Raw genomic sequence first — 230686 nt, forward strand, 5'->3', positions numbered from 1 at the left:
ATCGTTCTTGCTGCACTTCTGATCGTCAAGGAAGCGTGGAGCGGCTTGATGGCTCCGCGCTTGCCGGATGCACCGGCGATCGGTCTCGCCATCAACGCCTTTGCAGCCATTCTCAATGGCATATGGGCAAGGGTCCTCATTCGTGTCGGCAGACAGCATTCATCGCCTGCACTTCTGGCAGATGGCCAGCACATCATGTCGGATGTCGTGACCTCCGGCGGAGTTCTGATCGGCCTCGTTCTGGCGATTTTGACCGGCTATGCCATTCTCGATCCGGTGCTGGCCATCGTCGTCGCCATCAATATCCTATTCCAGGGTTCGAAGGTCATCATGCACTCACTCGGTGGTCTGATGGACCGTGCGGTGGAACCGGAGGAAGACGAAGCGATCAAGAAGGCGATTGCCGAAAATTCCACTGGTGTCCTGGGGGTGCATGATCTGAAGACCAGAAGGGCAGGGGCGGTCGCCTTTATCGATTTCCATGTGGTCGTTCCCTCTGCCCTGTCTGTGGGAGCGGCACATGAGATTTGCGACCGGCTCGAAGATGCCATAAGGGAAGCCATACCCGGTGCCGTGCTGGCCATTCATGTGGAGCCTGAGAGCGAACAGGCACATGGCGTTCGGGTTGAGTTTCAAGAAACAGGAGTTTGAACCATGTCAGTCACGGATGTTTCCGGCCTGTCACAACTGGGCGCACAAGTCGCTTCCCCTGAAAGCCCGGAAAAGGCCGTTCTGGAAAAAGTACCGAACGGCAATGCTGGCACTGATTATGTCGTGCGCTTTACCGCGCCGGAATTTACGTCACTGTGCCCCATGACCGGTCAGCCGGATTTTGCCCATATCGTCATCGATTATATTCCGGGTGATTTTCTGGTGGAGTCAAAGTCACTGAAGCTGTTCCTGCATGCCTTCCGAAATCACGGCGCATTCCACGAAGATTGCTCAATCTATATTGCCAAGCGGTTGGTGGATCTGCTTCAGCCGAAGTGGTTGCGCATCGGCGCTTACTGGTATCCGCGCGGCGGCATTCCCATCGATGTCTTCTGGCAGACGGGTGCGCCACTGCAAGGTGTCTGGCTGCCTGAACAGGGCGTCGCGACCTATCGTGGCCGCGGCTGACCCTTCGGTTTCTTCAACTCAGACGAAGGAATCTCCGTCGCCTGAATCGAAATCCGTATCATCGTTGCTATCGTCGTAATCCGCTTGTTGCAGATTATCGTTGTTGCCAGCATCCTGCTGCGGCTTGTCGTCATCACCGTAATAGTTATTGATGACGGTTTCTTCCACCGGTGCGGCGCCATTTCCAGCGCCGCCCAAGGCGGAACCCCAGCCCGACGATGCAACGTGGTTCGAGAAGATGCCGCTCAGCGAATTGGCAAGCAACATGCCGCCCGCTACGCCTGCCGCAGCTCCCAGCGCACCTTGCAGAAATCCGCCGCCGCTGCTTGGGCGCGCAAAGGCAGATGGCTGCTGGTTGGTCCATGGGCCACTGGGTTGCTGCGAAGTATCGTTTGAGCGGCCCCACGGCCCCGGTGCCTGACCGGATGTATCATTTCGGTAAGTCTGCGCGGGGGCAGGCGTCGATGCTGGCGCTTGCTGCTGACTACCGCCAAAAATCGAGCTGAGGAACCCACCCTGTTGGGCCTGTTGTGGCGCGCCGTTGCCACTTTCAAGCTGGTGAATACGCTCTTCAAGCTGGGTGATATGCGCCGCTGCGGCTTCAAGCCCCTTTTCCTGCACGATCACGGCTTGTGCCAGATAATAGGGAGAGGCGGGTTGGTCTCGCACCGCCTGATTGATCAACGTTTCCGCTTCCGCATCACGCGGGGTGGAGGATGCGGATTTGACCCTGTCGAACAGGGATTTCAGCAGTTGGGTTTCTTCGGGTGACATCGGTAGCCTCCTTGGCGTGTCGAGAAACACACACCAAGGAAGTAGGGTTCAATTTTGGCTTTTGAAAGCCGAAATTTTCTTACATTTCTGTAAGGTTAGAAACCCTTGATTTACCCGCCAAACACCAGAGAAAGCCCGGCCAGTGCGGTGATGCCGCCGACGATGCGCGCCGCAACCGTGCCAAGCCTGGCAATGCCCATTCCAAGAGCGATGCCGGCAACATGGAGAAGTGCGGTTGCGATGATGAAGCCAGCGCCGAACTGAAGGGCGCCTGCGCTTCCGAGTTCACCGCCGTGGGCATGGCCGTGGAAAAGGGCAAATATGCCGACGATGGCTGCAGCAGCGCCGACCGGGACACGCGTGGCCATGGCAACGAGCAGACCCAAAGCAACGACCGAGGCTAGTATGGCCGGTTCGACGAATGGCAAATCAATACTGCCAAGAGCCAAGGCAAAGCCGATTGCCATGGTGCAAACGAACGCGGCTGGAACGATGAGAAGTGCGCTTCTTTTATGGGTAGAGGCGGCGATCTGCGCAGCCCATATGCCGACTGCAATCATTACCAGAATATGGTCGGCACCAAACAGCGGGTGCGAAAATCCTGCCATGAAGGAGCCGTGCTCTTCAGGGTTGAGGTGAGCAAATGCGGGCAGGGTGGTTGCGCCGAGTGTGACAGCGGCAAGTAAAAGTTTTTTGAACATCGGTCCCTCTTGTTTTTTTGTAGGCAGGGCAAGAAGCTCTTGGGGTGCCGCTCCAACCCTGCGTCATTAACGATATCGCAAGCGCAAACACGCTGTCCATGCGTCATTTGTCGGTGGTCTGTTTATTAAGCAGTTCCGCGCCTTGCCTTTTTCACTCATTGTTTTACGAAACAAATCACACTATGTCCGGTAGGTAATGAAATACGTTGGAGACCGTCACATGAACGAAGAAGAAGACGACAAGAGCAAGGAACTGCCGATCGGCAAAGAAACGGAAGCGAATCTTTTCAAGTCGCGTTCGATCTTCATTTATGGCGGAATCACGCAGGAACTGGCACAGAAGGTTTGCACGCAGCTTGTTGCGCTGTCGGCTGCCAGCGATGAAGACATCCGCGTCTATGTTAACTCGCCCGGCGGCCACGTCGAATCCGGCGATAGCATTCACGACATGATCAAGTTCATCAAGCCGAAGGTGTGGATCATCGGCACCGGCTGGGTCGCATCTGCCGGCGCACTGATCTACGTATCGGTGCCGAAGGAACGTCGTATCTGCTTGCCGAATACTCGCTTCCTGCTTCACCAACCATCCGGCGGCACACGCGGCATGGCATCGGATATCGAAATCCAGGCACGCGAAATTATCAAGATGAACAAGCGTCTGATCAAGATTTTCTCTGTGGCCACCGGCCAGACGGAAGAAAAGATCGCCAAGGACATCGACCGCGATTACTGGTTGGGTGCCGAAGAAGCCGTGGCCTATGGCCTTGCTTCGCGCGTCGTGACCTCGCAGGGCGAGATCTAACCTGAAACTGTCCGTCAAAAAACCGCGCTGGCGAAGGTCAGCGCGGTTTTTTGTTGTTAAGCGATTATGCCGGATCAGGGGATAAGGCGGCTTTCGCGGAGCGCCGTGAACAAAGCAAAAAAGGCGTCATCCGTCGGCTGATATTCCTTGAATCCGAGGCGGCGGCTTTTGGCCATGTCGGTCACGACTTCGATGGGGCGACCGAGATCCGCATCGGTATGCCAGGGTGATGCCAGACGGGTCAGATCGGGCTCAGCCAGGTTTTCCCGAATAGCAATCGTGCTCCAAATCTCGGAATCGTGCTCCATCTGCTGTTCGAGCGGGCTGACTGTGCCATCGAATGGCGCTGGCTCGATGCCGAACCAATCTGCGATACGACCCCACATCCAGCTCCAGCGGAACACGTCACCATTCACCACATTGAACGCTTCGTTTGCTGCCTCGGGTGTTTCTGCGGCCCATAGCAACTGCTTGGCAAGAAGGTTGGCGTCCGTCATGTCGGTCAGGCCGTTCCATTGTGCAGCGGAACCGGGGAAGCGGAAGGGGCGCTCGGTTTCGCGGCAGATGGTGGCGTAGACCGCAAGTGTCGTTCCCATGTTCATGGCATTGCCGACAGCCTGGCCGATGACGGTGTGCGGGCGATGCACGCTCCATGAAAAGCCATCACGTTTTGCAGCGGCGAAAACTTCGTCTTCCTGCGCATAATAGAAGTTTTCGACATCGAGACGGCCCTGTTCCTCGCGGAAAGGTGTCTGCGGCAGTATGCCTTTGCCATAGGCCTCGAAGGGTCCAAGGTAGTGCTTCAAACCGGTGACCAGTGCCACATGGCGAGTGGATTTGCCGAGTTTCAGGCCATCCAGGAGATTGCGGACCATGGCGGAATTGACGCGGATATTTTCCGCTTCGCTGTCCTGACGAGCCCATGTAGTGATGAACACGGCGTCTGGCCGGACATCCGTCAGTGCCTTTGCCGTTTCAACCGGATTTTGTAAATCGGCGGCAACAGGAATGATGCTCTTCTGCTGCGCCGGTTTGCGCGAAAGGCCGTAAACGCGCCAACCCTGTTCGAACAGAAGATTTGCCGTGGCGCTGCCGACGATCCCGCTTGCGCCCACCACCAATGCCGTTTTAACCATGCTCGAACTCCATTTTGTAAAAGCTATAATTAGGCATCCCGCCCGCCATCGTGTAGACGGCACGGATTGGGGACATGGATACCAAAAGGTGACCACGATGAAACCGGGAAGCCATGAAGCGGAATGGCGCGAGGATTGTGCGCCCAGACGTGTGTTGGAACTGTTCTCGACCAAATGGACGAGCATGATCTTGCACACGCTGCATACCCTGCATCAGGGCACCGCCCGCACAGGTGTGTTGGAACGCAGCCTGCCGGGGATTTCCAAGAAGATGCTGACGCAGACGTTGAAGGAAATGGAGCGCACCGGACTGGTGACACGCCACGTCCATGCGACCAGACCGCCTTCCGTTGAATACTGCCTTACACCGCTCGGAAACCGGTTTATCGAGCCGGTGGAAATGCTCTATGCCTGGGGGCGGGATAATGCCGATGCGTTGGACGCGTTGGGAGAGCGGTCCACGTCAAGGCGTTAAGCCTTGGCCGCCAACCAGAGCGTATGCCGCGCACCGCCGCGCTTGCCATTGGCGCGAACGCTCACCTCATCTGTCGCAAAGCCCGCCTGTCGCAAGCGGCGAGTGAAGGCAGCATCCGGCCCGGATGACCACACGGCCAGTACGCCTTTCGGGCGCAAAGCTGTTCTGGCGGCTTCTAAACCATCGCGATCATAGAGGCTGTCATTGGACGGGCGCGAGAGGCCATCGGGGCCATTGTCGACATCCAGCAGAATGGCGTCATAGACGGCCTTTTTCGAGCGGATAAGCGCACCGACATCGCCGACATGAATGTCAACGCGGGCATCATCCAGCGTGCCCTTGTGCAGATCGGCCATAGGGCCGCGCGCCCATTCCACAACGGCTGGGACGAGTTCTGCGACGGTGACGTGGGCGTCGGAAGGCAAAACAGCAAGCGCGGCACGCAAGGTAAAACCCATGCCAAGCCCGCCGATCAGCATGGTCTGGTTCGCACGTCCGGCAATGCGTTCACAGGAGAGCGTCGCCAGGGCCTCTTCGGAACCGCTCAACCGGCTGTTCATCAGCTCATTTGCGCCCAGCATGATGGAGAATTCCTGGCCGCGCTGCTTCAGGCGCAGTTCGGTGCCATCGCCGGGTATGGCTGCTCGGTCCAGTTCTATCCAAGGAAGCATTTGATATCTCGCTGGTTGATGGCGAGGGTTTACACGGGCGTGCTGGTGAGAACAACAGGGCAGGGCATGAGAATGCTGCGCACAACTCAACGTGCGTACGTTAGCCGCTCAAAGCAACCTTGCCAGCGTGGGCGTTTTTTGATCTGGAATGATGATCGACTTTTCCCTCTGCCAGAGCCCAGCCATGTTAAAAGATTTTTCTCTCCAAAGCCTGTTCATGGGCTTGCTCACGGCTTTCGTCGGGTTCGCGAGCTCCTTCGCCGTGGTGCTGCAAGGTTTGAAGGGTGTCGGCGCAACGGATTTCGAGGCTGCATCCGGGCTGATGGCGCTGTCGGTTTCCGTCGGTATCTGCGCTATCGTTCTATCCGCCAAAACGCGGCTTCCCATCAGCATTGCGTGGTCTACACCGGGTGGCGCGCTTCTGGCGACGACGGGGGTGATCGAGGGCGGCTTTTCGGCAGCCGTGGGCGCCTTTATCATCTGTTCGGTGCTGATCATCATCGCCGGTCTGTTCAGGCCGCTCGGGCGGGCGGTTGCCTCCATTCCGACGCCGCTTGCCAACGCCATGCTGGCAGGTGTCATCATCGGTCTATGCTTTGCGCCCATCAAGGCCATCGGTTTCAACCCCGCGCTTGGCCTGCCGATCATTCTGGCATGGATCATCGTCGGTGCTTTCAAGCGTCTGTTTGCCGTGCCTGCAGCTCTTGCCGCTTTCGTTCTGGTGATGATTTTTGGCGTCGATATTCCAGCCGATGCTTTGGATAGCATCGCGCAATCACTGGCTCCGCCTATGGAATTCGTCATGCCGGTGTTCAACCTGCAAGCCCTGATATCGATTGCGCTGCCGCTGTTCATCGTGACCATGGCCTCGCAGAATATTCCCGGCATCGCCGTTCTGAAGGTCAACAATTACGATCCGCAGCCGGGGCAGCTGTTTGCCACAACCGGCCTTTTCTCGCTGCTCGCTGCGCCCTTTGGTGGTCATGCCGTCAACCTCGCCGCCATCACCGCCGCCATGTGCGCGGGCGAAGACGCCCACCCAGACCCCAAGCGTCGTTACTGGGCGGTTATCGTCAGCGGTGTCGGCTACGTGATTTTCGGGCTGCTAGCAGGTGTGGTCACCGCGTTTGTGGCACTCGCCCCGCCGATTCTCATTCAGGCGGTTGCGGGCCTGGCTTTGGTCGGTGCCTTCTCCGGCTCAGCTGTTGCTGCCTTCAAAGACCCCGAAACCCGCGAAGCCGCTGCCATCACCTTCCTCATCACGGCCTCCGGCCTGTCGTTCGGCGGCATATCAGGCGCCTTTTGGGGGCTGATCGGTGGTGGTTTGATGATGGCGCTGACGAGTTTTGTGAAACGAATGAAAAGTTGAAGATGGACTTGCAACCAAAAATTTCGCCGCTTATAAGCTTTTCTATGACCAATCGCACCGCAACCATTTTTGGCATGACCGCGCAGATTTCTGCGAAGGCTTGCCCATGCGGTGCACTCTCGCTTCTTAGCCTCGACCTTACACGCGGTTGCCGGGTCCAGTGAGGAGCGCCCGGCGGCCGAAAGCCCGCTGGTGCGAACGCTCCTCAACTCGAAATCTCACTTTATACTGGATTTAAGGCCCGTTTGGGCGCGAATTAGCACAAGGCTTTTTCAGCCGCGATGCGTGGAAGGAGCAAGATTATGGACGCCAAGACCTCTCATATTTCCAAGGGTATGCCGGACGCGAACGTGAAGTATCGCCCATACCCTGTGATCGATATCAAGGACCGGACATGGCCCTCGAAAACCATCGACAAGGCACCAATCTGGTGTTCGGTGGATTTGCGTGATGGCAACCAGTCGCTGGTTAATCCCATGGGGCATGATCGCAAGGCGCGCATGTTCAAGCTGTTGCTGGAAATGGGTTTCAAGGAAATCGAGATCGGTTTCCCATCCGCTTCCCAGACGGATTTCGACTTCGCGCGCTGGTGCGTGGAACAGGGTGGCGTGCCGGAAGACGTTTCCTTGCAGGTGCTGGTTCAGTGCCGCCCGGAACTGATTACCCGCACCTTCGAATCGCTGGAAGGTGCCAAGAACCCGATCATCCACTTCTACAATTCCACCTCCGAATTGCAGCGCCGCGTGGTGTTCGCCAAGGACGTGCCTGGTATCAAGCAGATTGCGGTCGATGCGGCCAAGATGATCACCGATATGGCCGCCAAGGCCGGTGGTGGTTACCGCTTCGAATATTCGCCGGAAAGCTTCACCGGTACCGAGCTGGAAGTAGCACTTGAGATATGCAACGCGGTGGTTGAGGTTGTGAAGCCCACGGCGGATAACAAGCTGATCCTGAACCTGCCTTCGACAGTGGAGATGGCCACGCCCAACATCTATGCCGACCAGATCGAGTGGATGTGCCGCAACATCGACAACCGCGAAAACGTCATCATTTCGCTGCATCCCCACAACGACCGTGGCACCGGCATCGCCGCAACAGAACTGGGCCTGATGGCGGGCGCCGACCGCGTGGAAGGCACATTGTTCGGGAATGGCGAACGCACGGGTAACGTGGACGTCGTCACGTTGGCGCTGAATATGTACACGCAGGGTGTCGATCCTGAACTCAATTGCCGCGATATCGAACACATCAAGTCAGTCTACGAGTACTCCAACGAGATGACGATCCCAGAGCGCCACCCTTATGTCGGTGAACTGGTTTATACGGCGTTTTCCGGCTCGCATCAGGACGCGATCAACAAGGGCATGAAGGCGATCAAGGTTGCCAATCATCCGGTGTGGGAAGTGCCTTATCTGCCCATCGATCCGAAAGATGTCGGGCGCTCCTACGAGGCGATCATCCGCATCAATTCGCAGTCCGGCAAGGGTGGCATCGCCTATATTCTCCAGCAGGATTACGGCATCAACCTGCCGCGCAATCTGCAGGTGGAATTCCGCGAGGAAATTCAGCGCATTACCGATGAAGAAGGTGTAGAACTGCCCGCCAAGCGCATCCACGACCGCTTCATCGAACAATATGTGACGCAGCCCAACGCCCGCATCAAATTTGTGGATCACCACACCTATCCGGCTGGTGACTTCCGGGGTGTGCGCGTGGTTGCCGCCGAAATCACCGACAACGGCGAGATCAAGCGCATCGAGGGCAAGGGAACCGGCCCAATCGACGGCTTCATTAACGCTCTGTCGACCTATCTCGGCATTGATCTGTCGGTCAACGATTACTCAGAGCACTCGCTGCAACACGGTTCCAACGCCTCGGCCATCGCCTATGTCGAGATGGAGCATCCTGGCGGCAAGCTGTTTGGTGCGGGTATCAACACGAACATCGTGGCAGCTTCGCTGGAGGCGATCGTATCAGCTGCCAACCGTGTGTTGGAGGAGCGGGCAGCAAAGGCCTGACCTGAACGTCACCCCTGTCGACCTCAGCAGATGCACTCTGCTGAGGTCGAAGATTTTACAGAGACTCATCGAAGACATCTATCTTGGGAGCATTCACCATTGCAGTCGGGACTGGGTGTCGTCAGCGATTTATCTGCTCCCGTTGCGTCTGGGTGGATCAATCTCGCTTCCGGAATGGAAGGTTGCGAACGGATAGAGGCCTTCTTCTCAGGCCCTGCCTATCAGCCACATCGGCATGATACCTATGCGATAGGCCGCACAATATCCGGCGTGCAGCGGTTTCAATATCGCGGCGAGGGGAGTGCCGGGGTGCCCGGGACGGTCATGGTGCTTTATCCAGACGAATTGCATGATGGGCAGGCAGGCACGGAGGATGGCTTCCATTATCAGATGATCTATCTGGACCCGCTTCTTGTACAGAATGCCTTGGGGCATGGTCATGCACTGCCATTCATTCCCGCTGGCGTCACGAGCAATCCGCAGTTGCTGAAGGCGATTGATCGCATTTTTGCACATATCAGCGAGCCGCTGGAGACCTTGCAGTTCGATGATGCGATCTACGAAATCGCTGCAGGGCTGAAAGCCGCCGGGCCTCCCAGTGGCAGGCGAGGAATTTCGCTGCCCGACTACCACGCGGCGGATAAGGCTCGCGATTATCTTCGACATTCAAATGGTCAGGTGGTTTCCCTTGAGCAACTGGAAACGCTTACCGGGCAGGATCGTTGGAAGTTGTCTCGCGATTTCAGGACAGTGTTCGGCACCAGCCCTTACCGTTATCTGACGCTACGTCGTCTGGATCATGCCAAGGCGCGTATTGTCGAGGGGCAATCACTTGTTCAGGTCGCGTTGGATGTCGGATTTGCCGACCAGGCGCACCTGACCCGGCATTTTCGTAACACCTTCGGCATGACGCCCGCTCAGTGGCGCAAGATGACGTTGACCCAACGCTGATTTGCACGATCGTTCAATATTGCCGACAGTGATGCGCTTAGATTGCTCCTATTCAACCAAGGAGCAATCGAACGATGGAAAAACAATATCAGTCTGTCAATTTCGCGGACAAACTCTCAAAGATAACAGCCTTTTGGCAGCCGCGCGTCATAGCCGAAATGAACGATTATCAATTCAAGATCGTGCGCATCGAGGGAGATTTCATCTGGCATGACCACCCGGAAACGGACGAGACGTTTATCGTCCTAAATGGTCAGTTGCGGATCGATTTTCGCGACGGCACGGTATCGATTGGTCCGGGCGAAATGCTTGTCGTTCCCAAGGGTGTGGAGCACAAACCCTATGCGGAACATGAGGTCCATCTGCTTCTGATCGAGCCGCGTGGTGTTCTCAATACCGGGCACACAGGCGGGGATCGCACGGCGCAAAACGACGTTTGGATCTAATCGTCTTTGCTGTGGAGCGTCGGGATTTTACTCGACGCTCACTCTTCCTCGCTTTGCTCCACCGGATTGCTGAAACCGAGCGGTTTACCGTTGTTGTAGAATACCCGCACGTCCTCCAGCTCCACGCCGGTACCTTTTTCGTTGAGGCCAAAGCGTTCGCAGGTCACGTTCCATGTGCCGGGGCCACCGTCGATGTGGAAAAGGTTGTACCCCGCGCGCGGTTTTTTGCCACCGGGGCCTTGGCTGGTTGAGGCGATGCAGACGACAGGCGTGTGGTCGCGTCCGCGATGGGTGTTGAGCCAGTAGACGGTGTTGAGATGCGTGTGGCCGTGCAGAACAAGTTCTGCGCCGCCCGTGCCAATGGCTGCGGCAAAGCGGCGAATGCCGATCATGCGTTTGTGCGTGGCCGCCGCGCCCCGGATTGGCGGGTGGTGGATCATCACCACACGAAACAGGCCCTGTTCACCCGCCTTGCGCAGCAATTCCGCCGTCGCGCGCGCCTGTCTGCGGCCGAAATAGCCGGTGGCGGAAAAGGGCGGGGTGGCAATGGATGTCGAGCAGCCGATCATGGCGACCGGTCCGCGCACCCGCATATACGGAAAAATCTTGCGGTCTTCGTCCCAGTTTTCCTTGTCGCCATCACCACGCACGAAGGGATACCAGGCAGCCATCGCCTTGTCATGCGCGCCGGGAACATAGGCGTCATGATTGCCCGGCACGACGGAGACCTTCAAAGGATCGCCAATTTCCTCCAGCCAGTCAGCTGCGGCGCGGATTTCAATTCCGGTTGCCAGATTGACCAGGTCACCGGTGATGGCAATGTGGTCTGGCGCCTTACTTTCCATATCATCGACCACCTTTTCCAGCGTATCGCTGAAAAGGTGCTTGCGGCGGTTAAGACGCCAGTTCACAAAGCCGAGGATGCGCTTGGATGCAAGCTCGCGGAAGGTGAGCTTGGGCAGCGGGCCGAGATGGATATCGGAGATGTGGGCAAGTGTGAACATGCGTTCAGACATAATCTATCCATGTTGGAGCGTACAATGCGAAACCTCGATTTTTCAAAGGGATAAGCGCTGACGTCGAAGTGTGAAGCAGTATCTGGTGTATTCGGTACAAGTTGACGGAGAGTTGAGACTTGAGTGACAACCATGGGCGGGGCGAAGGGTTCCGGCGCGTGCTTCGGAATGTTGTCAAACGTTTGCTGCACACGTTTTTCTTTTGGAGCCGAGGCATGACGATGGGCGTCCGCGCCGCCTGTTTCGATACGCGGGGCTATGTGTTTCTGGTTCGGCATACCTATGTTCCGGGCTGGCATATGCCCGGTGGTGGTTTGGAGCGTGGCGAGACGGGGTCGCAAGCGCTTCACAAGGAAATCCGTGAGGAGGGAAACCTCTTCGCCACATCCACGCCGCAGCTTATCCATGTTTATTTCAACAACCGCACCAGCGACCGCGACCATGTGATGTTCTATCGCCTCGAGGTGACGCAGACCGAAGCAAAGGTGCCGGACCGCGAAATTAGCGAAAGCGGATTTTTTCCGCTGGATGCGTTACCCGATGGCACGACGCCCGCCACATGCAGGCGGCTTGCGGAGTTGGCAGGCAAGGTGCCACCGGATGATTACTGGTAGCGTCAGCGCAACCGTTCCCGATCATGCGCTCTTTCCAGTTCGAGTTCAGGGCCGATGGGCACAATACCGGTCGGGTTGATGGTCTTGTGGCTGCGGTAATAATGTTCCTTGATGTGGCGGATATTGACCGTCTCCGGTATGCCTGATGTCTGGTAGAGATCACGCAGATAGCCAGTCAGGTTCGGGTAATCGTGGATGCGGCGAATGTTGCATTTGAAATGGCCGACATAGACGGGGTCGAAACGAACCAATGTGGTGAACAGCCGCCAGTCCGCTTCCGTCTGCTGCGAGCCGAGCAAGAAGCGCTTGTCGACTAGGCGCTCTTCCAAGGCGTCCAGCGTCTCGAAAATCTTGATAGCGCTTTCCTCATAGGCTTCCTGGGTGGTGGCGAAGCCCGCCTTGTAGACGCCGTTGTTTACGGTGTCGTAGATCTGGTCGTTGAGGGCATCGATCTCGGCGCGCAGGGCTTCGGGGTAATAATCCTTCGTTGATCCGGTCAGGTCATCGAAAGCGCTATTGAACATGCGGATGATGTCCGCAGATTCGTTGGAGACGATGGTGTTCTGCTGCTTGTCCCACAAAACAGGGACGGTAACACGACCGGAATATTGCGGGTCTGCCTTTGTATAGACCTGCCACATGGCCGAAGAGCCGAAGAGATGGTCCTCCGTTGCGCCCGGCGTGCGCTCATCTGCCGGTTTGAATTCCCAGCCATTTTCCAGCATCAGGGGATCGACCACCGAAACGGAAATGAAGTCTTCCAGCTTCTTCAGCTTGCGGAAGATCAGCGTGCGGTGTGCCCAGGGGCAGGCCAGGGAAACATAGAGATGGTAGCGATCTTTCTCAGCCTTGAAGCCGCCTGTACCGGAAGGGCCGGGCTCGCCATCTGCCGTCACCCAGTTGCGAAACTGCGAGGCGCTGCGCTTGAAGTGGCCCTTGGTTTCCTTTGTGTCGTACCAGACGTCTTTCCAAACACCTTCCACCAGCATGCCCATCGTGCTCTCTCCTTTGTATTGCTACAAACACTGTAGGTCATGACTTTGCGGAAAGTTAACCCCAAAGGCAGTGAACAGTGCGTTCGTCTCATCCTCACATCATTGAATGAGTTCAGTGCAGGATTTGTTCTGGACGGCTCCTAATTTTACTGATATCCGCGTTTATCACAATTCTGAGGGAATTCTGCTTTATGACCGCAACACGGATGCTCCGACGACGCTGACGCTTCGAACGCCCTAACCGGCGCAGCCGTCACATCGTCCTATCCGTATTTAACGTTCCGGTCCCTTCATGTCCAAGCACGAACTGGTCTACCTCACCGAAGACGCGTCTCATGACGCCATCATCGAACTTATCAATGCAGAAGCTTTTGGCCCAGGCCGGCACACCCGTGCCGCCGCGCGAATCCGCGAACAGGGACCACACGACCGGTCGATTTCCTACATCTGTGCCGATGATGGAGAGACGATCGCTTCTGTTCGTATGACGCCGGTTCTGGCCGGTGGCGTCAAAGGGCACATGCTTGGGCCTCTCGCCGTGCGTCCCTCCCACAAGAATCTCGGCATCGGCCGTGAGCTGGTACGGATTGCGATTGCTGCGGCGAAGCGCAAGGGTTCGGAGGGCGTCATCCTGATCGGCGATCCGCCATATTATATGCCGTTGGGTTTTGAGAAGGTGGCCTATGCAGCGCTGGATTTCCCCGGTCCGGTCGATATGAACCGGGTTCTCATTGTTCCGCTGGCCGCTGACACGCACGAGCGGTTGACGGGCAAGATTGCATGGCGCAATTGCGAAGAGGCTATCGTTTTCGAAGACGCCATTCCCGCACTTCTTCTCGCAGTGGGCTGATGGCTTTGCAATCAATCAAAGCGAATGTAAGTTTTCCGCGATCAGATAAATGATTTCTTCAAATAACTCAGTGACTCCATGCCGCTGAAATTCTCGATCGCGCCGAAAATTTCGTAGCCGCATTTCTGATAGATCGCCAGTGCCTCCGGGTTCAACGTGTCGATGTAGGCGCCCTTGCATCCGCGTTTGCGGGCTTCGTCTTCCGCTATGGCAAGCAGTTTGGGTCCGAGGCCGTTGCCACGGAGGGTTTCGGGTATGAAAAGCAGCTTCGTATAGAGCCAGCCGCGGGCGGTGTGACCGCAGAGGCCACCGATGACGGTACCGTCGTCATCGCGCAGGGAGATGACGAGTTCTTGCCAGTCACTGGGGCCGAAACGGTCGATATTGTAAGCTTTGAGGGCGGAAAATATCGCCGCTTCGCTGTCTTTGTCGGCCGTATGACTGATGGTGATATCAGGTTCCATTACCGGCCTTCACGCCACCAGAGCGCGGAAAATGCCATGAGCAGGGCGGCGAGGCCTGCGAAACCGGCAAAGAGCGGCAGCGTGTTGACGCCTTTCAGCACGGTTTCATCCGTCAGGCGAATGAGCATGCGGTCATTGTCCGCCACGCGCACATCGCCTCGCACGGGCAGGATATCCGGCAGCACGACGCGGCCATCATCGTTGACCACACGATGTATGCTGCCCTTCGTGGCATCGACCACCGGTTTCAGCGGCTCCGTGGTGGAGATCATCGCCTTGAATTCCGGTGCATCGACGGCGCCGACATGGACCAGTGTGGTGAAATCACCGTTGGTGATTTCGTAGAGGCCGGTTTCGTCCATGCGGCGTTCGATTTTATAAAGACCCGGCTCCGTTTGCGTGAACGCCATCGTCTCGGTCTTGCCGGTGGGGAATTTGACCGTGGCATTGCCGGGGTTATCGCCAATAGTCTGGCGGGTGATTTCCAGCGTGCGGCCGTTGGCGCGTGCCGTCAGCGCCTCTTCCTCAAGCTCCGGTTCCTTCATCAGCCAATGGGCGATGCGGCGGTAAAGACCCACATGCGGGCCGCCGCCTTCAAAGCCACGCGCCCAGAGCCAACCCTGATCGGACAACAACATGGCAACGCGGCCTTCTCCCTGACGGTTCAGAACCAGAAGCGGGTCCTGTCCGTCGCCCAGCATTACGGTCTGGCCCTGCGGTTGTTCGACGCCGACAGTGCGGAACCAGCGACCCCATTTCGGGGGCTCTTCGCCGGAGCCCTCCAGGCCGCGCGTGACCGGGTGTTTCTTGCCTGCTTCGGATAGCCGCGGATAAAAGGCCGATTGATGCATCTCTCCGGTTGGCTGCGCGGGCAGCACCGAGGCGAGCGGCGTCATGGCGATGGAATCCTGCCCAGCATGTTCTGGACCGGCGGCAATCAATAGTGCGCCGCCCTTTTCGACGTATTGGGCGATGTAATCATAATAGAGGATCGGCAGCACGCCGCGATGCTGGTAGCGGTCGAAAATGATGAGATCGAAGTCCTCGATCTTGTCCACGAAAAGTTCACGCGTCGGGAAGGCGATCAGTGATAACTCGTTGATGGGTGTGCCATCCTGCTTCTCCGGCGGGCGCAGAATGGTGAAATGCACCAGATCGACGGACGTATCGGATTTCAGCAGGTTGCGCCATGCGCGCTCCCCGGCATGGGGTTCGCCGGAAACCAAGAGAACACGCAGGTTCTGGCGAATGCCTTCTATGACATGAACGGCGCGGTTGTTGCTGGCGGTGACTTCCCCCGGAAGCTCCGCCACGGAAAATTCCATGACATTGTTGCCGCCACGCGGAACCTTGAAGCTGAAGGGCAGGGGCTGGCCGGGCGTGGCCTCTAACCTGGCGATTTCTTCGCCGTTCATTTTGACTGTGACCTCCGCCTGGCCTGTCTGCGCACGACCATCATCGAAGACACGCAAGGTCAGTTCCTGCTGCTCGTTGACGATGCCGAAGCGTGGTGCGCGAACGACCTCAATGCGGCGGTCGAACTCCTCCGCCCGACCCGTGATCAGGCCGTGGATCGGCGCTTTGAAGCCGAGCGTCTGCTCGATATTGGGCGTTACATTCGGAATGTCATGGATCTGGCCGTCACTGAGTAAAATCGCGCCGCCGACGCGCGACGGCGAGACGTCGGATACTGCGGCGGCCAGCGATGAGAACAGGTTGGTTGCGGGAGCATCGCTATTCGGATCGTTCTCAACGTCCACGATACGCGGCTCGATGCGTGGGAAGCGGGCGAGCCGCTCTTTAAGAATTGCAAGCGCCTGATCCGTCTGTTCCGGGCGCTGCTGCACATCCTGGCTCTGAGAGCGGTCGACAATGACAGGAACGATGGTGGAAAGTGGGTCGCGTTCCTCATTTGTCAGAAGAGGATTGGAGATGGCCAGCAGAAGGGCGGCCAGTGCCAGGCCACGCAACCAAGCGCCGCGCACATCGCGCCATAGCCCTATGATGGTAAGCACGAAGGCGGCGGCGGCGAGAATGCCGATGACGATCCACGGCAGGAACGGAGCGAAGGTCAGTGTCATGTTATTGCCCCAACCGCTGGAGGATATCGGGCACATGCACCTGGTCGGCTTTGTAGTTGCCTGTCAGCATATACATCATGATGTTGACGCCGGTGCGGAACGCATGTTCTCGCTGCACCTCATCCGGCGGCACGGTGGGTAGTACCGGTGCGCCGTTGGCATCAATGGCCCATGCGCCTGCAAAATCATTGCCGGTGATGATGATGGGCGAGACGCCGTCGCCGGAGGATGAAATGCCAGAGGTCGTTTTGGCCGCATCCTGTCGTGATTCCACCCAGAGCGGGCTTCCCGCATAGCGGCCCGGAAAATTATTCAGCAGATAGAAGGACCGTGTGAGGACGTGATCCTTCGGCACGGGTTCCAGCGGCGGAATATCGACATTGGCGAGGATTTCCTGAAGGCGCTGGCCGCTGGCGCTGGTGCCGCCCATGTTTTCGGCAGACGAGAACTGGTCGCGCGTATCGAAAAGCACCGTCCCGCCCGCGCGCATATAGGCGTCGACCCGAGAGATCGCGGCAGTGGAGGGCATAGGCGCTGTCGCGGAAATCGGCCAGTAGATGATGGGGTAGAAGGAAAGCTCATCCTTGGAGATATCCAGCCCCACAGGCTGGCCCGGTTCCAGCGTAGTGCGCCATGTCATGAATTCGGTCAGGCCCTGCAAACCTTGCTCCGAGATGCGGTCCACATCATCCTCACCGGTGCGGACGTAGGCCAGATGTGTCGTGTCCAGCCGCTCGAAAATGGCCTCGTCACCCGGTTTCGGGTCGTCGGCACGGGCCGTATTCGGCGAGAAAACCGTCAGGCACGCCGTAAAGGCAAGCAGGATGGCCGCAGCTGGTGAACGGCCACGAGGCAGGCGTGAAAAGACGCCATTCATGAAGAGAACGATGAGAGTATCGGCAAACAGCATCAAAAGGGCCGCGATGAAGAGGGCGGGGCGCAGCGACCTCGCGGCCTCTCCAACAAGACCTTCACGGGTCGTTGCCGGTCCCGCCAGCGCGGTGTCGATCGGGCGCAGCGTCGCATTCGGTGGCAGCAGATTGAGGGCGACGAAGCCGGATTCGGTGCCGTAAAGACCGGGCGGATTGTCAAAGCTGGCGCGGGGAGGCTGGCCCGGCTTTGTCTCAAGCGGACGGGCGGCTCCGATTTCCGGCGACAGTGCACCTGTGGCAGTCAGCAAGCGGTACGGCGGCAAGGCTGCAGCAGGTGCGTTGGCGGAGGCAGAAGAGCCGCCGACTTGCGAAAGCTGAACGATACGGCGCAGCATTTCCACGAAATGGCCCGAGATCGGCAAATCCGACCAACTGGCTTCGGCGCTGACATGGAAGAGAACGATGCGACCCGCATCGACGTTGCGGGTGGTCACCAGTGGCGTACCGTCGGCAAGGCTTGCCCATGTGCGCTCCGCCAAATCAGGTGTGGGTTCGGCCAAAACCTGCCGCTTGATGTGGATGCCATCCGCTTTCGGCATGCCAGCAAAGGGGCCAATGTTAGGGAAATCCGCAAGCGGCTGTGGCTCTGCCCAGGACAGGGCGCCGCCTAGAGAGCGTTCGCCTTGCCGCAACGTCACTGGCACCAGTGGGTCATCGGCGGGAGCCGCAGCAAGGCGTGGCCCCGCAAAACGGATCAACGTGCCACCGCGTGACAACCAGCGCTGGATGGGCGCATAGGTTTCCTGTGGCAGGCGACCAATATCGGCCATGACGATCACAGACGGATTGGACTGCAGCAGTTCGGGAATGGCGACGGCAAGGTCTGCCTGCCGTTGCGGCACCAGATCGACATAGGGCTGAAGCGCGCGGCTGATGTAGAAAAGCGGCTGGAGCAGCGGCTGGAAGTCGTTGCCGGTTTCGCCAGCCAGCAGTGCCACACGACGACGACGGAAGCCATCATCCAGCAGGTGCACCGAGCCTGCGGTGGACAGCCGGTCGACGGACAGGCGGGCAAAGTCGTTTCGAAGTTCAAAGGGCGCGCTCAAGACAGCAGTGGTTTCCGCCGCACCGGGGGCGAAGGTTGCGTTATTGCTGGCGAGAATACGGCCTTGACTGTCCTGCGCGTTGATCATGAGGTTGGCGGGGCCGGTAGTATCGAGACGGGAGAGCGAAACGGTCATGGTTTCAGCGCCGTTATCAGCGCCTGTAATCGCCGCAATGGCCTGTCCATCGCCTTCTACAACGCGAAACTCCGAGGATTTCATATCGGACAGACTGCTCAGCGCCGTCTGGTCGTTGGGTGTTGCTACGCCATCGGTAATATAGGCCAATGTACCGGGCGCTGCGCCGCTCATGGCTTCGCTGACGGACTGGGCAGCACGAACGCGATCCGGCACCAGAGGTTGCGGCTTGGCGGCAGCCAGTTTTTCCAGTGCCGCAGCCGTCGTGCCGGGTTCTGCATCGTGGTCGCGGTCTGCGGTGAAGGTGATGGAAACGGGGCGTTCGGCCCGCTCTGCATCACCGATCAGGGCCTGCGCCGTGCGCACACGGCGGTCCCAATCCGGTGCTGACGCCCAGCCATTATCCACGATCAGCACCAGTGGACCGTCGCCTGCCAGCGTGTTGTTGCGTGGGTTGATGACAGGATCGGCCAGCGCGAAGATGACAGCTGCGGCGAGTAGCATGCGTAAAAGCGTCAGCCACCACGGGCTTTTGGAGGGTGTTTCTTCACGCTTCAGCACTGTTGCTAGAATGCGAAGCGGCGGAAACACTTCCGCCTTGGGGCGCGGCGGTGTCAGCCGCAGCAGCCACCAGATGGCGGGCAGCGCCAGAAGGCCGACGAGAATAAATGGGCTGGTGAAAACGAAGGGCAGGGCGCTCATGTCATGCCTCCGTTCTTGCTGGTAGATGGCGCGCCGGACAGATACATGTGCATGGCGACGAGTGCTTCGGATGCGAGATGATCCGTGCGATGGAACACGAAATTCCAGCCCAGGCGGCGAAGCGAGGACGACAACGCATCACGTCGTGCGAGATAGGCGCGGGTGTAGTCATCGCGAATGGTTTCGGCACGGCCGGATGTCAGCTTCTCGCCGGTTTCAGGGTCGGAAAATTCGGTACGACCGCTATAGGGGAAGATTTCTTCAGCAGGGTCGGCAATTTCCACCACATGGCCGCGCATGCCGCGCCGGGCCAACGGCGATAAGCGCTCCATGATGGTTGTGGCTTCATCCAAAAAGTCCCCAATGACCACGAGATCGCTGGAACCGCGGATCATCGCCGTGTCAGGCAATCCGGTGGTTGCGGGTGCATGCATGATGGCGGTTGCGAGGCGCTCGGCGGCATTGCGCGCCGACACTGGCTCCATAATGCCTGGGCAGCCGATCCGCTCGCCGGATCGCGCCAGAATTTCCGCCAGCGCCAGCATCAGCACCAGCGCACGGCTTTCCTTGGAAACGGAACCGAGCGTGGACTTGAACATCATCGATGGCGAGAGATCGGCCCAAAGCCAGATGGTGTGGGCCGCTTCCCATTCCCGGTCACGGACATAGGTATGGTCGTCGCGGGCAGAGCGGCGCCAGTCTATGCGCGACAGGCTTTCGCCGTCTGCGTAAGGTCGGAACTGCCAGAAGTTTTCACCGATGCCGCGTTTGCGGCGGCCATGCCAACCGGCGGTCACGGTGTTGGCGATGCGTTTCGCTTCCACCATGCAATCCGGCACCAGAGCGGCACGCTGTCGCGCACGGGCAAGCACGTCGTTACCATGAGTCTGCTCTACGATCTGGCCGATGGATGCCACATGCACTCCTTATCCGACCTGATGGTCAGTGTTTCGCCTGTTCCACGAGGCCGGCGATGACGTCGCGAACCGACATCCCTTCTGCGCGTGCCGCAAAGGTCAGAGCCATGCGGTGTTCCAGAACAGGCTCCGCCAGCGCGTAGATGTCGTCCAGTGATGGCGCAAGACGGCCTTCGTAGAGCGCACGGGCGCGGGCAGTCAGCATCAGCGACTGGCCAGCACGAGGGCCAGGACCCCATGCAACAGTCTTATCCGTCAACGCATTGCCATGGCCGGGGCGTGCCGAGCGCACCAATGCGAGGATGGCATCCACCACCTTGTCGCTGACAGGCATCTGGCGAATAAGCGTCTGTATTTCGACAAGACGATCCGCCTCGATCACGCGGCGCGCTTCGCCCGACGCCGTGCCTGTCGTGTCGAGCAGGATTTGACGTTCGGCGGCAAGATCAGGGTAATCGACATCCACCTGAAGCAGAAAGCGGTCGAGTTGGGCTTCCGGCAGCGGGTAGGTGCCTTCCTGCTCCAGCGGGTTCTGGGTGGCGAGAACGTGAAAGGGTTTGGGCAGGTCGAAGCGCTGGCCAGCGACGGTAATGTGATATTCCTGCATGGCCTGCAGCAGAGCAGACTGCGTGCGCGGGCTGGCGCGGTTGATTTCATCGGCCATCAACAGTTGGCCAAAGATTGGTCCCTTGATGAAGCGGAACGAGCGGCGACCGCTCTCGTCTTGGTCCATGACTTCGGAGCCGAGAATATCCGATGGCATGAGGTCCGGCGTGAATTGGATACGGTTGGCGTCCAGGCCTAAAACGGTACCAAGCGTCGTAACGAGTTTGGTCTTGGCCAGACCCGGAACGCCCACCAGCAATGTATGGCCACCGGAAAGAATGGCGAGAAGCGTGTTCTGGACCACTTTTTCCTGACCAAAAATGACCTTGGAGACTTCCGCCCTGATGGCGGCAATATCTGACAGCGCTTTTTCGGCAGCGGCGATGATCGCCTTTTCGTCGAGGGTTTCGCTGGTATTCATAACGCCCATATCGCTCTCCTCAAAACTCTGCCGCCGCTCACGTCTGCTGCCAGTCAATAATCGAATACAGGACGGATTTCGCGCTGCCTATAGCTTATTGCCATACTGCCCGCTGACAAGCATCCTTCGAATGACTATCTCGTTACCTATGTCAGGTACTTCAATAGGTGACAAAGCAGGGCTCGAATATGGCGGTTGAGACGATAAATTCGGCAACAGACGCGGCAGGACTGGCCGCGATGATTTCCCATGCCGCCGAACAGACGGGCGATAAAAGCCGAGGACCTGCCCCTGTCGAGCGCTGGAATCCGCCCTTTTGTGGTGATCTGGACATGGAAATCCGGGCTGACGGCACATGGTTTTACATGGGTACCCCCATTGGCCGCGCGCCATTGGTGCGGCTGTTTTCCACCGTTTTGCGTAGGGATGAGGACGGCAAGACCTATCTCGTAACACCTGTGGAAAAGGTGGGCATCCGCGTCGTGGATGCGCCGTTCATCGCGGTGGAGATGAATGTGGGCGAAAAAGATGGTGCGCCGCTTCTGACCTTTCGTACCAATGTTGGTGATGTCGTGGAAGTGGGGCATGAACATCCCTTGCGCTTCGAAATTACCGGCGAAAACAAGGAGTTGAAGCCCTATCTTCTGGTGCGTGGACGGCTTGAGGCTCTTGTTTCGCGTGCGGTCATGTATGACCTGGTGGAACTGGGCGAAGTGATTGAAATCGATAGAAAAGAGATGTTTTCCGTGCAGTCCGGTGGAGAAGTTTTTCCTGTGATGCCCGCCGATGAACTGGATGCGCTTTCCCGATGACAGCAGATGTAATTGAGTTTTCTGCAGCCGATTTCCGGCGTCGCGTGCTTTCAGAGGGCGAAGGCGTTGCCGAGCGCGAGGACGCGGATCATGGCGATCATGTTCTCAACCCCGGTGTGCAGCTGATAGGTGAGGGCATTCGTTTGAAGGATGCTGCCGTGCTGGTACCGGTGGTGGATTACGGCGATGAGGCGCGGGTCATTTTTACCCAGCGCACGTCAACGCTTCGCAAGCATTCCGGCCAGATTTCCTTTCCCGGTGGCGGGATTGACAAGGAAGATCGCTCGCCGGAAGACGCAGCACTTCGTGAGACGGAAGAGGAAATCGGTCTATCCCGTTCCTATGTCGAAACCGTCGGGCGATTGCCGGATTATATTTCTGGTACCGGTTTCCGCATCAAGCCGGTGCTGTCAGTGGTCAAGCCCGGCTTCGATCTCACGCTCAACCCGACCGAGGTGGATAATGTCTTCGAGGTGCCGCTGTCTTTTCTTATGAACCCTGACAACCACCAGCGCGGTAGCCGCATGTTTCAGGGGAGGGAGCGGTTTTTCTACGAAATGCCCTATGGCGACCGTTACATTTGGGGCATTACGGCGGGCATTATGCGCAGCATTTACGAGAGGTTCTATTCATGAGCAACATTGCCGGACAAGACTGGTTTTCAAAACCGGCTCTTCAGCGGATTTTGGCGCTTTTGAATGCCGATGGCGGCGAGGCGCGTATCGTCGGTGGTGCTGTGCGCAACGCGTTGATGGGCATGCCCGTGGGCGATATCGATATGGCTACGACGCTGCCGCCGCAAGACGTTGTTGAGCGCGCCAGGGAAGCTGGCATCAAGGCCGTGCCAACCGGTATCGAGCATGGCACCGTGACGCTGGTTCTCGATGGCGAGGGTTTCGAAGTCACCACCCTTCGCCGTGATGTAGAAACCGATGGTCGTCATGCGCAGGTGGCCTTCGGCACCGACTGGACCGAAGACGCCGAGCGGCGGGACCTCACCATCAATGCGCTTTATGCCGACACCTCCGGTGACGTGATCGACCTCGTCGACGGCTTGGCGGATATCGAGACACGGAATATCCGCTTCATCGGTGATGCCCACCAGCGCATCGCCGAAGATTATCTGCGCATTTTACGGTTCTTCCGCTTCTTCGCGCATTACGGCTCAGGACGCCCGGATGCGGACGGCCTGCGGGCAAGTGCGCGGGCCAAGGACAAGATTTCGACGCTGTCTGCCGAACGCGTCTGGAGCGAGATGAAGAAGCTGTTGGCCGCAGACGATCCATCGCGCGCGCTTTTGTGGATGCGCCAGTCCGGTGTTTTGGCGCAGGTTCTGCCGGAAACGGAAAAATGGGGCATCGATGCCATTCACGGGCTGGTGACTGCCGAGCAGGCGCTTAGCTGGAAGCCGGACGCGCTGATGCGGATATCTGCCATTGTGCCGACAGATGCAGAGCGGGTGAGTGCGATGACGTCAAGGCTTAGAATGTCGAAAGCAGAGGCCAAGCGTCTTGCACAGTGGGCGTCCGCTCCGGCCGTCGATCCTGCTATCACAGATGCTGCATTTGATCGTCTACTTTACCGACAGGGTGTTGAAGGCGTGGTTATGCGTCTTAAGCTGGCATTGGCAGCGGCTCGCGCATACGTCTCTACAGGCGACGCGGCCATGCAGAAGATCGCCCGTTTTTCAAATTTGTTGTCACGTGCGCAGAAATTTGAAAAACCAAACTTCCCGCTGACCGGCGCAGATGTTCTATCGGCAGGGGTTACACCTGGACCAAAAGTCGGAGAGATTTTGGGTGAGCTTGAAGAAAAATGGATTGAATTCAACTTTTCACTCGACCGGGCAGCGCTGACCGCCCGGCTTGAAACCTTGTTGAAAAATCAGGCCTGAACGTTATTTTCGTTGTGAATACGTTTCTTGATATTCTGCACCATATTCTCGCGGATGGCGGTTTCGCCGTGCGCCTGTCGTAAATGCTCAACGGTTCGGCGTACGACTTCTGCATCCTCATCAGCGCGTGTATGCCACTCACAACCCGGCACCAGGGTTCCACATTCGAACAGTCTCATATTGGCCTCCCATTATGAAATTTCAAAGCAGAGCTCCTTTTGAAGCTCTGCTTTGATGATCAACAAACGGGTTGGGAAGGCATATGTTCCGGGCAGCCCTTATTCCGGATGCGCCCAGCAATGGAAGACAGATGATGTCGCTGCTGCCGGTACGCGACTGGAAACAGCCTTGTCGTCATTTGCGGCGGCGTCGTTTGCAAGCTTGCGCTTGACCTGCTCCACGTAAAAGGAATGCGGCAGTTCGCGATCTCCAGTGGCACGCATTTCTGCGGCCAGACGATCGATCAATTCGGATGTTGTTATGGCCCGTGACTGGTCTCGACCAATCGTGGAAATAGGCATGCTGTTCGGTGTCGTCATGACGATAGCTCCTCCACTCCATCAACGGCTTGGAGACTATCATCGGCCTTGTTTTTTAATAAGAGCTAATTTTCCAAATTGGGCGTTCACACAGTCGAAAAAAGCCAAATTTTTCGTGAGCTTCAGGGCCAGCGCACCACAGGCGGAAGTGAAGACAGGATGGAATCGACATTGCCGCCTGTCTTGAGGCCGAAAATCGTGCCGCGGTCGTAGAGAAGATTGAATTCGACGTAGCGGCCACGGCGAATCAGTTGCTCATCGCGGTCTTCTTCGGTCCATGGCTGGTTGAAATTGCCGCGGACGATCTTGGGGTAGGCCAGATTGAAAGCGCGCCCTACATCCTGCACGAAAGCGAAGTTGGCGTCCCAGCCTCCCTTTTCCTCGTCCGGGTGCAACCAGTCGAAGAAGATGCCACCGATGCCGCGTGGTTCGTTGCGGTGCTTGAGGTGGAAATACTCATCGCACCATTGCTTGTAGCGTGGGTAGTCCGCAACGGCATGCCTGTTGCAGGTGATCTCGAAGACACGGTGAAAAATCTGGCTGTCGTTATCATCCTGCGTGCGGCGTCTGTCGAGCACCGGCGTCAAGTCCGCGCCCCCACCGAACCAGTGGCTGGAGGTCACGACCATGCGGGTGTTCATGTGCACGGCTGGAACATTGGGGTTCACGGGATGCGCGATCAGGGAAATACCGGATGCCCAGAAACACGGGTCTTCTTCCGCGCCCGGTATCTGGCCACGAAATTCCTGCGAAAACTCGCCGTGGACGGTGGATGTATGGACGCCGACCTTCTCGAAGACGCGGCCTTCCATCATCGACATGACGCCGCCACCGCCTTCGCCGTTTTCGCGCTGCCATTCCTTTCGCACGAAACGACCGGGCTCTTGGTCGGCAAGAGGGCCCTGCAACTCGTCTTCAAGGGTTTCGAAGGAGGTGACGATGGTGTCGCGCAGGCTTTGGAACCATGCCTGGGCCAGCGCCTTCTTGTCCTCGATGTCGTCGGGCAAGCCTTTTGGCAGTTCTGGCCGTTCCATATCGATCTCCTTGGGTCGAATCGTTCCGTTTTCTTCGGTTTAGCAGCCACGCACGGCAGACACAAATTCGACTCGCCAAGCAGGCGTCCACGCACTATCTTTTGAACAGAGAGGTGAATGTCATGGCGAAATTTACCGGCCCGCCGCCACTGGATGGCTTGAAACGCAGGCTCGATGCGCACCGGCAGAACCGTGCCGCTGGCGGACGCAAGAACGACGGACAAGGTATGTTCGTGCGCCAGACATTCTGTCTGACGCGGGAAGAAGCGCGCGTCAAAGCGAAAGAATGGTTCGACGAGTATCCAAAAGCGGCTTACTGGACCGAGGTGGAGAGCTGGCGACCGCTGGAAGGCGACCACATAGAATTTACCATGCGCCGCCTGCCATCTGCCGACTAGATCACACAGCTTTGTCTGTCGCCCGCAGGCGGCTTTCTCCCAGCACGCCACCCTGATCCAGAATGGGGTGAGCGACGGATACAATGTGAGCGTTGATACGCTTGAGGTCGCGCAGCATATCCAGATGCAACGAACTTGTTTGCAGACTTTGCATCAAGCCATCGCGCAGACGTTCCAGATGCCGTCCTGACGACCGCTTTTCCAGCCGTCTTATATCGATCTTGATTTCCATGAGGCGGCGGGCGAGGTCGAAATCGCCGGTCACGAAAATGCTCTGGGCCGCGCGCAGGTTCTCGATGGTCATGTCGAAGAGCGTTTTCAGCTCATCGTAACCCTCATCCGAAAACTTGAAGCCGTTGAGGATTTTCTTGCGGATCTGTTCGCACAGACCCTTCTCGATGATATCGCCAATGTGCTCGAGATTGATGGCGTAGTCGATGATGGTGATTGAACGGCGGGCATCGTCTTCATCCAGCCCTTTTCGGCCAAGCTGGGAGAGATAAATCTTTACGTCCTGCTGGCGCGTATCGACTTTCTTTTCAAGCATAATGATCTCGGCCAGCGGGGCAAGATCGTTATGCTTGAATGCGTTCTCCGCACGGATGAGCATACGCTCGATGGTATCGCCAACGACCAAAACTTCGCGTGTGGCATTGGCCAACGCCACCACGGGCGTATCAAGTGCGTTGATATCGAGAAAACGGGGGCCTTCTTCGGTCTTCGGATCATCAGGCACGATCTTTGCCATCATCTCCGACATAAGCCCGGAAAACGGCCAAGCCAGAGTGGCCAGCGCCAGATTGAAGATCAGGTGGGCATCGACCGGTAGCATGTTTTGCGCCAGTGGAAGCTGTTGCAAAAACATTGCTCCATATCCAGCCAGTGGGAGGGCTATGAGGCAGCCAACTGTCCGCACAATAAGATTGCCGATGGTGATGCGTCGGGCCGATGCGGGCGCTGAGAGCGTTGCGACCACAGGCGGTATCGCGCCGCCGAGATTGGCACCGAGAATAAGGACGATGATCAGCCCCGTGGACAGAATGTCGGCGGATGCTAAGGACAATATGAGGACCACGACGGCAAGGCTTGAGGAGGAGACGAACGCCAGAACCGTCGATAGCAGAAGCGCCACGGGCCATGCGCCATCCAGAAGCCCTATAAATGCGCCAAGAGCCGGGGAATCGCGCATCGGCTCGGTCGCAGCACTCAGCAGGTGCAGCGATAGCAGCATCAAACCAACGCCGACCAAAGCCGTGCCGCCGCCCTGACGCGCCGTCGAGGTGCCCTTGCGCAACACGATGCCAGTGAGAATAAGCATTGGTGACAGCCACGCGACGCCGTTGGCGAATATCCACGCCGTCACGGCGGTGCCGATATTCGCGCCCAGTAGAACGACCTGTGCCATGCGGGGCTTTATAAGATCGCGTTCCGCAAAGGACGCGACCGTTAGGGCTGTCGCAGTCGAGCTTTGCAGGGCGATGGTGGCTAGAAAGCCGGAGAGCAGCGATCGTGGACCGCTTTTCGTTCCGGTCGCCAGCACCGTGCGCAACTTGACGCCAAAGGCGCGGGTAACGCCATCCTTGACCTGCGCGAGGCCGAAAAGCAGAAGCGCGACAGCGCCCAGCAGATTGACGATGATGATGGTGGATTGCATGCTTGGTCGCCCTCCTTCCGTCAGTATTTGTAGTCTGAGCGCCCTTCCTTGCCCGAAACCTATACGCTTTCGGACGACATGCGTGGAAAGGTTACGGAGGTGGGAATCTTTAGTTGGCTAATTAATATAGGCCTGAAATACTGCAGCGTACAGGAGTATTTGCGACATTTTGGATTAGAAAGGCGATAGGTTCAGCGCCAGGCTGTCTGCCGCAAGGCCTCTCCTGACATCATCGCTGCCGACATGGCGACATTGATGGAGCGTTGACCTTCGATCATGGGAATGATCAGCCGCTCGTCGGCTTTTTCGTGGACGTGATCCGGCACGCCAGCGCTCTCGCGACCAAAAAGCAAAATGTCATCAGGACGGTAGGCCACGTCGACATAGGGCAGGGCTGCCTTGGTCGACGCAAGAAGCAGCCTGCGACCTGTGGAGGCACGCCATTCTTCGAAGCGCTCCCAGTTGACGTGGCGGGTCAGTGATGCCGTGGTGAGATAGTCCATGCCCGCGCGTTTCAGATTGCGGTCGGAAATATCGAACCCGGCAGGCTCGATAATGTCGACGCCGATGCCCAGGCAGGCCGCCAGCCGAAGGATTGTGCCGGTGTTGCCGGGAATGTCCGGTTGATAGAGGGCGATCCTGATATTTGGCATGGTCAAGTCTTTCTTGTCGTCATCGCGGGGCCTTATCACGTCACAGGCAAGGTCGAAATAAGCAAAGCGACGCAAACCGGGGCGCTGTTGTTGCACAGACACACTCGCGTGTTACGGAGTGTTTTGCGATACTTAAGGTGGTTTGGTGCTGGTCAATGCTTATTTTTTGAGCTAGAAGAGCGCATCTTCAACACCAGCCACGGAGGTTCAGATGAATAAGCTTGTTCGATATCGCCTCCCGGCCATTGTAACGGCCTTGCAGGCTTAGGTGTTTTCGGCGGTTGATCCGCTTTTCCATTTCAATTCGTCATGTGGCTGTTGCGGCCATATCCATGTTATTCCCGTGATGGCTGTGGGCGTTTTTTGTCCTCGTGCTGCTCTTTCGGGATCATTATGTCCGGAGCTTGGCCATGTTCGGCTGGTTTGAAAAACGTCTCGACCCATTTCCCGCATCCACGCCTGTCGTGCCCCCCAACAAGCTCTTGCCGTTCATGTGGCACTACATCAAGCCAGCGGCACCCTGGTTGCTGCTGCTGGGTTTGATGTCCATGGGCATCGCGGTTGCAGAAGTGATGCTGTATCAGTTCCTCGGCAATATCGTGGATTGGCTGTCATCTGCAAACCGCGAGACCTTCCTGCAGGATGAGGGCTGGCATTTGGTCGTCATGGCGGCCATTGTGCTGGTGGCCTTGCCCTTGATGGGCTCCATCCACACCATGACGATGCACCAGACGCTGGCTGGAAACTTCGGCATGATTGCCCGCTGGCACATGCACCGTTTCCTGTTGCGCCATTCCATGACGTTTTTCGCCAATGAGTTTGCGGGCCGCGTTTCCACCAAGGTCATGCAGACAGCGCTGTCCATTCGTGAAGTGGCGTTGAAAATCATTGACGTGTTCGTCTATGCCATCAGCTTTGTTTTCTCGATGCTGTTCATGGTCGCGGCGGCGGATTGGCGGCTGGTTATTCCGCTGGTCGTCTGGCTGTCCATTTACATTGCGATTCTAACCTACTTCGTACCGAAACTCGGTCGTCTTGCCAGCGAGCAGGCGGATGCACGTTCCTTGATGACTGGGCGTATCGTTGACAGCTACACCAACATCGCCACCATCAAGCTGTTCTCCCATGCGGGCCGTGAAGAGGTCTACGCGCGTGAAGGCATGAGTGTGTTTCTGGACACCGTACACCGGCAGATGCGCAAGATTTCCGCCTTCAACATCGCCATCGACATCAACAATGCGCTGGTCATGTTCTCTACGACGTCGCTTGGCCTTTATTTCTGGCTCACTGGGTCGGTCACGGTCGGCGCTCTGGCTGTGGCCATCGGCCTGTCCATGCGTGTCAACGGCATGTCGCAGTGGATCATGTGGGAAGTCACATCGCTGTTTGAAAACATCGGCACAGTCTATGACGGCATGAGCATGATGACCAAGCCGCATGACATCCTCGACAAGGCAGATGCGCCAGCACTTTCCGCACCCAGGGGTGAGATACAGTTCGATGACATCCGTTTCCACTACGGCAAGAACAGGGGTGTGATCGAGGGGCTTTCGCTCGATATCAAGCCGGGCGAAAAGGTCGGTCTCGTTGGCCGTTCCGGCGCTGGCAAGACGACGCTGATGAACCTGCTGTTGCGGTTTTACGATCTGGAATCCGGTAAGATTCGCATCGACGGGCAGGATATTTCCACGGTGTCGCAGGATAGTCTACGCTCGCTGATCGGTGTGGTCACGCAGGATACCTCGCTGCTCCACCGCACCATCCGCGACAACATCGCCTATGGCCATCCCGGCGCGACGGACGAGGAAATCATTGCTGCCGCAAAGCGTGCCAATGCGTGGGACTTCATCGAAACGCTGGTGGACATGCATGGTCGCCACGGGCTGGATGCGCAGGTCGGTGAGCGCGGCGTGAAGCTGTCTGGCGGCCAGCGCCAGCGCATCTCCATTGCCCGCGTGTTCCTGAAAAACGCTCCGATCCTGATCCTCGACGAGGCAACGTCTGCGTTGGACTCCGAAGTGGAAGCGGCCATTCAGGAAAACCTGTTTGCCCTTATGGAAGGCAAAACCGTCATCGCCATCGCCCACCGTCTTTCAACACTGACGGAGATGGACCGCCTGATCATTCTCGACATGGGCAAGATTGTCGAGGCTGGCACGCATACGGAACTGGTTGAGCAGGGTGGTATCTACGCCGACCTGTGGCTGCGGCAGTCCGGTGGTTTTATCGCGGAAGAAGAGCCCGATATGAAGGTGGCGGGGGAGTAGCTCCCCGTTTCCGTCACCCCGTATGAAGTGCGGGGTGACGGAGTATGGCGCAACCATTACCAAAATATAATCTCACTCCCGCTTTGCCCGCCCACTGATTCCACCTATATCGAAATCATGGCCATTACCCGTATTTTTCGTTTTTTTGAGAACTGGATCAAGCCCTTCGCCCGCAAGGATGATCTGCGTCCGCCGGAAGATACCTTTGCTTTTATCTGGTTCTATCTCTCCCAGGCAAAAACGCCCTTCTTCGCCATGCTTGTACTGGGTGGCATGACGGCGGCCATCGAGGCGGCGTTGTTCTGGTTCGTCGGGCGGCTGGTGGATATTCTGGCCACGGTCAAGCCGGGTGAGGGCTGGGCCGGGTTGATTGCAGATCACGGCTACGAGCTGGCTGGCATGCTTGTTCTGATCGCCGTCGTGCGCTTCGTCGTCACCATGATAACAGCGCTGGTGGATCAGCAGGTCATTACGCCCGGCTTTTATAATCTCGTACGCTGGCAGTCCTATATGCATGTGGCGCGGCAATCGTTGACCTTTTTCCAGAACGACTTTTCCGGCCGTATCGTCACCAAGGTCTGGTCTGGTGGGCAGGCGGCGGGCGATCTGGTGACATCGCTGATGGAAAGTGTCTGGTTCGTCGGTATTTATTCGGTCTCGATGCTGTTTCTGATCGGCGGGCTGGACTGGCGTCTGGCCGTGGTGGTTCTGGTCTGGGTTGGCATATTTTCCCTGCTGGCGCGCTATTTCGTGCCGCGCATCAGGAAACATTCCCGAGAGACGGCAGAGGCCGCCTCCATGCTTTCTGGCCGTATGGTCGATGCCTACAGCAACATCCAGACGCTGCGGCTGTTCGGACGTGACGACGCCAATGATCGCTATATGCGGGAAGGCTTCGACACGTTCCAGAGCACCACGATGATGTTCACGCGCTTCATAACCGGCGTGCGCGCATCCATGGCTCTGTTGTCAGGCATCATGATTACGTCGATGGCAGCTCTCTGCATCGATCTGTGGCTTTCCGGCAGGATCAGTTCCGGCGCGGTCGCCTTTACGCTGGCGCTGGTTCTGCGACTGAATTTTCTGCTGGGTCGCCTGATGACGCAGTTCAACGGCATCATGCGCAACTTTGGCACCGTGCAGAATGCCGCCGAGCTTATTTCACAACCCATAAGCCTTGTGGACGTACCTGGCGCGCCTGCGCTGGTCGTCTCCAAGCCCGGCATCCGCTACGAAAATGTCAGCTTTCACTACGGGCGATCCAAAGGCGTCATTGATCATCTGAGCCTTCATGTCGAGCCGGGTGAAAAGGTGGGGATCGTCGGCCGGTCGGGTGCGGGAAAATCCACGCTGGTCAATCTCTTGCTGCGATTTTACGATGTCGAGAAGGGCCGTATCCTGATCGACGGGCAGGATATTGCGAAGGTTAGCCAGGAAACGCTTCGCGGCCACATCGGCATGGTGACGCAGGACACGTCGCTGCTGCACCGTTCCATTCGCGACAATATCATGTTCGGGCGCATGGACGCCAATGATGAACAGTTGCTGGAGGCGATCCGGCGGGCCAAGGCGGATGATTTCATTGCGCAACTGGAAGACCAACGCGGCCGCAAGGGGCTGGACGCGCATGTGGGCGAGCGTGGCGTGAAGCTTTCCGGTGGTCAGCGACAGCGCATCGCCATTGCCCGCGTGATGCTGAAGGACGCGCCAATTCTCGTTCTGGACGAAGCGACCTCGGCGCTGGATTCCGAGGTTGAGGCGGCGATCCAGAGCAATCTGGATGAGTTGATGCGCGGCAAAACCGTGCTGGCAATCGCCCACCGGCTTTCCACCATCGCGGCTCTTGATCGCCTGATCGTCATGGATGCGGGGCGGATCGTGGAGCAGGGCAAGCACGGCCAGCTGGTTGCGAGCGGCGGGCTTTATTCAGAGCTTTGGACGCGCCAGTCCGGCGGGTTTCTGTCTGCGGATGATGTTGCGCCGGTTTAAGGTGCGGCAATCACGAAATCGGCCACCAGCCCATAATGGTTGGAGCCGAGGCTGTCCGGCAAACGCTCCAGCTTCATCAAAGTCGCGGGCTTTCGAGCGAAGATGTGGTCGATGGCAATGCCGAACTGCCTGGCTTCCACCGGCCATGTTGCCGGTTCCCACGGTGCTTTCTTCAGATCGGTCGCCAGCAGGAAATCCTGCATATCGGGCGCAATGCTCGCAGAATTGAAGTCACCACCCAGAATCAGTGGGTCCGTGACGGACGAGAATGCGGACCGGATGCGGCTCAGTTCGTTGCGGTGGTATTCATCGAAGTAGGGCTTTGCCAGATGTGCGGCTGCGAGCGTCAGCTTCACGCCATCGACGTCGATCATCGCCATGGCAAATCGTTCGCGGCTGACGTAACTCAAGCTGCCGATGCGGGCATTTTCAAGCGGTCGTTTTGACAGGATCAGCAGATCGCAAGACTGCACACCCTCGCCACAGCCAATCCGGTAGGGGTAGATTTGGCTCAGGCGCGGCAGGACGCTTGTCAGCGCTGCGGCCTCCATGACGTAAACTGCGTCGGCATTCGACGTAAGAATAGTGTCGGCGATTGATTCGGCATTGCGCGAATTTTCCATCAGCACGTTGAAAGACAGCAGCCGGAAGGGTTTCGCCCCTGTCGGGGCAAATGCGTCTGTCACGAATTCCCGATGCATATAAACCGCATGGGCGCAAAGCATGAGAGCCCAAACCAACAGCACGATAAAGACGCGCGATCGCAGGACGATAAGGCACGACAACGCCGCGAATGCAGCCAGAACGGCAATGTGAAGCTGGAAGCTGTTGACGAAGGCCAACAGCCAGGAATCCATGAGATATCGGATACTTATGACGAACAGCGCAAGGAAGAGCGCAGATGCTGCGACGCAGGCGAGCCTAGCTTTCAAAATCAAAACCTCAGTTGTCGGCTCCCGTCGCTGTGATTATCACGCGCCAATGTGCCGCACAATGTTGCAGGATGGACAGCTCGGTCGGAAAAGGCAGAGAAAAATGGCTCGGAAGGCAGAATTACGGCAGCTTTGTGTGCTTTCCTCTTGCCAAGGTCCGGCATATTTTGCGATCAAGCAGAATAGGCGCGAATTTAATCGTCGCGCAGTGACCGAGACTTGGGGGATCGAGTTTGTCTTGGATCAAAACAGAGCTGGAGGACTCATGCGACTTTCAACGAAATCAGCGCAGAGGATGGTGTAGCGGTGAGTGAGCACGTTAATGATCATGACGCTACGGGTGAACCGACCCGTCGCGATTTTCTTTATCTGGTGACAGGTATGGCAGGCGTTGTCGGCGCAGGTGCGGCCGTCTGGCCGTTCATCGACCAGATGCGCCCCGATGCGTCCACGTTGGCGCTCGCCTCCATCGAGGTGAACGTGGCGAGTGTCGAGCCTGGCATGTCCCTGACGGTGAAATGGCGCGGGAAGCCTATCTTCATCCGCAACCGCACTCAAAAAGAGATCGACGAAGCAAACGCCGTTAAGCTGACGGATCTGAAAGATCCGGTTGCGCGCAATGCCAACCTCGATCCCGCAGCGCAGGCGACCGACGTTGATCGTTCTGCCGGTGCTGGCAAGGAAAACTGGATCGTGATGGTCGGTTCCTGCACGCATCTTGGTTGTGTTCCGCTGGGTCAAGCCGGCGATTTCGGCGGGTGGTTCTGTCCCTGCCATGGCTCGCACTACGATACAGCGGGCCGCGTTCGCAAAGGTCCGGCGCCGGAAAACCTGCATATTCCGACCTTCGCATTTTCATCCGATACCGTGATCAAAATCGGATAAGGGGACATTTGAAATGAGTGGTCATTCCAGTTACCAGCCCTCGACCGGTATCGAAAGATGGGTCGATTCTCGCCTGCCGCTGCCGCGCATGATTCATGACAGCTTCATATCTTACCCGGTGCCGCGCAATCTGAACTACGCTTACACGTTCGGCGCGATGCTCGCCGTCATGCTAATCGTGCAGATTCTGACCGGCGTCGTGCTGGCCATGCACTATGCCGCCGAAACGACGGTTGCGTTCAACTCTGTTGAAAAGATCATGCGTGACGTCAACCACGGTTGGCTGTTGCGTTACATGCATGCCAACGGCGCATCGTTCTTCTTCATTGCTGTCTACCTGCACATCGCCCGTGGCCTCTACTACGGTTCCTACAAGGCGCCGCGTGAAATCCTCTGGATACTCGGCTGCGTCATCTTCCTTTTGATGATGGCAACCGGCTTCATGGGTTACGTTCTGCCTTGGGGCCAGATGTCGTTCTGGGGCGCTACGGTTATTACGGGCTTCTTCACCGCGTTTCCGGGCGTCGGTGAGTGGATTCAGCAGTTTCTGCTCGGTGGCTTTGCCGTTGACCAGCCAACGCTGAACCGCTTCTTCGCGCTGCACTATCTTCTGCCCTTTATGATCGTGGGTGTCGTTATCCTCCACATCTGGGCACTGCATGTGACAGGCCAGACCAACCCGACTGGCGTCGAAGTGAAGACCAAGACGGATACGGTTCCGTTCACGCCCTATGCAACGTTGAAGGATGCGCTTGGCGTTTCCATCTTCTTGCTCTTCTACGCATATTTCGTCTTCTACATGCCGAACTTCCTCGGTCACCCCGATAACTACATCATGGCTGACGCGTTGAAGACACCTGCGCACATCGTGCCGGAATGGTACTTCCTGCCGTTCTACGCCATGCTGCGCGCCATCACCTTCAATGTCGGCCCGATCGACTCGAAGCTTGGCGGCGTTCTTGTGATGTTCGGTGCCATCGTGGTGCTGTTCTTCCTGCCTTGGCTGGACACGTCGAAGGTCCGCTCCGCTGTCTACCGTCCATGGTACAAGATGTTCTTCGCGATCTTCGTGGTGAACTCCATCATGCTCGGCTGGCTGGGTTCGCGCCCTGCAGAAGGCCTCTACGTTGCCCTGTCGCAGCTTGGAACGGTTTACTACTTCGGCTTCTTCCTAATCATCATGCCGCTTCTCGGTCTGTTTGAAACGCCAAGGCGTATTCCGAATTCCATCACCGAGGCTGTTCTGGAAAAGAACGGCAAGGCCGCTGCAGCCCCTGCGGCTGCGGTGAAAATATGAGTGCGAGAGGGACGATTACAATGAAAAAGCTTGTAACGAGCATCGCGCTTATCGCTGTCATGAGTGGTTTTGGTTCTGCGGTTTCGGCCGCAGAAGAAGGTCATGATCTCAAGGCGCAGACTGAACATGCAATTGCGGGCGGGCACTTCCCGATCCTCAAGCCGCAAGAAGAAAAATGGTCTTTCGCAGGACCTTTCGGCAAATACGACAAGGGCCAGCTTCAGCGTGGATTGAAGATCTACAAGGAAGTCTGTTCCGCCTGCCATTCGATGAACCTCGTCTCCTTCCGTACACTGGAAGGTCTGGGTTACTCTGAAGATCAGGTCAAAGCCTTTGCTGCCGAATATGAAGTGCAGGATGGACCTAACGCCGATGGTGAGATGTTCTCGCGCAAGGCTGTTCCATCCGATCACTTCCCTTCGCCTTATCCAAACAAAGAAGCGGCTGCGGCATCCAATGGCGGCGCCGCTCCTCCAGATATGTCACTTCTGGCCAAGGCTCGTGGTGTAGAACGTGGTTTTCCGCAGTTCGTGTTCGATATGATTCCGGTTGTCGGTGGTTATCAGGAAGGTGGACCTGACTATATCCACGCCCTTCTGACCGGCTATCAGGATGCGCCTGCTGGTATCGAAGTTGCCGAAGGTACGCACTACAATCCGTATTTCGGAAGCGCGATAGCGCTCAAGATGGCACCGCCGATCAGCAAAGATCAGGTGACCTATGATGATGGCACTCCGCAGACGCTGGACCAGTATTCACAGGACGTCTCCGCGTTCCTTATGTGGGCTGCAGAGCCGCATCTGGAAGAACGCAAGCGCACCGGCTTCATGGTCATCGTGTTTCTTCTGATCTTTACGGCACTGATCTACCTGACGAAAAAGTCCGTATATTCCAGAAAAGAACACTGATTGGTTCTATTCAACGCCTGATACCAGCCCTCACGGTTCATCCGTGGGGGCTTTTTGTTGTTTGGAAGCAGGCTCCCGCTTCGCATGGATGGGCATTTTCTATTGGTGCGCAACGTGCGAGTTGATAAGGTCGCCCGACGTTCAATTTATTCAGAAACCATCGGACATTCCATGACTGTTATTGCTTCGGAGCTCTCTGCTGCCATTCGCTCCATTCCTGATTATCCCAAGCCGGGGATCATCTTTCGCGACATCACAACGCTTCTCGGCAATCCGCGTGCGTTCCGCCGTGCGGTGGACGAATTGGTTCAGCCTTATGCCGGAACGAAGATCGACAAGATTGCGGGCATGGAAGCGCGCGGCTTTATTCTCGGTGGCGCGGTCGCACACCAGCTTTCCGCAGGTTTCGTGCCGATCCGCAAGAAGGGCAAGCTGCCGCACACCACCGTTCGCGTAGCCTACAGTCTGGAATATGGCGTGGACGAGATGGAGATGCATGTGGATGCCGTGCAGCCCGGCGAGAAGGTCATTCTGGTCGATGATTTGATTGCCACCGGTGGTACGGCTGAAGGTGCCGTTAAACTGCTGCGGCAGATGGGGGCGGACATCGTCTCCGCGTGCTTCGTCATCGACCTGCCGGATCTGGGTGGTCGCAAGAAGCTGGAAGATCTCGGCGTAGAAGTGCGCACGCTGGTGGAATTTTCCGGGCATTGAGCCAAGAGCGTCTGGTCATCCCAACCTCAATACATCGATCTTATCGCGATGGCTGCGGAAGGCTCAATTTTAGCAACGGACTTCGGAGTGTTTATGAGTAATTTAAAGGATATCAGATCGAAGATTTTCCGATCACTGTGGTATTTTTTAACAAGGCCAAAGCCATGGGTCGAACCTTCGCTGCAAGGCCGCAAGGTTGTAGTGGTTGGTTCGGCTCCACACTCATCCATGCCTCTCGGTTTCGACCCGTCATATATGACGATATCGGTCAACGGCTCGCAGATTGTCGCGAAAAAATGGGGTGTGGAAAAACCGGATATAACGTTGATGACGTTCAACCAAATTGAAGGCACCAACACCAACGCAAAAGAAGTCCGACGCGTACTGGATGGCGAAAGAACCGGAAAGCTTTATCTGTTGTTGTGGCAGCACAGCAAAAAACGGCTCATGGCCGGCCTTACTCGCTTCAACTACAGATATGACGACCTTTACATCGCTGGCCGCAATCGTCGCATTGCGCTTGTCCATGCTATAACCGGCAAGGTGAATTTGGAGATCGAGCGTCAGGCAAAGTTTTCGAACGGTGTCATCGGTGTCATGCTGGCGCTCCAGAGTGGGGCAGAGGCCGTGGTGATCGCTGGCATAAATCCAGCCTCGAAGGGACATATCTATAATGTCGAAAACCTGGACAGAGGCCATAGTGGACCGGACCTTGCTGCATTGATGGAAATGCGGAGAAAAGGCCTTCCGGTTTACACTGCGGACCCTGATGTTGCCGAAGCGACAGGCCTGCCATTGTGGACTGGTAGTAACTGACCAGCAAGGTCTGGCCGAACCGATCGCACCCAACTGGCGTTACTCGAATTCCAGAACATTGCTCTCGAAGGTTACGACCGCCTTGCCATGCTGGTTCACGCCCTCGTTGAGCGCTGTATTCATATGCATACCTGGCCGGGATGCGAGCGGGCGAGACGCGATCATGGTTGTGAAATAGGTCACGTCGTCACCCGCATAGACTGGACGTAGCCATCTGAGATTGCGAAAACCGGGCGAGGGGCCAAGTTTTGGCGGCTCTATCCCTTCTGCGTGCAGCCTCGCAACTTCCTGTACCCAATAGTCCAGAAAACATTTCATCCAGGAGGCACTGGTCTGCCAGCCGGAGGCGCAGAGCCCTTCGAAGATCGAGTTTTTTGCTGCAGCGGCGTCCAGATGGAAGGGCTGCGGGTCGAATTTCTCGGCGTAGCGAATAATGGATTCAGCTGAGAAATGCACAGTGCCGAGTTCGATTTTGACGTCACTTGGGTATAGCTCGATGAACCTCATGATGCGGCCCTCTCGGTGCTGGTGGCCAGCATCGCGTTCAATTCCACAACGCAGACCGTTTCGCCGCGCTGGTTCTGCAATTCGTGCCGCAGTTTGACGACACCCATCTCAGGCCGGGATCGAGACACACGCTGCTCCAGGACCGTCGATGTTCCACTCAGCGTGTCCCCGGCAAGCACGGGCCTCTTCCATTCGACGTAATCGACACCAAGCCCTGCCTGAGAGGGGGACTGACCGAGGTAGCTGTCCACCGTCATGCGCATCAACATGCCACATGTGTGCCAGCCCGACGCCGCGAGCCCGCCCAGAATGCTTGCTTTACCCGCTTCTTCGGACAGGTGCATGGGTTGCGGATCGAATTCAGTGGCGAAGTCGATGACCTCGTCCGCGGTCACTGTTTTGGGTCCAAGCGGAAAGCTCCGACCTGGCGTGAAATCCTCAAAAGCATATTTCACCGGCGAACTCCTCCTTCGCTGAGATGTGTTTGCCAGCGTAGCGTAACTCTATCTTTTACGTAAAGGTAAAAATTGGTGGGGGACCGGCTGATGTCGGTGACTTCAAATGAATAGGCCCGCGACGAAGCGCGGGCCAATATGGCTGATGGAAGTCGGTTCAGGTGTTGAACCGGAAGTGGATCACGTCGCCGTCGTGAACGACATATTCCTTGCCTTCGTCGCGGCCCTTGCCCGCTTCCTTCGCGCCGACTTCGCCCTTGAAAGCAACGTAGTCGTCATAGGCAATGGTGAAGGCGCGGATGAAGCCGCGTTCGAAATCGGTGTGGATGACGCCAGCAGCACCCGGTGCCTTGGTGCCGCGCACGATAGTCCACGCGCGCGTTTCCTTGGGCCCTACGGTGAAGTAGGTGATGAGGTCGAGCAATTGGTAGCCGGCACGGATCAGACGGTCGAGACCGGCTTCTTCCAGACCCAGAGCCGAAAGAAATTCTTTCGATTCTTCGTCAGGCAGCTGCGCGACTTCCGACTCAATGGCTGCGGAAATGATCACGCATTCCGCGCCTTGCGCCTTTGCCATTTCGGCCACGGCCTTGGTATGTTCGTTGCCATCCACGGCATCGGCTTCCGCTACGTTGCAGACGTAAAGCACAGGATGCGAGGTCAGAAGGTTCAGACCCTTCAGCACTTCGATCTCGTCATCTGCAAGTGTCTTCAACAGCAGGCGGGCAGGCTTGCCGTCGTTCAGCAGCTTGATGACCGCCTCCATGACGGGCAATTGCGCCAGCGAATCCTTGTCCTTGGAAGACGCACGCTTGCGGGTCTGTTCCACGCGGCGCTCAAGGCTTTCAAGGTCGGCCAGCATCAATTCGGTTTCGATCGTATCGGCATCGCCGACCGGATTGATGCGACCTTCGACGTGGGTGATGTCATCGTCTTCGAAGCAGCGCAGCACGTGAACGACGGCATCGACTTCACGGATGTTGGCGAGGAACTTGTTGCCCAGACCTTCACCCTTGGAAGCGCCACGCACCAGACCGGCAATATCCACGAAGGAGATGCGGGTCGGGATGATTTCCTTGGAGCCTGCAATATCGGCCAGCACCTTCATGCGCGGGTCCGGCACGGCCACTTCGCCGGTGTTGGGCTCGATGGTGCAGAAAGGATAGTTTGCTGCCTGAGCCGCCGCCGTCTTCGTTAGCGCATTGAAGAGTGTGGACTTGCCGACATTCGGCAGACCGACGATACCACATTTAAAGCCCATGGCTTGAACCTGCCTCTATTTAAAGAATTCCGTTAGCGAGCCTTTTGCGGAAACGGTCGAGCAAGGTCAAGCCTTGTTGCGGCAAACCATCCGGATTCCCCGCAAATGAAGCGGTTATACCGTTGCCTGACCCAAGCCGAACCAAGCCGAAATCAAAGACCAGCCGCCATAGATTATCGCCCCGCTGGTCAGTACGGAGAGGATGGCGAGCACAAGGCCTGTCAACACCGCGAGATCATCTCGCTGCGCCAAGCCAAGCGCGATGGCCAGCACGGCAAGTCCCGGAAGCATGTTACCAAAGGGAATGGGCAGCGCAATCAGTACAGCCATCAGAAAAATGACGATGCCGATGGAGACATGCCCCAGATATTTCGCCAGCACATGGCCGCGTGGACGCAGCAATGCCTCAAGCTTCGCCAGACGGGGTGCCGCCTTGTCCGCTGTCATCTGAATAATGGTGCGGGACACCGAAAGTCGCCCTAGAAAGCCTGGCAGCACCAACCGTCGCGATCCAAAAATAATCTGGAGAGACAGAATGGCAAGCGCTGTACCAAAAATCATGCCCGCAGGGATGCCGGGTGTTGGGACGATGGCGGGAATGGCGAACACGACCAATACGAAGGCAATTGCCTGATCACCAAGCTTTTCCAGCAGGCTATCCAACGAGATTTTGTCAGGCAATCCCTCCGGGAGGCGTTTCAACGCCGCGGCCATGCTTTGGTGGCGCGATGTTTCATCCATGCGAAGTGTTTTCTGGCTGCGAGGAGACCGACCGGGGAAATGCGTTTGATTTTATCATCAGCGTGAAATGGGGATGCGGGGAGAAGTTTCAAGCAGCGAGAAGAATGCGCGCTGCAATCTTAATCCTTCTTGCCGAACATCCGCTTCAACATCTCTGCCATGGGTCCCGTTTCCGGCAGCTTTTTTGGCTGAGCGGAGTTGCGGGCCTGGTGGATGTGTGATTGCGCGGCGGGTTTTGCCGCTGTCGCTGCTTTTTTCTCTTCCGATTTGACCCCGACAGCCAGTGCGAGCTTGTTCATCAGTTGCGAGTCTTCGCCTTTGATAAGCATTTCAGCGTTGTCGGCAATAGCGTCGATTAACGGCTCCAGCCAGACTTTGTCGCTCTTGGCAAAGTCACCCAGGACATGGCCGTTCACACGCTCCTTGTCTCCGGGGTGGCCGATGCCCAACCGCAGGCGTCGGTACTCCTTTCCGCAATGGGCGTCGATGGATTTCAAGCCGTTGTGGCCGCCATGGCCACCGCCGGTCTTGATCCGCACGCGGCCAGCAACGATGTCCAGCTCATCATGGATAGCGATGATGTCAGACGTCTTCAGCTTGTAAAAGCGCATGGCTTCCCCAACGGATTCGCCGGAAAGGTTCATGAATGTCAGCGGCTTTAACAGCAGCACTTTCTCACCGGCGATTTCTCCCTCGGAAATCTCGGCCTTGAACTTCTTCGACCAGGGAGAAAAAGAGGGCAGGCGCTGCAGGGCATCGACAGCCATAAAGCCGATATTGTGCCGGTTGCTCGCATATTGCGTGCCGGGGTTGCCGAGGCCTGCAATGATGATCATGGACGTTTCCGCTTTGGTTCGATGGACAGTTGTCCTTCACCACCGAAAAAACCGTCGAGTGTCAACTTTTTTGTCTGTTGGCTGAAGTTTAAGGCCGAATAACAAGGCCATATTTTTCATAAATCCGGCGTTGGCTTCCATCTGCAATGAGGTCATCGAGTATACTCTGCATCTTACGGATCATGCCGTCAGGGACGGATGTATGGCAGGCCATTCCCAGCGTTTGGTGAGTCAAAACGATGACTTCCACGAACTCGCCCGGTGGCAATGTCCTCAAAGCACTTTCCGACATCGGCATCAGGTCGATCCGGCCCGCGTTGAGTTTCGCCAGCGTCTTGTCGAAATCGGCGCTGAGGTCGATGCGTGGAAAGCCCAGCGATTTCAAAACCGCTTCGGTATAGTCGGTACGCTGCGTCCCCACCGTATAGGCCTTGGCATCCTCCAGCGTGTTGACGCTCAGGTGCGCGCCACTGCGTGCAACCAGAATATTCCGGTCTGTATGAATAGGTGACACCCATTTGAAGCGGTGTTCGCGCTCAGCTGTGCGGGCGGCTGCGACGACGCAATGCATCGGTTCGGTTTCGGCCCGTGCCAGGGCCCGCGCCCAAGGCAGTATGGTAGCTTCGTAATCGATATCTGCGCGTTCCGATATGATCTTCAGTTGATCCATATACACGCCGGTTGGCTGCCCGTCGGTGTCGCGAAAATTGTAAGGCGGGTATTCTTCGGTAGATATATATAGGCGTTCGGCCAACACTGGCGGAGCCACTGCAAACATCATCAATGCCAGTAGGGTTTGCCACATTGACGTTCATCCTCCCCGATGAATTATGTCCCGACTTTCGCTGTGATCTCTTCGTTTTGCTGCTCGAAAGCGGCGATATATACGCTGACTGGTTGCGGTCTAGCGAAAAGATATCCCTGGCCGCAATCGACACCGATCTCCTTCAGCATCGCTTCCTGCTCACGCGTTTCAATGCCTTCGGCAATCACTATACAGTTCATCTTGTGAGAAATCGCGCTGATTCCTTCCACAAGCATACGACTTCTGTGGCTGATTTCCGGCACCTCGTCGCGTATTGAGCGCGTGAAGGACTGGTCGATCTTGACGATATCGATCGGAAACCGGTTCAGATAGCTGAGCGAAGAGTAACCTGTGCCGAAATCATCGAGAGCGATGCGGCATCCCAGTTCCCTGATGGCACTCAGCACAGCGCGGACTTGCGGGTCGTCGTGCATCAATACCGCTTCGGTGATCTCCACCACCAGCCGGCTGGGGATGATGCCATGGCGGTAGAGGAGGCCAGCAATTCGTGTCGGTAGGCCGGGCTCGAACTGCAAGGCAGAGAAATTCACAGCGACATAGACGTTTTCCAGCCCCGGAAGTTTTGAAAGAGCCGCCAGGTTACGGATAGAGTGGTCGAGAATGGCGTTGCCGATCCGCTGAATCATGCCATTTTCCTCGGCGACGTTGATGATGGCGGCGGGCGGCAAAATGCCCTTGCGCGGATGATTGAGCCGCATCAGGGCTTCGAAACCAACTGTTTCGCCATTCGTCATGTTCCGGATTGGCTGGAAGTGGGCCTCCAGCCAGTCTGATTCCAAGGCCTGCTCGATATCCTGTTCCAGTTCCGCGCGTTCCCGCGCCTCATTCATGATGGCAGGGTCGAACATCTGTGCCCCGTTCTTACCTGCACGCTTTCTATTGTACATGGCCAGATCGGAGTTCTGGAGAAGTTCGGACGCAGTCTTCGCGTGGGTTGGGTAGAGTGCCAGGCCGATACTCGCACTCAGACGGACGCTGTGTCCGATCGCGTCGAGTGGTTTGTCGAAAATGGCGCAGATTTCATCGCAGATCTGGGTGGCGCGGCTTTCCGTCGTAGGTCCGGCCAGCAAAATAGCAAACTCATCGCCACCAAGGCGAGACGCGCTGTCGAGTGGCGTCAGCAAGCTTTTCAGTCGCTCCACGAATGTCTTGAGGACGGCATCTCCGGCAGCGTGGCCGAGATTGTCGTTGATGATCTTGAACCGGTCCAGATCGATGAAAAGGCAGGCAAGCTCGGTGCCGTTTTTATCCGCCTCGAGGATTTTCTCGTCCAGGATAGCTTCGAAACCCTGACGGTTGAAAAGACCGGTCAGGTGATCGGTGATGGCCTGCAGTCGGTTGCGGTGTTCTGAACGGCGAAGCTCCGTCACGTCGGTCATGACGCTCAAGCTTTCGGAACGATGATGACTATCGCCGAGGCTCAGGGCCTTTTCTGCGATGAGGACGTCCATCAGACGGCCATCGTTGCACTGGAAGCGAACCGTCAGGTCCGGGCTGCCGGCCATTCCTCCGGTATCTTCGCTATTATGTTTGCGCAGGACAAAGCGGGCGCGATCTTCATGCGTGATCAGATCGGCAAAGCCGTGGCCCAGAATCTCGTCGCGACTATAGCCGGTCGCCTCAACCCAATAATCGCTGACGGCGGCTATCCGGTCTGCGGGATCGAGAGAAAAGAGCATCGCTGGTGTGTGATTGTAAATTTCCGTGGTGCGTCTGTGCGCCTTCTTGATTTCCTGCTCTTCGCGATCCAGTTGAATCTGCATCTCATTGAAGCTCTTCGCCAATCGCCCCATTTCATCCGTGGAACGCCAGTCGACATGGTGGCGAGACCCGAGCCGACGCGTCGCCTCGATCGCGGCGGTCAGCCTCAGCAATGGTTTCATCACCATCAATCGGTTGCCGATGATGGCGGCGGCGAAAACCGTCAGAATAGCCACGATGAAGATCGAGATGAACGCAAGCTCGATGCTGCTCATCGAGTTGAGCATGCCGACATTCTGGAAGAATACGGTGATGGATCCGACCTTGGTATCTCCATCGAGGTTTTTGTACATGATATCGCGGGTGATCGACGATGTATCGCCAGACATTGTCCGGCCCGCAGTCTGGGTAATGTCGAGTTGGCCGAACGTATCGCGCACCTTGACCATGTAAACCGCAGGGTCTGTCACAAGTGTTCCGGTTATCTGATTGATGCTGTCGTCATCGAGATCCCACAAGGGGCGGCCTAGTGCCTGCGAATTGGCGACGAGCAATATTTCAAGCCGGTCTTTCTGACTGGCAATGGAGTCATGATAGGAGAGCATCAGCACGATGGTGAAAAGCGGAGCAACCAGTGCCAGAAGGACGCCAGAAACAATTGCGATAAAGCGGCTTTCTACGGAATGGGTCATCTGTTGATACTATCGTCCCTTACCTCTAAAACCCTTGCCGCGCCAATTCCCAGCCTACGCGATAAAAAGTCCAACCCTGAAACACATGCGGTATTCACTTTTTAAATGATGCAGTTCGGTTCCCCGAACGTGCGAATATTGAAGTCCTAAACCTAAAGTTTTGACTTATCGTTTCCGGGTATGATTAATCGTTGCTAAACAAGGGAGTTAAGTTTCAGCGGGGATCAACGCGGCATAAAAAATGCCCCGCATCTTTCGATACGAGGCATTGGTAGCGGTACGATACCGAATGAATTATTCGGACTTGTCGTCTTCTTCTGTCGCGACTGTTTCTTCGGCTTCGTCAACGATCGCAACGACTGGTGGCACGATGGTTGCGATGGTGAAGTCGCGGTCGGTGATGACAGGTACGACGTTCTTCGGCAGGGTAACCTGCGAGATGTGAACGCTGTCGCCAACCTTGAGGCCGTCGAGGTCAACGGTGATCGCATCAGGAATGTCGTTTGCCGGTACGTGGGCTTCGACAGTGTGACGAACGATGTTGAGAACGCCACCCTTCTTGATGTCCGACTTTTCTTCGTTGATGAAGTGAACCGGAATTTCAACCGTAACCTGCGAGTTGCCGGATACGCGCAGGAAGTCTACGTGCACCATGAAATCGCGGACTGGGTCGCGCTGGTAGTCCTTTGGCAGGACCTTGTACTTCTTGCCGTCAACGTCGAGCGTTGCGACGGTGGTCATGAAACCGCCGGCCTGAACGCGCTTTGTGACTTCATTGGTCGAGATCGCGATAGAAATTGGGGCTTGCTTGTCACCATAGATGACAGCAGGAATCAAACCGTTGCGACGTAGTTCACGAGAGGACCCCTTACCAACTCGTTCGCGCGCTTCGGCCTTGAGCTCATAAGTCTCTTTGCTCATGGCATAATCCTTTTAGGTTGTCTGGAGAGTTCGTTCCGGCGTGCCGGATCGAACTGGAGAAGACTTTTGAAAAGCCGTCTCGCCCGCGTTGCCTCCAAGGGTGTCTACACGGTTGCGGGCGCTATAATATAAAGAAGGCGTAAAGGCAAGGGTAGCAGAGCCTTGAGAAACAATCTCTTCCGCTCGCGTCCGGATTTCATTGTGCCAGCGCTACCTCTATCGGAAGGCGAGTATTTTAATTCTTGCTTATCTATGTCGGTAAACGCCGTAAAAACGAGATCACCATTATAGTCTGAAACAATTCAACAGACGCGTGATGTCAATGTATCAAATTCTGAGCTGCCTGGCCATAGACCATGACATTCGCTACACGATAGCAGCTGTCACCATTTGCGTGATGGGATGCTTTTTGACCATGCGTCTTTTCGCTCGCTCGCGCCAATCGGCGGCCATTCAGCGGGCGAACTGGTTGTTTCTGGCGGGCATGATTGGCGGCACGACGATCTGGACCACGCATTTCGTGGCCATGCTGGGTTATCAGGCGCCTGGGAATGTCGGGTTTCTTCCAGGCTTTACCGGGCTTTCCTTCATCATTTCCGTGGCGGCAACAACGGCGGGCTTTGCCATTGCCACCTATGGCGGCAACACGCTGCTTGCTGAAGGCGGCGGCCTCGTCGTCGGGCTTGGCATAGCGTGCATGCACTACACCGGAATGGCGGCCTATACCGTTCAAGGTTCATTGGTCTGGGAACCGGTCTATGTCGTCGCGTCGATGGTATTTGGCGGCGTGTTCGGCATGCTGGCAACAAACCGGGTCGTTCGTCCCGTGAACTGGTTTTGCAAATATAGCGGCATGACGTTTCTTGTGCTGGGTATTGCCCTGACGCACTTCACGGCAATGGCCGCATTCTCGGTCTCCTTCAATCCTGCAATGACGATAGCACCGTCGCTGGTTTCGCCAAGCCTTATGGGTGGTAGCGCAATCATCATCACCTTCGTCCTGCTTGCCTTCGGATTTTCCACCTATGTGATCGATTCTCAGGCCAGCTTGCAGGCTGTCGAGCGGTATCGTCACCTGTCCCTGCATGATGCGCTGACCGGCATTCCCAACCGCGCGGCATTTCATGAACATTTGCAAGCCCTGTTGAAGCGTAGCAACGATCCGACAACGCGCATCGCACTTCTGTCGTTCGACCTCAATCGCTTCAAGGAAATCAACGACGTTCACGGCCACGGGGCAGGGGATGCGGTGCTGCGCTCGCTGGCAGACCGCATGAGTTCCATTCTTCGCCCTGGAGAATTCGTCGCGCGTGTCGGTGGCGATGAGTTCGTCGCGGTCTTGCACCGGTATTACGGGCGCAACGATGGTATCGAGTTTGCCCATCGGCTGTTGGGTGAGGTCGTCAAGCCGATAGAGTGGCACGAAACAAGTCTGTCGGTTGGCGCAAGCGTTGGTATCGCGATTGGCAATTTTAGCACGAAAACCGCCGACACCTTGATTTCGCAGGCGGATGTGGCGATGTACCGCGCCAAAAGTGACGTGACCGGTACGATTTGCTTTTATGACAAATCCATGGACGAGGCGTCCCGCGCGCGCAGTGCGCTGGCGGTCAGCATGCGTTCAGGACTGAGCAAAGGTGCATTCGAGCTTTATTTTCAGCAGCAAAACGACACGACGACCGGCGCAATCGTCGGGTTTGAGGTGTTGCTGCGCTGGAACCACCCCGAACGCGGAATGATTTCGCCAGCCGAATTCATTCCGATTGCGGAGCAGACCGGCTTCATCATCGAGATGGGCGAGTGGGTTTTGCGCGAGGCGTGTCTCCACGCAGTGCGCTGGAGAAACCCTCTAAGCATTGCTGTCAACGTTGCGCCGTTGCAGCTTTCGGATTCCGATTTCGTCAAGAAGGTGCAACGGATTCTCGAGGAGACAGGCCTTGAGCCCAAACGGCTCGAACTCGAAATCACCGAGAGCGGGATTATTGCAGACCACCGTCATGCGTTGCTGACAATACGCCGTTTGAAATCGTTGGGGGTCCGCATCGCCATGGATGATTATGGCACCGGCTACTCTTCACTCTCGACATTGCAGAGCTTTCCGTTCGACAAGATAAAGATCGACCGCGGTTTCGTGGAAGGGCTTGGCACCAACGTCCAGTCTCAGGCCATCGTCCGCTCCACCTTGATCCTTGCCAACAGCCTCAACATTCCGGTTTTGGCAGAGGGCGTGGAAACACAGGTGCATCTGGAGTTCCTGCGCCGTGAAGGGTGTCAGCACGTTCAAGGTTTCTATTACGGACGTCCGGGACCGGCGATTACAATCGACGCCATCGTGAACTGGGTTTCCCCAGGCGATGAACTTCCTCAAAATGACGTACTGCCGCTGGCAAGCTGATTTCCGTATCCGCCAATAACACTTTATTTTGTTGAAAGAGACACGCATCAGGCGCACCATCCCGGTAAATCTCGGGAGGAGACCATGTCTATCAGCACGGCTCATGCGGACCATGTGTATCAAAGTGCCAACCAGCCGTCGGCGGCGGCCAGTTCGCCCATCATCGCGTCTTGGCGGCGCTGCATGACCATGCATCATCTGGCTCCGGAAAAAGGCAGCGAGCCGATTTTTCTGGCCGATGCCGAGTTTCGCAGAGCGCGGGAGATCTCTGCCAGACTGATTGCTGAAAGTGCCGATGAACTGGACCGTATTTTTCTGAGCGTCGGCAAGGCTGGATGCTGCCTGCTTTTGACCGATGCCGATGGCGTGGCGCTGGAGCGGCGCGGTGCCACCACCGATGATCAGGACTTTCGCCAGTTGGGTCTCTGGTCCGGTGCAGTCTGGAGCGAAGCCAGCGTCGGGACTAATGGCATTGGCACGGCGCTAGCAGACGAGCGCTCCGTGACCATTTACCGTGATCAGCATTTCTTCTCCTCCAACATCAGCCTTTGCTGCACAACAGCGCCCATTCGGGATCATCTCGGCCAAGTGACCGGTGCGCTGGACATTTCCACCTGCCGGGATGACGTCAACGAACTAACCTTCTCCATGTTGACGCAGGCCGTGCGTGACGCGGCACAACGCATAGAGGGCAATCTATTCCGTCGTGCTTTTCCCGGTGCACGTATCCTCATGCTGCCATCTGGAAACTCCACCTCTCTGTCCCTTTTGGCGGTTGATCAGGACGACATCATTCTCGGAGCAACCCGTGCCGCCCGTCTGGCGCTGCACCTTGATGATCTCAGGCTCGCGGCAGGAATTCCCGCATCCGATGCCTTGCGGGAGGAGCGGCATGACAAAGGCGCGGAGCTTGCCGATGCGGAAAGGGCTGCGCTGCGCCGGGTACTGTCCCGTGCCAACGGCAATATCACGCAGGCTGCTGTCCTACTTGGCATCAGCAGAGCCACGCTTCACCGCAAGATGAAGAAGCTTTCGGTTCACTAACGCTGATGTCATATTCTTGGATTGCGCTGTCGCAGATGTGAAACACAGTGCAGTGCGGAATATCGTTGCGCCTCTTTGCTTCTATCAAATCTGCGCCCACCTTCCTGTCACGCGATCAAACAAAGGATCGCATTTCATCAGGGAGGATGAACTCATGAACATTCAGGTCCAGCAAAAGGCCGGTGAAGCGCCGTTCAAGCTCAAATATGGCAACTACATCGGCGGTGAGTGGGTGGAGCCCAAATCAGGCCGCTATATGGATAACCTGTCTCCGGTGACAGGCCAGAAGATTTGCGAAGTGCCGCGTTCGGACGCCAGCGACATCGAATTTGCGCTCGACGCAGCCCATAAGGCCCGCGCCACCTGGGGCCAGACCAGCGCTACCGAGCGCTCCAACATTCTTCTGAAAATCGCCCAGCGCATTGAAGACAATCTCGAGCTTATCGCCCGTGCAGAAACATGGGACAACGGCAAGCCCCTGCGTGAAACGACAAATGCCGACATTCCGCTGGCCATTGATCATTTCCGCTATTTTGCGGGTTGTATTCGTGCACAGGAAGGCTCGATCGGCCAGATCGACAATGACACAGTGGCCTATCATTTCCACGAGCCGCTGGGTGTCGTCGGCCAGATCATCCCTTGGAACTTTCCGATCCTGATGGCGACGTGGAAGCTCGCTCCAGCGCTTGCTGCCGGTAACTGCGTTGTGCTGAAGCCTGCGGAACAAACCCCCGCGTCGATCCTACTGGTCATGGAGCTGATCGAGGACCTGTTGCCGCCGGGTGTCGTCAACATCGTCAATGGCCTTGGCCTTGAGGCTGGCAAGCCGCTGGCGCAGAGCAATCGCATCGCCAAGATCGCCTTTACCGGCTCTACCTCCGTCGGCAAGGAGATCATGCGATATGCTGCGGACAACGTGACGAACATCACGCTGGAGCTGGGCGGTAAGTCCCCAAACATCTTCTTCGCAGATGTGATGAACGAGGACGACGCGTTTCTCGACAAGGCGTTGGAAGGCTTTGCGATGTTTGCGCTCAATCAGGGTGAGGTCTGCACATGCCCATCGCGCGCTCTGGTGCACGAATCCATCTATGACCGTTTCATGGAAAAGGCCATCAAGCGTGTCGAAGCGATCAGTCAGGACGATCCGCTGAATGCATCGACCATGATCGGCGCTCAGGCTTCTCAGGAACAGTTCGACAAGATCATGAGCTATCTTGAGATCGGCAAGAAGGAAGGCGCCAAAGTGCTGACCGGCGGTGACAAGAAATCGCTCTCCGGCAATCTCAAAGACGGTTTCTACATTCAGCCGACGGTCTTTGAGGGCAACAACAAGATGCGCGTTTTCCGGGAGGAAATCTTTGGGCCGGTTGTGTCGGTAACGACCTTCAAGACCGTTGAAGAGGCCATCGAGATCGCCAATGACACGGTTTACGGCCTGGGTGCCGGTGTCTGGAGCCGTGATACCAATCTTGCCTACCGAGCAGGTCGTGGCATCGAAGCTGGTCGCGTCTGGACCAATTGCTACCATGCCTATCCAGCCGGTGCCGCCTTCGGTGGTTACAAGCAGTCCGGTATTGGTCGCGAAACGCACAAGATGATGCTCGACCACTATCAGCAGACCAAGAATCTGCTGGTTTCCTACAGCCCCAACAAGCTCGGCTTCTTCTGAGCCGGAGCCGATTGGTTCGAGACGTTTGAAAATAAGAAAAGCCGGAGTTCTTTGCTCCGGCTTTTTCTATTCATGTTTTAGATGGGATATTTAGTCGAAGAGACCCGAAACCGACTGCTCAAGCGATGTGCGGTTAATGGCTTCACCCAGCAGGGCGGCCGTGGTGATGACGCGGATGTTCGGGGCAGACTGCACGCTCGTCGTCGGCTGAATGCTGTCGGTGATGACGAGTTCGCGCAGTTTGGAAGATGCGATGCGCGCAACAGCGCCACCCGAGAGAACGCCGTGCGTGATATAGGCCGTGACGCTGGTTGCACCATTCTTCAGCAGTGCTTCTGCGGCATTGCACAGAGTACCACCGGAATCGACGATATCATCGACAAGAATGCAATCCTTGCCGGCGACGTCACCGATGATGTTCATGACTTCGGATTCACCCGGACGATCGCGACGTTTGTCAACGATGGCCAGCAGACAGTCGAGGCGTTTTGCCAGCGAACGGGCGCGGACCACACCACCGACATCCGGGGAAACGACCATCAGGTTCGCAAGGTCGTAATGTTCCTTCACATCGCGCGCCAGAATAGGCATGGCGATAAGGGTATCGGTCGGAATGTCGAAGAAGCCCTGGATTTGCCCGGCGTGAAGATCAAGCGTCAGAACGCGGTCTGCACCGGCTTCAGTGATGAGGTTGGCAACGAGCTTTGCCGAAATCGGCGTGCGCGGTCCAGCTTTACGGTCCTGACGGGCATAGCCGAAATAGGGAAGAACTGCGGTGATGCGGCGTGCCGAGGAACGACGCATGGCGTCGATCATGATCAGCAGTTCCATCAGGTGGTCATTGGCCGGGAAAGAGGTGGGCTGTACGATGAAGATGTCTTCACCACGCACGTTTTCGCTGATTTCTACGAAAATTTCCTGGTCGGCAAACCGCCTTACGGTAGCATTTCCCAGGGGAACATTAAGATACTTGCAGATCGCTTCGGCCAGATGCCGGTTCGAATTGCCTGCGAAAACCTTCATTGTTGCCGCCTGTTTTAATGCCATCGCCTGAGATCCGACAAAGACGTTACTCTTTGTAGTCCGTGCGTCGTTCAACGGGGAGGAATACCCGACCCGAAGGGTGCCGGACATGCCGTTTTGCCATGGGCGCCTTAATAGCGGGGTTGCCCGTGAATGCAAGAGGTCAGAGGGTGATACCCTTAATTTTCATGAAAACTTTGTGACTTAGGCGGTATCAACAGGTTTCATCCACAATTTCAGCTGGTCTATCCCCGTTGAGACTGTTTCCAGGACTGGTAGTCGTTGAGCGTTTTGGCAGCGATCTTCTGCATGGCGGTATCTGTGACGGCGGACCAGGGGTCGTTGCCGCGACCGGCTACCGTTTCCTCCCCCTGCAGGCGGTGAAGTCGCGCTCCATTGGCATCCAGGATATCCCAGACATAAACGATGGTGACGTTGGAACCATCGGCGAAGGCTGAAAGATATCCCTTCAGGATGTTCTCTGCGGACGTGTCACTCGACGGGCGAATGGTGAGACCCTTCGCCCGAGCTTCAGCGCCCAGTTGACGCGACAGCGGCGTCACGGCCTGAACGGGTGCGCCGATGATGGGCAGGAAGCGGATGGTGCCGGACGCTGAACCGGATGGCAGGGAGGCGGTTTGTGTCTGCGGCTGTGCCGGGGCCGTTTGTTGCGCCACCGGTTCTCCGAACTGGGCGCCGCTCGTCATCGCCTGCGCTTGAGCCTGACGGGTGTTTTGCGGCGCATAAGCTGGCACCTGAGAGGAAACAACGCTCGGGGAACGGTCGGCTGCGGCGGCCATCTGGTCCAGATCGCCCTGATTGACCGGGGTCGATTGGGTGTTGCTATGACCCACATCGACCTGCGGTGTCAGCGCATCCGTCGTATTGCAGGCCGATAATACCAAGGCGAGACCTGGGATTGCCATGACTACCCCTAGCCGCCGCATGCCATATATCCCCTCATAAAGTGCTCCGTCGTTCCCTGATCGCAAACAATGTACGGTTCGACCTCGACGCGAGTCAAATCGAGATTAGACCGCTAGCAAATCAAGGCTGTGGCGAGACAGGGATTCCGGCGCACCTTCCGTGGTGAGGTAGGTTTGACCCAGCGTCATGGCGAAGCCCGAGTCGCTGTCCATGATGATCATGTGTACGAAGAGCGTCATGTTAGGCAGAATTTCCTGCGTATTGCCCGCGTAGAACATCTGATGCTCCATCCATGATGGCGAGAAGCGCGCACCCAGCGAATAACCGCAGGCATTTAGACGATGGCGCGTCAGTCCGCGCTCGTCCATGATGCGCGCGTGAACGTCGAAAACGTCTCCGAACGTGTTGCCGGGGCGCAGGACTTCTTCGATTGCACGGATGTTTTCAGCGCAGGCATTGTAAAGCTCCTTTTGGCGGAACTCGACCTCACCGATGACGACTGTCCGCATCATGGCGGCATGGTAGTGGGCGCTGACGCCCGCCCATTCCAGCGTCAACTGATCCTTCTCGTCCAGCTTGCGACGCCCGGCTTTGTAACGGCAAAGAAGGGCATCCGGGCCAGAACCGATGATGAATTCATTGGCAGGGTAATCGCCACCGCCCGCAAAAACCGCGCCTTGCATGGCCGCAAGAATATCGGCCTCATCAGCGCCAGGCGCAATGATCTTGAGCGCGGCGTCCAGCGCATCATCCGCCAGCGCGCCGGCGCGCTTGGCATAGGCCACTTCCGCCGGGCTTTTGACGAGACGCAGTCCGCTGACGACGGCTGATGCATCGATGATCTGGCAGAAGCTGGAAAGCTGGTTGTCGAGAAGACGCGCAACTCGGCCCGTCATGCCATGGGTGTCGAACTCGATGCCGATGCGGCAACCCAGCAGATCCATGTCGCTCAGCAGGTTTTTGAGATCAAGCGTCGGATCGGCGTTGAGACGATCCACCCAGATGACGATGTTTTCGATATTGGATGTCTGACGCGCCTGCCGCAAATCGGCCGAGCGTGTCAAAAGCGTCATGGTGCCATCGGCCTTGACGATCAACGTCTGGAAAAAGCAGTAGCCGAACGTGTCATATCCCGTCAGCCAGTACATGCTTTCCTGGGCAAACAGCAAGATTGCATCCAGCTTTTCTTCCGCCATCTTCTCAGTCAGGCGGGCGCGGCGTGCCTCGAATTCGGCGGCATCGAAGTGCAAGGCCATATCAGTTCTCCAGAATTGCTATTGCTGAAATCTGCCGCCCGTAATCCGGTTCGCTGCGATGTGTCGTGCGGCGGAAAGAATAGAAGCTGTCATTATCGGGGTAAGTACAGATACCCAGGTTTTCTGCCGTCACACCCGCAGCCATCAAACGATCCACGGTCAACTGCTTCAGATCGAAAAAAGCATGGCCTGCGTTGGGCGAGGACGATAGATAGGCGGCGTGGGCAGGGTTCATCTCTTTCAGACTTTCGACCCGCTCAGGTCCAACTTCGTAGTTTTCCTGGCTGATCGAGGGACCGAGACTGGCAACGATGCGCTTGCGGCTGGCGCCCAGCGCGATCATCGCATCCACGGTGTTTTCAAGAACACCGGAGACGGCACCCTTCCAACCGGCGTGAGCGGCACCAACGACGCCAGCTTGCGCATCTGCAAAGAGGATAGGGCCGCAGTCCGCAGCCAATACGCCAAGGATGATGCCGGATGTGGCGGTGACCATGGCGTCTGCCTGTGGTCTGTCTCCGTCGTATGTGTCATCGACGACGACGACGTCGGGAGAATGCACCTGATGCACGGTCGCCAGTTTTTCCAGTGGCAGACCGAACCAGGCAGCAACGCGGCTTCTGTTTTCCAGAACCGCTTGCCGCTCATCCTGAGAGCCGAGCCCGACGTTCAGGCCGCGGTAAATGCCCTGGGAAACGCCGCCATGACGGGTGAAGAAGCCGTGGCGAATGCGCGGCCCTGTCGATGCGACAAGCAGCGGGCTCTGAAGGGGAAGCGGCAGCGTGTCTTCCTGCATTACGGTATCGATCCTTGGCGATGTCGCTGATTTGAAACGCATATTCGCGAGCGAGTGTTTCCGGTTAAGCGCATCGCGTGGGATGCAGATAGCAGTTTGTTACTGCTTCGATTTCACGCGATGTTGACCAAAGGCCAGCGCCAATGTCAATCCAGCGCGCGGAACGGCAGCAGATGGATGGCCGGGCTGGAGATGGCGAGGACCTTAAATAGCTCACCCATCTTGCCAACACCTTCACCGGCAAGGCGGTTGACGGCTTCGGCAATTTCCAGCGTTTGATCGGGTGTTGCCTTGGCGGCCAGTGCCTGCGCGCGTTCTCTCAACCCCAGACCATGCAGGAAGTCACCTTGTGGCAGGCAGCCGTTGATGTGCACGCCGTTGGCTAGGGCGGTTTTGACGAGGCTGTCGAAATCCACATGGCTGGTGAGGTCCGCTTCGCCGGGATGCGCCAGAACCGGATCGAACTCATGCATGCGCAGCGCCTGCAATGTATCGCCAAAACCGGAAACGGTGTGGCCGTAGTCTATGATGACTGCGGTGCCACCATTGATCTTGATCCGATGGGCAATGGCGGCCATAACCGCTTCGCGGGCAGGGGAGTATTCGAAGATCGTTCCAGGCGCCTGGCGCTCCGGCAAAGGCGGCAGCAAATCCGGATCGATGCTGGCGAGACCTGTGGCGAAAACGAGTTCGTCTTCGGTATCCAGCGCTACGACCCTCTCGCGGAAACCCTGCGGGGTTTTTACGAATTGCCGGATAGGAATGGCGTCGAACAGCTCGTTTGCGGCAATCAGCAGGAAGCCGGGCGGAACATCGTCAAAGCTCTCGTGCCAGCCGATCTTGTCGCCGTGGCTGGCAAGGGTTTCTTGCTGTGTCTCGGTCAATCGCGGACTGGTCTCCACCAGATGGACACTCATGCTTTCATAAAGCGGTGGTGCGATGCGCTGGATGACCCGCAGCATATCCGCCATCATGGTGCCGCGTCCCGGACCGATTTCCACGAGGCGGGCATTGGCCGGTGTACCGTGTCTTTGCCAGGCGTGAACGATGAAGACGCCGAGCATTTCGCCAAACAACTGGCTGACTTCGGGCGCAGTTACGAAATCGCCGGTGCGGCCGAAAGGCTGTCTGGTTTTATAATAGCCGTGTTCGGGATCTGCGAGGCAGAGCGCAAAGAAGTCCGTCACACTCATCGGGCCGTTGAGGCGTATGAGGGATTTGATACGGCGTGCGAGCGGTGTCGGCATGGTATTTTACCCGGTTACGATGACAAAGCAGCGCGACGCGCCCGTACAATTGCCCACACGCCTAGAAGGAACATAGGTGTCGATAGAACCATGCCCATGGTCAACCAGTTCCCGGCCAGATATCCGATCTGCGCATCCGGTTCACGGAAGAACTCCACGAATATTCTGGAAAGCGCATAACCGCAGACGAAAACGCCAGTGATCAGTCCCGGGCTTTTCAGTGCCTTGAAGCCATAGATAAGGATTGCGAGAACGATCAGCAATACGATGCCCTCGAGACCAGCCTCGTAGAGCTGGCTCGGGTGACGGGCAAAAGGACCGCCCGTCGGGAAAACGACCGCCCAGGGAACATCGGTCAGACGGCCCCACAATTCGCCATTGATAAAGTTGGCGACGCGACCGAACAAAAGACCGAGTGGTGCGACCGCAGCGATGATGTCGAACATGCTCCAGACGGGAATGCCATTGCGACGCGCAAACAGCACCATCGCCACCGTCGTGCCGATCAGCCCGCCGTGGAAGGACATGCCGCCGTTCCAGATTTGCAAGGCACGTACCGGGTTTTCGATAACGGCACCCATATCGTAAAAGAGAATGTAGCCTATGCGACCGCCCAGAACGATACCGGCAGCGGCCCATACGATAAAGTCGTCCAGATGAACGGGCGTTATCGGCGATTTTTCGTGTGGCCACAAACGATCTGAAAGGCTCAGCTGACGCGCGTAATACCAGCCCAGCATGATGCCGAAGACATAGGCAATGCCATACCAATGGATTGGAAGCGGCCCTATGTGGATCGCCACCGGATCGATATTGGGAAACGGCATGATCGAAAACTGGGCGATGGGTGCAAACAATTCGATATTCCATGATTATTGCGCTTGGAGGTCGGAATGTCGGTGCGGCCAATTATCCATTGGATTTACAAAATATTCTTTTCCCGGAGCGGGAAAATGGCGACTGAAAAGGGTGCGGTCAAGGCGATTCTTTGACACTGTGATGACGGTCTCGTGCGGACGTGCCTAGGAGCCGGTCCTTATTTTGCTTGCAACCGCAATAGCGAGTGCCTACCTGAATAACATGAACCGAAAGGCGCCTTGCCTTTTCCACCACTGACGAGGACATCGCACCATGAGTACGACAGGCACAAACCGTATTTTCGATGAATTCGCAAAGCTGATGACGGACGCAGCAGGTGCCGCTCAGGGTATGCGCAAGGAAGTCGAAACCGCTTTTCATGCGCAGGCCGAGCGTTGGCTCAATAGCCTCGATCTGGTCAAGCGTGAGGAATTCGAAGTCGTGCGCGAGATGGCAATTCAGGCTCGTGACGAAAACGACGCCTTGCGCGCGCGCATCGAAGCGCTTGAGGCGAAGCTCTCCACCCCCGCCTCCTGACAGGCTACAAAAGCTTTTGATTCTCATGCCGGACCCTCTCAAGGGTCCGGCATTTTTCGTTTTTGTCTCATTTCGAAGCAGTTTGCACCGCAGTGGGGATTCGGAAGCCGCAAGCAAGCAATTTCATTCAGTTTTTTTTAACGTCTGTGGAAACACTCGAAAAACATAATCGGCAGAGTCGGTTATGACTCACAACTGAGGTTTCGTACGAGGAGATATACACAGTTCTGATTGCAAAAACGGGACGTTGGGGGTGGCGCGGGGACTCGCTCGTTATACACTGATTTTCAATGATGATTCGAAACGAACTCCGTAAGCTCCAGACATGTTTACTGCGTTATTCTGGCGGCGTCGGGCATCATCCTGAAGTATTGTAACCCGGCATTTGCGTGTGCGTTTTTTGTACCTTTGCGTGCGAAACAGAACATTCATTTCCGGCTGAGAAGGTGCCGTATGAGCCTAATGGAATTTGAAGTCGAGCGTCACTCCAACCCGGTCGATATGATCGAGTTCGTTGCCGCGTCTAACGACTGGTCGTTCGAACGCTCCGGCGAAGATGAAATTGCCATGACGGTCGAAGGCCGTTGGGCGGATTATCATGTTTCGTTTTCATGGATGGAGCAGTTTGAAGCGCTGCACCTGGCCTGTGCTTTCGATATTAAAATTGCCGATCATCGCGTCAATGAGGTCATTCGTCTGTTGGCGCATGTCAACGGTCAGACGTTGATGGGCCATTTCGATCTGTGGCGTCAGGAAGACGTGATCATCTTCCGTCAGTCTCTGTTGCTGGCGGGTGGTGCAGAACCGACGAACCAGCAGGTGGAAGTGCTTCTCTCCAGCGCGCTTGAAGCCTGCGAACAGTATTTCCAGGCATTCCAATTCGTCGTCTGGTCCGGCATGGAAGCCAAGGCGGCCATGGAAGCCGCGTTGTTCGAGACTGTTGGGGAAGCCTGAGCCATGATGTCTCTTGCATCGTGTCCGCTCGTTCTCATCGGCGCCGGCAATATGGGCGGCGCTTTGCTTTCAGGCTGGCTGAAGAGGGGTGTGCCGGGCGCATCGATCATCGTCATCGACCCCCGACCCTCGGATACGATGATGGGGTTGATGTCAGAAGCGGGTGCGACGCACCTGACCGAAGCACCGAAGAATGACACGACTGCCGGTATTTTGTTTCTTGCCGTGAAACCTCAGTTGATGGATGCGGTCCTGCCGCCCCTAAAGCCGTTGATCGGACCGCAGACCGTCGTCGTGTCCATCGCAGCGGGCAAGACGCTGGCTGGTATCGAGGCCTATCTGGGCAAGACCGCTGCTATCCGCGCCATGCCGAACACGCCAGCGATGGTGGGGCGCGGTGTGACGGGTGCCTACGCGAATGAAACGGTGTCCGAGCCGCAACGGTCGCTTGTCGAAACTCTGCTGAAAGTCAGCGGTCCTGTCGAATGGGTAGCGACGGAGGCCGATATCGATGCGGTGACCGCTCTGTCCGGAAGCGGTCCTGCTTATGTGTTTTATCTCGTAGAATGCATGGCGGAGGCAGGCCGCAAATGTGGCTTGCCGGCGGACCTCGCCATGCGTCTCGCACGGGAAACCGTCGCCGGGGCTGGTGAATTGCTTCATCAGTCCCCGGACGAGGCATCGCGTTTGCGCAAGAATGTAACGTCTCCCGGTGGTACGACAGCAGCAGCTCTGTCTGTTCTGATGGATGACAATGGCATGCAGCCGCTTTTCGACAAGGCAATCGCTGCTGCGAAAAAACGCGCCGAAGAATTGGCTGTTTAAAGAGGGCGGCGATGAGCGAGCAGATCACTTACGTCGACTTCGAAAAAGTCGATATTCGCGTCGGCACTATCATAGAAGCGGAAGCCTTCCCAGAAGCGCGCAAACCCGCTTTCAAGATCAAGATCGATTTCGGCCCAGAGATCGGCATCAAGAAATCATCGGCGCAGATTACCGTTCACTACACGTTGGAGACGCTGGTTGGGCGACAGGTTCTGTCCGTTGTCAATTTTCCGCCGCGCCAGATCGGGCCATTTCGCTCTGAAGTGCTGACGCTTGGCTTTGCCGATAAGGACGGAGCCATCGTTCTCGCCAGTGTAGAACAGGCCGTTCCCAATGGCGAGAAGATGTGCTGAACCCATAGGGTCAGCGTGTAAAGGCTGCATGATCGTGCTTACGCTGCCACCTTTTTCTCGATGGTGGCAGCAGTAAGGAAAGGCGTTGTTGCCGTCGATTCAATCGCTTTGAACTCGACCTCTTTTGCCTTGAGAATGATTTCAACGCCGTGATCGACGTCTTTGTCCTCAAGAAAGAACTGCTTGAAGCCAGCTGTTGACGCCGAATTGGACAGGCCGGTGAGGATCGCAGTGACAACGCCGATAGGGATCGCTACGATGCCTCCAACTTCGGTTTTTATAGTAATATCAACCGCCAGCTTTACGATGTCCCAGCCGCATTCGTTCAAAACCTCTTCCACGCCATCAATGAAGCCACGGTAATTGTTGGGAGCGGATTGAAAGATGCGACCGTCTTCGGTCATGGCGACGACTTTCCACCAGTCACGGCCTGTCGTCAGGAAGCCGGTGTTGTATTCTACAATCAATTTTTCTTCGGGCGACGTACCATTGGGGACGTTCAGCCATTCCTTGCTGTGATTGTACTCATCACTGTATTTGTGGACGATACCAACGCTTGCCAGTTTAACACCGGTTTCGTTTTTGATGCGGACAGTCGTGAACTTTTTGGTTGCCATCTCAATCTCCTTTGCAACTTATAGTAATAGGCCGTGCAAAGTTCTAATATTCCGTTAATGTGGGATTGGGATTGGCTGTAGTCTTGCTCTGTTACGTTAATCTATTGATTGTTATGCTGGAATCTTGACGATGACGCGCAGCCCGCCCAGCGGGCTGTCATCCAATGTCACATCACCGCCGTGGCTTCGGGCAATGTCGAGCACGATGGACAGACCTAGCCCGGTGCCTGACGCGTTGAGATTGCGTGCTTCGTCAAGACGATAAAACGGCTTGAAAACGTCCTCACGCGATTCCCGTGGAATGCCTGGCCCGTCATCATCGAAGACGAGCGTGATGGATTTGGGAGCCTTGCGTATGTCCACGGCCAGCGTGCTGGCATAGCGATGGGCATTGGCTACGAGATTTCCGATCAAGCGTGCAAAAGCGTTGGGACGAACGGAAAGCTCGTCAACACCGTTCAACTGGTAGCTCAATGTTTTGCCGCACATCTGGAAATCGTTGCTGAAGCGTACGAAGAGAGGGCTAAGCTCCAGCTTTCCGACCGACTCTTCCGCATCGTCCCGCGCAAAGGCAAGATAGGCTTCCAGCATGGACTGCATGTCGTCCACGTCCTTGTCGAGGCCTTCCAGATCCGGGTTGTCGCCCGCCAGCGCCAATTGAAGCTTGAAGCGGGTGAGGATGGTGCGCAGGTCATGGCTGACGCCGTTGAGCATGGCTGTGCGCTGTTCCATCTGTCGTTCTATGCGCTCACGCATCAGAATGAAGGCGAGACCGGCGCGGCGCACTTCATCTGCGCCTCTGGGCGAATAGTTGGTTATCTTCTGGCCACGCCCGAAACTTTCCGCCGCTTTCGCTAGCGATAGAATAGGCCTGATCTGACCGCGCAGGAACAAAATGGAAATTCCAAGCAGTACCAACGAGGCTCCGCCCATCCAGACGAGGAAGATATGGGTGTTGGAGGCGTAAGCCTGACTGCGGCGGGTAAAGACCCGCAACGTCTTGTTTTCCAGCTGGATGCGGATTTCGACCAACGCGCCGTTTCCGAATGTATCGATCCAGAATGGCTTGCCGATCTGCTGCTGGATCTGGTCGGCAAGGATGGAGTCGAGAATGGAAAACAGCGGCTGCGGGCGCGCTTCCGGAAGCTCCTGCTTCGGCTCAATGTAGACGCTGAGATCAAGCCTGTCACGAGCGATGCGGATCACCCGCTGATAGTCGTCTTCCTCGGGGTCTGTTTCCAGCAACTCGATGACGGCGGCGATATCGCGGGTGACAGCGGCAGACAGCCGTTCCGTCACCATCTGCCAGTGGCGTTCCATGAACACGGCTGCAACGACGATCTGCAACAGAACCATCGGCAGGATGATGATGAGAAGCGACCGCGTGTAGAGCCCTGTCGGCAGCCAGTGGCGAAGCCAGCGGGCCGAAAAGCGCCAAGCCCGGGCGGGGGCGGTGTCTCTCACAGCAGTCATGAAATCCCGGCTCGCCATTGTCCTGCCTACTCGAATGCGCGTGCGCGGTGCACGACTGTTAGTCGACGCTCAGACGGTAACCGATGCCACGCACGGTCTGCAAATAAACAGGGTTTGCGGGGTCGTCCTCGATCTTGCGACGCAGGCGATTGATCTGAACGTCGATAGTACGCTCTCCAACCTCCGCATCCGCCTCCACAAGTTCGTGGCGGGGAATGGTTTCACCAGCGCGCAGTGCGAACAGCAGCATGATTTCCTGCTCACGATCCGTGAGCCGGATGACTTCGGCAGCTCGACGCAATTCCTTGCGTGGAACCGAGAAGTTATAGGGGCCGAAGATGATCTGCTCGATTTTTGGCGTATCGGGAGACGTGTTGCGTCTGAGAATATTGTTGATGCGCAGCACCAGTTCCCGCGGATCGAAGGGTTTGGCGAGGTAATCGTCTGCGCCCGCTTCAAGACCGGCAATTCGTGCATCCGCTTCGGAGCGCGCTGTCAGGAGAAGAACCGGAACGGACTTGTTTTCATTGAGGGAGCGGGTGAGCGACAGGCCGTTTTCGCCGGGCATCATCACATCGAGGATGAGGAGATCGAACCGTATGCCCTCCATCTTGCGGCGTGCTTCGGCAGCATCCGCCGCTGCGGTGATGCGGTAACCCTTGTCGCCCAGGAAACGCTGGAGAAGATCGCGAATACGCGCATCGTCATCAACAATCAGCAGGTGAGGGGCGTCATCTTCGGCCAATGGCTGTTTCGTCGCGGTGCTTGGCATCGTTACTCCTTCGCCTCGATCACGGGGCCATCGGTTGCAGGATCACGCATGCGTGCCAGAAACTCGCGAACGCAGGCCCGCGCCTCCGGCTGCATGGCTTCAAGGGCGCGGTCGATGCGCCGTGATTGCGGGTCGCTCAGCGCCAGCGCCAGTTCGCGGCCGGTCAGGGTGGGATAAAGCCGGCGCTGGCGGCGGTCTTCCGGCCCGGCCATCTGGCGAATATATCCGTCGTCGATCAGTTGTTTCAACACGCGCGCCAAACTCTGCTTGGTGATCTGCAGAGTTTCCAGCAGGTCGGCGACCGTCATGCCCGGCTGGCGGCAGACGAAATAAACGACCCGGTGGTGTGCCCTGCCGTAATCCAGCTTGGACAGAATGACATCCGGGTCGGAGACGAAATCCCGATACGCAAAGAAGAATGCCTCGATCGTGTCGAAGTCGATCTTGCCGTCATCGACGTGCGGAAGAGCCGGAGTTTGTTTGACGGCGGCCTTTTTCATCGACTGGGCAGGCACTGTCGTTCCTTATTTTGCTCATCCACGAGGTGGTGCTTCTTACATAACGCTGAGACACTACCCGAAAATATGGCAAACGGGAGCATGAAGGCGATCATTTTCTATTGCGTTCGATAATATGACGTCGTTTGGACTTCAATATGATTATGTAACCGTGCGGCTTTAAACGCAAAAAGAGCGCGGACATGCCGCGCTCCTTCTTCAGATATGTACCAAGTGATTAATCGTATACGTAAACGATCCGACGTGTTTCAGGTTCTACGAGAACAGCGCGATCATTGACGCGAACATATCGATACTCGTAGTCCGGGACTTCCATCATCTGCGCGCCAGCAGGCACGGTTGAACCGATGACCACATCGCCATCGATGCTGATGGTTTCGCCGGGATGCTGATCGATGTAGGTCATCACGTTTTCTGGCGGGTCAACTTCACCAACACGACCAAGATTTGGATCGCCGGGGTTGGGTTCAGCCTGCGCGCTGGATGTCTTTTCATATGTTACCACAGGCACGTTGACGTCCGCACGACGCTCACGCAGAATGACGGGTGCGCCTTCGTACATCACATTGAGATAATCGGCATTTGCCCAGCCCCGAAGGCCATTTACCTCAATGCGGCACCATGCGCTGCCGTCGATACATCCATCGAGAACCGCATCGCTGCCACGGGTGGCAAGACCCACTTCCGGGTAGTCCTCACCAGGACCTGACCGCACGGAGAGATCAGAGGCCGTGGTCGCAACCATCGCTGCGTTCGCATATCCAGCCATCAACGCAAACGCGCCACCGGCAATCATAAGTTTCAGCTTCTTGTCCATTGTCTCGCTCCTTTGAAGACTGGGGCAAGAACGCGTGAGTGACCTGTCTGTTCCCGTTTTCGTGATCGCTAACATTTGGAGGCACAGCTGAGCGCACCTCGAAGGCGTGTTTTTTAACTTAAAACCTCTGTCCATCTCACGGGCTTTGTTGTGCCGCCAAGCCTGCCCATTTATAGAAGGTCGGTGTTTTATCAATGGAAGGAAGAGATCATGGGCAAGTTACAAGCGGGGATCGTTCCCGTGACGCCGTTTCAGCAGAACTGCACCATTCTCTTCGATGAAGATACAAAGGAAGGCGTGGTCGTCGATCCCGGTGGCGATGTGGATGTGATCATCCAGACGGTGACTGAGAACGGCATCAAGCTAAAGGAAATATGGCTGACGCACGGGCACCTTGACCATGCCGGTGGTGCCAAGCAGATGAAAGAAAAACTCTCGCTGCCGATCATCGGCCCGCATGAGGATGACAAGCCACTTCTGGAGCGCATCAAGATGCAGGCCGAGAAATACGGCATCACCGGCCTTCAAAACGTCCTGCCGGATCGATGGTTGAAGGATGGCGATACCGTTTCTTTCGGCGATCATCACTTCGAGGTCCTTCATTGCCCCGGCCACGCACCGGGCCACGTCATCTACTACAACCGCGCACAAGCCTTTGCCCATGTGGGCGACGTTCTATTCAGCGGCTCTATCGGTCGCACCGACCTTCCCGGTGGCAACCATGAGCAATTGCTGGCCTCCATCCGCGACAAGGTCTTGCCGCTGGGCGACGAAGTAGGCTTCATATGCGGCCATGGACCCGGCGGGCGCATCGGTGAAGAGCGTCGGACCAACCCGTATTTGCAGGGGATTTATGCGGATCAGAAAAGCGGGATGGCTGAAGGAGCCAGCAAAACAGCGGAGTAACGCGTTATGTTTGAGTCTCTGGGGTCGCGATCGGGCCGATTTCCAGAAGCAAGCCCATTAACTGTACGTCTAGCTGCCACCAAAACCAAAAAAACCCGGCATTCCTGCCGGGCTTCAACGAGAAGAGAAAGTCGTCAGGGGTTAGCCATCAATCTGCAGATTGACTGCTTTCGGTCCCTTGCCGCGACGATCCGGTTCAGTGTCGAAGCTCACTTTCTGGTTTTCTGAGAGAGCGGACAGGCCAGAAGCCTGTACGGCAGAGATGTGAACAAAGATATCGGCGCCACCATTGTCTGGCTTGATGAAGCCGAAGCCCTTGTCGGTATTGAAAAATTTAACGGTGCCAGTCTCGGCCATGCATCAGGTCCTTTTCGCTCTGCCCGTGTTCAGCTCCAGGCAGCATTGCAGTTTTGCCCGCAAGGGCGTACGGCAGGCAGTTTTTGATAATTGAGAAAGTGAACCATCGCGTGGAAAGCTTTTGACGTTCTGCTCAACGTTATTTTGTCCCCGCCGCTCGGAGTATTATATCCCCGATGCATTTGTTTATAGGCCTTCCCATGCTCGCAAATTGCCCGAACTGCAACAGATTGCTGTGTTTATTTTAAATTGGCAAGCAAAAGTTTTCACGGTTTTTTCACGCTTCGCAGGGTGCTACGAAACGTTTGGGGCAGGGCAGGCAGAATTTTTCTCACGGTCCCGCTGTCGGGAAACGAAATCATCGTTGGCGAGGCTATTTTACGGCTATTTTCGCGTGAAAAGAGTACGATCGCTTTCGCTAAAAAAGGTCGGATGCTTATATATTGGCCGTGACGCGGCTGTTGCGCCTTTTGGACAGCTCCGGAACCAGTTCAACCAACAGTATAGCAGCAAAAATGATGGCGCAGCCGATATATCCTGCCGCTGGAATTGTTTCCTGAAGGAATATAGCAGCAAAAAGCGCGCCGAACAGGGCTTCCGACGACAAAAAGATCGCTGCCTGTGGCGCTGTTGTATAGCGCTGACCAATAACCTGAAGTACGAAGGCCAGCCCTGATGACACCAGTCCGACATAGAGGATTTCGGTGATGGAGGATGCGATGGCGTGGTAGTTGATCGGCTCGATGACCGCTCCAATCAGCATGGCGAGTACGGCACACACCGCAAACTGTGTGCATGACAGTGCAAGCGGTCGGTTGCTCTGCATGACGTAGCGTCCGGCAAGGGTAATCTGTATGGCCCAGAAGAAGGCGCAGATTATGCTCAGCATATCTCCGGTCGTGAGGCGCGTGACGGCACCGCCGGATAGCAGATATATGCCGAGAAGCATCATCAGCGCCCCCGGCCATACCACCCAGTGCGGGTGGCGGCGGTAGATGATGACGGCAATGACCGGTACAAAGATGACGTAAAGTGCCGTCAGAAAGCTGGAATTGGTGACCGACGTCGTCAGCAGGCCGACCTGCTGCGTGGTGGCACCCATGAACAGCGCCAGGCCAACAAGAATGAAAGCCCTGAATTCGCCACGGCTTGGCGGCGCCTTCATGCGTCGGGTTTCCATCATCGCAAAGGGCAGGACGGCCAGAGCCGCGATGGCGAAGCGCAGACCAACGAACCAGAAAGGTCCTATCGTATCCATCGCGGTCGATTGCGCGACGAACCCTCCACCCCAGATCGCGGCGGCGAGCAAGAGAACAAGGTTGGCCTGAATGCGTGTCATGGAATCACCAAATGCAAAAGGCTTGCGCTTTGCGCGACCTTACGACCGAGACTGGGTTGGATTTGGCGATATGCCGGTTTCGGCGTTGCTCTACCAGCAAAGCACCAAGGCGGCAAGGCAGGCGCGTGGTTGATCAGTCGCGGCGGTGACGCGCGGAGGATTCCTGGATGCTGTTCATTGTGAGAACGATACCGCCGATTGCCATGGTCACAAAGCCGGCCACCACAAGAACGATGACGAAAATGCGGTCGGAGGCTTTCGAAATGGGAGCCGATGCTATGGAAGACGTATGGATATAATCGACGGCTTCGGACGCGTGGGCAGACGTCACCAATCCCGCCGCCATAGTAATGATCACAACGAGCGCTGCGAGTGCCATCCACGCCGAAAAAAGCATCCGTTGTGCTCTCAGCCGGTCTGCCGATTTCCGATCATTGAGAAACATTGTTCCGGTCCCTTTTCCGTCTTTCTCGTCAGCTTTACGGTGTGTCGCGACGCATTATTCCTGCTTCGTGCGACATGCCATAAAAGGGGCTCTGAAGTGGACGTCTTCTGGACCGAATTCAGACAGTCCGGCGTATTTATTGTGGCGATATAAAGGCGCCGGTTAACGCCCGTTAAACAAGGGTCAAATGCCGCGTTTTCCGAAGGTGCGGACGGGCTTTAACCCGCGTGGTTCAAGTGCCGGGGTAGAATGTGTCTGCCCATCGGGCAGTGTCCTGAAAAGGCTGGAGCGGGGCGTTCCGAGCAGTTCTGGAAAACGCTCGTTGAAGCTTGTGGGCGCGAGTTCTGGTTTGGCCAGCGCATAGCCCTGCATGAGGGCGACGCCGAGATCCAGGCACAACTCGATTTCCCGTTCGTCCTCCAGCGCTTCGAACACCGGTTCGATGCCCTCACGCGCAAACTGTTCAACGATAACGCGGATGAGGGCGGCACCTGCGGAGTTTTTGATGAAGTGTCGCGCCCATGCGGCTTCGAACTTGACGTAATCTGGCTTGATGAGCTTGACGCGCTCTATGTCGGAATCGCCCGCGCCATAATCGGCAATGGCAACGCGGAAACCCATGGCGCGCATGTGACCGGCAAAATCAGCCACCAGCCGTGTGTCGGAGGCATTCTTTTCAGCGATTTCGCAGACGATCCGGTCCGGGGACATGCCCGCCTCATGGGCTGAAAGCCGCATGCGCTCCACTTCCTGGCGCATCTTGGCCGGGGTGCGAAACAAGCCGGGATGAAAGTTGACGAAGATGCGGGCGCGCGATCGTTCCAGCGCGCCTGTATTGAGAATGTGGATGGTGCGCAGGATGCTATCTATCGCCTCGATGTCATCGGGGCGCACCTGTGCGAAAAGTTGGGCTGGCGAAACCAGCTCCGTGCCTTGATAGGGCCGGACCAGACCTTCGAACGAGTCGATATCGAAGCGTCCATCCGACAAACGGCGGAAAATAGGTTGAAGCGCGGATTTGAGCGAATAGGGCGCGTAGGTCGTAGACCACGAGCCATCGTCTTCACGCACGAGATTCGAAAAAATGCTTTTCGGTGCCATGGCGTCTTATCCGGAAATAACCCCTACCTCCGGTAGCATAACATGCAAAACATTACGAGCTAGTTAAGCATATGTTAAAATATGCCATTGGTACCATTTTCATGGCATCTACCCTTGAAACCCGGTACGTCTTTCGACATACCACTTGGCGCAGAAGGCGACAGTCGCAAACTTCTGCCGATGTCAATTTCAATAGGACCGATAAAAATGGCCTTCCTTGCCGACATTCTCTCCCGCGTAAAGCCCTCCGCCACCATCGCCGTTTCTCAGAAAGCCCGTGAATTGCAGGCGCAGGGCCGTGATGTGATTGGCCTTGGCGCAGGCGAGCCGGATTTCGATACGCCTGACAATATCAAGGAAGCCGCCATTGCCGCGATCAACGCAGGCAAAACGAAATACACGCCGATTTCGGGCATTCCCGAACTGCGCAAGGCGATTGCCGAAAAGTTCAAGCGCGAGAACGGTCTGGACTACAAGCCGGAGCAGACAATCGTCGGCACCGGTGGAAAGCAGATTCTTTTCAACGCTTTCATGGCAACGCTTAACCCCGGCGACGAAGTTGTTATCCCGACACCTTACTGGGTCAGCTACCCGGAAATGGTATCGATTTGCGGTGGCACGCCGGTTTTCGTCCACACCACGCTGGAAGGAAAGTTCAAGCTGACGGCAGAGGCGCTGGAAAAGGCGATCACACCGAAGACCAAGTGGTTCCTGTTCAACTCGCCGTCCAACCCATCGGGCGCTGCCTACAGCCACGACGAGCTGAAGGCGCTGACCGATGTTCTGGTCAAGCACCCGCATGTCTGGGTGTTGACCGATGACATGTATGAGCACCTGACCTATGGCGACTTCAAGTTCGTGACGCCTGTGGAAGTCGAGCCTTCGCTCTATGACCGCACGCTGACCATGAATGGCGTGTCCAAGGCCTATGCAATGACCGGCTGGCGCATCGGCTACGCGGCTGGCCCGTTGCAGCTCATCAAGGCCATGGACATGATCCAGGGTCAGCAGACGTCTGGCGCGACGTCCATTGCACAGTGGGCTGCTGTGGAAGCGCTGAACGGTACCCAGGATTTCATTCCGGCCAACAAGAAAATCTTCGAAGGCCGTCGTGATCTGGTTGTTTCCATGCTGAACCAGGCAAACGGCATCAATTGCCCAATGCCGGAAGGTGCGTTTTACGTCTATCCATCCTGCGCCGGACTGATCGGCAAGACCGCGCCGTCCGGCAAGGTTATCGAGACGGATGAGGACTTCGTGACCGAGCTTCTGGAAACCGAAGGCGTTGCCGTCGTTCACGGTTCCGCTTTCGGCCTCGGCCCCAACTTCCGCATTTCCTATGCGACATCGGAGAAGTTGCTGGAAGAAGCCTGCAACCGTATTCAGCGCTTCTGCGCAAATTGCCGTTAAGCATTGATTGAACAAAGAAAAGCCCGGCAGAGATGCCGGGCTTTGTGGTTTAAAGACCCAGAAACAACAGCATCACGAAGGTCGCGAACAGAATGAAGTGGGTCATGCCTTCGATGGCGTTCGTTTCGCCATCGTTCAGATTGATTGCCGCAGCAACCAGCGTGATGAACACCATGACCGTCTGAACTGGTGTCATGGCCATGATGAAAGGCTGGCCGGTGTAGAGCGCAATGCCTTCCATCACCGGCACGGTCAGAATGACGGTGGAGAGGGACGCACCCATGGCGATGTTGACGACCGATTGCATGCGGTTGCGCATCGCAGATCGCATCGCGGTCATGATCTCGGGTGCGGCCGAAATGGTGGCGACGACAACGGCCATCAGGGCCACAGGCGCGCCGCTGCCCTCCAGCCCGAAGCTCAGAAATGCGGACATGAACTCGGCTAGAACGCCGATCAGCACCACGCCGACAAGGATCACGCCGATGGAATAGGATGCGGGGCGGCCTTCTTCTTCATCGACACTCTTTTCTGCTCCAGTCACTTTGCGTTCCGCGCGGGGATAACTGTAGCTGAAAAAGTAGCTGTGCGGCCCAACCTGCATTTTGAGGAACAGAGCATACAGCGCAATCATCGCGCCGATGGTGAACATGGAGTAATAGTGCCACTTCGCCTCGGGAATGAATTCCGGCACGATCATCGAGATGCCCATGGCGGTCAGGATCATCACCACGTAGGTGCGAGCGGAATCGTCATTATAGGGCTGTTCACCGTGACGAAGCCCGCCAAGCAGCGCGGCAATGCCGAGAATGCCGTTGATATCGATCATGACGGCCGAATAGATCGTATCGCGCACAAGTGTCGGCGAGGTCGACTCGCTCATGATGATGGCAAGGATCAGCACCTCCACGGCCACTGCAGAGAGCGTCAGGATCATCGTGCCATAGGGGTCGCCAACCTTGTGGGCCAGAATCTCGGCATGATGCGCCACCCGCATTGACACGAGAATGATCACGCCGATCAATGCTGCGGCAACAACGAAAGACATCGTCTTGCCCTGGGCCATCAGCGCGTGCTCGGCCATATAGGCTGCAACGGCGATGGGCACGGCAGCCAGCAACATGCGCTCCTGTTTCAGCGTGGAAACAACTGACATTTTCGCCCTTCCGTATCATGCGATGCTTGTTTGTAGCGTTAGACCAAGATGCGGAGTTTGCACATTGATCGTTTTGGGGAGATAGTGGTTTCAAGGACATGGCGACACAGCCGCATTACCGTCCTTCAAATGCACGTTTGCGGCAAAGGTTGCCATGTTTCTTCCATGTATCAGGAGGAAGTGTGCATGACCAAAGTGGTGTATGAGATTGTGGAGCATGATGGCGGCTGGGCCTACCGGATGGACGGTGCCTATTCGGAGACATTCCCCACGCATTCCGATGCTCTGCAAGCCGCCCGCATCGCCGCCGCCGAACAGCAGGTCGGCGACGAAGACACGGAAATCAACTATCAGGATAAATCCGGTCGCTGGCACGAAGAGTACAGCCAGGGCGGTGACAGGCCGGAGGCGGAGGTGGTGGATATTGCTGCCGCCCAAAAATAATGGCAAAAAGACGCGCCCTCGTTGAAGAGCGCGCCTTTCGATTTCATATTCAGCCCAAGGCGGGATAGTCAGTATATCCCTCTGCGCCGCCGCCGTAAAAGGTCTGCTGGTTTGGCTCGTTGAGAGCCGCGTTTTCCTTCAGACGGTGCACAAGATCAGGGTTGGAAATGAAGGCCTTGCCGAAGGCGACTGCATCGACCTTGCCACTTTCAGTTGCCGCAATCGCGCTGTCGCGGTCATAACCATTGTTGGCGATCCAGAGACCCTTGCCTCCTGCATTGGTGTAGGCGGCTTTCAGTGCGTCATAGTCAAACGGCTTGTCACCCTGTTTGAAATCACGCGGGCCGCCTGTCGCGCCTTCGATCACGTGGACGAAGGCAAGGCCACGGCCGCCGAGTTCGCTGGCGACGTAGTCGAACAAAGGCTGTGGATCTGCTTCGAAAATGTCGTTGGCGGGCGTAACGGGAGACAGGCGGATGCCGGTGCGACCAGCGCCGATTTCCTTTGTTACGGTGTCGACGACTTCCAGCAGGAAGCGTGCGCGGTTTTCAATGGAGCCGCCATAGGCATCCGTGCGCTGGTTGGTGCCGGACTTCAGGAACTGGTCGATCAGGTATCCGTTAGCGGCGTGAATTTCGACGCCGTCAAACCCGGCATCTATGGCTGCACGGGCACCGGTGCGGTAATCTTCCAGAATGACGGGGATTTCCTGCAGCGAGATTTCCCGTGGCTCGGATGTTTCTGCGAAGCTGCCTGTGCCGTCATCATTGATGATGTAGGTCTTGGAGTTTGCCTTGATAGGCGACGGAGCAACCGGCTGTCCGCCATGCGGTTGGAGCGAGGTGTGCGAGATGCGACCGACATGCCAGATCTGTGCGACGATCTTGCCGCCAGCCTTGTGGACGCTATCGGTAACGGCTTTCCAGCCATCGATGGCTTCCTGCTTGTACAGGCCGGGAACGTCGGCATAACCCTGGCCCTGTTGTGAAACGGGCGTGCCTTCCGTGACGATGAGGCCGGCACTGGCGCGCTGCTCATAATAGGCTGCGTTCAGATTGTTGGGAATTGCGCCCGGCGAACGGTTGCGGGTCAGAGGTGCCATAACGATACGGTTCGCCAGTGCGATATCGCCTGCCTGGGCCGGTTCGAAAAGTTTTGTCATGGGAATTGGCTTTCTCTTCTGGTTGATAGAGAGCGCTTGAAGTGCGCCTGTTTTAGATCGGAGCATCGTGTTTTCCGAAAACCGCTTCACACTTTTCGGGTCGATGCTCTAAAGCTTCTGGTTCAGATAGGCGAGAAACGTCGCGATGTTGTCCTCGTCGCGCTCGTAGAAGTTCCATTGTCCAACCTTGCGCGACCGCACCAATCCTGCAGCCTGCAAAGCCGCGAGGTGGGAAGAGACTGTCGATTGCGACAGGCCACTGATTTCAAATTGGTGCGCGCATACACCCATGGTAAATGGATGCGCCTGATTGAAATGCTGGTCCGGCTCTTTGAGCCATTCGAGGAATTTCAATCGCACCGGATGAGCAATGGCCTTCAGGGCGTCTTCATGGTTCATGTTGTTTCCGTATATCTGTCCATAACGATATTTATATCGATAAAACTCGATATCAAGGGCTGCTGCAAATTTGATTTTGGCCCGGGCCAAAAAAAAGGCCGCTGGATTTCTCCGCGGCCTGACAGTTTTGAAGGTCATGACCTCCAGAGGGGAACAGCTGACCGGTGCGGGAGCACCCGCGTCAGCTTCATTGAATATGGAAATCTGCGCCAATCTTAGCAAGGGCGTTTTGTTTAATAAACGTAAGGACCCGAGAAAAATATTGCGGGTAAAAAAAGAGGGCCACCGGATTGCTCCAGGGCCCTTATAAGTGTGAAGGTTAAAAAAACCTCCAGAGGGGAACAGCTGACGCGGCGGAACTGGGAGGAAAAGCCGCCGTGTGCATCAGCTATGTGCGATATGTTGCTTTTTTGGGCAGTAAACAACTCTTTTTTGTGCAGGTCAGCCGTGCGCTGGGCGCATCACTGAGAATTACAGTTATATTTATTTCGCAAATCTGCCCGCAGACCATCGTAAACAGTGATTTCAACCTGTTTGTTAAGTGTCTGTTTTTTAAATATTTTTACAGTTCTTCACACCTATTAGCGTGTCAGAAATTCCAGTTGCGAGCTTTGGCAACTACGAAATCGCGGAAGACTTTCAGCTTAGCTGCATTCTTCAATTCGTCCGGATAGCAAAAATAGGTATCGAATGAAGGAATATCTGCGGGCAGGGACAGTTGTATCAGGCCCGGATCACGGCCAACAATGTAGTCAGGCAGGCAGGCTATGCCGATTCCCAGCAGGCAGGCCCGCTTGATGGAGGTCTGGCTGTTGATCTGCAAATGCGCGATGCGGGTGTTATCGGACGAGCGTCCGGCATTTTCCAGCCAGTTCACGTCGAGAAGGTAATTCGGGGCCGGCTCTCCAAACGAGATGACCTTGTGGTTATCCAGATCCTCGATCGACTGTGGCTCGCCGTAGCGATTGATATAGGACGGGGCCGCATAGACGTGCATATGCACGGTGAACAGCTTGCGCTGGATGAGATCAGATTGTTGCGGCTGGCGCAGACGGATGGCGCAATCCGCATGCCGCATGTTCACGTCGATTTCTTCATTGTCGAGAATAAGCTGGATCGACATATCAGGGTAAAGCTGGAGGAACTCCTGCACCTTGTCCGTCAGCCACCCTTGGCCGAGGCCGACCGTGGTGGTGACGCGCAGCTTGCCGCTTGGCTTTTCCGTCGTTTCCGTCAGTTGCATCTTGACGGTTTCGAGCTTCAACAGAACGTCATGCGCGGTTCTATATAGCAATTCACCCTGTTCCGTCAGAATAAGGCCGCGCGCGTGGCGGTGAAACAGCTTCACACCGACATCCTGTTCCAGTGCGCTGACCTGACGGCTGATGGCCGACTGGGACAAATGCAGCTTGTCTGCCGCGTGGGTGAAGGAGCCAGCTTCGGCAGCCGCATGGAATATGCGCAGTTTGTCCCAGTCCAATGGCATAGGCATGCGGTGTTTAGCCCTTCTTATTCAGCGGCAATGGCAAGCGGGGCTTGCGCTGCGAGAAAACGTTCCACCTCAAGCGCGGCCATGCAGCCCATGCCAGCAGCGGTGATGGCCTGCCGGTATGTATCATCTGTCACGTCGCCTGCCGCAAATATTCCCTCGACATCGGTCGCCGTCGAATCGGGTGCAGTCCACATATAGCCGTTCGGCTTCAACTTTACCTTGTCTTTAAACAGCTCCACCGCTGGCGCATGACCAATGGCCACAAATACACCGTGGATCGGCATATCTGTAATTTCACCGGTATTCGTATTGCGGATTTTTGCGCCGGTTACCGACGGCGGCATGGGGTGTTTGGCAGGCGTACCGGTAATCTCGGCAATTTCGCTGTTCCAGACAATATTCACATTTTCCTTCGCGAAAATGCGTTCCTGAAGGATTTTCTCGGACCGGAAGCTGTCGCGACGATGCACGACCGTGACCGACTTGGCGATGTTGGACAGGTAGAGCGCTTCTTCCACGGCCGAGTTGCCGCCACCAACGACGATCACGTCCCTGTTGCGATAGAAGAAACCATCGCAGGTGGCGCAGGCGGAAACGCCGAAACCCTGAAACTGCTGCTCGCTCTCGATGCCCAGCCACTTCGCTTTCGCGCCCGTGCATATGATCAGCGTGTCTGCGGTCCAGACCGCGCCGGAGTCGGTCTTTACCGTAAAGGGACGACGCGTTGTTTCGACGTCCGTCACCAGATCGTTGACGATCTCAGCGCCGACATGCGTTGCCTGCTTCAGCATCTGGTCCATCAGAAACGGCCCCTGGATTGGATCGGCGTAACCAGGATAGTTTTCCACATCGGTGGTGATCATCAACTGGCCGCCCTGTTCCATGCCGGCAATGAGAACTGGTTCAAGCATGGCGCGCGCCGCATAAATCGCGGCGGTGTAGCCAGCGGGGCCGGAGCCGATGATCAGGACCTTGGTATGGCGGGCAGACATGGAACGTTCCTTTCAAACGGGGCTGCCAGACATCCGAGCCCAACATACTGGCTCCATCACGATGCGCCCCTTCACTGGCCGGTATTTAAGAGTGTCCAGAGACGATATTCAAGGGCAGCCTTGCATTACCAACAGGGCATAGGGCCGTGTACACGTAATTTTGTGTCGCCGTGCGGCAGGATTATTGCGAATCCCGTCGTGAAGAGTAGAAGGAAGCATCAAACTGAACAAGGAAGAGCAGAGTGGCCAGCGTTGACCTCGATGCGATCGATCTGAAAATACTGCGTGAACTGCAGCGCGACGGGCGAATGACCAATGTCGATCTTGCAGACCGCGTCGGCATCTCTGCGCCACCCTGCCTGCGCCGCGTTCGCAAGCTGGAGGAAGCTGGCATCATCGAAGGTTACCACGCCATGTTGAATGCGCCAAAGCTGGGTTTCGACCTCGTGGCATTCTGCATGGTGGGGCTGAAGCGTCAGTCCGAAACCAACCTGAAAGCCTTCGCCGCCGCCACAGACCGCTGGCCCTTGGTGCGTCAGGCATGGATGGTCTCCGGCGACAGCGACTTCCTGCTTCACTGCGTGGCCGAAAACCTGACCCAGTTCCAGGACTTCGTCATCGAAGTGCTGACTGCCGATGAGCACGTGGATACCGTGCGCACGATGCTGACGATCAGGCAGGTAAAGCGGGCAGGGCTGGTTGGGATTTAGCGACTGGGCGATAGACGTTACGTGTTCTAGTCATTGATTTTCGTTTGCCGGGAAAAAATATGAACCTCGACATCACCATAGTAGCAGGCCGCCGCCCTGAACTTTTGCAGCGGACGCTTGAAAGCTTTTCTCGGAACGCATTCCAATTTCACAACGTCGTCAACGTCTACGCTAATATCGATCCGATTTTTGGCACGGATGAGGATGAAGCGCGCTGCATTGCCCTGCTGCACCAGTATTTCGCGTCACCCGTCATCTTCACACCGGAAGCCGCAGGGTTCGGTGCCGCCGTAAAGCGTTTGTGGCAGGCGACAACTGCCGACTACGTCTTTCATCTGGAGGATGACTGGATTGCTCTCGACACTCTGGACGAGCGGGTGCACGCCAACTTCAGCGAGACCGTGAAGCAAGTGTCTTTCCATAGCGCCAGCCAGAACTGGGACATCAGGAAACGAGGACATCTGCACCGCGGAAAGCGCTACTGGAAGTTTGCCGGAATAAGAGTGCCACGAAGCTCCTATACCAAATTCACCACGTCGCCTTCCGTCATCAATGGCACGGTCGCACGCCGCAGCGCAGAATTGATGAACCCGGCCTTTGACCCCGAAAAGCAGTTCTATTCAGCTGTGAACGAGGCGTTGGAAACCTACATCGCCAGCTTCGACAACTACATCTTTTCTCCCGCCGGTATTCCTGTGGTAGAAGATACCGGTCGCGATTGGCGCGACCAGCGCGGTATTCAGAAAAAGATTACCAATGCTGCGAGTTCTTGGGTGAGCGAGTAGCGGAATAGTTTATGTGCAATCGGAATCGTCGCAACTTTGACAGAAGTATATAATGGGACAGCTTGATATAGTCGTTGTAAATCTGGCGCGCTCGCTCGAGCGCAGAACAGCTATGATGGCGCTTTTGGACCCGCTTGGGTTGTCCTATAGTTTCTTCGAAGCGGTGGATGGAAAAGCAGGCAAGCATCCCCTGTTTGATCGATTTGATCCGCGTATGGCAGAGATCCGTCGTGGGTTTACGCTGACCCCCGGTGAACTGGGATGTTACGCGAGCCATTACCTGCTTTGGGAACGTTGTGTCACTGAAAACCGATCGCTTCTGATTTTTGAAGACGATATAGAATTGAACGACACCTTCCTCAGTGCCTATCACGCAGCCGTAGAGAATATCGGGAAATATGGGCTCCTGCGGTTCTCCGGACACAAGGTGCGTCCTTGGACCCGGATCGAGGCTGTCGCAGATGGTCTCGACATTATTCGCCTGAAGATTGGCCCACATGGGACGTCGTGTTATGCGATCTCCCCGGATGCTGCGAGAAAGCTGATAGATTCCGCTCGAGTCTGGTTCGAACCTGTGGACTGCCATCTGGATCGGTTTTGGACGCACCACGTCAATTGCTACGGGTTTTCGCCATGGCCAGTCACCCATGCGGCGGAAGCGCCGGATCAATCGGAAATATGGCAGGGCGCTCAGCGGGATAAAAAATCCAGACGTTTTCGAAAACTGCGCGCCTTGTATCGTGCAGGAGACGATATCGGTCGATTTATCTCCAATGTACGATATCTGGGACGATGGAACGGCTGAGCAGATGCGTGTGATAACAAACCAAAAGAGTGACCTGTGATCATTACCCGTATTGTTGGCGGCCTTGGCAATCAGATGTTTCAATACGCGGCCGGTCGCGCTCTGTCGCTTGCCAGCGGACAGCCGTTGAAGCTCGATCTGACGGAAATGGATCGATATAAGCTTCGCGCGCTGCAACTTGACCAATTCAACATCAAGGGTGATATCGCACGTTTAGATGAAGTCCCCGCCAGACAACGCAACAGCATTTTCGGTCGGATCGTGACATCCGTGAAAAACCGAGGGCGCGTTCCGCAACTGGTGGAAAAATCGGCGCAGTTTGATCCAGCGATCTTGAGAACCAGCGGCCCCGCGCATCTCTCTGGATACTGGCAGACGGAAAAATACTTTGCAGATTATGCGGATATTATCCGCGAGGATTTTTCCTTGAAGCAACCTTTCAGCGTCGAGCGCCAAAGGACACTGACAATGATTGAAGAGGCGCAGTCTCCGATATCCGTCCACGTCAGACGCGGCGATTACGTCACAAACCCGACGGCCAACTCTATTCACGGCACCTGCGAACCAGAATGGTATGCAAAAGCGATGCAGAATATGGCATCAACAATAAAGGACGCTACCTTCTTTGTTTTTTCCGACGACCCGCAATGGGCACGGGAAAATTTGACGACGATCGGTGCAATGATATTTGTCGAGCCTCAATCAGATGGTCGAGACGGAGAAGACATGCACCTCATGGCAGCATGCCACTCCCATATCATTGCCAACAGCACATTCAGTTGGTGGGGGGCGTGGCTTAATTCGAATGCGGACAAGCGTGTTATTGCGCCAGCGATGTGGTTTCGGTCAGAGGCGCATAGTAATCCGGATTTGGTGCCAGCGGGCTGGGAAAGATTGACGACGTAACATCTTGCCCGTTTGCTGATGTTGCTGAGTTTGATTATTTTTTGAAGGGATGACGCTATAACAGTCTACGTCTTTGGCGATAGTCACTCCGCATATTGTTTCGAGTGTCTAGCGGAAGCTAAAATACACTGGCTCGGGCCGATCACCATGCATCGACTGGCACGTGATGGAATAGCATTTGTTGGTCAGCTGGTGTCGCGTTTCGAAGATGGAGACGTTGCTTTATTCATGGTTGGCGAAATTGATATCAGATGCCACCTGATTCCGATATCGGAAACTTCAAAAAGACCGATCGAAGATGTTGCAGAAGAATTAGCTGCAAGGTTCATATCCAAGCTAATCTTACTTCAAAGAGACCAACCCCAAATCAAAGTTGTTATCGCACAGCCGCCATTTCCGACTGACCGGAGACCGAATGTCGAGCTTCCCTTTAGAGGAAGTATTGCTGAGCGCGTCCATTTGCACAGCCTGCTGAGTGATGGCTTGGATCGGTTGTGTCGGACATCAGGGCTGCATTTTTTACGCATGCCATTAAAATATAAAAATAAAAATGGGGTGTTGAGAAGGAAGTATTCCGACGATGGTGTTCACATCATGCCTTGCGAGGCCAAAGCGGTTATAGAAGCCCTTGGGAAGTTAACCTCAAAAAAATTATACTTCAAAGGAAAGCTGCTTACTGTCATAAAACGACGCTGGAACTATACGTGGGGCGGGACGCTACGCCGCCAGGGACTACCGGAAACCACACCGGTTGATTTACCGAAATAGCACAAAATGAGGAATTCTGTGCTAGGCCGGGGCTTGTGAATTGGTCTTTCTAAAAGTGTATATTCCGCATCCATACCTTACTTTCGTGGCATCGCCGTCCACAGGTTCTCTTAATTTCAGATTACCCAAATCATCTACGTAATCAAAACGTTCTAGTGTCATGTTTAACTTTATACTGTCGTGATTAAGCACGCTCGTAGCGTGAAATACGCGATGGGCGTTGAAATGAACCTGATCGGTTCTACCAATTGGAAAACTGATATAGAGGATTCCATTATTTTTTAGCATTCTAACCAGATTGGAAATACCTCTTTCATGCCCCGTCACATCAATTGGATCACCATAGCGCCCTAAGCCGAAATGTTCGATTGCATGCAGGCAAGAGAGCGAATCCGTGATTTCCTCACCTGCATCGCGCATTAAATCTGCCTGCCGAAACACAATGTTTTTATGTGAAGTCGGTTGTAGTGGCCTTACGTCCAAGACTTCAATTTCTCTGAACGACGCGACATGCGCAACAAAACCATCGATTCTGGAGCCAACGTCGATATGGCGCACTGGACTGGCTGCATGAACGTAACTGGCAACCAGAAGATCTTGATGGAAATAGTGTCCTTTAACGACGCCCGCACTGTCAGAGAAATCTTCGAGCACCATGCGAAGTTTATCGATTTTGCCCCCTTGTTCGAGCCATTTTTTCTTGTCAGCCAGGTAGCGCCTCATAAAACGATAATTATACAGCTTGTTGGTATCTATACCGCACACTCTGGCCATTTTCTTGAGTTCTCGAAGGAGGCCCATTTTCTACCTTTTCTGCGCAACGCTGTATGTTGTTTTTGGCGTTATTTAACGAGGAATTGGACGTTTTTTAAAAGCAATTTTGAAAGAAGGTTTAAATTTTTTATCGACTTCCTCTTCAGGCGATACTTCCAACGCGAGAAGTACTTTTCTGCTTCCAGATCGTTCATGCTTCGATCCATTTTTACAATATCCGTCGCTAGGTCAGAGAGGATCGAGAACAAATTATATTCATTCAAAACACGTCTACGGGATTCTTCGAGGTGGGGGCGTGCAGCCTCCGCTCGATCCGATTCAATCAGATCGCGAATAATGACGATTGCATTCTCGGGATTGGCAATATCGATTGGTGCCAACGATTCTTTTGAAAAATAATCCGTGATATTGGGGCATCCATAATAGATAGGGTAGGTCAAAGAAAGATACGGATCGGCGAGTTTTTCTGTCCAGTAGTCTGGATAGCAGCTATTCTCTATTGCAATATGATATCGATAATCATTCAGAACTTCAGATTTATCTCCAAAACCGTTTATGTTCCGACCAAATACATCAATTTCGGTCCCGAAGTATGATTTGAGCTTCTGAACAAATTCCAGTCTGGCTCTATGCCCTTCTGTTCGAGCTTTGTTAGAGGACACGACTGATATCGATTTCGTTTTCGGAGAGCTTAGTGTCTCAAAATTTCTGTAGTTCACCGGAGTCGATAAAAGATGCCCGTTATTATCCCAAGCCCCGATATGCCAAGGAGATCCTATTTGTCCAAATAAAACGTTCCGATGTCTGGTGGTGGTATCCGTGGTGAGAATGAAGTCAAATTGATTGAGAAAATCTGGATGATACGTCTTTATGCTCGCTGGTTCTGACGCAATAAAGACGCTTCGGTTGGCACGTATTTTCCCAACCATATCGAGCGGTATAGCGTCGTAAACAAACAGGACATCACAATCATGAAAATCGCCTGAGAAGATGAATTCTACGCCGTTCCAAACTGTGATGTTATCAGGAAACTGTCGCTCCCAGTGCCACTCCGAAGAGGACGAAATAAATCCCGCTTTGATAAGCATGAGGCACCTTCGATATAAACGACGCGTGACTTTTACGCGAGATTTGTTTGTTAGTTCGTGAGATGGTCGACTCTAGATATTCTGTAAGTCGCATTAACGCCTTCGGATAAGCCGATCTTCGGCTCCCACCCCATCGTCCTCAACTTTTCCGCACTCATCAGCTTCCTAGGCGTTCCATCAGGCTTGCTGAGATCATGCTTGATTTCGCCCTCGAAGCCGACAATTTCACAAATGAGTTTTGTGAGGTCAAGGATGGAGATGTCTTCGCCGCTGCCGACGTTCACGTGGCTTTCGTCGGAGTAGTTCTTCATCAGGAAGACCAGCGCATCGGCGCAGTCGTCGGCGTGGAGGAATTCGCGGCGGGGGGTGCCGGTGCCCCAGATGGTCATGTCCTTGTCGCCGCGCGTCTTTGCCTCATGCGCCTTGCGGATGAGCGCGGGAAGGACGTGGCTGGAGGTCAGGTCGAAATTGTCGCCGGGGCCGTAGAGGTTTGTGGGCATGGCGGAGATGAAGTCGCATCCGTATTGTTTGCGATACGCCTGTGTCAGCTTGATGCCAGCGATCTTGGCGATGGCATACCATTCATTCGTCGGTTCCAGCGCGCCGGTGAGCAGGGCGTCTTCGGTGATCGGCTGGTCTGCGAATTTCGGGTAGATGCAGGAAGAACCAAGGAAAAGGAGTTTTTCCACTTCGGCGCGGTAGGAGGCCTCGATGATGTTGGCTTCGATCATCAGGTTCTCATAGAGAAATTCTGCCGGGCGGGTGTCATTGGCCAGAATGCCGCCGACTTTTGCCGCGGCCAGAAAAACGGCTTGCGGTTTGTTGTTTGTCATCCACGCCGAAACCTGCGCCTGGTTGCGCAAATCCACCTCATCGCGACCGACCGTCAGAATGTCGCAACCCTCTTGCTGCAAGCGCCGCACGATGGCTGAGCCGACCATGCCGCGATGGCCCGCGACCCAGACCCGCTTGCCCTGGAGATCGTATAGGCTCATGCTCAAGCGCCCTTCGTCACGATGTCCGATTGCATGATACGCAGGTCTTCCACCACCATTTCCCTTGCCAGTTCCCGCACGCTCGTCTCATGCTTCCAGCCGAGTTTCTCGTGTGCCTTGGTCGGGTCGCCTATCAGCAATTCCACTTCAGTCGGGCGGAAGTAGCGCGGGTCGACTTCGACCAGAACCTTGCCGGTGGCGGTATCGATGCCCTTTTCGCTGACGCCTTCGCCCTGCCATTTCAGGTTGATGCCAACATCTTCGAAGGTCCATTCCACGAACTGGCGCACGGGTGTCGTTTCACCTGTTGCCAGCACGTAGTCATCCGGTTTGTCCTGCTGCATCATCAGCCACATGCCACGCACATATTCCTTGGCGTGGCCCCAGTCGCGTTTCGCATCGAGATTGCCGAGATAGAGTTTTTCCTGACGGCCGAGCTTGATGGCTGCTGCTGCGCGCGTGATCTTGCGCGTGACGAAGGTCTCGCCGCGCATGGGGCTCTCGTGGTTGAACAGGATGCCGTTCGAGGCATGCAGGCCGTAAGCTTCGCGGTAATTGACCACGATCCAGTAAGCATAGAGCTTTGCCGCTGCATAGGGGCTGCGCGGGTAGAAAGGCGTGGTCTCGCGTTGCGGAACTTCCTGAACCAGACCGTAAAGTTCTGATGTCGATGCCTGGTAGAAGCGGGTCTTCTTTTCAAGCTTGAGAATGCGGATCGCTTCCAGCAATCGCAGGGTGCCGATGCCATCTGCATTGGCCGTGTATTCCGGTGTCTCGAAGGAAACCTGCACATGGCTTTGCGCGGCAAGGTTATAAATCTCGTCAGGCTGGGTTTCCTGCACGATGCGGATCAGGTTGGTTGCATCCGTCATGTCGCCGTAGTGGAGGAAGAAGCGGGGGTTCTCCTCGTGCGGATCCTGGTAAATGTTTTCGATGCGTCCGGTGTTAAAAGATGAGGAGCGGCGCTTGATGCCGTGGACGATGTAACCCTTATCCAGCAACAACTGCGCCAGATAGGCACCGTCTTGGCCTGTGACGCCAGTGATGAGGGCGACCTTCGCTTCGTCAGACATTCAATTCGCCTTCTTTTATCGCACTATGTGGCCTCAAGCACTTTGCGCTCGATTGGCCCTGGATGCTGCTCTTTTAAGCGCACGTTATTTGCTTGTGCGATATCTCAAGTCGAGTGCAAAATAAACATCAGATTTTAAAAGGTGTTTGCACCCGAGGGCAGTGGCGGCGAATCTCTGCCCCGTTTTGGCTCATTTCGATTGTCGTGATTTGGCGAATCTCTGTTGGTGCCTGCTGGCAATAAACTTGTCCATGAGAAGCCGGTATTGCTTGGCGAGGCCATAATACCACCGCCTCTTGTGCGTGTTGCGCCGCTGTCCAGCACCTGCAACAATCTGGCTTGCTGCGTCCGTGGTGGTGACGGGTGCCGGCCAGAATGAGTATCCGTGTCCCGTGCGGGTCAGCCAGTAGCGGAGGTAATTGTCCACAGGCGCAAAAATCTCGCGGTGTTCTTCAACGAAAAGCCGCGCGCCTTCGCGCGACCAGACGATTGCGCTCGTCGTCATCGGGAAGTAATGAGCAGCGACCAGTTGGCACGCGTGACCGTCAACGTTGTAGTTCGCAATGGGTGTGGCGATCTTCAGCTTGTTGTTGCCGATGTTTATCAGGCGCCATCTGGGATCGACCGCTTCCAGCTCCGGCAATGCCTGTTCCAGCAATGCGACCGGATTGCAGAGCGGCAGGGCGTCGTCCTCCAGAACGAGTGCGTAGTTGGCCTCGGATTGAAGAAACTGTTTCGCTACCTTGAGGTGGCTGTAATAACAACCGATTTCGCCACCGACGAGGCTGCGGCCCATATACCGCTCGGCGCGCTCGGCATTGTAGTCGCCGACCGTGGACAGATCGAGTGGACGTCCGTCAACGGCGGATACCCGCTCGAACGAAATGCCGAATGCGGCGAGTTTGTCGCTTATCGATGCAAGGCGGTCGTGGCTGCCGTCCAGATTGATGACGAAAATTCCAAGAGACTGCATGTCGGGCTTCGTATCCTGTCTTGTCAGATATGCGAACGTGATGTCGCCGTCTTCCCAATATCCCGGCTGAGCCTTCCAGAACAAGCGGTTTCATGCGGCCACAATGTGGGGCGCAAGAATTTCGGAATGCCCGCTTTCCCCCTTGCACCGATCCGGTAACCGGAACATAAAGACCGGAATGCCTGCAAATGCTGGTTTGCGGTATATAGAATTGCCAGAGGCGAAGTTCAGGATAAAGACGTATGCGGGTTCATCAGTATATTTTCGGCAAGGACGGCGGCGCGGAAAAGTTCTTCGTGCATCTCGTTGGCGCTTTGGCGCGGCGTGGCGTGGAGCAGACGGCTGTCATGCGTTGGAATCGCCGTTGGCGCGAAGATGTCGAAGTTCACGCGAAGGTCATCCAGAGCAACTTCCGTAACCTGTCGATCGACCGCATCCTGCTTCCAATGAAAGTTCTGTCGATTGCCAAACGGGATAAGGCGGATGCGATCATCTCCTGGTCGACGCGCGGCGCGCGTCTGATGCCGGACTATAAAGGTGGCATCAAACTGTCGCGGCTCGGCGACTACCCAACTCATCTCGGCTATTTCAAGAACACGGATATTCTGGTGTGCAACACGCCGGGTATCGGCGACCATGTGCGTAAACTTGGCTGGACGCGCGGTGTGGAGGTGATCTCCAACTTCACCGACACAACGACAGTCGCGCCAGTGTCGCGGGCTTCCGTCAACACTCCAGAGGGTGTGCCGCTGGTTGTAACGATGGGGCGCTTCGTAAAGCGCAAGCGTTTCCATCTTCTCATCGAGGCCGTTGCGGCTGTGCCCGATGCCTATCTCTGGATTGTCGGTGATGGCGAGGAGCGCGAAGCGCTTGAGGCCGTCACCCGTGAGCACAAGATGGAACAAAGGGTACGCTTCCTCGGCTGGCAAAAGGATACGCGGCCTTACGTCGCTGCAGCCGATATTTTTGTCATGCCGTCCAGTCACGAGCCGCTTGGCAATGTGATCTTCGAGGCATGGGCGCAAAACCGTGCCGTTATCTCGTCGCGTTCTGAGGGGCCATCGTGGTTCATGCGTGACGGTGAAAACGGACTGCTTGTGGATATCGACGATGTTGCCGGATATACCCGCGCCATCAAACAGTTGATTGCTGATCCCGCTCTTTCGGCAAGGCTCGGCGAAAACGGTCGCGCCACGCTGGTCGGGCAGTTCTCTGAAGAGGCCGTGGCCAGCGCTTACATTGATCTGTTCAAGCGGAAGCCGTGAGCGCCGCGTAGACCTTGCCGATATTTTCGGCTTCACCGTTGATGGTGAAGTTTTCCGTGACATGTGAGCGAGCAAGACCGCTTGCATGATCGCGTTTCGTGTCGTCTTCCATCCACACCGCAACAGTGCGAACCATCGCGTCGAGGTCGTTCCGACTGATAACCTCGCCGGTTTGAGGCTCCACAATCAGTTCCGGAAACGCGCCGACATCGGTTGCGACAACCGGCACGCCGGTTGCCATGGCTTCCAGCGGCGTCAGGCCGAAGCCTTCCCAGCGTTGTGGGGCGACGAAAAGATCGAGGGTGCGGTACCAGTCGTTGATGTTGGTATGTTCACCAACGAAGAGGATGCGGTCTCCAAGACCGGCCGCCCGGACTTTTTCCTTCAGGCTGTTTTCAAACTCCACATGCGGACCGGTGGCGCGTCCTGCAATGATGGCAGACCATTCGGGTCGTTGCGGCAACACGGCAATCATGGTGTTGACAAACAGGTCGGTGCCTTTCTGGTGGCGCACCCTGCCGAAGCAACCGGCATGTTTTTGATGAGCATCCAGACCGAGGAGCCGTTTCAACGTGGCCTTATCGGCGGCAGGCGAAAAGCGTTCCGTATCGATGCCATGCATGATGACGGTGCTCGGCACGTCCAGATAGGTCGCAGTCTTGCCGTTGGTGGCGATAACCGCATCCATGCGGGAAATCAGGAACTTCGTCCAGCCGGTGTGCTTGCGTTGCGAAGCGGATGTGAAGGCCAGTTTCAACTTCATGCGCAAGATGTCGCGCATGACGATGCCCGGCAGCATCTCGATGTTGCGCCGCGCATGCCACACGCGCGGCTTTTGATCCGGCCCCGGTTTCCAAAGCTGCCACAGATCGCGAAAGCGAATATGTGGCAGGCTGTCGGGCAAACCCGGCCCGATGGCCGCCACATCTTGCCCCTGCCTGTTTTGCACGGGCAGAAGCTGAATAATGGTGGATGTTACGCCGGAAAGCCTGCGCTTGAAATTCGGCGCAAGCACCCGGACGTTAGCCAAGTCAATGTAAGGCAAAATCGGATTCTCGGGGGAGGGAGCTTTCGATCAGCCCCAGTTGATGGAGAGGATTTCGTATCCGCGTGAGCCGCCGGGTGCATGCACCTCGATGCTGTCGCCTACTTCCTTGCCGATCAGCGCACGCGCGATAGGCGAGGAGATGGAGATACGGCCCTGCTTCACGTCGGCTTCCTGGTCGCCAACGATCTGATAGGTCTTCTGCTCGTTGGAATCCTCATCCACAAGCTTGATCGTGGCACCGAATTTGATTGTCGTGCCAGACATCTTCGAGAGGTCGATGACCTCGGCGCGCGCTGTCAGATCTTCAAGCTCGGCAACGCGGCCTTCATTGTGGCTCTGCGCTTCCTTGGCGGCATGGTATTCGGCATTTTCGGAAAGATCGCCATGGGCGCGCGCTTCTGCAATCGCCTCGATAATCCGTGGACGCTCTTCCTGCTGACGAAAGCGCAGTTCTTCCTGCAACTTGACGAATCCGCCCTGAGTCATTGGTACTTTTTCTACCATTTTTTCTTCCTTCGCATTCAACCCGCGGCACCCGCAGACACAAAAAGAAACAGGTTCCGGAGCAAAACTACGGAACCATGTCAAAATCACAATTTGAGGGACTATATCAGAAGACCGCAACAAATTGCCAGATAATTTGAAACCGTCACTCCACCGTAAAAAACCGTTCGCCATAACTACTCTAATATTGACGAGTTGATCAAGAACATATAGTGAACATTGTATGAAAAAGTCAATAAAAGAGCGGTTGGCGGTCCTTTCCGATGCGGCGAAATATGACGCCTCGTGCGCCTCCAGCGGCACGACGAAGCGTAATTCGTCTGCGTCGGGAGGTTTGGGGTCGACGGAAGGATCGGGCATTTGTCACGCCTATGCGCCGGATGGGCGTTGCATTTCACTTCTCAAGATACTGCTGACCAACTTCTGCATTTACGACTGCGCCTACTGTATCAACCGTTCCTCCAGCAATGTAGAGCGGGCGCGTTTCACGGTGGAAGAAGTGGTTTGGCTAACGCTGGAGTTTTACCGGCGCAATTACATCGAAGGGCTGTTCCTGTCATCCGGCATCATTCGCTCGTCCGATCACACCATGGAAGAACTGGTGCGGGTGGCGAGAGAACTGCGGGTAACGCACGGCTTTCGAGGTTACATTCATCTCAAATCTATCCCCGAAGCGTCTGCTCGTCTGGTGGAGGAAGCCGGGCTTTATGCCGACCGTCTATCGATCAACATAGAGTTGCCGACAGATAGCGGTATCGGACAATTTGCGCCGGAAAAGCACCCGATCAATATCCGCAAGTCGATGGCCGATATCCGCCTGAAGATCGAGGAGGCGGGCGAGCCGACCTTGCAGACGAAGCGGGTTCGAAAATTTGCACCGGCTGGTCAAAGTACCCAGATGATCGTCGGGGCCGATGGTGCCAATGACACCACCATCTTGAATACCAGCGCGCGTCTTTACGGTAGCTATGGTTTGCGGCGCGTCTATTATTCGGCGTTTAGTCCCATCCCGGACTCGTCAAAGAACCTGCCTTTGATCAAGCCGCCGTTGATGCGTGAGCATCGACTGTATCAGGCCGATTGGCTATATCGATTCTATGGCTTCGATATCGATGAAATCGCATCCACGCAGAAGGATGGCATGCTGGATCTCGATATCGACCCGAAGCTTGCATGGGCACTGGCCAACCGGCAGCAGTTTCCTGTGGATGTGAACAAGGCGGACCGCGAGACTTTGCTGCGCGTACCGGGTTTTGGCACGAAGACGGTGAAATCGATTCTGTCGTCGCGCCGGTTTCGGCAATTGCGACTGGAAGATATTGCCCGCTTTGGCGTCTCCCTGAAAAAGGTCAAAGCCTTCGTCGTCGCAGGCGGATGGACGCCGGGGAAATTGACGGAGCGGCCTGATTTACGCGACATGTTTGCGCCGCAGCCTGAACAATTGTCGTTGCTGTAATGTATAAGGTCTCACTGGAGGGGCGGGGGGATTTTACCGAATGGCGGGATGCTGCCCGTGCCTTCCTGTCGGCCAATGTCGCTCCTCATGAGATCGAGTGGCAGTTTCAAGGCGAGGAAACGGGTCTCTTCGGGTTTGAAGAGGGAAATCGCTTACCGCAGATCGATGGGGCCGCGAGCGTGAACGTGCCCGCCGCCTTCATGCCGTTTGCGCAAACGATTATCTGTCACAGTGACCCGACACGCTTCGCGCTGCTATACCGCTTGTTGTGGTGTTTGGGGAAGGACAGAGCGCTGCTGGAGTTCAAGTCGGACCCCGATGTGGCGGAAGCGCGAAAGATGGAAAAATCCGTTCGCCGCGACAGTCACAAGATGACGGCCTTCGTGCGTTTCAAGGAAGTACCCTTACCGCCAGATACGATTGGGCGACGGCGTTTCATTGCATGGTTCGAGCCTGACCACTTCATCGTGGAACGCAAGGCAGCGTTTTTCCAGCGACGTTTTACCGATATGGACTGGTTGATCGTCACTCCGAAGGGCTCCGCGCGCTGGGACGGTGAAACGATGCAGACGTCGAGGATGGCGGCGGAAAAGCCTGATCTTTCAGATGAAACAGATGAGCTTTGGCGCACCTATTATGCCAATATTTTCAATCCTGCACGGCTGAAGATTAAGGCGATGACGGCAGAAATGCCAAAGAAATATTGGAAGAATTTACCCGAGGCGGACCTCATTCCAGACCTTATCTTGAACGCCGAGAGACGTGTGCTGGAAATGGGTGCCAAGGCTGCAACCGAGCCGCAATTGTTTCACCATCGGCTTCAAGCGGCGGCAGACAGCAGGCCAGTTCCTGTTCTTCCCGATGCTGATACGCTGGAAGGGTTGAAACATGAGGCGCAAAGCTGCACGCTGTGTCCCTTGCACTGCAAGGCAACGCAGACTGTTTTCGGCGAGGGGCCAGCCAATGCCGACGTCATGGTCGTTGGCGAGCAACCGGGTGACTTTGAGGATTTAGCCGGTCGTCCCTTCGTCGGTCCGGCGGGCAAGGTTTTCGATCAGGTGCTGGGTGATACCGGCATGGATCGCAAGGCACTCTATGTCACCAATGCGGTCAAACATTTCAAATATGAGGCGCGCGGCAAGAAGCGCATTCACCAACGGCCGGATGCCGGCGAGGTCCAGCGTTGCCGCTGGTGGTTGACGCGCGAGATCGATCTGATCCAGCCGAAGCTCATCGTAGCCATGGGGATGACGGCTTTGTTTGCTCTGACGGGCATGAAGGAAAAATTGTCGGATGTGCGCAGCATGCCAATACCGATGGACGGCGGTAAGATGCTGTTTGCGACCGTTCATCCATCGTATCTTTTGCGCATTCCTGACGAGCAGAAGAAGACAGAAGAGGTTCGGCGGTTTCGAGAGGATATGCAGGCGGTTCAACGACTTATGGAAACCAGCGGAGAAACGGAATCCCAAGTTTCATTCGGTAGATGAGCCGGCATCTGGCCGTTAAATTTTGCCCGCATTGGCGGTTTTCACAAAGTCGATGAAGGCCCTGAGCGGCGCTGGAACCAGCCGTCTGCCGGGGTAATAGAGAAACGGACCGGAGAAACTTTGCCACCACGGTTCCAGCACCGGCACCAGCGCGCCGTTGTCGAAATAGGGCCGCAGCCAGTCTTCGAAGAGCATGATGATACCGGAACCCGCGATGGCCGCATCGACGGCGAGATCCGTTGCGCCGCCGATCCTGACGATTAACGGCCCGTCGGCCTCGATCAACAGGACTTCGCCATCGCGCTCAAATTCCCATGGCGGGATGACACCACTGGCAAAACGGCCTCTGATACAGGCATGGTTCAGCAGGTCGCGGGGATGGTCGGGGCGGCCAAATTTCTCGAGATAAGCGGGCGAGGCGGCGGTGGCGAAACGTTGAATGCGTGGGCCTATCGGTACGGCAATCATGTCCTGCTGCAGGCGTTCGTCATAGCGAATGCCTGCATCGCAGCCTGCGGCCAGGATATCGATGAAGCTTTCGTCGGTGACGACCTCAAGGTTGATGTCGGGATAGGCGGCAAGAAACTGCGGCACCAGATCGGGTAAGACCAGCCTCGCTGCGCTGACCGGCACGTTAAGCCGAAGTGTGCCAGCGGGCTTGTCGCGAAAGCCGTTGACGACATCCAGCGCTGCCTCGACTTCGATCAGCGCCGGTGCCAACCGGGCAAGAAGCCCTTGACCGGCTTCTGTCGGTGAGACGCTGCGCGTTGTTCGGTTCAGCAGGCGAACACCGAGCCCTGTTTCCAGACGGCGCACCGCTTCGCTGAGGCCAGAAGCGCTGCTGCCTCGAATCCGTGCCGCCTCACGAAATCCACCTGCGCGTGCCACCGCGACAAAAGCGTTGAGATCATCAAGATCGGTCTTCATTGTTCGTATTCCCGCACGGCCTGTCCGGATTGTATCGTATTCCCTTGGATATCGACAGGGCCTATCTTCTCTCCAACATCAGGAGAACGATCATGACTGATATCGACAAGGCCGGATCATTCAAGCTCGGCGACCACACAGTTAAACGCCTCGGTTACGGTGCCATGCAATTGGCCGGTCCCGGCGTGTTTGGCCCGCCGAAGGACCATGACGGCGCAGTCGCCGTTCTGCGCGCCGCCATTGAAGCCGGTGTGAACCACATCGACACCAGCGATTTCTACGGTCCCCACATCACCAACCAGCTGATCCGCGAGGCTCTGCATCCCTATGCGGACGATCTCGTCATCGTCACGAAAATCGGTGCCAAGCGTGGTGAAGACAAATCCTGGAACTTGGCGTCCTCTCCGGAAGAGTTGACCAATGCCGTCCATGACAATCTGCGCAACCTTGGTCTCGACGTTATGGATGTGGTCAATCTGCGGATCATGTTCGACGTGCATGGACCGGCAGAAGGTTCCATCGAGCCCTTGCTGACGCCGCTTGCCGAGTTGCAACGACAAGGTCTGGTGCGTCACATCGGTCTCAGCAACGTCACAGCGGCACAGGTTGAGGAGGGTCGAAAGATCGCTGATATCGTCTGCGTTCAGAACATGTACAATCTGGCCCATCGCCAGGACGACGCGCTGATCGACGGCTTGGCGAAGGATGGCATTGCCTATGTGCCCTTCTTCCCGCTGGGCGGGTTCAGCCCGCTTCAGTCTTCGACCCTGTCGGATGTCGCGGCACGTCTTGAGGCAACGCCGATGCAGGTCGCCCTTGCCTGGCTGTTGCGCCGCAGCCCCAACCTCCTGCTGATCCCAGGCACGTCATCCGTCGCTCATCTGCACGAGAACCTTAAAGCCGCTGATCTCGTTCTGTCGGATGATGTCATCACCGAACTCGACGGTGTGGCTGCTGCAAACGCGGCGCACTAACGTCATTGCTGAAACGAGACAGGGCGCGTCACTGACGCGCCCTGTCTGTTTTTTGGGATGAGTTACAGGATTATGCGAAGTAGCTCTGCAGAGGCCGCACATCCAGGCTGCCTGCTTTCAGGGCCTTGATGGCGAGTGCTGCGGATTCAGCACCGGCCATCGTCGTGTAATAAGGCACCTTCTGCATCAGCGTTGCGCGGCGCAGCGACTTTGAGTCGGAGATCGCCTTGTTGCTGTCGGTGGTGTTGATGACCAGTTGGACCTGACGGTTGCGGATGGCGTCTTCGATGTGCGGACGGCCTTCCTGTACCTTGTTGATCTTCTCGGCATTGATGCCCTGTTCGGCAAGGAAGCGCTGCGTGCCGCCGGTTGCCAGAACCTTGAAGCCGATTTCGACCAGATGGCGGATGGCTGGCAGAACCCGTTCCTTGTCCTCGTCGCGAACAGAAACGAACACCGCGCCGGAGCGTGGCAGATCAACGCTTGCACCCAGCTGCGCCTTGGCGAATGCCAGTGCGAAGTCGGTATCGAGGCCGATGACTTCACCGGTGGAGCGCATTTCCGGTCCCAGCAGAATATCGACGCCGGGGAAGCGGGCAAACGGGAAGACGGCTTCCTTGACGGCGATGTGCTTCAGATTGCGCGGGTCCGGCTTTTCGCCATAAGCCGCAATCGCTGCATCCAGCTTTTCGCCGGTCATGATGCGAGCGGCAATCTTGGCAATCGGCGCGCCGATGGTCTTGGCAACGAAAGGCACGGTGCGGGATGCGCGCGGGTTGACTTCCAAGACGTAGATCGTGCCGTCCTTGATCGCGTACTGCACGTTCATCAGGCCACCAACGTTCAGCGCCCTGGCAAGCGCCGTGGTCTGGCGTTCCAGCTCGTCCAGCATGTCCTCGGAAAGCGAACGCGATGGCAGCGAGCAGGCGCTGTCACCGGAGTGGATGCCGGCTTCTTCGATGTGTTCCATGATGCCGGAGACGAAGACATTCTCGCCATCGCACAATGCGTCCACATCCACCTCGACAGCGTTCGACAGGTAGCTATCGAACAGCAGCGGGTTTTTGCTCAGAAGGGTGTTGATCTGGCCAGTCTTGTCGTTGGGGTAACGCTGCTTGATATCTTCAGGCACGAGGCCCGGAACCGTATCCAGCAGATAGGTCTGCAACTGTCCCTCGGAATGGATGATCTGCATGGCGCGGCCACCCAGAACATAGGATGGGCGAACCACCAGCGGGAAACCGATTTCCGATGCGACAAGGCGGGCCTGTTCGACGGAATAGGCGATGCCGTTGTTCGGCTGCGCCAGATCGAGCTTCATCAAAAGCTTCTGGAAGCGGTCACGGTCTTCGGCAAGGTCGATCATGTCGGGTGCTGTGCCGAGGATCGGGATACCGTTCTTCTCCAGCGCTTCGGCCAGCTTCAGCGGCGTCTGGCCACCAAACTGCACGATGACGCCAACCAGTTCACCCTTCTCCTGCTCAGCGCGGAGAATTTCGATCACGTCTTCGGCCGTCAGCGGCTCAAAATAGAGGCGGTCGGATGTGTCGTAGTCGGTGGAAACAGTTTCCGGGTTGCAGTTGATCATGATGGCTTCGAAGCCCGCATCCTTCAATGCGAAGGCGGCATGGCAGCAGCAATAATCGAACTCGATGCCCTGGCCGATACGGTTCGGCCCACCGCCGAGAATGACGACCTTCTTGCGGTCCGAAACCTGTGCTTCCGACCGAAGCTGGCCGACGAAGGGTGTCTCGTAGGTGGAGTACATATAGGCGGTTGGCGAGGCGAATTCGGCAGCGCAGGTGTCGATGCGCTTGAAGACGGGGCGCACATTGAGGCTGTTGCGCAGTTCCGCCACTTCCTTCGGGCGCTTCTTGGTCAGGCTGGCAAGGCGGGCGTCGGAGAAGCCCATGGCTTTGAGCGACCGCAGGTTTTCAGCGTCCTGTGGCAAGCCGTGTTCACGTACACGCGCTTCCATGTCCACGATTGCCTTGAACTGGGCGATGAACCACGGGTCAATCTTGCTGTTTTCGTGCACTTCGGCTTCGGACATGCCCATGCGCAGCGCCTGTGCGACCATGCGCAGACGGTCTGGTGTCGGTGTGCCGATGGCGGCGCGGATGGCGTTCTTGGAGCCTTCGCCTTCTTCGTAACCTGGAATTTCTATTTCATCGAGACCGGTAAGGCCGGTTTCCAGACCGCGCAGCGCCTTCTGCAGAGATTCGGCAAAGGTACGGCCGATGGCCATGACTTCACCGACCGACTTCATGGCCGTGGTGAGAATTGGCGATGCGCCGGGGAATTTCTCGAACGCAAAACGCGGAATTTTGGTGACGACGTAGTCGATGGAAGGCTCGAACGACGCAGGTGTCGCACCGCCGGTGATGTCGTTATCGAGCTCGTCCAGCGTGTAACCAACGGCGAGCTTGGCCGCGACCTTGGCAATTGGAAAGCCGGTGGCCTTGGAGGCAAGCGCGGACGAGCGCGAAACGCGAGGGTTCATTTCGATGACGACCAGACGGCCATCCTTCGGATTGACGGCGAACTGCACGTTCGATCCGCCGGTCTCGACGCCGATTTCGCGAAGAACCGCAATCGATGCGTTGCGCATCATCTGGTATTCTTTGTCCGTCAGCGTCAGCGCTGGCGCCACCGTGATCGAGTCGCCGGTATGCACGCCCATGGGGTCGATGTTTTCGATGGAGCAGATGATGATGCAGTTGTCCGCCTTGTCGCGGACGACTTCCATCTCATATTCCTTCCAGCCGAGAACCGATTCTTCGATCAGCACTTCTGTGGTGGGCGATGCATCGAGACCGCCGCCGATGATTTCGAAGAATTCCGAGCGGTTATAGGCAATGCCGCCGCCGGTGCCACCCATGGTGAAGGACGGGCGGATGATGGCGGGCAGGCCGACGACATCGATGGCCTGCGCGGCAATGGCCATGGCGTGGCTGATGTAACGCTGCTTGCGATCAGTCTCGCCGAGATTCCACTGGTTTTCGAGGTTGTCGAGCGCCTTGTCCAGCTCCGCGCCGGAAAGCTTTGACTTCAGCTCTGCGCGCGCTGCTTCATGTGTCTTGCGGTCTGCGTCCTTGATGTCGGTGGCGTTGGCCAGCATCGACTTCGGCGTTTCCAGATTGATCCGCTTCATGGCTTCGCGGAACAAAGCGCGGTCTTCGGCCATATCGATGGCTTCGGGTTTTGCGCCGATCATTTCCACATTGTAACGGTCGAGCACGCCCATGCGCTTCAGCGAAAGCGCGGTGTTCAGCGCCGTCTGGCCCCCCATGGTCGGCAGCAGCGCGTCGGGACGTTCCTTGGCGATGATCTTGGCCACCACTTCCGGCGTGATCGGCTCGACATAGGTCGCATCCGCCAGATTGGGGTCAGTCATGATGGTGGCGGGATTGGAGTTGACGAGGATGACGCGGTAGCCTTCCTCTTTCAGCGCTTTACAGGCCTGTGTGCCGGAGTAGTCGAATTCGCATGCCTGACCGATGACAATCGGACCAGCGCCGATGATAAGGATGGATTTGATATCTTCGCGCTTCGGCATGGCTCTCGTTCCGCTTTTCGTGTTGCGCAAAAAACGGCCAAGGTGAAACTCACCGGCCGCGGGCGCAATTCCAATCTTTTCAGGCTAGAAGCGGCTTATAGGCAAATGTTTTGGTGAACGGAACCCCGAATCTTCGCTTTCCGACAGGAAAGTTGGCTCTCCATATATCTATGTTGCGGGCTGATCCTTTCCGCCGGTAAAAACGTAGAGATATTTGAATGAATTACCTCCGTTTCCAAAATCACAGAGCAGGGCATTTATGATTACCGTTCATTATCTCGAAAACTCCCGTGCGCACCGCATTCTCTGGCTGCTCGAAGAGCTTGGTGTCGAATATGATGTGAAGACCTATGCGCGCGGTCCCGACATGCGTGCGCCGAAGAGCCTCAAAGCCGTCCACCCGCTCGGCAAGTCTCCGGTTATCGAGGATGGTGGCAAGGTCTATGCCGAAAGCGGCGCGATCATCGAATATCTGCTGGATACCTACGCAAACGGCGCGTTCCGGCCAGAGCAGGGCACGGATGCATATAGACGTTATGTCTACTGGCTGCATTATGCCGAAGGTTCGGCGATGCCGCTGCTGGTGATGAAACTGTTGTTTTCCCGCATTCCCCGTCAGGTGCCGTTCTTTCTTCGCCCCGTCGCCAACATGATTTCAAAAGGCGTTGCCAGCCAGTTCGTCGATCCGCAACTGGCGGATCATACTGCTTATTGGGAAAGCGAGCTTGCAAAGGACGGGCTTTTTGCGGGCAGCGAACTGACCGGCGCAGACTTTGCCATGAGCTTTCCGGTGGAGGCGGCGATGAGCCGGGTGGATGGCGTCACCGATCGACCCGCCATCAGGCGCTATCTCGAAACCATCCGCGCGCGCCCTGCCTATCAGCGCGCCCTTAAGAAAGGCGGCGCTTATGTTTACGCCAACAGCTGACTTGCCGGAACGCTTTGAAGGTTCTAGCGTTTAGCAAGGCACTCAAGGGGAGACACATATGCAGTGGAGAGGGCGTCGCCAATCCGACAACATCGAAGATAGACGCGGAATGTCGTCCGGCACGGGCGGTGGCGGCTTTCGCCTTCCGACAGGTGGAGGCCGTGGCGGCGGCATCGGTATTGGCGGTCTTGTCGTCATTTTGCTGATCAGCTGGGCGCTGGGTATCAACCCGTTGACGCTTCTGTCTGGCGGTGACGTCTCCACCGATAGCGGCAGCCAGCAGACCACGGGTACGCGCCCGCAGGGTCAGTCCAGTGACGAGACGACGGCATTCGTTCGCACCGTGCTGGCCGAGACGGAAGACACCTGGACAAAGATTTTCAGCGCTTCCAACGAAACCTATGAAAAGCCGACGCTCGTTCTGTTTGGCGGACAGGTTCGCTCGGCATGCGGAACGGCATCGTCGGCCAGCGGTCCGTTCTATTGCCCTGTCGATCGTAAAGTCTATCTGGACACGGATTTCTTCCGTGAGCTCGACAAGCGTTTCGGCGCATCCGGCGATTTTGCGCAGGCCTATGTCATCGCGCATGAAGTGGGTCACCACGTTCAGAACCTGACGGGCGTCCTGCCAGAATTTAACCGTCAGCGTCAGTCCATGGGCGAGACGGAGGCCAACAAGATGTCGGTCAAGGTCGAGTTGCAGGCGGATTGCTATGCCGGCATCTGGGGTAAATCCACGCAGCAAAAGGGCATTCTGGAAGCTGGCGATCTTGAGGAAGCTCTGAACGCCGCCCACCAGATCGGCGACGATACGTTGCAGAAGAAGTCGCAGGGCTATGTCGTGCCGGATAGTTTCAACCACGGCACGTCCGCACAGCGCGCAGAGTGGTTCAAGCGCGGGTTCCAAAGCGGTCGCGTCGAAGATTGCGATACGTTTTCGGCTGATATTTAAGTGAGTGCGGAGGGTAGCAAGATTCGCAAACCTCTCATCCGTCATGGTCGGGCTTGACCCGACCATCCACCACCCGCTGAGCTACATGGATACTCCGCTCAAGGCCGAGGATGACTCGAGGGTGGGTTTGGACTTTTGCCAATTTTACGCCATCAGCGAATGATCAGCGCTGTCACGAACATCCCGAGTGCAAAGATGGTGTGCGCCACGATGTTAAGCGCGCGCACCTTGTTCGGGTTGGGCGTCTTGGACGCGGCCCAGCCGATGCCAAGGCCGGGCTGGAGCAGAAACCAGCCAGCGCCGACCGTCACGATGCCGACGACCCATGGCAGGATGAAAGAGGGTGCGGTAAACCATCCGTCAGGTACGATCAGCGCCAGAACGACCCCATAAACAATGCCGATTGCGTAATGCGATGTCCAGCCAAGCGCTGCCTCATGTCTGTAGGGACTGGCCTTGGCTATGCTGTCGTGAAAGATTTTCCCCTTGGGAAGATGCCAGAACCACCGTCCCACAGGCCCCCAGTTCGGGGCGGGCTGATGGAAAAACCTGTGCAGAATGATCGCCCAGATATCCATGAAAACCGTGCCGCCAATGCCCATTGCTACGCCACGCCAGACGATTTCCCAAACCATGACGTCCTCCCTCCGACTCACAATTGTGTATCGATAAGGTGTAGGCTTTTGGCCGTGTCTACAAGGTCGGTTTGGTGGTGGTTTCGGATGGATGGAGGCGAGACACTCCCTCCCTCCGTCATCCTAGGGCTTGTCACTAGGATCTGCTGCCGTTCCAGCGCATTCGACGGGGAGAGTACGCGTAGGCGTGGTTAGATCCTCGGGTCGAGCCCGAGGAAGACGGGGTGATTGGGGCGCTGCCCTCTTCATAGCTATGCCCTCCATGCTGCCCGTCCAAACAAAAAAGGCGTGACCATTATTCCGGTCACGCCTCTGGTCTTCTCACATGGCCGCCAGATCAGGCTGCGCGGCTGTAACCGTTATTGTCACGGGCACTTGCCAGCTGGAACTGCTCGAGCAGGGCGTTGAGGGCCGCGGCTTCCGAGGCCAGGCCATGGCTTGCTGCCGTCTGTTCCTCGACCATGGCGGCGTTCTGCTGCGTGCTTTGGTCGATGGTGTTGATAGCGGTGTTGATTTCCTGCAGACCGGTGGACTGCTCGCGGGATGACAACACGATGGCATTGATGTGCTGGTTGATTTCCTGCACTTCGGCCACGATGGTTTCCAGCGCCTTTCCGGCGTTGCCGACGAGCGAAACGCCTGCTTCCACCTGCGTTGTCGAGGCGCTGATAAGGACCTTGATTTCCTTCGCGGCGTTTGCGGAGCGCTGTGCCAGTTCGCGCACTTCCTGTGCGACCACGGCAAAGCCCTTGCCTGCTTCACCGGCGCGCGCGGCTTCCACACCGGCGTTCAGGGCAAGAAGGTTGGTCTGGAAGGCGATTTCATCGATGACACCGATGATCTTGGAAATACCGGACGATGATTGCTCGATACCTTCCATTGCCTTGACGGCGTCACCGACAACGACGCCGGACTGTTCGGCATTGGTGCGCGTGCGGGCGACCAGACGACCAACTTCTTCGGCACGCTTTGCCGAATCCTTGACCGTGGTAGTGATTTCTTCAAGCGCTGCTGCGGTTTCTTCCACCGATGCGGCCTGCTGTTCGGTACGCTTGGCAAGATCGTCGGCAGACTGGCGGATTTCGCTGGCACCGGCGTCGATGGCGCGTGCATTGTGGCCGACATTGACGAGAGCGCCGTTCAACTTGCTGATGGAGGCGTTGAAATCCTCACGCAGCCGGTCGATGCGCGCCACGAATGGCGTGCTGATGCGGTAGTTCAGGTCGCCGTCGGAGAGGTGGGCGAGACCCTTTGCAAGCGAGTAGACTGCAAACTGGATATCGGCAGTGTCCTTGGCGGAAAGCTGTTCGCGCTCGTTACGCTCGTGTTCCGAAAGACTGCGCGTCTGTTCGGCATCGCCTTCGAGGCGAAGGCGCTCCTGCGCATTGGTGCGGAAAACGGCAACGGCAGCCGCCATGGAGCCGATCTGGTCCTTGCGCTCCTGTCCGGGAATTGTCGCATTCAAATTGCCAGCCGCCAATGCGTCCATGGCCGATGTCATCTGCGTAACAGGCTTGATGACGAGGCTGTTCACAAGGAATGCCAGAAACGCGATCATGCCTGCTACAGCCAGAATAGTGGCAATGACGGCGGCGATACGGAACTGCGAGATGGATGCAAACGCCGTTTTGCTGTCGATGACAAGGCCCACGGACCACTCGACACCGGGAAGACCTGGCACGGGAATGAAGCTGGTGATCTTTTCAGCGCCGCCGATTTCGGTCTGCGAAACGGCCTGGGAAATCTTGGGCGTCGCCACGGGGAAGAGATCAGTCAGCGTCTTGTTGATCATGGCTTCGTCTGGATGAATAAGGATCTTGCCATCCTTGTTGACCAGAAACGCATAGCCCTCGTCACCGGCATCGACGGAGCCGATCATGGAAACCAGTGTCGTCAGCAGGAAGTCGCTTGCGGCGACGCCAACCAGTTTGCCGTCGCGCTTGACGGGTAGGGCGGCGCTGACCACGAGCTTGCCGGTGGTGGCATCCGTATAGGGTTCAGTCAAAACGGTGGAGTTGGCCTTGACGGCCGCCTGGTACCACGGACGCTGGCGTGGGTCATAACCCTCGCGCATCTTGGTCGATGGGAAGTTGTTGAAGACACCGGCTTCATCGCCGAAGTAGGTGGATTTGAACTCGCGTGCCAGCACATCATTGTGCAGGGCAAGCTCCAGCTTTTCCTGGGTCGTTGCCGTTACCATGGATGCACCGACCATTTCGGTCATCATCACACGGCCGTTCAGCCAGTTGGCAATGCTCTGGGCAGACTGTTTACCGGCAGCGTTAATTTTGTCTTCTACGAAATGGTTTGCCGCATTGCGCTGGAGCCCATCGATATAAATCGAAAACCCTGCGAAAGCTGCGACGACGACGCAGGACGCCGCGACGACGATCCGCGTCATCAAATTGGATTTTTTGGACAATTCGGGACCTCAATAAGAGACCGGGATTACCGGATTTTGATGAAAACATGCCTGTGGCTGTCGCGGCGTGCTTCATGCACCCAAATATTTTTGTCTTTTGATGGAACCTTTATCGCGCAAGCGTAAACAAACTTCATAATCCTCCAGAGGAAGATACCGTTTTCGTGATAAGGCGTTGTTCTCATTAAAACATTATATTTCAGTGACGGTATTTTACGCATGTGCCGCATTCTTGCGCATTAGCCGCAAATGACATAACCAGACGTTGCGCCGCTTGCCCGGCTTGCAGGTAAGCGGCTTTTGCTTTTTTGAGGTGATGTCATGTCTTCGTCGGTCCCGGTTGAAAACGCCCCTGTGGTTGCCAACTCCTGGGGCGCGCATTTGCGCGCAACGCTTGCGTTGGGAATTCCGCTGATTGGTGCGCAACTGGCGCAGCTCGGCATTCACACCACTGACATGATCATCGTTGGCCAACTGGGTGCCGAAAAGCTGGCCGCCATGGTACTGGCCGGACAGTTTTATTTCGTGGTTTTCATTTTCGGCTCGGGCTTTTCAGTTGCCGTCGTTCCCATGGTCGCCAATGCCTACGGGCAGGGTGATGCCACGACGGCGCGTCGAGCGTTGCGCATGGGCATGTGGGTGGCAACAGTCTATTGGCTGCTGACCGTGCCGCTTTTCATGAGCGCCGAAAACATCCTTTTGGCGCTTGGCCAAAACCCCTCTGTTTCCGCGCAGACTGGACAGTATCTGGCCATTGCGCAATTCGGCCTGCTGCCGGCGCTTCTGTTTTACGTCATGCGCGGGCTTGTCAGCGCCATCGGGCGCGCGGGCATTATCCTTTACGTCACTATAGCGATGCTGGTGATCAACGGCTTTCTTGCCTATGCGCTGGTTCTCGGTCATTTCGGTTTTCCGGCCTTCGGCATGCTTGGCGCCGCCGCTGCCGCCGTTATCGTCAACGCTTTCAGCCTGCTTTTCATCGTCGTCTATATCCAGACACGCGATGAAACACGTCGTTATGAGCTGTTTGTGCGGTTCTGGAGACCGGATTTTCATGCGCTATGGGAAGTCATTCGCCTCGGTCTTCCCATCAGCGTCACCATTCTGGCCGAAGTCACGCTGTTCTCGGCGGCTTCGATTCTCATGGGGCAGATTGGAACTCTGGAACTGGCAGCACACGGCATTGCGTTGCAGCTGGCATCCATTGCCTTCATGATTCCGCTTGGCCTTGCTCAAGCCGCGACGGTGCGCGTCGGCGTCGCACATGGGCAAAAAGATTACCCCAACCTCGTGCGCGCTGCGATCACCGTTTACGGCGTGGCCTGCGTCATCGCTGCCTGTGGCGGGCTGCTGTTTGCGCTGGCACCCCGATATCTGGCCAGTTGGTTCCTGGACCCCAGCCTGCCGGGCGCATCGGACGTTCTCGCCTATGCCAGCACGCTCGTCATTATTGCCGGTGTGTTTCAGTTGGTGGACGGTATGCAGGCGGTTGCTGCCGGTCTGTTGCGCGGTCTGAAAGATGCGCGTGTGCCGATGATACTGGCGCTGATTTCCTATTGGCCCATCGGTCTTGCACTGGCCTGGGTTGCCGCTTTCCCGCTTGGCTTTGGTGGGCCGGGTGTCTGGTTCGGCTTCGTATTCGGCCTGTCGACTGCCGCCATCCTTCTCACGACCCGCTTCTACCTGATGGTGAAGCGTGAAATGCAAACGGCCCGCTGATAGCGGGCCGCGTAATCTCTACATCTTGTTAAATCGTATCAGCGCTCTGCAAGGGCAGGTTCGCCCTTCTTCTCACGCAGCAAGTTGACGAAGCGGCGGAAAAGATAGTGACTGTCCTGCGGGCCGGGGGATGCCTCCGGGTGATGCTGGACCGAAAAGACCGGCTTGCCGGTAATGCGAAGGCCGCAATTGGTGCCATCGAACAGCGACGTATGTGTTTCCTCAACGCCATCAGGCAGTGTCTTCGCATCCACCGCAAAGCCATGGTTCATGGACACGATTTCAACCTTGCCGGTGGTGAAGTCCTTGACCGGATGGTTCGCGCCGTGGTGGCCCTGATGCATCTTTTCCGTTTTTGCACCAACGGCCAGACCGAGCATCTGGTGACCAAGGCAGATGCCGAACAGCGGCAGTTCACTCTTGATCAAATCCTGAATGACCGGCACGGCGTAGACGCCTGTTGCAGCCGGGTCGCCCGGGCCGTTGGACAGGAAAACGCCATCCGGCTTCAGCGCCATGATGTCTTCGGCAGATGTCTGGGCAGGCACGACGGTGACCTTGCAATCCAGACCAGCGAAGAGGCGCAGAATGTTACGCTTCACACCGAAGTCGACGCAGACGACGTGGTACTTGGCATCGGCTTCATCAAGCTTGCCGTAACCTTCGTTCCAGACCCAGGGTGTTTCGCTCCAGACAGATGACTGGCCGGATGTGGCTTCGATGGCGAGGTCCAGTCCTTCCAGACCGCTCCATGCCTTGGCTTCCGCCTTCAACGCTTCGATATCGAAAACGCCGTTCGGGTCGTGGGCGATGACGGCGTTCGGCGCACCGTTTTCACGGATCCAGGCGGTCAGCGCGCGGGTGTCGATACCGCAAAGGCCGATGATGCCGCGCGCCTTCAGCCATGCGTCGAGGTGCTTGGCGGCGCGGTAGTTCGATGGCTCGGTGATGTCGGCCTTGAAGATGACGCCGACTGCGCCGCGCCGTGCGGCGGGCGTCAGGTCTTCGATGTCTTCTTCATTGGTGCCGATGTTGCCGATATGCGGGAAGGTGAAGGTGACGATCTGGCCGAGATAAGACGGGTCGGTCAGGATTTCCTCATAACCGGTCAACGCGGTGTTGAAGCAGACTTCCGCCTGAACCTTGCCGGTTGCGCCGATGCCGGTTCCCTCGATCACGGTGCCATCGGCCAGAACGAGCATGGCGGTGGGTTTGCGGGTGGTCCAGGGTGCTGTCTCGGTCATCTCGTTTCCCGTTTCTGCCACTTGCGCCCGCCTCTTGAAAAGCAGGTGCAAAGCGGTCATCTTTTTTCGCGGATAAGGGCGCGCGAAAGCCTTCGCGTCGTAACCTTCGTTAAAATCCTGTGCAGGTGCCGGAAAATAACGAAACGGGCGCAAAGGGTCAACCGCGGCCCTGTGGATTAGCTGGATTTAAAATCCAGTTGATTCAGATGCTTATGTAAATGATTTGCCGATACCCGGTTGCTCGTTTATGTCACGGCCAAAATTATGACGGAAATGCCGGACCCGGACATGCCGGTCGACAGGGCTTTTCCCAAGGAGAAAGACATGATCCGCGATACCTTCGCCGCCGCTTTGAAAGACGCCATGAAAGCCCGCGAACCACGCCGGCTTTCGACAATCCGCCTTGTCCAAGCCGCCATCAAGGATCGCGACATTGCCAATCGTGGCATCGGCAAAGAGGCGGTTTCCGACGAGGAAATCCTGCAAATCCTGGCCAAGATGATCAAGCAGCGCGAAGAGTCCGCCGGTATTTACGAAAAGGCCGGTCGCGCCGAACTCGCCGAGCACGAGCGCGAGGAAATCGTCATCATCAAGAGCTTCATGCCGGAAGAAATTCCAGAGGAGAAAGTGCGCTCGATCCTCGAAGGTGTGATTGCCGAGACCGAAGCATCCGGCTTGCGCGACATGGGCAAGGTCATGGCTGTCTTGAAAGAGCGCTATCCCGGCCAGATCGATTTCGGCAAGGCATCCGCCCTGATCAAGGAATTGTTGAAGTAGAAGCGGGTCGATAAAAACGTAAAGGCAGGACACATGTGGGTGTCCTGCCTTTTATGTCTGGACGCTGTCTTGAGCAGACGCATCGTCGGGCTCGATCGGGGGAAATCGCCCGTACATTCCAGCATTACGCTACACTCGGCATCATGCCGACACACGCAAACTACGCCGTTTGATGCCTGCTATCAACTTACAAAGGCGTAATGTTTTGCGAGAAACTCTTCGCAACAAGTTTGCCTGGTGTTGGCGTATCGGTGTGATCTGCGTTTGGCATCGGTGCCTGTGAATAACGGGTAACATCTGTTTCTGCCCTTGGTAATCACGGCTTGCTGCGCTTATATGAAAGACTGGCCGAAAACAGGCACTGATCCCAGGTAACCATGCGCTTTTCAAACTCATTTCTCGACGAGATACGTGACCGAGTGAACATCTCTGATGTCATCGGCAGACGTGTGACGTGGGACAGGAAGAAGAGCAACGCGTCCAAGGGTGATTATTGGGCCTGCTGCCCGTTCCATGGCGAAAAGAGCCCCAGCTTCCATTGCGAGGACCGCAAGGGGCGATATCACTGCTTCGGTTGTGGTGTATCCGGCGATCATTTCCGCTTTCTGACTGACCTCGACGGCATGGGTTTTCCCGAAGCCGTGCAGCAGATTGCCGATATGGCTGGCGTTTCCATGCCGCAGCCGGATGTGCAGGCGGAACGGCGCGAGCGTGAGCGGGCCACATTGCAGGACGTCATGGAAATGGCGACGCTGTTCTTTCAGGACCAATTGCAGACCTCGGTCGGTGCGCGGGCGCGGGCTTACCTGCGGGATCGAGGTTTGAGCGGTCGCACCATCGAGACGTTCCGGTTGGGTTTTGCGCCCGACAGCCGTAACGCGCTGAAAGAGCATCTGGCATCCAAGGGCATCTCCAAGGAACAGATGGAGGCCTGCGGTCTCGTGGTGCATGAGAATGTGCCCGTTTCCTATGACCGCTTTCGTGATCGCATCATGTTTCCCATTCTGTCATCGCGGGAAAAGGTGATTGCCTTTGGCGGTCGCGCCATGGCTGCGGATGCGATGGCGAAGTATCTCAATTCCAATGAGACCGAGCTTTTCCACAAGGGCAACGTTCTTTACAATTTTGCGCGTGCACGCCGTGCCACGCAGACCTCCGGCGCTGTAATTGCCGTCGAAGGCTATATGGACGTCATCGCGCTTTATCAGGCCGGTGTTGAAAATGCCGTGGCACCTCTCGGCACCGCGCTGACGGAGAACCAGCTCGACCTTCTCTGGAAAATGTCGACGCAGCCGGTTCTCTGCTTCGATGGGGATGGCGCAGGCATACGCGCTGCCAGCCGGGCCGCCGATCTTGCACTTCCGCACATCAAGCCCGGTCGTTCGGTCAGCTTCGCACTTCTGCCCGACGGCAAGGACCCGGATGATCTGGTCCGCCATGAGGGCAGGGCGCCGTTTGACCGGGTCCTTTCCGAAGCCAAGCCGCTGGCTGCGATGATCTGGAGCCGCGAAACGGCGTCTGTCACCTTCGATACGCCGGAAAAGCGCGCCGAACTGGAAAACCGTTTGCGGCAGATCGTATCCGTCATCGGTGATGAAAGCGTGCGCCGCTTTTACCAGCAGGACATGCGCGACCGGCTGAATGCGTTTTTTCAGCCGCAGTTTCAGCGCAGCAACGGACCGAACAGAAACTTCGGGCGAGGCGACGGCAATCAGAACCGCAATGGTCAGAGAATACCGGCACGAGGAAGCACGACGGGTGCAGGCAGCATATCCGACCGTCTCAGCCAATCCGGTCTTGTGAAGGGCTATCTGGCAGCGCCTGCCTTGCGTGAAAGCGTTCTGGCCCTGACCATCGTCAATCATCCGCAGCTTTTGCTGGAAGAGTATGACGAGATTGCCGCTATCGATTACGAGAACCGCGATCTGCAACGGCTGTGGTCGCAGGTACTGACCTACGCCGCAGAAAATGCAGCTGAGCTGTCGCGGGATGGATTGCTGTCCCGGCTTGAAGCGCAAGGGTTCGACGTGCTGCTGAAAGCCATGAACCAGCAGGTGCGAAATGCACGACTGTGGACTGCGACGGAGCAAGCTGCCCCGGAAGATGCGCGGGAGGGTTACACGCAGTCACTTTCTCTGCACAAGCGGACCAAGGCGTTGCGCTGGCAGAAGATCGAGCTTGAACGCGAGGTTGCAGAGGCGACAGAAGTGGGAGACGGCGAGCGCATGGTGCAGTTGATGCGGGCGCTTTCCGAGGTCCAGCTGGAAATTGGACGTATGGAAAATCAGGAGGCGATTATCGATGGTTTTGGGGTTATGTCGGGCAGGGTCAAGGGGGCGGCCTACAGCCACGGTTAGTGCTTTTGCATCGTTAAAGACTTGTCTTTTGCCCAGAGAGACCTAAATAGAGGATAAGTCTGGGAAGGCCCGCAAAACGTTGTCGCAATCGCGGCTTTTTTGGTTTTTAGCCCTCGCTTGGGCCATAAAGGCTTGACGTGACGGGAAATAGCGGGAATCACCATTCCAGGAAAAGTAAGGTGGAATTGACCTTGGCGGATCGAAATTGCAGGAAAAAGCATTTCTGGATGCGCAGTCTTGGTAATCCGCCGGTGGTAGCCGTATTTAATCGGCAGTTAAAGATCACTCCGTTAGGTGTTTAACAGTGATTCGCGGCCAGTGCCGGGTGCCTTTCGAGGCAATCAGGCTTGCGGCGAAGCGGATGTTAGCGTCAGGGAAAGCGACGAGATAGATGGCAACCAAAGTCAAAGAAAACGAAGAAGCAGAAAACGAACGCGATAGCGCTACGGATGGGCCGCTTCTCGATCTTTCAGATGACGCGGTCAAAAAGATGATCAAGGCCGCGAAAAAACGCGGCTACGTCACTATGGATGAGCTGAACGAAGTTCTGCCATCGGATCAGGTCGATCCTGATCGCATCGAAGACATCATGGCGATGCTCAGCGAAATGGGCATCAATGTCGTTGAGGACGAGGACGCTGAAGAGGCGCCCGCTGAAGCCGAAGACAAAGACGCCGAGGATGAAGAATCCGAGGGTGGCGAACTTGCGCCGTCCGCTGGCACTGCTCTCGCCACAGCCAAGAAGAAAGAGCCGACAGACCGTACCGATGACCCGGTGCGCATGTACCTGCGCGAAATGGGCTCGGTCGAGCTTTTGTCGCGTGAAGGCGAAATCGCCATTGCCAAGCGCATCGAGGCTGGCCGCGAGACGATGATCTCCGGCCTGTGCGAAAGCCCGCTGACGTTCCAGGCGCTGATCATCTGGCGCGACGAACTCAACGAAGGCACGACGCTGCTGCGCGAGATCATCGATCTCGAAACCACCTATTCCGGCCCTGAAGCCAAGGCAGCGCCACAGTTCCAGAGCCCGGAAAAGATCGAGGCTGACCGCAAGGCTGCCGAAGAGAAGGAAAAAGTTCGTCGCCTGCGCAATCCGGGCGGTGAAGACGATGTGACCAATGTCGGCGGCGAAGGACTTCCGCATGAAGAGGAAGAAGAGGACGACGACGAGTCCAACCTTTCTCTGGCTGCGATGGAAGCCGAACTGCGCCCGCAGGTCATGGAAACGCTGGATACCATTGCCGACACCTACAAGAAGCTGCGCAAGCTTCAGGACCAGCAGGTCGAGGCGCGTCTGGCTTGCACCGGCACGCTGTCCACCGGCCAGGAACGTCGCTACAAGGAACTGAAAGATCAACTGATCACGGCGGTTAAATCGCTGTCGCTGAACCAGAACCGCGTCGATAGCCTTGTCGAGCAGCTTTACGACATTTCCAAGCGTCTGATGCAGAACGAAGGTCGCCTGTTGCGTCTCGCCGAATCCTACGGCGTGAAGCGTGACGGCTTCCTCGAGCAGTATCACGGTGCGGAGCTTGATCCGAACTGGATGAAGTCGATTGCCAATCTGGCCGCGAAAGGCTGGAAGGAATTCGCACGCGAAGAAAACAACACGATCCGCGATATCCGTCTGGAAATCCAGAACCTTGCTCAGGAAACCGGCATTTCCATTGCTGAATTCCGGCGCATCGTTTCCATGGTCCAGAAGGGCGAGCGCGAAGCGCGTATCGCCAAGAAGGAAATGGTGGAAGCCAACCTGCGTCTGGTGATTTCGATTGCCAAGAAATACACCAACCGTGGTTTGCAGTTCCTCGATCTTATTCAGGAAGGCAACATCGGTCTGATGAAGGCCGTGGACAAGTTCGAGTATCGCCGCGGTTACAAGTTCTCGACCTATGCGACATGGTGGATCCGTCAGGCAATCACCCGTTCGATTGCCGACCAGGCCCGTACCATCCGTATTCCGGTGCACATGATCGAAACGATCAACAAGATCGTTCGCACATCGCGCCAGATGCTGCATGAAATCGGCCGCGAACCGACACCGGAAGAACTGGCTGAAAAGCTGGCCATGCCGCTCGAAAAGGTGCGCAAGGTTCTGAAAATTGCTAAGGAGCCGATCTCGCTCGAAACCCCCGTGGGTGACGAAGAGGATTCGCATCTGGGTGACTTCATCGAGGACAAGAACGCGCTTCTGCCAATCGATGCTGCCATTCAGGCCAACCTGCGCGAAACCACGACACGCGTTCTGGCCTCGCTGACGCCACGCGAAGAGCGCGTTCTGCGTATGCGCTTCGGCATCGGCATGAACACGGACCACACGCTGGAAGAAGTCGGACAGCAGTTCTCGGTCACCCGCGAACGTATTCGTCAGATCGAGGCCAAGGCGTTGCGCAAGCTCAAGCACCCAAGCCGTTCGCGCAAGCTGCGGTCGTTCCTGGATAGCTGAGTATTCGCCAGTGGAAGACATGAAGCCCGGTCAGTTTTCTGGCCGGGTTTTTCTTTTTTCGGATGGCGATTGCACCGGAAACCGCTATTTCTAGCAATCAAAGGACATGATGCCCTGATGGTAACGACTGGCAAGAACAAATGGTGGCAAGGGAGCTGGACAATCCCGCTCTCGATCATGCTGCATGTTCTTGTGGGCACGACCTATCTGCTGTGGCCGGGAGCTACGCTGGCACCCGCAGAGCCCGAACCGGAAAGCGTCAGCGTGGAAATGGTGGAGCCGCCCAAAGAGGAGCCGCCGCCTAAGCCCGAAGAAAAGAAGCCGGAAGAGAAAAAGGCAGAAGAGCCACCGAAGCCTGCTGAAGAAAAGCCCAAGGAGCCGCCTGCGCCATCGCAGATGCCGAACGTGGCCGTTCGTCCCGGTCCGACGCAGATGGATGAACGCGATGAACCTGGTAGCCAAGAGGCGGGTGGTCAGGAGCAGAAGACGCCGGATAAACAGGAGGAGGCCCCGCAGCCTGCGACCCCGCCGTCTCCTGATACCGTTGAAAATGACCCAAAGCCGGAGCCGCCGCCGCCAACTCCGACAGCTGAGCAGGGAGAAATACCCGCTTCTGACGCCGCCGTGCCAAATGATATGGCGGCCGTGGCTGTTCCGATACCCAAGCCGGAAGTGACGCCTGCGCCTGCCCGACCGGCAAAAGCACCGCCGGATGGCGAGGGTGATCCCAACCTCAAGCCTGCGAAAAAGATACTCGTCGGTGCAAAACGCCCGGGTCCGATGTTGCGCCAAATCATGGGCAACCTGCCACCCCGGGAGAGGGTGGGCCAATTATGCGTGGCCGAGGCTATGGCCCAGATCAAGGAAGACAGAAAAGGGCATTATGACGGGCTCGAGCCGCACACCGGCAAGAATTACCCGATTGTCGGAAATGTCATGGATGCGAAAGGCGCGTTCAATGTCGGCACGCAGTGGTTTCCCATCGATTACCGCTGCGAAGTCGATATCGACAATTACCTCGTCACCGACTTTCGGTACAGGATCGGCGCGAAACTGTCTCCCGACGATGTCAAGCGGCTAGGGCTGGTCGTGCGATAGTCGCAACGGTTCAGGCCGTCACCGTCTTGTGCACCAGCCGTCCAATAATGGCCATCAAAGCCTCTTCGTCATATGGCTTGCGAATAACCGGGACATGCGCGAACTCGGGCGGGATCATGATGCCATCGGCGTAACCGGTTGCGAACATGAACGGAATGCTCCGGCGCAGAAGTTCATACGCTACGGGGATGGAGGTATCCGTGCCGAGATTGATGTCGAGAATAGCGACATCTGGCGACATGGTCTTCAGCTTATCCAGCGCCATAGCTGAAGATGTGGATGTTTCGATATTGGTTATGCCGTGAGCTTCCAGCATGTACTCGACATCCATGGCGATAAGCATTTGATCTTCGACTAGAAATACCCGCAATGGTTCCTCCGCGGAATAGGGTGTGTAATCTTTGTGAGTTCCCACCGCAGTCTCGTGCACGGCAGCAGATGGTCCCGCAGTTGCATGGCGGGCAGGAAGCACGATTTCGGCCTGAATGCCGTGTGTATGGTACGTAACTTTGCTTTTGCCGCCCAGATCATAGGGCACACTTCGGCTGATCAAGGCTGAGCCGAAGCCGGTTCTCGTTGGCGGCGTAACGGTTGCAGCCACCGTCTCATGCCAGGAAATAACGCATTCTCCTACATCATCCAGCGCCCACGAAATAGATAGCTTGCCACCGGCAGGGCCGAGTGCGCCATATTTTGCAGCGTTTGTCGCCAGCTCGTGAAGCACCAGAGCCATGACGGAGAACGCGCGCGAATCGAGCAGGACGCTTGGGCCATAAGCCTCGATTTCGTTGGCGGGAGAGCGGTGCGGAGATAGCTCGGCATCCAGCAAATCTCGAAGCAGTCCGCCGCCTTCGCCACGCACCACCTGATCATGCGCAAAGGACAGTGCCTGAATGCGGCCCTTCAATGCAGAGACATATTCCTGAAGTGTGCGGCCTTCCTGCGTGGGATTGCCGACCAGGGATTTGATGATAGCCAGTACGTTCTTGACGCGGTGGTTCAGCTCTTCGTTCAGCATGCGCTGGCGAACTTCCGCCTGCGCGCGTTCACCGGCCATCAATTCGCTGTGGCGGAAGGCCACTTCAACAAGGGCAACACGCGCCGCTTCGGCAAGCTGCCGGTCTTCTTCAGTCCAAGGCTGCGCCTGCTGGTGCACCGTTTCCTTCCACAATGCGAAGCTTTTGCGCGGCGTCAACCGGTCGCCCAGCGGGCCGGTTTCATAGGACTTATCCGGATTTCCACCCCAGTTCAGCGTCTGCACGATCTCACGCCTAAAGAACATCAGGTAGTCGTTTTTGACCTGAGAGAGCGGAACGGCCAGCACGCCGGCAACGTGGTCGGAAAAGCTTTCCGCTTCAGGCAGGTGGTTGGACAAGGCGTGTGTCGCCCAGACACGACCTTCCGAAACGGAACTCACCAACCGTCCCAACTGCGGTGCCAGCAATTCCGGCGGCGCATAGCCTATGCTGAACCACCGCTCGTTCATCCACACACCGACGCCATCGCAAGGAAGAAGCCGGTTGAAATCCGGCAGGTTTTCGACGAGCAGTTCTTCCACGTTGTTGTGGTGGGCGGCAAGGCGCAGGAATTTGTCCAGCGATGCATGTGCATCATGTGCCGTGGCCAGCTTTTTCTTTTGCTTCAACGCCTGAAGATGCAAGGAGAAGAACTCCCCGAACATTTCAGCCGCAATGCGCATCGACATCGGCAATATGCGCGGCGAATAATGATGACAGGCGATCAGGCCCCATAGCTCGCCATCATTGATGATGGAAATCGACATGGAAGCCGAGACACCCATATTGCGCAGATATTCGCAATGAATGGGAGAGACGCTGCGAAGATGTGAGAACGACAAATCCAGCGGTTCGCCGGATGCATCCAGAATGGGTTCGATAGGCACTCGAACACCGTTGGAGTCGGAGATGATGCGCAGTGTGTTCTTCAGATAAAGCGCGCGCGCCTGCTGTGGAATGTCACTTGCCGGAAAATACTGGCCCAGAAAGCTTTCCAGCGCGGGCTGTTTTACCTCGGAAACAACCTTTCCGGCACCATCCTGCTCGAACCGGTAGACCATGACCCTGTCATAACCCAGCATGGCCTTGACGAGACGTGTGGTGCGCGAAATCAGGCTGTCGACATTATCCGCGTCGCGAATGCGGTCGATCATCAATTGCGCTGTGTGCAGGGGCTGGGAGTCGTCGCTGGCAGGTTCAAGCTCGATGATGGAAACCGATTTGTACCGGTGGATCGCAACGTCGAATGTCTTGCCATTGGGCAGCTTTATCTTGGGAAGCATCGCCGGACGGCTGCTGTTTGCCGTCACCGTCAGCGCATTTCTAAGATCGTGAACCAGGTCATTCCCGAAAAATTCTTCAATCGGGCGCCCGATGATATCATCCGGTAATCCAGAGATTTCACTCCAGTTCGCCGATTTGCGCAGCACCGTACGCATCGCACTGTCGCAAGCGATCAAACAGCCGTGAGGCTGAATATATCCTGGGATGTGAATAGGTTCCTTGTCGCAGTTGGTAAGGTCTACTTGCTGAACTGGCGACGTCATATGGTAGTCTTTCGATGGCAGACTGTGGCGGCTTGTTTCAAGCCTCCTGTCTTCAATAGACGATATTCCGCCAAAAGAAATGTATCGAGCAGATGTGTCGGAACTTGCTCAGGGATTTTGTCGTTTTTGACGGAAGTATTATAGTCCATACGTCGTTTCGTTTCCTTTTGCGCCCGCTAAGTTCGCAATCTCAAACGTCAAAAACTGCACAAAACATTGCGTGATTGCATCAAACGTGGGAACCCCACCCTTGGTTCCCTAGCTGAAAGTAAATAATTCCAGTGCCGCAAAAATTGCTGACGATATCTACCCGCGGCAGGGGCTTTACGAGTTTACGAGCCAGGCCAAAGCCTTCATCGCGTCTTGCGCCGAGGCCGAAGGGCTGCTCACCGTCTTCGTGCGCCATACGTCCTGCTCGCTGCTGATTCAGGAAAATGCAGATCCCGATGTTCAGCGCGACCTGAAAACATTCTTTTCAAGGCTTGTCCCGCCGTCCAGCGATCCCTCGATGAACTGGATCGTTCACACCATGGAGGGGCCGGACGACATGCCTGCGCACATCAAGTCCGCGCTGACGCAGGTGTCTATCGGCATCCCCGTCAGTGGCGGCAAGCTGGTGCTGGGAACGTGGCAGGGCATCTATCTTTTCGAACACAGAAATCAGGCGCATGACCGGCAGATCGTCCTTCATCTTTCTGCGTGAAGCTTGGTTTGCCACATTTTGCGGCCATGAATACAGTCTGAACGTCTGGTTCGGAAAACGTTCACACCGCATTGATTATCGTCACGACAGTCGACCGGGATGTCAGGCATTTCGGCGAACATCAGGAAAACGGAGTATGACAATGATAGGCACATTTGCAAAAGCAAGCGTTGCGGCACTCATCGCCCTCGGCAGCATTTCTGCTACGGCATCCACCGCGTCGGCAGGGCCAGATGTTCAATACCGAATTTACGTGCAGGATGGCTATCGCCACGGCGGCCACCAGGGCTGGGGTCGCCCGGATCGTGGACGTGATCGCGATCGTTGCGCGCCTTGGATGGCTGAGGAAAAAGCCAACCGCATGGGCTTGCGCCGCGCACGCGTTGTCGACGTGTCGCCACGCCGTGTCGTCGTTGCAGGTTTTGACCGCGGCGGTCGTGACCGCGTCGTGTTCGCCAACGTTCGTGGTTGCCCGGTGATTCGCCGCTAACTGCGGCCGTGATTGCCGTGCTGTTACAGAAAAACCCCTCGTCATGGTCTATGGCGAGGGGTTTCTCGTTTCAGGTGAGGTGAAAGGGACGCCCTCTGGCGCCCCTCTTATTTTCACGGTTCCAGCGCAAAGGTCACGTTGACATTGACCTTATAGGTGTTCTCGCCGGCTGCGATCGGAACACTGTCGGATTTCTCCATCGCCGCTGCCCGCATCATCGTCTGCGGAACGGGCATTGGCCGCTGCATGTTTTCGCTGATTTCAAGAATGCGGCCGAGCTTCACGCCTGCGGCTTCCGACAATGTCTTCGCCTTGGATATGGCATCGGCCACTGCCGCCTTGCGCGCTTCCGTTACCGTTGTTTCTGGCTTGTCATTGGTGAACGCGATATCGCCACCCTGGTTGATACCAAGCTTTATCGAGCTGTCCAGAATTTCACCCAGCTTGGCCAGATCACGAACCCGCACCGTCAGACCATTGGTGACCTGATAACCGGTGATTTCAGGCGCAACATAAACGCCGTCCTTCGGCTCGAACTGCTTGTAAAGCGGTTGCACGGAGAAATTGCTGGTCTGCAAATCCCTGTCAGCGATGCCTGCGGCTTTCAGCGCAGTCTGAACCTCTTTCATGGCCTTGCTGTTTTCGCTCAGCGCCGCCGCTGCCGTTTCCGCCTGCTTCACCACGCTGAACGACAAAACGGCCATATCAGGTGCCACTGCCGCGTCACCTTCTCCCGAAACGCTGATAACCGGCTCACGCTTTGCGTTTTCCTGCGCGGATACGGCCATGGGCAAAACGGCAAGTGCTGTAAAAGCGCCAAGGGCTACGGTGCGTGCTAGTATCGATGTCATTGAGGTTCCTCTTATTTAGCGTCCCTAACGTTGATGTCGCAGGAGATTATGGGGCTAATGCGGCATAGTTTGCCTGTCCCATGCGACAACGGCTTGTCGCGTCGAAAAAATTCCGCTAAAGCCAACTCCGCGCCGGTTGAACCATTGCAACCCCGCATTCCGACCCGCTTCATGCATTCGGAAGGGCCTGTAGCTCAATGGTTAGAGCCGGCGGCTCATAACCGCTTGGTTGGGAGTTCGAGTCTCTCCGGGCCCACCACATAATCTTGTTCCCCTCCCGCGGCATCGCGTTCCGGCTCAGAGATATTTTGGCACCTTCGCCTCCAATAATGTGACGAGCGGTCTCCATGAATGTATAGTTATCTGGAATATCCAGACAGATCAGGCGTTTACTCTTGAGTGCGGCTCGGTATCTGGCCTGAATTTTCGTGTGATGCGCTTTTTCCATGACGAAGATGATGTCGGCCCATTGGATTAGTTCGGTGGACAGAGGATTCTCGGCGTCGTTGTTTGTCCCGGCAGAAGAGACTTCGATGTGCGGCCAGGTTGAGAAGACCTGTTCGGCGGTCGGGCTGCGGAGTTTATTCTGGCTGCAAACGAACAGGATGTTTTTCAACCCGATGCACCTTTCCTGATTCCTGCGCGCCGTTTATCGCAGGAATGTTATGACGACACTACAAGTGAAAAATGCTTTTCGCATTTTCGGTCGTAAATACGTGACAGGCGTATTGCTTAGACTAATATCTATGATTGCGTAAGGAGAGTATTTTATGAGCGTTATGGTTGATGACCCCAATATTCGCGGCAACGGTGTTCTGGGCGTCGCGTTGCGGGTCGTGCTGATTTCCATCGTTGCCATCATCGGCTGGAATATTGCGCTGCCGGGTCTTGATGCCTCTTTTATGGCGGCGCGGACGGTGGATGGGGTTCCATCGCAGCTTTCCGTCCTGGCGCTGGGTGTTGGTCCTGTTCTGACGGCCTTCGCGCTTGGTCAGATCATCCGGCTATTGGTTCCTCGCTCGAACGGAAGCTTCGCTCTGCACGTCGGTGAAAACGCCGTTGCGCTGTTGCTTGCAGTTTCGCAGGCCTACGCTATTGCGCAGGCCATGTCGGCGATGGGCCTTTTGGTCGGTGATGGTTATCTTGCCTGGGCAGGCTTCGTTGCATCCCTTATCGGCGGAACCGCCGTCTTGCTGTTTTTGTCGCGACAGGTGGTCTTGCCGAGCCTTGTCGCCGGGTTCTGGATTTTGTGGCTCCTGCCAGCTCTGATTGATTTTCCGGCGCAGTTTTCCCTGTCGTTTGATCTGTTGCGAACCGGCGCGGTGGCGGGTTCTCAGCTTCTGTTGACGATGGTGATCGTCATCATTGCCTTTGCACTGGCGATATCAGCAACCCGCATGGTGATGACGAGCCAGAAAAGGTTTGCTCCCACGAAAATCACGATGTCTGTCTTCTTGCTGAATATCGTCGTGTGGCCTCCCTTGCTGGCTGCCAGCGCGGGGAGTTATGTTTTAACGCCACTGGCGTTTCTGTGGCCGGATTCGTTGCCTGATGGCCAGTGGATCAGGATTTACGTGCTGGCGATAACGGCTATTCTCATCCCGGTTTTTGTCTCCGGCTATCGCCGGTTCTTCTCTCACAATGGCATGATGTTGCCAGCCACCACGGCGCTGATGCTTATTGCCGTCCAGATCGCATTGGTGCTGGGCGGTGCTTTGGTATCTGGCCACCTCGTCTTGCCGCTTCCGCTCAGCGGGACGACCATTCTAGTGCTGGTTGGTGTTGCCTATGGCCTGATTGACGTTATGCGCAAGCCTGTCGAAACTGCCACTGGCAATGCAGCATAATCACGAAAAGGTGTTGCCTGCGGAGCCAGGGCGGATGTTTCGGGCTTTGGTTGTTAAAGTGTTTTGCGTGTAGCTTGACACAAAGTATACGCCGCCGCATCGGTGGAGCGACAGACACATTGATCGGGGAGGCACCATGTTCAAACGACTGACGACCACGCCAAAGAGTGTGCAGCCTTTATGATCGTTGGCATTGTTCTGACCGCGATCCTGATGCTTTTTTTGATCGCTTATCCCAAACGCCTCAAGCCCGTGGTCGTCGGTCTGGCGATCGTCTGGGCATGCACGGTCTCCTGGGTGGTGTTTGACTGGTGGCGCTCCGGTGAGCGGTTGAACGCGATCATCGCCACCGCCTCTTTCGACCCGACCTGCACCGATGCAAACGCACCAATTCGGCTGAGCTTTCACAACACCAACGGGGTCTCTGTGCGCCGTCTGACCTATACGCTGGAAGGTTTCGAGGCAGCATTCCGGGCATCGGCTTCCTTTAATCCCTATCAGGTCAGTGAGCATCGGCTGGAGCCGAATGAAACATACGCGGCGTGCCGCCCATTCCGCCTTCGCAACAATGAGAACGTTGATCCGAGAAAGCTGGAATGGCGGGTTACGATCGACTCCGCGGAATTCGATTGAGACATAATGCGCCGATGAAGCCGGTTCTCACGAATTTTTGAAGGCAAATTTCTTCAGCTAAAAATCCGCTAATACAAACTGGCCTGTAACCGCTCCGTTGTCTTTTCGACCGAGCGTGTTCTTATTTCGCTGGCCACTCCGTAACCTCGGTGCTCTTGCTTGTGACATCTGGCAGTGCCATCTGAGCTGCAATTCTTGAAGTTTTCCAGAAGGTCGCGTTTTGGTTTCTGTATCTCGTGTTTTGAAGATTGGCATTCTGTGCCTTGTCGCTTTGCCTGCATCTGTCGGTGCGCATATGGGCATCAACCAGTTGACCGGTAATTTCCATGAGGTCCTGCCGGGTGAACTGTATCGTTCAGCGCAGCCCAGCGGCGACGATGTCAAAAAATATGCCCAGGATTTGGGTATCAAGACAATCATCAACCTTCGCGATGAAGATCGGGAAGAGTGGTACCGCGACGAAAAGAATGCCGCCCAAAGCAACGGCGTTCAGCTTATCGATTTCCCCATGAGCTCCAGTAAGGAACTGCCGCAGGATCGTGCCGAAAAACTGGCGCGCATCATGAGGGATGCGCCAAAGCCCGTTCTCATTCATTGCGAACATGGTGCCAATCGTACCGGCCTTGCCTCAGCCATCTATGTCGGTGCCGTCGCCAAGAAAAGCGAGCAGGCGGCGGAATTCCAGCTTTCACCCTATTACGGGCATGTGCCCATCAAGGGCGTTGGTCGTTACGAGATGTACCAGTCCTGGGACGATTTCGAGGAAACGCTAGGGTTCTGACAGAGGCGAAATCCTTCACCTTCGTCATCCCCGGGCCTGACCCGAGGATCTAACCACGTTGGATGTCGGGGTTCGTTAGACCCTCGGGACAAGCCCGAGGGTGACGGTAGAGAGGTAAGTAGGCTCTCCTGTCAATTTGAGGGGCGTGCTAAAACCGCCCGCCCTTATCCGAAATCACCTTCGTCAAGCTGCCATCCGCTGGAAACAGCGGGATGAGGCAGGCTTGCAGGGCATGGTAGATGTCGCCCTTGCCGGGGAAAATGGTGTTGGCAGGGGTGAGATTTTCCGTCAGTTCCTCATGCCAGCCACCGTTCTGGTGGTCGAGGAAGCTGTTGGCGATGGTGCTCCAGACGCGGCGGTAGCTGTCTTCGTAGAATTCGTCGGCAGGTAGATGCTCGTTCAGGAAGTGGGCGGCACCGGCCGCCTCGCACATCGGCCACCAGAGTTTTTCGCGTTTGGCGGGCGTGTTGTCCCAGTCCAGCGTGTAGAAGAACCCGCCCTTTTCTCGGTCCCAGCCTAGCGACATGGACTGCACAAACAGCGATTTGGCCGCCGTTGGCATCCACTCATGCTTGCGCTCGCCCAGCACCCAGAGCTGGAGAATGAGGCGAGCCCATTCCAGCCAGTGGCCGGGGGTGGAGCCGGAAGGGCGGAACATCTCGTTGCCGCGATAATCCTTGTCCAGGACCCAGTTCTCATCGAAATGCTCTGGCACGCGGAAATCCAGTGCACCGGCGGCACGACGAATGACGAGGTCGGCGATACGCTCGGCCTTGGTCAGATAGTTCCTGTCGCCCGTCGCTTCAAACGCTGCCATCAGCGCTTCGGTCAGATGCATGTTGGAGTTCTGGCCGCGATAATTCTCGATGGGAGACCAATCGCGATTGAATTCTTCTTTGATTGCGCCGTACTTTTCTTCCCAGAACCTGGTCTCAAGAACGTCGGTAATGTCGGCCAGCATCTGGTCTGCCAGCGGATGGCCAACTGTTTTGGCCGATGATGCAGCCAGCAGCACGAAAGCATGGCCGTAACCCTGTTTGCTGGCGTCAATCGGACCGGTCTCATCCACCTGCCAGAAATAGCCGCCATGCTCGGTGTCACGGTGGCTGTTCCACAGATAAGTCATGCCGTGGTCGATGATATCGCCGCAGCCGGGGCGACCAAGCAAATGGCCGATGGAGAAGCAATGCACCATGCGCGCCGACATATGAATGCCCCGAACGGGATTGTCCGGCTGCAACGGTGTACCCTGCCGGTCGAGATCGAAAAAACCACCCTTGGGGTTGATGGCACGATACTGGAAGAAATCAAAAAGGCCTTCCGCCTGCTTTGCCAGCCATTGCCGGTGCCAGGGCAGGGTGCTCCAGTTCGACTTTCCGTGTTCCGCTTCGGTCATCGTTTCCTCCGTATGATACGCTTTGTGCGATTCTCTATATCTTTCGGACGTAACGGTGTCATCCATAACGGAAATTTCGTACCCTTGATGTAGAACGCGAAACCATCGCTGGAAATGAGTGATATATTGACATAAAGATATCTTTATGTGACTTACGAGCGGCGAACCGCCAAGGAAATGAGGAGTGTACCGATGTTGGACGATCTGTTTGGCCCCGCCGGGGGCAACAAGCGTGACGGCGCGGAGATTCTGAAGGCGATCCGTCAGGCCGCTCAGGAACGCATCCTCATTCTCGATGGCGCGATGGGAACTCAGATCCAGGGGCTGGGTTTCGATGAAACCCATTTCCGTGGCGATCGTTTCATCGGCTGCGCCTGCCATCAGCAAGGCAATAACGACCTTCTGATTCTCTCCCAGCCTGATGCAATCGAGGAAATCCATTATCGCTACGCCATGGCGGGTGCCGATATTCTCGAAACCAACACGTTTTCCTCCACGCGCATCGCGCAGGCGGATTACGAGATGGAAGGTGCCGTTTATGACATGAACCGCGAAGGCGCGTTCATCGTGCGTCGCGCTGCCCAGCGGGCGGAACGGGAAGACGGGCGTCGCCGTTTCGTGGCCGGTGCCATCGGCCCGACCAACCGCACGGCCTCCATGTCTCCTGATGTCAACAACCCCGGTTACCGCGCCGTCAGTTTCGATGATCTGCGCATTGCCTATGGCGAGCAGATCGACGGCCTCATCGATGGCGGTGCCGATCTCATTCTCATCGAAACCATTTTCGACACGCTGAACGCCAAGGCCGCCATATTCGCCTGCGAAGAACGCTTCGCCGCCAAGGGCATTCATCTTCCGGTGATGATTTCGGGTACGATTACCGATTTGTCCGGCCGCACGCTGTCTGGCCAGACGCCGTCTGCTTTCTGGAATTCCGTTCGCCATTCCAACCCGTTCACCATCGGCCTCAACTGCGCGCTGGGTGCCAGCGCCATGCGTCCGCATTTGCAGGAATTGTCTGACGTTGCGGATACGTTCATCTGCGCTTACCCGAATGCCGGTCTGCCCAACGAATTCGGTCAATACGACGAAACGCCCGAGATGATGGCAGCGCAGGTGGCGGAATTTGCCCGCGAAGGCCTGGTCAACGTCGTCGGCGGCTGCTGCGGCTCGACGCCCGACCACATCCGCGCCATTGCCGATGCCGTTGCCGGATACGCGCCGCGCAAGGTGCCGGAACACCGCTCTTTCATGTCGCTGTCTGGCCTTGAGCCTTTCGTGCTGACCAAGGACATTCCCTTCGTCAACGTCGGCGAGCGCACCAACGTCACCGGTTCTGCCAAGTTCCGCAAGCTCATCACCGCTGGTGATTATACGGCGGCTCTTGCCGTCGCCCGCGATCAGGTGGAAAACGGCGCGCAGATCATCGACATCAACATGGATGAAGGTCTGATCGACAGCCAGAGAGCCATGGTCGAGTTCCTGAACCTCATCGCTGCCGAGCCGGATATCGCCCGCGTGCCTGTCATGATCGACAGTTCCAAGTGGGAGATCATCGAGGCTGGCCTGAAATGCGTTCAGGGCAAGTCCATCGTCAACTCCATCTCGCTGAAGGAAGGCGAGGAGAAGTTTCTGGAGCAGGCGCGCCTGGTGCACCATTACGGTGCTGCCGTCGTCGTCATGGCATTTGACGAGGTGGGCCAGGCCGACACTTACGAGCGCAAGGTGGAAATCTGCACCCGCGCCTACAAGATTTTGACGGAACAGGCAGGTATTCTGCCTGAGGACATCATCTTCGACCCCAACGTCTTTGCCGTCGCAACGGGCATCGAGGAACACAACAATTACGGCGTCGATTTCATCAACGCCACCCGCACCATCCGCGAAACCATGCCGCTGGTGCATATTTCCGGCGGCGTTTCCAACCTGTCCTTCTCCTTCCGCGGCAACGAACCGGTGCGCGAGGCCATGCACGCCGTGTTCCTTTACCACGCCATTCAGGCGGGCATGGATATGGGCATCGTCAATGCGGGTCAGCTGGCCGTTTATGAAAGCATCGACCCGGAACTCCGCGAAGCCTGCGAAGACGTGGTGCTGAACCGCCGTGCCGATGGCACCGAGCGGCTGCTCGAAGTCGCTGAAAAATTCCGCGGTGGTCCCGGCCGCGAAGCCAAGGTGCAGGATCTGGCATGGCGTGAATGGCCTGTCGAAAAGCGCCTGTCGCATGCGCTGGTCAACGGCATCACCGAATTCATCGATGCCGACACGGAAGAGGCACGCCAGCAGGCGGCACGTCCGTTGCACGTCATCGAGGGACCGCTGATGGCGGGTATGAATGTGGTGGGCGATCTCTTTGGTTCGGGCAAGATGTTCCTGCCGCAGGTGGTCAAATCCGCCCGCGTCATGAAACAGGCAGTAGCCGTGCTTTTGCCCTACATGGAAGAGGAAAAGCGCCTCAACGGCGGCGATCAGCGCAAGGCCGCAGGCAAGGTGCTGATGGCGACCGTGAAGGGCGACGTGCACGATATCGGCAAGAACATCGTCGGCGTGGTTCTCGCCTGCAACAATTACGAGATCATCGATCTCGGCGTCATGGTGCCCGCCACCAAAATTCTCGAAACGGCGATTGCCGAAGAGGTGGATGTCATCGGCCTGTCCGGCCTCATCACCCCGTCGCTGGATGAGATGGTGCACGTGGCCGCCGAGATGGAGCGTCAGGGCTTCAACATTCCGTTGCTTATCGGCGGCGCTACCACCAGCCGCGTTCACACGGCGGTCAAAATCCACCCGCGCTACGAAAAGGGTCAGGCGATCTACGTCACCGATGCCTCCCGTGCCGTAGGTGTCGTGTCAGCCCTGCTGTCCGAGGATCAGAAGCCAGCCTATATCGATGGTATCAGGGCCGAATACGCCAAGGTCGCAGACGCCCATGCCCGCAACGAGCGCGAAAAGCTGCGCCTGCCTTTGGCCCGTGCGCGTGCCAACGCCCACAAGGTGGATTGGACGGCCTATCAGCCGGTGAAGCCGCAGTTTTTGGGCACCAAGACCTTCGAGACCTATGATCTGGAAGAGCTCGCCAAATATATCGACTGGACGCCGTTCTTCCAGACATGGGAGATGAAGGGCCGGTACCCCGCAATTCTCCAAGACGAGAAGCAGGGCGAGGCCGCGCGCCAGTTGTTTGCCGATGCGCAGGCGATGCTGAAGAAGATCATCGACGAACAGTGGTTCCGCCCGCGCGCCGTCATCTGCTTCTGGCCCGCCAATGCGGTGGGCGACGATATCCGCCTCTTCACGGATGAAAGCCGCAAGGAAGACTTGGCGACCTTCTTCACGCTTCGCCAGCAACTGTCCAAGCGCGATGGCCGCCCCAATGTGGCGCTGTCGGATTTCGTCATGCCGCAGGACACTGGCGTGACCGATTATGTCGGCGGCTTCGTGGTTACGGCTGGAATCGAGGAAGTGGCGATTGCCGAGCGCTTCGAGCGAGCCAATGACGATTACTCCTCCATCCTCGTCAAGGCATTGGCAGACCGCTTCGCCGAAGCCTTTGCCGAGCGCATGCATGAGCGTGTCCGCAAGGAATATTGGGGTTACGCAACCGATGAAAGCTTCGGCCCCGATGACCTGATTGGTGAAGCCTATGCGGGCATTCGCCCGGCTCCCGGCTATCCCGCCCAGCCGGATCACACCGAAAAGGAAACCCTGTTCCGTCTGCTGGACGCCACGGAAGAAACCGGCGTGGTGCTGACCGAAAGCTACGCCATGTGGCCCGGCTCCTCCGTCTCCGGCCTCTATATCGGCCACCCCGAAAGCTACTATTTCGGCGTTGCCAAGGTAGAGCGTGATCAGGTCGAGGACTACGCCCAACGCAAGGGCATGCCAGTGGTAGAGATCGAGCGTTGGCTGGGGCCTGTGCTGAACTACGTACCTGTCGAAGCCGAAAAACAGGTCGAGACGGCCACCTGATAATTCGATTCAGGTGGTTGCCGGTTTGATTCCAAACTCGAGCCTTATATATTGATTTAAAAAGACAAAAGCGTGGAGCGATCCGCGCTTTTGTCTTTTTAACCACCGAATTATCCGGTGCGTTTCGGCCAGAAGGCAGAATTGTCGGCAAAGTTTTTACGTAATATTAGATTATTCGAATGTATTTATGGGTTGCTAACTTGATCATCGTTCTCATATGGGAGATCATCGTGCAGCAACTGTCTTCTCTCGTGTTGGTCTTCGTCACACTGACGATCTTAAGCGCCCGTTTCGTAACGGGAGCCGCAAGCGATGGCCCCTGGGGCATCGGAGTCGGTGCACTGTTCATCGGCCCGCTTGTCTTCTTCTTCCTTGCCCACACGGTACTGTATCTCGGAGCGTGGATTTTTCGAGGCAGGGACGGTGTGGCGTCTTACACTGCGAGCAAGATCAATCGTGTCTCGGCGCTGATGACGATTTTCGCGGTGATGGCGGTGGCTTGAGTGGGTTTTCGGTAACGTCAGTGGGGGTGGTTTACCACCTCTGTCCTGCCGGACATCTCCCCCTCGGGGGGGGGGGAGATCAGCTAGAGGCTGGCACTTCATTCCATCCGCAACGTTCAAGATGACCGGAAGCTAACCAGGAGTCGATCTCCCCACCTGTGGGGGAGATGCCCGGCAGGGCAGAGGGGGGTAAACCACACCCACCAACGCCCACCGTCATTCACTCACCTACTCAAACCGATCAATAATACTAATCCCGCTATCCCTAAACGTGTCCATCGCGGGCAAAGCAATCACCGCATCCGACAACGTAATATGCCGACCAATCAGCTTCTCCGGCGAGAGCTTGCCGGAATTAATCATCGCCAGCATATCGTCATAGCGCCAGGCCTGCATGCCGTGGCTGCCGTAGATTTCCAGCTCGTGCGCAATGACCCGCGCCATCGGTATTTGCGGCATGGAATGATCCGCCAGCATCAGGCCCACCTGCACATGGCGGCCGCGACGGCGCAGGTTGGTGATGGAGTTGCAGCAGGTTTGCGGATGGCCCAGCGCATCGACGGAAACATGGGCGCCGCCGCCGGTGATGTCGCGCACGGCCTGCGCGACGTCCGAGACGTCGCGGCTGTTGATGGTAGCGGTCGCGCCCCGTTCTTTCGCCAGTGCCAGCTTGTCTTCGGCAATGTCGATGGCGACGACCTGTGCGCCAAGTCCCGCGCCGATCATGATGGCCGAGAGGCCAACGCCGCCGCAGCCATGCACCGCCAGCCACTCGCCGCCCTTCAGCCGACCCTGATCGACTACGGCCCGAAACGAGGTGGCGAAGCGGCAGCCGAGGCTTGCGGCTGTATCGAAGCCCATCTCATCGGGCATATGTACGAGGTTCTGGTCGGCGTAATCGATGGCGACATATTCGGCGTAGGAACCCCAATGGGTAAAGCCCGGCTGGAACTGCGTTTCGCAGACCTGTTGGTTGCCGGAGCGGCACTCCTGGCAATGGCCGCAGCCGGAGACGAACGGCACGGTAACGCGATCACCCACCTTGAAGCGCATGACGTTTTTGCCGACGGCGGAAATGACGCCCGCAAATTCATGGCCCGGCACATGCGGCAGGCGGATGTCCGTGTCATGGCCCATCCACCCGTGCCAGTCGCTGCGGCAAAGGCCGGTTGCCTTTACTGCAATCACCACGCCGTCCGGCGTCGGTTCCGGGTCCGGCAGGTTGGCGATGATCGGTGCTTCGCCGAAATGTTCGTAGAATAATGCGCGCATGGTGGATCTCCTGAGATGGCTTTTTCTAGCGCGATCTCCCAGTCAGAAACAGTGCGTCAGTCTGCTACAATCATCAAATCTTCTGATGCAAATTTCAGCGTGATGCGCTCACCGATCGCGGGTGGTGTCTTGCCGGGATCGTTGAACATATCGAAGGACAGCGTCGCGCCGCCGACGTCCATGCGGGTGCGGATGACCGAGCCGAGGAAATGGCTGGAGGTCACGGTACCTGATATCGCGACATCGCCCACATTGGCTTCACCCAGAGAACCGGCCTCGGGACGAAGCGCTACCGTCACCGTTTCGCCATTGGCTTTGTTCAGTGGCTTCTTCAACGAAGCCTGCTGGTCACCGATGCGAATGGTGCTGGTCGCGGCATCCACGACGATGGCATCGATCAGGTTCAACGTACCCACGAAGGATGCTACGAACCGGGTCGCTGGCTTGTTGTAAATCTCGAAGGGCGAGCCGATCTGGTCAGCGCGTCCGGCATTCATCACTACGATGCGGTCGGAAATGGTCAGCGCTTCTTCCTGATCGTGGGTCACGAAAATGGTTGTGATGCCGAGCTTGCGTTGAATGCTGCGGATTTCCTCACGCAGCGACACGCGGATTTTTGCGTCGAGCGCCGAGAGCGGCTCGTCCAGCAGCAGAACCTGTGGCTTGGGGGCCAGCGCTCTCGCCAGCGCCACGCGCTGCTGCTGCCCGCCGGACATCTGATAGGGGTAACGATCCGCCAGATGATCCAGATGGATCAGCGCCAGCATTTCCTTCACACGCGCATCGATTTCTGCCTTGGGCTTGCCCGCGATCTTGAGGCCGAAGGCGACGTTTTCGTAGACATTCATGTTGGGAAACAGCGCGTAGGCCTGAAACACCATGCCGATATTGCGCTGGTTGGGTTTCAGCGTCGTCTGGTCCTTGCCGTTGATGACGATGGACCCTTCGCTCGGCGTCTCGAAACCGGCAATCATGCGCAGAATGGTGGTCTTGCCGCAGCCGGATGGTCCGAGGAAGGATACGAATTCTCCCTGTTCGATCGTCATGTTGAAATCATGAACGACCTGAACCTGACCGAAGGATTTTCTGATGTTCTGAAGTGTCAAAAAGCTCATAAAATAAGTCCTCAGGCCTTGGGAGGCGCGCCTTTTTGATAGCGCGAGACGAGTTGGATAAGGCCTAGGCAGCCCCAGGTGATGCCGAAGGAAATGACGGCAAGGGCGGCAGGCTCATAGGCGCGGTTGGCACCCAGCAATTGCATGTAGGGGCCGAATGCCGGGCGGTTCAACAGCGCCGCCATGGTGAATTCACCGATGACGATGGCAAATGTCAGGAACGCACCCGATAGCACCGCCACCAGCACGTTCGGCAGAATGATGCGGGCGAGAATCGTCGTCCATCCGGCTCCAAGACTCTGTGCCGCTTCCGTCAGGGTGGCGATGTCGATGGTGCGAAGTCCGGTGTCGACGGCGCGGTACATATAGGGCAGGGCCAGTGTCGTGTAACCGAATATCAAAAGCAGGTTGGTGCCGGTCGTCGATCCCGTCAGTGGCAGCCAGCTCGACGTGTTGTAAAGCCTGATATAGCCGAACACGATGACGATGGCCGGAATGACGAGCGGCAAAAGCGTGATGAACTCGATGACCGGGCGCAGCGCTGGCAGTTTCAGCCGCACCCAATAGGCCGTCGGCACCACGAGCAGGATGCCGAAAATGATGGTGCAGAGCGCCATCATGATCGAGAAGGTGAACGTCTCCTGAAAGCGCGGATCGCCCAGCACCTTGCCATAGGCATCGAAGGAATACTCGCCGCGCCGCATTTTCAGCGAGAAGTTGGTCATGCCGATCAGGGGCAGGGCGAAATAGAGCAGGCCGAACAGCAGCGCGCCCCAGGCGAAAATCCGCTTCATTTCAGCCACCTTTCGCTGCGCGTGCGCATCCAGATATAGAGCGTGTTGGCAATGCAGGTCACCAGGATCATGCCGAAGGCCAGCGCGTAACCGAGATGGGGATTGCCCAGCACGTCACCACGAATTTGCGCAAACAGCAGAATGGGGACGATGTTGAGCGAGGAGCCCGTCAGCGCAATCGCCGTTGCAACTGCGCCGAAAGCATTGGCAAACAGCAGCGAAAATGTGCCGAGAATGGAGGGCAGTAGAATGGGGAACGCCACCATGCGCCAATATTGGAAGCCGCTGGCACCCAGAATTTCCGCCGCCTCGCGCCACTCGCGCTTCAAGCCATCCAGCGCAGGCGTAATGATGAGGATCATCAGCGGTATCTGGAAAAACAGATAGGTAACGGTCAGGCCCCAGAACGACAGGATGTTGAAGCCCAGCAGGCGCAGATCAAGGCCAAGCTGGGTCTTTAGAAACACGGTGACGAGGCCAACCGGCCCAAGTGTGGCGATGAAAGCAAAGGCTAGCGGCACGCCTGCAAATTGGGAGGCGACCCCGGAAAAGGTCAGAAGCGGCGCGCGTATTTTCTGCGGCAAACCGCCCAGCACCACAGCGGTCGCGACGCCAAAGCCGATCAGACAGCCGAGTGCGGCCGAGGCGACGCTGATCTTGATGGAAATCCAGTAGGCGGAAAGAATGGATGCGGTAAAAAGGCCTGCGAGATTTTCAAGTGTAAAGCTGCCCTCAGGCGTCTGAAATGCGCCAAGGACGATCTTCATCGTCGGCATGATCAAAAAAAGCAGAATAAAAATGGCAAATGGCAGAACGCCCAGCCACTCCAGCTTCAGACGTCGCCCGGCTGCTGGTCGCGGTGACGCACCACTGATGTTTGACGACATATGATGTTCCCAAACGCCGCGATCATCGCGGTCTTCTATTTTATAAAACCAGCCGCCCCAGCCTTCGAAAAGATCGGGGCGGCTGTTTCGTTCGTTACTTCACGTTTGCGCCGACAACCTTGTCCCAGCCGCCGGTGACGGCAGCCTTGTTGGCGTCAACGTCTTCCAGCGTCGGGAAAATGGCCTTTTCATAGGCTGCTGGTGGCGGCAGGGCATCCAGAAGATCCTTTGGAATCTTGTTGGCTTTGGCCAGCGCATTGAAGCGGATCGGGTGGCAGAAGCCCTTCAACCAGCCAAGCTGACCGTCGTCGGAGTAAAGGTGCTCCATCCAGAGCTTGGCAGCGTTTGGATGCGGTGCGTAGGCGGAGATGCCCTGCACGTAAACGCCAGCCAGAACGCCGGAGGATGGCACAACGACTTCTGTCGGCGGGTTGCCGTTCAAAGTCTTTGCCCATGACAGCGCGTTATAGTCCCATGCAACGACGATCGGTGTCGCGCCCTGTGCCACGGTGCCGGCCTTGCCGATGACAGGCAGGAAGTTGCCAGCCTTGTTCAGCTCGCCGAAATACTTCAAACCGGCTTCGCCAGCTGCCTTGCCGTCCTTTGCACCGCTGGCGAGACCAGCCGCGAGAACACCGAGAATGGCCTGGTTGGAGGCGCGTGGGTCACCAGCAAGAGCGACCTGACCGGAATATTCCGGCTTCAGCAGATCGGCCCAATCCTTCGGCGTGTTGGTAACGAGGTCCTTGTTCACGAACAGAGACATGACGCCATAATAATCGCCGTACCAGTAGCCTTCGGCATCCTTCACATTGTCAGGAATTTCGTCCCATGTGGAAACCTTGTAAGGCTGGAGAAGACCTTCCTTCTTGGCCTGTGGGCCGAATGCCAGGCCAACGTCGATCACGTCAGGAGCCTGTGGGCCCTTGTTGTCCTTGTTGGCCTTGATGGCCTCGACTTCGTCGGCAGAACCAGCGTCCGGGTTCAGTTCATTGACCTTGATATCAGGATACTTGGCCTTGAAGGAGGCGATGACGTCGCCGTAACCGCACCAGTCGTGGGGCAGGGCGATGGTCGTCAGCATGCCTTCCTTCTTGGCGGCTGCGATGAGTTCTGCGCTTGGCGCGGCAGCGGCAATCGCAGTGGATGCGATGACCATTGCGGTGGTAAGCGATAGCAGTCGGCGGCTATGCGAGATCACGGTTGTTCTCCTCTGTGTGTCTCATGCGTCGGACGACGCTGATACGTGGGTTGCATGAACGTTATGTGACGTGTTGTGCGGCGGTCTCCCGCCCCATCATGGTCCCTGCCGTTTTCTTGCCATCATTACGCCCGTTCGTCGCCATGATATTTGAGAAACGACATAAAAAATTCGTGTTGCGCCATTTCGTCGTTGATAGCGCTTTGTTCAGCTCTCCTCTTTCCCGGGCTTTCGAAAAAGGCGGGTCTGCTCGAACAGGCCTTCCAGCGAATTCATCCGCTTGCGGGTCTCGTCCCAGCCATTGTTCTGCACGGCCTCGATCAGTGCTTCCACGACGAATAGCGTCACCACCGAACTGTCCCAAGCCGACGGGGCCTCGATCCTGACCCGAAACGTATGTTCGGCAAAGCGCGAAACCGGCGATGTCCACTGGTCGGTGAAGAGAAGAATGCGAACATTGTTGTCGTGCGCCACCTGCGCCAGCGTCACCATGTCCTGCTCGTAACGGCGGATGTCGAAGATCACCAGCACGTCACCGGCATTCATGTTCAGCATGAATTGCGGCCATGAGCTGGAGTTGGAGGACATCAGCGACGTCTTGGGGCGGATGACCTGCATGTGCGTGAAGAAGTATTCGGCAATCGCCCCGGTAATGCGCCCACCGACGAAGTATATGCTGCGCTTTCTATCCGCCAGAAGGGTTGCTGCATGATCAAACGATGCCGTATCGAGATCGCTCAGCGTATCGCGCAGGTTCCCGGTGATGGCATCGGCAAAGCGATTGAGGATGTGAAGTCCCGGCGCGTTGCTGGCCCATCGGTCATGCTTGGCAATCGGGTTGGAAATCGTGGCTTCCAGTTCTTGGTGCAACCTTGCCTGAAAATCGGGATAACCCTTGAAACCCAGCTTCTGCACCATTCGCGCAACTGTCGGTGTCGAGACGCCGGCATTTTCCGCAACGATGGTGATGCTACCCAACCCGGAGACCGGGTAATTACCGAGAAGACTTTCCGCAAGGCGCTTTTCGGCACGCGTCAGGGTCTCGTAATGAGCCTGGATAACGTCCGAAACGGTCGCGGCCGAACTGTGCAAATTTTTCCCCTAGCCGAGCTTTTCGCCGGTCTGTTGGCGCTGATTAAGATACGGCGAGGAAAAGGAGTCAATCAAAAAAATGAAGAGAAAATTTCAAAAACCATTTGACACTTTGGCGTGTGTGAAGAATTCTTTTCTAACTGTCGGGGGACAGGTATGTTGATAGCGGGGTACACCATGACGGTGCAAAGGCAGTTTTTCACAAGCGACGAGGCTGCGCCCGTTGTCGTGGAAAACCCGCTCGGGAAGGGCAGGGTGCTGCTGGTTTGCGAACACGCCTCACACACGTTGCCCGCCAGCTTCGGTACCCTTGGCCTCAGCGACGACGTTCTGGAAAGCCATATCGCCTGGGACCCCGGTGCTCTCGCCGTCGCCCGCCTCTTGTCTGCAAGTCTCGACGCTACCGTCATCTACCAGAACTATTCCCGGCTGATTTATGATTGCAATCGCCCGCCGGAATCGCCTTCCGCCATGCCTGCCACCAGCGAAATATACGACATTCCCGGCAATGCGAATTTGAGTGAAGCAGAGCGTTTTGCCCGCACCGCAGCGCTCTACATTCCGTTTCACGACCGCATCAGCGATCTCGTTGCTGCCCGTGACAGCGTCGTTCTGGTAACGATGCATAGCTTTACGCCGGTCTATCACGGCAAGCGCCGCGATGTGGAAATCGGTCTTCTGCATGATGTCGATGCGCGGCTGGTCGACGCGATGCTGGACCATGTGGAGAGCGAAAACTTTCAGGTGGAACGTAACCAACCTTACGGCCCGGAAGATGGCGTCACGCACACGCTGCGTCTCCACGCGCTGCCGAACGGGCTTTTGAACGTCATGATCGAGGTCAGAAATGACCTGATCCAGAATGAGGAGGGGCAGAGGGCTGCTGCCGATTTTTTGAGTGAACTTTTGATAAAGGCAATCGCCACTCACAGCCCATGAATTCGCTTTGGCGGGAATTGCCCCGCCGGGCAAGAATGCCGTTGCATATCCAAAGAAGGCCAAACAGGTCCGGGTGCAACGTGGGAACAGCAGATGTGCATGGCGTGGCTGGATTTTACCACCGCGCTGAGACTGGGGCAAAATCGGCCATTCTGGCTGACAGCCTGTTTTTCTTGATCAGGAGAGAACGGCATGGACAATTCATCATCAGGCGTCAGCTATAAGAAAGCTGACGCATCCTACTTCGAAAAAAGAGGGCTCTCGCGTTACGCAGGCGTCTGGTCGCTCTGGGCGCTGGGCGTGGGCGCGGTCATTTCAGGTCATTTTTCCGGCTGGAATTTTGGCTTTGCCACCGGCGGCTGGGGCGGCATGCTGGTTGCGGGCATGATTATTGCCGTCATGTATCTGGGGCTGACATTCTCCATCGCGGAAATGAGCCCGGCACTGCCACATACGGGCGCTGCCTATTCCTTCGCCCGCACGGCCATGGGGCCATGGGGCGGCTTCATCACCGGTCTCTGCGAGAACGTTGAATACGTCCTCACCCCCGCCGTCATCGTCACTTTTATCACGGCCTATGTGAACTCCATTCTGGGGCTCGATCCGGTCTATTCACCGCTCCTGTGGGTGCTGTTCTACGTCATCTTCCTGGCACTCAACGTCTTCGGACTTGAACTATCCTTCAAGGTAACGCTGGTCATCACGCTGATTTCGCTCGCTGTTCTCGTCTTCTTCTGGATCAGCGCCATCCCCAACATGGACTTCTCCCGCTGGGCGCTGAACATCGGCGTCGGTCCGGATGGTGCAGCCGTCGAGCTGCCTGAAGGCAATGGCTCGTTCTTCCCCTTCGGCTTCTCCGGCGTTCTCGCCACACTGCCCTTTGCAGTCTGGCTGTTCCTCGCTATCGAACAGTTGCCATTGGCTGCCGAAGAATCGGTTGATCCCAAGCGCGATATGCCCAAGGGCATCATTCTCGGCATCATCACGCTGATGATTTCCGCCTTCATGATCGTGCTGCTCAACCCCTCACTACCCGGCATCGGCGCCTTCCATCTCGGTTCCTCACTGGAGCCGCTGCTGGATGGTTTCAAGGCCGTCTATGGTGATGGTGGCGTGGTTCTCCTGGGCTTCGTGGCTCTCACAGGCCTCATCGCCAGCTTCCACACCATCCTTTATGCGCAGGGCCGTCAGATCTATTCGCTGTCGCGGGCTGGCTATTTCCCGACGGCGCTGTCCGTCACCCACCCCAAGTTCAAGACACCGCATGTCGCGATGTTGACGGGTGCCATCGTAGGCCTCGCCGTGATGATGACCATCTGGTTTGCACTGGGTGCGACCGAAGGCGGCAGCATCATCGGCAGCGTTCTGCTCAACATGGCCGTATTCGGCGCAATGTTCTCCTACATCATGCAGGCCATTTCCTTCATCATGCTGCGCCGTAACCTGCCGGATATCGAACGTCCCTTCCGTTCGCCGCTCGGTATTCCCGGTGCAGTGCTGACCATCATCATCGCTGTCATCACCTTGCTCTATCAGGTGCAGGATCCGAACTTCACCAAGGGCGTCATTTGGGTGGCGTTGTGGTTTGCCATCGCTATAGCCTATTTCGCGCTTGTCGGCCGTCACCGCCTCATCCTGTCGCCGGAAGAGGAATTCGCGCTGGAGCACAAGCAGGCTGCAGTCAATGCGGCGGCTTCGAAGGCTTGAACCAACTCCAAAGGGCGACCGGCAACGGTCGCCCCATTGAATCAAAGGGAAACATCATGACGACCTACACATTCGACGCGCTTAAAAAAGATGTCGCTGAAGGGCGCATAGACACGGTTCTGGCATGCCTCGTGGATATGCAGGGTCGTCTGATGGGCAAACGCTTCCAGGCGGAATTTTTCGTCGAAAGCGCCTATGAGGAAACGCATAGCTGCAATTACCTGCTGGCCACCGATATGGAGATGGAAACCGTTCCCGGTTACAAATCCACCAGCTGGGAAAAAGGTTATGGCGATTATACGCTGAAGCCCGACCTCTCGACGTTGCACCGCGTGCCGTGGCTGGAAGGCACGGCGCTCGTTCTGTGCGATGCCTATGACCACCACACGCACGCCGAAGTCGCCCACTCGCCGCGCGCATTGCTCAAGAAGCAGGTCGCACGTCTGGAGGCCATGGGCCTGAAAGCCTTCATGGCCAGCGAGCTGGAATTCTTCCTGTTCGACCAGAGTTTCGAGGCCGCCCGCGCCAGCGGCTACCGCGATCTCAATCTGGTCAGCCCCTATAATGAGGACTACCACATCTTCCAGACCACCAAGGAAGAAGAGGTGATGCGAGCCATCAGAAACAATCTGCAAGCCGCTGGCATTCCTATTGAAAATAGCAAGGGCGAAGCGTCTGCTGGCCAGGTGGAACTGAACGTGCGCTACGCCGATGCGCTTACCATGGCGGACCGTCACGCCATCATCAAAAACGCCTGCAAGGAAATCGCCTGGTCCAAGGGCAAGGCCGTCACTTTCCTTGCCAAGTGGAACTACGATGCCGCAGGCAGCTCTTCGCACATCCACCAGTCGCTGTGGAGCCTGGATGGCAAGACTCCAATGTTTCTCGACAAGAACGGTGAACACGGCATGTCCGAGATGATGCGCCATTACGTGGCCGGTCTTCTGGCCCATGCCAGCGAAGTCACCTATTTTCTGGCGCCTTACATCAACTCCTACAAGCGCTTCATGGCTGGCACATTCGCGCCAACCAAGGCCATCTGGAGCACGGATAACCGCACGGCGGGCTATCGCCTGTGCGGTGCAGATAGCAAGGGCATCCGCATCGAGTGCCGCGTGGGCGGGTCGGATATCAATCCGCATCTTGCCATGGCGGCCTTGCTTGCGGCAGGCATTGACGGCATTGAAAATAAGCTGGAACTTGAGCCGCAGTTTGAAGGTGACGCCTATGGCGGCAAGGACATTCGCGAAGTCCCCAAAACGCTTCGCGATGCGACCGACCACCTCAACGGCTCGAAGATGCTGCGCGGCGCTTTCGGTGACGATGTGATCGATCACTATGTTCGCGCCGCAAAGTGGGAGCAGGAAGAATACGACCGCCGCGTTACCGACTGGGAAGTCGCGCGCGGGTTCGAACGGGCATAACAAATCATAGGAAAACCATCATGGTCATGATCCAGAATATCTCGCCGATCGACGGTTCGGTCTATGCCGAGCGCGAGGCGATGTCGCTGGATGCGGCGCGGACCGCCGTATTGAAAGTGCGCGCTGCGCAAAAATCCTGGGCGCGTCGCCCGTTGGAAGATCGTGTTCAACTGGTGCTGAAAGGCGTGGCTCGCCTCAACGAAATGGTGGGCGAAGTCGTGCCGGAGCTGGCCCACATGATGGGTCGCCCGGTTCGCTATGGCGGTGAGTTCAAGGGCTTCAACGAACGCTCGAATTACGTCGCAGCGATTGCAGCTGACGCATTGGCACCGCTTGTCATCGAGGAAAGCGGCGATTTCGAACGCCGCATCGAGCGCGAAGCGCATGGCGTCGTCTTCGTCATCGCGCCGTGGAACTACCCTTACATGACGGCCATCAACACCATTGCGCCTGCCTTGATGGCGGGCAACACTGTTGTCATCAAACACGCCGCGCAGACGCTGCTGGTGGGTGAGCGCATGGTGCGGGCCTTCGTGGAGGCGGGCGTGCCGGAGGATGTCTTCATCAACCTTTTCCTCGATCACCAGACCACGTCGGCGTTGATTGCCGAAAGCCTGTTCAACTTCGTCAACTTCACCGGCTCTGTCGAAGGCGGTCGCGCCATCGAACGCGCTGCCGCTGGCACCTTCACCGGCCTCGGTCTGGAACTTGGTGGCAAGGACCCCGGCTACGTCATGGAAGATGCCGATCTGGATGCGGCGGTCGATACGCTGATGGACGGTGCGACCTTCAATTCCGGCCAATGCTGCTGCGGCATCGAGCGCGTCTATGTCAACGAATCGCTGTTCGATGCCTTCGTTGAAAAGTCTGTGGCGTGGGTGTCCAACTACAAGCTTGGCAACCCGCTGGAGCAGGAAACGACGCTGGGGCCGATGGCCAACAAGCGTTTCGCCAAAGTGGTGCGCCAGCAGGTGGCCGATGCGGTTGCCAAAGGTGCGAAAGCACTTGTTGATCCCAAGCTGTTTGCCGCCGATGATGGCGAAAGCGCCTATGTCGCGCCGCAAATCCTCATCGATGTCGACCATTCCATGGAATTCATGACCGAGGAAACCTTCGGCCCTGCTGTCGGCATCATGAAGGTCAAGAACGACGACGAAGCCATCGCGCTGATGAACGACAGCAAATATGGCCTCACCGCATCGTTGTGGACGCAGGATGCTGACAGGGCAGGGCACATCGGTCGCGAGATCGAAACCGGCACCGTCTTCATGAACCGCGCCGATTATCTCGATCCTGCTTTGTGCTGGACCGGCGTCAAGGATACCGGTCGCGGCGGCTCGCTGTCGGTCATCGGTTTCCAGAACCTGACCCGTCCAAAATCCTACCATCTGAAGAAAGTCACGAAATGAACATCGTCGCAAACTGGAGCTACCCGACCCCGATCAAGATGGGACGCGGCCGGATCAAGGAATTGGCGGACGCCTGCAAGACGCTCGGCATCAAAAAGCCGCTGCTCGTCACCGACAGAGGCCTCGCCAGCATGGCGATCACGGCCCATGCGCTGGATATTCTGGAAGAGGCAGGCCTTGGCCGCGCTATCTTCTCCGAGGTGGACCCGAACCCCAACGAGATCAATCTCGAAGCGGGCGTCAAAGCCTTCAAGGATGGTGGACATGACGGCGTAGTCGCCTTCGGCGGTGGCTCCGGTCTCGATCTCGGCAAGGCCGTCGCCTTCATGGCAGGCCAGACGCGGCCCGTCTGGGATTTCGAGGATATCGGCGACTGGTGGACCCGCGCCAATTCTGAAGGCATCGCTCCCATCGTCGCGGTGCCGACTACGGCAGGCACCGGCTCGGAAGTCGGTCGCGCCAGCGTCATCACCAACTCGCAGACCCATGTGAAGAAGATCATCTTCCACCCGAAATTCTTGCCCGGCGTCGTCATCTGCGATCCGGAACTCACCGTCGGCATGCCCAAGGCCATCACCGTCGGCACCGGCATGGATGCCTTTGCCCATTGCTTGGAGGCTTATTCCTCGCCTTTCTATCACCCGATGAGTGCCGGTATCGCGCTCGAAGGCCTGCGGCTGGTGAAAGAGTTTCTGCCCCGCGCTTATAAAGACGGCACGGATATCGAGGCCCGCTCCAACATGATGGCCGCCGCCGCCATGGGTGCGGTTGCGTTCCAGAAGGGGCTGGGTGCCATCCATTCCCTGTCGCACCCCATCGGCGCGGTCTATAACACCCACCACGGCATGACCAACGCCGTCGTCATGCCCGCCGTTCTGCGCTTCAACCGCCCGGCCATCGAAGACAAAATTGCGCGCGCTGCGGCCTATCTTGGCATCGAAGGCGGGTTTGATGGCTTCTATGATTACGTGCTGGAGCTTCGCAAAGAACTCGGCGTGCCTGAAAGCCTAACGGCTATGGGCATCAAGCCTGACCGGGTGGATGAACTTGTAGCAGAGGCCATCAAGGACCCAAGCTGCGGCGGTAATCCTGTCGAGTTGACGGCTGAGAATACGCGGGCGCTGTTTCTGGAGTGCTTTTGATTTTGGCTGATGATGGAGGGTGGGGCTTACCCCCCTCTGTCCTGCCGGACATCTCCCCCTCAAGGGGGGAGATTGGATGGCCGAGCCACTTTACTTCAATCTCAACGTCGAAGATGTGCGAGAGGTCGCCACGAGTCGATCTCCCCACATGAGGGGGAGATGCCCGGCAGGGCAGAGGGGTGTAAACCACACCCACAAACCTCCACTTCCCCCACCCTAAAAAAATAAAAAAGTTTTCTCCACGGCCATCAACCCCATGCCTACAATCCCCACACCTTCGCGGCTGGAGTGTTTCGCGAGACACTGTCGGGGCAGGCGGAGGGTGGTGATTGGCCGTAGACGTGCGGGTGGTCATCAAAGGCGATGTCCTGTGGGCCTGCCTGCTTCACGGTCCGAAATTCCATAAACGGTTTTCGGTCAGTGGAGGAGGCGAGGTTCACAGGAAGACGACCAAAGCCGGCCCGGTTTGTTCAAGGTCCGGTCTGGCTGATTGAAAGACTGGAGGCCACGCAAATGCGGAGCCCAACACAAACACCATACCAGAGACATTTCCGCATTTGCGTGTGTTCTCACGGGGTAATGACGAAGCAAACCACGGGCGGATGACGTCGCGTGAACGGCGAAGCGTGCCGGGGTTTTTGACACGGCTGGGCTGGGACTTCGCAGGTTTTGCGATCCTTAGAGGGCGTTGCACGACACATGAATCGAACAACAAAAAAAGCCGGCCCCAAGGACCGGCTTTTTCCAAGAAATCAAACCACTTAGATCGCAGCTGTCACGATGAACTCAACCTTGTAGTCCGGCGTAGCAAGCGCTGCTTCGCTGGTGGCGCGGGCTGGTGGGTTTGCCGGGTCGATCCAGCCTTCCCAGACGGCGTTCATTTCGCCAAAGGTGGACATGTCGGAAATGTAGATGATGGTCTGTAGGATCTTCGACTTGTCGGAACCGGCAAGAGCCAGCAGGCGGTCGACTTCGGCGAGAGCGGACTTGCTCTGTTCGGTCACGGATGTGCCTTCACCCACCTGACCGGCGAGGTAGACGGTGTTACCGTGAACGACTGCGCCGCTCATGCGCTTGCCGGGTTCGATACGCTTGATGCTCATGCTGAAAACTCCTGTTGGTATTTCGGGTAGAATTAACGGCTACGGTGAAATCAGCCGCGGATGTGATGGGTCTTTTCGTAGATGGCTGTGGAGCGCGCGCCGGAACGGCAGAAGCCGAGCATCGGACGCTGAAGTTCATCCAAAGCATCGACCATGCCCGTCACCGCATCGGCATCCACGCCGAATCGACCGACAGGTACATGCGCGACGGCGATGCCCAATGCCTCTGCGCGTTCGGCAATATCTGCAAACAGCGGCTGGCCTTCTTCTTCATCATCCGGGCGATGGCAAACGATGGATTTGAAACCCAGCGCCTTGACCTCATCGAGGTCGGCAACGCTGATCTGGCCGCTTACGGAATATTCATCGTCAATACGCCTGATATCCATTTTCTCGTCCTCCGGTAACCGTGGCAGCCCGGCACAAATTGCTGTGCCATCCTAAATTTCGCACCCGGTTTAAGGGGTTAAAGAGGGTGCGTCAATGATAAGCCATTCCAATTGCGGGCCTGTTCAGAGAATAGAAAAGCGCAGGCCGTATGTCCTGTTCTCACCCGGATTCAGCATGTGAAACTCACCTGCCGCCTCAAGTTCGGAGCGGCTGACCCAGCGGTGCGATACCGGCTCTATGCCCATGACATGTGCCGGTGCCTGCTGGTTTCGCCACATCTGCAAATAGGGAAGCGTATCCGTGCGGAAGCTGACTTTGAGCGTTCGCCCGCCAATGGTTGCGATTGGCCCCAGCATTATGGTGGCCCAGCCGTCGCCGTCATCTCCCGCTGGCACGCAGAAGACGCCGCCCGGGTCCTCGCCAAAACGCCAGCCAAATCCACCGCCCTCAAACATCGCGCCTTGAAGCTTCACCGCATCGTCGAACAGCCTTGCGCCGACATTCATGTGGTACATGTGGAAGACGGGACGCGTGGCGGCGCTGGTGTTGGTTACGCGGTCGTTGAGGCTGACTTCGCCGGTTTCGCCATCGATGGCCCACTCTCTTTCCAGAAGGGCAGTGCCGCCATCGGCCAGGACCAGCGGAACCCTTGCCCCGGCATTCGCATTACCACCTTCAGTAGACCAATGCGTTATCTCGACGGGGTGAGAGGAAAATGAACCATGCAAAGGATATTTTCTTCCATCCGCGTCACCTTCAATGGCTTCAGGGTGGCGAATATGGTCAGGGCCACAGGTAAACAGAAAGCCTTCTAGCGAATGATCAATACGAGGATCGCCATCATCAGGGATGGCACGCCCCGGAGCAATATCGATACCATCGACCACGCAGGCGCCGATATCGAAAAGGGATGTTTCATCAAGAAAGATTGCGGGAGATTTTCCGGCTTTCAGCGCTCGCATTTTCGCTCCTTCACTGACATGTTGACGTCGCAATCACGCAAAAGCTATCGCAACGACGGGAAATTAAGATTGCATTAACCGCGAATTCACCTTTTCCACAATAGGGTCAAGATTAACGTGTGTGTATTGGGAAGAACCCAAGGGATCGCAGAATCGTGAAACTTTTAATTAACGCAATGTTCGGTCTCGCTGTCGCGACGACCTCCGTCCTCCTGCCCGCTGAGGCCAGCGCGCAGCAACGGCAGGTCTATCAGGAACAGCCTATGATGGTAACGCCCGATGGGCGGGTTCTCGATTTCATGCCCGAACGTGGCGACATCGTCATCAGCCGCGACCGGATGGGCCGCACTGTTTACTTTGACCGTTACGGCAACCTTCTTGCAACGGAAATGCAGCAGGGTGCGGCTCCGCGCCGCCAGGCTCAGCAAGATCCCTATTACAATCAGAATGACACCTACTATCCACCAGCGCCGAGCCAGAACCGGGAGCCACAGCGCGATTACGGTTATCAGGGCAACGGCGGCGGCGGGCAGGATTATCGTCAGTACCGTGGCGATGGAAGCGACATAGACCCGTATACGGGGTCTGTCGAAGGGCCGGGCGCTGTCGAAAGCGCGCCGCTGGGCCAACCGATGCCGGGTGAGAGCACTGTCACCGCCGTGCCGCAGCCTGACCACCTCATCGAGCGTAACCAGCCGGTGACGGCTCCTGTCAATCGCTCGCGTCAGGAAATTGTTGCGCTTCAGGTGTTTCTCGACCGCGAAGGCATTTCGCCTGGTGTGATCGATGGCAAGATGGGTGACAACGTCAACAAGGCCATCGCTGCCTGGCAGGACATGACGGGCGACCGTCTCGACCCCAACAATACAGATGACATTCTGGAGCGTCTGCGCAACACCGGCGGTCTGGCCATCGTGGATTATACGATAACCGCAGCAGACGCGGCTGGTCCTTATGTTGCCTCCATTCCGGATGACTACGCCGAAAAGGCGCAGCTTCCCGCCATGGCCTACACGTCCACATCGGAAGCCCTCGCTGAGCGTTTCCACATGGATGAGACATACCTGAAGGAACTCAACCCCGGCGTCGATTTCACTGTACCAGGCACGATCATCAAGGTCGTCAGCCCCGGTGAGCCGAAGAAGGGGCAGGTCGCTCGAATCGTTGCCCACAAGGGCATCAAGCAGGTGTTCGCCTATGACGAAAGCGGCGTTCTGATTGCGGCTTATCCTGCCACTATCGGTTCTTCGGATACGCCTTCGCCATCCGGCACGCATACCGTCGAACGCATCGCGCTCAATCCCGGCTACACCTATAACCCGAAGATCAACTTCCAGCAGGGCCAGAACAGCCAGATATTGCAGATCCCGCCCGGTCCCAACGGTCCCGTCGGTACGGTCTGGATTGCGCTGTCGAAGCCGACCTATGGCATTCACGGCACGCCGGAACCATCCAAAATCGGCAAGACCAACAGCCATGGCTGTATCCGCCTGACGAACTGGGATGCAACGGAACTTGCTAAGATGGTCCGCCCGGGTGTTGTGGTGGAGTTTGCCGAGTAAGAGCAACTCGCTCAACACTCTCTCCAACGTCATCCTCGGGCTTGTCCCGAGGATCTAACGAACCCCGACATTGAACGTGGATAGATCCTCGCCACAAGGGCGGGGATGACGTCCAAATTGTTGGTCCTGCCTTACCCTAACTTATGCACTCGTTTTCCGGCCCGACGTTCCGTCAGGAAACATGCGAAGGCAAGCGCGGGCAGTGCAAAGCCAAGCCATGAGGCTGCGACCCATTGGCCCTGCGAGTAGGCCCAGCCGCCGACCGCTGAACCCACGGCACCGCCCATGAAAAACGTTGCCATGAAGATGCCGTTGAGGCGGCTGCGGAATTCGGCACCCAGCGTGAAGATGGCGCGCTGGCCCAGCACCAGATTTGTCGTGACCGCAAAATCCAGCACGATTGCTGCAACGACCAGCAACGCCAGAGCCAGATGCGAACCTTCCGGCGCAATGTGAGTGATCAGGAACGATGCCATAGCCGCCAGCAGCGCGCCCAAGGTGGCGGCCCATGTCCAGCCGCGATCAGCGAGGCGGCCTGCAATCGGCGCGGCTATGGCACCAGCCGCACCTGCCAGCGCAAACAGCGCGATCTCTCCCTGTGACAGCCGGAAAGCCGGACCGCTGAGATAAAGCGGCGTCACCGTCCAGAACAGGCTGAACGCCGAAAACATGCCAGCCTGATAGATTGCGCGCCGTTGCAGAAGAGGCGTGTTCGCGGCCAGCTTTGCCATCGACGCAAGAAGGGCGCGGTATGGCAGTTTCGCATCCGGCATACGGCGTGGCAGCAGCCGGTAGAGCACCAGTGCCAGTACGGCCATCACAACAGCCGACATCAGAAACACGCCGCGCCAGGAAACCAGTTCGGACAATACACTCGATAGTGGTCGTGCCAGCATGATGCCGACCATCAGCCCGCTCATGATGCTGCCGACAACCCTGCCGCGGCTGGCATCCGGTGTCATATGCGCGGCCAAGGGCAGAATCATCTGCACAGCCACAGAACTGATGCCGACAAGGAAAACAGCCGTGAGAAACTGCGAAGCATGCGGTGCCAGTGCCGCCGCAATCAAAGCCGCGACCGCCATGCCCACAGTCGTTACGATCAGTTTTCGGTTTTCGATCAGATCACCCAGCGGCACGACAAACAGCAGTCCCAACCCGTAACCGATCTGCGTCAGCGTCACGATCAACCCGGTTGCCCCGGCGGAAAGGCCAAGCTCCGCACCGATGACGCCGGCGAGCGGTTGGGCATAATAAAGGTTTGCCACAATCAACCCGCAGGCACTGGCCAACAGAAAAATCATTGCGGAAGAGATAGCCTCTTCCTGTGCAGGCTCGGAACCAAGCACTGTAGATGTCATGTCACGTCTCCAAATTAGGAAATATTCATTTCCAAAATACGCATAAAAATCAGTCGAAAACCTTCATGGCCACATCGACCACCGCGTTAAGTTCCGCTTTCTCAAGGCCGGTCTTGCCGACCACCCGCATGCCGTAAATCAGGCAAAGCACCGTCTTGGCGAGAGCGTCTGCATCCATTGCGTTCGACACCGATCCATCCGCTTGTCCTTCACGCACGAGGCGCCCCAGTATGGTCTCGCGCGCATCAATGGCACGGCGCACGACACGCGCCATATCCTCGTCCAACGAGGCCAGATCGGCAGCAGCACCCACGACGAGACACCCTTGTCCACCGGACTGTCCAATGCAGGCATCGGCATAGAAGTTCATCGCCGCCAGCAGCTTCTCCCGCCCGGTTTTGCCGGTCTGAACGGCCGCCTCGAAGCGCTTCGTCTGCACCAGCCTATAGCGCTCGACGGCGGCGATGTAGATGTCCTTTTTATCCTTGAAAGCCTTGTAGAGGCTGCCCTGCGTCAACTCCATCGCCTGCGTCAGATCACCCACGGAGGTTGCGTGATAGCCACGCTCAGAAAACACGCCGATAGCCTTGTCGATCGCCAGATCGACATCGAACTCACGCGGGCGACCGCGCTGGCGGATAGGGTAAGATGGTGAAGGAGCGTTGGTCATGGTCGCAATATAGAAAACGATCATTTCCAAATCAAGCAGAATTTTGCGCCCGGTCGCAAAACGTGCCGGGCGCTCGAAACTATTGGTAATCAGGCCGCTTTTCGACCGAGGAATTTTCCATCACGGTCAGAACGGACGACACGGACCGGCATCAGGCGCAAAACCTCGTAGGCAAAGTTGCGCACATTCTCCATCGCCTTCTCGACGTTGCTGACCTTTTGACAGTCCAGCGCTTCGAGCGTGCCGCCACAGTCGAAAATGTCGCGGAAGGCGGCGCGTTCGGCAATTGGCGTGTTCAGAACGCGAACGTTCTTCTCCGCCAACAGCGCCTTGACCAGCAGCATGGAGCGCGTGCTGATCATGGCGTTGACGCGGGTCAGCACAACCGAGTGATCGATCTTCATGCCCATCTTGCGATTGAGAAGCTCGATATGCTCCAGCACTTCGGAAGCGCCGCGTGCATCCATGGCGGAACCCTGAACGGGGATCAAGACGTGGTCGGAAATTCCGAGCGCCATCGTCAGCAGTGGACTTTTGGTGCCGGGGAGGTCGATGATGAAACAGTCCGTATTGGACCTGTTTTCACGAATATGCGTTTCCATCGAGGCCATGGTGACGTGTGAGATGACCGAGAGATTGCGCATCTCGCCGGACATTTCGGACCAGCGCGAAATCCACAATTGCGGATCGGCATCCAGCACCGTCACGCGGTGGCCCATGCGGGCAAGTTCGGTGGCAAGCAGCAACACAGCCGTGGTCTTGCCGGCGCCGCCCTTGGTATTTGCAAATGTAATGACTGGCATAAGGGCCCCCGAATGCAGAGCCTGATTTCATCGCTCTTCAACGCACCGCGACATTCATGGTGCGATGCATATTGTTAACGAAGATGGTTAACGAAATGGAAATATCTGCGATGCCTTGTTGCGAAAGTGAAGGATGGCACGGTGAAGATGCTTCTGGTGGTGCCACCCATCAATATCAAAAGGCAAAGGTCGCGAGTTTCGCTTTGATCTGAATCTGTTACCGCTATCACTTCGAGGATTGAGTCAGTACCTTCGCAAGTTGATTCACACTTTCCACGCGCTCGTCAAACCACATCCGGGCAAGGTCACTGACCGAAGCCAGGTCGATACCATCCGGGTCGATCGACGTGATTTTCCACGCGCCGGATTTGCGGCCTGCCAGTACCGCCAGCCGTGATGCCTCGCCCTTGATGACGTTCAGGCGCGAGATTTCGGCCTCCAGCCCATCCGCGCCCGAGAGATCGGTACGCAGATCCGATGGTGTGATATTGCTGGCATTGCGGGCAGGGCCGCCATTGATTTGGACGCCTTCGATATTGAGACGGTAGAGCTGCGTATCCGGTAACGAGAGATAGAGTTTGGCTTTGGGGTAGCGGGCGATATAGCGCGCCTTAGCCAACGGCACTTCGTCATCAACCATCAGCACCGCTTTGCCGACCAGCGTCAGTCTCGGCAGTGTCAGCGCGTCGCCCTTGTTGAAGGGTGCCAGCACCAGCGAGATGCGCGGGTCCGCCTCGATATTGCGGGCATGGAGTGCGAGGCGAGCGGTGAAGAAGAAGGGCGTGCCATCCGGCTCGACGGCGATGTTGGTGGCGGTGTTGTAGGGATAGCCGCTCTGCGGATCAAGCGTGGCGAGACCGGCGGTACGGCAGGTGTGCAGAACGTCCCGCGCCACGCGCACGGCTTCGAAAGGCGCACCGGCTGAGGGTTCTATGTTTGCGTTTCGTGGGGTGATAACTGCCGGTGTCGTCTCTGCCATGATGCTCTCCGTTGTCAGACACGGTTTACATCATGGCAGTCCTATTTTCATTGCTGAAATATCAGCTGCGTTCGCGAATCTGCGTCAACGTCCGCGCAGGAGTAATCGCCTCAGGGTCGAGCTTCACTTCGATAATCGAGGGCTTGCCGCTGGCACGGGCGCGTTCATAGGCAGGGCCGAAGTCTTCGGTTTTCTCGACGATCTCGCCGTGGCCGCCATAGGCTTTGGCGAAGGCGACGAAGTCAGGGTTGACGAGATCAGTGCCGCTGACGCGACCGGGATATTCCCGTTCCTGATGCATGCGGATGGTGCCGTAGGTGCCGTTGTTGACCAGCACGGTGATGATGGGCAGGCCATAGCGCACGGCGGTGATGAATTCCTGCCCGTGCATCATGAAGCAGCCATCACCGGCAAAGCAGACGACTTCGCGTTCCGGAAACAGATGCTTGGCGGCGACTGCGGCGGGCAGGCCATAACCCATGGAGCCGGAGGTGGGGGCCGATTGTGTGTTGAAACGCTGGAAGCGGTGGAAGCGGTGCAGCCATGTGGCGTAATTGCCCGCGCCGTTGGTGAAGATGGCGTCAACAGGCGTATTGGCTTCGATCCAGTCCATGATCGGACCCATCTGCACTGGACCGGGTCCGGTTTTCGGTGGGGTGGACCATGTCAGGTAGGCCGCGTGCATGGCGGCAGTGCGCTCTGCCCATACCGGATTTTCCGGGACTTCCAGTGTGGAAAGCGCTTCCACGAATTCAGTGGACGACGCGCAGATGGCGAGGTCCGGCCTGTAGACGCGCCCGAGTTCTTCCGCCTGCGGGTAGACATGTACCAGTGTCTGCGACGGGTAGGGAATGTCGAGCAAAGTGTAACCGGAAGAGGGCATTTCCGACAGGCGTCCGCCCAGGAGGACAATGAGATCGGACTGCTTGATTTCCGCTGACAGCGCCGGATTGATGCCGATGCCAACATCGCCTGCGTAGGACGGGCTGAGATGATCGAACAGCGCCTGACGGCGGAAGGAGCAGCCGACTGGCAGCTTGAGGCGTTCCGCGAATGTCTTGAACTGCGCAACGGATTGTTCTGTCCAACGGGTGCCGCCGAGAATGACCATGGGACGCTTGGCTGCACCCAGAAGCTCTGCGAATTTGGCCATTTGCTTTGGGCCGGGGTGGTTTTCCACCGGCGTGTAAGGCTTGGCCTCCGGTGCGTCCACCAGATCGACCAGCATATCCTCGGGCAGGCTCAAGACCACGGGGCCGGGGCGACCGGAGGTGGCGACCGCAAAGGCGCGGGTGACGAATTCCGGAATGCGACGGGCATCATCGATCTCGCCGACCCATTTGGCAAATTCGGTGAAGGCGCGGCGGTATTCGACTTCCTGAAAGGCCTCACGCTCACGGGCATCGCGCTGCACCTGGCCGATGAAAAGGATCATCGGGATGGAATCCTGCATGGCGATATGCAGGCCCGCAGACGCATTGGTCGCGCCGGGACCGCGCGTTACCATGCAGATACCGGGCTCGCCCGTCAGCCGTCCCCAGGTATCGGCCATCATCGCCGCGCCACCTTCCTGACGGCAGATCACGGTCTCGATGCCGCTTTCATACAGCGCATCCAGCACGGCCAGATAGCTTTCGCCGGGTACGCAGGAAACACGCGACACACCGTTGGCTTTCAAGGCTTCGACAATCAGCTGTCCGCCGGTTCTTTTCATGGTGCCAGGTTCCTTTCTATGTCGTCCAACTCGGCCAGCACTTCTGCCTGATGCTCCCCGAGACGCGGGCTCGGTCGCTCATAATGCAGAGGCGTTTCCGACAATATGATCGGTGTTCTTACACCAGGAATGACGGTGCCGTCTGCGGCTTGAAGATCAACGCGCAGGCCGCGTGCCTGAACCTGCGGATCGGCGAACATTTCATCGATGGAATTGATTGGCCCGGCAGGCACGGCACTGGTTTCGCAGGCCGTCAACAGGTCACGCTTCATCCATTTGAGCGTCTCGGTCGACACGATCTGGCGAACCTCCACCTTGTGCGCGACGCGGGCCTTGTTGGTGGCGTAGCGCTCATCGTCTGCGATGGCATCGATACCGAGGATTTTGCAGAGGCGACGGAATTGCCCGTCATTGCCGACAGCCAGAATGAGGAATCCGTCAGCCGTCGGCACCACTTCATAGGGAGAAATATTCGGGTGGGCATTGCCCAATCGCACCGGCGCTTTGCCGGACATGAGGTAATTCATGTTCTGATTGGCCAGCACGGCCGATTGAACATCCAGAAGTGCCATATCGATATGCTGGCCCTGTCCGGTGCGCATGGCGTGGATGAGAGCGGCCTGAATGGCGGTGACGGAATAGATGCCGGTGAAAATATCGGCAACGGCAACGCCCGCCTTCATCGGCTGGCCATCCGGCTCGCCTGTGATTGACATGAAACCTGACATGCCCTGGACGATGTAGTCGTAACCGGCGAAATCCGCATAAGGGCCGGTCTGGCCGAAGCCGGTGATGGAGCAATAGATGAGCTTGGGGTTGAGCGCTCGCAGAGACTGATAATCCAGCCCGTATTTCTCCAGCCCGCCACGCTTGAAGTTCTCGATCACCACATCGGCGGTCTTGACCAGCCTGCGCACCGTCTGGCGGCCCTCGTCGCTTTTCAGATCGACGGTGATGGAGCGCTTGCCGCGATTGGTGGAATGGTAATAGGCGGCGGAAAGATTATCGCCATCCTTGCTCTCCACAAAGGGCGGCCCCCAGGCGCGGGTATCGTCGCCACCATCGGGGCTTTCCACCTTGATGACATCGGCACCCATATCGGCCAGCATCTGCCCGGCCCAGGGACCGGCGAGCACGCGGGCCAGCTCGATCACACGAATGCCCTTCAAGGGCGGCTGTTTCTTATCGGAAGGTTCTGCCATGTCTATCTCACATATTTCAGAAGTTTATAGACGGACGAACTTCTGCGTGCATGTGAAATTATCTCATGGCGTCATTCCGATTCGACAAATACTCATACGTCATCTTCGGGCTTGACCCGAGGATCTACTGGCGTTTGACGTCGTGGGTCGTTAGATCCTCGGGTCAAGCCCGAGGATGACGTCGAAATAATAGATACCGTTCCCCATTTACGTGAACGCTTTGCGCTACATCCCATTACTTAAAACTGCCACCTTCCTTGCCCAGGCCGCAAAATCCGCAGCCGGAACTTCCCAGCCGATTTCGTGCAGGGTTTCGTGGCGCATGCCGGGGTAGATTTTGTCTTCGACGTTGGTGAAGCCTGCCGCACGGAATTGCTGCGCCAGCCAGACGATTTCGCGGCCGTTGTTGGTCGCGGCGTCTTCGTTGCCGCTGACGAGCAGGATCGGCAGGTCTTTTGGCAAGCGCGACAGGAGTTTCGGGCCGCGATAGGACATTTCGAACACGTCCTGCCAGAGTGAGACGCTGGCTTCGAACTGGCAGAGCGGATCGCCGACATAGGCATCGACGGCCGCCTTGTCGTGGCTGAGCCAATCGGCCATCGTGCGTTTTTCCGGCATCTTGCTGTTCCAGATGCGGAAGGTCGCTTTGGGCAGGATGGCGCTTGGGACGTCAGAGCCTTTCAGCATCTTCTCGATCCGCAGAACGACCTGCGCCAAGCGGCCCATAAGGCCGGGGTGGAGGTTGGAGTTCCAGATCGAAAGGGCATCGAAGCCGCCGGGATTGCTGACGGCGGTGTTGAGAGCGATGAGGCCGCCCATGGAGTGTCCGAAGAGGATGACAGGCAGGCCGGGATGGCGTTCGCCAACCAGAGTGCGCATCGCCATGACATCGCTGATGACCTTGGTGACGCCGTCTTTCCAGGCAAAACGACCGATGGGGGCGTCGTCTGCCTTGGTGCGGCCATGGCCACGATGATCATGGGCGTAAACCTCGAATCCCTGTTGCGCCATGACATCGGCAAAGCGGCGGTATCGGCCCGCATGTTCCACCAGTCCGTGGCAAATCATCAGGATGCCCTTTGGCTGGCCTTGCGCCGGCTCGTGCCGGTAGGTGATGGATGCGCCCGAAGGACTTGCCAGTCGATTGATTTCACTAAAGGCCATATCGTCCATTCATCTCTCCGCGCCTGTGCTTATTGTTGGCCAAGAGGTTGCTCCCTGGCCCTATTTACCCTACATAGCGGCAAATTTCCCATTCGAATTTTCAAATCTGACGCGGAGCATTCGCTACAATGGCACGTCAATTCATCTACCACATGTCGGGGCTGAACAAGTCTTACGGCGCCAAGAAAATCCTTGAAAACGTCAACCTGTCTTTCTACCCGGATGCCAAGATCGGTATTCTCGGCCCCAACGGTGCCGGTAAGTCCACTGTGCTGCGCATCATTGCCGGTCAGGACAAGGAGTTCACCGGCGAGGCGTGGCTGGCAGAAGGCGCGACCGTTGGTTACCTGGAGCAGGAACCGCATCTGGACGAAACCAAGACTGCGTTCGAAAACGTCATGGTGGGCGTGGCCGACAAGACGGCCGTGCTTGAGCGTTATAACGAACTGATGATGAACTATTCCGACGAAACTGCTGACGAGGGTGCCAAGCTTCAGGACATCATCGACAGCCAGAACCTGTGGGATCTGGAACAGCAGGTCGAAATGGCGATGGAAGCCCTGCGCTGCCCGCCGAAGGATAGCGACGTTTCCCTGCTTTCGGGTGGTGAACGCCGTCGTATCGCGCTGTGCCGTCTGCTTCTGTCCAAGCCGGACCTGCTGCTGCTCGACGAACCGACCAACCACCTTGACGCCGAAACCATTGCATGGCTCGAAAAGCACCTGCGCGATTACCCCGGCGCCGTGATGATGATTACCCACGATAGATACTTCCTGGATAACGTCACCGGCTGGATTCTCGAGCTCGACCGTGGCCGTGGCATTCCTTACGAAGGCAACTACTCTGCTTACCTGACGGCGAAGGCCAAGCGCATGCAGCAGGAAGCCCGCGAAGATGCAGGCCGCCAGAAGGCAATTTCGCGCGAACAGGAATGGATCGCATCCAGCCCGAAGGCACGTCAGGCCAAGTCCAAGGCGCGTATCAAGTCCTACGAGCAACTGGTGGATGCCGCCGACAAGCAGCGTCCCGGCGACGCACAGATTATCATCCCTGTTTCCGAGCGTCTCGGCCAGGTGGTCATCGAGATGGAAGGCATCGTGAAGGGCTTTGAAGGCCGCACGCTGATCAATGACCTGTCGATCAAGCTGCCCCCGGGCGGTATCGTCGGCATCATCGGCCCCAACGGTGCCGGTAAGACGACGCTGTTCAAGATGATCACGGGTCAGGAAAAGCCCGATAGCGGTTCGGTTCGCATCGGCGAGACCGTTCAGCTTGGCTACGTCGACCAGAGCCGTGATGCGCTGGATGGAACCAAAACCGTTTGGGAAGAAATTTCCGGCGGCGCTGAAATCATCAAGCTCGGCAAGTTCGACATGAACTCACGCGCTTACTGCGGTGCCTTCAACTTCAAGGGTGGCGACCAGCAGCAGAAGGTTGGCAACCTCTCCGGTGGTCAGCGCAACCGCGTGCACCTGGCGAAGATGCTGAAGGCGGGCGGCAACGTTCTCCTCCTCGACGAACCTACCAACGACCTTGACACCGAAACACTCGGCGCGCTGGAAACGGCACTCGAAAACTTCGCTGGCTGCGCCATCATCATCAGCCATGATAGAATGTTCCTCGACCGCCTTGCCACCCACATCCTCGCCTTCGAAGGCGACGGCCATGTAGAATGGTTCGAAGGCAACTTCGAAGACTACGAGCAGGACAAGGTCCGCCGTCTGGGTGCAGATGCGCTCAACCCGGGTAGCCAGGCGTATAAGCGTCTGACGCGCTGATCTGCCTTATCCACTTGCGACTTCAAAAAGGGCACTGCACAAGCGGTGCCCTTTTTTGTTTGACTGATAATGATGATGCCGAACTTTATTGGCGAGTTATTGGTGCGTCACCGCGGGCACTTCCTATTTCGGGCCCGCTAGCCTACTTGCTCGCTGACTGCTGCGGGGCGGGCCAACTTGCCGGTCCAGTGCCGCTAGAGGGATAAATAGTCGAAAGTAACTCTTGCAGTAGATGGCCTACAGCAGGATTGAGTGAGCCCGCATCAGAAATCTAGTACTTGCTTACGTGGCGCGACGATAAATTCCAGCGCCGAGAAATTCCAGGTATCCGTTGTCGCGTAATATTTGCAGCTGCTGTCTGATTTTTGCTTTTACGTTGTTATTGTTGGGGTAAATCTCGCTCAGATATCGAGTGAAACTGTACACGTTGTCGAGTGTAAAGATGGAGTTTTCGATTTGGTCGATGCAGCTCATAACGTCCACAAGCCAACCGCGTGCGGCAGGCGTGTGTCGCTCCAGAAAAGCCGTTTTTTGCCACCGGGACAGAACATCCGAGCGACTCTTAACAATTCCATCTTGTACAACACAAATCAGTCCGATCTGCGGAATGCGTTCAAGAAGTATATTTGATCCTACCCACCCTGCGCGACGTGCCGAAGGCTTAAGGGGCTTCCTGCGCTCAATCAACGATGCAGTAAAGAAGCGTTTTGGGACCACGTAAAGTTGCCTCACGGCAGCGTCCGCCACGTCATATCTCATCAGGATCAAATTCGGTGATGTATCCGATTCTAGCCTTTCAACTTTTGTCTGATACGCGCCATTTGCAATCTTCCTCCCGAAAGGCTTTTTCTGGCTTTTGAGTTCGTACTGGTCGTTGCATCGCATACAGTAAAAATCGGCTACAGGAAGATTTCGGGGAAATTGTTTGAGACTCTGATTTCCACAGTTAGGGCAGTAGATCGATTGCTCAATCCATGCTTCGGTCAGAACTCGAGCTTTCTGCGAGCCACTCACGTAAGTTCGGTCTGGCTCTGAGAATTCTAATTTCATATCGGACGCGAAAGCTCCGTTGCGAGCTTGCCCAAAAACGACGCTAGAACTGGGATTTTTGTCTCAGCCATGCGGGTGTAATTCGGGGTGTAGTCTGCGTCAGGCGGCGAATAGTATATGGCGATCGTACCGTCGCTGCCTTTCGTCATATAGACTGATAAATCAAGGCACGTGATTGGACTGATGTCAGAAACTTCACAAACTGGACAATCGTCGTCGCACTCACAGGACCAGTCGTCGTTCCACTTCGCTCCACATTCTTCGCAAATATAAAAGTTCCGATACCAAGCCACAGTCCGCTCCCACGACAAACATCAACTAATATGACGTAGGAATACGAAGTTCGCAATCGAGCGCGCTGTGTGGCAATCATCGCGATACCCGTTTGATTAGCATGCATTGCGTCCCATGAGATCAATTACCTATGCGATCTTGCAGGCTTCACCAAAATCGTATAAACATATCTTTATATGTTGATTGGCTTGAGGTTTGTGCATTGGCTTTAGGGCTTGATAATCTGGTGGGGCTGTTGAAGGCGGCGGGGGAGCCGACGCGGTTTCGGTTGTTGGCGCTGTTGGGCGCGGGCGATCTGACCGTGACGGATCTGACCGAGATTCTCGGTCAGTCGCAACCGCGTATTTCGCGGCACCTTAAGCTTCTGGCCGAGGAAGACCTGATCGACCGTTATCAGGAAGGTGCCTGGGCATACTTCCGTTTGAAGCAGGATGGCAAGGCTGCCGAGCTGGTCAAACAGCTTCTTTCCGTCGCGTCTCCCAACGACGCCGTTCTTTTGCGGGATTTCGAACGGCTTTCCTCCGTCAAGCGGGTGAGGGCGGAGCGTGCGCAGGACTATTTCAGCCGCAATGCATCCGCCTGGGACGAGCTTCGCCGTCTTCACGTCAGCGATGACGCGGTGGAAAGCGCTCTTTCGAAACTGATCGGCACGACGCCTGTCGATTCCATGCTCGATCTTGGCACCGGCACGGGCCGCATTCTTCAGCTTCTCAGCGGCATCTATCGCCGCGCAATCGGCATCGATGCCAGCCGCGATATGCTGGCGGTTGCTCGTTCCAACCTCGACAAAGCTGGCGTGGCACACGCGTCTGTACGCCATGGCGATATTTTGAACCTGCCGCTGGAGAGCCAGGATTTCGATCTGGTGGTGGTGCATCAGGTGCTGCACTTCCTCGATCATCCCGAGATGGCAATTGCCGAAGCGGCGCGCATGTTGCGTCCGAATGGCCGTCTGGTGATCATCGATCTGGCGCCGCACAAGCTCGAGTATCTGCGAGAAGACCACGCGCATGTTCGCCTCGGATTTTCGCATCAAACCATGGAAGAGTGGCTGAAAAAGGCGGGGCTTTCGCCCGAGAAGGCGGTTGATCTGCATTCCGGCAATGTGTCCGACCAGTCTCTTGACGTAACAATCTGGGTTGCGCGCGATCCGCGCCTGCTGATTGCGGGCGGGCAGGTGGTCGACGCACCGCTTCTATCAGCCGGGAGGGCATGACATGACAAAAACCGATCCAGACCGACACACGAGCGGAAATTTCAAGCTCTCCTTCGAGTTCTTTCCGCCCAAGAACGCGGATATGGATGTGCAGCTTTGGGAAACGGTCGAGGAACTTGCGCGCTGGAACCCGGACTTCGTGTCCGTGACCTATGGCGCTGGCGGAACGACAAAGGCGCCGACGTTGGTTGCGGTCGACCGCATGATCTCGGTGGCGGGTCTGTCGACAGCCTCGCACCTGACCTGCGTGGATGCCAGCAAGCAGGAAGTGCACGACGTTGTTGAAGAGCTGCGCGGCATCGGCGTCAAGCATTTTGTGGCGTTGCGGGGCGATCCGGCCACTGGCCCCGGCACGGCCTATAAGCCGCATCCCGATGGCTATGAGAATGCCGCAGCGCTGGTTCGCGGTCTGCGCGAGATCGATGATTTTCAGATTTCAGTTTCCGCATATCCTGAGAAACACCCGGAAAGCGAAAGCACCGATGTCGATATCGATATGCTCAAGCGCAAGGCCGATAACGGCGCGACGCGCGCCCTGACGCAGTTCTTCTTCGATAATACGATGTTCGAGCGTTACATGGAGCGCGTGACCAAGGCGGGCATCACGATTCCCATCGTTCCCGGCATCATGCCTATTCAGAATCTGACGCAGTTGAAGCGGTTTGCGGGTCGGTGTGGCACGAGCATTCCAGCGTTTCTCGATGAGCGGTTTGCCGGTCTGGATGACAATCCGGTGGAGCGGGCGAAGGTGGCTGCGGATGTCGCTGCCGAGCAGATTCTGGATTTGCAGCGCCATGGCATCAGTGAGTTCCACCTTTACACCATGAACCGTGCACCGCTGGTGAACGCGGTTCTGGAAAATGTCGGCTATCGCCCCTTGAGGCAATCGGCTGCCTGAACAGCGTTCAATTGAACATAAAAAAAAGCGCAGGTTCTGAAAAACCTGCGCTTTTTTAATGGGTTATGATAATCAACGACGGGTGTGCGTGTTAAACCCCAAAGTCGCGCGTCAGATGAAAAGCATCACTCCGACAAACGCAAACGCTACACCGATTGCTAAGGCATTAAGAGAATTTGAAAGTGCCATGCTCTGCCTCCATTGTGTTGACAGTAATCATTATGACCGTTTTGTGTCTCTTGGAAAGCGGTTTCTATGATGCAGTGCACACGAAAGAGCGAGTATTTTCCAACGGTTGGCCTCAATGCATTGAAAAACAACTTATATTACCGTTTGAAAAATTCGGTGCAAATAAGCCTTAAACGTAAACGGCCATGGTTAATGCCATGGCCGTTTGGTCTATGTCGTGATTCTACTGAGCGCCGTCGATCAGAGAGCGTCGAGCAATGCGCGTGTTGGCCAGCCATCGGCGGGTAGACCGAGTCGCTGCTGCTCACGCTGCACGGCGATGCGGGTGCCGGAGCCGAGGATGCCATCGATCTTGCCGACATCATGCGTCTTCGCATCGAGCTTGGTCTGCAGTTCCTTCATGGCAGCATCGTCAAGGCCGGGCTCTGGATTGCCCTTGGCATACACCGGTGCGCCCATGAAGCGGGTGGCGAAGTAGGCGGCTGACGTGGTGTAGATGAAGGACTGGTTCCATTCCAGATAGATGTTGAAGTTGGGGTAGGTGATGAAGGCAGGACCCTTGCGGCCCTGAGGCAGGATGAGGGCTGCGGGCAGGGCGCCGAAGGTCTTGTTGCCATCCTTGGGGGTAACACCGAGGTTGAACCATTCGTTAGCCGTCAGCGTGCCGCCAAGGCCGGATTTTTCCCAAGGCAGATTTTCCGGTACGGAAACTTCCTGAATCCAAGGCTCGCCCTTCTTGAAGCCGAGATGCTGGATGAACTTTGCGGCCGTCAGAATGGCATCCGCGCTGCTGGACTTGACGTTGACGTGGCCATCGCCATCACCATCCACGCCGAAGGCGATGATATCCTTCGGCAGCATCTGTACCTGACCGATTTCGCCAGCCCATGCGCCGGAGTTGGTAGCAGGGTCGAGATCGCCGTGCTGAACCATTTCGGTGAGCGCGATGAGCTGAGGGCGGAACAGTTCCGGGCGGCGACAATCATGCGACAGCGTGACGAGCGCGTTGCGGGTGTTGAAGTCGCCCTGAACGGCACCGAAGTCCGTTTCCATGGCCCAGAAAGCGGCGATGACGCCTGCGGGAACACCGAATTCGTCTTCTGCGCGCTTGAAGGTGGTGTTGAGTTCCTGAATTTTCTTTCGGCCCATATCAAGCCGGCCCTGGCTGACGGTACGCTGGGAAAATTCGAGGAAGGTCTGGCGGAAAACGCCCTGTGCGCGATCGCGCGACAGAACCTTCTGGTCGATCTGCGCGCCAGCCAGCGCCTTGTCCACGGCTTCTGCTGGCACGCCCTTGCCGACGGCTTCCGTCTTTACGCCTTGCAGGAAGGTCGCCAGGTCGCCACCACAGGCGACCTGTTTCGGGTCATCCGGCGAAGCCACGGGAGTGACGGCGAGTGCCGAGCCGCAGGACAGGGTGAAAAGGGTGGCAGCAAGTGCGAGGCTGCGTGGCGAAAAGCTGGACATCAGAATTCCTCAAATGTGCGATTTAGACCATGCGTTCGCCAAGTTTTGTGGCGGAAGCGTGGGCAAGACGATGGAAAAGCGTCAACAGACGTCTGTTTTCAACGCCATGCGATCAATTCACAGCACATCTGCTGGAATTGTCGCAAAAATCAAGTTGAAATCTATGAGCTAGCCGCGCGGCTGGTTGGCGGATGCCACCCATGTGCGCCAGTTCTTTTCCGAGCCAGCAAAGACATTGATATCTGTCGGAGTGCTGATGCCGGGAATGACGCCGGTGCCGGTATATTGCCAGAAGGCCCATTGGCGGTCGCTGTAGATTTGCGTCGGATGGGCGGCGACGGAGCGGACCCAGAAGGGGTAGCTCTTGAACTGACCGACCAGATTATCGCGGTGGAAATCCACGCTGGTGTAGATGATCGGGCGCTTGCCGTAATGGCGTTCGATGCGGGTGAGGAACTGCTGTATCTCGGCGCGGACCACATCTGGTGAAGGTCGTGTCTTGCAGGTTGGGGAGGCGGGGTTCCATTCCACGTCCAGCACCGGCGGCAGCTTCATGGATTCTTTCGGGACGGTGCGAATGAACCAGTCTGCCTGCGCATCTGCCGACGCACAGAAATAATAGAAGTGATAGGGCGCGTGCGGCACACCCGCGGCTGAGGCTTTGCGCCAATATTCATCGAAGCGCGCATCCACACGGTCCGTGCCTTCGGTTGCCTTGATGAAGGCAAAGGAGACGCCTGATTTGCGCACGGTGGCCCAGTCGATATCGCCATTCCACTTGGACACGTCGATTCCGTGCACATCATGCTTGTGCGGTGAGCGTGCGCCGAAATCCTGCGGATCATTATCCTTGAAGCGCGGCCTGGCGACGGATGCAGTTTCGAGGAAATCATAACTGGTGGAGGTGCAGCCGCTCAACAGGAGGATGGACGCGAAAAGAGCCGGAAGTAGCCGCTGCATGATGATCCCAGTGAAACGAATGAAAGTCCCGCCGGCTGCCTGGTGAGAAGCGCCGTAATCTCCTGTTTACCATAACAGGGTAAACAAGCCGTTATGGCAAGATGGGCGGCGGGAAATTCTGCGGCTTAGAGCGGCTTCTAACTAGCAAAGGCAGCGGGGGCAAGCCACACCCACGTTTCGACTTCAGCCCTTCGGGAGCGTCAGAACAGCGCGCCACGCGTATCCTCGTGCAATCGGCTGGAACTCGAGCGTTGCCTTGTGGCTGCCCGCCAAAGCTTCAAGAACATAACGCATATTGGCGCGCGGCGTGACGTGGAACTTGGTGAGCCATGCCTGAAGCAGGGTGCGGAAGGGGCGGGGCAAGCCTTCCTGCTGGCCGAAATCCACGATGTGCAAGGAGCCACCGGGTGCGAGCGACGCCAGTGCGCGCTCCACGGCCTTTTCCCAGTCCGGTATCATCGACACGGCATAGGAAATCATGATTCGGTCGAAGCCTTCGTTTCGGGCGAATTCGCTGATCTTGAAGGTTGTCGCGTCCGAGACCCGCAATACAGGCCGTTCCTGACGTCCGCCGAAGTTTTCAGCGGCCGTCGTCAGCATTTCTGCCGAGATATCCAAACCATAAAGCTTGGCGGTGGGGAACAGCTTCGATGCACGAAGAAGATTGCGGCCAGTGCCGCAGCCGATTTCCAGCAAGCTGCCGCCCTGGGGTACATCGAGCTTGTCGATGGTCGTGTCGCGCCCCAGAAGGTAATATTTGCGGGTGATGTCATAGATGTGCCGCTGGTTGCGGTACATGCGGTCCATCAGGTTTGCATGATTGGCATCGCCAAGGCTGATATTGTCGCCGATGATCTTCACGCCTGAGCCCTCTGATAGATATGGAAACCGCCATAGATCGCGGAGCGGTCGCGGGCGTTCAGCTCTTGAGAACGTTCGCCGAGATAGGACCATTGCGCTGCGATATCCGGCGACAGGCGACCCTCGATCACGCTTTTTTCGGCTGCGGTGCGGAAGATGACGCGCGCGTCAGGCGCTGCCGTGCGGCTGATCTGCGACCACAACTCGTTGATCTGCACATCGCTCATCCAGTCCTGCGCGTCGAGAAGCACGTAGCGATCGACGGAGGAGGCGGGTTTGGAGGCGAGCAGTTCGGTGAAGGTGGCGTGGTGGACGTGCACCCGTGAGGCGTTTTCACGGATGGCCTGATAGTAGTCCCGACGCAAATAATCCGGCAGATTGCCTTCCTGCGCTTGCGGGTAACGACGTGCGAAGGCCTGCCAAGCGAAATAATTCTCCTTCAGCGGAAAATCACAGGCCAGTTTCTCGAGACGTTGACGCAGGACCGGGGCAATGGTGTTGCCATCCGACAGGCTGGCGAGTTCGTCATACTGGCGCGGTGGAATGCCGAGACCGAAGAGCGAGCTCTTGCGCTTCGTCAGCCAGCGGATGACAGGCTTGTCGAACAGCGGCGCCACCTTTTCATCGAAAAACTGGCGTTGCTCATCCATGGAGCGGGTATTGGCCATCTCCTGCAGCTTCACGCCATGCAGACGGGCCAGCACATGGCCGACCCCGATGAAACGGCCCAGTAGGCCGGTGCGGTAGATATTGCGGTCGAAGACAGAGATGCGACGGCGTCCGCTCAAAGTGCGCTTGGACCAGTAAGCGCGCGTTTGTGCATCGAGGTTCGGCGCGATGAACTGATCGTAGCCATTGCTGTTGGAGCGCACGTTTGCGACGCCGAACTGGCGCACGACATCTCCATGGCCGGGCAGATGGCGGAAGGCGGCCAGTTTCAGCTTGTTGAGCGCAATGTGGTGCGGATTGAGGTCGACCACATCGATGCGTGACGGATTGCGCGAGAGGTAAGCCAGGACGTTGCAGCCGCCTGAGCCGATGGTGACGATGCTATGGCCATCACGCAATTCCATGGCCTGCATATCGATTTCAGGGTCTTCCCAGATTTGCGGATAGACCAGACCGGAAAACAAAACGCCGAACAATCTCTCAGACAGGCCGCTGGTGGACAGGGCCTTGTGCTGAAGGAGGGCGGACTTGAGCTTTACGTTTTTGCTGAAACCGGTTTTTGGAGCGACACTCGTCATCTGATTCCACCTCTCATTCGGTTGAGAGGCGTTTAGCGACGAGACGCAACAGTTTGATGACGGGGGTGATTGCCATATTCGATGGCAGTGGGCTTGGCCCACCCCCCTCTGTCCTGCCGGACATCTCCCCCTCAAGGGGGGAGATCGACTCGTAGCGACCTCTCGGCTATCTTGAACGGTGTGGGAGGAGTGATGAGCAGACGTCTAGCCGATCTCCCCACCTGAGGGGGAGATGTCCGGCAGGACAGAGGGGGTTAAGCCCCACACGCCGATGTGCAATCTCGGAAAATGATAGGCCGCTAGTCCTACTTGCGCAGAACGTGCAGCATGCCTTTGCGCTTGGCATCGTAATAATAGCCACGTGCATAGAGGCGCACGGCGTTGTCGCGGTTGTTATCGGCGACGAGCCAGGCGCCGCGCAGGTACTTTACCGCATATTTCAGGTTGGTTTCAGCGTCGAACAGGCCGGAGGCGGGGCCGTCGAAACCCATGGAGCGGGCTGTTGCGTGCTTGATCTGCATCAGTCCGAAATGGCCGCCATTGACGGCCTTGGGATTGTAGCGGCTTTCGCGCATGACCACGCGGTGGACGAGATCTTCCGGCACCTGATACATGGTCGCATATTTGGTGATGAGACCGCTGAGCTTCTGCCGGCCTGCCATGGACGGCGCATCCAGTGAGGGCGTCAGGCCTTCGCGGGTGCTGATGGCGGCAAGAGCGGCGTTCTGAGGTGCCGAAGCGTAGGCCAGCATGGCACCCTGTGGCTTGGGAACCGGGATGACGCTTTGCTGACGCATCATGTCTTCGGTCAAAGGTACAGCGGCTGCCGATGGTGTCCCGGGTGCACCCGGGGCAGGGGGGAAGCTGCCTTTGAGCGCAACGACCTGCGGCAGGGCAGAGGTGGCGGTCTGACGTGCAACGGCGGCTGCAGCAGGCGTTGTGGCTGCCGGTGCGGCCAGAGCGGTCTGGGTTGCTGCCTGTGGCTGAATTTGTGCGTCGATGGCTGCTGCGGCTGCAATTTCCGATGCAGGTGGAAGTGCGATACGTGCGCCCTTGGCCGTAGCGACTGTCGGAAGAGCTTCCGCTGTCGCATTTTCAGCGACCTGTGCTGGGGTAGAGGATGCACTGGCCGGGCTTGCGGCTAAGGTGCTTTCCACCGTAGCGGCGGAGGCTATCTGAGGCTTGGCAATATCGCTTTTGGATGCGACTTCTACGCTTGTGCAGCCCGCCAGTGTCAGCGCGATGCCGACTGTGGACGACAAAAGAAGAGCCGATTTTCGGCGAAAATTGCCTTCAACTTTCATGCGTCCGCCCTTGAATGTGCCTGTCGCTCGATACCCCCGTTTCTCGCGAAGCAGGCAGTCCCTATCCGGCGATCATTAACCTATCGTAAGGATTCCGGCAAGCAGGGACTCATATTTGCGTTTCAGGCGGCAATCCGGCGGTATCCGGCGGTCACGGCGCGGCCCGCGATGAAGTGGGTTCTTTTCGGATTGCGGAGCTTTTTGGTCACGGACATGCGCCGCACCGAAGTAATGGTCAGCCGCGAGAAACTGGCCTGGAAAATCAGGCAGACAACCGTCAGCAGCAGCACTGCCGCCTGCATTTGCAATACCATTTCAATGACATTGCGTGTGCCGTTGACGAATTGTACCAGGAAGGCAATGAAGAAGCCGAAATAGCGCAGGCGAAGCGCTGCGATCACGAAGCAATCGGTAAAGATCGTGCCGAAGGTCTTTCCACGCAGATTGTCGTTATCCGCATTCGACTCACGCGCTGCTGGCGTTGCGAGTGTCCACAGGCTGAACAGCATCAGCCAGCCGGTGCCTGCCCATTGGATGATGTCGAGAACAGTGGATGGCAGGAACTCCGATCCTGCGACGACGACGGATGCTGCCGTCACCGTTGTGACGATACCAAGAGTTGCGCCCACGACCGAGGCGACGAAGGCGCGCTTACCGCGAATGGCCGCGTAACTCGCGACTTTGAAGGATATGGGCGAAGGCAATGCGAACAGAATCACACAGGCCGTGCAAAAGACCAGCCAAACTTGTGCGGACATATGCGTTCCTCCTTGCCCTCCCCGACGTCATTTTCCTTTAACCTACAACATCGGCCCAGAAACCGAAACGGATTTCTGGGCCTGACATGGATAAGGTGATGAGCGGTGTGTTTCCGCCACAGTCTTTTAGCGTAGACACATAGAACAGCGTAAGGCCGCGTTTAGCTCGATTGATCAGGCAGCCTGATAAGGCTGGCCGATGTGATCCATGACCTCGCCGAACCATGGCGTCGACAACTCGAAATGCTTGCCACCCTTGATGCGCGGGAACTCGATGGTGCGCAGCTTGCCGCCCTGGTCCTCGTCGTGACCGGTGACGCCGGAGACCTTGTTGAGCGCGCTTTCGACGGCCAGATCGACCATGCTCTGAATGAGGCGTAGGTCCTGACCGTTGGCAGGGGCGGAGCGGGCGTAATAGCCGGACTTCTGCACCATGGTGCGCTCTGCGCCGATGAGGCTCGCAAACTGCTTCTGGAACCAGCCGCCGACATTGATCGTGTCGATCTTGACGTGGCCAAAGGCATCGCGCTTCACGGTATCGCCAGCCGCCTCACGCTCGGCCACGATGGAATCGAGACCGGCGCCTTCCGAAACGAAAAGTGTGACGAAGCCCGTATCGTTCATGATCTTTTTCAGGCGTTCTGCTTCGGCCTGAATGTCGAAAGCCATTTCCGGCAGATAAAGGCCGTCGATGCTTTTCAGCTTTTCGTCCATCAGCAGACCTTCGACATATTCATTGCCCTTGGTCTTTTGAATGTAGGCGCGGGCGGTTGCAGCGGTGAGCCAGCCGCAATGGCGGCCCATGACTTCGTGAATGACGAAAGTCTTTGGTGCGGCACTCTGTTCGTTGCTGACATTGTCGAAGAAGCTTGCGCCGACTTCGGCTGCGGTCCACGCGCCGAGCGACTGCTTGATCGGCACCACATCATTGTCGACGGTTTTGGGAAGACCGACGACGGTGAGGTCATAGCCGTTCGCGCCGAGATAAGCGGCAAGATCTGCCGCCGTGGTGTTGGTGTCATCACCACCGATGGTATGGAGAATGGTAACGCCATCGCTTGCAAGGCGGTCGGCTGCAACTTTCAGCGGGTTTTCGCCTTCCTTGACGAGGCCGCGCTTGGCACAGTCTGCGGCGTTGGTCAGCTTGACGCGGCTGTTGCCGATGGGTGAGCCGCCGTAGCGGTGCAGTAGGTGCGCTTTTTCCCGCATGTCGGCGGTGATTGCGACGCTGTCGCCAAGAAGAACTCCCTGATAACCGGAGCGATAGGCCACGATGTCGATATCAGGCGCGATGTCGCTGTAGCGTTCGATCAAGCCACCCACGGCAGAGGAGAGGCAGGGCGCGAGACCGCCTGCGGTCAACATTGCGACTTTCTGTTTGGCCATCGTGGCACTCCTTCGTGTTCGCTTCCGAGATATATGCGGCAAATGGATGGGGCAGTGAAACCTGCATGTAAAGTGAATTTCTCAAGAAAATCGGGCGTTTTGTGGCAATTTTCAATGTGATAGAGGCTGTTGGCCAATCTAATCGTTTCAATCGCGGAGATGGTGTACCATTCGCGCCCCGGCCTGTGGAAAACCGCTTTGGTGGCGACGAAACCGCGCCGGAAAGACCGCTCGGTGCGCGGCTTTCAGATGAAAAAAAGTTAATGATCCGCGACCTTTATGCATATTGCATTCGTCAAATCGGAGTTTATGCTTGATTTCATGATGTACGATTTCGCCTGTTTGCAAATTTCATCCTTCCTGGAACGTCTACTGGGCGCAATCGGCGACGCTGCTGGAAGCGTGTTGGGGCGCGTGATCGAAGCTGTCAGAACAGTATTCGAGGGTGACCCGGAAACGCGTCGGCAGGTTTCTTTTTCCGTTGCCATCATTGCGCTGTCCGCCAAGATGGCCAAGGCCGATGGCATGGTGAACAATGCCGAAGTTCAGGCTTTCCGCCAGATTTTTGATTTCCCCGATGAGGAAGCCAAGAACGTTGCCCGCCTCTACAATCTGGCACGCCAGGACGTGGCCGGTTACGAGGCCTATGCCGAGCGGCTTGCCGGGCTTTGTGGGTCTGGTGACCAGAACTGCGAAATGCTGGAAAGCGTCATTGACGGCCTGTTTCATATCGCCAAGGCTGACGGCTTGATTCACGAGCGTGAATTGGCGTTTCTGGGACGCATCTCGGAAATATTCCGTATCAGCGAAGATCATTTCGAGACGATCATGGCACGGCATGTGCACATGGAAGGACGCGATCCCTACCGCGTTCTGGGTGTTTCGCCTTCCGATGAATTCTCCGATATTCGCAGGCGTTACCGGTCGTTGGTGGCGCAACACCACCCGGATAAGCTCATCGCGCGTGGCGTTCCCATGGAACTGCATGCGGCCGCCAATGAGCGTATGGCAGCGCTGAATGCGGCCTATGCGGCCATCGAGAAAGAACGCCGCGTCGCATGAGTGAATTCACAGCGGACTATGCAGGTGCTTCCGTCGTGCCTTCGCCGAACCATGGCGAGCGGGAAGGGGTGGATGGCCCCGACATCATCATTCTTCATTATACCGGCATGAACAGCGCCGATGGCGCGTTGGCGTGGTTGGCCAATCCTGAAAGTCAGGTTTCCAGCCATTACTTTGTCTATGAGGACGGTCGTGTCGTGCAGATGGTGCCGGAACGTCGCCGTGCCTGGCATGCGGGCAAAAGCCTCTGGGATGGTGCTGCCGATATCAACTCCCGCTCTATTGGCATCGAGATTGCCAATCAGGGTCATCCTGCGGGATTGCCGGAGTTTCCTGAACCTCAGATAAAAGCGGTCATCGAATTGTGTCGTGATTGCGGCGCGCGCTGGTCGATCGCGCCTGAGCGGGTGCTGGGGCACTCCGATATTGCGCCTGTCAGGAAGATCGATCCGGGTGAAAAATTCCCGTGGGACATCCTGTCGCAGAACGGCGTCGGGCACTGGGTGACACCCGCGCCGATCGGCGGCGGGCGTTTCTTTCAGCGCGGCGATAGCGGCCAGCCCGTGGAAGCCTTGCAATCCATGCTCTCTCTCTACGGTTACGGCATTGAAATAGATGGCGTTTACGGTGAGCAGACAGAAGGCATCGTGGCGGCTTTCCAGCGCCATTTCAGGCCCGCTTTGGTGGATGGCATTGCCGATGTTTCGACCATCGATACGCTGCACCGGTTGATTTCCAGTCTGCCGAAATTTCGCAGCGCTTAAGGCGATTTTTTAGAAAAAACGTTCGTGAAAATTGATTTGGTAAAGCGTATTTTCTGTGCCGCCACAGTAATTCCTTATTATGCCCCTCTATAACCCCTCATCAAACCGCGACCTGTTCAGTTTCGAGCAGAGATCGTCAACAATAATGATGAGGACTTTTGCCGGATTGTTCCAATGAACTTTCCCGCTGGCTTCGCTATGCAAGTGACGCCCCAAAGTCTTCATACCGGAGATCCGTTTTACTGATGAGAAGAGTGCTTTTTGCTGTCTCGGCCTGTCTTTCCATGCTCGCGGCACAGAGTGGTATCGTTTTAGCCAAGGACGACGTGAAGACCCAAACCATTCCGCTGGAAACCTATTTCCGCAAACCCGGCTATCCCATTCCCGAGAAGTCTCTTCCGACAGTTTTGAAGAATGAATATTCCGACCTGATCGTCAAATATGCCAAGCGTTACGGCGTGCCGACCAATCTGGCGCATGCCATCGTTTCCGTGGAGAGCAAGTTCAATCCAAAGGCACGGGGACGTGCCGGCGAAGTCGGGCTGATGCAGATCAAGCCCGCCACGGCGCGGATGATGGGCTATCGCGGCACGACCAAGGCGCTTTACGATCCTGAGACCAACATCCGCTGGGGCATGCAATATCTGGCGATTGCTCACCAGCTTGGCGGTAGCCAGGTGTGCAGCACGATTTTGCGTTACAATGCAGGCCACGGAGCCACACGCATGAACCCGGTTTCGAAGCGCTATTGCGGCAAGGTGCAGACGCTGTTGCAGAGTTGATGCCGTTTTGCGGCTTTTGAAACACGCCTGATTTTGCTAGGCAGCGCTTACGCGCAGGAGCAAGATCATGGTGGATTTCAAATATATCGTCGTCGGTGCGGGCATGATGGGTGCGGCGGCGGCTCGGCATCTTTCCGCTGCCACGGATGGTGTGGCATTGATCGGGCCTGCTGAACCGCTGGATCGCAAGAACCACAACGGTGTGTTTTCCAGCCACTACGACGAGGCGCGAATCACGCGTGGTTTCGATGGTGATCCTGTCTGGGCCGAGTTGGCGAAACGCTCCATCGGTCGCTATGCGCAGATCGAAGCGGAAAGCGGCATTCGGTTCTACCATGAGGCGGGTTGCCTGTTTGCTGGTAACGGCAAGGGTTTGGGTGGCGATTATGTATCCAGTGCCATGGCGGCGCGTGACAGGTTAGGCCTCGAGATGGAAGTGTTTGGCTCCACGCAACTGGGGCAGCGCTTTCCGATGTTCGATCTGCCTGATGATCACGAGGGTTGGTTCGAGCCGCGCAATGCGGGCTACGTCAATCCGCGTGCTCTGGTAAAGGCGCAGATTGCGATTGCCGAAACACAGGGTGCCAAACTGATCCGCGAAACGACGATGCGCATTCACGACACCGGCTCGGGCGTGGAGGTGGTGGCGGATGAGGGGCGGCGCTATACGGCGCAAAAGGTCATCGTCGCGGCGGGTGGCTTCATCAATATGGCCGATCTGCTGCCATCGAAAGTCGATATGGCCGCGACGGGGCGCACCATCGCGTTTTTTGAGTTGGACGAGGAAAAGCAGCAGGTTTTTGCGGCGATGCCTTCGACTATCGTGCTCGCAGAAAATGCCGACGACATCGTCTACATCCTGCCGCCGGTGAGATATCCCGATGGCAAGGTTTACCTGAAAATCGGTGGCGAGAGCGAAAAGGGCAGGCTGGAAACGCTGGGCGAGGCGGTGTCCTGGTTCCACTCCGACGGGACCGTCAGCGAGGTCGATTTTCTGGTGAAGCGCGCCATCGAACTGATGCCGGGACTTGCCGGTTGCCTGGTCACATCAAGCTCCTGCGTCGCCTCCATCACGCGCACCGGCTATCCGTATATTGGATATACACAGTCGTCCAACATTGCCGTTTTGACGGGCGGTAATTTTGTGTCGGCTAAGTCTTCGGATGAGATCGGACGGTTGGGGGCGGTGCTGTTGCTGGACGGGCAATTGATGGAAGAGGACTTTGCGGGGCAGGTGGGGCCGGTGTTTGTTTAAAGCGGGTGGAGGTGGGTGCGGCTTACCCCCTCTGCCCTGCCGGACATCTCCCCCACAAGGGGGGAGATCGACTCGTGGTTAGCTCTTGGCCATCTCTAATGTTGAGAGTGAAGCGGGGTTCGTTCGTCCAGCCAATCTCCCTCCTTGTGGGGGAGATGTCCGGCAGGACAGAGGGGGTAAGCCACACCCACCGCCGTCCACCATCATCTGAATCCAAAACCTCTGGAATCGATTCCTCAAACCGCTACAACTCTTTGTAACGGAATCGAAACTCGGCGAGTGCAGGCATGGCAACACAGTTTAAATATATCGTGGTCGGTGCGGGCATGATGGGGGCTGCGGCGGCTCGACATCTTGCGGAACATACTGATGGCGTGGCGCTTATCGGGCCGCGTGAACCTGCTGATATCAAGAACCATACCGGCGTTTTCGCCAGCCACTACGATGCGGCGCGCATTACCCGCACTATCGATAGTAACGCGGATTGGGCGCGTCTCGCCAACCGCTCGATTGCCCGGTACGCGGAAATAGAGCGTGAGAGCGGCGTCGAGTTTTATGGTGAGGTCGGCTGCCTGATCGTCGGCAAGAAGCGTGGTACCGGTTTCCCCTATATCGAGAGCGTCTGTGCGTCTGCCAATGCGCTTGGTGTTGCGACTGAGCTTCTGGACGATGCGTCACTTGCCGATCGCTTTCCATATTTTAAGTTTGAGAGCGGCTGCGAAGGCGTTTTCGAAAAGAACAATGCCGGATACGTCAATCCACGTGAACTGGTGCGGGCGCAGATCACGATTGCTGAAAAGCGTGGCGTGACGCGGATCGACGACATTGCAGTCAGCGTGTGGGAAGAAGGCGGCGTTGCGATGGTGACGACTGCTGCGGGCCAAGCCTTTACAGCGGATAAGGTTCTGGTTGCTGCGGGCGGGTTCTCCATCGCCGAAGGGCTTTTGCCGCAGGCACTTGCGATGGAGGTCTATGCGAGGACGGTCGCGTTTTTCGAAATTCCCGATGACGAGCTGCATCTTTATGCTGGAATGCCATCGCTGATCTACGAGCCGACGGACCCGCGAAAACATATCTATCTGTTGCCGCCGGTGCGCTATCCCGATGGCAGGTTTTATCTGAAGATCGGTGGAGAGCCGGTGGATGTTCTGTTGCGCACAGATCAAGAAATCCGCGACTGGTTCCGTTCGGGCGGAAACGTAACGGTGCGCGATAATTTTTCGGACATCATCGACGCGTTGATCCCTTCCATTGATACGTCGCGCATTTCCATGGCGGCCTGCGTGACGTCCTATACACCGACGGGATTTCCGGCGATTGGTTATACGGCTTCATCCAGCATCGCCGTTTTGACCGGAGGCTGCGGTAGTGCGGCCAAAAGCTCGGATGAAATCGGGCGGCTGGGCGCGCAGCTTCTTGTCGAGGGGCAAATCATCGACGGGGGCTATGAGACAGATTTCGCGCCGGTTTTCTCTGCGTAATGATCCGTTTGCGGATTTTCCGGTGGCTTTCGTTTCTGAACCCGTCTAAGGAGCGCGTGCCAGTTGGCCGGGCAGCCGCGCTTTACCAATGTCGAAAGACGGTAGGGTGAGGAAAGTCCGGGCTCCACGAAAACACGGTGCCGGATAACGTCCGGCGGGGGCGACCCTAGGGAAAGTGCCGCAGAGAGTAGACCGCCACTTTTATAGTGGTAAGGGTGAAAGGGTGGGGTAAGAGCCCACCGCGCCGCTGGTAACAGGGGTGGCATGGTAAACCCCACCGGGAGCAAGACCGAATAGGGATGACGTGGGGTGCGCGCAAGCGGACCTACAGCCGGTTTTTGGGCGAGTCATCCGGGTGGGTTGCGAGAGGCGGCGTGCAAATGTCGTCCCAGATGAATGGCTGCCACGTTCCGGGTCAAACCGGGGCCATACAGAACCCGGCTTACAGGCCAACTGGCAAATTCCTTTTTATTACAGGCTCTTACGTCGCGCATCGGCATGGCGCGCGTAAGTATCTGTTATTCCTAATGAAATAAGATTTCAGAGGCGATTTTTTATTGTCGTCGCACAAGTGCTTGAATGAACACGGTAAACCATTCGTTAAACTTAACGGGATATGAATATCCGATCCGAGGCCGGTATCCCGCTGGCTTCTCCCATTGACGCCCAAAGTGTCCCATGGTATCCCAAATGCACACCACAAAGGGTCGTGTTTTTGACCCGCAATCTCTGAAACGGAGCGGCCTGCAAGGGTCCGATGGGCATTACGTCCTGCCGGTCAGCGATGTGTCGTGCGTAACGGTGTTGCCGGTCGGTGCAAGTTTCGGCTCTGCATTCGGCGGCTTTGGCGAGTTTAGGAATGGGTCGCTTTTTATCGAACGTGACGAACAGGATCGACGCCAAGGGGCGCGTCTCGGTTCCGTCTCTGTTTCGTTCGGTGCTGACGGAGCGTGGCATCCAGGAGCTTTATTGTCTCCAGGATTTCGCATTTCCGGCCATCAGCGTTGGCGGTCCGGACTTGCTCGAACGATACGAACGGCAGATCGCGTCGATGGATGCGTTCTCGCCGGAAGCGAACGCGATGTCGCTGCTGGTTCACGGCGGCGGCGTTTTCATGAAGCTCGATGCGGAAGGGCGGTTGATGGTGACGGATTTCATGCGGGAATTCACCAACATCACGACCGAGGTTACCTTTGTGGGTCGAGCGGATCATTTTCAGTTGTGGCAACCGGAAGCGTTTTACGAGGCGCAGAAGGCTGCAAGAACGGGGCGCGGTTTTACGGCTGCTCGCCCCGTATAGGACGGGGAAACGGAATGGCGGCGAATTCTGGCGAACAATCTTCTGAAGCCGGTGGCGGACCGGTTCGCCACATTCCGGTTCTTCTCCATGAAGTTCTGAAAGCGCTGGAGCCAGCGCCCGGAAAAGTTATTCTCGACGGTACTTTTGGCGCAGGCGGCTATACCCAGGCCATCCTCGATCAGGGCGCGCATGTCATCGCGCTGGACCGTGACCCCAACGCCATCGCCGACGGCCAGGCCATGGTCGCTGCCAATGGTGGTCGCTTGTCGCTGATCCAGTCTCAGTTTTCCAATCTTGCAGCCCATGCGCCCGCCGAAGGGCTTGATGGCATCGTACTGGATATCGGCGTTTCCTCCATGCAGATCGATGAGGCCGAACGTGGCTTCTCCTTCCAGAGAAACGGCCCGCTGGATATGCGCATGTCGTCTTCTGGCGTGTCTGCTGCGGATGTCGTCAATCGTTGCAAGGTCGGTGACCTCATTCGTATCTTTGGTTTTCTCGGTGAGGAAAAACAGTCGGGCCGCATTGCCCGCGCCATTGAAAAGAAGCGTGCAGACGAGCCGTTTCGCACCACCCGCGATTTGGCTGGGCTGATCGAAATCGTGACCCCGCGCAAGGCCAAGGACAAGATCCACCCAGCAACGCGTGTGTTTCAGGCGCTGCGCGTGTTTGTCAATGATGAGCTGGGTGAGTTGGCACAGGCGCTGTTTGCTGCCGAGCGGGCCTTGAAGCCCGGCGGTCGTCTCGTCGTGGTCACGTTCCATTCGCTTGAAGACCGTATCGTCAAAAAGTATTTCGCGGATCGTTCCGACCGTGCGGCGGGCTCGCGCCATATGCCGATGCTCGCTGCCAAGTCAGCGATTTTCGATTCTCTTGGCAAGCCGATGATAGCGGCCAGCGACGAAGAGGCGGATATCAATCCGCGTGCCCGTTCTGCCAAGCTGCGTGCCGGTGTCCGCACAACGGCACCCGTACGGCCAGCCGACATTTCGATCTTCGAGCTTCCCGATCTCACAAGCCTCGAAAAGATGGGAGGCTGACATGCTGCGTACTCTCGATTTCATTTTGATGGGTGTGATGGTGTCTGCCGCCGTCGTTACCTACACCATCAAGCATCAGGCCGATGTGAAGCTGGAATCCGTCAAGAAGCTGGAAACCGAAATCAAGCTGGAGAAGGATACTATCGACCTTCTGCGGGCCGACTGGGCGCTGCTGACGCAGCCGAACCGTCTGCACCGTCTGGTCAATGCCTATCAGAGCGATCTAGCCCTGGCGCCGACACAGCCGACACAGCTTTCGCAGCCGAAGGAATTGCCGATGCTGCGCTCGCAATTGCCGCAGCCACCGGAGCCGCAGGGCATGAGCGTGGAAGATGTGATTGCCGCTGCGATGAATGGTTCCAAGCCTGGCGCGACGCTGGGCGGCGCAAAACCCAAATCCAAACCTGCCGGACAGATCGTCGCCACTGGCGGTACACCCGTGCCACAGCCGCGTGCGCGGGCTGCGCGCCCTGCACAGCCTATGCCGGCTGTGCGTGCAGAGCCGGGCGACGAGGCTGGCGACATGGATGAAACGATAACTGGAGCGGTGGACTGATGTCTTTTCTGTCACGCGTCATGGTTCTGAAAAGCAGGGCTCATTTTTCCGCCAGCACAAGCGGCTTTGCCGACCATGCTGCCTTCGAAGGTGCGCGCAAGCGGCGCGCCACACAGGCGAAAACCCGCGTTGGTCTGCTGATCGTCGGTTTCATCGCTTTCTACGGTGTCGTTGGTGGCCGTCTCGTTCAATATGGCATGACCCAGCCGGAAACCGTTTCCAGCATTGCGCCCGCAGACCGGTTGATGGCCTCGCGCCCGGACCTTCTGGACCGTAACGGCGAAGTGCTGGCGACGGACATTCGTACTGTCTCGCTGTTTGCAGAACCGCACCGCATCGTAGATGTCGATGAAGCCATCGAAAAACTGCAGACGGTTCTGCCCGATCTCGATACGCGCGGCACCTATCAGAAACTGAAATCCGAATCGCGTTTCCAGTGGTTGCGTCGCCAGTTGACGCCGAAGCAGCAGAGCCAGATTCTGGCGCTCGGCATTCCCGGTATCGGCTTCCGTCCCGAGAAGCGTCGTTTCTATCCCGGTGGGCATACGGCCGCTCACGTCGTCGGCCACGTCAATATCGACAACCGCGGCGTTGCCGGTATGGAACGTTATCTCGACAGCCAGGGTCTCGCTGACCTGACGGCGCTGGGCATGACATCCGACCAGCCGCTGGAGCCGGTCAAGCTTTCGATTGATCTGCGTGTGCAGGCCATTGTGCGTGAAGTGGTTTCCGATGCCATCAAGAAGTTTCAGGCAATCGGGGCAGGCGCTGTCGTCATCAATGTTCACACCGGCGAAATTCTCGCCATGGCATCGCTTCCGGATTATGATCCGAACAATCCGGCAGAAGGTGCCAAAGAGGGCTGGCTGAACCGCATGTCGAACGGCACGTTCGAGATGGGGTCGACCTTCAAGTCCTTCACCATCGCCATGGGTCTGGATTCCGGCAAGGTGCACATCAACGATACGTTCGATGCACGTGCGCCGATCCGCATCGGCGGCTTCACCATCAAGGACTTCCACGGCAAGGGCCGAATCCTGTCCGTGCCTGAAATCTTCCAGTATTCGTCCAATATCGGTACGGCCAAGATTGCCGATACTGTTGGTATCGAAGGCCATAAGGAGTTTCTGACGCGGCTTGGTCTTCTGACCAAGATGCAGACAGAGCTGCCGGAAATCGCCATGCCATCGCAGCCGCGTGTGTGGAAGAAGATCAACTCGGTGACCATTTCCTTCGGTCACGGCGTGTCCACGACGCCTTTGCAGACGGCGATTGCCGGTGCGGCACTGGTGAATGGTGGCAAGCTGATCGAGCCGACTTTCCTGCCGCGCACGGTGGCGCAGGCCGATCAGGTTGCCAAGCAGGTCTTGCAGCCGGGTGCCAGCAAGGACATGCGCTTCCTGTTCGAGTGGAACGGCGTCAATGGCTCTGGCCGTAACGCGCGTGTCGAAGGCTTCAATGTAGGCGGCAAGACCGGCACGGCCGACAAGGTCGTCAATGGTCGCTATGTACACGACAAGAACTTCAACGCCTTCCTCTCTGCCTTCCCAATGGACAAGCCGGAATATGTGGTTCTGTCCTTCATCGATGAACCGAAGACGGACAAGGGCAATGGCGCGGCACTGGCCGGTACATCTGCGGCACCGATGGTGCACGATATCATCGCCCGTTCCGCCGCCATTCTTGGTGTAAAACCCAAGTTCGGCAAGGACGGTTCGGCCTTGCTGGTGTCTTATTGATTGGTACAGCTTATGACGGACCGGCGAATCGCGCCGGGGGACAAGACGGACACATCGATGAATTTGCGAGACCTCTCCGGGACTGAGTTTCCGGAACTGAATGATTTGCTTCGGACAGAAACCGGAGCGCTGGATATTACCGGGATTACGGCTGATAGCCGCAAGGCCCAGCCGGGATCGCTGTTCGTGGCGGTGGCCGGAACCAAGGCGGATGGCGGCACCTATGTGCAGGACGCGATTGCCAAGGGTGCCATCGCAGTCGTCTCCAGCCATGCAATCGATGCCGATGTGCCGGTTCTCGTTGTCTCCGACCCGCGCCGTTATCTCTCTCTTGCCGCTGCCCGCTTTTATGGAAAACAGCCTGAAACCATGATTGCCGTGACCGGCACGGCGGGCAAGACTTCGGTCGCCTCTTTCATTCGCCAGATTTGGGCTTTTGCCGGCCATGCGGCGGCACAGATCGGCACCACAGGTGTGATCGCGCCGGGCCGCGAAGAGTATGGTTCGCTGACGACGCCTGATCCGGTTTCCCTGCATGCGCTGCTGGCTGAACTGGCCTCCGAAGGCGTGACCCATGCGGCGATGGAAGCCTCCAGCCATGGTCTCGACCAGCGCCGACTGGACGGCGTGAAACTGGCAGCCGCCGGTTTTACCAATCTCGGTCGCGACCATATGGATTACCATCCGACCATTGAAGATTATATGGCCGCCAAGATGCGGCTGTTCGATACGCTGTTGCCGAAGGGTTCGCCGGTTGTCATCTTTTCTGACGATCCATGGTCGGACCGCGCTATCAAGGCGGCAGCGTATGCGGGCCATGATGTGCGCACCGTTGGACGCAAAGGCGATTATCTGGCGCTGAAGCGCGTCGAGCATTTTCGTCACAAGCAGATGATCGAAGTGCATCATCAGGGCAAGATTTACGAAGTCGATATTCCGCTGGCCGGTGATTTTCAGGTCGCCAATGCGCTGGTTGCCGCAGGCCTTGCGATCTCGACCGGCGTTTCGGCCTCGGTGGCGCTGAAGGCGCTGGAAAAGCTGGTTGGGGCCGCTGGTCGTCTCGAGCTGATCGGCCAGACGAAAAACGGCGCGCTGGCTTATGTGGATTATGCCCATAAGCCGGATGCGCTGGAAAATGTGCTGACGTCGGTGCGGCCCTTCACGTCAGGCCGCATCATCACTGTTTTCGGTTGCGGTGGGGATCGTGACAAGGGCAAGCGCCCGATCATGGGCGAGGTTGCCACACGGCTTTCCGATATCGTCATCGTGACGGATGACAATCCGCGCTCGGAAGAGCCGCAGACCATCCGTTCCGAAATCATGGCGGCGGCACCCGGTGCGCTTGAAATTGCAGACCGGGCAGCGGCTATCAGCCATGCCGTTTCGCTGTTGGGGAATGGCGATACTTTGATTGTAGCGGGTAAGGGGCATGAGGAAGGTCAGATTGTTGGCGGCGTGACGCTGCCATTTTCGGACCATGAACAGGTGCGTACTGCGCTGGAAGGATTGTAGATTTGAACTGGTTATGGACAGTCCCGGATATGGTCGCCGTCATGGCAGGCCGTCCGGTCGGCAACCTGCCGCAAGGCATTACAGGCATTTCCATCGATAGCCGCTCGGTGCAGGAGGGCGAAGCCTTCTTCGCCATCAAGGGCGACCGGGTGGATGGCCATGATTATGCAAGCTTTGCCGTCGCCAATGGCGCTGGGCTTCTGGTGGTCTCGGAATCCAAACTGCCTGCGCTCGGTCGACTGACCGTGCCAATGATCGTCGTGGAAGATGTTCTGGCCGCCTTGGTCAAGTTGGGTATCGCTGCCAGAGAGCGGACGTCGGCGCGTGTCATCGCTGTTACCGGCTCTGTCGGCAAGACGACGACCAAGGAAATGCTGCGGCAGGTTCTGGCCCCATCGGGCCGGGTGCATGCGGCGGTGTCTTCCTTCAACAACCATTGGGGCGTACCACTGACACTGGCGCGCATGCCTGCCGATACGGAATTCGGCATTTTCGAAGTGGGCATGAACCATGCGGGCGAGATCAGCCCGCTGGTCAAGCAGGTGAAGCCACATCTGGCGATCATCACGACGATTGCGGCGGCTCATCTCGGAAACTTCAACAATCTCGAAGAAATCGCCGCTGCCAAGGCGGAAATCTTCGATGGCGTTCTGCCGGGTGGTGCCGTCATTCTCAACCGTGACAATGCGCAGTTCGAGCAATTGGAACGGGCGGCGTTCGATGCTGACATCGAGCATGTGCTGACGTTCGGTCAACATGCCAAGGCGGATTTCCGTCTTGCCGATTTCGAGAGTACGCCGAACGGATCTACGATCTGGGCCATCGTCAACGGTGAGACCAGCGAACTGCATATCGGTGCTGCCGGACGGCACATCGCCGAAAACGCCATGGCCGCCATCGGCACGGTCGCCGTCCTGGGTGCGGATATCGACAAGGCGTTTGCGGCACTCGGCAAGTTGGAAGCCGTAAAGGGCAGGGGGCAACGGCATCGTCTTTCTGTCGGTGAAGGCTCGTTCCTGATGATCGACGAGAGCTACAACGCCAATCCCGCTTCCATGCGTGCAGCCATCGCGCTGCTGGCAGCGGCTGAAGTGAGTGGCAACGGGCGGCGTGTTGCCGTGCTTGGCGATATGCTCGAAATGGGCGAATTCGCGGCTGAAGTGCACGAGGAGTTATCCGGCCCACTTCTGTCTGCGGGCATCGAACATGTGTGGCTTGCGGGTGAGTCGATGACGGCTCTTCGCGATGCTTTACCGGAAAGCGTGAGCGTGGCGTGGTTTCCGACAACGGCGGAACTTAACGAATTCGTTCTGAAATGGGTGCAGCCGGGCGACGTATTGATGATAAAATCGTCACTTGGCGTCGGTTTCGGAAAGATCGTAACGGCCCTTCTTGACAAGTATCCGGCATTCCCCGAGACGGAACGCCAAATCTGAGCATTTTAACCGGACGCTGAAGCAGTCTTCGGTGAAACGGTGCTGAAACGAAAACTTGAAGCGGCGCAGGCACCCGCGTTTTGCTGCCCGCCGCTTTAACGGCCTTTTGAAAGGGCAAACATGCTGATCTGGCTCGTTGAACTGTCGGACAAAGTTCAAGTCTTCAACCTGTTCCGGTACATTACGTTCCGGGCTGGCGCTGCATTGTTCACCTCCGCCCTTATCGTCTTCCTGTTCGGTCCTGCGATCATCAATTCGCTTCGTGTGCGCCAGGGCAAGGGACAGCCGATCCGTGCCGATGGCCCGCAGACCCATTTCAAGAAGGCCGGTACGCCCACCATGGGTGGACTGATGATCCTTGCGGGCATTCTCGGCGGTTCGCTGCTGTGGGGTGACTTGTCCAACGTCTACGTCGTTGCCGTTCTGATGGTGACGCTCGGCTTCGGGGCTATCGGCTTTTACGATGACTATCTGAAGGTCACCAAGCAGAGCGACAAGGGCTTTTCAGGCAAGGCGCGCCTTGGCATCGAATTCGTCATCGCCGCGATTGCCGTGTTCTTCATGATGGAAATCGCGCTGGCGACGGCACCGCATGGCGGTACGCTCGGAAGCTCGATCGCCTTTCCTTTCTTCAAGGAATTCGTCGTCAATCTCGGCTATTTCTTCGTGCTGTTCGGCGCATTCGTCATCGTTGGTGCGGGCAACGCCGTCAACCTGACGGATGGCCTCGATGGCCTCGCCATCGTGCCTGTGATGATTGCGGCGGCGACCTTCGGCGTCATTTCCTATCTCGTGGGTAACGCGATTTTCGCCAATTATCTCCAGATCAATTTCGTGCCTGGTACGGGTGAGCTTGCCGTCATCGTCGGTGCCGTCATCGGCGCGGGTCTTGGCTTCCTGTGGTTCAACGCACCGCCCGCCGCTATCTTCATGGGAGATACGGGCTCGCTGGCACTTGGCGGCCTGATCGGCTCCATCGCGGTCGCCGTCAAGCACGAGATCGTCATGATCATCGTCGGCGGCCTGTTCGTGATGGAAACGCTGTCGGTCATCATTCAGGTGTTCTGGTTCAAACGCACCGGCAGGCGCGTGTTCCTGATGGCCCCGATCCACCACCATTTCGAAAAGAAGGGCTGGACGGAAAGCCAGGTCGTTATCCGCTTCTGGATCATTTCCGTCGGTCTTGCGATGCTTGGTCTCGCCACGTTGAAGCTGAGATAATCGAATGATCCCTGTCACCTCACTCGCGGATAAAAAGGTCGCCCTGTTTGGTCTGGGTGGCTCGGGCCTCGTGACTGCGCGGGCGCTCGTGGCTGGCGGTGCAGATGTCACGGCATTCGATGACAATCCCGATAGTGTTGCCAAGGCGCAAAGCGAGGGCATTCACACAGCCGATTTGCGGACACTGGACTGGTCGAAGCTGGCGGCTTTCGTGCTGGCACCCGGTGTGCCGCTGACGCATCCAAAGCCGCACTGGTCTGTCGATCTTGCCCGCGCCGCTGGCGTGGAAGTGATCGGCGATATCGAACTTTTCGTGCGCGAACGCCGGGCGCATGCGCCGGATTGCCCTTTTATTGCTATCACCGGCACCAACGGCAAATCCACGACGACGGCGCTGATTGCACACATTCTGACATCGTCGGGGCGCGATACGCAGTTGGGTGGCAACATAGGTACTGCGATCCTCAGCCTCGAGCCGCCGAAAGCGCAGCGCTTCTACGTGGTCGAATGCTCGTCCTACCAGATCGACCTCGCGCCGACGCTGAACCCGACGGCTGGCATTCTGCTGAACCTGACACCTGATCACCTCGACCGGCACGGCACGATGCAGCATTATGCCGATATCAAGGAACGTCTGGTCGCGGGCAGCGATACGGCGGTTGTTGGTGTCGATGACAGTTACTGCACGCTGATTGCCGATCGCATCGAACGCGCTGGCGTCAAGGTGTCGCGGATTTCCAAACGCAACGTGGTGGCTGACGGTCTTTATGCCGATGGCAGCCGAATCATGAAAGCCGAGGGTGGCACGTCTTCGCTGCTGGTCGATCTCGATGGCATTCCGACGCTGCGCGGCAGTCACAATGCACAAAACGCGGCTGCGGCCATTGCCGCCTGCCTTGCGGTGGGCGTTTCCGTAGACGAGGTAAAGGCGGGGCTGAACTCATTCCCCGGTCTCAAACATCGCATGCAGCCGGTTGGCCGTCGCGGCAACGTGACCTTCGTCAATGACAGCAAGGCGACCAATGCGGATGCGGCAGCACCTGCCTTGTCGAGCTATGAGCGCATCTACTGGATCGCGGGCGGTCTGCCGAAGGCGGGCGGTATCAGCAGTCTTTCGCCGCTTTTCTCGCATATCGCCAAGGCGTATCTTATCGGCGAAGCAGCGCCTGATTTCGCCGCCACGCTTGGCGAGGCGGTGCCTTACGAAATTGCCGGAACGCTCGACAAGGCCGTCGAACATGCGGCAGCGGATGCGCGAGCCGATGGCAGGGATGGCAATGTCGTGATGTTATCCCCGGCTTGCGCAAGCTTCGACCAATATAAGAACTTTGAGATACGTGGTGATTCGTTCGTCTCGCATGTTGCAGCACTGGATGGTGTGACGATGCTGATTGGGTTTGAAAAAGGAGGCTGAAGAGATGGTAAGCCGTATAGACCGGGGACCGGTCGCGGAATGGTTCTGGACCATCGACCGTTTCTTCCTGACCGCGTTCATAGCATTGATGGGCATCGGGCTGATGCTGTCATTTGCGGCGTCTCCGGCGGTGGCGGAGCGCATCGGACTCAACAGCTTCTTCTTCGTGGAGCGCCAGGCCATGTTCATGGTGCCATCTGTGGCGATCATGCTCGGGCTGTCTTTCCTGTCGCCCCGTCAGGTGCGCCGTGTCGCCGTCATCCTGTTGATCGTGTCGCTGCTGATGATGATCTTTGCCCTGTTTTTCGGCATCGAAGTCAAGGGCGCTCGGCGCTGGATTTCCGTCGGCTCGTTTTCCATCCAGCCATCCGAATTCATGAAGCCTGCTTTCGTGATCGTCTGCGCGTGGCTGTTTGCCGAACGCGCCCGTCATCCTGAAATTCCGGGCAATCTCTTTGCCATCATCACATTCGGTATCGTGGCGGCGCTTCTGATTGCGCAACCTGACTTCGGCCAGACCATTCTGACGTCGGTCGTTTGGGGCGGCATGTTCTTCATGGCGGGTATCCCGTGGTTCTGGATCATCATGCTGGGTGGTCTGGGCGTCGGCGGCATTGTAACCGCCTATCTGATGCTGCCGCATGTTGCCGGTCGTATCGACCGTTTCTGGACGGGTGAGGGTGACACGTTTCAGGTGGATACAGCCCGCGAAGCCATCATTCGTGGTAACTGGTTCGGCCAGGGCCCGGGCGAAGGCATCGTCAAGCGCATCATTCCCGACAGCCATACCGACTTTATCTTCTCCGTCGCGGCGGAAGAGTTCGGCATTCTGTTCTGCATGCTGCTGGTCGCGATCTTCGCCTTCATCGTGCTTCGTGGCTTAAGCCACGCCTTCAAGGAAAAGGATGATTTCGTCCGCTTTGCAGTTGCTGGTCTGGTGCTACAGATCGGCATGCAGTCGATGATTAATATCGGCGTTAATCTGGAACTGATGCCTGCCAAGGGCATGACGCTGCCGCTGATTTCCTATGGCGGTTCTTCCATGATGGCGATTTGCGTGACGGCCGGTTTCCTGCTGGCGCTGACCCGCCATCGCCCCGAAAAACGTGCGCAGGAGCGCAGTTTCTTCCGGGTCAATGCAGGCCTTCCTGCGGAGTAAAAATATGAGCAAAGGTATTGTTCTGCTAGCCGCCGGGGGAACCGGCGGCCATGTGTTTCCGGCAGAGGCGCTGGCATACGAGTTGAAGGCGCGCGGATATTCCGTGCATCTGGTGACCGACAGCCGCGCCGAACGTTATGCGGGCAAGTTTCCTGCCGACGAAATCCATGTCGTGCCATCGGCCACCATCGGTTCCAAAAATCCAATCGCTGTGGCCAAGGCGCTGCTGAAACTGTGGACCGGCCTTCGTGCCGCCAGCCGCCTGATCACCAAGCTGAAGCCGGTGGCCGTTGTCGGTTTCGGTGGCTATCCGACCGTGCCGCCGCTTCTGGCGTCTACGGGGCTTGGCATCCCATCGCTGATCCATGAGCAGAATGCCGTCATGGGCCGCGCCAACAAGGCGTTGGCAAAGCGTGTGAAGGCAATCGCGGGCGGGTTTCTGCCCGAGACGCAGGGTCAATACGCCGACAAGACGGTGACGACGGGCAACCCCGTGCGCCCCGCCGTGCTGACGGCTGCCGATGTGGCCTATACGCCATCCCATGCCGGTGAACCGTTTCAACTCGTTGTCTTCGGTGGAAGTCAGGGCGCCCAGTTTTTCTCGGCGGCTGTTCCCGCGGCTATCTGCCTGCTGCCGAATGAGCAACGCAGCCGCGTCTCGGTGACGCAACAGGCGCGCCCGGAAGACAAGGACAGCGTTATCGCGTCCTATAAGAAGCTCGGCGTCGTCGCTGATGTCTCGCCGTTCTTTGGCGATATGGCAGAGCGTATCGCCGGTTCTGATCTCGTTATCAGCCGTTCCGGTGCTTCTACGGTTTCCGAACTCTCCGTCATCGGTCGTCCATCGGTTCTGGTTCCATATCCGCATGCGCTCGACCACGATCAGGCGGCCAATGCAGCAGCCCTTTCGGCTGCTGGCGGCGCAAGCGTCATCAAGCAGTCTGACCTGACACCGCAGAAATTGTCTTCGCTGATCAGCGATGCCATGAATGATCCTGAACGGCTGGCAAGAACGGCGGCGGCTGCGAAAGCAACCGGCAAGCCGAATGCCGCTGGCGCGCTCGCTGATCTGGTCGAAGCCATTGCGCGGGCGCAGCCGGTTGCGCAATTCAAAACAAACAATAAAGGAGTGCATCCATGAAGATGCCGAAAGCCATAGGTCTTGTCCATTTCATCGGAATTGGCGGCATCGGCATGAGCGGCATTGCCGAAGTGTTGCACAATCTCGGCCATCGCGTTCAGGGCTCCGATCAGGCAGACAGCGCCAATGTGCAGCGTCTGCGTGACAAGGGCATCGAGGTCTTCATCGGACAGGCCGCTGAAAATATCGGCGATGCCGAGGTTGTCGTGGTTTCGACCGCCATCAAGAAGAACAACCCGGAACTGATTGCAGCGCGCGAAAAGTCCCTGCCGATCGTTCGCCGTGCCGAGATGCTGGCCGAGTTGATGCGCTTTCGCAATGCCATCGCCATTGGCGGCACGCATGGCAAGACCACGACGACATCTATGGTCGCGACGCTGCTGGAAGCGGGCAATCTTGATCCCACCGTCATCAATGGCGGCATCATCAACGCTTACGGCACGAATGCGCGCATGGGTGAGGGCGAATGGATGGTGGTTGAGGCCGACGAATCCGACGGCACCTTCCTGAAGCTGCCTGCCGATGTTGCCGTCATCACCAATATCGACCCGGAGCATCTGGACCATTACGGCAATTTCGACGCCGTGCGCGCCGCTTTCCGCCAATTTGTGGAGAACGTGCCATTCTATGGTTTCGGGGTGCTGTGCATCGACCATCCCGAAGTGCAGACGCTGGTGGGCAAGATCGAGGACCGCAAGGTCATCACTTACGGTGAAAACCCGCAGGCCGATGTGCGGTTTTCCAATGTTCGCATCGACGGGACCAAATCGATTTTCGACGTGGAAATCCGTCGTCGTCGCACGGGCAAGATTTTTACCTTTACCGATCTCGTGCTGCCGATGCCGGGCCGTCACAACGTGTCGAATGCGACGGCGGCAATTGCGGTTGCCAATCGTCTCGGCATTTCGGTCGAAGACATCAAGAAGGGGCTTGCCTCCTTCGGTGGCGTCAAGCGCCGCTTCACGCTGACGGGCGAATCCAACGGCGTACAGGTGTTCGATGATTATGGCCACCATCCTGTCGAGATCAAAGCGGTGTTGAAGGCGGCGCGTGAAGCGTGCAGCGGGCGCATCATTGCGGTGCACCAGCCGCATCGTTATTCGCGCCTTGCCAGCCTGTTTGAAGATTTTGCACATTGTTTCAACGATGCGGACACAATTCTTCTTGCTCCAGTCTATGCGGCGGGTGAAGATGCAATCGAGGGTGTGAACTCCGAGACGCTTGTTTCAGCCACGAAGGCTGCCGGCCATCGCGATGCTCGCCATCTCTCCTCCCGCGACGATCTGGCCAAGACTGTCGCAGCTATCGCGAAACCAGGTGATTTCGTGGTTCTCTTGGGGGCTGGCAATATTACGCAATGGGCGGCGGTGCTGCCCTCGGAATTGGATAGCATTTCAGGAAAGTCTGCATGAGACAGGTGGATGGGGTAAAGTTGCTGGAGAGACTCGGCAACGGAGTGAATGAGCTCAGGGGACGTTTGACGCCGGATAGTCCAATGGACCGCGTAACGTGGTTCAGGGCCGGTGGTCTGGCGGAACTGATGTTCCAGCCCCATGATGTGGACGACCTCATTGCTTTCCTCAAAATTCTGCCGGAAGATGTGCCGCTGACTGTTGTCGGCGTCGGCTCCAACCTGCTGGTTCGTGATGGCGGTATTCCGGGCGTGGTCGTGCGCCTATCCGCCAAGGGCTTCGGCCAGGTGGAACTTGCGGGCGAAAACCGTATCAAGGCCGGTGCTATCTGCCCCGACAAACACATCTCTGCCATGGCGATGGATAACGGCATCGGTGGTTTCCATTTCTACTACGGCATTCCCGGCTCTATTGGCGGCGCGCTTCGCATGAACGCCGGTGCCAATGGCGGCGAAACGCGTGACCGCGTGGTGGAAGTCTATGCTGTCGATCGCAAGGGCAATCAACATGTGCTTTCCAACGCCGACATGGGCTACAGCTATCGTCATTCGGACGCGTCGAAGGACCTGATCTTCACCGGCGCGCTGTTTGAAGGCCACCCGGAAGATCGCGCGAAAATCCGCGCCGACATGGATGCGGTGCGCCTTCACCGTGAAACGGTTCAGCCTATCCGTGAGCAGACCGGCGGTTCGACGTTCAAGAACCCCGAGGGGCATTCGGCCTGGAGCCTTATCGATGAGGCGGGCGGCCGCGGCATGGTCATCGGCGGCGCGCAGATGTCGTCTCTGCATTGCAATTTCATGATCAACACCGGCCACGCCACTGGCTATGATCTCGAATATCTCGGCGAAGCGGTGCGCAAGCGCGTGTTCGAACATGCGGGCATTCGCCTGGAATGGGAAATCAAGCGTCTTGGCTTGTTCATGCCGGGTCGTGAGGTGGAACCGTTTTTCGGGGCATAGGGAATTTATCCCGGTGAATTAATATTTAAAGACAATAAAAAACCCGCGAAGCCAATGACTTCGCGGGTTTTTCTTTGCTTTTGATTCAAACGTCAGACTTCGTCTTTGCGTGACATCAGAATGCAGGCCAGTGTGATGATGGCGGCAGCGCAGAGGTAGTAGCCGACATAGGCCATGCCGTAGTTCACCTGTAGCCATGTAGCGATATAGGGTGCGAGCGACGCACCGAAAATGCCAGCCATGTTGAAGGTGATGGATGAGCCGGTGTAGCGTACGGTGGTCGGGAAGGGGGCCGCGAGTGCTGTTCCGATCAGGCCATAGGTCATGCCCATCAGCGCCATGGAAAGAGCTGCGAACACGAAGATCGAGCCTTCACCAGCGCTCATCAGGCTTGGCAGCAGGAATGAGAAAGCCGCGATCAGCACCGTGGTGAGGATCAGGATTTCACGACGACCGAAGCGCTCAGCCAGCTTGCCTGCAAACGGAATGAAGATGCCGAAGACGATCGAGCCGACGATCTGGATTTCCAGGGCGTCAAGGAACGGGATTTTCAGAATCTTGACGTTGTAGGACAGAAGATACGCGGTGCCGATATAGAACAGGACGAAAGTGGCCAGCGCCACGAATGTGCCGAGTGCCAGGCTGCGCTTGTGGTTGCGGAAGAGTTCGGCCACAGGCACGGCAACGCGCTCTTCCTTGTCGATGGCCTTCTGGAAGGCCGGGGTCTCGGTGATCGATAGACGAACCCAGAGGCCGACGGCGATCAGGATGATCGAGGCGACGAAAGGAATGCGCCAGCCCCAGCTCAAAAGCGCTTCCTGCGACATGAAGTGCAGCAAAATCCAGAACACGCCAGATGACAGGAACAGGCCGAGAGGTGCACCAAGCTGCGGGAACATGCCGTACCAGCTGCGCTTGCCGGGAGGGGCGTTTTCCGTTGCCAGAAGCACGGCGCCACCCCATTCACCGCCGAGACCGAAGCCCTGACCGAAACGGCACAGCGCCAGAAGCAGCGGCGCGAGAACGCCTGCGGTTTCATAGGTCGGCAGCAGGCCGATGATGACGGTGGAAACGCCCATGGTCAGAAGGGCGGCAACAAGTGTCGTCTTGCGGCCAATGCGGTCGCCGTAATGGCCGAAGACCACGGCACCCAGCGGGCGGGCGAAGAAGGCGATGGAGAAGGTGGCGAAAGATGCCAGAAGCGCCGTCATCGGGTCGTTGTTCGGGAAGAACAGCGTCGGAAACACGAGCACTGCGGCAGTCGCGTAGACGTAGAAATCGAAGAACTCGATGGTCGTGCCGACCACGCTGGCAGTAAGAACTCGTGCAGGCGAATTTGTCTTTACATCGTTCGGATTGTCAGCGGTCGGCGATATGGGAGATATCGCGTCGGTCATTGTTTGGATTCCGTTGTTAAGTAACACTTATCACTCTTGGAAGAGATAGCGGTGCGTTAACGCAATTTTCCGTCCTTTGGAACGCCTTGGACGCAATATATTACAAAAAAGATCGAATATGGAGTTGTTGACGAATTCCACGACGAGGCGGGGAGGTCGTCCAGCCCACAAGTCAGGTGCGATTGCTGAAGTGCCAAAATAGCTTGGGGACAATCTCTGGATATTAACGAATCGAGCTTGCTTTTAAGGGAGCCGCTTTCGGCTCCGGCAAGAGTTTTATTTCACCCAGCTGAAATTCTGCATGTTGCATTGCGCGCAACTCTCTGATTCCAAGGAAGGAATCCGGACCTCGTGTGATTCTTTAACAAAAATTACATCGGGCGTGGCATCGGTTAACGAAAGTAAACACTTCATTAACCTTAATGCCGCTTAAGTGTTTGGAACGGAGCGGGCGAGCGAATCGTAAAGCAGTTCGGTGCTCCGGTGGTCTCGTCTGAGTGATTTTTGTGTCAGAGGTTTTTATGAGCGGCAAGCACGTAGCTGTTCTTATGGGTGGGTTTTCTTCAGAGCGGCCAGTCAGCCTCTCATCGGGAGAGGCTTGCGCATCGGCTCTGGAAGGTGAGGGCTTTCAGGTTACACGCGTCGACGTGGACCGTGATGTTGCCGCCACGCTTTCTCGGCTGCGGCCAGACGTTGTTTTCAACGCTTTGCACGGCCCCTTTGGCGAAGATGGTACCATTCAGGGCATTCTCGAATATCTCGAAATTCCATACACGCATTCCGGCGTGCTGGCCTCTTCGCTGGCCATGAACAAGTCGCTGGCCAAGAAGGTCGCCGCCGCATCCGGCATGCCGGTTGCTGCTGAAAAGGTCATGAGTCGTTTCGACATCGGCAACCAGCACCCCATGAAGCCGCCCTATGTTGTGAAGCCTGTGCGTGAAGGTTCGAGCTTCGGCGTCGTGATGGTTCAGGAAGATCAGTCACACCCGCCGCAGATCATCGGCTCTTCGGAATGGCGCTATGGCGATGAAGTCATGGTCGAGCGTTACATCCATGGCCGTGAATTCACCTGCGGCGTCATGAATGGCGAGGCTTTGGGCGTTACCGAAGTCGTGCCGGTGGGTCACGCCTTTTACGATTACGATGCAAAATATGCCAAGGGTGGCTCAAAACACGTCATTCCCGCGGAAATTTCACCAAAAATTTACCAAAAAATTCAATCATTGGCGGTTATGGCGCATCAGGTGATTGGGTGCCGTGGCGTAAGCCGTTCGGACTTCCGCTACGACGACCGTTTCTCAGAAGAAGGCGAACTTATCTGGCTTGAGGTCAACACCCAGCCGGGTATGACGCCAACCTCCCTCGTGCCCGAAATGGCAGCTCATGCCGGATACACCTTTGGTGATTTGGTCCGGTGGATGGTGGAGGACGCATCGTGTTTGCGATGAACGGTAAAAAATCGGCGGCTAAAAATCGCGGGCAGTCCGCCTCGGGTTCTGCCGATGAGCGGATGGTTCTGCCGCGTCCGCTGCGCAAGGGCTTTCGCTTCGGCGTATCGCTCGCCACTGGCCGCGTCCATATTCCGGCTCATACGGGCACGCTTGCGACTGTCGCATTTTTCTCTGTTATCGGTCTCTACGGCATGTCGCTGGGTGGCCACACGGATGTTGTCGCCCAGGCAACCACATCTGCTGCTGGTTTTGCGATCGAGGACGTCAAGGTTTCCGGCAACGTCCAGACCTCTGAAATTGATGTGTTTCAGCTTCTCGGGCTTGATGGTGCGACATCGCTGATCGCGCTCGATGTGAACGCTGCGCGCAAGAAGCTGACGGAACTGCCTTGGGTCGAGGATGTGGATGTCCGCAAAATCTACCCGAAGACAATCGAAGTGCGCCTGAAAGAACGTCAGGCCTTCGGCATCTGGCAGCATGGCACGGAGCTTTCGCTGATCGAAAAGAGCGGCAGCGTGATCGCGCCGTTGCGTGACAACAAATATGCGGGCCTGCCGCTTTTTGTTGGTCGTGATGCCGAAACGGGCGCTGCCGGTTTCGTTGACGAGCTGGCAGACTGGCCGGAAATCCGCAACCGCGTTCGCGCTTACGTTCGCATTGCCGGACGTCGCTGGGACCTGCATCTGGATAACGGCATCGTCGTAAAGCTGCCGGAAGAGAATGTTCCCAAGGCGCTGCAACTGCTGTCGCGCATGGATATGGAAGAAAAAGTTCTTTCGCGTGATGTGGCTGCCGTTGATCTGCGCTTGTCGGACCGCACGACGGTTCAGCTCACCGAAGGTGCTGCCGAGCGTCGTCAGAAGGCTGTCGAAGCTCGCTCCAAAGCGCTCAAGACCGCGGAGAAGAACACATGAGCTTTTTCGGTTCTTCCCATTTCGGCCTTCCGCGCCTGAAGCCCTTGTCGTCCAAGCGCACCCATGTGGTTTCCGTGCTGGATATCGGTTCGACCAAGGTCGTCTGCATGATCGGTCGTCTCACACCCCGTGAGGAAACCGAAGTGTTGCCCGGTCGCACGCACAAGGTCGAAGTCATCGGCATTGGCCACCAGCGTTCGCGTGGTGTCAAATCCGGCGTCATCGCCGATCTGGATGCGCTGGAAGGTGTGATTCGTCTGGCTGTGGATGCCGCCGAGCGCATGGCAGGTCTGACGGTCGACAGTCTTATCGTTAACGTTTCCGCAGGCCGTCTGGCCAGCGACATCTATACCGCCAGCATCGATCTGGGCGGTCAGGAAGTCGAATCGGGCGACCTGCGCAAGGTTCTGATCGCTGCCAGCCAGCAGTCTCTGCGTCAGGACCGCGCCATTCTGCATTCCCTGCCAACCGGTTATTCGCTGGATGGCGAGCGTGGTATTCGTGATCCATTGTCCATGTACGGCGACCTTCTGGGCGTGGACATGCATGTGGTGACAGCTGAGCGCACAGCGCTGAAGAACCTGGAATTGTGCATCAACCGCGCGCATCTTTCGGTCGAAGGCATTGTTGCGACACCTTATGCCAGCGGTCTTGCGGCGCTTGTGGATGACGAAGTCGAGCTTGGCTGCGCTGCCATCGACATGGGCGGCGGCACGACGACGATTTCGGTTTTTGCCGAGGGCCGTCTGGTTCACACCGATGCCATCGGCCTTGGTGGACACCACGTCACCACCGATCTGGCGCGTGGCCTTTCGACCCGTATCGAAGATGCAGAGCGCCTGAAGGTTGTTCACGGTTCTGCACTGGCCAACGGTTCCGACGACCGCGACATGATTGCCGTGCCACCGATTGGCGAAGACGACCGCGACCAGCCTTCACAGGTTTCGCGTGCTCTCGTCAGCCGCATTGTTCGGGCTCGCATCGAAGAGACGTTGGAACTGATCCGCGACCGCATCCAGAAATCGGGTTTTTCCCCGATTGTCGGCAAGCGCGTGGTTCTGACCGGAGGTGCCAGTCAGTTGACCGGCCTGCCGGAAACGGCGCGGCGCATTCTTGCCCGCAACGTTCGCATCGGCCGCCCCATGGGCGTGTCCGGCCTGCCGGTCGCGGCCAAAGGCCCGGCCTTTTCCACAGCCTGCGGGCTGATGATTTATCCGCAGATCGCGGACATCGAAATCCATGCGGCGCAGAACGGAATGTTCTCGCCGTTCGGAACAGGTAGTGGCCGGATAGCCCGTGTAGGGCAATGGCTGAAGGAAAGTTTTTGATCCTCTGCCTGCCCATCGGGCAGGGGACCGAGTGAAGTTGATATGAATTGGCCTGCAGGGCGATGCGGCCAGAGAAAGAAGGAATGTTAAAATGACGATACAGCTGCAAAAGCCGGATATCACCGAGCTGAAGCCACGCATCACTGTTTTCGGCGTTGGCGGTGGCGGCGGTAATGCTGTTAACAACATGATCACGGCAGGTCTTCAGGGCGTCGACTTCGTCGTTGCCAACACGGATGCACAGGCTCTGACGATGACGAAGGCCGACCGGGTCATCCAGCTCGGCGTCAATGTCACCGAAGGTCTGGGCGCTGGTTCGCAGCCAGAAGTTGGCCGCGCTGCTGCCGAAGAGTGCATCGATGAAATCATCGACCACCTGAACGGTACGCACATGTGCTTCGTCACCGCAGGCATGGGTGGCGGTACCGGTACCGGTGCTGCTCCCGTCGTCGCGCAGGCTGCCCGCAACAAGGGCATTCTGACGGTTGGCGTCGTGACCAAGCCTTTCCACTTCGAAGGCGGTCGCCGCATGCGTCTGGCCGAACAGGGCATCGAGGAACTGCAGAAGTCCGTCGATACGCTGATCGTCATTCCAAACCAGAACCTGTTCCGTATTGCCAACGACAAGACCACGTTCGCTGATGCATTTGCGATGGCTGACCAGGTTCTCTACTCGGGCGTTGCCTGCATTACCGACCTGATGGTGAAGGAAGGTCTTATCAACCTCGACTTCGCCGACGTTCGCTCCGTGATGCGCGAAATGGGCCGTGCGATGATGGGTACCGGCGAGGCTTCCGGCCAGGGCCGTGCGATGCAGGCTGCGGAAGCGGCTATTGCCAACCCGCTGCTCGACGAAACATCGATGAAGGGTGCGCAGGGCCTGCTGATCTCCATCACCGGTGGTCGCGACATGACCCTGTTCGAAGTCGACGAAGCCGCGACCCGTATTCGCGAAGAAGTCGATCCGGACGCAAACATCATCCTCGGCGCGACATTCGACGAAGCTCTGGAAGGCCTCATCCGCGTGTCTGTTGTTGCCACCGGCATCGACCGTGTTCCTGGCCAGATGGAGCGCAACGCAGAAGAACTGCGCCAGGCTGCAGCTGCAAAGCCACTTATCCGTCCTTCCGCGGCCGTTGCTTCTGCTCCGGCCGCAGTGCAGCCTGCCCCAGTCATGCAGGCACCAAAGACGACCGTAGATCCTATTGCCCAGACCATTCGCGAAGCCGACATGGAACGCGAACTGGCACTGGCGGCTGCTGAACAGCGGCTTCGTCAGGCCCAGGCAGAAGCCGAATTCCGTCCTCAGAGCAAGTTGTTCGCAGCTGCTCCAGCGGAAGCACCGGTTGCTGCTCGCCCCGCAGCACCGGTGCACACCGCACCTGCGCCTGCCTACCATGCTGCAGAACAGGTGGCAGCACCTGCTCCTCGCATGCAGGCGCCAGCGCCGGTCTACCATGAGCCCGCTCCAGTCGCTCGTGCGCCTGAGCCAGTCCGCATGCCAAAGGTCGAGGATTTCCCTCCGGTCGTTAAGGCCGAGATGGATCACCGCGCCCACCCGGCCTCTGCCGTTCCGGAAGAGCGTGGCCCAATGGGCCTTCTGAAGCGCATCACCAATTCGCTTGGTCGCCGCGATGAAGAAGAAACCGTTCCATCCGACATGATGGACGCGCCAAGCCTGGCCACTCAGCAGCGTCGCCCGCTGTCGCAGGAAGCCAGCCTCTACGCACCGCGTCGTGGCAATCTGGACGATCATGGCCGTCAGACGCCGTCGTCTGCCAGCCAGCATGATGACGATCAGCTCGAGATTCCGGCCTTCCTGCGCCGTCAGTCGAACTGATCTTCTGATTCTCGATCAACGCGATACCCGGGTCCGAAAGGCCCGGGTATCGCTGTCTTAAATGGCCGTGATCCGTGCCTGTTAGTTTAGATTTTTCAAAGCTTTGAGTCTGTTACAAAACGAAATCAACAGTGATTTGAGATAGCGCCGGACTGTGCGTATGTATGACCGTGAAACGAGGTTATGAGGCGGCGCAGCTGTCGTTCATCTCCCTCGGTTGAAATTTGGATCGCGCCGGGATATCGGGCAGGTCCACACGAAAAGGCTTTACTCGCATGACCATCGGACTGCTCGGTTTCCAAACAACGATCGCCAACTCCGTTCAGCTCAAGGGTATTGGCGTTCACTCGGGCAACCCGGTTTCCATGACGTTTCAGCCTGCGGAAGCAGGTACAGGCATCGTCTTCAGTCGCCAGCATGAGAATGGCAACACCACCGAACTGAAGGCTGTTTCGGCCAATGTCGGCAATACGGATCTCTGCACGGTGCTCGGTCGTTCGCTGCCACAATCCATCTCGACTGTCGAACACGTCATGGCCGGTATCTACGCCATGGGAATCGACAACCTCATCGTTGAGGTCGATGGTCCTGAAGTTCCGATCATGGACGGCAGCTCGATGCCTTTCATCGAAGCCATCGAATCAGTCGGCATCACAAATCTTGGCGTGAAGCGTCGTTACATTCGCGTTGTGAAGCCCGTTCGTATCGAAGCTTCCGCATCCTGGGCCGAGTTCCGCCCCTATGACGGTACGCGCTTTGAAGTCGAGATTGATTTCGACACGCCGTTGATTGGCCGCCAGATCTGGAAGGGCGATCTGACGCCTGAGACGTTCAAGAACGAACTTTCGCGTGCCCGGACATTCGGCTTCATGCGTGATGTCGAGCGCCTTTGGGCTGCCGGTTATGCGCTGGGTTCGTCGTTGGAAAACTCGGTTGTCATTTCCGATGACAGCACGGTCATCAACATGGAAGGTCTGCGTTACGCGAAGGATGAGTTCGTCCGTCACAAAACGCTGGATGCGGTTGGTGATCTGGCCCTTGCTGGCGCTCAGTTCATTGGTTGCTACCGCTCCTATCGCGGTGGTCACAAGGTCAATGCCAATGCGTTGAAGGCGCTGCTTAGCGATCCCACGGCCTATGAAATTGTGGAAGCGCCAGCCGTGCGCAGCCCGGTTGTTCGTGCGCGCGAGTTCGTGCCCGTCCAGCAGCTTGAGTTTGCTCCCTGGTCTGCATGATCGAGAGTTTAGCGAAACAAGAGCCGTCCACTAGGGCGGCTTTTTCGTATGTGGGCCGAATATAATCATCGACTACAGGGTGCCGCGCCATAAAAATGCGTTATTGCGTCATCATTGCGTTGCCCTGCGGACGCTTTTATGGCTAGAAACGCCTTTGGAAAAGCCGATGTTCTGTATTTACGCGGAAGTGGGAACTGACGAATGAAGCGTGTAGTGTCTGGTGCAATGAATGGAACGGTACGGGGAGCACTCGTATCGCTGATGCTGATTGGCGCCGGAACGCTGGTAACGTCTTGCCAGTCTGACCCTGACATCGACATCACCAAACTCGGCGTCGAGACCGATCCGCCGGATGTGCTTTACAAGCAGGGCCTTGCCAACATGAATGCTGGAAACATGACCGAAGCCGGTCGCAAGTTCTCGGCGATCGATAAGCAGTATCCTTTCACGGAATGGGGCCAGAAGGCTCTCGTGATGAACACCTTCATCGCCACACGTCAGAACAAGAACGAGGTGGCGATCGCTTCCGGCGCGCGCTTCCTCAAGCAATACCCACGCGCCAAGGATGCCGCCTACGTTCAATACATGATCGGTCTTGCCTATTCCAAGCAGATTGCCGACGTGACGCAGGATCAGCGCGCTGCACAGCGCACGATCGAAGCGATGAACAAGGTCGTAACCGATTATCCGACCTCCGAATATGTGCCGGATGCGCAGGCGAAAATCCGCTTTGCGCGTGACCAGCTTGCTGGCCGCGAAATGCAGGTTGGCCGTTACTATCTTGAGCGCAAGGAATATCTTGCTGCCGTATCGCGCTTCCGCATCGTCGTTGAGCAGTATCAGAACACCAACCAGATCGAAGAAGCTCTCGCACGTCTGACAGAAGCCTATTATGCCATGGGTCTGGTGGACGAGGCGCAAACGGCGGCTGCGGTTCTCGGCAACAATTATCCTGACAGCCAGTGGTACGGTGATTCGTACAAGCTGCTGAAGGGGCAGGGGCTTGAGCCACGCGAAAACAAGGAATCCTGGATTTCCCGCGCTGGCAAAAAAATCGTGGGTGCCTGAGAGCAGAGCATAAGACATGTTGGTCCAGCTATCGATCCGCGACATCGTTCTGATCGAACGGCTCGACCTAGGGTTCGAGGCCGGCCTTTCTGTGCTGACCGGCGAAACGGGCGCTGGCAAATCCATTCTTCTCGATAGTCTGTCGCTCGCACTTGGCGGGCGTGGCGATGGTGGCCTTGTGCGCCATGGCGAAGACAAGGGGCAGGTTACCGCCACCTTCGAAGTGGGGATGGATCATCCCGCCCGTGTGCTGCTGCGCGATAATGGGTTGGATGACGATGGCGATCTGATTTTTCGTCGTGTGCAATCCGCCGATGGCCGCACCAAGGCCTATGTCAACGATCAGGCCGTTTCCGTTCAACTGATGCGCCAGCTTGGTCAGCATATGGTCGAAATCCACGGTCAGCATGATGATCGTGCGCTTGTCGATACCAATGCGCATCGCACCCTTCTGGACGCCTTTGCCGGTTTGACGGACGAGGTCGTGTCCGTTCAGTCGCTGTACCGAACATGGAAAGACGCCGAGCGTGGCCTGAAGGTTCACCGTGCCAAGGTGGAGGCCGCCGCCCGCGAGGCGGATTATCTGCGCTCCTCCGTCGAAGAGCTCGAGATTCTGGCGCCGATGGATGGCGAAGAAGACGAGTTGGCCGAGCGCCGCGCCGTGATGCAGAAGTCCGAGCGCATTGCCGGTGACATCGCCGAGGCGAGCGATTTTCTGAATGGTAATGCTTCGCCTGTACCCGTCATTGCATCTATGATGCGCCGTCTGGAGCGCAAGAGCCACGAAGCGCCGGGCCTGCTGGAAGAGACGGTGCAGTTGCTGGATGCGGCACTCGACAGTCTTTCCAATGCGCAGATGGAAGTTGAGGCGGCGCTGCGGCGCACCGAGTTCGATCCGCGTGAACTGGAGCGCGTCGAGGAGCGTCTGTTTGGCTTACGTGCGGCCGCCCGCAAATATTCCGTTCCCGTCACCGAGCTTCCGGCGCTGGCCGAGCGCATGGTTGCCGATCTTGCCGATCTGGACGCGGGCGAGGAAAAGCTTGCCCAGCTGGAAAAGCATCTGGGTGTGGTGAAAACGGATTTTGACCGGGCTGCCCTGTCACTCTCAGAAAAACGCCACAAGGCAGCGTCGGCGCTTTCCGAAGCTGTGATGGCGGAGCTTCCAGCGTTGAAGCTGGAGCGCGCGCGCTTCACCGTGGAAGTCAGCAGCGATGCGGCTTTGGGTACGGCTGATGGCATCGATGTCGTGGAATTCCATGTTCAGACCAACCCCGGCACGCGCCCCGGCCCGATCATGAAAGTGGCGTCAGGCGGCGAGCTTTCGCGGTTCCTGCTGGCGCTGAAGGTCGCGCTTGCTGATCGTGGGTCCGCACCCACGCTGGTCTTCGATGAAATCGACACGGGCGTCGGCGGGGCCGTGGCAGATGCCATCGGCCAGCGGCTGAGACGTCTGTCGAAAACCGTGCAGGTTCTGTCCGTGACCCACGCGCCGCAGGTCGCAGCCCGTGCTGCCACGCACTTGCTCATCTCCAAGGGACCATCCGGCGATGGCACCGAGCGCATTGCCACGCGCGTCACCACCATGCAGCCGGAACACCGCACCGAGGAAATCGCCCGCATGCTGGCCGGTGCGTCTGTCACGGATGAGGCGAGGGCGGCGGCGGCACGTTTGCTGGCGGCCAAGGACTAACGGCTGACCGCGACTGCAACGCCGGAGCCGATCATGACGCCACCAGCCGTGCGATTGACCCGGCGGACGATCTTGGGCGAACGCAGCAAACCGCGGGCGCGCACCGCAAGCGCGACATGGCCACCGATGACGATGGCTTCCACAAAGAGAATGACGCCAGCCAGCGCGGCCAGATGATCGACGGTCAACGATGATCCTACGACGTTCGGCAGAAGAGCGACATAAAACAGCGGCATTTTCGGATTGCCGAGGTTGAGTGCCATCCCTGTTGCGAAAATCGAAAACAGATTTCCGCGTTCTTTCACCGCTTGCAGTTTCGGCACAACCGGCTCTGCCGTCCACAATTTGATACCCATCCAGATCAGATAGGCCGCACCGGCGTAGCGCAGGATGGTCATCAGTGTCCCCATCTCGGCGGCAAGAATGGACAGGCCGAAAGCGGCGAGTGTCAGGAAAATCAGGATGCCCGCGACTGTACCTGCGCCATAGGCGAGGCCGGATGCCGCGCCATGGGTGATGGTGCGGGCAACGATGGTCATATTATCGGGACCGGGGCTGGCCGCGAAAACAAAGAAGGTGGCGGCGAAGGCGATGAGCGTCATCATGTCCATATGGATATTCCCCCGTTTGATTCAGTCGTGATTTTCAGATTACCGCAATGCCGGACGTTGAAAACTGTCTCACCTTCGTTAAAAACGAATTCTGTTCATGCAAGAGGCCTGCTCCATGTCCCAAGATCAAACCCCGGTGGAAAAACTGTCCGAGCTTGAGGCGTCTGCCGAGCTTGCCTTTCTGGCTGCCGAGCTTGCGCGGCATGATGCGCTCTATCATGGCAAGGATGCGCCGGAGGTCTCGGACGCTGACTATGATGCGCTGAAGCGCCGCAACGACGCTATAGAGGCGGCATTCCCTGATCTCGTCAGGGCGGACAGTCCGTCCAAGAAAGTCGGTTTCGCGCCGCTGGCAACATTCGCGCCCATCGTGCACGCCCGGCCTATGCTGTCTCTGGACAACGCCTTTTCCGATGATGACGTGCGCGATTTCGTGGCATCGGTCTACCGCTTCCTGGGCAACCTGCCGGATGATTCGATTGCCTTTACGGCCGAGCCGAAGATCGACGGTCTTTCGATGTCGATTCGCTACGAGAACGGCAAGCTGAAAACGGCGGCCACCCGTGGCGATGGCACCACCGGCGAGAATGTAACGGCCAATATTCTGACCATCAAGGAAATCCCGAACAGCCTGCCGAAGGGCGTGCCTGATGTGGTGGAAGTGCGCGGCGAGGTCTACATGGCCAAGAGCGATTTTCTGGCGCTGAACGCGCAGATGGAAGCCGATGGCAAGCAGACCTATGTCAATCCGCGCAACACGGCGTCCGGTTCGCTACGGCAACTGGATGCGAATGTGACGGCCAGGCGCAAGCTGCGCTTTTTTGCCTATGCACTGGGCGAGGTTTCCGATGACGGTCAGCCGGTGCGTCTTGCAGACACGCAATTCGGAATCGTGGAAAAGTTCAGGGAATGGGGATTTCCGGTAAACCCGTTCATGAAGCGATTCACATCCGGCCAGCAACTGATTGAACATTATCAGGAAATCGGCATAGCAAGGCCGGATCTCGATTACGATATCGACGGCGTTGTTTACAAGGTGGACCGGCTCGATTTGCAGGAAAGGCTCGGCTTCCGTTCCCGCAGTCCGCGCTGGGCAACCGCGCACAAGTTTCCGGCGGAGCAGGCATTCACGACCGTTGAAAAGATCGAGATACAGGTGGGTCGCACCGGCGCCTTGACGCCGGTTGCGCGTCTGACGCCGATCACGGTCGGCGGCGTGGTCGTGACAAACGCGACGCTGCACAATGCCGATTACATCGAAGGCATCGGCAATAATGGCGAGCGTATTCGGCCAGAGGGCCATGATATCCGCGTCGGCGATACCGTCATCGTCCAGCGCGCAGGGGATGTCATTCCGCAGGTGCTGGATGTTCTTCTGGAAAAGCGCGATGGCGGTTCGCAGCCTTACGAATTTCCAAAACAGTGCCCGGTTTGCGGCAGTCACGCGGTGCGCGAGCGCAATGAGAAAACCGGCAAGCTCGATTCCGTTACCCGTTGCACGGGCGGATTTGCCTGTTCCGCGCAGGCGAAAGAGCATCTCAAGCATTTCGTGTCGCGCAATGCCTTCGACATCGAAGGTCTCGGCACGAAGCAGATCGATTTCTTCTTCGAGAGCGAAGACCCGGCACTGTCTATCAGGACCGCACCCCAGATTTTCACTCTGAAAAAGCGTCAGGAAGAGTCCCATCTTACCAAACTGGAAAACATCGATGGATTCGGCAAAACCAGCGTCAAAAAGCTGTTCGATGCCATCGATGCGCGCCGCGAGATCGACCTGCATCGCCTGATCTTCGCACTGGGCATTCGCCATGTGGGGGAAACGACGGGAAAACTTCTGGCGCGCACCTACGGCACCTATGAGCATTTCGAAGACGCCATGAAAGCCGCCGCTGATTTGACCGGCGATGCCTGGGCCGAGCTCAACAGCGTCGAGGGCATCGGTGAAGTGATGGCGCGCGCCATCGTTGAATTCTACAAGGAGCCGCGTAATCTCGACGTTATCGACCGGCTGATGAAAGAGCTTCGTCCGAAGGAAGCTGAAAAGCCGACGACGGAAGGAAGTCCCGTCGCTGGCAAGACGGTGGTCTTTACTGGCTCGCTGGTGAAATTCACCCGCGACGAGGCAAAGGCCCGTGCCGAAAGCTTGGGTGCCAAGGTAGCCGGCTCCGTTTCCAAAAAGACCGACTACGTGGTGGCAGGGCCGGGTGCTGGCTCAAAACTCGACAAGGCCCGCGAACTTGGCGTGCAGACCATGGATGAGGATGAGTGGCTGGCGCTGATTGCGGGGTAGGTCAACTGTCGTTTCAGCTGAAAAAGGCTCAAACCTGTTGGTTCAACCATCAGCCTTCACATCGTCTGAGCGCCCGGCAAACCAATTGGCCAGCAGCGCACCGGAGATGTTGTGCCAAACGCTGAAAATGGCGCTTGGTACGGCTGCCAGCGGCGAGAAGTATGCCGTGGCCAGAGCAGCTCCAAGTCCGGAATTCTGCATGCCGACTTCGATGGCAATTGCCTTGCGCTTTGCAAGCGTCAAACCACAGGCTTTTGCGGCGAAAAAGCCCAGCAGATAACCAAGCCCATTGTGCAGGATGACGACAGCGAAGATCATCAGGCCGGACTGCACAATCGATGCCTTGGACGCGCCAACCACGGCTGATACGATAAGTACGATGCCGATGACGCTCACCAATGGCAAGGCAGGAACGGCAGCTTTAACGAAGGCTGGCAGTAGCTTCTGAAGGGCTGCCCCGAGCGCAAGCGGCACGAGTACGACCTTGATGATGCTCATAAACATCGCCCAGCCATCCACTGGCAGATACTGGCTTGCAAACATCCACACAAGGAATGGTGTGATGATGGGAGCAGCGATGGTGGTGACCGAGGTGCAGGCGACCGAGAGTGCGACATCGCCTTTGGAAAGATAGGTCATGACATTCGAGGACGTACCGCCCGGGCAGCAGCCAACAAGGATCACCCCGGCGGCAACTTCGGGTGGCATGGGGATCAAACGTGTCAGCAGCACTGCAAGCAGTGGCATGATGAGAAACTGTCCCAGAACGCCAATTGTCACGTCGAAAGGACGCTTTACGACCTCCCTGAAGTCATCCAGAGAAAGAGTGAGGCCCATGCCGAACATGATGATGGACAAGAGCGTAACGATCCAGGGGCCGATCTGCTTAAACGTGTCTGGGAAGAAGAAGCCGAGGAACGCGAACAACACGACCCAGGCGGCAAATGTCTTGCCAACAAATGATGATATCAGCGCCAATGTCTTCATGTTCGTTTCCTTCCGCCTAGCCTGCGGGGACGTCTAAAGGCACGATCCTGACTGTCAAGGTCATCACACACGTCATTTGACCGGCATAAGCCTGCTCCCGGCATCACAAACCGTTACCGGACATGTTTCCTGCGAAACACCCGCCCATCAATGGCCACCAGGCCGCCGGCGATCATGGCCATGCCGAGGAGGTGTTTTGCTTCCAGCTGTTCTCCCAGCACGAGGGAGCCAAGCAGAATGGCGCTGACGGGGATGAGGAAGGTGACGAGGGCGAGGTTTGTAGCGCCTGCGGAAGCGAGAATGCGGAAGAAAATCAGGTAGGCGAGTGCTGTGGACAGGAGTGCTATGCCGAGGAGTGCGGCCCAGACTTCACCGCTTGGCACGGCGAGCGACCATGGCTGGTCGATGACGAGGGCCAAAGGGATGAGCATGATGGTGGACGCAGAAATTTGCCCGGTCGCGGTAACCAGTGGTGGTACGCCCATGGCCTTGAAGCGGCGGCCGAAAATTCCGGCGAAGGCGTAGGAGATCGCTGCGCCGAGAATAGCGAGTTGGCCCCAGAGGCTGGAGCTTTCACCGGTGAGTGCTTCGGGGCCTATCATGGTTGCGACCCCGGCAAAGCCGATGATGATCCCGGTTAGCTTGTTGATGGTCAGTTTTTCATCCACCGTCAGCATGTGGGCGACGATGACAGTGAAAAGCGGGGTTGTTGCATTGAGAATGGAGGCAACGCCGCTGGCAATATGGGTCTGGCCCCAGACGATGAGGCAGAAGGGGATGATATTGTTGAGCAGACCCATGCCAAAGAAAGCGCGAAGGACATCGCGGTTCGTTGGCCATCGGTAACCCATGAAGCGACAGACGGTGAGCAGCGCCAGCGCGGCGATGGAGACGCGCAGCGTGACGATGGTCACGGGCGGCAGTTCCTTGACAGCGATGCCGACGAAAAAGAACGATCCGCCCCACAGGACCGAAAGTGCAACGAGCAGCGCCCATTCGGTTGCGTTCATCTGTTTATGTACGGCCACGTCGGATGCCCCCTTGCCACATCGGTTCCGCCTTTGTGTAATTCGGGCAATAGCGCGTTACCACCCGATTCCGGCAGGCGGTTCATTTTCGTGGTGTTTTCCTTTATGTCGAGCGAGTAGCAAGCGGGAATCACCTTTGAAAACCATCGCCATCGATTTCGAAACAGCCAATGAGGAGCGGGGTAGTGCCTGTTCCGTGGGGCTGGCGTGGATCGAAAACGGCCGGATCGTGCGGGTGGAAGAGCGGTTGATCCGCCCCAGGGATATGCGGTTTTCGCCGTTTAATGTTGCCATTCACGGCATCAAACCTGTTGACGTGGAAGACGCACCGGAATTTCCTGAAGTGATGGACGAGTTCATCGAGGATTTTCGGGACGCGACGATGATTGCGCATAATGCCGCTTTCGATTTCAGTGTCATGCGGGCGAGTTTCGACAAGTATCGGCAGAGCTATCCGCAGCTTTCCTACTTGTGCAGTGTGAAGATGTCGCAGCGCGTCTGGCCCTCGCTGCCCTCGCACAAACTCAACATCATCGCCCACCATCTGCAACTGCGTTTCGTGCACCATAATGCGGCGGAAGACGCCGTCGTGTGTGCGGCTGCGGCCATTGCGGTGGCGAAGGCTGTCAACGTGGAGCACATCCACCACATACCCGAAAAGATAGGCATGGTGGCAGGGCGGTTGCACGCTGCGGGTTACGCGCCATGCACAATGAGAAAACGCTGACTTTGCGGTCTTGTGGTGCGCTTGCGGGTACCTATCTCTATGGCAGCTTATGGAGGGCTTAGGGTTATGGTTTCAAAGGTACTTTGTGCACTCGGCGTTGCTGCTTCTGTTGCTCTACCCATCGCGGCCTATGCGCAGGTGGTTGGCAAGGTCGGGGTCGACTGGACTGGAAACGATATCGTCGTAGAGGCGGTCGCGGACCCGCAGGTCAAGGGCGTAACGTGCCACGTCACCTATTTCGACCGTGGCGTTATCGACCGCCTGAAGAATGGAAACTGGTTCGAAGACCCTTCCAACAACGCCATTTCATGCAGTCAGACCGGACCCGTGGAAGTGGGTGATATCGATCTGGACGATGAGGGTGAAGAGGTCTTCCGCCAGGGCATGTCGCTGGTGTGGAAAAAGATGGTCGTCAACCGCATCTACGACAAGGCGAACGATACGCTGATCTATCTCGTTCACACCCGTGAACTGACCGATGGTTCCGCCAAGATGGCGATTTCCACCGTGCCGCTCTACGGGCAGACTGTGACATGGAAAAACGGCAAGCCGTGAGGCTCGCCGTTTTCTTAAAGTCCATCGATACGTGCGGCGAGCCTTAGGCGGCTTCGCGCGAAAGCTCGTCGGCGATAACGGTGTCGAGGTTGAGGAAGCAGACCATGCTCTTTTCCAGCGCCACGATGCCGCGGCAGAAATCGCGCTGTTCTTCCGGGATGATTTCCGGTGCGGGCTGAAGGTCTTCGGATTTGATGGTCATCATGTCGGAGACCTGTTCGACCAGAAGGCCGACGAGCTTGCCGCCGATATCGGTGACGATGATGGCTGAGCGTTCTGAAGGCTCGGTCATTTTCATGCCCAGACGGCACGCCATATCGATGACGGGAATAACCGCGCCACGAAGGTTGATGAGGCCAAGAACATAAGGCGGCGTGTGCGGCATCGGGGTGACCGGTGCCCAACCGCGAATTTCGCGGATCGCCATGATGTCTATGCAGAATTCCTGATCGCCGAGATGGAAGGAAACGATTTCAAGGTATGCGCCGGATTGCTTGATGGCGTTTGACATGATTTGAACTTCCTGACGGCTCTCTGGCTGGCCGTTTCGATTTGGGAGGTATGCGGTGTCGGGAGGTTTCCTGATGACATCATGTCGTGCGCTTGAGCGACCGCTGGCGATCATAATGCCCGAAAACCATTTAAACTTTTCCTAACGGACGGCTGTAAACACACAGTAGAAGCACGTTATTTACTGTTTCATGCGGGCTTGTTTGGCGGTATAGACAAAGCATGAAATCTGTACTCGCAGGTCCGTTGAAAGTGCTTGGTGTCACGGTTGCAACAGGCGCAGCATTGCTGCTGGCTGTTTTGACGTTTCAGGGCTGGATGCGACATGGCACGGATATTTTTCTGTCCGCCGTTCAAAGCGGTATCGCTTGGTGCCTTTGAGCGCCTTGATATTTGAGACAAAATAGCGCGGCTGGCGCAATGTGGCCTTTCCTGAATTGCCGAACTTCATCTTGCTGGTCTAGAAGCATGTCAGGAAAGCTGGCTTACCGCTGATCGGGGAATGGCATGAAAAATATTCGTATTGCGCTTTGGGGTGCCGTCGCCGTTCTGCTTGGCGTCATGGGCTGGCTGACGATAGAGCTGACCAAGAGCCGCGAACAGATGGTGGAGGAAGTCTACGGCGTTCCATTCCAGCTGGTTGCGCAGAACGGTCAGCCGATTACCGAACAAGCTTTTCAGGGCAAGCCGACGGCTTTGTTCTTCGGCTTTACCCATTGCCCGGAAGTCTGCCCGACCACGCTGTTCGAGCTGAATGGCTGGATGGAAAAGGTTGACCCGGCAGGCGACAGGATGCAGGCCTATTTCGTGTCCGTCGATCCTGAGCGGGATACGCCTGAAATTCTCAACCAGTATGTTTCCAATGTTTCCAAGCGGATCACCGGTGTTACCGGTGCACCGGACAAGATTGCAGAGACGTTGAGGGGATATCGCATCTACGCCAAGAAAGTACCGGTGGATGAGAAGGACCCGAACGGCGATTACACCATGGATCACACCGCATCGGTTATACTGCTGGATGCGAAGGGCCGCTTTGCAGGCACCATCGCCTATGGTGAGAACCCCGATGTTGCCATCCAGAAGCTGCAAAATCTCACCAAGACCTGATCTTTGATCAATAATCTCACCAGAAGTCCATTGGACTGCTGCCGCTTTTATGGCAAAGGCTGACGGCTGAAACATCTGCATAGAAAGTCTCAGCCGTGAGCGAAATCCGTCTTTATGTGTCCACCACCGAAGTTCAATCGGGCGAAGTTCTGGATTTGCTGTCCGAGGTGTTCGGTGAAGAAGACATCGCTATCGCCAACACCGAGGTGGATGAGAAGCGCGACATCTGGGAAACGTCCGTCTACCTCTATGCAAATGATGAAGACGATGTTCGCAACCGTGTCGATGAGGCGCTGAAGTCTGCCTTCCCGCATCTCACCCTTGTGCGTGAAGTGATTCCCGACGTCGACTGGATTGCCAAATCGCTGGAAGGGCTGACGCCAGTCAGAGCAGGGCGGTTCCTCGTGCACGGCTCGCATGACCGCGACAAGGTTCGGATCAACGATCTCGCCATCGAAATCGAGGCTGGTCAGGCCTTCGGCACTGGCCACCATGGTACGACGGCGGGTTGCCTTGAGATGATCGAGCAGGTTCTGCGGGCGCGCACCATTCGCAATGCGCTGGATTTGGGTACGGGCAGCGGCGTTCTGGCCATCGCGGTCGCAAAGATGCGCCCGGTGCCTGTTCTGGCAACGGATATCGACCCCATCGCCATCAGGGTTGCCAAGGAAAACGCGCGATTGAATGGCATCGTTTCGGGCATGTCGCTGGAAACAGCTCCCGGCTTTCATTCGGATTCGTTTCGCAAGCATGGGCCTTTCGACCTCATCATTGCCAATATTCTTGCCCGCCCATTGATCAAGATGGCGCCGCAACTGGTGACGCATCTGGCACCCGGCGGGACGGTCATCCTGTCCGGCATTCTGGCGTCGCAGCGGTGGAAGGTGCTTTCGGCCTATAATGGCATGCATCTCAGCCATATCCGCACATTGTGGCGCAATGGTTGGGTGACGATCCATCTGCGCAAGGACTGAGTGTTGTAAACACGAGCCTTTCGTCTGGACGTTGGCAAGCGTGACGCGATAAGGTCCGCTCCGAAACAGGCATTCGGAAAGTCATTCATGTTCCAGTCATTCGACAACAAGTCCACACCGCAATTCGGCAAAACCCGTGTCGAGGCGCTTCGCGCAACATTCGATACTCTTGGTATCGATGGTTTTCTCGTGCCGCGCGCCGATGAATATCAGGGCGAATATGTACCTGAATCAGCCGAACGGCTGGCGTGGCTGACGGGCTTTACCGGTTCGGCCGGTGTCGTGCTGGTCACGCGCAACGAGGCGATTGTGTTTGTCGATGGTCGCTATACGACACAGTTGGCCACGCAGGTTGATCCATCCGTTTTCCGGGGCGGCGACCTGGTGGGCGCACCACCTTCGAAGTGGCTTGCCGATAACGCTCCGGATGGCTTTCGCCTTGGCATCGATCCGTGGCTGCACACGGGTGCTGAACTGAAGCGATTCGAACAGGCGCTCTCGGAACAAGGCGGCTCGGTGGTTCTTCTGGGAGCCAATCCGCTTGACCCGCTGTGGGACGGTCGCCCCGCCGAACCGTTGGAGCCGGTTACGATCCAGCCGGATGCCGTCACGGGCATTCCCGCCAACATGAAGATCACGGTCATTGGTGAGATCGTATCAGGGCGTAAAGCCAATGCAGTGCTGATGACCGATCCGTCCTCGATTGCCTGGACATTCAACATTCGCGGCAATGACGTGCCGCACACGCCACACCCTTTGGCGCGCGCCATCATCTATGCCGATGGCAGTGCCGATCTGTTTGTGGATGAGCGCAAGATCGGTGATGAGGTCAAGGCCCATCTCGCACCACTCGCCACTCTTCTGCCGCCCGCTGACATCGAGGCACGGTTACATGCGATTGCCAGTGCGGCAGGCCGTATTCTCGCCGATGTCGATGTGACACCGGTGGCACTGACGCTTTCCATAAAGGAAGCCGGTGGAGAGGTGATCGAAGCCTCCGATCCGGTCAAATTGCCACGCGCCTGCAAGAATACCGCAGAGCTTGCCGGTTCAGCCGCCGCCCACGTGCAGGACGGGGCGGCCATGGTGGAGTTTCTGGCCTGGCTGGACAAACAGCAGCCGGGTACGTTGACGGAGATCAAGGCCGTGACCGCGCTGGAGGCCGTACGGGCGAGGGTAGGGCAGACGTTGCAGAACCCGCTCAAGGATATTTCCTTCGACACGATTTCCGGCGCTGGCGAGAATGCCGCCATCATGCATTACCGCGTGACGACGGACAGCGACCGGCCATTGAATGATGGCACGATGTTCCTGATCGATTCCGGCGCGCAGTACATCAACGGCACGACGGATATCACACGCACGGTCGCAATCGGCAATGTGCCCGAGGAACAGAAGCGTTTCTTCACGCTGGTTCTGAAGGGCTTCATCTCCATCAGCGTTGCACGTTTTCCCAAGGGTACGCGTGGTTGCGATCTCGATCCGCTGGCGCGCATCGCACTGTGGAAGGCGGGCGCGGATTACGCTCATGGCACGGGCCACGGTGTCGGCTCCTACCTCTCCGTGCATGAGGGACCACAGCGTATTTCCCGTGTGTCGCAACAGGAACTCCTGCCGGGCATGATCCTGTCGAACGAGCCGGGATATTACCGTCCTGGTGCATTCGGCATCCGCATCGAAAACCTGATCTACGTGCGTGAGGCGGAAGCGGTTGACGGTGGCGACCTGCCGATGCTGTCGTTCGAGACGCTGACATGGTGCCCTGTCGACCGGCGGCTTATCGTCGTTTCGCTTCTGACCGGCGAAGAGCTGGAATGGTTGAACGCCTATCACGCAAAGGTCAGGGACAAGCTCCTGCCACTGATTTCCGACGAAGAGGTGCAGCAATGGCTGAACGCTGCGACCGAGCCGCTTACGCGATAGAGAAGTAACGCATTGCCACGACAAGCGCCCAGCCTGATATCAGCATGATCAGGCCGGGAAAGCGCAGGCCGACGATTAGTGCCAGGATCATGCCGAGCTTCACCTCGTATCCGCCTTCGAAAAAGGCGGGTGCGACGAGCGTGGTCAGCACGGCCACGGGAACGGCGTTGAGACCGGCTTCGACACGCGGCGGAATGGTCTTCATCCGTACCATCAGCACATAACCGCCAATGCGGGTGAGATATGTCGCGACAGCACCGGCGAAGATGATGAACAATGTCTGCGGATCAAAGAGGTCGTTCATCATACGGCCTCCCCGCTATCGACAATGGTTTGCGGCTCAGCTGGTGCTGGCGGCAGGATGACGGCAAGCAGGATGCCGGTCATGGCGCCTATGCTGACATGCCAGGGCGAGCCGACGAAATGATAGGCGGCGATGGCGCCAACGGCGCTGGCCAGCATGACGGGGTAGAAGTTGCTGCGGGTGCGAAACCCCAGCACCATCCCCATGAAATAGACCGGCAGCAGCACATCGAAGCCCGCCGCCTTCGGATCGCCGATCAGATTGCCCAGCGACGCGCCCGCAATGGTGGAGAGCATCCAGCCGACATAGACGATCAGCGCGTAGCCCATATACCAGGAAAAATCGACCTTGCCGTGGATTTCCTTCTGGCGCACGGATTCGGCAAATTGCGGATCGACCAGAAAGAAAAAGCCGATTGCCTTGCGGGCAAGCGACCATTCCGGGACAATGCGGACCATGGCTGCCGAGTAAAGCACGTGGCGGAAATTGACGGCGAAGATGGACAGCACCACAAGCCAGGCCGGTAGATTCTGGTTGAACAACTCGATACCGACCAGCTGGCTGGCCCCGGCGTAGATGCTGCCGCTCATCAAAATCGCTTCGGCAACCGTCAAGCCGTTATCAATCGCCACGGCACCGAAAAGAGCGCCGAAGGGCAAGACGGACAGAGTGACGGGGAGGCCACGTTTGAGGCCGGACCGAAAGGTGGACACTGACATATGTTAGAAGCTCCGAATTTCTCCTGCTCCTAGCGTCCTCAGCGTCATCTGACAAACGAATTGCTGGAATAGATTAGATTGATTTCATTGAAGTATCGATTACGCTCCCCGTAACCGAAGGAGCCTGTGATGAAAGACTTGAAGCTGGAAAAGCAGCAAAAGGCCGATATGGTCACCGCGCTGCGTGGCTTTCTCACCGACGAACTCGACGTGGATATCGGCGCGCTTCAGGTCGATATGCTGGTGGACCATCTTGCCGAGGTGATTGGTCCGGTGTTTTACAACAAGGGCCTGCGTGACGCGCATGAAGCGGTGCTGCAGCGTATGGAATATGCGGCAGCCGATATCGACTTGCTGGAGCGAACGGTGCCGCGCCGGTGAGACCCGGCATCAGTCGTTCAGGATATCGCTGCTGTTGACGATGGCCACGCCCTTGGCCCTCATAGACGCAATGGCGTTTCGGATGCCTTCGGGGTCGATCCCGCGGCTTGCGTCCTCGATGAAGCGCACCTTGACATCAGGTAACATATCCACGGCGTCCAGCGCTGAAAAACTGACGCAGTAATCGGTTGCCAGCCCACAGATGTCCAACACGGTCACGCCCTGGCGCTCCAGATATTCCGACAGGCCGGTGGTTGCGAATTGGTCATTGTCACGAAAGGCTGAATAGCTGTCCACAGCGGGGTTCTCGCCCTTTTGCTGCACATAGTCGAAGGCGTCCGTGTTCAAGTCGGGGTGGAATTCCGCGTCCTGCGTGCCTTGGACGCAATGATCCGGCCACATGACTTGCGGCTTGCCGGAAAGCTCGCCCAACTCGAATGCCTGTTTGTCCGGATGCTGGGAGGCGAAGCTGCCGTGGTTTGCCGGATGCCAGTCCTGCGAAGCAACGATGATGTCGTATCCACCATTGTCTATCAGTGCATTGGCGATGGGTACGATCTTGTCGCCATCCTTCACGGCGAGGTTGCCGCCTGGGCAGAAACCATTCTGGATATCGATCAAAAGCAGAGCTTTCATATTGTGTCCTCCGACATCATGTGAAGATGCCAACCGAAAGGGTTTGGATCAAGCCCAAACGTTCACGCACCTGGCTATTCGTTAACATCTGACATTACGCCGCCGTAATTTTAGCCAAATCGGCCTATAACCGAGCTTTATCGGTGGGAAGAATCAGTTACCGTCCATATCGAAATCTCTTACACGCGCCTTATCCGACCATTCTCGGCATGACATCTCATGGCGTGTGGTAACTTGGTAGGCGGCTTAAGAGAAACGCATGCGAGCTTTCAAAGAACTGTGTTTTCAGGGGACTTGTAAAGACTTTGGTTACCATAATTCGGCATGCTCTGAACCTGTTAGCAACGATGCTGGCGCACCTAGCGTGCAGCTTTCGCGGCATTCACACGATGACCGGTTTCGACCGGTCTTGCGTAACCGGTTTGAGTAAAATGTATCATGGCGTTATCACTCGTGGCTCGTAACGAAGTGCGCGTTGGCCGCGCTTCCGTCACCGCAAAGCGCAAGCCTGCTGGCTTGGGCAAATTTTCCGCCATGCTGGGCGGCGGCGTGTTGGCAAGTGTCTGTGCCGTCACGGCTTTTGCGTCTCTGCATGGTATGGCGCAAGCCTCCCATGGGGTGCAGCGCTTCGACAAGCTGCTTGTCGCCGGTCTGGAGCGGACGTCGCTCGATGCGGCCGAGCGGAATGTTCATATTCGCAAATTCTCCCGTCTTTCGGAAAACGGTCACGGCAGCCAGAAGGCCGTGCGGCTCGCCGCCGAGCATCACATCGGTGCAAAGGCTTTTGCCGAACGTTACGGTGCATCCGTTGCCATGAATGCCCATGCGCAGGCTGCGGCTCAAGCCCTGGCAGCGCTGCGCCCATCGGCGATTGTCGATTCGGCGCTTGGCCGCAATACTGAGCAGGCCATGCTGGAAACGCAGGCGAAGGAACACCCGGCATTCGAGGTGGCGCTGGGCAAGCCTCAGACAACCACCGATAACGAGATCGATCTGCTGCCGGAAACTGTTCCGCTGCCAAGCTTCCGTCCGGAGATTGCACGTGCGGTAGACGTCGAGCCGACACCACGCCCAGCCGTACCATCTCTGGCTGAGAAGCAACTGGCGGCGGCGCCCACTTCAGCACCCGTACCTGCGCCTATTCAACAGAGACCCGCGACCAACATGGTGGCTTTCGCGCGGCCTGACAATCCGATGCGTGAAACCAAGATGGATGCTGTGCCGTGGCCTGATCGCGGCAATGGCACTGCCATCTATGATATTTCCGCAGGCGTCGTGCATTTGCCAAGCGGCGAAAAGCTGGAAGCCCACTCCGGCATTGGCAAGATGCGGGACAATCCTGATTTCGTGCATGTTAAAATGCGCGGTGCCACACCGCCTTCAAGCTACAAGCTGACGATGCGCGAGTCGCTGTTTCACGGCGTCGAAGCCATTCGTCTGACGCCTGAGAGCGGCGTCAACCCGCATGGACGGAACGGCCTTCTGGCACACACTTACATGCTGGCACGGCGTGGTGAATCCAATGGCTGTGTTGTTTTCAAGGATTACACGCGCTTTCTGGCCGCTTTCAAACGAGGCGAAGTCAAGCGGATCGTGGTTGTGCCGAAGCTTTCGGGACGGTCTTCCATGACGGCTGGTGGCGCGACGAAGGGCAGTGGCAAAACACTGTTCGGCATGCTGGCCGGTCGCGGTACGGATTCCTGACCCGGATCATCGCTTGCGTTGCGTCAGCACCATGCCTGCGAGAATGAGCAGAACGCCCAGCGCGCTGGCCCATGCTTTCGGTGGTTGATCGCTGAAAAGATCGAGCACCACACCCGACACCATCTGACCGCTGATGACAAGAAGCGCTGTGTTGACTGCGCCAATACGCGGAATGAGCCAGCTTCCCGATGCAATAAAAATGACGCCGATCGGTCCGCCAATGAAGGCGTACCACGGCGCGTCCGCCGCGCCTGATGGTAAGAGTCCACCGATGGCGAGACCAAGTGCCGTCAACACCACGAAGCCGACCAGATGGTTCCATAGGGACGCAATCAACGGTGAGTTCGACAGGCTGAGGCGACCGTTGATCTGACGGCTCAGCGATACGAAAACGCCGCCTGCAAAGGCCACTGCAATCCAAAATGTCATGCTGCTCTCCCCACCAGAACGATGAGCGCGCTACCGCCAAGGATGAGGGCTACTGTGCACAGATCACGCGCATCGGGACGGCGTTTTGGCAGGCCGAAAAGGCCCCAGAAGTCCGCAATCAGGCTGAAGATGACCTGGCCACCCAGCCCGAGCGCAATGGTGCCGGACAAAGCGAGCGGCGAGTTCACCGCGCTTGAGGTGAGCATGACGATGGCCGCACCAACAACGCCGCCCGTATATGCCCAGTACGGCGCCTTCGGCTTTGCCTGCCGCTCACCTTTGGGTTTTCGGTAGAGAATGGCGAGGTAGATCAGAGCCGCAATCGTGCCCGTGCCATGTGCCGTCCAAGACGAAAACAGGGCGTTGCCGTAATGGGCAAGCATACCGTTGAAATGCACCATCAAGGTCAACAGGCAACCGCTGGCGAAGGCCGCAGCAAGGTGGAGCGGGTTCAAGCGCGTATGGGTCTTTTCGGTCATGATGGGCCAATGCTTCAGAGGGTGATTCAGCTTTAGCCGATATGTCCTTGAAGCAAAATTGAATTTCGCTGAAGTTTGAAAAGTGGCAGCATTTATCGGAACCAAAAACGGTGTCGGTTGTTAAGTGGTCATGAAGAAAACGACCCGCAAACCTCTGAACCGCATGACTATTTTTGTCATCACGATTTTCATTTTGGCTATCATTGTTGCCGCTATCTATTTGATTGGCTTCACGCCGGGTGAGACGCCTCCGGTTTGATCACTGTCACCTCAGTCTGGTCGCTGCTTAATACGGTGATATCCATATTTTTTTGCGAAGACCCGTGATTACGCCTGCCATGCATCAGCATATACGATAATTCCGAAAATTCCGGGATGGGAAAGGTCAGCTTTCTGCCATCCGTGGCTTCAATCCGCTCGACCGGCAGGCCAAGTTCAGCGATTTTAGAAAACATGGCAACACGTCGTTTGTCCGTGCCACTGAGGTTTAAGAGTTAGGCATCAAGTCTAAATTTGGTTTAGGTAATAAATGCACGGATTTCCCCAACCATAGCTGGCCATAGAATGGGAAATATATTGCATTCAATTTTTTAAAGTGAATATCCGGCGCTGTGGGGCCGCAGGAGAGTATTAGTCCCGTGGCAAAAATAGTGACGCTTTAAACCCGCTCTACGAACCCGTCCAGCACGCGCTTTTGTCCGGCGCGATCGAAGTCGATGGTCAGTTTGTTACCTTCCACCCCCGCAACGTTGCCATTTCCAAATTTCATGTGAAAGACACGGTCGCCGACGAAGAATTTCGATGGGGTGTCTGCCACGGATTTCGCGACCAGTTCCCCGTCGATGGTGCGGCTTTTCGGGCCGCTTTCGCCATAGCCTATTCTGTCAACGGAGTGGCCGGAGCGGCTACCCCAATTGTCGCGGGTCGCATCCGACTTGTTGGCCTGCGCGCGTTTCCAGCCGGGTGTCGAATAATTGTTGGTGAACGGGTCTGCGGCGTCGAAACGCGACTGGCCGTAGCCGCCACGTCCGCCATATCCGCCGTAATTGCTGTCCGAGGCCGAAACCTCGACATGGTTGGGTGGCAGTTCTTCGAGAAAACGAGACGGGATCGTGGCTTGCCACAGCCCGTGGATGCGGCGGTTGGAAACGAACCAGATGTGGCAGCGGCGTTTGGCCCGCGTAATGCCGACATAGGCCAGCCGCCGTTCTTCTTCCAGACCGGAGCGGCCACCTTCGTCCAGTGAGCGCTGGTGCGGAAAGAGGCCTTCTTCCCAGCCCGGTAGAAAGACTGTCTCAAACTCCAGACCCTTGGCGGAGTGCAACGTCATGATTGAAACGGCGTCGAGTTCTGCGTTCTTTTCCGTGTCCATCACAAGTGCGACATGCTCGAGGAAGCTGCGCATGCTCTCATACGCTTCCATGGAGCGGATGAGTTCTTTCAGGTTTTCCAACCTGCCGGGGCCTTCGGCGGTTTTATCCGCCTGCCACATGGCGGTGTAACCGCTCTCATCGAGAATTTGCTCTGCCAGTACAGTGTGTTCGGTATTCTCAAGCAGGTTCTGCCAGCGGCGGAAATCCTGCACGACATCGAACAAGGCCTTACGCGCCTTCGGTTTCAACTCATCGGTTTCGATAATGTCGGCGGCAGCAGCGAGCATGGGAATGTCGCGGGCGCGGGCATAGTCATGCAGGTTGCGCACCGTGGTGTCGCCAAGGCCGCGCTTTGGCGTATTGATGATGCGCTCGAACGCCAGATCGTCGGCGGATTGGCAGACGAGACGGAAATAGGCGAGAGCGTCGCGGATTTCGAGGCGTTCATAGAAGCGCGGACCGCCGATGACGCGGTAGTTCAGGCCAAGCGTGACGAAGCGGTCTTCAAATTCACGCATCTGGAAGGACGCGCGGACCAGAATTGCCATGTTGTTGAGCGGATGCTTGATGCGCTGAAGCTGCTCGATTTCATCTCCAACGGCACGGGCTTCCTCTTCCGAATCCCACGCGGCGTGGACGACGACCTTTTCGTCGTCGGGTTCACTGCGATCGGTAAACAGCGTCTTGCCGAGGCGGCCTTCATTGTGGGCGATCAGATGACCGGCTGCGCCCAAAATATGTTCGGTGGAGCGATAGTTGCGCTCCAGCTTGATGACCTTTGCGCCGGGAAAATCCTTGTCGAAGCGTAGGATGTTGTCCACCTCGGCACCGCGCCAGCCGTAGATCGACTGGTCGTCGTCACCCACGCAACAGACGTTTTGCGGCTGGCCTTTGGGCCGCTGCGCCAAAAGGCGAAGCCACATATACTGGCAGGTGTTGGTGTCCTGATACTCGTCCACCAGAATGTAACGAAACTTCTGATGATATTCTTTCAAAATGTCCGGGTGGTTTCGGAAAATCGTGATCGGGTGCAGGAGCAGGTCGCCGAAATCGCAGGCGTTCAGCGTCTTTAGCCGCTGCTGATAAGCAGCATAGAGTTCACGGCCCTTGCCATTGGCAAAAGCGCGGCTGTCACCCTCGGGAATTTCAGGTGGCGTCAGTCCCTTGTTCTTCCAACCATCGATCATGCCCGCGAACTGTTTTGCGGGCCAGCGCTTGTCGTCCAGACCTTCGGCCTGAATGAGCTGCTTGAGCAGTCGCACCACATCATCGGTATCCAGAATGGTGAAATCGGATTTCAGGCTCATCAGCTCCGCATGGCGGCGGAGCAATTTTACACCGATGGAGTGGAAGGTGCCGAGCCACGGCATGCCTTCGACCGCACCGCCAACGAGAACGCCGATACGTTCCTTCATTTCGCGCGCGGCCTTGTTGGTAAAGGTCACGGCCAAAATCTGGCTTGGGTAGACGCGACCGGTTGCGAGAATATGTGCGATACGCGTGGTCAGGACCCGCGTCTTGCCGGTGCCGGCACCCGCGAGCACGAGAACGGGTCCCTCGAGAGTTTCGACGGCTTCGCGCTGCTCCGGGTTCAGGCCCGCCAGATAATCGGACGCAGCTCGCCCCTTATCACGTGCCGCCATGGCCTGCGCTGCTATGCCCAAACCACTAGCACAAGGGGGAGCGGCTGGCTGGCGGCGTGGCTCTGAAGGTTCTTCATCGAAGAACGGCATATCGTCGAAACTGTTACTCATGAGGCCCAATGTAGTGATTCGGGGCGGAAAGGCCAGAACCGTGTTCTGCTTTTATTCCGGTATCAACTGTCAAAGTGCCCATTCCAAGGCATTTTCTATATGAGCGCTGCGTCAGCAACCAACGATGTGGCTACGTGAAGTTGCAGACGAGGCTAGCTTCAGAAAAGCGTCGCAAATTACCATTATGTAAGAAACGGATTTGTGCGTTGCGTTGTTTAAAACAAGCAATAATACTGCCGCTAACTATAAAAGGGGCCGCAATCTCTTGATATGCGGTAGCGAAGTGTTTTACCTCGGAGAACTATATGAAGGTTTGGAAGCAGGTCGGTGTCAGTCTGGCTGTCTTGGGCGCTGGTGTCTGTCTATGGGCGTTCATGTCGCCCGATGGCAGGAGTGTGCTTGCAAAAGTCGGCCTTGCCAGTGCTGAACAACCTGCGGCTCAATCGGCCGGCGCACCTGGTGCAGGGCGCGGGCAGGGCGGTTCGCGCGGCAAAAGTGCGACGCTGGTTTCCATCGCCCCTGTCAAAACCGGAACCGTCAACGACCGGTTGAACGCCATCGGCAATGGCGAGGCCATCCAGTCCGTCGTGGTAACGCCACAAGCTTCCGGTCTGATTTCCGAAATCCTCGTCTCATCTGGGCAGAGCGTCAAAAAAGGCGATGTGCTGGCGCGGCTCGATGATGACGAGCAGATTATCGAGAGAGAAAAGGCGCAGGTGTCTTTGAGAAGCGCCGTCGAGAAGTCCACATCCTATGCGAACTTACGTTCTGTTGCGCGGCTTGATGTGCTGGATGCGCAGATTGCCGAAGAAGCTGCCAAGCTTGCGGTGAGCACCTCGGAACTCAACCTGAAGCGCCGCAACATCGTTGCCCCCATCGATGGCATTGCCGGTATCGTCGCCATCAACATCGGTGACAACGCAACGACACAAACCAGTATCGTCAGCATAGACGACCGTTCGAAAATTCTCGTCAACTTCTGGGCGCCGGAGCGTTTTACCACGGCCATCAAAGTTGGCATGCCGGTGGAAGCGACATCGATTTCTCGCCCGGGAGAAACCTTCAATGGTAAGGTTGAAGCCATCGACAATCGCGTCGATGAGGCAAGCCGCACCGTGCGGGTTCGCGCTGTCTTCGATAATGCCAGTGACGATCTGCGCGCCGGCATGTCCTTTGCCGTGACCATGGGCTTCACCGGTGAAAATTATCCCTCCGTCGATCCGCTGGCCGTGCAGTGGGATGCAGAAGGCTCTTACGTATGGCGTGTGAAGGACGACAAGTCCTACAAGGTCCGTGCTCAGGTCGTCCAGCGCAACCCCGATTCCGTACTGGTGAAGGCTGATCTGGTGCAGGATGAACCCATTGTCATCGAAGGCTTGCAGCGTGTTCGCGAGGGTGGTTCCGTTCGCACCGCAGGCCAGAAAAAAGCACCGGAGGTCGCCAGCCAATGACAGAGCAGACGCCTTCCGGTGGAAATGATTCCAAGCTGGCCTTCACGGCACTTTTTGTTCGCCGCCCGATTCTCGCCGCCGTCATCAACACGCTTCTTGTGGTTGCGGGTCTTGCGGCACTTGTTGGCGTAGACGTGCGTGAGCTGCCGGATGTTGACCGTCCGGTTATCTCGGTGCGCACGACCTATGACGGTGCATCGCCGCAGACCATCGATCAGGAGGTTACGCAGACCATTGAGGGCGCCGTTGCCCGTGTCAGTGGTGTGAAGTCGATTTCCTCGGCATCGCAATTCGGCACCAGCCGCGTGACGATGGAGTTCAACGACAATGTCGATATCGCGGTTGCTTCTAACGATGTGCGCGATGCCATCGGTCGTATTGCCAACCAGATGCCTGACGATGCCGACGAGCCGCAAATCATCAAGGCCGATTCCGATAGCCAGCCGATCATGCGGCTAGCCGTCACGTCCTCCAGCCTCAGCATGGAAGATTTGACCAAGCTGGTCGATGACGAGGTCATAGACCGTCTAGCCGCGGTGGATGGCGTCGCTGACGTGGAGCTTTATGGCGATCAGGAAAAAGTGTTCCGCATCGATCTCGATCAAGGCGCACTTGCCAGCCGTGGCTTGACGGTCACTGATGTTTCCAATGCGCTGGGCAGTGCCGCGCTTGACGTCCCGGCGGGGTCGCTGAAAAGCTCGACGCAGGACATTGTCGTGCGCGCCACGGCCAGCCTGACGAAGCCTTCTGAGTTCGAAAATCTCATCGTCAAGGATCGCGTGCGCCTTCGGGATGTCGCCAGTGTCATGCTGGGTGCGGATGATGAGACCACCTCGTTGCGCTCCAACGGTGTGCAGGGGGTAGGCCTCGGCGTCATCCGTCAGGCGCAATCCAATACGCTGAGCATATCGACCGGCGTCAAAGCCGCCGTGGCGGCGATGGCGCCCAATCTGCCCGAAAACACACGGATCGTGGTGACCAGCGATGACGCCGTGTTCATCGAGGGCGCCTTGCATGAGGTCCAGCTTGCGCTCGGCCTCTCCGCCTTGATTGTCGTGGTGGTTCTCTATCTCTTCTTCCGAGATTGGCGAGCAACGCTTATTCCGGCCATTACCATGCCGGTTGCCCTGATAGGCACAATCGTCGCTATCTATATGGTCGGCTTCTCGATCAATATTCTGACGCTGCTCGCCATCGTTCTGGCAACGGGTCTGGTGGTGGATGATGCCATCGTCGTTCTCGAGAACATCGTGCGCCGCCGTTCCGAAGGTATGGGGCCGCGCGCCGCTGCCGTTCTCGGCACGCAGGAGGTTTTCTTTGCGGTTATCGCAACGACAGCAACCCTTGCCGCTGTTTTTATTCCGCTGTCTTTCCTGCCCGGTCAGTTGGGTGGCCTGTTCCGTGAATTCGGTTTCGTTCTCGCCTTTGCGGTCGGACTTTCTTCCATCGTTGCGCTCACGCTCTGCCCCATGCTGGCGTCGCGCATGTTGAAAAACGGCGTCAAGGAGCCAACCGGGCCACTTGCGTGGTTCGGCAACGTGTTTGCATCGACCTACAAAACGACGCTCTCTGTCTGCCTCAACAACCCGTTGATCGTCGTTATCGTCGCGCTTGGTTTTGCCGGTGTGTCGTGGATTGCCTTTGGCATGGTGCAGAACGAGTTGACACCACGCGAAGATCGCTCATCGGTCATGTTGCGTGTCACGGCTCCTCAGGGTGTAAGCCTCGAATATACGCGCGATCAGTTGCAGCGAATCGAGGAGAACTTGCAGCCACTTCGCGATAGCGGAGAAATCCGAAATGTTTATTCCATCACTGGAATGAACGGTTCGTCCAATACCGGCTTCGTCGTGTTGACGCTGGCACCCTGGGCAGACCGCGAGCGCACCCAGAACCAGATTGCGCAGGACATCAATGCTGCCGCGCAGACCGTGCCCGGGCTTCGCGCTTCGGCATCACAGCCCAACAGCCTTCGTATTCGCGGTGCTGGCAACGGTCTCAGCATGGCAATGATTGGGACCAACTATTCCGCGCTGACGGAAGCCACGCAGAAGCTGCTGCTGTCGATGGAAGAGAGTGGCCTTTTCGACACGCCACGTTTCGACAATGAGCCTAACCAGGCGCAATTGTCCGTTTCCATCGACCGTGAGCGTGCGTCCGATCTCGGTATCGATATCACGGGGCTTTCGACCGCCATGCAATCGCTTCTCGAAGGCCGCTCCATCGTCGATGTCTTCGTGGACGGCGATGCGGTGCCGGTGCGGCTGTTGTCATCGACGCGCCCTATCAATGATCCGACCGATCTGGAGAACATCTTCCTGAAGGCAAAAGACGGACGGATGGTGCCGATGTCGATCATTGCGTCCCTGAAGGAAACGGCTGTTTCGCCGCAACTCAATCGTGAACAGCAATTGCCATCGGTGGGCTTTACGGCAAACCTGAGAGAAGGCGTATCGCTGGGTGAAGCGGTGGCCAGGGTGAACGAGATGGCAGGTTCCATCATGCCCGCAGGCGCACGTCTGTTGCCGCTGGGGGAAGCCGCCACGCTGCAGGAAAACTCAAGCGGCATGTTGCTGACCTTCGGCTTTGCCATTGCCATCATCTTCCTGGTTCTGGCAGCCCAGTTCGAAAGCGTGCTGAGTTCCGTCATCGTCATGTCGACGGTGCCGCTGGGCTTGGCCTGCGCGGTTATCGCGTTGCTCGTTACCGGCTCCAGCCTCAACGTCTACAGCCAGATCGGACTTGTGCTTCTGGTGGGCGTCATGGCGAAGAACGGCATTCTGATCGTCGAGTTTGCCAACCATCTGCGTGATCAGGGCGCCAGTGTCCGTGAGGCCATCGAAAAGTCATGCAGTATTCGTCTGCGGCCCGTGATGATGACCATGATTGCCACCATTCTCGGCGGTGTGCCGCTGGTGCTGGCGCAAGGAGCCGGTGCGGAAGCTCGCATCGCACTCGGCTGGGTCATCGTCGGCGGCCTGGGCTTAGCAACGCTTATCACGCTTTACATCACACCGGTGTCCTATCTGTTGATTGCGCGCTTTGCCAAGCCACAGGCGGATGCCGATATCCGTCTACACCGTGAACTGGAAACGGCCATTCGCCGTAGGGCCATCGAAGAAGACAAACAGCTGCTTGCTGCTGAATAACGTCGCAAGCCGTAGAAGGTCAAAGCTGGACAAACGGAAAGTCGTGTCACATACCAACCGGGCTTGCCTTTAAAAGGTGAGTCCGGTTTCGCATTGCAGTGGGTACGATCATGGCTTTGAAAGATGTTGTGTCTGGAACGAGAAACGAAGCGGGAATCGCTGCGGTTCTCGACATTCTGAAACAGCAACTTGGCGATAAGCTCCAGACCGGCCAGTCGTTTCGCGAGCAGCATGCCCACACCACCACCTATCTCACCACGCAGTTGCCAGACGGTGTCGTGTTTGTCGAAACGTCCGATGACGTCAAAACCGTGGTCAAGGCCTGCGCGCAGCACAAGGTCCCTGTCATCCCCTTTGGCGTCGGCTCATCGCTTGAGGGCCAGGTCAATGCCCCCAGCGGTGGTATCTCGGTTGACTTCAGCCGTATGAACCGCATCATTTCCGTCAATGCCGAAGACCTCGATGTCACCGTCGAGCCGGGTGTAACCCGCGAACAGCTCAATACCTACCTGCGCGACACCGGCCTGTTTTTCCCCATCGATCCCGGTGCAAATGCCTCGATCGGCGGCATGGCATCCACGCGCGCATCCGGCACCAATGCCGTTCGCTATGGTACGATGAAGGATAATGTGCTGGCACTGACGGTGGTGACGGCCAATGGCGAGGAAATCCGCACGGGTCGGCGCGCGCGAAAATCCTCTGCCGGCTACGACCTGACGCGACTTTACGTCGGGGCGGAAGGCACGCTGGGTGTCATCACCTCCGTTACACTGCGTTTGCAAGGTATTCCTGAAAAGATTGCAGGTGGTGTCTGCACATTCGAGACCATCAAGGAGGCCTGCGACGCCGTGATCATGACGGTGCAGATGGGCATTCCGGTTGCGCGCATAGAGCTTCTGGATGAGGTGCAGATACGTGCCTGCAATGCCTATTCCGGGCTGTCCTATGAGGAAAAGCCGACCTTGTTTCTGGAGTTTCACGGCACGGAAGAAACAACCGTGCTGCAATCCCAGCAGTTTTCCGAAATCGTCCATGAGTGTGGCGGCAGCGAATTTCGTTGGACAAGCGATGCGCAGGAGCGTGCCAAGCTGTGGAAGGCGCGGCACGATGCCTATTGGGCATCGAAAGCGCTGGCGCCGCATCTCGATGCTCTCTCCACAGACGTTTGTGTCCCGATCTCCCGCTTTGCAGAATGTGTGACGCAGACTCAGCAGGACATTATCGATAACGGCATGCTCGCGCCTATTGTCGGCCATGCAGGCGACGGGAACTTCCATGTCCTTGTCCTGTTCGATGGCAAGGATACGACAAGTGTTGCCAGCACTGAAGCGTTCGTGGCGAGACTGAATCGCCGGGCAATTGCGATGGATGGTACGTGCACCGGCGAACACGGGATAGGGCAGGGCAAAATGAGCTTTCTGGCTGAAGAGGTTGGAAACGCGCTGGATTCGATGATTGCCATCAAGCGGTCACTTGATCCGGATAACATCTTCAATCCCGGCAAGCTTTTTCGCAGCGATAATGCGTAGGAATGTGCCGTGGAACCTGAAATGACGCTTGCTCTGTCAGGGAAAAAAGATAGTTTTCATCGTCAGTTAAGGGAGACGCGAAGTCGTGCTCGGACGCATATTGGTTTTTCTGGGCGGACTTCTGGTCGTAGCGCTGTTTGCAGCGCTGCTCATACCCTATTTCATCGACTGGACGGATTTTCGGCGTAATTTCGAAGATCAGGCAAGCCGTATCATCGGCAAGAAAGTTGTCGTGCATGGTCGTGTCGAAGCGCGGCTATTACCTTTTCCATCCGTCACGCTGCATGATGTGCGCGCTGGCATGGATGCAGACGGGTCTCCGCAAATTCAGGTGGCCCGTTTCTCCATGGATGCGGAACTTGCACCATTCCTGTCTGGCGAAGCACGTATATTCGACATGCGCATCGAGGAGCCGAAGGCACGTGTTCGGCTGTTGAAGGACGGAACACTGGACTGGACGCGCGGAAGTCGCGCTGTCATCCCTGCCAAGACCGTCGTTCTGGAAAATGTCAGCATCGAAGGCGGGCAGATCGAATTTATCGATGAGCAGTCCGGCCGCAACCGCACCGTCACGGGGCTGACTGCGGATATGTCCGCAAAATCTCTCGCCGGTCCCTGGCGGGCGGATGGCCGCGCAGCGGTGGATGGTCACGCAGGATCGTTTTCGCTGTCGAGTGGGGAGCCTGACGCCGCCGTAGGACGCATGGGTCTTCGTTTGCGCATGTTGCCCGATGAGCATCCCGTCGAAATCGATCTCGACGGCGCGATTGCCGCCGTGGGCGGGCGCCCGGTCTACAGTGGCTCCTTCACCTTCAATTTCCGCGAGGACGACAAGCAGAAACAACAAAACGCGCAGCCGATGTTCTCGGCGCCGCGCACTCGCGGCAGCTTTGAACTGACCAACGGGCGCGTTCGTGTGCCAAGTTACCGCATGGAACTGGGCGGCACTGAAAATCCCTATGTCATCACGGGTGAGGCGACGCTGGACACTGGCACTGCGCCGGAGTTTCTTCTGACGGCGGACGGCCAGCAGATCGATTTCAACCGCTTTGCGCCAGCACCTGTCCAGACCGGCAAGACATCGCGGGTGCCGACCGTGCCGGTTCGCCAGCGCATCGAGGCATTTGCCAGCCTCATTGCCCGCATTCCGGTGCCGCAGGTGCCGGGCAAAGCGAGCATCCGGCTGCCGGCGCTGGTATCCGACGATACCACCATTCGCGATATCAGGCTTGATGTTCGCCCAAATGGTACGGGCTGGCAGGTGGAGAACGCGGTTGCCGTGCTGCCGGGGCGCACCCAGCTTGAGGCCAAGGGGTCTCTGACGCTCACGGGTGGTCCGGCATTCAATGGCGATCTGCTGCTTGCGTCCAACCAGCCATCTGGGCTGGCCAACTGGTTGTCGGGTACGGTTGATCCCGCGATCCGCCAACTGAACGCCGCAGGTTTTTCATCCACGGTGTCTTTGACCACGCAGGCCCAGCGTTTCGAGAATCTGGAACTTGCCATCGGGCAGGCGACCTTGCACGGGCGTCTGGCGCGCGAGTCGGTTGATAAGGGCGCAAGCATCGATATCGATCTTGCCGGTGATGAAATCGATGTGGATGCCTTGAGGGCGCTTGGCGGTCTCGTGCTGGGCGATCAGGTCGGCAGTTCGGTCATGGATCACCGCATCGCAGCAAAATTCAAGGCCGACCGTTTCAATATGGCGGGTGTTACCGCCAACCGCGTGGAAACCGAATTTACCCTGGCAGGCGGCGTTCTGTCTCTTGATAAGATGATAGCCGGTGACATTGCCGGGGCCGAAGTGCGCGCCAAAGGCCAGTTGAAAGGTTCACTCAAGGAGTTTGCAGGCAAGGGTACGTTCAACCTCCACGCAACGGACATGCAACCTGTGTTCGATTTGCTGCGCCAGAAATTGCCGTCTCATCCGGTTATCGATCGTCTTGTCCGAAGCGCGCCCTGGTATGCGAATTCCGATATCGCCGTGGATCTTTCAGTGGATAGCAATGCAGGCGGTGCCAATGCTGCTGTTTCAGGCACCATCAATGGCAGTCGCGTCTCCGCGGTCGCAAAGCTTCCCGATGTTTTGGCCGATACGGATGATAAGGCACTGACGCTGGAGGCGGTACTCAAGAACCAGTCGACGGCCATTCTCTTCGGTCAGGCCGGGCTGGACCCGTTACCGTTCGATGCTGATGGGGAAGGGCTGCTGTCGCTGAAGCTGAACGGCACGCTTGGCTCTTCGGTACAGACGGATTTTCGCTTTTCTACGGAGCGCACGCACTTTTCCACCAATGGAAGCTTCTCCCTGGCAGCAGCGAGTTTTGCCGAGGGCAATGCTGATATCGCGCTGGAAAGCGCTGATATCGAGCCCTATCTGATCATGAATGCTGTCGGTCTGCCGCAGCTGGGCGGTGGCATGTCGACCAAGGTCAATGGCAAGCTCTCCGTCGACAAGGAAAAGGCAGTCCTTTCCAACCTTTCCGGGCAGGCGGGTGGCAACGCTTTTTCCGGTAATCTCTCGGTCCTGAAAGCCGCTCCCTACAAGGTTACGGGAGACCTTACGCTCAACGCTATTGATCTTGCCTGGCTGGGCGACACGATTTACGGGCCGGTCATCGACCCGGAGACCGGCGCGCTCAGCGCAAAGCCGGTTTCACTTCCGGCATTCCCCAAGCTAGACGCATCCGTCACTGTTAAAGCAGCCAACTTCGATACGGGTTCTTTTGGCGTCGTCACGGGTTCGTCCTTCGCGTTCAATCACGCAAATGGCGTTTTGTCGCTGGATAATATTGCGGGCGACTGGATGGGTGGCAAAGTCTCGGGCCGTCTCTCCATGGCGACGGGAGAGGGTGCTGGCATTTTCCGCACCAAGCTCGCTGTTTCTGGCGCAAACCCCGAAACCGTAATGTGGAAGAGCGGTCAGGCGCCCGTTGCAGGCGGTCGGTTCGGATTGGATTTGACAGCGGAGGCAACGGGTAAAAGCGTCAGCGAGTTGTTGTCATCGGCCGGTGGTTCCGGTGAAATCCGCACCAGTGGACTGGTTTTGCGGGGCCTTAACCAGGCTGCGTTCCAACCTTGGCTACAAGCGGCCAGGGACATTCAAGGCCCGGTCGATGCCGCAAAGGTTCGCCCGCTGGTCGACGCACAGCTCTGGCAGGGCGAGGTTCCGCTGGGTGAAGTTGTAATGCCATTTACGTTGAGCGATGGAAATCTGCGCATGCAGAATGTTGCCACCAAGACATCACAAATGTCTTTCAACGGTGATGTCACTCTAGACATTGCAAATGAGACCATGACAGGCGGCCTTGATCTGCTGTTCAACCCCGGTACGGAAGAAATTGCTGGTGCCGAGCCGTCGATCCGGCTGAACTATGCCGGTCCGTTGAGACAGCCGGCACTGACGACCGATGTTTCCGACTTGACGGCCTATCTGTCCATGCGGGCTTTCGAACTTGAACGCCGCCGTGTCGAAGCCTTGCAGGCCAGCATCATGGAGAAGCAGCGTCTGCGCCGCGAAGTGGCACTCTACCGTTTCCAGGCGACGGAGCGGCAGGCGGCGGCTGAACGTGCGGTGGCCGCGGAGCAAACACGCAAGCTCGAAGAAGAGCGCCTGCGCGCAATGGCGCAGGAAAGATTGGAAGCCGAAAAGGCAAGTCAGGAACGTCTGCAGCGCCAGCAGGAAACACAGCCCAAACCCCAACCCAACCCGGTGCTAACAGTCCCGCCAACCGGCGATCTCTTCCGCTAGCCTCGTCCTGTTCACCTTGTCTAGGCCGAAGCTACGAGGCTTGCTGGAAACAATATGTCTGATGGAGGTCTTCGGTCCAAGACCATCGTTCGTCCAGAGCAATGGAAAATGCCGCTATGCTATGACTGGCTCTTTAGCCAGTTCAGCACATAGACACGAAGCGATGAAGAGAGATTGCTGCCTTCGGGGCGCTTGTCATCGATTTCTGCGAGCAGTGCCGCGAAACTGATTTTTCGTTTTTCGGCTATGATGCGTAGTTCGTCCCAAAAGGCGTCTTCCAGTGAGATGCTGGTGCGGTGGCCGTGGAGGGTGGTGGAGTGTTTGCGGATCAAATCTGTGGCTTTCCAAACTGATTCAATGTGCTGCCAGTTTGATTCAGGGTTCGTGCCTAAGCTTATGATTTTGAATCTGCTTCACGCTGCTAGCGTCTGATAACGCCTTTCCTGTCGGGTAGGTTCCGCCATTCAGAAGTCTCCCGGTAGAGGCGAGGCGGGAGTTTCCCGCCCCACTTTACGTCATGGAAGGGATACTATTCGAGCGGTACCGCGACGAAGCGCAGGTTGCCCTGAGCGTCTGCCACCATCATATGCGCATTTTTTCGACCGGCTGATTTCAGACCGTTCACGCGCACCAGCACATCGCCGGGAACTTCCATGAAATCCTGCCCGACTTCGACAATAACGTCGCCTGCCTTGACGCCCTTCTGTTCGGCAGCGGAACCGGGATCGACACTTGCCACGAAGACGCCTTCCACGCTTTCCGCAATGCCTTTTTCGGTCTTCAGCTCAGCGGTCAGGGCAACGAGGTTCATGCCCAGCACTGTCTGCGGGGCTTCACGCTCTTCGGTCGGCTGCTGCTGCTCCGGCTGATCCTTGCCGTTTTCGTTCGGTTCGGCCATCTCGCCATCACCATCTTCCGGCATAGTGTTTTCGCTGCCCGCACCGGGCTGTTGCTCTTCCGCGCTATCCTGCAATTGACCGAGCTTGACCTTGACGGTCTGCTCCTTGCCATCGCGAAGGACCACGACATCGACGTCCTTGCCAACCGGGCTTTCGGCAACAACGCGTGGTAGATCTCGCATCTCTTGAATGGCTTTGCCATCGAAAGTCAGCACCACATCGCCTGGCTGGATCGGGCCATTCTCGACCGGCCCGCCCTTCACGACGCCTGATATCAACGCGCCGCGTGCGGCATCCATGCCCAGACTTGCGGCAATGTCATCGGTGACGGGTTGAACGCGAACACCGAGCCATCCGCGACGTGTTTCACCGAACTCGATGAGTTGCTGGACGATGTTCTGCGCAAGCTCTGTCGGCACGGAAAAGCCGATGCCGATCGAGCCGCCGCTTGGCGAGATGATGGCGGTATTGATGCCGATAACCTCGCCCTTCATGTTGAACAGCGGGCCGCCGGAGTTGCCCTTGTTGATGGCCGCATCCGTCTGGATGAAGTTATCATAAGGACCTGCGTTGATGTTGCGGCCACGCGCCGAAACGACGCCGACGCTGAGGGAACCGCCGAGACCAAAGGGGTTGCCGACGGCCATAACCCAGTCACCGATGCGCATGGCACGGGAATCGCCAAATTTAACGGCTTTCAACGGCGCTTTTGGCTCTACCTTCAAAACCGAAAGGTCGGTTTTCGTATCGGTACCGACGAGCTTGGCTTTCAGCTTGTTGCCGTTGGGGAAAATGACCTCGATATCGTCAGCGCCCTCGATGACGTGGTTGTTTGTTACAACGTAGCCAGCGGGATCGATGACGAAGCCGGAACCAAGCGAACTGACCTTGCCACCACTATCTGGCTTCTGATTGTCGAAATAATCCTTGAAGAATTCCTGAAATGGAGAGCCTTCTGGAATTCTCGGCGGTGTAGGGCCTTTGCCTTCCGCCTTGACGCTTTGCGACGTCGAGATATTCACGACCGCATCCAGAAGCGGGGCGGCGAGATCGGCAACCGATGCAGGCCCGTTGCTTTGTGCTCTTGCGCTGACCGGAACAGCGAGCCCGCCTGCGATGATCGCAAGTCCCGCCACGGCGGCGATGCTGCTGCGGAGAGGCGAAAGAGTGGTGACGGGCATACGGCGTCCTCGTATCTTGCAAACTTGGTCTCAAGTTTAATAGCCAAGCATAAGGCGGAATGATGAAGCGTAGAAATACCTTTTCGTGATTGAGACACGAATCCCTTTGCTCATCCACGACTAAAGCGCAGCGAATCTTCACAAAGTGCTTACTGCTTCAATCGACGATGAAAAGTCTGGCACCAGTGGTGGTCGAGGAGCGGTGCGGCTCGGCGTTGTCAGCCACTTGATAGCTCATACCAGCCTTGAGCAGAAAGTTGCGGCCATCCTCCAGCTCGGTGTTCAGCTCACCATCCAGACACAACAGAATATGGCCCTTGGTGCACCAGTGATCTGCGAGATAGCCGGGCGTATATTCCACCATGCGAACGCGGATATTGCCGAAATGGCGCGTGCGCCAAGTGGCGCTGCCGGTTTCACCCGCATGCTGCGTGGGCTCAACTTTCGACCAGTCTGTGGTACCGAAAGGTATCTCGCTGATATTCAACACGATCTCCGTCATTCGAAAAGTCGATTTCATATGCGGCGCTATCGCTGCGATTTTCCAGCGTAAAATAGCAAAAGGGCCGATGTTTCCACCGGCCCTTTTTTCATGATGTTACCGACATCAGTTCGCCGGTGCAGCGGGAGCTGCTGGCGGTGCTGGCCGAGGAGATGCGCCGTTGATGTCGTTGAAATAACGGAAGAACGGCGAGTCAGGAGACAGAACCAGCGTTGTGCCGGTGCCTGTCAGAGCGCTGGCATAGGCTGCCATCGAGCGGTAGAACTCGAAGAAGCTTGGATCGCGCTGGAAGGCTTCACCGAAGATACGGTTACGTTCCGCATCACCTTCACCTCGAAGAACTTCGGACTGACGGTTTGCGTCAGACTCAAGCTCGACAACCTGACGGTCGGCGATGGCACGACGACGCTGCGCTTCTTCGTTACCACGCGCGCGGATCAGTTCCGCCTCGGCCAGTCGCTCAGAGCGCATGCGCTTGAAGGTATCAAGCGAAACGTCCTGGCTTAGGTCGGTACGGCGAATACGTACGTCCACGATGCTCAGACCCAGCGATTCGGCATCCGGACGCAGGTCGTCACGCACTTCCTGCATCATGGATGCACGGGCGTCCGACAAAGCGGATTCAAAGCCACGCAGACCATAGACACGACGAAGCGAGGAGTTGAAGCGTGTACGCAAGCGATCCTCAGCCACGTCCTGATCACCACCCGCAGCCGCAAGGAAGCGGCGTGCATCGGTTATACGGTAGACGAGAAAGGCGTCGACTTCGTAGAACTTGCCACCAGATACCTGCGCTCTAATATTTTCGTAATCGAGGCGCCGTGCGCGATTTTCAACATACTGAACACGATCAAACTGCATGAACGGGAGCGGCATCTTGAAGTAAACGCCAGGCTCGCTTTTGACGTCGTGGATCTGGTTGAACCGAAGCACCACGGCCTGCTGGCGCGGCGTGACGATATACATAGAGCTGTAGAGGAAGAACAGAACGACAGCGAAACCGGCAAGAAGGGCCATAAGACGATTGCTCATATCAATTGCCCCCCCGTGGTGCCGCATTCGGATTGTTGCGCATGATCTCGTTGAGAGGCAGATACGGCATTACGCCCTGCTTTTCATCGATAATGACCTTGTTGGAACCTTTCAGGACCTGCTCCATCGTTTCGATAAACATACGTTGACGGGTCACTTCCGGAGCGCTGCTGTACTGGTCGTAGATGGAGATGAAGCGCTGTGCTTCACCGCTTGCCTCGTTGACGACACGGCTCTTGTAACCATTCGCTTCTTCAACGATCTGCGCCGCCTGACCACGTGCTGCACCAAGCTTCTGGTTGGCATACTGGTTGGCTTCGGAGACGAAGCGATCTTCGTCCTGTTCCGCGCGCTGAACTTCGTCAAACGCATCGGCCACTTCGCGCGGCGGGGCAGCATCTTCGATGGAGACGGCATTGACGGCAACGCCCGCACCATATCCGTCCATTGTGCTCTGGATGATCGTCTGCACTTCCGTCGCGATTTGCTGGCGATTGTCGCGGAAAATGTCCTGTGCGGGACGACGTCCGACGATCTCGCGCATCGCGCTTTCAGATACCTGCTGCAAGGTTTCCACTGGAGCTTCGATGTTGAACAGGAAGGATTTCGGATCAGTGACCGTGTAAAGAACGGAGAACTGAACGTTTACGATGTTCTGGTCACCCGTCAGCATAACGCCCGTCGCGGCAGAACTTGTGGTGCTGGCGTTAGACCGCACGCCGATGTTCAACTGCTGCTGTCTGATCTTGACGATTTCAACGGATTCGACCGGCCACAGCATGACATGCAAGCCTTCGGTCGCAACCGCATCCTTTGGCTTCCCAAAGCGGGTTTCCACGCCGAGTTCGTCCGGACGAACGGTATAAACGGACTGAATGCCGACAAAGGCAAGAACGATGAGAACGAGGATGGCAACGACGCCGCCGTTCATACCGCCGGGAATCAGGTTCTTGAACCGGTCCTGACTGCGACGGATAATTTCTTCCAGATCGGGCGGGCCACCATTGCCGCCGCCTCCACCGCCACCGCGTGGACGGTTCGGTCCCTGGCCCCAAGGTCCACCTTGGTTATTTCCCCCACCGCCGCCGTTGTTGCCGCCGCCGCCCCAAGGGCCACCGCCGCCACCGCCGCCACCATTCTGATTGCTCCAGGGCATCCATACCTCTTATGCTAAAACTTTCCCGCTTCCTCACAGACAGGCATTTGCATGTCTGGCGAGAATATAGGTCAGTTATAAGTAGGAGAGCTGTCTGTTTCAACGCAGAGGCGGTAACTTAATACCCAATTACGGTAAATAGTTCACTGAACCGCGTGATACCTGCGGTAGGTCGTAAATCTCACAGGATAATTGTCTTTTTCCCCTGCTGGCGCGGGTATTTCCTCAATTTTCTCAAACTGCGCAGGATCGATGGCTGGGAAGAAAGTATCGCCTTCCAGCGAAACCTCGACATGGGTGACGGAAAGTTGATCGGCAAAGGGCATGGCCTGACGGTAAATCTCGCCGCCACCTGCCACGAAAACCTCATCGACGCCAAGTGCTTGCGCCTTTTCCTTGGCAAGTGAAAGTGCATCTTCCAGAGATGAAACGACATCGACACCCTGCGGGCGGTAATCAGGATTGCGGCTGATGATGATGTGGGGGCGACCGGGCAGGGGGCGTTCGCCGACCGAGAGAAACGTCTTGCGGCCCATGATCATCGGCTTGCCCATGGTCAGCGCCTTGAAGCGCTTGAGGTCCGTCGACAGTTTCCACGGCATGTCGAGATCGCGACCGATGACGCCATTTTCAGACACGGCGGCGATGAGTGTGATGCGCGGCTGTGTCATACGGCAATCGGTGCCTTGATGGAGGCGTCCGCCTCGTAATTTTCCAGCGTAAAGTCTTCGAATTTAAAGTCGAAAATACTGGTGACATCAGGGTTGATGCGCATCGTCGGCAGCGCTTTCGGTGTGCGCTTCATTTGCAGTTCGGCCTGCTCGAAATGGTTCGAATAGATATGGGCGTCACCTAGTGTATGCACAAAGTCGCCGGGCTTGAGGCCGGTGACCTGAGCGACCATCAGTGTCAGCAGCGCGTAGGATGCGATGTTGAATGGGACGCCAAGGAATATATCGGCCGATCGCTGGTACAGCTGGCAGGACAGCTTTCCATCCGCGACGTAAAACTGGAACAGGCAGTGACAGGGCGGTAGCGCCATGTCGTCCACCAGCGCCGGGTTCCAGGCCGACACGATGTGGCGGCGGGAATTTGGGTTGGTTTTCAGCCCCTCGATCAGAAGCGCAATCTGGTCGATGTGGGTGCCGTCGGGTGCTGGCCACGAGCGCCATTGCGAACCATAGACCGGGCCAAGATTACCATCTTCATCCGCCCACTCATCCCAGATGGAAACACCATTTTCCTTGAGGTATGCGATGTTCGTCTCGCCCTTCAGGAACCACAGAAGTTCATGAATGATGGAGCGCAGGTGCAGCTTCTTGGTGGTGAGAACCGGAAATCCTTCCGACAGGTCGAAACGCATCTGGTAACCGAAAACGGAGCGTGTACCCGTGCCGGTACGGTCGCCACGGTTGGTTCCCGTTTGCATCACATGCGCAAGAAGGTCGAGATATTGCTTCATATCAGTCCGCCGCCGATTCCATTGAGGCCTGTATTATAGACTTTTGCGGCGACGGAACCAGTCATCGATGATCCGACTCACAGGAAATCAGAGCGTTTCGAGCTTATCGAGGTGTTTGGCCACGAGATAATAGAAGGTCACGCGTGATTTCGTGCGATCCGCTTTCATGGCGGTCACGGTTTCTTCAACGGCCTTGTCGGCATCGGGACCGGTGACGCCAAGCTTCTTGCCAATCCAGTTCGTCTTTACCCGTTCAAGCTCTTCCGGGTCGGAGGAAGACACGAGCGACGAATCACGATTGCGCAGGGCGATGCCCAGATGCTTGACGATTTTGTTCACGACTGCTTCATCGGCATCGGCATCGTATATCTTCACGTCTGCGAGATAGTCCGTCATGTCTTTTCCTCCGCGTTATACGGCCCCTGCTTAAGGTGCCGCTTGATAAGCAGAATGGGACAACTCCGTTTCCTCGTCAAGAATTGCGCACAACCTTTCATGGAATTGTCACGCAGCCCCTTTTCTCTGGCGGATTAAACGCCTATATGACCCTTGCCGGATGCAAATCCGGATATGGCGATAAACGGTCGATGGAATAAGCCTATTGGACCCGGGGGCGGTACCCGGCGCCTCCACCAAAAACCGGCGGACCTTTGAAAAGGCCGGCTTTTGATGGGGGCGAAATAGGATCGACAAGGGTGTAAAGATCGAACTTTTGCTCGGCATGATACCGCCGTTATCGGGTCACAAGTGTAGTTGCAAATGACAACAACGCTAAGGAATACGCTCTCGCTGCCTAATGGCGGTGTGGGAATTCCGACTTAAGCCCTTACGGTTAGCCCCGTAAGGCGGGGTTCGGAGGTACCTGGCAACAGAAACCTCCACCTTCTCCATTTCGCCTGAATTGGCTATAAGATGAAATGACTCGCGGCGAACGGGGCTTTTCCGTTGCTGCGATGTAAGACATTGCGTATAATAAGTTAAAAGACGTATGCATAAGGAAAGACAGGACCGTATGGGGCAGGATCATATCCGTTACGACATTCTCGCACAGGATGCCCTTCGCGGCGTTATTCGCAAGGTATTGAGCGAAGTCGCGGCCACCGCACGGCTGCCCGGCGACCACCACTTCTTCATCACATTTCTGACCGGCGCGCCGGGTGTTCGCATCTCGCAGCACCTGAAGTCAAAGTATGCCGAACAGATGACCATCGTTATCCAGCACCAGTTCTGGGATATGAAGGTCACGGAAACGCAATTCGAAATCGGTCTGTCATTCTCTGATACGCCTGAAAAGCTGGTCGTTCCATTCAACGCTATCAGAGGTTTCTACGATCCTTCTGTGAATTTCGAACTTGAGTTCGATGTTCCCCTTGCGGAAGAAGAAGAGGTCGTGGAAGCGGAAATCACTGCTTATCCCGTTCCAACAGAAAACAAGACTGCTTCCACGGAAGACAAGCCTGACGAAGAGAAAAAGGCCGGTTCTGTCGTCTCTCTGGACGCTTTCCGCAAAAACAAGTGATTGCCTGACGCAACGGTGCAGACAGGAGATGGTCGTGACGGGCGATGTCGTAAATCTGCGCCAGTTTCGCAAGCAGAAGGCGCGTACCGAAAAGGATAAGCAGGCGGAGCAGAACCGCCTGACTTTCGGCCGGACCAAAGCCGAGAAAAACCTCACCTCCGCATTGAACGAGAAAGCCAGCCGCGAGCTGGACCAAGGAAAGCTGGATAAGGGTGAGGGTGACGCTTAGTGAGCGCCGTCGGCTGGCATCTTCGCTATGCTTGTCCAGACTCATCCAAAACTCGATATCATCCTCGGGCACGACCCGAGAATGCATCCACCCCGAAAAAACAGAAATTTGCAGATACTCGGCGCAGGCCCGCGCATGACGTAGGCAGGGTCAAACGCGTTTCAGAGAACTCGCCGACATCCTAATTCCAGTTGAGCGCAGCTTGCTGTGCGCCTCTGCCGCGCGCGCGCGTTGCACCTATTCGCGATTATTTTCCGTTCTTCGCAAAATACGAAAATATTATTCCGCTCTTCCCGAAACTGAGCAATCTATTTTCTATATAAAAATAATAGACAATATAGGCTTCTCCATATTCGCAGCGACGTTCAGCGTGAACGGCTCGCAGTTATCAGACTGAAAAGTGTTTTACTTTCAGTATCTTGGTCATTGATGGGGAAGAGATATGGCACGTAAGATAAAGCTTGGCGCATTTCTACCGGGCGGTGGGCAGCACGTTGCAGCATGGCGGCATCCGGACCAGCCTACCGATGGCGCTCTGAGCCTCGAGTTTCACAAGCAGCTTGCATTGACGGCTGAACGTGGCCTTTTCGACGCCTATTTTCTCGCAGACAATCTTGCCATTGGTTTCGGCGGCGCTAGAGAAGGGGGTAATGCTCGTGTGGCCGGATTCGAGCCGACGACGTTGTTTTCAGCGCTGGCACCCTTCACCAAAAATCTGGGTTTCATCGCCACGTCGTCCACGACATATGAAGAGCCTTATACAACCGCCCGCAAGTTCGCATCTCTAGACCTGATTTCCGGCGGGCGGGCTGGCTGGAATGTCGTGACCACCACGGGTGATCCGACGGCGCAAAATTTCAATCGCCAGACCCAGCTTCCGCATGCCGAACGTTATCGTCGTGCGGCGGAGCATGTGGATGTGGTCAAGGCGCTCTGGGACAGTTTTGAAGACGATGCGTTTACGCGCGATGTCGACAGCGGCAAATTCTACGATCCTTCGAAGCTCCACGAGGCGAATTATCGTGGTGAGCATTTCCAGGTTCGCGGGCCGCTCAATGTGTCCCGTTCACCGCAGGGGCACCCGGTCATCGTGCAGGCCGGTCAGTCCGATGACGGGCGAGGGCTCGCCGCGCAGACTGCAGAGGTCATCTTCACCGCGCATCAGCATATTGAGACCGCGCAGGAGTTTTACCGCGATATCAA

General features: G+C 57.0%; 208 protein-coding genes, 1 tRNA gene, 2 other RNA genes and 2 pseudogenes (2 of these 213 only partly in view). 108 read left to right on the plus strand and 105 right to left on the minus strand.

What is annotated here, in order from left to right; all coding sequences use genetic code 11:
- Nucleotides 1-651 carry the 3' portion of a cation diffusion facilitator family transporter gene (locus ATO67_RS04345; RefSeq protein WP_067645598.1) on the plus strand. The gene continues 267 nt to the left of window position 1, outside the view, so only the last 651 of its 918 coding nucleotides appear in the window; the start codon falls outside the window, past its left edge; the stop codon is at nucleotides 649-651.
- Nucleotides 652-654: 3 nt separating this feature from the next.
- Nucleotides 655-1119, plus strand: coding sequence for a preQ(1) synthase (gene queF, locus ATO67_RS04350; RefSeq protein WP_067644887.1), 465 nt, complete (start codon nucleotides 655-657; stop codon nucleotides 1117-1119).
- Nucleotides 1120-1137: 18 nt separating this feature from the next.
- On the opposite strand, the gene ATO67_RS04355 is transcribed toward queF, so the two are convergent.
- Complete coding sequence (locus tag ATO67_RS04355) at nucleotides 1138-1893, minus strand: DUF2076 domain-containing protein (protein WP_067644890.1); 756 nt, start codon at nucleotides 1891-1893, stop codon at nucleotides 1138-1140.
- A 110-nt stretch (nucleotides 1894-2003) separates the two neighbouring features.
- Complete coding sequence (locus ATO67_RS04360) at nucleotides 2004-2594, minus strand: HupE/UreJ family protein (RefSeq protein ID WP_067644893.1); 591 nt, start codon at nucleotides 2592-2594, stop codon at nucleotides 2004-2006.
- A 220-nt stretch (nucleotides 2595-2814) separates the two neighbouring features.
- Between ATO67_RS04360 and ATO67_RS04365 the strand changes: the two genes are divergently transcribed.
- A complete protein-coding gene (locus ATO67_RS04365; protein WP_067644896.1) occupies nucleotides 2815-3396 on the plus strand; it encodes an ATP-dependent Clp protease proteolytic subunit in 582 nt (193 codons plus the stop codon).
- Between the two features lie 74 nt (nucleotides 3397-3470).
- On the opposite strand, the gene ATO67_RS04370 is transcribed toward ATO67_RS04365, so the two are convergent.
- Nucleotides 3471-4532, minus strand: a complete 1062-nt coding sequence (locus tag ATO67_RS04370) for an SDR family oxidoreductase (RefSeq protein WP_067644900.1) — start codon at nucleotides 4530-4532, stop codon at nucleotides 3471-3473.
- Between the two features lie 97 nt (nucleotides 4533-4629).
- Between ATO67_RS04370 and ATO67_RS04375 the strand changes: the two genes are divergently transcribed.
- The gene (locus ATO67_RS04375; protein ID WP_067644903.1) at nucleotides 4630-5007 is read left to right on the plus strand and encodes a winged helix-turn-helix transcriptional regulator; all 378 of its coding nucleotides are present in this window, start codon (nucleotides 4630-4632) and stop codon (nucleotides 5005-5007) included.
- Here the strand turns inward: ATO67_RS04375 and ATO67_RS04380 are convergent.
- Nucleotides 5004-5678, minus strand: a complete 675-nt coding sequence (locus ATO67_RS04380) for a spermidine synthase (protein WP_067644906.1) — start codon at nucleotides 5676-5678, stop codon at nucleotides 5004-5006. The genes ATO67_RS04375 and ATO67_RS04380 overlap by 4 nt on opposite strands.
- A 184-nt stretch (nucleotides 5679-5862) precedes the next feature.
- On the opposite strand from ATO67_RS04380, the gene ATO67_RS04385 reads away from it, so the two are divergent.
- The 4 genes from ATO67_RS04385 (at nucleotide 5863) to ATO67_RS04400 (ending at nucleotide 10462) form a co-directional block, all read left to right on the plus strand.
- Nucleotides 5863-7047: a benzoate/H(+) symporter BenE family transporter gene (locus tag ATO67_RS04385; RefSeq protein ID WP_067645600.1), complete on the plus strand. Its 1185-nt coding sequence runs from the start codon at nucleotides 5863-5865 to the stop codon at nucleotides 7045-7047.
- A 302-nt stretch (nucleotides 7048-7349) separates the two neighbouring features.
- Nucleotides 7350-9065, plus strand: a complete 1716-nt coding sequence (gene leuA, locus ATO67_RS04390; protein WP_067644910.1) for a 2-isopropylmalate synthase — start codon at nucleotides 7350-7352, stop codon at nucleotides 9063-9065.
- Nucleotides 9066-9164: 99 nt separating this feature from the next.
- The gene (locus tag ATO67_RS04395) at nucleotides 9165-10016 is read left to right on the plus strand and encodes an AraC family transcriptional regulator (RefSeq protein WP_210176104.1); all 852 of its coding nucleotides are present in this window, start codon (nucleotides 9165-9167) and stop codon (nucleotides 10014-10016) included.
- 74 nt (nucleotides 10017-10090) lie between these two features.
- Nucleotides 10091-10462 carry a cupin domain-containing protein gene (locus tag ATO67_RS04400; protein WP_067644913.1) on the plus strand — a complete coding sequence of 124 codons (372 nt, stop codon included), beginning with the start codon at nucleotides 10091-10093 and terminating at the stop codon, nucleotides 10460-10462.
- Nucleotides 10463-10500: 38 nt separating this feature from the next.
- On the opposite strand, the gene ATO67_RS04405 is transcribed toward ATO67_RS04400, so the two are convergent.
- Nucleotides 10501-11466, minus strand: coding sequence for a metallophosphoesterase family protein (locus ATO67_RS04405; RefSeq protein WP_067645602.1), 966 nt, complete (start codon nucleotides 11464-11466; stop codon nucleotides 10501-10503).
- 227 nt (nucleotides 11467-11693) lie between these two features.
- On the opposite strand from ATO67_RS04405, the gene ATO67_RS04410 reads away from it, so the two are divergent.
- Entirely contained in the window at nucleotides 11694-12092 is a 399-nt protein-coding gene (locus tag ATO67_RS04410; RefSeq protein WP_082760153.1) for an NUDIX domain-containing protein, read from the plus strand.
- Nucleotides 12093-12094: 2 nt separating this feature from the next.
- On the opposite strand, the gene ATO67_RS04415 is transcribed toward ATO67_RS04410, so the two are convergent.
- Nucleotides 12095-13087 (minus strand): glutathione S-transferase family protein, encoded by a 993-nt coding sequence (locus ATO67_RS04415; protein ID WP_067644916.1) that lies wholly within the window; start codon nucleotides 13085-13087, stop codon nucleotides 12095-12097.
- Nucleotides 13088-13379: 292 nt separating this feature from the next.
- On the opposite strand from ATO67_RS04415, the gene ATO67_RS04420 reads away from it, so the two are divergent.
- On the plus strand, nucleotides 13380-13937 hold the full coding sequence (locus tag ATO67_RS04420) for a GNAT family N-acetyltransferase (protein WP_067644919.1): 558 nt from the start codon (nucleotides 13380-13382) through the stop codon (nucleotides 13935-13937).
- A 41-nt stretch (nucleotides 13938-13978) separates the two neighbouring features.
- Here the strand turns inward: ATO67_RS04420 and ATO67_RS04425 are convergent, their stop codons facing one another.
- Genes ATO67_RS04425 through ATO67_RS04445 form a run of 5 tightly spaced genes read right to left on the minus strand, consistent with a single transcriptional unit; the run spans nucleotide 13979 to nucleotide 21250 of the window.
- A complete protein-coding gene (locus ATO67_RS04425) occupies nucleotides 13979-14401 on the minus strand; it encodes a GNAT family N-acetyltransferase (protein WP_067644922.1) in 423 nt (140 codons plus the stop codon).
- The gene (locus ATO67_RS04430) at nucleotides 14401-16482 is read right to left on the minus strand and encodes a hypothetical protein (protein ID WP_067644924.1); all 2082 of its coding nucleotides are present in this window, start codon (nucleotides 16480-16482) and stop codon (nucleotides 14401-14403) included. The genes ATO67_RS04425 and ATO67_RS04430 overlap by 1 nt, the downstream gene beginning before the upstream one ends.
- Before the next feature lies 1 nt (nucleotide 16483).
- Nucleotides 16484-19297, minus strand: a complete 2814-nt coding sequence (locus ATO67_RS04435) for a DUF4159 domain-containing protein (RefSeq protein WP_067644927.1) — start codon at nucleotides 19295-19297, stop codon at nucleotides 16484-16486.
- Entirely contained in the window at nucleotides 19294-20214 is a 921-nt protein-coding gene (locus ATO67_RS04440) for a DUF58 domain-containing protein (RefSeq protein ID WP_067645604.1), read from the minus strand. The genes ATO67_RS04435 and ATO67_RS04440 overlap by 4 nt, the downstream gene beginning before the upstream one ends.
- 25 nt (nucleotides 20215-20239) lie before the next feature.
- On the minus strand, nucleotides 20240-21250 hold the full coding sequence (locus tag ATO67_RS04445) for an AAA family ATPase (RefSeq protein WP_067644930.1): 1011 nt from the start codon (nucleotides 21248-21250) through the stop codon (nucleotides 20240-20242).
- A gap of 179 nt (nucleotides 21251-21429) precedes the next feature.
- On the opposite strand from ATO67_RS04445, the gene ATO67_RS04450 reads away from it, so the two are divergent.
- The 3 genes from ATO67_RS04450 to ATO67_RS04460 are packed head-to-tail and all read left to right on the plus strand — an operon-like array spanning nucleotide 21430 to nucleotide 23947.
- Nucleotides 21430-22053 (plus strand): DUF1285 domain-containing protein, encoded by a 624-nt coding sequence (locus tag ATO67_RS04450; RefSeq protein ID WP_067644933.1) that lies wholly within the window; start codon nucleotides 21430-21432, stop codon nucleotides 22051-22053.
- The gene (locus tag ATO67_RS04455) at nucleotides 22050-22688 is read left to right on the plus strand and encodes an NUDIX hydrolase (RefSeq protein ID WP_067644937.1); all 639 of its coding nucleotides are present in this window, start codon (nucleotides 22050-22052) and stop codon (nucleotides 22686-22688) included. Before ATO67_RS04450 ends, ATO67_RS04455 begins: the two co-directional genes overlap by 4 nt.
- Nucleotides 22685-23947, plus strand: a complete 1263-nt coding sequence (locus ATO67_RS04460; RefSeq protein ID WP_067644941.1) for a CCA tRNA nucleotidyltransferase — start codon at nucleotides 22685-22687, stop codon at nucleotides 23945-23947. Before ATO67_RS04455 ends, ATO67_RS04460 begins: the two co-directional genes overlap by 4 nt.
- On the opposite strand, the gene ATO67_RS04465 is transcribed toward ATO67_RS04460, so the two are convergent.
- The 3 genes from ATO67_RS04465 to hemF all read right to left on the minus strand — a co-directional run bounded on the left by ATO67_RS04465 (nucleotide 23938) and on the right by hemF (nucleotide 25520).
- Nucleotides 23938-24126, minus strand: coding sequence for a DUF1059 domain-containing protein (locus ATO67_RS04465; RefSeq protein WP_067644944.1), 189 nt, complete (start codon nucleotides 24124-24126; stop codon nucleotides 23938-23940). The genes ATO67_RS04460 and ATO67_RS04465 overlap by 10 nt on opposite strands.
- 99 nt (nucleotides 24127-24225) lie before the next feature.
- Nucleotides 24226-24486, minus strand: coding sequence for a hypothetical protein (locus ATO67_RS04470; RefSeq protein ID WP_067644947.1), 261 nt, complete (start codon nucleotides 24484-24486; stop codon nucleotides 24226-24228).
- A 122-nt stretch (nucleotides 24487-24608) separates the two neighbouring features.
- A complete protein-coding gene (gene hemF, locus ATO67_RS04475; RefSeq protein WP_067644951.1) occupies nucleotides 24609-25520 on the minus strand; it encodes an oxygen-dependent coproporphyrinogen oxidase in 912 nt (303 codons plus the stop codon).
- Between the two features lie 122 nt (nucleotides 25521-25642).
- Here hemF and ATO67_RS04480 point away from each other — a divergent pair, with 122 nt between their 5' ends.
- Nucleotides 25643-25918 (plus strand): hypothetical protein, encoded by a 276-nt coding sequence (locus ATO67_RS04480; protein WP_067644954.1) that lies wholly within the window; start codon nucleotides 25643-25645, stop codon nucleotides 25916-25918.
- 1 nt (nucleotide 25919) lies between these two features.
- On the opposite strand, the gene ATO67_RS04485 is transcribed toward ATO67_RS04480, so the two are convergent.
- Nucleotides 25920-27572, minus strand: a complete 1653-nt coding sequence (locus ATO67_RS04485; protein ID WP_067644956.1) for a Na/Pi cotransporter family protein — start codon at nucleotides 27570-27572, stop codon at nucleotides 25920-25922.
- A gap of 191 nt (nucleotides 27573-27763) precedes the next feature.
- Complete coding sequence (locus ATO67_RS04490; RefSeq protein WP_067645605.1) at nucleotides 27764-28225, minus strand: tRNA (cytidine(34)-2'-O)-methyltransferase; 462 nt, start codon at nucleotides 28223-28225, stop codon at nucleotides 27764-27766.
- Between the two features lie 410 nt (nucleotides 28226-28635).
- On the opposite strand from ATO67_RS04490, the gene ATO67_RS04495 reads away from it, so the two are divergent.
- Nucleotides 28636-30492 (plus strand): ABC transporter ATP-binding protein, encoded by a 1857-nt coding sequence (locus tag ATO67_RS04495; protein WP_067644959.1) that lies wholly within the window; start codon nucleotides 28636-28638, stop codon nucleotides 30490-30492.
- A 117-nt stretch (nucleotides 30493-30609) separates the two neighbouring features.
- Nucleotides 30610-32481, plus strand: a complete 1872-nt coding sequence (locus ATO67_RS04500) for an ABC transporter ATP-binding protein (RefSeq protein WP_067644962.1) — start codon at nucleotides 30610-30612, stop codon at nucleotides 32479-32481.
- On the opposite strand, the gene ATO67_RS04505 is transcribed toward ATO67_RS04500, so the two are convergent.
- On the minus strand, nucleotides 32478-33413 hold the full coding sequence (locus ATO67_RS04505; protein ID WP_067644965.1) for an endonuclease/exonuclease/phosphatase family protein: 936 nt from the start codon (nucleotides 33411-33413) through the stop codon (nucleotides 32478-32480). The genes ATO67_RS04500 and ATO67_RS04505 overlap by 4 nt on opposite strands.
- Before the next feature lie 306 nt (nucleotides 33414-33719).
- Between ATO67_RS04505 and petA the strand changes: the two genes are divergently transcribed.
- The 5 genes from petA (at nucleotide 33720) to ATO67_RS04535 (ending at nucleotide 38033) form a co-directional block, all read left to right on the plus strand.
- Nucleotides 33720-34298, plus strand: a complete 579-nt coding sequence (gene petA, locus ATO67_RS04515; protein ID WP_067644971.1) for a ubiquinol-cytochrome c reductase iron-sulfur subunit — start codon at nucleotides 33720-33722, stop codon at nucleotides 34296-34298.
- Between the two features lie 13 nt (nucleotides 34299-34311).
- A complete protein-coding gene (locus tag ATO67_RS04520) occupies nucleotides 34312-35595 on the plus strand; it encodes a cytochrome b (protein ID WP_067644974.1) in 1284 nt (427 codons plus the stop codon).
- Between the two features lie 20 nt (nucleotides 35596-35615).
- A complete protein-coding gene (locus ATO67_RS04525) occupies nucleotides 35616-36503 on the plus strand; it encodes a cytochrome c1 (RefSeq protein WP_067644977.1) in 888 nt (295 codons plus the stop codon).
- A gap of 171 nt (nucleotides 36504-36674) precedes the next feature.
- Nucleotides 36675-37217 (plus strand): adenine phosphoribosyltransferase, encoded by a 543-nt coding sequence (locus ATO67_RS04530; RefSeq protein ID WP_045019026.1) that lies wholly within the window; start codon nucleotides 36675-36677, stop codon nucleotides 37215-37217.
- Between the two features lie 48 nt (nucleotides 37218-37265).
- Nucleotides 37266-38033 carry a membrane-anchored protein gene (locus tag ATO67_RS04535; RefSeq protein ID WP_245303833.1) on the plus strand — a complete coding sequence of 256 codons (768 nt, stop codon included), beginning with the start codon at nucleotides 37266-37268 and terminating at the stop codon, nucleotides 38031-38033.
- A gap of 39 nt (nucleotides 38034-38072) precedes the next feature.
- Here the strand turns inward: ATO67_RS04535 and ATO67_RS04540 are convergent, their stop codons facing one another.
- The 8 genes from ATO67_RS04540 to ATO67_RS04575 form a co-directional block, all read right to left on the minus strand.
- Entirely contained in the window at nucleotides 38073-38540 is a 468-nt protein-coding gene (locus tag ATO67_RS04540) for a MaoC family dehydratase (RefSeq protein WP_067644983.1), read from the minus strand.
- On the minus strand, nucleotides 38537-38995 hold the full coding sequence (locus ATO67_RS04545; protein WP_245303836.1) for a MaoC family dehydratase: 459 nt from the start codon (nucleotides 38993-38995) through the stop codon (nucleotides 38537-38539). Before ATO67_RS04545 ends, ATO67_RS04540 begins: the two co-directional genes overlap by 4 nt.
- A gap of 157 nt (nucleotides 38996-39152) precedes the next feature.
- A complete protein-coding gene (ychF, locus tag ATO67_RS04550; protein ID WP_067644989.1) occupies nucleotides 39153-40256 on the minus strand; it encodes a redox-regulated ATPase YchF in 1104 nt (367 codons plus the stop codon).
- A gap of 114 nt (nucleotides 40257-40370) precedes the next feature.
- Entirely contained in the window at nucleotides 40371-40997 is a 627-nt protein-coding gene (locus ATO67_RS04555) for an exopolysaccharide biosynthesis protein (protein WP_067644992.1), read from the minus strand.
- Between the two features lie 119 nt (nucleotides 40998-41116).
- Nucleotides 41117-41833, minus strand: a complete 717-nt coding sequence (gene pth, locus ATO67_RS04560) for an aminoacyl-tRNA hydrolase (protein WP_067644995.1) — start codon at nucleotides 41831-41833, stop codon at nucleotides 41117-41119.
- Between the two features lie 88 nt (nucleotides 41834-41921).
- Nucleotides 41922-42638 carry a substrate-binding periplasmic protein gene (locus ATO67_RS04565; RefSeq protein WP_067644998.1) on the minus strand — a complete coding sequence of 239 codons (717 nt, stop codon included), beginning with the start codon at nucleotides 42636-42638 and terminating at the stop codon, nucleotides 41922-41924.
- Nucleotides 42639-42661: 23 nt separating this feature from the next.
- Nucleotides 42662-45052 carry an EAL domain-containing protein gene (locus ATO67_RS04570; RefSeq protein ID WP_067645002.1) on the minus strand — a complete coding sequence of 797 codons (2391 nt, stop codon included), beginning with the start codon at nucleotides 45050-45052 and terminating at the stop codon, nucleotides 42662-42664.
- Between the two features lie 294 nt (nucleotides 45053-45346).
- Nucleotides 45347-45973, minus strand: coding sequence for a 50S ribosomal protein L25/general stress protein Ctc (locus tag ATO67_RS04575; RefSeq protein WP_067645005.1), 627 nt, complete (start codon nucleotides 45971-45973; stop codon nucleotides 45347-45349).
- 322 nt (nucleotides 45974-46295) lie between these two features.
- Between ATO67_RS04575 and ATO67_RS04580 the strand changes: the two genes are divergently transcribed.
- The 3 genes from ATO67_RS04580 to adh all read left to right on the plus strand — a co-directional run bounded on the left by ATO67_RS04580 (nucleotide 46296) and on the right by adh (nucleotide 51084).
- The gene (locus ATO67_RS04580; protein ID WP_067645008.1) at nucleotides 46296-48368 is read left to right on the plus strand and encodes a bifunctional diguanylate cyclase/phosphodiesterase; all 2073 of its coding nucleotides are present in this window, start codon (nucleotides 46296-46298) and stop codon (nucleotides 48366-48368) included.
- An 84-nt stretch (nucleotides 48369-48452) separates the two neighbouring features.
- Nucleotides 48453-49412 (plus strand): helix-turn-helix domain-containing protein, encoded by a 960-nt coding sequence (locus tag ATO67_RS04585; protein ID WP_067645011.1) that lies wholly within the window; start codon nucleotides 48453-48455, stop codon nucleotides 49410-49412.
- Between the two features lie 154 nt (nucleotides 49413-49566).
- Nucleotides 49567-51084, plus strand: a complete 1518-nt coding sequence (gene adh, locus ATO67_RS04590; RefSeq protein WP_067645014.1) for an aldehyde dehydrogenase — start codon at nucleotides 49567-49569, stop codon at nucleotides 51082-51084.
- 90 nt (nucleotides 51085-51174) lie between these two features.
- Here adh and ATO67_RS04595 read toward each other — a convergent pair whose 3' ends face one another.
- From ATO67_RS04595 to lgt, 6 genes are all read right to left on the minus strand, one after another.
- A complete protein-coding gene (locus ATO67_RS04595; protein WP_067645017.1) occupies nucleotides 51175-52107 on the minus strand; it encodes a ribose-phosphate pyrophosphokinase in 933 nt (310 codons plus the stop codon).
- Nucleotides 52108-52352: 245 nt separating this feature from the next.
- Entirely contained in the window at nucleotides 52353-53054 is a 702-nt protein-coding gene (locus tag ATO67_RS04600) for a hypothetical protein (RefSeq protein WP_067645021.1), read from the minus strand.
- A gap of 84 nt (nucleotides 53055-53138) precedes the next feature.
- Nucleotides 53139-54290, minus strand: coding sequence for a M24 family metallopeptidase (locus ATO67_RS04605; protein WP_067645024.1), 1152 nt, complete (start codon nucleotides 54288-54290; stop codon nucleotides 53139-53141).
- Nucleotide 54291: 1 nt separating this feature from the next.
- Nucleotides 54292-55086 (minus strand): peptidoglycan editing factor PgeF, encoded by a 795-nt coding sequence (gene pgeF, locus ATO67_RS04610; RefSeq protein WP_067645607.1) that lies wholly within the window; start codon nucleotides 55084-55086, stop codon nucleotides 54292-54294.
- A gap of 146 nt (nucleotides 55087-55232) precedes the next feature.
- Nucleotides 55233-56333, minus strand: coding sequence for a class I SAM-dependent methyltransferase (locus ATO67_RS04615; protein WP_067645027.1), 1101 nt, complete (start codon nucleotides 56331-56333; stop codon nucleotides 55233-55235).
- A gap of 14 nt (nucleotides 56334-56347) precedes the next feature.
- Entirely contained in the window at nucleotides 56348-57160 is an 813-nt protein-coding gene (lgt, locus tag ATO67_RS04620; protein WP_067645608.1) for a prolipoprotein diacylglyceryl transferase, read from the minus strand.
- A 304-nt stretch (nucleotides 57161-57464) separates the two neighbouring features.
- On the opposite strand from lgt, the gene ATO67_RS04625 reads away from it, so the two are divergent.
- The 4 genes from ATO67_RS04625 to ATO67_RS04640 all read left to right on the plus strand — a co-directional run bounded on the left by ATO67_RS04625 (nucleotide 57465) and on the right by ATO67_RS04640 (nucleotide 59860).
- Nucleotides 57465-57728, plus strand: coding sequence for an accessory factor UbiK family protein (locus ATO67_RS04625; protein ID WP_067645030.1), 264 nt, complete (start codon nucleotides 57465-57467; stop codon nucleotides 57726-57728).
- 453 nt (nucleotides 57729-58181) lie between these two features.
- On the plus strand, nucleotides 58182-58682 hold the full coding sequence (locus ATO67_RS04630; RefSeq protein ID WP_067645033.1) for a type III secretion system chaperone family protein: 501 nt from the start codon (nucleotides 58182-58184) through the stop codon (nucleotides 58680-58682).
- A 6-nt stretch (nucleotides 58683-58688) separates the two neighbouring features.
- On the plus strand, nucleotides 58689-59507 hold the full coding sequence (gene proC / locus ATO67_RS04635; protein ID WP_425352186.1) for a pyrroline-5-carboxylate reductase: 819 nt from the start codon (nucleotides 58689-58691) through the stop codon (nucleotides 59505-59507).
- An 11-nt stretch (nucleotides 59508-59518) separates the two neighbouring features.
- Nucleotides 59519-59860 carry a tRNA-binding protein gene (locus ATO67_RS04640; RefSeq protein ID WP_067645039.1) on the plus strand — a complete coding sequence of 114 codons (342 nt, stop codon included), beginning with the start codon at nucleotides 59519-59521 and terminating at the stop codon, nucleotides 59858-59860.
- A 38-nt stretch (nucleotides 59861-59898) separates the two neighbouring features.
- On the opposite strand, the gene ATO67_RS04645 is transcribed toward ATO67_RS04640, so the two are convergent.
- The 5 genes from ATO67_RS04645 to ATO67_RS04665 all read right to left on the minus strand — a co-directional run bounded on the left by ATO67_RS04645 (nucleotide 59899) and on the right by ATO67_RS04665 (nucleotide 64057).
- On the minus strand, nucleotides 59899-60477 hold the full coding sequence (locus ATO67_RS04645) for a hypothetical protein (protein ID WP_067645042.1): 579 nt from the start codon (nucleotides 60475-60477) through the stop codon (nucleotides 59899-59901).
- Nucleotides 60478-60588: 111 nt separating this feature from the next.
- A complete protein-coding gene (locus ATO67_RS04650; protein ID WP_067645045.1) occupies nucleotides 60589-61968 on the minus strand; it encodes an ATP-binding protein in 1380 nt (459 codons plus the stop codon).
- Between the two features lie 40 nt (nucleotides 61969-62008).
- On the minus strand, nucleotides 62009-62722 hold the full coding sequence (locus tag ATO67_RS04655; RefSeq protein WP_067645048.1) for a response regulator: 714 nt from the start codon (nucleotides 62720-62722) through the stop codon (nucleotides 62009-62011).
- 2 nt (nucleotides 62723-62724) lie between these two features.
- A complete protein-coding gene (locus ATO67_RS04660) occupies nucleotides 62725-63237 on the minus strand; it encodes a MarR family winged helix-turn-helix transcriptional regulator (protein WP_103088927.1) in 513 nt (170 codons plus the stop codon).
- Nucleotides 63238-63457: 220 nt separating this feature from the next.
- The gene (locus ATO67_RS04665) at nucleotides 63458-64057 is read right to left on the minus strand and encodes a DUF1236 domain-containing protein (RefSeq protein ID WP_067645053.1); all 600 of its coding nucleotides are present in this window, start codon (nucleotides 64055-64057) and stop codon (nucleotides 63458-63460) included.
- Nucleotides 64058-64267: 210 nt separating this feature from the next.
- Here ATO67_RS04665 and ATO67_RS04670 point away from each other — a divergent pair, with 210 nt between their 5' ends.
- Entirely contained in the window at nucleotides 64268-64963 is a 696-nt protein-coding gene (locus ATO67_RS04670; RefSeq protein ID WP_067645055.1) for an MBL fold metallo-hydrolase, read from the plus strand.
- 141 nt (nucleotides 64964-65104) lie between these two features.
- On the opposite strand, the gene ATO67_RS04675 is transcribed toward ATO67_RS04670, so the two are convergent.
- On the minus strand, nucleotides 65105-65320 hold the full coding sequence (locus tag ATO67_RS04675) for a cold-shock protein (RefSeq protein WP_042617292.1): 216 nt from the start codon (nucleotides 65318-65320) through the stop codon (nucleotides 65105-65107).
- 436 nt (nucleotides 65321-65756) lie between these two features.
- Entirely contained in the window at nucleotides 65757-66659 is a 903-nt protein-coding gene (locus tag ATO67_RS04680; RefSeq protein ID WP_067645059.1) for a DMT family transporter, read from the minus strand.
- Between ATO67_RS04680 and ATO67_RS23695 the strand changes: the two genes are divergently transcribed.
- On the plus strand, nucleotides 66658-66792 hold the full coding sequence (locus tag ATO67_RS23695) for a hypothetical protein (RefSeq protein WP_280940004.1): 135 nt from the start codon (nucleotides 66658-66660) through the stop codon (nucleotides 66790-66792). The genes ATO67_RS04680 and ATO67_RS23695 overlap by 2 nt on opposite strands.
- Here ATO67_RS23695 and ATO67_RS04685 read toward each other — a convergent pair whose 3' ends face one another.
- Entirely contained in the window at nucleotides 66793-67056 is a 264-nt protein-coding gene (locus ATO67_RS04685) for a hypothetical protein (protein ID WP_245303840.1), read from the minus strand. It abuts the gene before it with no gap.
- Between the two features lie 231 nt (nucleotides 67057-67287).
- Complete coding sequence (locus ATO67_RS04690; protein ID WP_067645065.1) at nucleotides 67288-68205, minus strand: EAL domain-containing protein; 918 nt, start codon at nucleotides 68203-68205, stop codon at nucleotides 67288-67290.
- Nucleotides 68206-68412: 207 nt separating this feature from the next.
- Here ATO67_RS04690 and ATO67_RS04695 point away from each other — a divergent pair, with 207 nt between their 5' ends.
- The gene (locus tag ATO67_RS04695; protein WP_067645068.1) at nucleotides 68413-69615 is read left to right on the plus strand and encodes a pyridoxal phosphate-dependent aminotransferase; all 1203 of its coding nucleotides are present in this window, start codon (nucleotides 68413-68415) and stop codon (nucleotides 69613-69615) included.
- Between the two features lie 49 nt (nucleotides 69616-69664).
- Here ATO67_RS04695 and ATO67_RS04700 read toward each other — a convergent pair whose 3' ends face one another.
- Nucleotides 69665-70771: a calcium:cation antiporter gene (locus tag ATO67_RS04700; protein ID WP_067645071.1), complete on the minus strand. Its 1107-nt coding sequence runs from the start codon at nucleotides 70769-70771 to the stop codon at nucleotides 69665-69667.
- 186 nt (nucleotides 70772-70957) lie between these two features.
- Between ATO67_RS04700 and ATO67_RS04705 the strand changes: the two genes are divergently transcribed.
- Complete coding sequence (locus tag ATO67_RS04705; protein ID WP_067645074.1) at nucleotides 70958-71215, plus strand: DUF2188 domain-containing protein; 258 nt, start codon at nucleotides 70958-70960, stop codon at nucleotides 71213-71215.
- A 49-nt stretch (nucleotides 71216-71264) separates the two neighbouring features.
- Here the strand turns inward: ATO67_RS04705 and ATO67_RS04710 are convergent, their stop codons facing one another.
- The 4 genes from ATO67_RS04710 to trxB all read right to left on the minus strand — a co-directional run bounded on the left by ATO67_RS04710 (nucleotide 71265) and on the right by trxB (nucleotide 75260).
- Nucleotides 71265-72377: an alkene reductase gene (locus tag ATO67_RS04710; RefSeq protein WP_067645609.1), complete on the minus strand. Its 1113-nt coding sequence runs from the start codon at nucleotides 72375-72377 to the stop codon at nucleotides 71265-71267.
- 108 nt (nucleotides 72378-72485) lie between these two features.
- Nucleotides 72486-72776 carry an ArsR/SmtB family transcription factor gene (locus tag ATO67_RS04715; RefSeq protein WP_067645610.1) on the minus strand — a complete coding sequence of 97 codons (291 nt, stop codon included), beginning with the start codon at nucleotides 72774-72776 and terminating at the stop codon, nucleotides 72486-72488.
- A 589-nt stretch (nucleotides 72777-73365) separates the two neighbouring features.
- Nucleotides 73366-74262 (minus strand): LysR family transcriptional regulator VtlR, encoded by an 897-nt coding sequence (locus ATO67_RS04720; protein WP_067645077.1) that lies wholly within the window; start codon nucleotides 74260-74262, stop codon nucleotides 73366-73368.
- A 23-nt stretch (nucleotides 74263-74285) separates the two neighbouring features.
- Nucleotides 74286-75260: a thioredoxin-disulfide reductase gene (trxB, locus tag ATO67_RS04725; protein WP_067645080.1), complete on the minus strand. Its 975-nt coding sequence runs from the start codon at nucleotides 75258-75260 to the stop codon at nucleotides 74286-74288.
- A gap of 242 nt (nucleotides 75261-75502) precedes the next feature.
- On the opposite strand from trxB, the gene ATO67_RS04730 reads away from it, so the two are divergent.
- From ATO67_RS04730 to ATO67_RS04750, 5 genes are all read left to right on the plus strand, one after another.
- Entirely contained in the window at nucleotides 75503-75970 is a 468-nt protein-coding gene (locus ATO67_RS04730; protein WP_067645083.1) for an Lrp/AsnC family transcriptional regulator, read from the plus strand.
- 59 nt (nucleotides 75971-76029) lie between these two features.
- Nucleotides 76030-76755 carry a glycosyltransferase family 2 protein gene (locus ATO67_RS04735; protein ID WP_067645086.1) on the plus strand — a complete coding sequence of 242 codons (726 nt, stop codon included), beginning with the start codon at nucleotides 76030-76032 and terminating at the stop codon, nucleotides 76753-76755.
- A gap of 52 nt (nucleotides 76756-76807) precedes the next feature.
- Nucleotides 76808-77560 carry a glycosyltransferase family 25 protein gene (locus ATO67_RS04740; protein WP_082760154.1) on the plus strand — a complete coding sequence of 251 codons (753 nt, stop codon included), beginning with the start codon at nucleotides 76808-76810 and terminating at the stop codon, nucleotides 77558-77560.
- A 126-nt stretch (nucleotides 77561-77686) separates the two neighbouring features.
- Nucleotides 77687-78466, plus strand: coding sequence for an alpha-1,2-fucosyltransferase (locus ATO67_RS04745; RefSeq protein ID WP_157940983.1), 780 nt, complete (start codon nucleotides 77687-77689; stop codon nucleotides 78464-78466).
- 147 nt (nucleotides 78467-78613) lie between these two features.
- A complete protein-coding gene (locus tag ATO67_RS04750; protein WP_067645095.1) occupies nucleotides 78614-79234 on the plus strand; it encodes a hypothetical protein in 621 nt (206 codons plus the stop codon).
- A gap of 21 nt (nucleotides 79235-79255) precedes the next feature.
- On the opposite strand, the gene ATO67_RS04755 is transcribed toward ATO67_RS04750, so the two are convergent.
- From ATO67_RS04755 to ATO67_RS04775, 5 genes are all read right to left on the minus strand, one after another.
- A complete protein-coding gene (locus ATO67_RS04755) occupies nucleotides 79256-80035 on the minus strand; it encodes a DUF268 domain-containing protein (protein ID WP_067645098.1) in 780 nt (259 codons plus the stop codon).
- Nucleotides 80036-80076: 41 nt separating this feature from the next.
- The gene (locus tag ATO67_RS04760; protein ID WP_067645101.1) at nucleotides 80077-81096 is read right to left on the minus strand and encodes a glycosyltransferase family 10 domain-containing protein; all 1020 of its coding nucleotides are present in this window, start codon (nucleotides 81094-81096) and stop codon (nucleotides 80077-80079) included.
- 50 nt (nucleotides 81097-81146) lie between these two features.
- Nucleotides 81147-82091: a GDP-L-fucose synthase gene (gene fcl, locus ATO67_RS04765; protein WP_067645104.1), complete on the minus strand. Its 945-nt coding sequence runs from the start codon at nucleotides 82089-82091 to the stop codon at nucleotides 81147-81149.
- 2 nt (nucleotides 82092-82093) lie between these two features.
- A complete protein-coding gene (gene gmd, locus ATO67_RS04770; protein WP_067645107.1) occupies nucleotides 82094-83164 on the minus strand; it encodes a GDP-mannose 4,6-dehydratase in 1071 nt (356 codons plus the stop codon).
- Between the two features lie 189 nt (nucleotides 83165-83353).
- The gene (locus tag ATO67_RS04775; RefSeq protein WP_157940982.1) at nucleotides 83354-84136 is read right to left on the minus strand and encodes a glycosyltransferase family 25 protein; all 783 of its coding nucleotides are present in this window, start codon (nucleotides 84134-84136) and stop codon (nucleotides 83354-83356) included.
- 242 nt (nucleotides 84137-84378) lie between these two features.
- On the opposite strand from ATO67_RS04775, the gene ATO67_RS04780 reads away from it, so the two are divergent.
- The gene (locus ATO67_RS04780) at nucleotides 84379-85401 is read left to right on the plus strand and encodes a glycosyltransferase (RefSeq protein WP_067645113.1); all 1023 of its coding nucleotides are present in this window, start codon (nucleotides 84379-84381) and stop codon (nucleotides 85399-85401) included.
- Here the strand turns inward: ATO67_RS04780 and ATO67_RS04785 are convergent.
- The gene (locus ATO67_RS04785; RefSeq protein ID WP_173645918.1) at nucleotides 85385-86446 is read right to left on the minus strand and encodes a glycosyltransferase family 4 protein; all 1062 of its coding nucleotides are present in this window, start codon (nucleotides 86444-86446) and stop codon (nucleotides 85385-85387) included. The genes ATO67_RS04780 and ATO67_RS04785 overlap by 17 nt on opposite strands.
- A gap of 30 nt (nucleotides 86447-86476) precedes the next feature.
- Entirely contained in the window at nucleotides 86477-86953 is a 477-nt protein-coding gene (gene greA / locus ATO67_RS04790) for a transcription elongation factor GreA (RefSeq protein ID WP_067645116.1), read from the minus strand.
- 223 nt (nucleotides 86954-87176) lie between these two features.
- On the opposite strand from greA, the gene ATO67_RS04795 reads away from it, so the two are divergent.
- Complete coding sequence (locus ATO67_RS04795) at nucleotides 87177-88409, plus strand: putative DNA modification/repair radical SAM protein (RefSeq protein ID WP_067645119.1); 1233 nt, start codon at nucleotides 87177-87179, stop codon at nucleotides 88407-88409.
- On the plus strand, nucleotides 88409-89899 hold the full coding sequence (locus tag ATO67_RS04800) for a UdgX family uracil-DNA binding protein (protein WP_067645122.1): 1491 nt from the start codon (nucleotides 88409-88411) through the stop codon (nucleotides 89897-89899). Before ATO67_RS04795 ends, ATO67_RS04800 begins: the two co-directional genes overlap by 1 nt.
- Before the next feature lie 15 nt (nucleotides 89900-89914).
- On the opposite strand, the gene ATO67_RS04805 is transcribed toward ATO67_RS04800, so the two are convergent.
- Complete coding sequence (locus tag ATO67_RS04805; RefSeq protein WP_067645124.1) at nucleotides 89915-90826, minus strand: LysR family transcriptional regulator; 912 nt, start codon at nucleotides 90824-90826, stop codon at nucleotides 89915-89917.
- A gap of 92 nt (nucleotides 90827-90918) precedes the next feature.
- Between ATO67_RS04805 and ATO67_RS04810 the strand changes: the two genes are divergently transcribed.
- Nucleotides 90919-91800, plus strand: coding sequence for an aldo/keto reductase family oxidoreductase (locus tag ATO67_RS04810; RefSeq protein ID WP_067645127.1), 882 nt, complete (start codon nucleotides 90919-90921; stop codon nucleotides 91798-91800).
- 70 nt (nucleotides 91801-91870) lie between these two features.
- Here ATO67_RS04810 and carB read toward each other — a convergent pair whose 3' ends face one another.
- Nucleotides 91871-95359, minus strand: a complete 3489-nt coding sequence (gene carB / locus ATO67_RS04815; RefSeq protein ID WP_067645130.1) for a carbamoyl-phosphate synthase large subunit — start codon at nucleotides 95357-95359, stop codon at nucleotides 91871-91873.
- Between the two features lie 259 nt (nucleotides 95360-95618).
- On the opposite strand from carB, the gene ATO67_RS04820 reads away from it, so the two are divergent.
- Together ATO67_RS04820 and ypfJ are read left to right on the plus strand one after the other, a co-directional pair.
- Complete coding sequence (locus tag ATO67_RS04820; protein ID WP_067645133.1) at nucleotides 95619-96287, plus strand: glutathione S-transferase; 669 nt, start codon at nucleotides 95619-95621, stop codon at nucleotides 96285-96287.
- Nucleotides 96288-96345: 58 nt separating this feature from the next.
- Nucleotides 96346-97239: a KPN_02809 family neutral zinc metallopeptidase gene (ypfJ, locus tag ATO67_RS04825; protein WP_067645136.1), complete on the plus strand. Its 894-nt coding sequence runs from the start codon at nucleotides 96346-96348 to the stop codon at nucleotides 97237-97239.
- A gap of 152 nt (nucleotides 97240-97391) precedes the next feature.
- Here ypfJ and ATO67_RS04830 read toward each other — a convergent pair whose 3' ends face one another.
- Both ATO67_RS04830 and mcpU read right to left on the minus strand, forming a co-directional pair.
- Nucleotides 97392-97874, minus strand: a complete 483-nt coding sequence (locus tag ATO67_RS04830) for a DUF2938 domain-containing protein (RefSeq protein ID WP_067645139.1) — start codon at nucleotides 97872-97874, stop codon at nucleotides 97392-97394.
- 337 nt (nucleotides 97875-98211) lie between these two features.
- Entirely contained in the window at nucleotides 98212-100296 is a 2085-nt protein-coding gene (mcpU, locus tag ATO67_RS04835) for a methyl-accepting chemotaxis protein McpU (RefSeq protein ID WP_067645142.1), read from the minus strand.
- 321 nt (nucleotides 100297-100617) lie between these two features.
- Here mcpU and ATO67_RS04840 point away from each other — a divergent pair, with 321 nt between their 5' ends.
- Complete coding sequence (locus ATO67_RS04840) at nucleotides 100618-102015, plus strand: MATE family efflux transporter (RefSeq protein WP_067645145.1); 1398 nt, start codon at nucleotides 100618-100620, stop codon at nucleotides 102013-102015.
- Nucleotides 102016-102053: 38 nt separating this feature from the next.
- Here ATO67_RS04840 and carA read toward each other — a convergent pair whose 3' ends face one another.
- Nucleotides 102054-103259, minus strand: a complete 1206-nt coding sequence (carA, locus tag ATO67_RS04845) for a glutamine-hydrolyzing carbamoyl-phosphate synthase small subunit (RefSeq protein WP_067645614.1) — start codon at nucleotides 103257-103259, stop codon at nucleotides 102054-102056.
- 324 nt (nucleotides 103260-103583) lie between these two features.
- Here carA and ATO67_RS04850 point away from each other — a divergent pair, with 324 nt between their 5' ends.
- The 4 genes from ATO67_RS04850 to ATO67_RS04865 all read left to right on the plus strand — a co-directional run bounded on the left by ATO67_RS04850 (nucleotide 103584) and on the right by ATO67_RS04865 (nucleotide 109937).
- Entirely contained in the window at nucleotides 103584-104036 is a 453-nt protein-coding gene (locus tag ATO67_RS04850) for a GatB/YqeY domain-containing protein (RefSeq protein ID WP_067645616.1), read from the plus strand.
- Between the two features lie 377 nt (nucleotides 104037-104413).
- Nucleotides 104414-106393 (plus strand): DNA primase, encoded by a 1980-nt coding sequence (gene dnaG, locus ATO67_RS04855; RefSeq protein WP_067645147.1) that lies wholly within the window; start codon nucleotides 104414-104416, stop codon nucleotides 106391-106393.
- 391 nt (nucleotides 106394-106784) lie between these two features.
- A complete protein-coding gene (gene rpoD, locus ATO67_RS04860; RefSeq protein ID WP_067645150.1) occupies nucleotides 106785-108839 on the plus strand; it encodes an RNA polymerase sigma factor RpoD in 2055 nt (684 codons plus the stop codon).
- 117 nt (nucleotides 108840-108956) lie between these two features.
- Entirely contained in the window at nucleotides 108957-109937 is a 981-nt protein-coding gene (locus tag ATO67_RS04865) for a DUF930 domain-containing protein (RefSeq protein ID WP_082760155.1), read from the plus strand.
- A 10-nt stretch (nucleotides 109938-109947) separates the two neighbouring features.
- Here ATO67_RS04865 and ATO67_RS04870 read toward each other — a convergent pair whose 3' ends face one another.
- Nucleotides 109948-112521 carry an HWE histidine kinase domain-containing protein gene (locus ATO67_RS04870; protein WP_425352187.1) on the minus strand — a complete coding sequence of 858 codons (2574 nt, stop codon included), beginning with the start codon at nucleotides 112519-112521 and terminating at the stop codon, nucleotides 109948-109950.
- Between the two features lie 260 nt (nucleotides 112522-112781).
- Between ATO67_RS04870 and ATO67_RS04875 the strand changes: the two are divergent.
- Together ATO67_RS04875 and ATO67_RS04880 are read left to right on the plus strand one after the other, a co-directional pair.
- Nucleotides 112782-113203: pseudogene (locus tag ATO67_RS04875) on the plus strand (secondary thiamine-phosphate synthase enzyme YjbQ).
- Nucleotides 113204-113345: 142 nt separating this feature from the next.
- Entirely contained in the window at nucleotides 113346-113693 is a 348-nt protein-coding gene (locus ATO67_RS04880; protein WP_067645618.1) for a hypothetical protein, read from the plus strand.
- A gap of 113 nt (nucleotides 113694-113806) precedes the next feature.
- On the opposite strand, the gene ATO67_RS04885 is transcribed toward ATO67_RS04880, so the two are convergent.
- Complete coding sequence (locus ATO67_RS04885; protein ID WP_067645159.1) at nucleotides 113807-114544, minus strand: SIMPL domain-containing protein; 738 nt, start codon at nucleotides 114542-114544, stop codon at nucleotides 113807-113809.
- A 183-nt stretch (nucleotides 114545-114727) separates the two neighbouring features.
- Between ATO67_RS04885 and ATO67_RS04890 the strand changes: the two genes are divergently transcribed.
- Nucleotides 114728-114803: transfer RNA gene (locus tag ATO67_RS04890), tRNA-Ile, on the plus strand.
- A gap of 243 nt (nucleotides 114804-115046) precedes the next feature.
- On the opposite strand, the pseudogene ATO67_RS23840 reads toward ATO67_RS04890, so the two are convergent.
- A pseudogene (locus tag ATO67_RS23840) lies at nucleotides 115047-115160 on the minus strand (arsenate reductase/protein-tyrosine-phosphatase family protein); the annotation flags it as partial.
- Between the two features lie 154 nt (nucleotides 115161-115314).
- Here ATO67_RS23840 and ATO67_RS04895 point away from each other — a divergent pair.
- The 3 genes from ATO67_RS04895 (at nucleotide 115315) to ATO67_RS04905 (ending at nucleotide 117805) form a co-directional block, all read left to right on the plus strand.
- Entirely contained in the window at nucleotides 115315-116391 is a 1077-nt protein-coding gene (locus ATO67_RS04895; protein WP_067645162.1) for a hypothetical protein, read from the plus strand.
- 180 nt (nucleotides 116392-116571) lie between these two features.
- Nucleotides 116572-117024 (plus strand): hypothetical protein, encoded by a 453-nt coding sequence (locus tag ATO67_RS04900; RefSeq protein WP_067645165.1) that lies wholly within the window; start codon nucleotides 116572-116574, stop codon nucleotides 117022-117024.
- A gap of 220 nt (nucleotides 117025-117244) precedes the next feature.
- Nucleotides 117245-117805 carry a dual specificity protein phosphatase family protein gene (locus ATO67_RS04905; protein ID WP_067645168.1) on the plus strand — a complete coding sequence of 187 codons (561 nt, stop codon included), beginning with the start codon at nucleotides 117245-117247 and terminating at the stop codon, nucleotides 117803-117805.
- 148 nt (nucleotides 117806-117953) lie between these two features.
- Here the strand turns inward: ATO67_RS04905 and ATO67_RS04910 are convergent, their stop codons facing one another.
- Entirely contained in the window at nucleotides 117954-119201 is a 1248-nt protein-coding gene (locus ATO67_RS04910; RefSeq protein WP_067645170.1) for an AGE family epimerase/isomerase, read from the minus strand.
- A gap of 192 nt (nucleotides 119202-119393) precedes the next feature.
- Between ATO67_RS04910 and metH the strand changes: the two genes are divergently transcribed.
- Both metH and ATO67_RS04920 read left to right on the plus strand, forming a co-directional pair.
- Entirely contained in the window at nucleotides 119394-123170 is a 3777-nt protein-coding gene (metH, locus tag ATO67_RS04915; protein ID WP_067645174.1) for a methionine synthase, read from the plus strand.
- Nucleotides 123171-123370: 200 nt separating this feature from the next.
- Nucleotides 123371-123673 (plus strand): hypothetical protein, encoded by a 303-nt coding sequence (locus tag ATO67_RS04920; RefSeq protein WP_158667342.1) that lies wholly within the window; start codon nucleotides 123371-123373, stop codon nucleotides 123671-123673.
- 228 nt (nucleotides 123674-123901) lie between these two features.
- On the opposite strand, the gene ATO67_RS04925 is transcribed toward ATO67_RS04920, so the two are convergent.
- From ATO67_RS04925 to ATO67_RS04950, 6 genes are all read right to left on the minus strand, one after another.
- Nucleotides 123902-124945: a zinc-dependent alcohol dehydrogenase family protein gene (locus tag ATO67_RS04925; RefSeq protein WP_067645180.1), complete on the minus strand. Its 1044-nt coding sequence runs from the start codon at nucleotides 124943-124945 to the stop codon at nucleotides 123902-123904.
- A 56-nt stretch (nucleotides 124946-125001) separates the two neighbouring features.
- Entirely contained in the window at nucleotides 125002-126060 is a 1059-nt protein-coding gene (locus tag ATO67_RS04930; protein WP_067645183.1) for an ABC transporter ATP-binding protein, read from the minus strand.
- Between the two features lie 11 nt (nucleotides 126061-126071).
- Nucleotides 126072-126854, minus strand: coding sequence for an ABC transporter permease (locus ATO67_RS04935; protein ID WP_067645186.1), 783 nt, complete (start codon nucleotides 126852-126854; stop codon nucleotides 126072-126074).
- Nucleotides 126851-127741: an ABC transporter permease gene (locus tag ATO67_RS04940; RefSeq protein WP_067645189.1), complete on the minus strand. Its 891-nt coding sequence runs from the start codon at nucleotides 127739-127741 to the stop codon at nucleotides 126851-126853. Before ATO67_RS04940 ends, ATO67_RS04935 begins: the two co-directional genes overlap by 4 nt.
- 94 nt (nucleotides 127742-127835) lie before the next feature.
- Nucleotides 127836-128942, minus strand: a complete 1107-nt coding sequence (locus ATO67_RS04945; RefSeq protein WP_067645192.1) for an ABC transporter substrate-binding protein — start codon at nucleotides 128940-128942, stop codon at nucleotides 127836-127838.
- Between the two features lie 207 nt (nucleotides 128943-129149).
- Entirely contained in the window at nucleotides 129150-130034 is an 885-nt protein-coding gene (locus tag ATO67_RS04950; RefSeq protein WP_067645195.1) for a MurR/RpiR family transcriptional regulator, read from the minus strand.
- Nucleotides 130035-130211: 177 nt separating this feature from the next.
- Between ATO67_RS04950 and ATO67_RS04955 the strand changes: the two genes are divergently transcribed.
- The 5 genes from ATO67_RS04955 to ATO67_RS04975 all read left to right on the plus strand — a co-directional run bounded on the left by ATO67_RS04955 (nucleotide 130212) and on the right by ATO67_RS04975 (nucleotide 136655).
- A complete protein-coding gene (locus tag ATO67_RS04955) occupies nucleotides 130212-130973 on the plus strand; it encodes an N-formylglutamate amidohydrolase (protein ID WP_067645619.1) in 762 nt (253 codons plus the stop codon).
- Between the two features lie 192 nt (nucleotides 130974-131165).
- On the plus strand, nucleotides 131166-132680 hold the full coding sequence (locus ATO67_RS04960; protein WP_067645197.1) for an amino acid permease: 1515 nt from the start codon (nucleotides 131166-131168) through the stop codon (nucleotides 132678-132680).
- Between the two features lie 56 nt (nucleotides 132681-132736).
- Nucleotides 132737-134104 (plus strand): glutamine synthetase family protein, encoded by a 1368-nt coding sequence (locus ATO67_RS04965; protein WP_067645200.1) that lies wholly within the window; start codon nucleotides 132737-132739, stop codon nucleotides 134102-134104.
- A 20-nt stretch (nucleotides 134105-134124) separates the two neighbouring features.
- On the plus strand, nucleotides 134125-135513 hold the full coding sequence (locus ATO67_RS04970) for an aldehyde dehydrogenase family protein (protein WP_067645203.1): 1389 nt from the start codon (nucleotides 134125-134127) through the stop codon (nucleotides 135511-135513).
- Complete coding sequence (locus ATO67_RS04975; RefSeq protein WP_067645206.1) at nucleotides 135510-136655, plus strand: iron-containing alcohol dehydrogenase; 1146 nt, start codon at nucleotides 135510-135512, stop codon at nucleotides 136653-136655. The genes ATO67_RS04970 and ATO67_RS04975 overlap by 4 nt, the downstream gene beginning before the upstream one ends.
- A gap of 761 nt (nucleotides 136656-137416) precedes the next feature.
- Here the strand turns inward: ATO67_RS04975 and ATO67_RS04980 are convergent.
- From ATO67_RS04980 to ATO67_RS04990, 3 genes are all read right to left on the minus strand, one after another.
- The gene (locus tag ATO67_RS04980) at nucleotides 137417-137758 is read right to left on the minus strand and encodes a RidA family protein (protein WP_067645210.1); all 342 of its coding nucleotides are present in this window, start codon (nucleotides 137756-137758) and stop codon (nucleotides 137417-137419) included.
- Nucleotides 137759-137808: 50 nt separating this feature from the next.
- Complete coding sequence (locus ATO67_RS04985; RefSeq protein WP_067645213.1) at nucleotides 137809-138147, minus strand: protein tyrosine phosphatase family protein; 339 nt, start codon at nucleotides 138145-138147, stop codon at nucleotides 137809-137811.
- Nucleotides 138148-138270: 123 nt separating this feature from the next.
- Entirely contained in the window at nucleotides 138271-139110 is an 840-nt protein-coding gene (locus tag ATO67_RS04990) for a DUF4432 family protein (protein ID WP_067645216.1), read from the minus strand.
- A 155-nt stretch (nucleotides 139111-139265) separates the two neighbouring features.
- On the opposite strand from ATO67_RS04990, the gene ATO67_RS04995 reads away from it, so the two are divergent.
- Complete coding sequence (locus tag ATO67_RS04995; RefSeq protein ID WP_067645219.1) at nucleotides 139266-140672, plus strand: L,D-transpeptidase; 1407 nt, start codon at nucleotides 139266-139268, stop codon at nucleotides 140670-140672.
- A gap of 131 nt (nucleotides 140673-140803) precedes the next feature.
- Here the strand turns inward: ATO67_RS04995 and ATO67_RS05000 are convergent, their stop codons facing one another.
- The 7 genes from ATO67_RS05000 to ATO67_RS05030 all read right to left on the minus strand — a co-directional run bounded on the left by ATO67_RS05000 (nucleotide 140804) and on the right by ATO67_RS05030 (nucleotide 148574).
- A complete protein-coding gene (locus ATO67_RS05000; RefSeq protein WP_067645222.1) occupies nucleotides 140804-142033 on the minus strand; it encodes an MFS transporter in 1230 nt (409 codons plus the stop codon).
- Between the two features lie 49 nt (nucleotides 142034-142082).
- Nucleotides 142083-142727 (minus strand): TetR/AcrR family transcriptional regulator, encoded by a 645-nt coding sequence (locus ATO67_RS05005; protein ID WP_067645225.1) that lies wholly within the window; start codon nucleotides 142725-142727, stop codon nucleotides 142083-142085.
- Between the two features lie 65 nt (nucleotides 142728-142792).
- Complete coding sequence (locus ATO67_RS05010; RefSeq protein ID WP_067645228.1) at nucleotides 142793-143506, minus strand: ParA family protein; 714 nt, start codon at nucleotides 143504-143506, stop codon at nucleotides 142793-142795.
- A gap of 226 nt (nucleotides 143507-143732) precedes the next feature.
- Nucleotides 143733-144485, minus strand: coding sequence for a HugZ family pyridoxamine 5'-phosphate oxidase (locus ATO67_RS05015; protein WP_067645232.1), 753 nt, complete (start codon nucleotides 144483-144485; stop codon nucleotides 143733-143735).
- 61 nt (nucleotides 144486-144546) lie between these two features.
- Entirely contained in the window at nucleotides 144547-146199 is a 1653-nt protein-coding gene (locus ATO67_RS05020; RefSeq protein WP_067645235.1) for a thiamine pyrophosphate-binding protein, read from the minus strand.
- Complete coding sequence (gene caiB, locus ATO67_RS05025) at nucleotides 146196-147401, minus strand: succinate--glutarate CoA-transferase (protein WP_067645238.1); 1206 nt, start codon at nucleotides 147399-147401, stop codon at nucleotides 146196-146198. The genes ATO67_RS05020 and caiB overlap by 4 nt, the downstream gene beginning before the upstream one ends.
- A 225-nt stretch (nucleotides 147402-147626) precedes the next feature.
- Nucleotides 147627-148574, minus strand: a complete 948-nt coding sequence (locus ATO67_RS05030) for an alpha/beta hydrolase (protein WP_067645241.1) — start codon at nucleotides 148572-148574, stop codon at nucleotides 147627-147629.
- 119 nt (nucleotides 148575-148693) lie between these two features.
- On the opposite strand from ATO67_RS05030, the gene ettA reads away from it, so the two are divergent.
- A complete protein-coding gene (gene ettA / locus ATO67_RS05035; protein ID WP_067645244.1) occupies nucleotides 148694-150343 on the plus strand; it encodes an energy-dependent translational throttle protein EttA in 1650 nt (549 codons plus the stop codon).
- A 282-nt stretch (nucleotides 150344-150625) separates the two neighbouring features.
- On the opposite strand, the gene ATO67_RS05040 is transcribed toward ettA, so the two are convergent.
- Nucleotides 150626-151357 carry a DpnI domain-containing protein gene (locus tag ATO67_RS05040; RefSeq protein WP_245303845.1) on the minus strand — a complete coding sequence of 244 codons (732 nt, stop codon included), beginning with the start codon at nucleotides 151355-151357 and terminating at the stop codon, nucleotides 150626-150628.
- A gap of 532 nt (nucleotides 151358-151889) precedes the next feature.
- On the opposite strand from ATO67_RS05040, the gene ATO67_RS05045 reads away from it, so the two are divergent.
- A complete protein-coding gene (locus ATO67_RS05045) occupies nucleotides 151890-152903 on the plus strand; it encodes an ArsR/SmtB family transcription factor (RefSeq protein WP_067645249.1) in 1014 nt (337 codons plus the stop codon).
- A 1-nt stretch (nucleotide 152904) separates the two neighbouring features.
- Complete coding sequence (metF, locus tag ATO67_RS05050; protein WP_067645253.1) at nucleotides 152905-153801, plus strand: methylenetetrahydrofolate reductase [NAD(P)H]; 897 nt, start codon at nucleotides 152905-152907, stop codon at nucleotides 153799-153801.
- Nucleotides 153802-154230: 429 nt separating this feature from the next.
- Here the strand turns inward: metF and ATO67_RS05055 are convergent, their stop codons facing one another.
- From ATO67_RS05055 to ATO67_RS05085, 7 genes are all read right to left on the minus strand, one after another.
- Complete coding sequence (locus ATO67_RS05055) at nucleotides 154231-155457, minus strand: lytic murein transglycosylase (RefSeq protein ID WP_067645256.1); 1227 nt, start codon at nucleotides 155455-155457, stop codon at nucleotides 154231-154233.
- A 168-nt stretch (nucleotides 155458-155625) separates the two neighbouring features.
- Complete coding sequence (locus tag ATO67_RS05060) at nucleotides 155626-156417, minus strand: glycoside hydrolase family 25 protein (RefSeq protein WP_067645259.1); 792 nt, start codon at nucleotides 156415-156417, stop codon at nucleotides 155626-155628.
- A gap of 183 nt (nucleotides 156418-156600) precedes the next feature.
- The gene (locus ATO67_RS05065) at nucleotides 156601-157224 is read right to left on the minus strand and encodes a class I SAM-dependent methyltransferase (protein ID WP_067645621.1); all 624 of its coding nucleotides are present in this window, start codon (nucleotides 157222-157224) and stop codon (nucleotides 156601-156603) included.
- Between the two features lie 50 nt (nucleotides 157225-157274).
- Nucleotides 157275-158525 (minus strand): BtaA family protein, encoded by a 1251-nt coding sequence (locus ATO67_RS05070; protein ID WP_067645261.1) that lies wholly within the window; start codon nucleotides 158523-158525, stop codon nucleotides 157275-157277.
- 305 nt (nucleotides 158526-158830) lie between these two features.
- Nucleotides 158831-159829 (minus strand): lytic transglycosylase domain-containing protein, encoded by a 999-nt coding sequence (locus ATO67_RS05075; protein ID WP_067645263.1) that lies wholly within the window; start codon nucleotides 159827-159829, stop codon nucleotides 158831-158833.
- Between the two features lie 122 nt (nucleotides 159830-159951).
- A complete protein-coding gene (locus tag ATO67_RS05080) occupies nucleotides 159952-160587 on the minus strand; it encodes a LysE family translocator (protein WP_067645265.1) in 636 nt (211 codons plus the stop codon).
- 174 nt (nucleotides 160588-160761) lie between these two features.
- Nucleotides 160762-161973 carry a pyrophosphate--fructose-6-phosphate 1-phosphotransferase gene (locus tag ATO67_RS05085; protein WP_067645267.1) on the minus strand — a complete coding sequence of 404 codons (1212 nt, stop codon included), beginning with the start codon at nucleotides 161971-161973 and terminating at the stop codon, nucleotides 160762-160764.
- Nucleotides 161974-162074: 101 nt separating this feature from the next.
- Here ATO67_RS05085 and ATO67_RS23055 point away from each other — a divergent pair, with 101 nt between their 5' ends.
- The 19 genes from ATO67_RS23055 to murB all read left to right on the plus strand — a co-directional run bounded on the left by ATO67_RS23055 (nucleotide 162075) and on the right by murB (nucleotide 182209).
- Nucleotides 162075-162290 (plus strand): hypothetical protein, encoded by a 216-nt coding sequence (locus ATO67_RS23055; RefSeq protein WP_158667343.1) that lies wholly within the window; start codon nucleotides 162075-162077, stop codon nucleotides 162288-162290.
- A 4-nt stretch (nucleotides 162291-162294) separates the two neighbouring features.
- Nucleotides 162295-163035, plus strand: a complete 741-nt coding sequence (locus ATO67_RS05090; protein ID WP_067645623.1) for a J domain-containing protein — start codon at nucleotides 162295-162297, stop codon at nucleotides 163033-163035.
- Nucleotides 163032-163799: an N-acetylmuramoyl-L-alanine amidase gene (locus ATO67_RS05095; protein WP_067645269.1), complete on the plus strand. Its 768-nt coding sequence runs from the start codon at nucleotides 163032-163034 to the stop codon at nucleotides 163797-163799. Before ATO67_RS05090 ends, ATO67_RS05095 begins: the two co-directional genes overlap by 4 nt.
- A gap of 245 nt (nucleotides 163800-164044) precedes the next feature.
- Entirely contained in the window at nucleotides 164045-164581 is a 537-nt protein-coding gene (locus ATO67_RS05100; protein ID WP_067645271.1) for a lytic transglycosylase domain-containing protein, read from the plus strand.
- Nucleotides 164582-164648: 67 nt separating this feature from the next.
- A complete protein-coding gene (locus tag ATO67_RS05105) occupies nucleotides 164649-165836 on the plus strand; it encodes an FAD-dependent oxidoreductase (protein ID WP_067645273.1) in 1188 nt (395 codons plus the stop codon).
- A gap of 287 nt (nucleotides 165837-166123) precedes the next feature.
- A complete protein-coding gene (locus ATO67_RS05110; RefSeq protein WP_067645275.1) occupies nucleotides 166124-167317 on the plus strand; it encodes an NAD(P)/FAD-dependent oxidoreductase in 1194 nt (397 codons plus the stop codon).
- A 59-nt stretch (nucleotides 167318-167376) separates the two neighbouring features.
- An RNA gene (rnpB, locus tag ATO67_RS05115) (RNase P RNA component class A) lies at nucleotides 167377-167778 on the plus strand.
- Between the two features lie 398 nt (nucleotides 167779-168176).
- Nucleotides 168177-168617: a division/cell wall cluster transcriptional repressor MraZ gene (gene mraZ, locus ATO67_RS05120; RefSeq protein ID WP_067645277.1), complete on the plus strand. Its 441-nt coding sequence runs from the start codon at nucleotides 168177-168179 to the stop codon at nucleotides 168615-168617.
- A 14-nt stretch (nucleotides 168618-168631) separates the two neighbouring features.
- Nucleotides 168632-169657, plus strand: a complete 1026-nt coding sequence (gene rsmH / locus ATO67_RS05125; RefSeq protein ID WP_067645279.1) for a 16S rRNA (cytosine(1402)-N(4))-methyltransferase RsmH — start codon at nucleotides 168632-168634, stop codon at nucleotides 169655-169657.
- 1 nt (nucleotide 169658) lies between these two features.
- On the plus strand, nucleotides 169659-170213 hold the full coding sequence (gene ftsL / locus ATO67_RS05130) for a cell division protein FtsL (RefSeq protein WP_067645281.1): 555 nt from the start codon (nucleotides 169659-169661) through the stop codon (nucleotides 170211-170213).
- The gene (locus tag ATO67_RS05135; protein ID WP_067645283.1) at nucleotides 170213-171952 is read left to right on the plus strand and encodes a peptidoglycan D,D-transpeptidase FtsI family protein; all 1740 of its coding nucleotides are present in this window, start codon (nucleotides 170213-170215) and stop codon (nucleotides 171950-171952) included. Before ftsL ends, ATO67_RS05135 begins: the two co-directional genes overlap by 1 nt.
- 57 nt (nucleotides 171953-172009) lie before the next feature.
- Complete coding sequence (locus ATO67_RS05140; RefSeq protein WP_067645285.1) at nucleotides 172010-173464, plus strand: UDP-N-acetylmuramoyl-L-alanyl-D-glutamate--2,6-diaminopimelate ligase; 1455 nt, start codon at nucleotides 172010-172012, stop codon at nucleotides 173462-173464.
- A 2-nt stretch (nucleotides 173465-173466) separates the two neighbouring features.
- Nucleotides 173467-174900: a UDP-N-acetylmuramoylalanyl-D-glutamyl-2,6-diaminopimelate--D-alanyl-D-alanine ligase gene (locus ATO67_RS05145; protein ID WP_067645287.1), complete on the plus strand. Its 1434-nt coding sequence runs from the start codon at nucleotides 173467-173469 to the stop codon at nucleotides 174898-174900.
- A gap of 120 nt (nucleotides 174901-175020) precedes the next feature.
- The gene (mraY, locus tag ATO67_RS05150) at nucleotides 175021-176121 is read left to right on the plus strand and encodes a phospho-N-acetylmuramoyl-pentapeptide-transferase (RefSeq protein ID WP_067645289.1); all 1101 of its coding nucleotides are present in this window, start codon (nucleotides 175021-175023) and stop codon (nucleotides 176119-176121) included.
- A gap of 4 nt (nucleotides 176122-176125) precedes the next feature.
- Nucleotides 176126-177535, plus strand: coding sequence for a UDP-N-acetylmuramoyl-L-alanine--D-glutamate ligase (gene murD, locus ATO67_RS05155; protein WP_067645291.1), 1410 nt, complete (start codon nucleotides 176126-176128; stop codon nucleotides 177533-177535).
- Nucleotides 177536-177539: 4 nt separating this feature from the next.
- A complete protein-coding gene (ftsW, locus tag ATO67_RS05160; RefSeq protein WP_067645293.1) occupies nucleotides 177540-178694 on the plus strand; it encodes a putative lipid II flippase FtsW in 1155 nt (384 codons plus the stop codon).
- Nucleotides 178695-178698: 4 nt separating this feature from the next.
- Nucleotides 178699-179835 (plus strand): undecaprenyldiphospho-muramoylpentapeptide beta-N-acetylglucosaminyltransferase, encoded by a 1137-nt coding sequence (murG, locus tag ATO67_RS05165; RefSeq protein WP_067645295.1) that lies wholly within the window; start codon nucleotides 178699-178701, stop codon nucleotides 179833-179835.
- On the plus strand, nucleotides 179832-181247 hold the full coding sequence (gene murC, locus ATO67_RS05170) for a UDP-N-acetylmuramate--L-alanine ligase (protein WP_067645297.1): 1416 nt from the start codon (nucleotides 179832-179834) through the stop codon (nucleotides 181245-181247). The genes murG and murC overlap by 4 nt, the downstream gene beginning before the upstream one ends.
- Complete coding sequence (murB, locus tag ATO67_RS05175) at nucleotides 181244-182209, plus strand: UDP-N-acetylmuramate dehydrogenase (protein ID WP_067645300.1); 966 nt, start codon at nucleotides 181244-181246, stop codon at nucleotides 182207-182209. The genes murC and murB overlap by 4 nt, the downstream gene beginning before the upstream one ends.
- A gap of 92 nt (nucleotides 182210-182301) precedes the next feature.
- On the opposite strand, the gene ATO67_RS05180 is transcribed toward murB, so the two are convergent.
- Complete coding sequence (locus ATO67_RS05180; protein ID WP_067645302.1) at nucleotides 182302-183606, minus strand: MFS transporter; 1305 nt, start codon at nucleotides 183604-183606, stop codon at nucleotides 182302-182304.
- A gap of 521 nt (nucleotides 183607-184127) precedes the next feature.
- Here ATO67_RS05180 and ATO67_RS05185 point away from each other — a divergent pair.
- The 7 genes from ATO67_RS05185 (at nucleotide 184128) to recN (ending at nucleotide 193132) form a co-directional block, all read left to right on the plus strand.
- Complete coding sequence (locus ATO67_RS05185; protein ID WP_067645304.1) at nucleotides 184128-185054, plus strand: D-alanine--D-alanine ligase; 927 nt, start codon at nucleotides 184128-184130, stop codon at nucleotides 185052-185054.
- Complete coding sequence (locus tag ATO67_RS05190) at nucleotides 185042-185971, plus strand: cell division protein FtsQ/DivIB (protein ID WP_067645306.1); 930 nt, start codon at nucleotides 185042-185044, stop codon at nucleotides 185969-185971. Before ATO67_RS05185 ends, ATO67_RS05190 begins: the two co-directional genes overlap by 13 nt.
- Nucleotides 185968-187299 carry a cell division protein FtsA gene (gene ftsA / locus ATO67_RS05195; RefSeq protein WP_067645308.1) on the plus strand — a complete coding sequence of 444 codons (1332 nt, stop codon included), beginning with the start codon at nucleotides 185968-185970 and terminating at the stop codon, nucleotides 187297-187299. The genes ATO67_RS05190 and ftsA overlap by 4 nt, the downstream gene beginning before the upstream one ends.
- A 91-nt stretch (nucleotides 187300-187390) precedes the next feature.
- Nucleotides 187391-189139 carry a cell division protein FtsZ gene (gene ftsZ / locus ATO67_RS05200; RefSeq protein WP_067645310.1) on the plus strand — a complete coding sequence of 583 codons (1749 nt, stop codon included), beginning with the start codon at nucleotides 187391-187393 and terminating at the stop codon, nucleotides 189137-189139.
- Nucleotides 189140-189414: 275 nt separating this feature from the next.
- On the plus strand, nucleotides 189415-190374 hold the full coding sequence (gene lpxC / locus ATO67_RS05205; protein WP_067645312.1) for a UDP-3-O-acyl-N-acetylglucosamine deacetylase: 960 nt from the start codon (nucleotides 189415-189417) through the stop codon (nucleotides 190372-190374).
- Nucleotides 190375-190575: 201 nt separating this feature from the next.
- A complete protein-coding gene (locus ATO67_RS05210) occupies nucleotides 190576-191442 on the plus strand; it encodes an outer membrane protein assembly factor BamD (protein WP_082760158.1) in 867 nt (288 codons plus the stop codon).
- A 16-nt stretch (nucleotides 191443-191458) separates the two neighbouring features.
- On the plus strand, nucleotides 191459-193132 hold the full coding sequence (gene recN / locus ATO67_RS05215; RefSeq protein WP_067645314.1) for a DNA repair protein RecN: 1674 nt from the start codon (nucleotides 191459-191461) through the stop codon (nucleotides 193130-193132).
- Here recN and ATO67_RS05220 read toward each other — a convergent pair.
- A complete protein-coding gene (locus tag ATO67_RS05220) occupies nucleotides 193129-193743 on the minus strand; it encodes a LysE family translocator (RefSeq protein ID WP_067645316.1) in 615 nt (204 codons plus the stop codon). The genes recN and ATO67_RS05220 overlap by 4 nt on opposite strands.
- A 115-nt stretch (nucleotides 193744-193858) precedes the next feature.
- On the opposite strand from ATO67_RS05220, the gene ligA reads away from it, so the two are divergent.
- Nucleotides 193859-196033, plus strand: coding sequence for an NAD-dependent DNA ligase LigA (ligA, locus tag ATO67_RS05225; protein WP_067645628.1), 2175 nt, complete (start codon nucleotides 193859-193861; stop codon nucleotides 196031-196033).
- A gap of 42 nt (nucleotides 196034-196075) precedes the next feature.
- Here the strand turns inward: ligA and ATO67_RS05230 are convergent, their stop codons facing one another.
- Together ATO67_RS05230 and ATO67_RS05235 are read right to left on the minus strand one after the other, a co-directional pair.
- Nucleotides 196076-197020, minus strand: a complete 945-nt coding sequence (locus tag ATO67_RS05230) for a bile acid:sodium symporter family protein (protein WP_067645318.1) — start codon at nucleotides 197018-197020, stop codon at nucleotides 196076-196078.
- A gap of 113 nt (nucleotides 197021-197133) precedes the next feature.
- A complete protein-coding gene (locus ATO67_RS05235; protein WP_082760159.1) occupies nucleotides 197134-198030 on the minus strand; it encodes a DMT family transporter in 897 nt (298 codons plus the stop codon).
- Nucleotides 198031-198184: 154 nt separating this feature from the next.
- On the opposite strand from ATO67_RS05235, the gene ATO67_RS05240 reads away from it, so the two are divergent.
- Entirely contained in the window at nucleotides 198185-198775 is a 591-nt protein-coding gene (locus ATO67_RS05240; protein WP_067645322.1) for a 3'-5' exonuclease, read from the plus strand.
- A gap of 66 nt (nucleotides 198776-198841) precedes the next feature.
- Nucleotides 198842-199330: a CreA family protein gene (locus ATO67_RS05245; RefSeq protein ID WP_067645324.1), complete on the plus strand. Its 489-nt coding sequence runs from the start codon at nucleotides 198842-198844 to the stop codon at nucleotides 199328-199330.
- Between the two features lie 43 nt (nucleotides 199331-199373).
- Here ATO67_RS05245 and ATO67_RS05250 read toward each other — a convergent pair whose 3' ends face one another.
- A complete protein-coding gene (locus ATO67_RS05250) occupies nucleotides 199374-199841 on the minus strand; it encodes a chemotaxis protein CheW (protein ID WP_067645630.1) in 468 nt (155 codons plus the stop codon).
- A 221-nt stretch (nucleotides 199842-200062) separates the two neighbouring features.
- Here ATO67_RS05250 and ATO67_RS23235 point away from each other — a divergent pair, with 221 nt between their 5' ends.
- From ATO67_RS23235 to ATO67_RS05270, 4 genes are all read left to right on the plus strand, one after another.
- Nucleotides 200063-200221: a hypothetical protein gene (locus ATO67_RS23235; RefSeq protein ID WP_170063925.1), complete on the plus strand. Its 159-nt coding sequence runs from the start codon at nucleotides 200063-200065 to the stop codon at nucleotides 200219-200221.
- A gap of 126 nt (nucleotides 200222-200347) precedes the next feature.
- A complete protein-coding gene (locus ATO67_RS05260; protein WP_067645328.1) occupies nucleotides 200348-200947 on the plus strand; it encodes an SCO family protein in 600 nt (199 codons plus the stop codon).
- A gap of 95 nt (nucleotides 200948-201042) precedes the next feature.
- Complete coding sequence (locus ATO67_RS05265) at nucleotides 201043-201921, plus strand: 50S ribosomal protein L11 methyltransferase (RefSeq protein ID WP_067645330.1); 879 nt, start codon at nucleotides 201043-201045, stop codon at nucleotides 201919-201921.
- Between the two features lie 87 nt (nucleotides 201922-202008).
- Nucleotides 202009-203844, plus strand: a complete 1836-nt coding sequence (locus tag ATO67_RS05270; protein ID WP_067645332.1) for an aminopeptidase P family protein — start codon at nucleotides 202009-202011, stop codon at nucleotides 203842-203844.
- On the opposite strand, the gene ATO67_RS05275 is transcribed toward ATO67_RS05270, so the two are convergent.
- Together ATO67_RS05275 and ATO67_RS05280 are read right to left on the minus strand one after the other, a co-directional pair.
- Nucleotides 203834-204148 carry an AzlD family protein gene (locus ATO67_RS05275; protein WP_067645635.1) on the minus strand — a complete coding sequence of 105 codons (315 nt, stop codon included), beginning with the start codon at nucleotides 204146-204148 and terminating at the stop codon, nucleotides 203834-203836. The two genes, ATO67_RS05270 and ATO67_RS05275, sit on opposite strands and share 11 nt — an antisense overlap.
- Nucleotides 204148-204867 (minus strand): AzlC family ABC transporter permease, encoded by a 720-nt coding sequence (locus ATO67_RS05280; protein WP_067645334.1) that lies wholly within the window; start codon nucleotides 204865-204867, stop codon nucleotides 204148-204150. Before ATO67_RS05280 ends, ATO67_RS05275 begins: the two co-directional genes overlap by 1 nt.
- 129 nt (nucleotides 204868-204996) lie before the next feature.
- On the opposite strand from ATO67_RS05280, the gene ATO67_RS05285 reads away from it, so the two are divergent.
- A complete protein-coding gene (locus ATO67_RS05285) occupies nucleotides 204997-205248 on the plus strand; it encodes a DUF2164 domain-containing protein (protein ID WP_067645336.1) in 252 nt (83 codons plus the stop codon).
- A gap of 9 nt (nucleotides 205249-205257) precedes the next feature.
- Here the strand turns inward: ATO67_RS05285 and pncA are convergent, their stop codons facing one another.
- Nucleotides 205258-205884, minus strand: a complete 627-nt coding sequence (gene pncA / locus ATO67_RS05290) for a bifunctional nicotinamidase/pyrazinamidase (RefSeq protein WP_067645338.1) — start codon at nucleotides 205882-205884, stop codon at nucleotides 205258-205260.
- A gap of 438 nt (nucleotides 205885-206322) precedes the next feature.
- On the opposite strand from pncA, the gene ATO67_RS05295 reads away from it, so the two are divergent.
- Nucleotides 206323-207588 (plus strand): DUF2778 domain-containing protein, encoded by a 1266-nt coding sequence (locus tag ATO67_RS05295; protein WP_067645340.1) that lies wholly within the window; start codon nucleotides 206323-206325, stop codon nucleotides 207586-207588.
- A 6-nt stretch (nucleotides 207589-207594) separates the two neighbouring features.
- Here the strand turns inward: ATO67_RS05295 and ATO67_RS05300 are convergent, their stop codons facing one another.
- From ATO67_RS05300 to ATO67_RS05310, 4 genes are all read right to left on the minus strand, one after another.
- Complete coding sequence (locus tag ATO67_RS05300; RefSeq protein ID WP_067645342.1) at nucleotides 207595-208017, minus strand: DMT family transporter; 423 nt, start codon at nucleotides 208015-208017, stop codon at nucleotides 207595-207597.
- Entirely contained in the window at nucleotides 208014-208496 is a 483-nt protein-coding gene (locus ATO67_RS05305) for a DMT family transporter (RefSeq protein WP_067645344.1), read from the minus strand. The genes ATO67_RS05300 and ATO67_RS05305 overlap by 4 nt, the downstream gene beginning before the upstream one ends.
- A 230-nt stretch (nucleotides 208497-208726) precedes the next feature.
- Nucleotides 208727-208951, minus strand: a complete 225-nt coding sequence (locus tag ATO67_RS23060; RefSeq protein WP_158667344.1) for a hypothetical protein — start codon at nucleotides 208949-208951, stop codon at nucleotides 208727-208729.
- A gap of 203 nt (nucleotides 208952-209154) precedes the next feature.
- Nucleotides 209155-211623 (minus strand): ATP-dependent helicase, encoded by a 2469-nt coding sequence (locus ATO67_RS05310; RefSeq protein ID WP_067645637.1) that lies wholly within the window; start codon nucleotides 211621-211623, stop codon nucleotides 209155-209157.
- Between the two features lie 305 nt (nucleotides 211624-211928).
- Here ATO67_RS05310 and ATO67_RS05315 point away from each other — a divergent pair, with 305 nt between their 5' ends.
- The 4 genes from ATO67_RS05315 (at nucleotide 211929) to ATO67_RS05330 (ending at nucleotide 221503) form a co-directional block, all read left to right on the plus strand.
- On the plus strand, nucleotides 211929-213074 hold the full coding sequence (locus ATO67_RS05315; RefSeq protein ID WP_067645346.1) for an efflux RND transporter periplasmic adaptor subunit: 1146 nt from the start codon (nucleotides 211929-211931) through the stop codon (nucleotides 213072-213074).
- A complete protein-coding gene (locus ATO67_RS05320; protein ID WP_067645348.1) occupies nucleotides 213071-216223 on the plus strand; it encodes an efflux RND transporter permease subunit in 3153 nt (1050 codons plus the stop codon). Before ATO67_RS05315 ends, ATO67_RS05320 begins: the two co-directional genes overlap by 4 nt.
- 110 nt (nucleotides 216224-216333) lie before the next feature.
- The gene (locus ATO67_RS05325; protein ID WP_067645350.1) at nucleotides 216334-217752 is read left to right on the plus strand and encodes an FAD-binding oxidoreductase; all 1419 of its coding nucleotides are present in this window, start codon (nucleotides 216334-216336) and stop codon (nucleotides 217750-217752) included.
- 85 nt (nucleotides 217753-217837) lie between these two features.
- Nucleotides 217838-221503, plus strand: coding sequence for an AsmA family protein (locus ATO67_RS05330; protein WP_067645352.1), 3666 nt, complete (start codon nucleotides 217838-217840; stop codon nucleotides 221501-221503).
- A gap of 119 nt (nucleotides 221504-221622) precedes the next feature.
- Here the strand turns inward: ATO67_RS05330 and ATO67_RS05335 are convergent, their stop codons facing one another.
- The 8 genes from ATO67_RS05335 to ATO67_RS05370 all read right to left on the minus strand — a co-directional run bounded on the left by ATO67_RS05335 (nucleotide 221623) and on the right by ATO67_RS05370 (nucleotide 228131).
- Entirely contained in the window at nucleotides 221623-221835 is a 213-nt protein-coding gene (locus ATO67_RS05335; RefSeq protein WP_067645354.1) for a ribbon-helix-helix domain-containing protein, read from the minus strand.
- 197 nt (nucleotides 221836-222032) lie between these two features.
- Complete coding sequence (locus ATO67_RS05340; RefSeq protein WP_067645356.1) at nucleotides 222033-223583, minus strand: Do family serine endopeptidase; 1551 nt, start codon at nucleotides 223581-223583, stop codon at nucleotides 222033-222035.
- Between the two features lie 157 nt (nucleotides 223584-223740).
- Nucleotides 223741-224070 carry a DHCW motif cupin fold protein gene (locus ATO67_RS05345; RefSeq protein WP_067645639.1) on the minus strand — a complete coding sequence of 110 codons (330 nt, stop codon included), beginning with the start codon at nucleotides 224068-224070 and terminating at the stop codon, nucleotides 223741-223743.
- 120 nt (nucleotides 224071-224190) lie between these two features.
- Nucleotides 224191-225117, minus strand: a complete 927-nt coding sequence (gene hflC, locus ATO67_RS05350) for a protease modulator HflC (RefSeq protein ID WP_067645358.1) — start codon at nucleotides 225115-225117, stop codon at nucleotides 224191-224193.
- A gap of 1 nt (nucleotide 225118) precedes the next feature.
- On the minus strand, nucleotides 225119-226273 hold the full coding sequence (gene hflK, locus ATO67_RS05355) for an FtsH protease activity modulator HflK (RefSeq protein ID WP_067645360.1): 1155 nt from the start codon (nucleotides 226271-226273) through the stop codon (nucleotides 225119-225121).
- 143 nt (nucleotides 226274-226416) lie between these two features.
- Nucleotides 226417-226944 (minus strand): dihydrofolate reductase, encoded by a 528-nt coding sequence (locus ATO67_RS05360; protein ID WP_067645362.1) that lies wholly within the window; start codon nucleotides 226942-226944, stop codon nucleotides 226417-226419.
- Nucleotides 226941-227735, minus strand: a complete 795-nt coding sequence (locus ATO67_RS05365; RefSeq protein ID WP_067645364.1) for a thymidylate synthase — start codon at nucleotides 227733-227735, stop codon at nucleotides 226941-226943. Before ATO67_RS05365 ends, ATO67_RS05360 begins: the two co-directional genes overlap by 4 nt.
- 87 nt (nucleotides 227736-227822) lie before the next feature.
- Nucleotides 227823-228131, minus strand: coding sequence for a DUF2853 family protein (locus tag ATO67_RS05370; RefSeq protein WP_067645366.1), 309 nt, complete (start codon nucleotides 228129-228131; stop codon nucleotides 227823-227825).
- A gap of 116 nt (nucleotides 228132-228247) precedes the next feature.
- Between ATO67_RS05370 and ssrA the strand changes: the two genes are divergently transcribed.
- The 4 genes from ssrA to ATO67_RS05390 form a co-directional block, all read left to right on the plus strand.
- Nucleotides 228248-228618: a transfer-messenger RNA gene (gene ssrA, locus ATO67_RS05375) on the plus strand.
- A 129-nt stretch (nucleotides 228619-228747) separates the two neighbouring features.
- Nucleotides 228748-229254 (plus strand): SspB family protein, encoded by a 507-nt coding sequence (locus ATO67_RS05380; protein ID WP_067645368.1) that lies wholly within the window; start codon nucleotides 228748-228750, stop codon nucleotides 229252-229254.
- A 34-nt stretch (nucleotides 229255-229288) separates the two neighbouring features.
- The gene (locus ATO67_RS05385) at nucleotides 229289-229483 is read left to right on the plus strand and encodes a DUF4169 family protein (RefSeq protein ID WP_106404908.1); all 195 of its coding nucleotides are present in this window, start codon (nucleotides 229289-229291) and stop codon (nucleotides 229481-229483) included.
- Between the two features lie 442 nt (nucleotides 229484-229925).
- Nucleotides 229926-230686 carry the 5' portion of an LLM class flavin-dependent oxidoreductase gene (locus tag ATO67_RS05390; RefSeq protein ID WP_067645371.1) on the plus strand. Its footprint extends 592 nt past the window's final position, so only the first 761 of its 1353 coding nucleotides appear in the window; its start codon is at nucleotides 229926-229928; its stop codon lies beyond the right edge, outside the window.

This window comes from Agrobacterium bohemicum (assembly GCF_001562555.1).
In the GTDB taxonomy this organism is placed as follows: Bacteria; Pseudomonadota; Alphaproteobacteria; order Rhizobiales; family Rhizobiaceae; genus Agrobacterium; species Agrobacterium bohemicum.

What these genes read in the sequence shown, in the direction of transcription:
- hflC (WP_067645358.1), bottom strand. Translation starts at nt 225,117, where the DNA reads ATGAGCAATCGTCTTATGGCCCTTCTTGCCGGTTTCGCTGTCGTTCTG.
- trxB (WP_067645080.1), bottom strand. Translation starts at nt 75,260, where the DNA reads ATGTCTGCCCGCCATACCAAGGTCCTGATCATCGGCTCCGGCCCCGCT.
- pncA (WP_067645338.1), bottom strand. Translation starts at nt 205,884, where the DNA reads ATGAAAGCTCTGCTTTTGATCGATATCCAGAATGGTTTCTGCCCAGGC.
- ATO67_RS04380 (WP_067644906.1), bottom strand. Translation starts at nt 5,678, where the DNA reads ATGCTTCCTTGGATAGAACTGGACCGAGCAGCCATACCCGGCGATGGC.
- metF (WP_067645253.1), top strand. Translation starts at nt 152,905, where the DNA reads ATGACAAAAACCGATCCAGACCGACACACGAGCGGAAATTTCAAGCTC.
- ATO67_RS05295 (WP_067645340.1), top strand. Translation starts at nt 206,323, where the DNA reads ATGGCGTTATCACTCGTGGCTCGTAACGAAGTGCGCGTTGGCCGCGCT.
- ATO67_RS05075 (WP_067645263.1), bottom strand. Translation starts at nt 159,829, where the DNA reads ATGAAAGTTGAAGGCAATTTTCGCCGAAAATCGGCTCTTCTTTTGTCG.
- ATO67_RS05235 (WP_082760159.1), bottom strand. Translation starts at nt 198,030, where the DNA reads ATGAACGCAACCGAATGGGCGCTGCTCGTTGCACTTTCGGTCCTGTGG.
- ATO67_RS04755 (WP_067645098.1), bottom strand. Translation starts at nt 80,035, where the DNA reads ATGGGCCTCCTTCGAGAACTCAAGAAAATGGCCAGAGTGTGCGGTATA.
- carA (WP_067645614.1), bottom strand. Translation starts at nt 103,259, where the DNA reads ATGACCGAGACAGCACCCTGGACCACCCGCAAACCCACCGCCATGCTC.
- ATO67_RS04385 (WP_067645600.1), top strand. Translation starts at nt 5,863, where the DNA reads ATGTTAAAAGATTTTTCTCTCCAAAGCCTGTTCATGGGCTTGCTCACG.
- ATO67_RS05030 (WP_067645241.1), bottom strand. Translation starts at nt 148,574, where the DNA reads ATGGACGATATGGCCTTTAGTGAAATCAATCGACTGGCAAGTCCTTCG.
- ATO67_RS05080 (WP_067645265.1), bottom strand. Translation starts at nt 160,587, where the DNA reads ATGTCCGCACAAGTTTGGCTGGTCTTTTGCACGGCCTGTGTGATTCTG.
- ATO67_RS05280 (WP_067645334.1), bottom strand. Translation starts at nt 204,867, where the DNA reads ATGTCAGTGTCCACCTTTCGGTCCGGCCTCAAACGTGGCCTCCCCGTC.
- murG (WP_067645295.1), top strand. Translation starts at nt 178,699, where the DNA reads ATGAGCAAAGGTATTGTTCTGCTAGCCGCCGGGGGAACCGGCGGCCAT.
- ATO67_RS04400 (WP_067644913.1), top strand. Translation starts at nt 10,091, where the DNA reads ATGGAAAAACAATATCAGTCTGTCAATTTCGCGGACAAACTCTCAAAG.
- ATO67_RS04600 (WP_067645021.1), bottom strand. Translation starts at nt 53,054, where the DNA reads ATGCGGCGGCTAGGGGTAGTCATGGCAATCCCAGGTCTCGCCTTGGTA.
- lgt (WP_067645608.1), bottom strand. Translation starts at nt 57,160, where the DNA reads ATGCCGTTTCCCAATATCGATCCGGTGGCGATCCACATAGGGCCGCTT.
- ATO67_RS04665 (WP_067645053.1), bottom strand. Translation starts at nt 64,057, where the DNA reads ATGGACAAGAAGCTGAAACTTATGATTGCCGGTGGCGCGTTTGCGTTG.
- ATO67_RS05185 (WP_067645304.1), top strand. Translation starts at nt 184,128, where the DNA reads ATGAGCGGCAAGCACGTAGCTGTTCTTATGGGTGGGTTTTCTTCAGAG.
- ATO67_RS04775 (WP_157940982.1), bottom strand. Translation starts at nt 84,136, where the DNA reads ATGCAGTCTCTTGGAATTTTCGTCATCAATCTGGACGGCAGCCACGAC.
- ATO67_RS23695 (WP_280940004.1), top strand. Translation starts at nt 66,658, where the DNA reads ATGGAATCACCAAATGCAAAAGGCTTGCGCTTTGCGCGACCTTACGAC.
- ATO67_RS05285 (WP_067645336.1), top strand. Translation starts at nt 204,997, where the DNA reads ATGAAAGACTTGAAGCTGGAAAAGCAGCAAAAGGCCGATATGGTCACC.
- ATO67_RS04715 (WP_067645610.1), bottom strand. Translation starts at nt 72,776, where the DNA reads ATGAACCATGAAGACGCCCTGAAGGCCATTGCTCATCCGGTGCGATTG.
- ATO67_RS04405 (WP_067645602.1), bottom strand. Translation starts at nt 11,466, where the DNA reads ATGTTCACACTTGCCCACATCTCCGATATCCATCTCGGCCCGCTGCCC.
- ATO67_RS05015 (WP_067645232.1), bottom strand. Translation starts at nt 144,485, where the DNA reads ATGGCAGAGACGACACCGGCAGTTATCACCCCACGAAACGCAAACATA.
- ATO67_RS04570 (WP_067645002.1), bottom strand. Translation starts at nt 45,052, where the DNA reads ATGACCCATTCCGTAGAAAGCCGCTTTATCGCAATTGTTTCTGGCGTC.
- ATO67_RS05360 (WP_067645362.1), bottom strand. Translation starts at nt 226,944, where the DNA reads ATGACACAGCCGCGCATCACACTCATCGCCGCCGTGTCTGAAAATGGC.
- ATO67_RS04555 (WP_067644992.1), bottom strand. Translation starts at nt 40,997, where the DNA reads ATGGATGAAACATCGCGCCACCAAAGCATGGCCGCGGCGTTGAAACGC.
- ATO67_RS04370 (WP_067644900.1), bottom strand. Translation starts at nt 4,532, where the DNA reads ATGGTTAAAACGGCATTGGTGGTGGGCGCAAGCGGGATCGTCGGCAGC.
- mraY (WP_067645289.1), top strand. Translation starts at nt 175,021, where the DNA reads ATGCTGATCTGGCTCGTTGAACTGTCGGACAAAGTTCAAGTCTTCAAC.
- ATO67_RS05325 (WP_067645350.1), top strand. Translation starts at nt 216,334, where the DNA reads ATGGCTTTGAAAGATGTTGTGTCTGGAACGAGAAACGAAGCGGGAATC.
- ATO67_RS05135 (WP_067645283.1), top strand. Translation starts at nt 170,213, where the DNA reads ATGTCTTTTCTGTCACGCGTCATGGTTCTGAAAAGCAGGGCTCATTTT.
- queF (WP_067644887.1), top strand. Translation starts at nt 655, where the DNA reads ATGTCAGTCACGGATGTTTCCGGCCTGTCACAACTGGGCGCACAAGTC.
- murC (WP_067645297.1), top strand. Translation starts at nt 179,832, where the DNA reads ATGAAGATGCCGAAAGCCATAGGTCTTGTCCATTTCATCGGAATTGGC.
- ATO67_RS04830 (WP_067645139.1), bottom strand. Translation starts at nt 97,874, where the DNA reads ATGGTTTGGGAAATCGTCTGGCGTGGCGTAGCAATGGGCATTGGCGGC.
- ATO67_RS05270 (WP_067645332.1), top strand. Translation starts at nt 202,009, where the DNA reads ATGTTCCAGTCATTCGACAACAAGTCCACACCGCAATTCGGCAAAACC.
- dnaG (WP_067645147.1), top strand. Translation starts at nt 104,414, where the DNA reads ATGCGCTTTTCAAACTCATTTCTCGACGAGATACGTGACCGAGTGAAC.
- ATO67_RS05105 (WP_067645273.1), top strand. Translation starts at nt 164,649, where the DNA reads ATGGTGGATTTCAAATATATCGTCGTCGGTGCGGGCATGATGGGTGCG.
- ATO67_RS04490 (WP_067645605.1), bottom strand. Translation starts at nt 28,225, where the DNA reads ATGCCAAATATCAGGATCGCCCTCTATCAACCGGACATTCCCGGCAAC.
- ATO67_RS05085 (WP_067645267.1), bottom strand. Translation starts at nt 161,973, where the DNA reads ATGGCCAAACAGAAAGTCGCAATGTTGACCGCAGGCGGTCTCGCGCCC.
- ATO67_RS04820 (WP_067645133.1), top strand. Translation starts at nt 95,619, where the DNA reads ATGATTACCGTTCATTATCTCGAAAACTCCCGTGCGCACCGCATTCTC.
- ATO67_RS04900 (WP_067645165.1), top strand. Translation starts at nt 116,572, where the DNA reads ATGATCGTTGGCATTGTTCTGACCGCGATCCTGATGCTTTTTTTGATC.
- ftsA (WP_067645308.1), top strand. Translation starts at nt 185,968, where the DNA reads ATGAGCTTTTTCGGTTCTTCCCATTTCGGCCTTCCGCGCCTGAAGCCC.
- ATO67_RS04740 (WP_082760154.1), top strand. Translation starts at nt 76,808, where the DNA reads ATGGGACAGCTTGATATAGTCGTTGTAAATCTGGCGCGCTCGCTCGAG.
- ATO67_RS04970 (WP_067645203.1), top strand. Translation starts at nt 134,125, where the DNA reads ATGGTCATGATCCAGAATATCTCGCCGATCGACGGTTCGGTCTATGCC.
- ATO67_RS04495 (WP_067644959.1), top strand. Translation starts at nt 28,636, where the DNA reads ATGTTCGGCTGGTTTGAAAAACGTCTCGACCCATTTCCCGCATCCACG.
- ATO67_RS05320 (WP_067645348.1), top strand. Translation starts at nt 213,071, where the DNA reads ATGACAGAGCAGACGCCTTCCGGTGGAAATGATTCCAAGCTGGCCTTC.
- leuA (WP_067644910.1), top strand. Translation starts at nt 7,350, where the DNA reads ATGGACGCCAAGACCTCTCATATTTCCAAGGGTATGCCGGACGCGAAC.
- ATO67_RS05020 (WP_067645235.1), bottom strand. Translation starts at nt 146,199, where the DNA reads ATGAAAAGAACCGGCGGACAGCTGATTGTCGAAGCCTTGAAAGCCAAC.
- ATO67_RS04465 (WP_067644944.1), bottom strand. Translation starts at nt 24,126, where the DNA reads ATGAGACTGTTCGAATGTGGAACCCTGGTGCCGGGTTGTGAGTGGCAT.
- ATO67_RS04655 (WP_067645048.1), bottom strand. Translation starts at nt 62,722, where the DNA reads ATGCCAAGCACCGCGACGAAACAGCCATTGGCCGAAGATGACGCCCCT.
- ATO67_RS05380 (WP_067645368.1), top strand. Translation starts at nt 228,748, where the DNA reads ATGGGGCAGGATCATATCCGTTACGACATTCTCGCACAGGATGCCCTT.
- ATO67_RS04445 (WP_067644930.1), bottom strand. Translation starts at nt 21,250, where the DNA reads ATGGGCGTTATGAATACCAGCGAAACCCTCGACGAAAAGGCGATCATC.
- ATO67_RS04690 (WP_067645065.1), bottom strand. Translation starts at nt 68,205, where the DNA reads ATGGCACCGAAAAGCATTTTTTCGAATCTCGTGCGTGAAGACGATGGC.
- ATO67_RS05010 (WP_067645228.1), bottom strand. Translation starts at nt 143,506, where the DNA reads ATGCCAGTCATTACATTTGCAAATACCAAGGGCGGCGCCGGCAAGACC.
- ATO67_RS05260 (WP_067645328.1), top strand. Translation starts at nt 200,348, where the DNA reads ATGAAAAATATTCGTATTGCGCTTTGGGGTGCCGTCGCCGTTCTGCTT.
- ATO67_RS04705 (WP_067645074.1), top strand. Translation starts at nt 70,958, where the DNA reads ATGACCAAAGTGGTGTATGAGATTGTGGAGCATGATGGCGGCTGGGCC.
- ATO67_RS04940 (WP_067645189.1), bottom strand. Translation starts at nt 127,741, where the DNA reads ATGTCGTCAAACATCAGTGGTGCGTCACCGCGACCAGCAGCCGGGCGA.
- ATO67_RS04675 (WP_042617292.1), bottom strand. Translation starts at nt 65,320, where the DNA reads ATGGCCGAGACTGGCACCGTTAAATTTTTCAATACCGACAAGGGCTTC.
- ATO67_RS05250 (WP_067645630.1), bottom strand. Translation starts at nt 199,841, where the DNA reads ATGTCAAACGCCATCAAGCAATCCGGCGCATACCTTGAAATCGTTTCC.
- proC (WP_425352186.1), top strand. Translation starts at nt 58,689, where the DNA reads ATGTCTCTTGCATCGTGTCCGCTCGTTCTCATCGGCGCCGGCAATATG.
- ATO67_RS04965 (WP_067645200.1), top strand. Translation starts at nt 132,737, where the DNA reads ATGACGACCTACACATTCGACGCGCTTAAAAAAGATGTCGCTGAAGGG.
- ATO67_RS04895 (WP_067645162.1), top strand. Translation starts at nt 115,315, where the DNA reads ATGAGCGTTATGGTTGATGACCCCAATATTCGCGGCAACGGTGTTCTG.
- ATO67_RS04885 (WP_067645159.1), bottom strand. Translation starts at nt 114,544, where the DNA reads ATGACATCGATACTAGCACGCACCGTAGCCCTTGGCGCTTTTACAGCA.
- ligA (WP_067645628.1), top strand. Translation starts at nt 193,859, where the DNA reads ATGTCCCAAGATCAAACCCCGGTGGAAAAACTGTCCGAGCTTGAGGCG.
- ATO67_RS04460 (WP_067644941.1), top strand. Translation starts at nt 22,685, where the DNA reads ATGAGCAACATTGCCGGACAAGACTGGTTTTCAAAACCGGCTCTTCAG.
- ATO67_RS04415 (WP_067644916.1), bottom strand. Translation starts at nt 13,087, where the DNA reads ATGGGCATGCTGGTGGAAGGTGTTTGGAAAGACGTCTGGTACGACACA.
- ATO67_RS04710 (WP_067645609.1), bottom strand. Translation starts at nt 72,377, where the DNA reads ATGACAAAACTTTTCGAACCGGCCCAGGCAGGCGATATCGCACTGGCG.
- ATO67_RS05055 (WP_067645256.1), bottom strand. Translation starts at nt 155,457, where the DNA reads ATGTCCAGCTTTTCGCCACGCAGCCTCGCACTTGCTGCCACCCTTTTC.
- ATO67_RS04985 (WP_067645213.1), bottom strand. Translation starts at nt 138,147, where the DNA reads ATGGATATCAGGCGTATTGACGATGAATATTCCGTAAGCGGCCAGATC.
- ATO67_RS04595 (WP_067645017.1), bottom strand. Translation starts at nt 52,107, where the DNA reads ATGAAGGTTTTCGCAGGCAATTCGAACCGGCATCTGGCCGAAGCGATC.
- ATO67_RS05275 (WP_067645635.1), bottom strand. Translation starts at nt 204,148, where the DNA reads ATGAACGACCTCTTTGATCCGCAGACATTGTTCATCATCTTCGCCGGT.
- ATO67_RS05300 (WP_067645342.1), bottom strand. Translation starts at nt 208,017, where the DNA reads ATGACATTTTGGATTGCAGTGGCCTTTGCAGGCGGCGTTTTCGTATCG.
- ATO67_RS04585 (WP_067645011.1), top strand. Translation starts at nt 48,453, where the DNA reads ATGTCTATCAGCACGGCTCATGCGGACCATGTGTATCAAAGTGCCAAC.
- ATO67_RS04410 (WP_082760153.1), top strand. Translation starts at nt 11,694, where the DNA reads ATGACGATGGGCGTCCGCGCCGCCTGTTTCGATACGCGGGGCTATGTG.
- ATO67_RS04430 (WP_067644924.1), bottom strand. Translation starts at nt 16,482, where the DNA reads ATGACACTGACCTTCGCTCCGTTCCTGCCGTGGATCGTCATCGGCATT.
- ATO67_RS04865 (WP_082760155.1), top strand. Translation starts at nt 108,957, where the DNA reads ATGGTAACGACTGGCAAGAACAAATGGTGGCAAGGGAGCTGGACAATC.
- ATO67_RS04605 (WP_067645024.1), bottom strand. Translation starts at nt 54,290, where the DNA reads ATGGCCTTGCACTTCGATGCCGCCGAATTCGAGGCACGCCGCGCCCGC.
- ATO67_RS05315 (WP_067645346.1), top strand. Translation starts at nt 211,929, where the DNA reads ATGAAGGTTTGGAAGCAGGTCGGTGTCAGTCTGGCTGTCTTGGGCGCT.
- ftsL (WP_067645281.1), top strand. Translation starts at nt 169,659, where the DNA reads ATGCTGCGTACTCTCGATTTCATTTTGATGGGTGTGATGGTGTCTGCC.
- ATO67_RS04750 (WP_067645095.1), top strand. Translation starts at nt 78,614, where the DNA reads ATGCATCGACTGGCACGTGATGGAATAGCATTTGTTGGTCAGCTGGTG.
- ATO67_RS04780 (WP_067645113.1), top strand. Translation starts at nt 84,379, where the DNA reads ATGCGGGTTCATCAGTATATTTTCGGCAAGGACGGCGGCGCGGAAAAG.
- ATO67_RS04670 (WP_067645055.1), top strand. Translation starts at nt 64,268, where the DNA reads ATGGGCAAGTTACAAGCGGGGATCGTTCCCGTGACGCCGTTTCAGCAG.
- ATO67_RS04470 (WP_067644947.1), bottom strand. Translation starts at nt 24,486, where the DNA reads ATGACGACACCGAACAGCATGCCTATTTCCACGATTGGTCGAGACCAG.
- mraZ (WP_067645277.1), top strand. Translation starts at nt 168,177, where the DNA reads ATGGGTCGCTTTTTATCGAACGTGACGAACAGGATCGACGCCAAGGGG.
- ATO67_RS05230 (WP_067645318.1), bottom strand. Translation starts at nt 197,020, where the DNA reads ATGAAGACATTGGCGCTGATATCATCATTTGTTGGCAAGACATTTGCC.
- caiB (WP_067645238.1), bottom strand. Translation starts at nt 147,401, where the DNA reads ATGGCAGAACCTTCCGATAAGAAACAGCCGCCCTTGAAGGGCATTCGT.
- ychF (WP_067644989.1), bottom strand. Translation starts at nt 40,256, where the DNA reads ATGGGCTTTAAATGTGGTATCGTCGGTCTGCCGAATGTCGGCAAGTCC.
- ATO67_RS04360 (WP_067644893.1), bottom strand. Translation starts at nt 2,594, where the DNA reads ATGTTCAAAAAACTTTTACTTGCCGCTGTCACACTCGGCGCAACCACC.
- ATO67_RS04955 (WP_067645619.1), top strand. Translation starts at nt 130,212, where the DNA reads ATGACGGTGCAAAGGCAGTTTTTCACAAGCGACGAGGCTGCGCCCGTT.
- ATO67_RS04990 (WP_067645216.1), bottom strand. Translation starts at nt 139,110, where the DNA reads ATGCGAGCGCTGAAAGCCGGAAAATCTCCCGCAATCTTTCTTGATGAA.
- fcl (WP_067645104.1), bottom strand. Translation starts at nt 82,091, where the DNA reads ATGAGCCTATACGATCTCCAGGGCAAGCGGGTCTGGGTCGCGGGCCAT.
- ATO67_RS04500 (WP_067644962.1), top strand. Translation starts at nt 30,610, where the DNA reads ATGGCCATTACCCGTATTTTTCGTTTTTTTGAGAACTGGATCAAGCCC.
- ATO67_RS04630 (WP_067645033.1), top strand. Translation starts at nt 58,182, where the DNA reads ATGAGCCTAATGGAATTTGAAGTCGAGCGTCACTCCAACCCGGTCGAT.
- ATO67_RS05100 (WP_067645271.1), top strand. Translation starts at nt 164,045, where the DNA reads ATGAGAAGAGTGCTTTTTGCTGTCTCGGCCTGTCTTTCCATGCTCGCG.
- ypfJ (WP_067645136.1), top strand. Translation starts at nt 96,346, where the DNA reads ATGCAGTGGAGAGGGCGTCGCCAATCCGACAACATCGAAGATAGACGC.
- ATO67_RS05310 (WP_067645637.1), bottom strand. Translation starts at nt 211,623, where the DNA reads ATGAGTAACAGTTTCGACGATATGCCGTTCTTCGATGAAGAACCTTCA.
- ATO67_RS05220 (WP_067645316.1), bottom strand. Translation starts at nt 193,743, where the DNA reads ATGGACATGATGACGCTCATCGCCTTCGCCGCCACCTTCTTTGTTTTC.
- ATO67_RS04980 (WP_067645210.1), bottom strand. Translation starts at nt 137,758, where the DNA reads ATGAGCATCAAGCGTATCGAACCCGGCAAGCGCATGAGCGGCGCAGTC.
- ATO67_RS04910 (WP_067645170.1), bottom strand. Translation starts at nt 119,201, where the DNA reads ATGACCGAAGCGGAACACGGAAAGTCGAACTGGAGCACCCTGCCCTGG.
- ATO67_RS05305 (WP_067645344.1), bottom strand. Translation starts at nt 208,496, where the DNA reads ATGACCGAAAAGACCCATACGCGCTTGAACCCGCTCCACCTTGCTGCG.
- ATO67_RS04880 (WP_067645618.1), top strand. Translation starts at nt 113,346, where the DNA reads ATGATAGGCACATTTGCAAAAGCAAGCGTTGCGGCACTCATCGCCCTC.
- ATO67_RS05210 (WP_082760158.1), top strand. Translation starts at nt 190,576, where the DNA reads ATGAAGCGTGTAGTGTCTGGTGCAATGAATGGAACGGTACGGGGAGCA.
- ATO67_RS04355 (WP_067644890.1), bottom strand. Translation starts at nt 1,893, where the DNA reads ATGTCACCCGAAGAAACCCAACTGCTGAAATCCCTGTTCGACAGGGTC.
- ATO67_RS23060 (WP_158667344.1), bottom strand. Translation starts at nt 208,951, where the DNA reads ATGTTTTCTAAAATCGCTGAACTTGGCCTGCCGGTCGAGCGGATTGAA.
- ATO67_RS04625 (WP_067645030.1), top strand. Translation starts at nt 57,465, where the DNA reads ATGAGTACGACAGGCACAAACCGTATTTTCGATGAATTCGCAAAGCTG.
- ATO67_RS04735 (WP_067645086.1), top strand. Translation starts at nt 76,030, where the DNA reads ATGAACCTCGACATCACCATAGTAGCAGGCCGCCGCCCTGAACTTTTG.
- greA (WP_067645116.1), bottom strand. Translation starts at nt 86,953, where the DNA reads ATGGTAGAAAAAGTACCAATGACTCAGGGCGGATTCGTCAAGTTGCAG.
- ATO67_RS04535 (WP_245303833.1), top strand. Translation starts at nt 37,266, where the DNA reads ATGGCTGCGGAAGGCTCAATTTTAGCAACGGACTTCGGAGTGTTTATG.
- ATO67_RS04425 (WP_067644922.1), bottom strand. Translation starts at nt 14,401, where the DNA reads ATGGAACCTGATATCACCATCAGTCATACGGCCGACAAAGACAGCGAA.
- ATO67_RS04850 (WP_067645616.1), top strand. Translation starts at nt 103,584, where the DNA reads ATGATCCGCGATACCTTCGCCGCCGCTTTGAAAGACGCCATGAAAGCC.
- ATO67_RS05095 (WP_067645269.1), top strand. Translation starts at nt 163,032, where the DNA reads ATGAGTGAATTCACAGCGGACTATGCAGGTGCTTCCGTCGTGCCTTCG.
- ATO67_RS05070 (WP_067645261.1), bottom strand. Translation starts at nt 158,525, where the DNA reads ATGACGAGTGTCGCTCCAAAAACCGGTTTCAGCAAAAACGTAAAGCTC.
- ATO67_RS04640 (WP_067645039.1), top strand. Translation starts at nt 59,519, where the DNA reads ATGAGCGAGCAGATCACTTACGTCGACTTCGAAAAAGTCGATATTCGC.
- ATO67_RS04645 (WP_067645042.1), bottom strand. Translation starts at nt 60,477, where the DNA reads ATGGCAACCAAAAAGTTCACGACTGTCCGCATCAAAAACGAAACCGGT.
- ATO67_RS05180 (WP_067645302.1), bottom strand. Translation starts at nt 183,606, where the DNA reads ATGACCGACGCGATATCTCCCATATCGCCGACCGCTGACAATCCGAAC.
- ATO67_RS04925 (WP_067645180.1), bottom strand. Translation starts at nt 124,945, where the DNA reads ATGCGCGCATTATTCTACGAACATTTCGGCGAAGCACCGATCATCGCC.
- ATO67_RS04525 (WP_067644977.1), top strand. Translation starts at nt 35,616, where the DNA reads ATGAAAAAGCTTGTAACGAGCATCGCGCTTATCGCTGTCATGAGTGGT.
- metH (WP_067645174.1), top strand. Translation starts at nt 119,394, where the DNA reads ATGTTGGACGATCTGTTTGGCCCCGCCGGGGGCAACAAGCGTGACGGC.
- ATO67_RS04680 (WP_067645059.1), bottom strand. Translation starts at nt 66,659, where the DNA reads ATGACACGCATTCAGGCCAACCTTGTTCTCTTGCTCGCCGCCGCGATC.
- hemF (WP_067644951.1), bottom strand. Translation starts at nt 25,520, where the DNA reads ATGGAACGGCCAGAACTGCCAAAAGGCTTGCCCGACGACATCGAGGAC.
- ATO67_RS05005 (WP_067645225.1), bottom strand. Translation starts at nt 142,727, where the DNA reads ATGATCGTTTTCTATATTGCGACCATGACCAACGCTCCTTCACCATCT.
- ATO67_RS04720 (WP_067645077.1), bottom strand. Translation starts at nt 74,262, where the DNA reads ATGCCATTGGACTGGGACAAACTGCGCATATTCCATGCGGCTGCCGAA.
- ATO67_RS04375 (WP_067644903.1), top strand. Translation starts at nt 4,630, where the DNA reads ATGAAACCGGGAAGCCATGAAGCGGAATGGCGCGAGGATTGTGCGCCC.
- ATO67_RS05065 (WP_067645621.1), bottom strand. Translation starts at nt 157,224, where the DNA reads ATGGACCGCATGTACCGCAACCAGCGGCACATCTATGACATCACCCGC.
- rsmH (WP_067645279.1), top strand. Translation starts at nt 168,632, where the DNA reads ATGGCGGCGAATTCTGGCGAACAATCTTCTGAAGCCGGTGGCGGACCG.
- ATO67_RS04365 (WP_067644896.1), top strand. Translation starts at nt 2,815, where the DNA reads ATGAACGAAGAAGAAGACGACAAGAGCAAGGAACTGCCGATCGGCAAA.
- ATO67_RS04685 (WP_245303840.1), bottom strand. Translation starts at nt 67,056, where the DNA reads ATGCTTTTTTCGGCGTGGATGGCACTCGCAGCGCTCGTTGTGATCATT.
- pth (WP_067644995.1), bottom strand. Translation starts at nt 41,833, where the DNA reads ATGATCATCATTGCAGGCCTCGGCAACCCCGGCACGCAATATGCGAGC.
- ATO67_RS04930 (WP_067645183.1), bottom strand. Translation starts at nt 126,060, where the DNA reads ATGAGCTTTTTGACACTTCAGAACATCAGAAAATCCTTCGGTCAGGTT.
- ATO67_RS04935 (WP_067645186.1), bottom strand. Translation starts at nt 126,854, where the DNA reads ATGAAGCGGATTTTCGCCTGGGGCGCGCTGCTGTTCGGCCTGCTCTAT.
- ATO67_RS04840 (WP_067645145.1), top strand. Translation starts at nt 100,618, where the DNA reads ATGTCTTCGTCGGTCCCGGTTGAAAACGCCCCTGTGGTTGCCAACTCC.
- ATO67_RS05370 (WP_067645366.1), bottom strand. Translation starts at nt 228,131, where the DNA reads ATGACGGACTATCTCGCAGACGTGAAGATATACGATGCCGATGCCGAT.
- ATO67_RS04575 (WP_067645005.1), bottom strand. Translation starts at nt 45,973, where the DNA reads ATGAGCAAAGAGACTTATGAGCTCAAGGCCGAAGCGCGCGAACGAGTT.
- ATO67_RS04455 (WP_067644937.1), top strand. Translation starts at nt 22,050, where the DNA reads ATGACAGCAGATGTAATTGAGTTTTCTGCAGCCGATTTCCGGCGTCGC.
- ATO67_RS04530 (WP_045019026.1), top strand. Translation starts at nt 36,675, where the DNA reads ATGACTGTTATTGCTTCGGAGCTCTCTGCTGCCATTCGCTCCATTCCT.
- adh (WP_067645014.1), top strand. Translation starts at nt 49,567, where the DNA reads ATGAACATTCAGGTCCAGCAAAAGGCCGGTGAAGCGCCGTTCAAGCTC.
- ATO67_RS04760 (WP_067645101.1), bottom strand. Translation starts at nt 81,096, where the DNA reads ATGCTTATCAAAGCGGGATTTATTTCGTCCTCTTCGGAGTGGCACTGG.
- ATO67_RS05060 (WP_067645259.1), bottom strand. Translation starts at nt 156,417, where the DNA reads ATGCAGCGGCTACTTCCGGCTCTTTTCGCGTCCATCCTCCTGTTGAGC.
- ATO67_RS04450 (WP_067644933.1), top strand. Translation starts at nt 21,430, where the DNA reads ATGGCGGTTGAGACGATAAATTCGGCAACAGACGCGGCAGGACTGGCC.
- ATO67_RS05365 (WP_067645364.1), bottom strand. Translation starts at nt 227,735, where the DNA reads ATGAAGCAATATCTCGACCTTCTTGCGCATGTGATGCAAACGGGAACC.
- ATO67_RS04480 (WP_067644954.1), top strand. Translation starts at nt 25,643, where the DNA reads ATGGCGAAATTTACCGGCCCGCCGCCACTGGATGGCTTGAAACGCAGG.
- carB (WP_067645130.1), bottom strand. Translation starts at nt 95,359, where the DNA reads ATGCCGAAGCGCGAAGATATCAAATCCATCCTTATCATCGGCGCTGGT.
- lpxC (WP_067645312.1), top strand. Translation starts at nt 189,415, where the DNA reads ATGACCATCGGACTGCTCGGTTTCCAAACAACGATCGCCAACTCCGTT.
- ATO67_RS23235 (WP_170063925.1), top strand. Translation starts at nt 200,063, where the DNA reads ATGAAATCTGTACTCGCAGGTCCGTTGAAAGTGCTTGGTGTCACGGTT.
- ftsZ (WP_067645310.1), top strand. Translation starts at nt 187,391, where the DNA reads ATGACGATACAGCTGCAAAAGCCGGATATCACCGAGCTGAAGCCACGC.
- ATO67_RS05340 (WP_067645356.1), bottom strand. Translation starts at nt 223,583, where the DNA reads ATGCCCGTCACCACTCTTTCGCCTCTCCGCAGCAGCATCGCCGCCGTG.
- ATO67_RS05090 (WP_067645623.1), top strand. Translation starts at nt 162,295, where the DNA reads ATGATGTACGATTTCGCCTGTTTGCAAATTTCATCCTTCCTGGAACGT.
- ATO67_RS04435 (WP_067644927.1), bottom strand. Translation starts at nt 19,297, where the DNA reads ATGAGCGCCCTGCCCTTCGTTTTCACCAGCCCATTTATTCTCGTCGGC.
- ettA (WP_067645244.1), top strand. Translation starts at nt 148,694, where the DNA reads ATGGCACGTCAATTCATCTACCACATGTCGGGGCTGAACAAGTCTTAC.
- ATO67_RS04800 (WP_067645122.1), top strand. Translation starts at nt 88,409, where the DNA reads ATGTATAAGGTCTCACTGGAGGGGCGGGGGGATTTTACCGAATGGCGG.
- hflK (WP_067645360.1), bottom strand. Translation starts at nt 226,273, where the DNA reads ATGCCCTGGAGCAATCAGAATGGTGGCGGCGGTGGCGGCGGTGGCCCT.
- ATO67_RS04650 (WP_067645045.1), bottom strand. Translation starts at nt 61,968, where the DNA reads ATGGCGAGCCGGGATTTCATGACTGCTGTGAGAGACACCGCCCCCGCC.
- ATO67_RS04795 (WP_067645119.1), top strand. Translation starts at nt 87,177, where the DNA reads ATGAAAAAGTCAATAAAAGAGCGGTTGGCGGTCCTTTCCGATGCGGCG.
- murD (WP_067645291.1), top strand. Translation starts at nt 176,126, where the DNA reads ATGATCCCTGTCACCTCACTCGCGGATAAAAAGGTCGCCCTGTTTGGT.
- gmd (WP_067645107.1), bottom strand. Translation starts at nt 83,164, where the DNA reads ATGTCTGACGAAGCGAAGGTCGCCCTCATCACTGGCGTCACAGGCCAA.
- ATO67_RS05140 (WP_067645285.1), top strand. Translation starts at nt 172,010, where the DNA reads ATGAATTTGCGAGACCTCTCCGGGACTGAGTTTCCGGAACTGAATGAT.
- rpoD (WP_067645150.1), top strand. Translation starts at nt 106,785, where the DNA reads ATGGCAACCAAAGTCAAAGAAAACGAAGAAGCAGAAAACGAACGCGAT.
- pgeF (WP_067645607.1), bottom strand. Translation starts at nt 55,086, where the DNA reads ATGCAGGAAGACACGCTGCCGCTTCCCCTTCAGAGCCCGCTGCTTGTC.
- ATO67_RS04520 (WP_067644974.1), top strand. Translation starts at nt 34,312, where the DNA reads ATGAGTGGTCATTCCAGTTACCAGCCCTCGACCGGTATCGAAAGATGG.
- ATO67_RS04700 (WP_067645071.1), bottom strand. Translation starts at nt 70,771, where the DNA reads ATGTCAGTTGTTTCCACGCTGAAACAGGAGCGCATGTTGCTGGCTGCC.
- ATO67_RS04485 (WP_067644956.1), bottom strand. Translation starts at nt 27,572, where the DNA reads ATGCAATCCACCATCATCATCGTCAATCTGCTGGGCGCTGTCGCGCTT.
- ATO67_RS04565 (WP_067644998.1), bottom strand. Translation starts at nt 42,638, where the DNA reads ATGTGGCAAACCCTACTGGCATTGATGATGTTTGCAGTGGCTCCGCCA.
- ATO67_RS04695 (WP_067645068.1), top strand. Translation starts at nt 68,413, where the DNA reads ATGGCCTTCCTTGCCGACATTCTCTCCCGCGTAAAGCCCTCCGCCACC.
- ATO67_RS04580 (WP_067645008.1), top strand. Translation starts at nt 46,296, where the DNA reads ATGTATCAAATTCTGAGCTGCCTGGCCATAGACCATGACATTCGCTAC.
- ATO67_RS04540 (WP_067644983.1), bottom strand. Translation starts at nt 38,540, where the DNA reads ATGAGGTTCATCGAGCTATACCCAAGTGACGTCAAAATCGAACTCGGC.
- ATO67_RS05245 (WP_067645324.1), top strand. Translation starts at nt 198,842, where the DNA reads ATGGTTTCAAAGGTACTTTGTGCACTCGGCGTTGCTGCTTCTGTTGCT.
- ftsW (WP_067645293.1), top strand. Translation starts at nt 177,540, where the DNA reads ATGGTAAGCCGTATAGACCGGGGACCGGTCGCGGAATGGTTCTGGACC.
- ATO67_RS04615 (WP_067645027.1), bottom strand. Translation starts at nt 56,333, where the DNA reads ATGCCGACACCGCTCGCACGCCGTATCAAATCCCTCATACGCCTCAAC.
- ATO67_RS04960 (WP_067645197.1), top strand. Translation starts at nt 131,166, where the DNA reads ATGGACAATTCATCATCAGGCGTCAGCTATAAGAAAGCTGACGCATCC.
- ATO67_RS04810 (WP_067645127.1), top strand. Translation starts at nt 90,919, where the DNA reads ATGACTGATATCGACAAGGCCGGATCATTCAAGCTCGGCGACCACACA.
- ATO67_RS04805 (WP_067645124.1), bottom strand. Translation starts at nt 90,826, where the DNA reads ATGAAGACCGATCTTGATGATCTCAACGCTTTTGTCGCGGTGGCACGC.
- recN (WP_067645314.1), top strand. Translation starts at nt 191,459, where the DNA reads ATGTTGGTCCAGCTATCGATCCGCGACATCGTTCTGATCGAACGGCTC.
- ATO67_RS04975 (WP_067645206.1), top strand. Translation starts at nt 135,510, where the DNA reads ATGAACATCGTCGCAAACTGGAGCTACCCGACCCCGATCAAGATGGGA.
- murB (WP_067645300.1), top strand. Translation starts at nt 181,244, where the DNA reads ATGAGACAGGTGGATGGGGTAAAGTTGCTGGAGAGACTCGGCAACGGA.
- ATO67_RS04420 (WP_067644919.1), top strand. Translation starts at nt 13,380, where the DNA reads ATGTCCAAGCACGAACTGGTCTACCTCACCGAAGACGCGTCTCATGAC.
- ATO67_RS05110 (WP_067645275.1), top strand. Translation starts at nt 166,124, where the DNA reads ATGGCAACACAGTTTAAATATATCGTGGTCGGTGCGGGCATGATGGGG.
- ATO67_RS05000 (WP_067645222.1), bottom strand. Translation starts at nt 142,033, where the DNA reads ATGACATCTACAGTGCTTGGTTCCGAGCCTGCACAGGAAGAGGCTATC.